The 230,686-nt window shown below is 72.8% G+C and carries 194 protein-coding genes and 2 pseudogenes (1 of these 196 cut by a window edge); 103 read left to right on the top strand and 93 right to left on the bottom strand.

The genetic code is table 11. The annotated features are described in order from the left end of the window. The 5 genes from BU197_RS14810 to BU197_RS14790 all read left to right on the top strand — a co-directional run. On the top strand, window positions 1-1,687 hold the 3' portion of the coding sequence (locus BU197_RS14810) for a hypothetical protein (protein ID WP_317452116.1). It extends 443 nt beyond the left edge of the window; 1,687 of the gene's 2,130 nt are visible here — the last part of the coding sequence; the start codon falls outside the window, past its left edge; its stop codon occupies window positions 1,685-1,687. Further along, entirely contained in the window at window positions 1,684-4,491 is a 2,808-nt protein-coding gene (locus BU197_RS14805) for a hypothetical protein (protein ID WP_188268737.1), read from the top strand. Before BU197_RS14810 ends, BU197_RS14805 begins: the two co-directional genes overlap by 4 nt. A gap of 59 nt (window positions 4,492-4,550) precedes the next feature. Then, entirely contained in the window at window positions 4,551-5,783 is a 1,233-nt protein-coding gene (locus tag BU197_RS14800; RefSeq protein WP_188268736.1) for an arginine deiminase, read from the top strand. Between the two features lie 139 nt (window positions 5,784-5,922). Next, the gene (gene argF, locus BU197_RS14795) at window positions 5,923-6,942 is read left to right on the top strand and encodes an ornithine carbamoyltransferase (RefSeq protein ID WP_188268735.1); all 1,020 of its coding nucleotides are present in this window, start codon (window positions 5,923-5,925) and stop codon (window positions 6,940-6,942) included. A 159-nt stretch (window positions 6,943-7,101) separates the two neighbouring features. Next, the gene (locus tag BU197_RS14790; RefSeq protein WP_188268734.1) at window positions 7,102-8,580 is read left to right on the top strand and encodes an amino acid permease; all 1,479 of its coding nucleotides are present in this window, start codon (window positions 7,102-7,104) and stop codon (window positions 8,578-8,580) included. On the opposite strand, the gene BU197_RS14785 is transcribed toward BU197_RS14790, so the two are convergent. Beyond that, window positions 8,534-9,085: an ATP-binding protein gene (locus tag BU197_RS14785; RefSeq protein WP_188268733.1), complete on the bottom strand. Its 552-nt coding sequence runs from the start codon at window positions 9,083-9,085 to the stop codon at window positions 8,534-8,536. The genes BU197_RS14790 and BU197_RS14785 overlap by 47 nt on opposite strands. A 146-nt stretch (window positions 9,086-9,231) precedes the next feature. Between BU197_RS14785 and BU197_RS14780 the strand changes: the two genes are divergently transcribed. The 4 genes from BU197_RS14780 (at window position 9,232) to BU197_RS14765 (ending at window position 13,485) form a co-directional block, all read left to right on the top strand. Continuing rightward, window positions 9,232-9,642, top strand: coding sequence for a hypothetical protein (locus BU197_RS14780; RefSeq protein ID WP_188268732.1), 411 nt, complete (start codon window positions 9,232-9,234; stop codon window positions 9,640-9,642). A gap of 132 nt (window positions 9,643-9,774) precedes the next feature. Beyond that, on the top strand, window positions 9,775-9,918 hold the full coding sequence (locus BU197_RS14775; protein ID WP_188268731.1) for a hypothetical protein: 144 nt from the start codon (window positions 9,775-9,777) through the stop codon (window positions 9,916-9,918). 304 nt (window positions 9,919-10,222) lie between these two features. Then, entirely contained in the window at window positions 10,223-11,050 is an 828-nt protein-coding gene (locus tag BU197_RS14770; protein ID WP_188268730.1) for an enoyl-CoA hydratase family protein, read from the top strand. Between the two features lie 2 nt (window positions 11,051-11,052). Further along, window positions 11,053-13,485 carry a bifunctional salicylyl-CoA 5-hydroxylase/oxidoreductase gene (locus tag BU197_RS14765; RefSeq protein ID WP_223182967.1) on the top strand — a complete coding sequence of 811 codons (2,433 nt, stop codon included), beginning with the start codon at window positions 11,053-11,055 and terminating at the stop codon, window positions 13,483-13,485. Between the two features lie 286 nt (window positions 13,486-13,771). On the opposite strand, the gene BU197_RS14760 is transcribed toward BU197_RS14765, so the two are convergent. Then, window positions 13,772-14,383 carry a TetR/AcrR family transcriptional regulator gene (locus BU197_RS14760; RefSeq protein ID WP_188268729.1) on the bottom strand — a complete coding sequence of 204 codons (612 nt, stop codon included), beginning with the start codon at window positions 14,381-14,383 and terminating at the stop codon, window positions 13,772-13,774. Between the two features lie 83 nt (window positions 14,384-14,466). Here BU197_RS14760 and BU197_RS14755 point away from each other — a divergent pair, with 83 nt between their 5' ends. Beyond that, window positions 14,467-15,234, top strand: a complete 768-nt coding sequence (locus tag BU197_RS14755) for an SDR family oxidoreductase (RefSeq protein WP_188268728.1) — start codon at window positions 14,467-14,469, stop codon at window positions 15,232-15,234. 114 nt (window positions 15,235-15,348) lie between these two features. On the opposite strand, the gene BU197_RS14750 is transcribed toward BU197_RS14755, so the two are convergent. Both BU197_RS14750 and BU197_RS14745 read right to left on the bottom strand, forming a co-directional pair. Further along, complete coding sequence (locus BU197_RS14750; protein WP_188268727.1) at window positions 15,349-16,176, bottom strand: PaaX family transcriptional regulator C-terminal domain-containing protein; 828 nt, start codon at window positions 16,174-16,176, stop codon at window positions 15,349-15,351. Between the two features lie 323 nt (window positions 16,177-16,499). Next, on the bottom strand, window positions 16,500-18,122 hold the full coding sequence (locus BU197_RS14745; protein ID WP_188268726.1) for an AMP-binding protein: 1,623 nt from the start codon (window positions 18,120-18,122) through the stop codon (window positions 16,500-16,502). Window positions 18,123-18,338: 216 nt separating this feature from the next. Here BU197_RS14745 and BU197_RS14740 point away from each other — a divergent pair. The 4 genes and pseudogenes from BU197_RS14740 to BU197_RS30995 all read left to right on the top strand — a co-directional run. Next, window positions 18,339-19,460: pseudogene (locus tag BU197_RS14740) on the top strand (acyl-CoA dehydrogenase family protein); the annotation flags it as partial. A gap of 311 nt (window positions 19,461-19,771) precedes the next feature. After that, the gene (locus tag BU197_RS14735) at window positions 19,772-20,185 is read left to right on the top strand and encodes a RidA family protein (protein ID WP_188268724.1); all 414 of its coding nucleotides are present in this window, start codon (window positions 19,772-19,774) and stop codon (window positions 20,183-20,185) included. Window positions 20,186-20,269: 84 nt separating this feature from the next. Continuing rightward, window positions 20,270-21,826, top strand: a complete 1,557-nt coding sequence (locus BU197_RS14730) for an MFS transporter (RefSeq protein ID WP_188268723.1) — start codon at window positions 20,270-20,272, stop codon at window positions 21,824-21,826. 152 nt (window positions 21,827-21,978) lie between these two features. After that, complete coding sequence (locus tag BU197_RS30995; RefSeq protein ID WP_262928244.1) at window positions 21,979-23,925, top strand: PA14 domain-containing protein; 1,947 nt, start codon at window positions 21,979-21,981, stop codon at window positions 23,923-23,925. A 194-nt stretch (window positions 23,926-24,119) separates the two neighbouring features. Here BU197_RS30995 and BU197_RS14720 read toward each other — a convergent pair whose 3' ends face one another. Both BU197_RS14720 and BU197_RS14715 read right to left on the bottom strand, forming a co-directional pair. After that, window positions 24,120-25,649 (bottom strand): helix-turn-helix domain-containing protein, encoded by a 1,530-nt coding sequence (locus BU197_RS14720; RefSeq protein WP_188268722.1) that lies wholly within the window; start codon window positions 25,647-25,649, stop codon window positions 24,120-24,122. Between the two features lie 50 nt (window positions 25,650-25,699). Continuing rightward, on the bottom strand, window positions 25,700-26,056 hold the full coding sequence (locus BU197_RS14715; RefSeq protein ID WP_188268721.1) for a VOC family protein: 357 nt from the start codon (window positions 26,054-26,056) through the stop codon (window positions 25,700-25,702). A 261-nt stretch (window positions 26,057-26,317) separates the two neighbouring features. Between BU197_RS14715 and BU197_RS14710 the strand changes: the two genes are divergently transcribed. Both BU197_RS14710 and acnA read left to right on the top strand, forming a co-directional pair. Next, window positions 26,318-29,101 (top strand): DUF11 domain-containing protein, encoded by a 2,784-nt coding sequence (locus tag BU197_RS14710; protein ID WP_188268720.1) that lies wholly within the window; start codon window positions 26,318-26,320, stop codon window positions 29,099-29,101. 295 nt (window positions 29,102-29,396) lie between these two features. Continuing rightward, window positions 29,397-32,111, top strand: a complete 2,715-nt coding sequence (gene acnA, locus BU197_RS14705) for an aconitate hydratase AcnA (protein ID WP_317452117.1) — start codon at window positions 29,397-29,399, stop codon at window positions 32,109-32,111. Window positions 32,112-32,206: 95 nt separating this feature from the next. Here the strand turns inward: acnA and BU197_RS14700 are convergent, their stop codons facing one another. Beyond that, window positions 32,207-33,124: an FG-GAP repeat domain-containing protein gene (locus tag BU197_RS14700; RefSeq protein ID WP_188268718.1), complete on the bottom strand. Its 918-nt coding sequence runs from the start codon at window positions 33,122-33,124 to the stop codon at window positions 32,207-32,209. A 524-nt stretch (window positions 33,125-33,648) separates the two neighbouring features. Here BU197_RS14700 and ngcE point away from each other — a divergent pair. From ngcE to BU197_RS14665, 7 genes are all read left to right on the top strand, one after another. Further along, window positions 33,649-35,094, top strand: coding sequence for an N-acetylglucosamine/diacetylchitobiose ABC transporter substrate-binding protein (ngcE, locus tag BU197_RS14695; RefSeq protein WP_188268717.1), 1,446 nt, complete (start codon window positions 33,649-33,651; stop codon window positions 35,092-35,094). Window positions 35,095-35,194: 100 nt separating this feature from the next. After that, a complete protein-coding gene (locus BU197_RS14690; protein WP_188268716.1) occupies window positions 35,195-36,124 on the top strand; it encodes a carbohydrate ABC transporter permease in 930 nt (309 codons plus the stop codon). Beyond that, window positions 36,124-37,059, top strand: coding sequence for a carbohydrate ABC transporter permease (locus tag BU197_RS14685; protein WP_188268715.1), 936 nt, complete (start codon window positions 36,124-36,126; stop codon window positions 37,057-37,059). The genes BU197_RS14690 and BU197_RS14685 overlap by 1 nt, the downstream gene beginning before the upstream one ends. Window positions 37,060-37,374: 315 nt before the next feature. Further along, window positions 37,375-38,595 (top strand): ROK family transcriptional regulator, encoded by a 1,221-nt coding sequence (locus BU197_RS14680; protein WP_188268714.1) that lies wholly within the window; start codon window positions 37,375-37,377, stop codon window positions 38,593-38,595. 143 nt (window positions 38,596-38,738) lie between these two features. Beyond that, window positions 38,739-39,803, top strand: coding sequence for a substrate-binding domain-containing protein (locus tag BU197_RS14675; RefSeq protein WP_188268713.1), 1,065 nt, complete (start codon window positions 38,739-38,741; stop codon window positions 39,801-39,803). Between the two features lie 335 nt (window positions 39,804-40,138). Then, complete coding sequence (locus BU197_RS14670; protein ID WP_188268712.1) at window positions 40,139-40,918, top strand: ATP-binding cassette domain-containing protein; 780 nt, start codon at window positions 40,139-40,141, stop codon at window positions 40,916-40,918. Then, complete coding sequence (locus tag BU197_RS14665; protein ID WP_188268711.1) at window positions 40,915-42,225, top strand: sugar ABC transporter permease; 1,311 nt, start codon at window positions 40,915-40,917, stop codon at window positions 42,223-42,225. Before BU197_RS14670 ends, BU197_RS14665 begins: the two co-directional genes overlap by 4 nt. 89 nt (window positions 42,226-42,314) lie before the next feature. On the opposite strand, the gene BU197_RS14660 is transcribed toward BU197_RS14665, so the two are convergent. Next, window positions 42,315-43,517, bottom strand: a complete 1,203-nt coding sequence (locus tag BU197_RS14660) for an MFS transporter (protein WP_188268710.1) — start codon at window positions 43,515-43,517, stop codon at window positions 42,315-42,317. 340 nt (window positions 43,518-43,857) lie between these two features. On the opposite strand from BU197_RS14660, the gene BU197_RS14655 reads away from it, so the two are divergent. The 4 genes from BU197_RS14655 (at window position 43,858) to BU197_RS14640 (ending at window position 49,218) form a co-directional block, all read left to right on the top strand. Next, on the top strand, window positions 43,858-44,217 hold the full coding sequence (locus tag BU197_RS14655) for a zinc ribbon domain-containing protein YjdM (protein ID WP_188268709.1): 360 nt from the start codon (window positions 43,858-43,860) through the stop codon (window positions 44,215-44,217). A 231-nt stretch (window positions 44,218-44,448) separates the two neighbouring features. Beyond that, on the top strand, window positions 44,449-46,404 hold the full coding sequence (dxs, locus tag BU197_RS14650) for a 1-deoxy-D-xylulose-5-phosphate synthase (protein ID WP_188268749.1): 1,956 nt from the start codon (window positions 44,449-44,451) through the stop codon (window positions 46,402-46,404). A gap of 121 nt (window positions 46,405-46,525) precedes the next feature. Continuing rightward, window positions 46,526-48,040 carry an amino acid permease gene (locus BU197_RS14645; RefSeq protein ID WP_188268708.1) on the top strand — a complete coding sequence of 505 codons (1,515 nt, stop codon included), beginning with the start codon at window positions 46,526-46,528 and terminating at the stop codon, window positions 48,038-48,040. A 98-nt stretch (window positions 48,041-48,138) separates the two neighbouring features. Next, window positions 48,139-49,218, top strand: coding sequence for a hypothetical protein (locus BU197_RS14640; protein ID WP_188268707.1), 1,080 nt, complete (start codon window positions 48,139-48,141; stop codon window positions 49,216-49,218). 201 nt (window positions 49,219-49,419) lie between these two features. On the opposite strand, the gene BU197_RS14635 is transcribed toward BU197_RS14640, so the two are convergent. The 5 genes from BU197_RS14635 to BU197_RS14615 all read right to left on the bottom strand — a co-directional run bounded on the left by BU197_RS14635 (window position 49,420) and on the right by BU197_RS14615 (window position 56,232). Beyond that, a complete protein-coding gene (locus tag BU197_RS14635; protein ID WP_188268706.1) occupies window positions 49,420-51,558 on the bottom strand; it encodes a 3-hydroxyacyl-CoA dehydrogenase NAD-binding domain-containing protein in 2,139 nt (712 codons plus the stop codon). Next, complete coding sequence (locus BU197_RS14630) at window positions 51,555-52,769, bottom strand: thiolase family protein (RefSeq protein ID WP_188268705.1); 1,215 nt, start codon at window positions 52,767-52,769, stop codon at window positions 51,555-51,557. Before BU197_RS14630 ends, BU197_RS14635 begins: the two co-directional genes overlap by 4 nt. A 504-nt stretch (window positions 52,770-53,273) precedes the next feature. Beyond that, window positions 53,274-54,554 carry an HRDC domain-containing protein gene (locus BU197_RS14625; RefSeq protein WP_188268704.1) on the bottom strand — a complete coding sequence of 427 codons (1,281 nt, stop codon included), beginning with the start codon at window positions 54,552-54,554 and terminating at the stop codon, window positions 53,274-53,276. 83 nt (window positions 54,555-54,637) lie between these two features. Continuing rightward, window positions 54,638-55,303, bottom strand: coding sequence for a response regulator transcription factor (locus tag BU197_RS14620; protein ID WP_015037008.1), 666 nt, complete (start codon window positions 55,301-55,303; stop codon window positions 54,638-54,640). A gap of 236 nt (window positions 55,304-55,539) precedes the next feature. Beyond that, window positions 55,540-56,232: a DUF3000 domain-containing protein gene (locus BU197_RS14615; RefSeq protein ID WP_188268703.1), complete on the bottom strand. Its 693-nt coding sequence runs from the start codon at window positions 56,230-56,232 to the stop codon at window positions 55,540-55,542. A 91-nt stretch (window positions 56,233-56,323) separates the two neighbouring features. On the opposite strand from BU197_RS14615, the gene hemE reads away from it, so the two are divergent. Continuing rightward, complete coding sequence (hemE, locus tag BU197_RS14610; protein ID WP_188268702.1) at window positions 56,324-57,439, top strand: uroporphyrinogen decarboxylase; 1,116 nt, start codon at window positions 56,324-56,326, stop codon at window positions 57,437-57,439. Window positions 57,440-57,627: 188 nt separating this feature from the next. Here hemE and BU197_RS14605 read toward each other — a convergent pair whose 3' ends face one another. Continuing rightward, window positions 57,628-59,001 (bottom strand): FAD-dependent oxidoreductase, encoded by a 1,374-nt coding sequence (locus BU197_RS14605; protein WP_188268701.1) that lies wholly within the window; start codon window positions 58,999-59,001, stop codon window positions 57,628-57,630. Then, window positions 58,994-60,067, bottom strand: a complete 1,074-nt coding sequence (locus tag BU197_RS14600; protein WP_188268700.1) for a DUF4349 domain-containing protein — start codon at window positions 60,065-60,067, stop codon at window positions 58,994-58,996. Before BU197_RS14600 ends, BU197_RS14605 begins: the two co-directional genes overlap by 8 nt. 169 nt (window positions 60,068-60,236) lie before the next feature. On the opposite strand from BU197_RS14600, the gene hemG reads away from it, so the two are divergent. Both hemG and hemQ read left to right on the top strand, forming a co-directional pair. After that, complete coding sequence (gene hemG, locus BU197_RS14595) at window positions 60,237-61,691, top strand: protoporphyrinogen oxidase (RefSeq protein ID WP_188268699.1); 1,455 nt, start codon at window positions 60,237-60,239, stop codon at window positions 61,689-61,691. 17 nt (window positions 61,692-61,708) lie between these two features. Further along, window positions 61,709-62,422: a hydrogen peroxide-dependent heme synthase gene (hemQ, locus tag BU197_RS14590; protein ID WP_188268698.1), complete on the top strand. Its 714-nt coding sequence runs from the start codon at window positions 61,709-61,711 to the stop codon at window positions 62,420-62,422. Window positions 62,423-62,673: 251 nt separating this feature from the next. Here hemQ and BU197_RS14585 read toward each other — a convergent pair whose 3' ends face one another. The 4 genes from BU197_RS14585 to BU197_RS14570 all read right to left on the bottom strand — a co-directional run bounded on the left by BU197_RS14585 (window position 62,674) and on the right by BU197_RS14570 (window position 66,781). Continuing rightward, window positions 62,674-63,729 carry a TIGR04222 domain-containing membrane protein gene (locus BU197_RS14585; RefSeq protein WP_317452118.1) on the bottom strand — a complete coding sequence of 352 codons (1,056 nt, stop codon included), beginning with the start codon at window positions 63,727-63,729 and terminating at the stop codon, window positions 62,674-62,676. A 6-nt stretch (window positions 63,730-63,735) separates the two neighbouring features. Then, on the bottom strand, window positions 63,736-65,337 hold the full coding sequence (locus BU197_RS14580) for a DUF692 domain-containing protein (protein WP_188268696.1): 1,602 nt from the start codon (window positions 65,335-65,337) through the stop codon (window positions 63,736-63,738). A gap of 142 nt (window positions 65,338-65,479) precedes the next feature. Beyond that, on the bottom strand, window positions 65,480-65,929 hold the full coding sequence (locus BU197_RS14575; protein WP_188268695.1) for a copper-binding protein: 450 nt from the start codon (window positions 65,927-65,929) through the stop codon (window positions 65,480-65,482). A gap of 147 nt (window positions 65,930-66,076) precedes the next feature. Continuing rightward, complete coding sequence (locus tag BU197_RS14570; RefSeq protein WP_188268694.1) at window positions 66,077-66,781, bottom strand: peptidyl-tRNA hydrolase; 705 nt, start codon at window positions 66,779-66,781, stop codon at window positions 66,077-66,079. 70 nt (window positions 66,782-66,851) lie between these two features. Here BU197_RS14570 and BU197_RS14565 point away from each other — a divergent pair, with 70 nt between their 5' ends. From BU197_RS14565 to BU197_RS14555, 3 genes and pseudogenes are all read left to right on the top strand, one after another. Next, on the top strand, window positions 66,852-67,526 hold the full coding sequence (locus BU197_RS14565; protein WP_188268693.1) for an AIM24 family protein: 675 nt from the start codon (window positions 66,852-66,854) through the stop codon (window positions 67,524-67,526). Beyond that, window positions 67,523-68,182: pseudogene (locus tag BU197_RS14560) on the top strand (ATP-binding cassette domain-containing protein); the annotation flags it as partial. The gene BU197_RS14565 and the pseudogene BU197_RS14560, both read left to right, overlap by 4 nt. Window positions 68,183-68,883: 701 nt before the next feature. Then, the gene (locus BU197_RS14555) at window positions 68,884-69,534 is read left to right on the top strand and encodes an ABC transporter (RefSeq protein ID WP_188268692.1); all 651 of its coding nucleotides are present in this window, start codon (window positions 68,884-68,886) and stop codon (window positions 69,532-69,534) included. Window positions 69,535-69,570: 36 nt separating this feature from the next. On the opposite strand, the gene BU197_RS14550 is transcribed toward BU197_RS14555, so the two are convergent. The 5 genes from BU197_RS14550 to zapE all read right to left on the bottom strand — a co-directional run bounded on the left by BU197_RS14550 (window position 69,571) and on the right by zapE (window position 74,743). Beyond that, on the bottom strand, window positions 69,571-70,512 hold the full coding sequence (locus BU197_RS14550; RefSeq protein WP_223184080.1) for a polysaccharide deacetylase family protein: 942 nt from the start codon (window positions 70,510-70,512) through the stop codon (window positions 69,571-69,573). 113 nt (window positions 70,513-70,625) lie between these two features. Next, window positions 70,626-71,489 (bottom strand): PPK2 family polyphosphate kinase, encoded by an 864-nt coding sequence (locus BU197_RS14545; RefSeq protein ID WP_188268691.1) that lies wholly within the window; start codon window positions 71,487-71,489, stop codon window positions 70,626-70,628. Between the two features lie 148 nt (window positions 71,490-71,637). After that, on the bottom strand, window positions 71,638-73,041 hold the full coding sequence (locus tag BU197_RS14540; RefSeq protein WP_188268690.1) for an alkaline phosphatase PhoX: 1,404 nt from the start codon (window positions 73,039-73,041) through the stop codon (window positions 71,638-71,640). A 156-nt stretch (window positions 73,042-73,197) separates the two neighbouring features. Continuing rightward, window positions 73,198-73,623: an OsmC family protein gene (locus tag BU197_RS14535; protein ID WP_188268689.1), complete on the bottom strand. Its 426-nt coding sequence runs from the start codon at window positions 73,621-73,623 to the stop codon at window positions 73,198-73,200. A gap of 34 nt (window positions 73,624-73,657) precedes the next feature. Then, window positions 73,658-74,743, bottom strand: coding sequence for a cell division protein ZapE (gene zapE, locus BU197_RS14530; protein ID WP_188268688.1), 1,086 nt, complete (start codon window positions 74,741-74,743; stop codon window positions 73,658-73,660). Between the two features lie 36 nt (window positions 74,744-74,779). On the opposite strand from zapE, the gene BU197_RS14525 reads away from it, so the two are divergent. The 5 genes from BU197_RS14525 to BU197_RS14505 all read left to right on the top strand — a co-directional run bounded on the left by BU197_RS14525 (window position 74,780) and on the right by BU197_RS14505 (window position 80,121). Further along, the gene (locus BU197_RS14525; RefSeq protein ID WP_188268687.1) at window positions 74,780-75,562 is read left to right on the top strand and encodes a pyrimidine reductase family protein; all 783 of its coding nucleotides are present in this window, start codon (window positions 74,780-74,782) and stop codon (window positions 75,560-75,562) included. A 104-nt stretch (window positions 75,563-75,666) separates the two neighbouring features. After that, a complete protein-coding gene (locus tag BU197_RS14520) occupies window positions 75,667-76,137 on the top strand; it encodes an indole-3-glycerol phosphate synthase (RefSeq protein ID WP_188268686.1) in 471 nt (156 codons plus the stop codon). Window positions 76,138-76,579: 442 nt separating this feature from the next. After that, window positions 76,580-77,971, top strand: a complete 1,392-nt coding sequence (gene murC, locus BU197_RS14515; protein ID WP_188268685.1) for a UDP-N-acetylmuramate--L-alanine ligase — start codon at window positions 76,580-76,582, stop codon at window positions 77,969-77,971. Window positions 77,972-77,993: 22 nt separating this feature from the next. Then, the gene (gene msrB / locus BU197_RS14510) at window positions 77,994-78,401 is read left to right on the top strand and encodes a peptide-methionine (R)-S-oxide reductase MsrB (protein ID WP_188268684.1); all 408 of its coding nucleotides are present in this window, start codon (window positions 77,994-77,996) and stop codon (window positions 78,399-78,401) included. A gap of 430 nt (window positions 78,402-78,831) precedes the next feature. Then, window positions 78,832-80,121 carry a Cys-Gln thioester bond-forming surface protein gene (locus tag BU197_RS14505; protein ID WP_188268683.1) on the top strand — a complete coding sequence of 430 codons (1,290 nt, stop codon included), beginning with the start codon at window positions 78,832-78,834 and terminating at the stop codon, window positions 80,119-80,121. A gap of 195 nt (window positions 80,122-80,316) precedes the next feature. Here BU197_RS14505 and BU197_RS14500 read toward each other — a convergent pair whose 3' ends face one another. From BU197_RS14500 to BU197_RS14490, 3 genes are all read right to left on the bottom strand, one after another. Beyond that, entirely contained in the window at window positions 80,317-80,706 is a 390-nt protein-coding gene (locus BU197_RS14500) for a VOC family protein (protein WP_188268682.1), read from the bottom strand. A 209-nt stretch (window positions 80,707-80,915) separates the two neighbouring features. Beyond that, a complete protein-coding gene (locus tag BU197_RS14495; protein WP_188268681.1) occupies window positions 80,916-81,116 on the bottom strand; it encodes a DUF397 domain-containing protein in 201 nt (66 codons plus the stop codon). Next, on the bottom strand, window positions 81,113-81,952 hold the full coding sequence (locus BU197_RS14490) for a Scr1 family TA system antitoxin-like transcriptional regulator (protein WP_188268680.1): 840 nt from the start codon (window positions 81,950-81,952) through the stop codon (window positions 81,113-81,115). The genes BU197_RS14495 and BU197_RS14490 overlap by 4 nt, the downstream gene beginning before the upstream one ends. A 96-nt stretch (window positions 81,953-82,048) precedes the next feature. Here BU197_RS14490 and BU197_RS14485 point away from each other — a divergent pair, with 96 nt between their 5' ends. Together BU197_RS14485 and BU197_RS14480 are read left to right on the top strand one after the other, a co-directional pair. Continuing rightward, the gene (locus BU197_RS14485) at window positions 82,049-82,738 is read left to right on the top strand and encodes a hypothetical protein (protein ID WP_188268679.1); all 690 of its coding nucleotides are present in this window, start codon (window positions 82,049-82,051) and stop codon (window positions 82,736-82,738) included. Between the two features lie 272 nt (window positions 82,739-83,010). Next, window positions 83,011-83,388, top strand: coding sequence for a hypothetical protein (locus tag BU197_RS14480; RefSeq protein ID WP_188268678.1), 378 nt, complete (start codon window positions 83,011-83,013; stop codon window positions 83,386-83,388). On the opposite strand, the gene BU197_RS31485 is transcribed toward BU197_RS14480, so the two are convergent. After that, window positions 83,385-83,549: a DUF397 domain-containing protein gene (locus tag BU197_RS31485; RefSeq protein WP_188268677.1), complete on the bottom strand. Its 165-nt coding sequence runs from the start codon at window positions 83,547-83,549 to the stop codon at window positions 83,385-83,387. The two genes, BU197_RS14480 and BU197_RS31485, sit on opposite strands and share 4 nt — an antisense overlap. Before the next feature lie 333 nt (window positions 83,550-83,882). Here BU197_RS31485 and BU197_RS14470 point away from each other — a divergent pair, with 333 nt between their 5' ends. Further along, complete coding sequence (locus tag BU197_RS14470) at window positions 83,883-84,620, top strand: dienelactone hydrolase family protein (RefSeq protein WP_188268676.1); 738 nt, start codon at window positions 83,883-83,885, stop codon at window positions 84,618-84,620. A 37-nt stretch (window positions 84,621-84,657) separates the two neighbouring features. Here the strand turns inward: BU197_RS14470 and BU197_RS14465 are convergent, their stop codons facing one another. The 6 genes from BU197_RS14465 to BU197_RS14440 all read right to left on the bottom strand — a co-directional run bounded on the left by BU197_RS14465 (window position 84,658) and on the right by BU197_RS14440 (window position 88,196). Next, window positions 84,658-85,287: a class I SAM-dependent methyltransferase gene (locus BU197_RS14465; protein ID WP_188268675.1), complete on the bottom strand. Its 630-nt coding sequence runs from the start codon at window positions 85,285-85,287 to the stop codon at window positions 84,658-84,660. A gap of 32 nt (window positions 85,288-85,319) precedes the next feature. Beyond that, entirely contained in the window at window positions 85,320-85,889 is a 570-nt protein-coding gene (locus BU197_RS14460) for a hypothetical protein (protein ID WP_188268674.1), read from the bottom strand. Window positions 85,890-85,936: 47 nt separating this feature from the next. After that, window positions 85,937-86,335, bottom strand: a complete 399-nt coding sequence (locus BU197_RS14455) for an ASCH domain-containing protein (protein WP_317452178.1) — start codon at window positions 86,333-86,335, stop codon at window positions 85,937-85,939. Window positions 86,336-86,364: 29 nt separating this feature from the next. Continuing rightward, window positions 86,365-86,799, bottom strand: a complete 435-nt coding sequence (locus tag BU197_RS14450) for a VOC family protein (protein WP_188268673.1) — start codon at window positions 86,797-86,799, stop codon at window positions 86,365-86,367. A 76-nt stretch (window positions 86,800-86,875) separates the two neighbouring features. Then, window positions 86,876-87,661 carry an SDR family NAD(P)-dependent oxidoreductase gene (locus tag BU197_RS14445; RefSeq protein ID WP_188268672.1) on the bottom strand — a complete coding sequence of 262 codons (786 nt, stop codon included), beginning with the start codon at window positions 87,659-87,661 and terminating at the stop codon, window positions 86,876-86,878. Between the two features lie 115 nt (window positions 87,662-87,776). Continuing rightward, the gene (locus BU197_RS14440; protein ID WP_188268671.1) at window positions 87,777-88,196 is read right to left on the bottom strand and encodes a VOC family protein; all 420 of its coding nucleotides are present in this window, start codon (window positions 88,194-88,196) and stop codon (window positions 87,777-87,779) included. Window positions 88,197-88,262: 66 nt separating this feature from the next. Between BU197_RS14440 and BU197_RS14435 the strand changes: the two genes are divergently transcribed. Continuing rightward, window positions 88,263-88,925 (top strand): nucleoside/nucleotide kinase family protein, encoded by a 663-nt coding sequence (locus tag BU197_RS14435; RefSeq protein WP_188268670.1) that lies wholly within the window; start codon window positions 88,263-88,265, stop codon window positions 88,923-88,925. A gap of 216 nt (window positions 88,926-89,141) precedes the next feature. On the opposite strand, the gene BU197_RS14430 is transcribed toward BU197_RS14435, so the two are convergent. Beyond that, entirely contained in the window at window positions 89,142-89,888 is a 747-nt protein-coding gene (locus BU197_RS14430) for a glutamine amidotransferase-related protein (protein ID WP_188268669.1), read from the bottom strand. 164 nt (window positions 89,889-90,052) lie between these two features. Next, window positions 90,053-90,427 (bottom strand): hypothetical protein, encoded by a 375-nt coding sequence (locus tag BU197_RS14425; protein WP_188268668.1) that lies wholly within the window; start codon window positions 90,425-90,427, stop codon window positions 90,053-90,055. 282 nt (window positions 90,428-90,709) lie between these two features. Between BU197_RS14425 and BU197_RS14420 the strand changes: the two genes are divergently transcribed. From BU197_RS14420 to BU197_RS14405, 4 genes are all read left to right on the top strand, one after another. Further along, the gene (locus BU197_RS14420; protein WP_188268667.1) at window positions 90,710-91,237 is read left to right on the top strand and encodes a tetratricopeptide repeat protein; all 528 of its coding nucleotides are present in this window, start codon (window positions 90,710-90,712) and stop codon (window positions 91,235-91,237) included. A gap of 14 nt (window positions 91,238-91,251) precedes the next feature. After that, the gene (locus BU197_RS14415) at window positions 91,252-92,133 is read left to right on the top strand and encodes a LysR family transcriptional regulator (protein WP_188268666.1); all 882 of its coding nucleotides are present in this window, start codon (window positions 91,252-91,254) and stop codon (window positions 92,131-92,133) included. Window positions 92,134-92,238: 105 nt separating this feature from the next. Continuing rightward, a complete protein-coding gene (locus tag BU197_RS14410) occupies window positions 92,239-93,198 on the top strand; it encodes a hypothetical protein (RefSeq protein ID WP_188268665.1) in 960 nt (319 codons plus the stop codon). 94 nt (window positions 93,199-93,292) lie between these two features. Then, window positions 93,293-94,435 (top strand): aminopeptidase P family protein, encoded by a 1,143-nt coding sequence (locus BU197_RS14405; protein WP_188268746.1) that lies wholly within the window; start codon window positions 93,293-93,295, stop codon window positions 94,433-94,435. Window positions 94,436-94,534: 99 nt separating this feature from the next. Here the strand turns inward: BU197_RS14405 and treZ are convergent, their stop codons facing one another. Beyond that, the gene (gene treZ / locus BU197_RS14400; protein ID WP_188268664.1) at window positions 94,535-96,283 is read right to left on the bottom strand and encodes a malto-oligosyltrehalose trehalohydrolase; all 1,749 of its coding nucleotides are present in this window, start codon (window positions 96,281-96,283) and stop codon (window positions 94,535-94,537) included. A 352-nt stretch (window positions 96,284-96,635) separates the two neighbouring features. Between treZ and BU197_RS14395 the strand changes: the two genes are divergently transcribed. Further along, a complete protein-coding gene (locus BU197_RS14395; RefSeq protein ID WP_188268663.1) occupies window positions 96,636-97,184 on the top strand; it encodes an FHA domain-containing protein in 549 nt (182 codons plus the stop codon). A gap of 286 nt (window positions 97,185-97,470) precedes the next feature. On the opposite strand, the gene BU197_RS14390 is transcribed toward BU197_RS14395, so the two are convergent. Further along, window positions 97,471-99,156: an adenosine deaminase family protein gene (locus tag BU197_RS14390; protein ID WP_188268662.1), complete on the bottom strand. Its 1,686-nt coding sequence runs from the start codon at window positions 99,154-99,156 to the stop codon at window positions 97,471-97,473. 214 nt (window positions 99,157-99,370) lie between these two features. Between BU197_RS14390 and BU197_RS14385 the strand changes: the two genes are divergently transcribed. Continuing rightward, entirely contained in the window at window positions 99,371-100,399 is a 1,029-nt protein-coding gene (locus tag BU197_RS14385; RefSeq protein WP_188268661.1) for a phosphotransferase, read from the top strand. 175 nt (window positions 100,400-100,574) lie between these two features. Continuing rightward, window positions 100,575-101,681 carry a cytochrome P450 gene (locus BU197_RS14380; RefSeq protein ID WP_223183643.1) on the top strand — a complete coding sequence of 369 codons (1,107 nt, stop codon included), beginning with the start codon at window positions 100,575-100,577 and terminating at the stop codon, window positions 101,679-101,681. Between the two features lie 26 nt (window positions 101,682-101,707). Here BU197_RS14380 and treY read toward each other — a convergent pair whose 3' ends face one another. Next, window positions 101,708-104,083, bottom strand: coding sequence for a malto-oligosyltrehalose synthase (gene treY / locus BU197_RS14375; protein WP_188268660.1), 2,376 nt, complete (start codon window positions 104,081-104,083; stop codon window positions 101,708-101,710). 153 nt (window positions 104,084-104,236) lie between these two features. After that, window positions 104,237-106,357: a glycogen debranching protein GlgX gene (gene glgX / locus BU197_RS14370; RefSeq protein WP_188268659.1), complete on the bottom strand. Its 2,121-nt coding sequence runs from the start codon at window positions 106,355-106,357 to the stop codon at window positions 104,237-104,239. Window positions 106,358-106,496: 139 nt separating this feature from the next. Between glgX and BU197_RS14365 the strand changes: the two genes are divergently transcribed. The 4 genes from BU197_RS14365 (at window position 106,497) to BU197_RS14350 (ending at window position 110,937) form a co-directional block, all read left to right on the top strand. After that, complete coding sequence (locus BU197_RS14365; RefSeq protein WP_317452259.1) at window positions 106,497-107,354, top strand: Tat pathway signal sequence domain protein; 858 nt, start codon at window positions 106,497-106,499, stop codon at window positions 107,352-107,354. Window positions 107,355-107,407: 53 nt separating this feature from the next. Then, window positions 107,408-108,733 carry a copper amine oxidase gene (locus BU197_RS14360; protein ID WP_188268658.1) on the top strand — a complete coding sequence of 442 codons (1,326 nt, stop codon included), beginning with the start codon at window positions 107,408-107,410 and terminating at the stop codon, window positions 108,731-108,733. 110 nt (window positions 108,734-108,843) lie between these two features. Further along, the gene (locus BU197_RS14355; RefSeq protein ID WP_188268657.1) at window positions 108,844-110,124 is read left to right on the top strand and encodes an SAV2148 family HEPN domain-containing protein; all 1,281 of its coding nucleotides are present in this window, start codon (window positions 108,844-108,846) and stop codon (window positions 110,122-110,124) included. An 87-nt stretch (window positions 110,125-110,211) separates the two neighbouring features. Then, on the top strand, window positions 110,212-110,937 hold the full coding sequence (locus BU197_RS14350; protein WP_188268656.1) for a 3'-5' exonuclease: 726 nt from the start codon (window positions 110,212-110,214) through the stop codon (window positions 110,935-110,937). Window positions 110,938-110,993: 56 nt separating this feature from the next. Here the strand turns inward: BU197_RS14350 and BU197_RS14345 are convergent, their stop codons facing one another. Beyond that, window positions 110,994-111,818 (bottom strand): alpha/beta fold hydrolase, encoded by an 825-nt coding sequence (locus tag BU197_RS14345; RefSeq protein WP_188268655.1) that lies wholly within the window; start codon window positions 111,816-111,818, stop codon window positions 110,994-110,996. 46 nt (window positions 111,819-111,864) lie between these two features. Further along, entirely contained in the window at window positions 111,865-112,722 is an 858-nt protein-coding gene (locus tag BU197_RS14340) for a phosphotransferase enzyme family protein (RefSeq protein ID WP_188268654.1), read from the bottom strand. Between the two features lie 241 nt (window positions 112,723-112,963). On the opposite strand from BU197_RS14340, the gene BU197_RS14335 reads away from it, so the two are divergent. From BU197_RS14335 to BU197_RS14325, 3 genes are all read left to right on the top strand, one after another. Next, a complete protein-coding gene (locus BU197_RS14335) occupies window positions 112,964-113,518 on the top strand; it encodes a DUF1697 domain-containing protein (RefSeq protein WP_188268653.1) in 555 nt (184 codons plus the stop codon). An 89-nt stretch (window positions 113,519-113,607) separates the two neighbouring features. After that, entirely contained in the window at window positions 113,608-114,258 is a 651-nt protein-coding gene (locus tag BU197_RS14330; RefSeq protein ID WP_188268652.1) for a DsbA family protein, read from the top strand. 83 nt (window positions 114,259-114,341) lie between these two features. After that, complete coding sequence (locus BU197_RS14325; RefSeq protein ID WP_188268651.1) at window positions 114,342-114,623, top strand: hypothetical protein; 282 nt, start codon at window positions 114,342-114,344, stop codon at window positions 114,621-114,623. 79 nt (window positions 114,624-114,702) lie between these two features. On the opposite strand, the gene BU197_RS14320 is transcribed toward BU197_RS14325, so the two are convergent. The 14 genes from BU197_RS14320 to BU197_RS14260 all read right to left on the bottom strand — a co-directional run bounded on the left by BU197_RS14320 (window position 114,703) and on the right by BU197_RS14260 (window position 128,944). Continuing rightward, window positions 114,703-115,449 (bottom strand): sirohydrochlorin chelatase, encoded by a 747-nt coding sequence (locus tag BU197_RS14320; protein ID WP_188268650.1) that lies wholly within the window; start codon window positions 115,447-115,449, stop codon window positions 114,703-114,705. 10 nt (window positions 115,450-115,459) lie between these two features. Continuing rightward, window positions 115,460-116,347: an ABC transporter permease gene (locus BU197_RS14315; RefSeq protein WP_188268649.1), complete on the bottom strand. Its 888-nt coding sequence runs from the start codon at window positions 116,345-116,347 to the stop codon at window positions 115,460-115,462. Further along, window positions 116,334-117,128, bottom strand: coding sequence for an ABC transporter ATP-binding protein (locus tag BU197_RS14310; RefSeq protein WP_188268648.1), 795 nt, complete (start codon window positions 117,126-117,128; stop codon window positions 116,334-116,336). Before BU197_RS14310 ends, BU197_RS14315 begins: the two co-directional genes overlap by 14 nt. Before the next feature lie 44 nt (window positions 117,129-117,172). Continuing rightward, complete coding sequence (locus tag BU197_RS14305) at window positions 117,173-118,312, bottom strand: aliphatic sulfonate ABC transporter substrate-binding protein (protein WP_188268647.1); 1,140 nt, start codon at window positions 118,310-118,312, stop codon at window positions 117,173-117,175. A gap of 212 nt (window positions 118,313-118,524) precedes the next feature. After that, complete coding sequence (locus tag BU197_RS14300) at window positions 118,525-119,877, bottom strand: sulfate adenylyltransferase subunit 1 (protein ID WP_188268646.1); 1,353 nt, start codon at window positions 119,875-119,877, stop codon at window positions 118,525-118,527. Continuing rightward, window positions 119,877-120,812, bottom strand: coding sequence for a sulfate adenylyltransferase subunit CysD (gene cysD, locus BU197_RS14295; protein ID WP_188268645.1), 936 nt, complete (start codon window positions 120,810-120,812; stop codon window positions 119,877-119,879). The genes BU197_RS14300 and cysD overlap by 1 nt, the downstream gene beginning before the upstream one ends. Beyond that, the gene (cysC, locus tag BU197_RS14290; protein WP_188268644.1) at window positions 120,809-121,390 is read right to left on the bottom strand and encodes an adenylyl-sulfate kinase; all 582 of its coding nucleotides are present in this window, start codon (window positions 121,388-121,390) and stop codon (window positions 120,809-120,811) included. Before cysC ends, cysD begins: the two co-directional genes overlap by 4 nt. Continuing rightward, window positions 121,372-122,079: a phosphoadenylyl-sulfate reductase gene (locus tag BU197_RS14285; protein WP_188268643.1), complete on the bottom strand. Its 708-nt coding sequence runs from the start codon at window positions 122,077-122,079 to the stop codon at window positions 121,372-121,374. The genes cysC and BU197_RS14285 overlap by 19 nt, the downstream gene beginning before the upstream one ends. After that, on the bottom strand, window positions 122,076-122,255 hold the full coding sequence (locus tag BU197_RS14280; RefSeq protein WP_188268642.1) for a hypothetical protein: 180 nt from the start codon (window positions 122,253-122,255) through the stop codon (window positions 122,076-122,078). The genes BU197_RS14285 and BU197_RS14280 overlap by 4 nt, the downstream gene beginning before the upstream one ends. Further along, window positions 122,252-123,949, bottom strand: coding sequence for a nitrite/sulfite reductase (locus tag BU197_RS14275; protein WP_188268641.1), 1,698 nt, complete (start codon window positions 123,947-123,949; stop codon window positions 122,252-122,254). Before BU197_RS14275 ends, BU197_RS14280 begins: the two co-directional genes overlap by 4 nt. A 138-nt stretch (window positions 123,950-124,087) precedes the next feature. Further along, entirely contained in the window at window positions 124,088-124,171 is an 84-nt protein-coding gene (locus BU197_RS31330; RefSeq protein ID WP_310591794.1) for a putative leader peptide, read from the bottom strand. 274 nt (window positions 124,172-124,445) lie between these two features. After that, window positions 124,446-125,015, bottom strand: a complete 570-nt coding sequence (locus BU197_RS14270) for a GNAT family N-acetyltransferase (protein WP_188268640.1) — start codon at window positions 125,013-125,015, stop codon at window positions 124,446-124,448. Between the two features lie 270 nt (window positions 125,016-125,285). Continuing rightward, window positions 125,286-126,593 carry a GAF domain-containing protein gene (locus BU197_RS14265; protein ID WP_188268639.1) on the bottom strand — a complete coding sequence of 436 codons (1,308 nt, stop codon included), beginning with the start codon at window positions 126,591-126,593 and terminating at the stop codon, window positions 125,286-125,288. A 698-nt stretch (window positions 126,594-127,291) separates the two neighbouring features. After that, window positions 127,292-128,944, bottom strand: coding sequence for an acyl-CoA dehydrogenase family protein (locus tag BU197_RS14260; RefSeq protein WP_188268638.1), 1,653 nt, complete (start codon window positions 128,942-128,944; stop codon window positions 127,292-127,294). Window positions 128,945-128,961: 17 nt separating this feature from the next. On the opposite strand from BU197_RS14260, the gene BU197_RS14255 reads away from it, so the two are divergent. Further along, the gene (locus BU197_RS14255; RefSeq protein WP_188268637.1) at window positions 128,962-130,095 is read left to right on the top strand and encodes a YihY/virulence factor BrkB family protein; all 1,134 of its coding nucleotides are present in this window, start codon (window positions 128,962-128,964) and stop codon (window positions 130,093-130,095) included. A 52-nt stretch (window positions 130,096-130,147) separates the two neighbouring features. Further along, the gene (locus tag BU197_RS14250; RefSeq protein ID WP_188268636.1) at window positions 130,148-130,894 is read left to right on the top strand and encodes a helix-turn-helix domain-containing protein; all 747 of its coding nucleotides are present in this window, start codon (window positions 130,148-130,150) and stop codon (window positions 130,892-130,894) included. Here the strand turns inward: BU197_RS14250 and BU197_RS14245 are convergent. Beyond that, window positions 130,822-131,256: a VOC family protein gene (locus BU197_RS14245; RefSeq protein ID WP_188268635.1), complete on the bottom strand. Its 435-nt coding sequence runs from the start codon at window positions 131,254-131,256 to the stop codon at window positions 130,822-130,824. The genes BU197_RS14250 and BU197_RS14245 overlap by 73 nt on opposite strands. A 98-nt stretch (window positions 131,257-131,354) precedes the next feature. Here BU197_RS14245 and BU197_RS14240 point away from each other — a divergent pair, with 98 nt between their 5' ends. From BU197_RS14240 to BU197_RS14230, 3 genes are all read left to right on the top strand, one after another. Continuing rightward, the gene (locus tag BU197_RS14240) at window positions 131,355-132,503 is read left to right on the top strand and encodes a hypothetical protein (RefSeq protein WP_188268634.1); all 1,149 of its coding nucleotides are present in this window, start codon (window positions 131,355-131,357) and stop codon (window positions 132,501-132,503) included. Window positions 132,504-132,962: 459 nt separating this feature from the next. After that, complete coding sequence (gene rsgA, locus BU197_RS14235; protein WP_188268633.1) at window positions 132,963-134,081, top strand: ribosome small subunit-dependent GTPase A; 1,119 nt, start codon at window positions 132,963-132,965, stop codon at window positions 134,079-134,081. Between the two features lie 225 nt (window positions 134,082-134,306). Then, window positions 134,307-135,692, top strand: coding sequence for a DNA-3-methyladenine glycosylase 2 family protein (locus BU197_RS14230; RefSeq protein ID WP_223182643.1), 1,386 nt, complete (start codon window positions 134,307-134,309; stop codon window positions 135,690-135,692). Window positions 135,693-135,845: 153 nt separating this feature from the next. Here BU197_RS14230 and BU197_RS14225 read toward each other — a convergent pair whose 3' ends face one another. Then, complete coding sequence (locus BU197_RS14225; RefSeq protein WP_188268631.1) at window positions 135,846-136,328, bottom strand: DUF456 domain-containing protein; 483 nt, start codon at window positions 136,326-136,328, stop codon at window positions 135,846-135,848. A 271-nt stretch (window positions 136,329-136,599) separates the two neighbouring features. After that, entirely contained in the window at window positions 136,600-137,583 is a 984-nt protein-coding gene (locus BU197_RS14220; RefSeq protein ID WP_188268630.1) for a helix-turn-helix domain-containing protein, read from the bottom strand. A gap of 230 nt (window positions 137,584-137,813) precedes the next feature. On the opposite strand from BU197_RS14220, the gene BU197_RS14215 reads away from it, so the two are divergent. Continuing rightward, a complete protein-coding gene (locus BU197_RS14215) occupies window positions 137,814-141,572 on the top strand; it encodes a S8 family peptidase (RefSeq protein ID WP_188268629.1) in 3,759 nt (1,252 codons plus the stop codon). Between the two features lie 295 nt (window positions 141,573-141,867). On the opposite strand, the gene BU197_RS31480 is transcribed toward BU197_RS14215, so the two are convergent. Then, window positions 141,868-141,996: a hypothetical protein gene (locus tag BU197_RS31480; protein WP_411158489.1), complete on the bottom strand. Its 129-nt coding sequence runs from the start codon at window positions 141,994-141,996 to the stop codon at window positions 141,868-141,870. 320 nt (window positions 141,997-142,316) lie between these two features. On the opposite strand from BU197_RS31480, the gene BU197_RS31475 reads away from it, so the two are divergent. The 3 genes from BU197_RS31475 (at window position 142,317) to BU197_RS14200 (ending at window position 145,647) form a co-directional block, all read left to right on the top strand. Next, window positions 142,317-143,402, top strand: coding sequence for a protein phosphatase 2C domain-containing protein (locus tag BU197_RS31475; protein WP_411158488.1), 1,086 nt, complete (start codon window positions 142,317-142,319; stop codon window positions 143,400-143,402). A gap of 27 nt (window positions 143,403-143,429) precedes the next feature. Beyond that, a complete protein-coding gene (locus tag BU197_RS14205; protein WP_188268627.1) occupies window positions 143,430-145,172 on the top strand; it encodes a pyruvate dehydrogenase in 1,743 nt (580 codons plus the stop codon). A 70-nt stretch (window positions 145,173-145,242) separates the two neighbouring features. After that, window positions 145,243-145,647, top strand: a complete 405-nt coding sequence (locus tag BU197_RS14200) for an ATP-binding protein (protein ID WP_188268626.1) — start codon at window positions 145,243-145,245, stop codon at window positions 145,645-145,647. 96 nt (window positions 145,648-145,743) lie between these two features. Here the strand turns inward: BU197_RS14200 and BU197_RS14195 are convergent, their stop codons facing one another. Then, entirely contained in the window at window positions 145,744-146,844 is a 1,101-nt protein-coding gene (locus BU197_RS14195; RefSeq protein ID WP_188268625.1) for a DUF2637 domain-containing protein, read from the bottom strand. Between the two features lie 202 nt (window positions 146,845-147,046). Continuing rightward, the gene (locus tag BU197_RS14190; RefSeq protein WP_188268624.1) at window positions 147,047-147,925 is read right to left on the bottom strand and encodes a (2Fe-2S)-binding protein; all 879 of its coding nucleotides are present in this window, start codon (window positions 147,923-147,925) and stop codon (window positions 147,047-147,049) included. Window positions 147,926-148,117: 192 nt separating this feature from the next. On the opposite strand from BU197_RS14190, the gene BU197_RS14185 reads away from it, so the two are divergent. Next, window positions 148,118-149,023 carry a GntR family transcriptional regulator gene (locus tag BU197_RS14185; protein WP_317452058.1) on the top strand — a complete coding sequence of 302 codons (906 nt, stop codon included), beginning with the start codon at window positions 148,118-148,120 and terminating at the stop codon, window positions 149,021-149,023. 65 nt (window positions 149,024-149,088) lie between these two features. Further along, on the top strand, window positions 149,089-150,792 hold the full coding sequence (locus BU197_RS14180) for a hypothetical protein (RefSeq protein ID WP_188268622.1): 1,704 nt from the start codon (window positions 149,089-149,091) through the stop codon (window positions 150,790-150,792). A gap of 46 nt (window positions 150,793-150,838) precedes the next feature. Here BU197_RS14180 and BU197_RS14175 read toward each other — a convergent pair whose 3' ends face one another. Both BU197_RS14175 and BU197_RS14170 read right to left on the bottom strand, forming a co-directional pair. Next, complete coding sequence (locus tag BU197_RS14175) at window positions 150,839-151,642, bottom strand: hypothetical protein (RefSeq protein ID WP_188268621.1); 804 nt, start codon at window positions 151,640-151,642, stop codon at window positions 150,839-150,841. A gap of 273 nt (window positions 151,643-151,915) precedes the next feature. Next, window positions 151,916-153,613, bottom strand: a complete 1,698-nt coding sequence (locus tag BU197_RS14170) for a PucR family transcriptional regulator (RefSeq protein WP_188268620.1) — start codon at window positions 153,611-153,613, stop codon at window positions 151,916-151,918. A 245-nt stretch (window positions 153,614-153,858) separates the two neighbouring features. On the opposite strand from BU197_RS14170, the gene BU197_RS14165 reads away from it, so the two are divergent. From BU197_RS14165 to BU197_RS14150, 4 genes are all read left to right on the top strand, one after another. Further along, entirely contained in the window at window positions 153,859-154,749 is an 891-nt protein-coding gene (locus BU197_RS14165; RefSeq protein ID WP_188268619.1) for an FAD binding domain-containing protein, read from the top strand. Window positions 154,750-154,751: 2 nt separating this feature from the next. Next, window positions 154,752-155,363 (top strand): (2Fe-2S)-binding protein, encoded by a 612-nt coding sequence (locus tag BU197_RS14160; protein ID WP_188268618.1) that lies wholly within the window; start codon window positions 154,752-154,754, stop codon window positions 155,361-155,363. Window positions 155,364-155,435: 72 nt separating this feature from the next. Then, window positions 155,436-157,892 carry a xanthine dehydrogenase subunit D gene (pucD, locus tag BU197_RS14155; protein ID WP_188268617.1) on the top strand — a complete coding sequence of 819 codons (2,457 nt, stop codon included), beginning with the start codon at window positions 155,436-155,438 and terminating at the stop codon, window positions 157,890-157,892. A gap of 112 nt (window positions 157,893-158,004) precedes the next feature. Continuing rightward, complete coding sequence (locus tag BU197_RS14150; RefSeq protein WP_188268616.1) at window positions 158,005-159,132, top strand: XdhC family protein; 1,128 nt, start codon at window positions 158,005-158,007, stop codon at window positions 159,130-159,132. A gap of 27 nt (window positions 159,133-159,159) precedes the next feature. Here BU197_RS14150 and BU197_RS14145 read toward each other — a convergent pair whose 3' ends face one another. Beyond that, complete coding sequence (locus tag BU197_RS14145) at window positions 159,160-159,765, bottom strand: TetR/AcrR family transcriptional regulator (protein ID WP_188268615.1); 606 nt, start codon at window positions 159,763-159,765, stop codon at window positions 159,160-159,162. A 115-nt stretch (window positions 159,766-159,880) separates the two neighbouring features. On the opposite strand from BU197_RS14145, the gene BU197_RS14140 reads away from it, so the two are divergent. The 4 genes from BU197_RS14140 to BU197_RS14125 all read left to right on the top strand — a co-directional run bounded on the left by BU197_RS14140 (window position 159,881) and on the right by BU197_RS14125 (window position 163,440). Next, a complete protein-coding gene (locus BU197_RS14140) occupies window positions 159,881-161,035 on the top strand; it encodes an acyl-CoA dehydrogenase family protein (RefSeq protein ID WP_188268614.1) in 1,155 nt (384 codons plus the stop codon). A gap of 325 nt (window positions 161,036-161,360) precedes the next feature. After that, window positions 161,361-162,122: an SDR family NAD(P)-dependent oxidoreductase gene (locus BU197_RS14135; RefSeq protein ID WP_188268613.1), complete on the top strand. Its 762-nt coding sequence runs from the start codon at window positions 161,361-161,363 to the stop codon at window positions 162,120-162,122. A 100-nt stretch (window positions 162,123-162,222) separates the two neighbouring features. Next, window positions 162,223-162,930, top strand: a complete 708-nt coding sequence (locus BU197_RS14130) for a TetR/AcrR family transcriptional regulator (protein WP_188268612.1) — start codon at window positions 162,223-162,225, stop codon at window positions 162,928-162,930. 120 nt (window positions 162,931-163,050) lie between these two features. Then, entirely contained in the window at window positions 163,051-163,440 is a 390-nt protein-coding gene (locus BU197_RS14125; protein WP_188268611.1) for a zinc ribbon domain-containing protein, read from the top strand. Between the two features lie 89 nt (window positions 163,441-163,529). Here the strand turns inward: BU197_RS14125 and BU197_RS14120 are convergent, their stop codons facing one another. The 4 genes from BU197_RS14120 to BU197_RS14105 all read right to left on the bottom strand — a co-directional run bounded on the left by BU197_RS14120 (window position 163,530) and on the right by BU197_RS14105 (window position 167,433). Continuing rightward, window positions 163,530-164,486: an electron transfer flavoprotein subunit alpha/FixB family protein gene (locus BU197_RS14120; RefSeq protein ID WP_188268610.1), complete on the bottom strand. Its 957-nt coding sequence runs from the start codon at window positions 164,484-164,486 to the stop codon at window positions 163,530-163,532. Between the two features lie 39 nt (window positions 164,487-164,525). After that, on the bottom strand, window positions 164,526-165,311 hold the full coding sequence (locus BU197_RS14115; protein ID WP_188268609.1) for an electron transfer flavoprotein subunit beta/FixA family protein: 786 nt from the start codon (window positions 165,309-165,311) through the stop codon (window positions 164,526-164,528). A gap of 38 nt (window positions 165,312-165,349) precedes the next feature. Beyond that, window positions 165,350-166,501, bottom strand: coding sequence for an acyl-CoA dehydrogenase family protein (locus BU197_RS14110; RefSeq protein WP_188268608.1), 1,152 nt, complete (start codon window positions 166,499-166,501; stop codon window positions 165,350-165,352). 254 nt (window positions 166,502-166,755) lie between these two features. After that, the gene (locus BU197_RS14105; protein WP_188268607.1) at window positions 166,756-167,433 is read right to left on the bottom strand and encodes a ScbR family autoregulator-binding transcription factor; all 678 of its coding nucleotides are present in this window, start codon (window positions 167,431-167,433) and stop codon (window positions 166,756-166,758) included. Window positions 167,434-167,564: 131 nt separating this feature from the next. Between BU197_RS14105 and BU197_RS14100 the strand changes: the two genes are divergently transcribed. Together BU197_RS14100 and BU197_RS14095 are read left to right on the top strand one after the other, a co-directional pair. Further along, complete coding sequence (locus BU197_RS14100; protein ID WP_188268606.1) at window positions 167,565-168,518, top strand: ScbA/BarX family gamma-butyrolactone biosynthesis protein; 954 nt, start codon at window positions 167,565-167,567, stop codon at window positions 168,516-168,518. A gap of 14 nt (window positions 168,519-168,532) precedes the next feature. Beyond that, window positions 168,533-169,504, top strand: coding sequence for an NAD-dependent epimerase/dehydratase family protein (locus BU197_RS14095; RefSeq protein ID WP_188268605.1), 972 nt, complete (start codon window positions 168,533-168,535; stop codon window positions 169,502-169,504). Window positions 169,505-169,590: 86 nt separating this feature from the next. On the opposite strand, the gene BU197_RS14090 is transcribed toward BU197_RS14095, so the two are convergent. Together BU197_RS14090 and BU197_RS14085 are read right to left on the bottom strand one after the other, a co-directional pair. Continuing rightward, window positions 169,591-170,340: a ScbR family autoregulator-binding transcription factor gene (locus BU197_RS14090; RefSeq protein WP_188268604.1), complete on the bottom strand. Its 750-nt coding sequence runs from the start codon at window positions 170,338-170,340 to the stop codon at window positions 169,591-169,593. 276 nt (window positions 170,341-170,616) lie between these two features. Next, the gene (locus tag BU197_RS14085) at window positions 170,617-171,105 is read right to left on the bottom strand and encodes a DoxX family protein (RefSeq protein ID WP_188268603.1); all 489 of its coding nucleotides are present in this window, start codon (window positions 171,103-171,105) and stop codon (window positions 170,617-170,619) included. Between the two features lie 327 nt (window positions 171,106-171,432). On the opposite strand from BU197_RS14085, the gene BU197_RS14080 reads away from it, so the two are divergent. The 7 genes from BU197_RS14080 to BU197_RS14050 all read left to right on the top strand — a co-directional run bounded on the left by BU197_RS14080 (window position 171,433) and on the right by BU197_RS14050 (window position 181,148). Continuing rightward, on the top strand, window positions 171,433-172,986 hold the full coding sequence (locus BU197_RS14080) for a vanadium-dependent haloperoxidase (protein ID WP_188268602.1): 1,554 nt from the start codon (window positions 171,433-171,435) through the stop codon (window positions 172,984-172,986). 211 nt (window positions 172,987-173,197) lie between these two features. After that, window positions 173,198-173,737, top strand: coding sequence for an HPP family protein (locus BU197_RS14075; RefSeq protein WP_188268601.1), 540 nt, complete (start codon window positions 173,198-173,200; stop codon window positions 173,735-173,737). Between the two features lie 72 nt (window positions 173,738-173,809). Next, on the top strand, window positions 173,810-174,721 hold the full coding sequence (locus BU197_RS14070) for a sulfurtransferase (protein ID WP_188268600.1): 912 nt from the start codon (window positions 173,810-173,812) through the stop codon (window positions 174,719-174,721). Continuing rightward, window positions 174,714-175,130 carry a cupin domain-containing protein gene (locus tag BU197_RS14065; protein WP_188268599.1) on the top strand — a complete coding sequence of 139 codons (417 nt, stop codon included), beginning with the start codon at window positions 174,714-174,716 and terminating at the stop codon, window positions 175,128-175,130. The genes BU197_RS14070 and BU197_RS14065 overlap by 8 nt, the downstream gene beginning before the upstream one ends. A 491-nt stretch (window positions 175,131-175,621) precedes the next feature. After that, window positions 175,622-176,095 (top strand): cobalamin B12-binding domain-containing protein, encoded by a 474-nt coding sequence (locus BU197_RS14060; protein WP_188268598.1) that lies wholly within the window; start codon window positions 175,622-175,624, stop codon window positions 176,093-176,095. Then, window positions 176,092-179,325 (top strand): FAD/NAD(P)-binding protein, encoded by a 3,234-nt coding sequence (locus tag BU197_RS14055; RefSeq protein ID WP_223182623.1) that lies wholly within the window; start codon window positions 176,092-176,094, stop codon window positions 179,323-179,325. Before BU197_RS14060 ends, BU197_RS14055 begins: the two co-directional genes overlap by 4 nt. A 92-nt stretch (window positions 179,326-179,417) precedes the next feature. Further along, window positions 179,418-181,148: an acyl-CoA synthetase gene (locus BU197_RS14050; RefSeq protein ID WP_317452057.1), complete on the top strand. Its 1,731-nt coding sequence runs from the start codon at window positions 179,418-179,420 to the stop codon at window positions 181,146-181,148. Window positions 181,149-181,310: 162 nt separating this feature from the next. Here BU197_RS14050 and BU197_RS14045 read toward each other — a convergent pair whose 3' ends face one another. Together BU197_RS14045 and BU197_RS14040 are read right to left on the bottom strand one after the other, a co-directional pair. Beyond that, window positions 181,311-182,552 (bottom strand): MFS transporter, encoded by a 1,242-nt coding sequence (locus BU197_RS14045; RefSeq protein WP_188268596.1) that lies wholly within the window; start codon window positions 182,550-182,552, stop codon window positions 181,311-181,313. A gap of 186 nt (window positions 182,553-182,738) precedes the next feature. Next, window positions 182,739-183,335, bottom strand: a complete 597-nt coding sequence (locus BU197_RS14040) for a TetR/AcrR family transcriptional regulator (protein WP_188268595.1) — start codon at window positions 183,333-183,335, stop codon at window positions 182,739-182,741. 145 nt (window positions 183,336-183,480) lie between these two features. Between BU197_RS14040 and BU197_RS14035 the strand changes: the two genes are divergently transcribed. Both BU197_RS14035 and BU197_RS14030 read left to right on the top strand, forming a co-directional pair. After that, a complete protein-coding gene (locus BU197_RS14035; protein ID WP_223182622.1) occupies window positions 183,481-184,029 on the top strand; it encodes a carboxymuconolactone decarboxylase family protein in 549 nt (182 codons plus the stop codon). 88 nt (window positions 184,030-184,117) lie between these two features. Next, window positions 184,118-185,188 (top strand): LysR family transcriptional regulator, encoded by a 1,071-nt coding sequence (locus BU197_RS14030; RefSeq protein ID WP_317452056.1) that lies wholly within the window; start codon window positions 184,118-184,120, stop codon window positions 185,186-185,188. Window positions 185,189-185,484: 296 nt separating this feature from the next. On the opposite strand, the gene BU197_RS14025 is transcribed toward BU197_RS14030, so the two are convergent. After that, on the bottom strand, window positions 185,485-186,555 hold the full coding sequence (locus BU197_RS14025; RefSeq protein ID WP_188268592.1) for an Lrp/AsnC family transcriptional regulator: 1,071 nt from the start codon (window positions 186,553-186,555) through the stop codon (window positions 185,485-185,487). 85 nt (window positions 186,556-186,640) lie between these two features. On the opposite strand from BU197_RS14025, the gene BU197_RS14020 reads away from it, so the two are divergent. From BU197_RS14020 to BU197_RS14000, 5 genes are all read left to right on the top strand, one after another. Next, window positions 186,641-187,915, top strand: coding sequence for an MFS transporter (locus BU197_RS14020; protein ID WP_317452055.1), 1,275 nt, complete (start codon window positions 186,641-186,643; stop codon window positions 187,913-187,915). Then, a complete protein-coding gene (locus BU197_RS14015) occupies window positions 187,912-189,198 on the top strand; it encodes an amidohydrolase (protein ID WP_188268590.1) in 1,287 nt (428 codons plus the stop codon). Before BU197_RS14020 ends, BU197_RS14015 begins: the two co-directional genes overlap by 4 nt. A 71-nt stretch (window positions 189,199-189,269) precedes the next feature. Next, complete coding sequence (locus BU197_RS14010; protein ID WP_188268589.1) at window positions 189,270-190,931, top strand: amidohydrolase; 1,662 nt, start codon at window positions 189,270-189,272, stop codon at window positions 190,929-190,931. Between the two features lie 181 nt (window positions 190,932-191,112). Beyond that, window positions 191,113-191,862 (top strand): DJ-1/PfpI family protein, encoded by a 750-nt coding sequence (locus BU197_RS14005; protein ID WP_188268588.1) that lies wholly within the window; start codon window positions 191,113-191,115, stop codon window positions 191,860-191,862. 214 nt (window positions 191,863-192,076) lie between these two features. Continuing rightward, a complete protein-coding gene (locus BU197_RS14000; protein ID WP_317452054.1) occupies window positions 192,077-192,259 on the top strand; it encodes a cold-shock protein in 183 nt (60 codons plus the stop codon). A gap of 58 nt (window positions 192,260-192,317) precedes the next feature. Here the strand turns inward: BU197_RS14000 and BU197_RS13995 are convergent, their stop codons facing one another. Both BU197_RS13995 and BU197_RS13990 read right to left on the bottom strand, forming a co-directional pair. Then, window positions 192,318-193,598, bottom strand: a complete 1,281-nt coding sequence (locus tag BU197_RS13995; RefSeq protein ID WP_188268743.1) for a radical SAM protein — start codon at window positions 193,596-193,598, stop codon at window positions 192,318-192,320. A gap of 263 nt (window positions 193,599-193,861) precedes the next feature. Next, entirely contained in the window at window positions 193,862-195,292 is a 1,431-nt protein-coding gene (locus tag BU197_RS13990; RefSeq protein WP_188268586.1) for a PLP-dependent aminotransferase family protein, read from the bottom strand. 97 nt (window positions 195,293-195,389) lie between these two features. Between BU197_RS13990 and BU197_RS13985 the strand changes: the two genes are divergently transcribed. Next, window positions 195,390-196,259, top strand: a complete 870-nt coding sequence (locus BU197_RS13985) for a PhzF family phenazine biosynthesis protein (protein WP_188268585.1) — start codon at window positions 195,390-195,392, stop codon at window positions 196,257-196,259. 149 nt (window positions 196,260-196,408) lie between these two features. Next, entirely contained in the window at window positions 196,409-197,041 is a 633-nt protein-coding gene (locus tag BU197_RS13980) for a GNAT family N-acetyltransferase (RefSeq protein ID WP_188268584.1), read from the top strand. Window positions 197,042-197,211: 170 nt separating this feature from the next. Here the strand turns inward: BU197_RS13980 and BU197_RS13975 are convergent, their stop codons facing one another. Beyond that, on the bottom strand, window positions 197,212-197,835 hold the full coding sequence (locus BU197_RS13975) for a sigma-70 family RNA polymerase sigma factor (protein WP_188268583.1): 624 nt from the start codon (window positions 197,833-197,835) through the stop codon (window positions 197,212-197,214). A gap of 1,169 nt (window positions 197,836-199,004) precedes the next feature. Between BU197_RS13975 and BU197_RS13970 the strand changes: the two genes are divergently transcribed. Beyond that, window positions 199,005-199,451 (top strand): SRPBCC family protein, encoded by a 447-nt coding sequence (locus BU197_RS13970; RefSeq protein WP_188268582.1) that lies wholly within the window; start codon window positions 199,005-199,007, stop codon window positions 199,449-199,451. A 40-nt stretch (window positions 199,452-199,491) separates the two neighbouring features. On the opposite strand, the gene BU197_RS13965 is transcribed toward BU197_RS13970, so the two are convergent. The 9 genes from BU197_RS13965 to BU197_RS13925 all read right to left on the bottom strand — a co-directional run bounded on the left by BU197_RS13965 (window position 199,492) and on the right by BU197_RS13925 (window position 209,928). After that, a complete protein-coding gene (locus BU197_RS13965; RefSeq protein ID WP_188268581.1) occupies window positions 199,492-199,884 on the bottom strand; it encodes a hypothetical protein in 393 nt (130 codons plus the stop codon). A 339-nt stretch (window positions 199,885-200,223) separates the two neighbouring features. Next, window positions 200,224-202,155 carry an ABC transporter permease gene (locus tag BU197_RS13960; RefSeq protein WP_188268580.1) on the bottom strand — a complete coding sequence of 644 codons (1,932 nt, stop codon included), beginning with the start codon at window positions 202,153-202,155 and terminating at the stop codon, window positions 200,224-200,226. A 124-nt stretch (window positions 202,156-202,279) separates the two neighbouring features. Beyond that, window positions 202,280-203,077, bottom strand: coding sequence for a molybdate ABC transporter substrate-binding protein (gene modA, locus BU197_RS13955; protein WP_188268742.1), 798 nt, complete (start codon window positions 203,075-203,077; stop codon window positions 202,280-202,282). Between the two features lie 245 nt (window positions 203,078-203,322). Further along, the gene (locus BU197_RS13950) at window positions 203,323-204,126 is read right to left on the bottom strand and encodes an ABC transporter permease (RefSeq protein WP_188268579.1); all 804 of its coding nucleotides are present in this window, start codon (window positions 204,124-204,126) and stop codon (window positions 203,323-203,325) included. Next, window positions 204,123-205,142 (bottom strand): ATP-binding cassette domain-containing protein, encoded by a 1,020-nt coding sequence (locus BU197_RS13945; RefSeq protein WP_188268578.1) that lies wholly within the window; start codon window positions 205,140-205,142, stop codon window positions 204,123-204,125. The genes BU197_RS13950 and BU197_RS13945 overlap by 4 nt, the downstream gene beginning before the upstream one ends. 749 nt (window positions 205,143-205,891) lie before the next feature. Then, window positions 205,892-206,728, bottom strand: coding sequence for a DUF4097 family beta strand repeat-containing protein (locus tag BU197_RS13940; protein WP_188268577.1), 837 nt, complete (start codon window positions 206,726-206,728; stop codon window positions 205,892-205,894). A 96-nt stretch (window positions 206,729-206,824) separates the two neighbouring features. Next, window positions 206,825-207,352: a hypothetical protein gene (locus BU197_RS13935; protein WP_188268576.1), complete on the bottom strand. Its 528-nt coding sequence runs from the start codon at window positions 207,350-207,352 to the stop codon at window positions 206,825-206,827. 216 nt (window positions 207,353-207,568) lie between these two features. Then, window positions 207,569-209,530, bottom strand: a complete 1,962-nt coding sequence (locus tag BU197_RS13930) for an amino acid transporter (RefSeq protein WP_188268575.1) — start codon at window positions 209,528-209,530, stop codon at window positions 207,569-207,571. 215 nt (window positions 209,531-209,745) lie between these two features. Continuing rightward, entirely contained in the window at window positions 209,746-209,928 is a 183-nt protein-coding gene (locus tag BU197_RS13925) for a hypothetical protein (RefSeq protein WP_188268751.1), read from the bottom strand. 134 nt (window positions 209,929-210,062) lie between these two features. On the opposite strand from BU197_RS13925, the gene BU197_RS13920 reads away from it, so the two are divergent. From BU197_RS13920 to BU197_RS13900, 5 genes are all read left to right on the top strand, one after another. Then, window positions 210,063-210,668: a TlpA disulfide reductase family protein gene (locus tag BU197_RS13920; protein ID WP_188268574.1), complete on the top strand. Its 606-nt coding sequence runs from the start codon at window positions 210,063-210,065 to the stop codon at window positions 210,666-210,668. Window positions 210,669-210,983: 315 nt separating this feature from the next. Next, window positions 210,984-211,964, top strand: a complete 981-nt coding sequence (locus BU197_RS13915) for a formylglycine-generating enzyme family protein (protein ID WP_188268573.1) — start codon at window positions 210,984-210,986, stop codon at window positions 211,962-211,964. A gap of 71 nt (window positions 211,965-212,035) precedes the next feature. Continuing rightward, window positions 212,036-212,605: a PadR family transcriptional regulator gene (locus BU197_RS13910; RefSeq protein ID WP_188268572.1), complete on the top strand. Its 570-nt coding sequence runs from the start codon at window positions 212,036-212,038 to the stop codon at window positions 212,603-212,605. A 216-nt stretch (window positions 212,606-212,821) separates the two neighbouring features. Next, window positions 212,822-214,399, top strand: coding sequence for a sulfatase (locus BU197_RS13905; RefSeq protein ID WP_188268571.1), 1,578 nt, complete (start codon window positions 212,822-212,824; stop codon window positions 214,397-214,399). A 142-nt stretch (window positions 214,400-214,541) separates the two neighbouring features. Further along, window positions 214,542-215,981, top strand: coding sequence for a sulfatase-like hydrolase/transferase (locus tag BU197_RS13900; RefSeq protein ID WP_188268570.1), 1,440 nt, complete (start codon window positions 214,542-214,544; stop codon window positions 215,979-215,981). 130 nt (window positions 215,982-216,111) lie between these two features. Here BU197_RS13900 and BU197_RS13895 read toward each other — a convergent pair whose 3' ends face one another. From BU197_RS13895 to BU197_RS13885, 3 genes are all read right to left on the bottom strand, one after another. Next, window positions 216,112-217,788 carry an FAD-binding dehydrogenase gene (locus BU197_RS13895; protein ID WP_188268569.1) on the bottom strand — a complete coding sequence of 559 codons (1,677 nt, stop codon included), beginning with the start codon at window positions 217,786-217,788 and terminating at the stop codon, window positions 216,112-216,114. Window positions 217,789-217,908: 120 nt separating this feature from the next. After that, on the bottom strand, window positions 217,909-220,428 hold the full coding sequence (locus BU197_RS13890; RefSeq protein WP_188268568.1) for a beta-glucosidase family protein: 2,520 nt from the start codon (window positions 220,426-220,428) through the stop codon (window positions 217,909-217,911). Window positions 220,429-220,531: 103 nt separating this feature from the next. Then, a complete protein-coding gene (locus BU197_RS13885; RefSeq protein ID WP_188268567.1) occupies window positions 220,532-221,755 on the bottom strand; it encodes an MFS transporter in 1,224 nt (407 codons plus the stop codon). 381 nt (window positions 221,756-222,136) lie between these two features. Here BU197_RS13885 and BU197_RS13880 point away from each other — a divergent pair, with 381 nt between their 5' ends. Together BU197_RS13880 and BU197_RS13875 are read left to right on the top strand one after the other, a co-directional pair. Further along, on the top strand, window positions 222,137-223,144 hold the full coding sequence (locus BU197_RS13880; protein ID WP_317452053.1) for a LacI family DNA-binding transcriptional regulator: 1,008 nt from the start codon (window positions 222,137-222,139) through the stop codon (window positions 223,142-223,144). Between the two features lie 141 nt (window positions 223,145-223,285). After that, window positions 223,286-224,446, top strand: a complete 1,161-nt coding sequence (locus BU197_RS13875) for a winged helix DNA-binding domain-containing protein (protein WP_188268565.1) — start codon at window positions 223,286-223,288, stop codon at window positions 224,444-224,446. A gap of 32 nt (window positions 224,447-224,478) precedes the next feature. Here BU197_RS13875 and BU197_RS13870 read toward each other — a convergent pair whose 3' ends face one another. Beyond that, window positions 224,479-225,303 (bottom strand): response regulator transcription factor, encoded by an 825-nt coding sequence (locus BU197_RS13870; RefSeq protein WP_188268564.1) that lies wholly within the window; start codon window positions 225,301-225,303, stop codon window positions 224,479-224,481. Between the two features lie 118 nt (window positions 225,304-225,421). Between BU197_RS13870 and BU197_RS13865 the strand changes: the two genes are divergently transcribed. Both BU197_RS13865 and BU197_RS13860 read left to right on the top strand, forming a co-directional pair. Continuing rightward, complete coding sequence (locus BU197_RS13865; protein WP_223182620.1) at window positions 225,422-227,107, top strand: AMP-binding protein; 1,686 nt, start codon at window positions 225,422-225,424, stop codon at window positions 227,105-227,107. Then, window positions 227,104-228,705 carry an AMP-binding protein gene (locus tag BU197_RS13860; protein ID WP_188268563.1) on the top strand — a complete coding sequence of 534 codons (1,602 nt, stop codon included), beginning with the start codon at window positions 227,104-227,106 and terminating at the stop codon, window positions 228,703-228,705. The genes BU197_RS13865 and BU197_RS13860 overlap by 4 nt, the downstream gene beginning before the upstream one ends. Window positions 228,706-228,823: 118 nt before the next feature. Here BU197_RS13860 and BU197_RS13855 read toward each other — a convergent pair whose 3' ends face one another. The 3 genes from BU197_RS13855 to BU197_RS13845 form a co-directional block, all read right to left on the bottom strand. Continuing rightward, entirely contained in the window at window positions 228,824-229,345 is a 522-nt protein-coding gene (locus BU197_RS13855; RefSeq protein WP_188268562.1) for a GNAT family N-acetyltransferase, read from the bottom strand. A gap of 19 nt (window positions 229,346-229,364) precedes the next feature. Continuing rightward, a complete protein-coding gene (locus BU197_RS13850; RefSeq protein ID WP_188268561.1) occupies window positions 229,365-230,168 on the bottom strand; it encodes a TIGR04222 domain-containing membrane protein in 804 nt (267 codons plus the stop codon). Between the two features lie 104 nt (window positions 230,169-230,272). After that, window positions 230,273-230,686 (bottom strand): hypothetical protein (locus BU197_RS13845; RefSeq protein ID WP_188268560.1); only part of this gene is annotated, 414 nt, incomplete at its 5' end.

Genomic DNA, 230,686 nt, shown 5'->3' with positions numbered 1-230,686 from the left:
CGGGGAACCGCGCGACCCCTACGGGGCCGCCCCCTGGGCCTCGCCCGAGCAGCGCGCGGGGCGCGGGATCGCCGACCCCCGGGACGACCTGTGGTCCGTCGCCGAGATCGCCTACTACCTGCTCGCCGGACGCCCCGACCGGGGTGAGGGACCGCCCGGGGACCTCGCCGACTACCGGAGGCTCGCCGCCCTCGGGCAGAGCGGTCTCTTCTCGCCCCGCGCCGCCGAACGCCCCTATCCCGCCGACCTCCTGAGGCTCCTCCACGTCCGCGACCCGCTCGCAGGCGGCTCGGGCGCGGCCGACCCGCTGGACCGCTGGCGCGCCGCGTACGACCAGCAGATCTCCCGTAAACGCGCCCTGACCGGAGCCGGAGCCGGAGCCGGTGGCATCGGCATCGGCATCGGTGGCGGTGGTGGCGGTGGCGGTGGCGGTGGCGGTGGTGTCGGGGGCGGTCAGGCGTCCCCCGGCGCCCCCGCCCCCGGATCCCGTCCGGCCCGCTCCTCCTTCCTCGGCCGGATCTTCGGCGGTGGCGAACCGGTGGGCCCGCCCCCGCCGGGCCGGGTGCCGGGACCGGACCCCTCCGCACCGCCGCCGCCCCCGCCGGGCCGGATGTGCCCGCACTGCCTGCTCCCCGTGGTGTACGACGAACGGCTCCTCGTCACCATCGACGCCAAGGGCAACCGCATCCCGCTGGACCTCGGCGGCGAGCACCGGCCCGGACACCTCCAGGAGGCCCGCCGCAAGGCGTACCACCGCTGCCCGCACACGGGGAAGGGCGAGGAGGAGCACGAACTCCCCGTGCCCTACCTCACCAACGGCGAGCCGCTCACCATCGCCCTCGTCGGCAGCTCCTCCGTCGGCAAGACGCACCTCCTCGCCGCCATGCTCGGCGAGGTCGAACAAGGCGGGCTCGAACCGTACGGACTGAAGTGTCTGCCGCTCAACCCCGAGGCCCACCGCGCCTATCTGCGCGAACGGGTGCAGAGCCTCCAGCAGGGACGGCAGTTGGGGCGCACCGGACAGCAGACCTTCGCCCGGTTCGCCGACGGGCTGCTGGTCTCGGCGAGCGGTGCCCAGCCCCGGCCCGTCGTCTTCTTCGACCTCGCGGGGGAGGACCTCGCCCAGGACAGCGAGGTCGGCCGCTTCCTCATGGGCGTCGACGCCTTCGTCTTCGTCCTCGACCCGCTGCGCGCGCTCCGGCTCACCTCCCTCGACCCCGTACGGGAACAGAGCGGACTCCGACGGCGCGAACTCGGCGACGAGGCCTTCGCCACCGTCCTCAACCGCATCCCCCGACAGCGCGGCGGGCTCGTCGCCGCCCCTGCCGCGCTCGCCGTCAACAAGAGCGACCTGGTCCGCTACGAGCCCGTCGTCGACCGCTGGCTCGGGCGCGAGCTGCCCGGACGTCACGATCCCGGCGCCGTCCGTGCCGAGAGCCGTGACGCGTACGCCTTCCTCGCCCACCACGCGAGCGCCGCCTGGCTCAAGCCCTTCGACGACTGCGCGGACTGCACCCTGCACTTCGTCGCCGCCACCGGGGGGCAGGCGCGCGGCGACCGATTCCCGCACGGAGCCCGGCCCCGCCGGGTCCTCGCGCCACTGCTGTCGCTCTTCGCCTCGTGCGGGCTGCTGCCCGGGGCGGACACAGCCGGTCCCCTGGGGGCCGGAGAGGGGAACAACCGATGACACGGTCGGAGAACGAGGTCGACCAGATCGTCTTCCGCTGGGACAGCGAGAACCTCTCCGGCAGCACCGGCTTCGGCCCGGTCGCCTGGTCCGGGCCCCGGGAGGAGGCCGAATCCCTCTTCCGTCTCTCCGGGCCGGTCCTGCGGGCCAGCGGCGAGGAGACCCGGCCCGCCCTCGTCCGGCTCCAGCGCCGCGCCGAGGTGATGCTCATCCGGCGGGCCCCTCTCGTCGAGGCCGACGGCGGGACCTCCGTCCTCTGCCACGCCCTCGTGGGCGTGTCCGGCCTCCTCGAACCCGACACCTGCCTCGGGCTCCACGCCTGGGACTGGACGGGCGCCGACCAGGCCGCCGCCGGGGGCCGGGAGCCGCTGCCGGTCGTTTCCGAGGCCGCACTCGCCCGCTCGGCCCGGCGAGGGCAGGCGGAACTCGATCGGCGCCTCGCGGGCGTGGCCGACGAACTCACCGGCATGGTCGCCGAGTTGCTGCGCCGCCCCGACGACCGCTTCACCGTCCTCGACGAGCGCGGCGACACCGCCTCCCCCGTCCTCCGGGGGCTGCACGGGATCCTCGGCGAGGTCACCGAACGCCGGTGGACCTTCGCCACCCACGACACCGTCGAACTCCCCGCCCTCCGCTTCGTGTTCGTCAGCCGCTGGTCCGGGGCCGCGAGCAGTAACACCGGCCGCCGTCGGGTCGACCCGAGCGAACGGATCGGCGATCGGGCGGAGGACGTCGCCGCGGGACTCGTCGCCCACCATCTGCGGGACGTGGCGGCGGGGGAGGGCGGCGACCGTCTCGTAGCAGGCGCGCTCCACATGGCCAGAGCGACCCGCCGCGCCTCCCTCCTGGAGGTGGCCGCACGGGCCCTCGGCGCACTGGACCGGGGCCGCCTCCCCGACTCGTACCGGGGCACCCCTACGGGTCCCCGCAGGGAACCACCCGGAGCCACCCCCCGTCCGGCCCCCCGGGCGACCCCGGACCCCTGGCAGCGCCCGGACACGCGGAACCGGGACGGGAGGGAGCCGGGCGGGCCGGAAGGGACACGTCGGCCGGATCGGCCGGAAGAGTGGGACCGGCCGGAAGAGTGGGACCGGCCGGAGGAGTGGGACCGGCCGGAAGAGTGGGACCGGCCGGAGGAGTGGGACCGGCCGGACCGGTCGGAGAGGTGGGGGCGGCCGGACCGACCGGAGGAGCCGGGACGACGGGAGCCGTACGCGAGGACGGACCGACCGGAGCGGTCTGTGGGGGCTGAGCGGCCGGAGCGGCTCGTGGGGCCCGAGCGCCCGGAGCGACCTGAGCGGCCCGTGGGGCCCGACCGGCCCGAGCGCCCTGAGCGGCCCGTGGGAACCGAGCGCCCGGAGCGACCCGACCGCCCCGACCGCTCGGAGCGGCCCGAGCGGCCCGTGGGGACCGACCGACCGGAGCGGCCCGTGGGGGCCGACGTGTGGAGCCATGCCGCGACCGACCGGGACTGGGAGTCCGACCGTCCGGAGCGGCCTGGTAGTGCCGAGGTGTGGAGCCACACCCCGACCGACCGGGACCGGGAGCCCGGCCGACCGGAGAACCCTGCCCGCCCTGAGGCGTGGGAGGGATCGGCGAACCCGGTCCGCGCGGAGGGCCCGTCGGCCTCGGACGGGTCGGACCCCGACAGGCCCGTGTACGTGGACGCCCCGCCCCATCCTGCCCGCCAGGCTCTCCCCCCTCGCCCGAACCACCCGCCCCGCCCCGGCCACTCCGCGCCGACCGACTCTCCCGCGCCCATCGGCTCTCCCGCGCCGACCGGCACCTCGGCGTCGCCCGCCCCCGAGGCCTCGGCCGCCCCACCGACCCCGACCAGCCCGCCCGGCACCTCTGACCCCTCCCGTCACCCTTCCTTGGAGCCCTTGGAGCCCTTGGAGCCCACCGGCTCCACCGGCTCCACCGGCTCCACCGGCTCCACCGGCTACCGGGAGGCCCCGGAGCCACCGGAGTCCTCCAGGGCCCCCGAGCCCGACCAAGACCCCACCCCCACCCCTACCCGTACCCCCACCCCCACTCCCGCCCCGGATCTGCCCCCGCCCCCCTCCGACCCCTACCCCCGCCCCGCCCTCGCCCGCTGTGCGCCCGAGTGGACCGGGCCCGCGCCCGGGAGGAAGCGGCGGCGTCGGCGGTGGGACGTCGAGACCGGGCTTGTGTACAAGCTGTCCGACGCGCGCACGGTCGACGAGGCCCGTGACCTCGTCGAACGGGCCGGGAACCGTGAGCTGCTCGACGCGCTGAGGCGTCGGCAGGCGTACTCCGTCCGTACCGTCCTGCTCGGCGAGATCGCCCGCCGGATGCCCTCCTGGGAGTACCCGCTGCTGCGGGAGCTGTGCGAGGCAGCCCTCCACCACGGTCTGTGGGCGGTCGGGTCGCCCGGCGAGGGCGAGACGTCGCAGGCGCAGCGCGCGGCCAACGCCGCCGAGCTGCACCGCTGGGCCGTCCGCCCCCTGCTCGGCGCCGGGGACGCCCCCGTCGGCACGGTCGCCGACCTGCTCTCCCGGCTCCGCACGAGCCCGGAGCCCTCCGCCCGCGAGGCCTTCTGGCAGATCGTCGACGGCGAGCGGCCGGGGCTGCCGGACGCGGTCTGGCTGGTGCTCCTCAAGGACGCGTGCGGCCTGCCGCGCGCGGCACCGCACCCGGGTGGGACGGGACACCGGGCCGGGCCGGATCCGGGTCACTCCGGTGGCCGGGGCCTCGACTCCCGGGGGCGTCTGCTGGGGGGCCAGGCCTTGCTCGGGATGGCCCTGATGGGCGTGGGTCTGCTGAGGGCCGCGCTCTCATGACGCCACCCGCCCCCGGCCGAAGGCGTGCCCCGGACCCTTCGCTCCGTCAGGATGGGCGCATGGGATTCCATGTCGATTCCGAGACCGGGCGGCTGCGCCGTGTCATCCTGCACCGGCCTGATCTGGAACTGAAGCGGCTGACCCCGACCAACAAGGACGCGCTGCTCTTCGACGACGTCCTGTGGGTGCGCCGGGCCCGGCAGGAGCACGACGGGTTCGCGGATGTGCTGCGGGACCGGGGCGTGGAGGTGCATCTCTTCGGGGAGCTGCTGAGCGAGTCCCTGGACGTGCCGGCCGCCCGCGCCCTGGTCCTCGACCGGGTGTTCGACGAGAAGGAGTACGGGCCGCTCGCCGCCGACCACCTCCGGGCGGCGTTCGACTCCCTCGACGCGGACGCGCTGGCCGAGGTGCTGGTCGGCGGGATGACGAAGCGGGAGTTCCTGGCGGCGCACCACGAGCCGACCTCCGTCCGCTTCCACGCGCTCGACCTGGACGACTTCGTCCTCGGACCGCTGCCGAACCACCTCTTCACCCGGGACACCTCGGCGTGGATCTACGACGGGGTGTCGATCAACGCGATGCGCTGGCCCGCCCGGCAGCGCGAGACCGTGCACTTCGAGGCGATCTACAAGCACCACCCGCTGTTCACGGGGGCGGAGGCGGGGCCGTTCCACCACTGGTCCGAGGGGCAGGCGGACTATCCGTCGACGATCGAGGGCGGGGACGTCCTGGTGATCGGCAACGGCGCCGTGCTCATCGGGATGAGCGAGCGGACGACCCCGCAGGCGGTGGAGATGCTGGCCCGGCGCATGTTCGAGGCGGGTTCCGCGCGCACGATCGTGGCGCTCGACATGCCGAAGCGGCGCGCGTTCATGCATCTGGACACGGTGATGACGATGGTCGACCAGGACACGTTCACGCAGTACGCGGGGCTCGGGATGCTCCGTTCCTACACGATCGAGCCGGGGGAGGAGGGCCGGTCCCTGCGGGTGACCGACCATCCGCCGGAGCAGATGCACAGCGCGATCGCGGCGGCGCTGGGGCTTCAGGACGTCCGGGTGCTGACGGCGACGCAGGACGTGCACGCGGCGGAGCGGGAGCAGTGGGACGACGGGTGCAATGTCCTCGCGGTGGAGCCGGGGGTGGTCGTCGCGTACGAGCGGAACGCCACCACCAACACGTATCTGCGCAAGCAGGGCATCGAGGTGATCGAGATTCCCGGCAGCGAGCTGGGGCGGGGGAGGGGCGGACCGCGCTGTATGAGCTGCCCGGTGGAGCGGGACGCGGTCTGACGTCCGTACCGGAACAGGACGCGAGTACGGGAGACCGACACGCATACGAGATCAGGCTGTATATAAATGTTGAAGTGTGTATACACTTCCAGGGTTCTGACCGCCGTCCCCTCGACCCGTACCCCCAGGAGCGCGTCCCATGGCCACAGACCTCATCGGCCGCCACTTCCTCAAGGAGCTGGACTTCACCGCCGAGGAGTTCCGCGGCCTGGTCGCGCTCTCCGCCGAACTCAAGGCCGCCAAGAAGGCGGGCGCGGAGGTCCAGCGGCTGCGCGGCAGGAACATCGCGCTGATCTTCGAGAAGACCTCGACCCGCACCCGCTGCGCCTTCGAGGTGGCCGCCGCCGACCAGGGCGCCTCCACCACCTATCTGGACCCCGCCGCCTCCCAGATGGGCCACAAGGAGTCGACCAAGGACACCGCCCGTGTCCTCGGCCGCATGTTCGACGGCATCGAGTACCGGGGTGACAGTCAGGAGGCGGTCGAGGAACTCGCCGCCTTCGCCGGAGTGCCGGTCTTCAACGGGCTCACCGACGACTGGCACCCCACCCAGATGCTCGCCGACGTGCTCACCATGACCGAGCACAGCGACAAGCCGCTGGACGGGATCGCCTTCGCGTACCTCGGTGACGCCCGCTTCAACATGGCCAACTCCTACCTGGTCACCGGTGCCCTGCTCGGCATGGACGTGCGGATCGTCGCCCCCCGGGCCTACTGGCCCGCCGAGGAGGTCGTCTCCGCCGCCCGCGAACTCGCCGAGGGCAGCGGCGCCACGATCACCCTCACCGAGGACGTGACCGAGGGGGTCGCGGGCGCCGACTTCGTCGCCACCGACGTCTGGGTCTCCATGGGCGAGCCCAAGGAGGTCTGGGACGAGCGGATCGTCGCCCTCTCCCCGTACTCCGTGACCATGGACGTGCTGCGGGCCACCGGGAACCCGGACGTCAAGTTCCTGCACTGCCTGCCCGCCTTCCACGACCTGGGCACGGCCGTCGGCCGGGACATCCACGCCCGGCACGGACTGACCGAGCTGGAGGTCTCCGACGAGGTCTTCGAGTCGGCCCACTCGGTCGTCTTCGACGAGGCGGAGAACCGGATGCACACGATCAAGGCGGTCATGGTCGCGACGATGGCCGGCGGACCGCTCCCGAAGGCGTAGTGCGGTCAAGCCGTTCGCGATCCGCTCCCGGCGGCATAGTTTTACGCCCGATTGGGTGAATATGCAGGACGCGGTTTAGGATCGCGTACTTCAGGGGGGTTTCGGCAGATATGCCCGAACCCCCCTTTCGCGTGCACCACCAGAGATGAGAACCGCCGCATGACCCCGTCCGCCCCACGGAGCGACACCCGCCGGGGGATCCTTTCCCCCCGGCGGATCAAGACCCCCCAGCAGCTCCTCGCCGAATCGGGCGCCGACCTCGAAGGCAACAGCCTCAAGCGCACCATGGGCCTCTTCCAGCTCGTGTGCTTCGGCGTCGGCGCGATCGTCGGCACCGGCATCTTCGTCGGCCTCTCCGACAGCGTCGCCAAGGCGGGCCCCGCCGTCGTGATCTCCTTCATCCTCGCGGCGATCACCTGCATCTTCACCGCCTTCTCCTTCGCGGAGCTGGGCGGCGCGATCCCGGTCTCCGGGTCCTCGTACTCCTTCGCCTACGCGAGCCTCGGCGAGCGCGTCGCCTTCCTCGTCGGCTGGTGCCTGCTCCTGGAGTACGGCGTCTCCGTCTCGGCGGTCGCGGTCGGCTGGAGCCAGTACCTCAACGAACTGCTCGACAGCCTGACCGGCTTGCAGCTGCCCACCGCCCTGTCCGCGGGCCCCGCCGACGGCGGAGTGGTCAACCTGCCGGCCGTGATCGTCATCCTGCTCGCCGCGACCCTGCTGGTCCGAGGGGTGCGGGAGAGCGCGCGGGCGACCGCCGCCATGGCCGTCCTCAAGATCGGCATCCTGATCGTCTTCTGCGCCATCGGCTTCTCGGCGTTCCAGGACGGGCACCTCTCGCCGTTCGCGGGCGAGGGCCTCGCCGGGATCACCGGCGGCGCCTCGGTGGCCTTCTTCTCCTACATCGGCTTCGACGCGATCACCACGGCGGGCGAAGAGGTCAAGAACCCGCGCCGGAACATCCCGATCGCCATCCTCGTCTGCATCGGCATCGTCACCCTGCTGTACTGCGCCGTCGCGCTCGCCGCGATCGGAGCCCTCGGCGCCGACGAGGTGGCCGGCCGGCCCGCCGCGCTCTCCGTCGTCGTCGACCAGGTCACCGGCTCGTCGGTCGGCGGCGGGATCATCGCCTTCGGCGCGGTCGTCGCCATCGCCTCCGTCGTCCTCGTGGTGATGTACGGGCAGACCCGCATCCTGATGTCGATGTCCCGCGACGGACTCGTGCCCCGGGTCTTCGAACGGGTCTCGCCGAAGTCGGCGACACCGGTCGCCAACACCTGGATCGTGGCCGCCGTCTTCGCCGTCCCCGCCGCCTTCTCCTCGCTCGACGTGGTCGTCAACCTGACCACCATCGGCACCCTCTCCACCATGGTGGCCGTCAACCTGGCCGTGATGGTGCTGCGCCGCCGCGACCCCGAGCTGCCGCGCTCCTTCCGGGTGCCGCTCTTCCCGCTCAGCCCGATCCTCGGGATCGTGTTCTGCCTCTACCTGATCCGGGGCACCGGCTGGACGACCTGGGTGCAGTTCGCGGCCTTCCTGGCCGTCGGCTCGCTGGTGTACGCGGGCTACGGGCGCCGCCACTCGTGCCTGGGCCTCACCGCTCCGGACGGGGGCGCGGGGGAGGGGCTCCCGGAAGCGTGAACCAGACCGCCTTGCCGTGCGCGGTGGGGCGGTGTCCGCAGTCGCTGCTGAGGGCCCGGATGAGCAGGAGACCCCGGCCGTGCTCCTGCCAGGGGTCGACCTCGGTCTCCGGGTCGGGGCAGACGAGCTGACCGGGGTGGGCGGGCTCGGGGTCGTGGACCTCGATCTGACAGCCGCCCGGCGGCGCGAACAGCTCGACCACCAGCTCGATGGGCCCCCGGCCCGCGGTGTGCTCGACGGCGTTGGCGACCAGCTCGGCGGTGAGCAGCTCGGCCGTGTCGCAGTCGGGGCGCCCGGCGGCGGCGGGGTCGATGTCGGTGAGCGCGGTACGGATCAGGGCGCGGGCGACCGGCACGGCGGCGGTGGTGTGGGGCAGCGCGATCCGCCAGGAGGCGGCCGGCCCGGCGGCGGGAGGCTCGTCCGGGACGGGGTCGTCGACGGTGACGCCGGGGACGGGGCCGTCGACAGTGACGCCAGGGACGGGGGGTCCGTTGGCTTCGGGCATGGGTCCGGGCTCCCTTCGCCGGAGGCGGGTGGGGCGGACGTCCCGAGACGTCCTGATTTCCACCTTACGAGGTGCAAGCCCCGGATCCAGGGGCGCCCCTCCTTTGCCACGCGGGACCTCGGTCACGGACGGCGGGGACCCGGGCCGTGTCTTTCGGTACTTGCCTGGCCCGCGCCGCCCGGCCGGTCGTCGCCGCGGCGCTCACCCTGCCGCCGCTGCGGAGGCTGCGACCCGCGGAAGCCGCTTCCTCCGCCGCGTCGACGCCCGCTTCCCGGTGGTGGAAGCGCCCCCTGCCCGGCGCCGTCCTGCTCACCGTGGGCACCGGCGTGTTCTCCCGGGCGCTGCTGCTCAAGAACCTCCCCCTGCTGATCGTCCTGACCGTCACCGGCCTCGCCGTCGCCGTTCCCGCGCTGCGCTGGGTCGCGCCCGAGGGCACGCTCAGCGCCCGGCCCGGCCCGGCCTCGGCGCGGGCGTCGTCCTGCGCGGCCTTCTGTGCGGCGTCTGCTGCGGCAGCGCGGCGTTCCTTCCGCTGGGGTTGCAGGAGGGGCGCGGCATGAGCGCTACCTTGGCCGGTCTGGGGCTTTCGGCCGGAGCCATCACCTGGGTCGTCGGTTCCGCCCTCCAGGCCGGGCGGTGCCCTCCAGCTCGCGCAGACCCTCGCTACGGCCCTGATCGCGGGCCTGGGCGGTGTGGCCATCGCACTCGCCGGGAACCACGACGGCTCCACCGGCACCGCGCTCCTGGGCGTCTTCGTCCTCACGGGGCTGCTCGCCGTGGCGGGCATCCTCCTCACGCGCCGACTGCGCCCCAGGGCGACGGCCCACCGGAGCTGACCCGGGGGCGAGGGGCCGCCGGAGCCGACTCGGAGGCGAGGGCGCGATCACCCGACGGCGGCCGAGCCCTCGCCCGCCCCGTATGGGCGTCCGGCTTCCGGTCTGTATCGGCACCTGGCGCCCGGCCCGTATCGGCGCGCGGCGTCCGGCCCGTATCGGCGCCTGATATCCGGCGCATGGCACCCGGCACCCGGCATCCGGCGCACGGCACCCCGCGCCCGCCCCGGCAACCCGTATCGCGTACTCGTGACGACAGTCACCATACGGTGATAACCTCCGAGCGGAGGAAGGAGGCCGCCGTCCGATGAGCCCCTTTACCGGTTCCGCGCCCCGCACCGAGGAGTGGCGCCATCTGCGCCTCGCCGTGGACCAGGGCGTCGCCACCGTCACCCTCGCCCGCCCCGCGAAGCTCAACGCGCTCACCTTCGGCGCCTACGCCGATCTGCGCGACCTCCTCGCCGAACTCTCCCGCGAGCGGTCCGTCCGCGCCCTCGTCCTCGACGGCGAGGGCCGGGGCTTCTGTTCCGGCGGCGACGTCGACGAGATCATCGGCGCCACCCTCGCCCTCGACACCGCCCGGCTCCTCGACTTCAACCGGATGACCGGCCAGGTCGTACGCGCCCTGCGCGAGTGCCCCTTCCCCGTCGTCGCCGCGCTGCACGGCGTCGCCGCCGGAGCCGGGGCCGTCCTCGCCCTCGCCGCCGACTTCCGGGTGGCCGACCCCACCACCCGCTTCTCCTTCCTCTTCACCCGCGTCGGGCTCTCCGGCGGCGACATGGGCGCGGCCTATCTGCTGCCCCGGGTCGTCGGACTCGGCCACGCCACCCGGCTCCTCATGCTGGGCGAACCCGTCCACGCCGCCGAAGCGGACCGCATCGGCCTGCTCTCCGAGCTGACCGAGGAGGGCAGGGCGGGCGAACGGGCCGCCGCCTTGGCCCGCCGCCTCGCCGACGGACCCGCCCTCGCCCTCGCCCAGACCAAGGCCCTGCTCACCGCCGAACTCGACATGCCACTCGCCGCCTCCGTCGAACTGGACGCCTCCACCCAGGCACTCCTGATGCACGGCGCGGACTACGCCGAGTTCCACGCCGCCTTCACGGAGAAACGCCCCCCGAACTGGCAGGGACACTGAGCATGCGGCCCCCCGACCCCGGCCCGGCCCCCGGCTCCGAACCCGAGCCCGAGCCCGCCCCCGGCGCAGACCCCGCCCCGGGTCCCGCCGCCGAAGGCCCCCACCCCACCGAAAGCCCCCACCTCGCCTCCCGCGACTGCCCCGCCTACCCCGAGGAAAGCGACTACCCCGGCACCCCCGCCCCCCGCGCCCCCACCCGTATCGCCGTCGTCGGGGGCGGGCCCGGCGGGCTCTACGCCGCCGCGCTGCTCAAGCGGCTCGACCCCGCCCGCGAGGTCACCGTCTGGGAGCGGAACGCGCCCTCCGACACCTTCGGCTTCGGCGTCGTCCTCTCCGACGAGACCCTGGGCGGCATCGGCGACGCCGACCCCGCCGTCCACGAAGCACTCCGCCACGCCCTCGTCCGCTGGGACGACATCGACGTCGTCCACCGGGGCCACCGCACCACCTCCACCGGCCACGGCTTCGCCGCCCTCGGCCGCCGCCGACTCCTGGAGATCCTCCAGAACCGCTGCGCCGAACTGGGCGTACGGCTCCGCTTCCGCACCGAGGCCCCACCCCCCGGAGACCTCGCCGCCACCCACGACCTGGTCGTCGCCGCCGACGGCGTCCACAGCCGCACCCGCGAGGCCCACGCCGCCCACTTCCGCCCCCGGATCACCACCCACCGCTGCCGCTACATCTGGCTCGCCGCCGACTTCGCCTTCGACGCGTTCCGCTTCGAGATCGCGGAGACCCGGCACGGCGTGATGCAACTGCACGCCTACCCGTACGAGCCCGGCGCCTCCACCGTCATCGTGGAGATGCGCGAGGAGGTCTGGGAGGCGGCCGGATTCCCGGACCTCGACGAGACCGCGTCGGCCGCCCGCTGCGCCGAGATCTTCGCCGAGGCGCTCGGCGGCCGGCCCCTGCGCTCCCACCGCTCCGCCTGGACCGCCTTCCGGACCGTCGTGAACGCCCACTGGTCGTACGGCAACACCGTCCTCATCGGCGACGCCGCCCACACCGCGCACTTCTCCATCGGCTCCGGCACCAAACTGGCCGTCGAGGACGCCGTCGCCCTCGCCCGCAGCCTCGAAGGACACACCGCCCTGCCCGGCGCCCTCGCCGCCTACGAGGCCGAGCGCCGCCCCGTCGTCGAATCCACCCAGCGCGCAGCCGCCGCCAGCCTCCGCTGGTTCGAGGACCTGGCCGAGCACGTCGACCGGCCGCCCCGCCGCTTCGCCTTCGACCTGCTCACCCGCAGCCGCCGGGTCACCCACGCCAACCTGCGCCTACGCGACCCGCACTTCACCGCCACCGTCGAACGCGACTTCGGCTGCCCGCCCGGCACCCCGCCCATGTTCACGCCCTTCCGGCTGCGCGGACTGACCCTCCGCAACCGGATCGTCGTCTCCCCGATGGACCTGTACGTCGCCGAGGACGGCCTCCCCGGCGACTTCCACCTCGTCCACCTCGGCTCCCGCGCCCTCGGCGGCGCCGGGCTCGTCATGACCGAGATGGTCTGCGTCAGCCCCCAGGGCCGTATCACCCCCGGCTGCACCGGACTGTGGACCGACGAGCAGGCCGACGCCTGGGCCCGGATCGCCGACTTCGTCCACACCGGCGCGCCCGGCACCGCGCTCGGCGTCCAACTCGGCCACTCCGGCCGCAAGGGCTCCACCCGGCGCATGTGGGAGGGGATCGACCAGCCCCTGCCCGCCGGGAACTGGCCCCTGGTCGCCGCCTCGCCGCTGCCCTACCGGCCCGGCGTCAACCAGGTGCCGCGCGCCCTCGACCGCGCCGGACTCGCCGCCGTACGGGAAGAGTTCACGGCCGCCGCCCGCCGGGCCGCCCGCAGCGGCTTCGACCTGCTCGAACTGCACTGCGCCCACGGGTACCTGCTCTCCGGCTTCCTCTCCCCGCTCACCAACCACCGCACCGACGACTACGGCGGCGACCTCGAAGGACGGCTCCGCTTCCCGCTCGAAGTCTTCGACGCGGTACGGGAGGTCTGGCCCGCGGAGCGGCCCATGACCGTACGGATCTCGGCCACCGACTGGGCCGAGGGCGGCACCACCGACGAGGACGGCGTCGCGATCGCCCGCGCCTTCGCCGCCCACGGAGCCGACGCCGTCGACGTCTCCACCGGACAGGTCGTCCCCGAGGAGACCCCCGCCTACGGACGCTCGTACCAGACGCCGTACGCCGACCGGATACGCAACGAGGCCGGGGTCCCCGTCGTCGCCGTCGGCGCCATCTCCTCCTGGGACGACGTCAACTCCCTGCTGCTGGCGGGCCGCACCGACCTCTGCGCGCTGGCCCGCCCGCACCTCTACGACCCCCACTGGACCCTGCACGCGGCGGCCGAACAGGGCTACGAGGGCCCCGCCGCCCCCTGGCCCGCCCCCTACCGGGCGGGCAGCCGACCACCCCCGACCGGGCGCACGACCTGAACCGGACCCGGTTCCGGACGATCACCCCGGTCCCGGAGACCGATCCGGCCCCGGACCGTCCGGAACGGCCCGCTCCGACGCCCCGCCCGGGGCGTGCGGGCGCGGACCGATGCACCCCCGGTGCGCCGGTCGGTACGCCCGTACCGACGAGGGGAGTGACCCTGTTCCCCCGGCCGGGTTCGGGATCGCGCGAAGGCCGTACCGCCGTCCGGGAGTGCCCGGACGGGTGATCACCGGGTCCGCCTGTGCGAGGGCGGACGTCGAACGGCGGACCGGGAAGCCGTGCTCACCCCTCCCTTCGCGCGGGCCACGCGGCCATGGCCAGCTCGGCCACCCGCCCCAGTTCCGCCGCGCTCGCCCCGTCCCGTGCCTGCTGGGACATGCCTTGGACCACGGCCGCGAAGTAGACCGCCAGGTCGCGTGGTTCGACGCCTTCGGGCAGCGTCCCTGCCGTCTTGGCCTCGGTCAGCCGCCTCTCGAAGTCGCGGACGTTCGAAACCCTCCGTTCCCGCAGGTCCCGCTCGACATCGGCCGTCTGCGTCGAGCAGTTCGTCGCCGCCGTGATGACCAGGCAGCCGGCCGGATGCAGTGGATCGGTGTACGACACGGCGGCCTCGCGCAGCATCCTGCCGAACCCCGCGCGGACGTCGCTCTCTCCGTCGAGGGCCCTGCCCATGAAGGCGCCGAAGGTGCCGCCGTAGTGGTCGACGACCTCCGTGAAGAGGGTCCGCTTGTCGCTGAAGGCCGCGTACAGGCTGGGTGGCGAGATCCCCATGGCCCGGGTCAGGTCGGCGATGGACGTGCCCTCGTAGCCGTGCTCCCAGAAGAGCCGTGTGGCCTGCGCGAGGGCCACGTCGCGGTCGAAATTTCGCGGGCGCCCACGCTTCGTCACTGTCATGCCTGAATTTTACAGCGATCGCTATGGATTCCGTGTACTCTGCTTTCCATAGTCATCACTACAGATCTAGGGATGGGGACACCATGGGTTCGCTCACGGGCAAGACGGCTCTTGTGACGGGTGGCAGCCGGGGCATCGGGCGGGCGACCGCCGAGCGGCTCGGCAGGGAGGGCGCCCTCGTGGCCGTGCACTACGGGCACAACGCCGCCGCCGCCGAAGAGACCGTGGGCGCGATCCGGGCGGCGGGCGGCACGGCCTTCGCCATCCGGGCCGAACTGGGCGCGGACGGCGGCGTGGAGAGCCTGTGGGCCGAGTTCGACCGTCAGGTGATGGAGCACGGCGACAGCGCCGACCTCGACATCCTGGTGAACAACGCCGGCATCACGTCCCGCGGCCACATCGAGGAGACCACCCCCGAGTCCTTCGACGAGATGTTCGCCGTCAACGTGCGGGCCCCGTTCTTCCTGGTGCAGCAGGGGCTCAAGCGACTCCGGGACGGCGGCCGGATCGTCAACGTCTCGTCCGGGGCGACGCGCATCGCCCTGACCGACATCATCGCCTACGGCATGACCAAGGGTGCCATCGACACCTTCAGCCTCACGCTCGCCAAGGCCCTCGGCGACCGCGGCATCACCGTCAACTCGGTGGCGCCCGGCATCATCGACACCGACATGAACGCCTCCTGGCTCCGCGGCAACGAAGGCGCCGAGCAGTCCGCCTCGCAGCTCTCGGCGCTCGGCCGGGTGGGCCGCCCGGAGGACGTGGCCGACATCGTCGCCTTCCTGGCCTCGGACGACGCCCGCTGGGTAACGGGACAGGTCATCGACGCCACGGGCGGTTCGCAACTCTGATGCGCAGCGGGCTCGCGCAGCAGGGAGGCCCCATGCACGTCATCATCGCCCGGTGGGACGGAACGCACCCCGTCGGAATCCCGGACCCGGGGCCTCCTCCGTACGCGACGGCCCTCAGGCCGTGTCCCCGGCCAGGAACGGGCGTACGTACTCCGCGCCCCGCTCCCTCAGCAGTTCGTGCAGGGCGGTGAAGACCTCCGCCGAGCGGCGGCCGGGCCAGTCGGCCGGGAGGAGTTCCGCCGGGAGGACCGGATCGGCGTACGGCAGGCGGCGCCAGGAGTCGAGGGCGAGCAGATGGTCCCGGTAGGCGTCCTCGGGCCCCGCAGGGGCCGTCCGCCAGGACCGCAGCACCGGCTCGTGCACCGCGAGGAACTCCTCGTGCAGTCCGGCGATGGCGGACAGGTCCCACCAGCGGGCCACCGCCTCGGTCGTCGCCGCGTACCCCAGGTGGTCGCCCCGGAAGAGGTCCACGTACGGGGAGAGTTCGAGCCGCTCCAGGGCGTTGCGGGTCTCCTCGTACAGGCGCGCGGGGGCGATCCAGACGCCGGGCGCCGCCGAGCCGAAACCGAGCCGGCCGAGCCGGGAGCGCAGCAGGTGCCGCTTGTGCCGCTCGGCCTCGGGGACCGAGAAGACGGCGAGGACCCAGCCGTCGGCGAGTTCGGGTTCGGTACGGGCGTAGATGCGCAGGTCGCCGTCGTCCAGGAGCCTGCGGGCGTCCTCCGAGAGGGCGTACCCGGCGGCCCCGCCCGCCGTCCGGCCCGGCAGCAGCAGCCCGCGCCGCTTCAGCCGGGACACCGAGGAACGCACCGAGGGCGCGTCCACCCCGAGGGCGCCGAGCAGCCGGATGAGGGCGGCCACCGGCAGGGGGGAGCCGTCGGGGGTACGGCCGTAGGCGCCGTAGAAGGAGACGATCAGGGATCGGGGGGTGTGCTGCTCGGCCACGCGATCACTTTAGGGGGTGCCCGGGGCGCCGCGCCCGGCAGAGAGGGGCCGGGGGTGCGGAACGTGCCGGTCAGGCATGGTTTCGGGGGGTGGGAGCGGGGGAGGAGCGGTCCCCGCCCGCTCTCGGCCGGGGTCCCGCGAGTGGGGCGGTTTCGGCCACGCGACCCAGGTCCGCGCCACCGACGGCCGCCTCTGGCGCCGCCTTCGGGGCCCCGTACGTCCCCTTACGCCGTAGCTCTACCTGTGCCTCTGCCTCTGCCTGTGCCTGTACCCGTCTCCGTCCCCGTCTCCGTACGCCGTCCCCGAACCCGCCCCCCGTCCCCTCACGTCGCCCCGCGCAGTCGGAAGCGCTGGATCTTGCCCGTGGCCGTGCGGGGCAGGGCGTCCAGGAAGACGATCTCGCGGGGGGACTTGTACGGGGCCAGCCGGGCGCGGACGAAGGCCCGGAGCGCGGCGGCCGTGCCCGCGTCGCGCGCGACGCCCTCCCGTACCACCGTGTAGGCCACGACGATCTGTCCGCGCAGTGCGTCGGGGCGGCCCACGACGGCGGTCTCCACCACGTCGGGGTGGGTGAGGAGGACCTCCTCCACCTGGGGTCCCGCGATGTTGAACCCGGCGGAGATGATCATGTCGTCGGCCCGTGAGACATACCGGAAGTAGCCGTCGGGCTCGCGGACGCAGGTGTCTCCCGTGACGTTCCAGCCGTCCCGTACGTACTCCGTCTGGCGGGGGTCGGCCAGATAGCGGCAGCCCACCGGGCCGCGCACGGCGAGCAGCCCCTCCTCGCCGTCGGGGACCTCCCGGCCCGCGCGGTCGACGATCCTGGCCCGCCAGCCGGGCACCGGACGGCCGGTGGTGCCGGGGCGGATGTCCCCGTCGGCGGCCGAGAGGAAGATGTGCAGGAGTTCCGTGGCGCCGATGCCGTTGATGAGCCGGAGTCCGGTGCGCGCGTACCAGGCCTGCCAGGTGGCCTCGGGAAGGTTCTCCCCGGCGGAGACGCAGCGGCGCAGCGAGCCGAGTTCGGGGGCGGTTCCCTGGGCCAGCTCGTCGAGCATCACCCGATAGGCGGTGGGGGCGGTGAACAGTACCGATATCCGGTGCCGCTCGACCGCCGCGAGCAGCTGTTTCGGTCCCGCCTGTTCGAGCAGGACCGTGCTGGCCCCGGCCCGCAGGGGGAAGACGACGAGCCCGCCGAGGCCGAAGGTGAAGGCGAGTGGCGGCGAACCGGCGAAGACGTCGTCCGGCAGCGGGCGCAGGACATGCGCGGAGAAGGTGTCGGCGACGGCCAGGACGTCCCGGTGGAAGTGGACACAGCCCTTGGGACGGCCGGTGGTGCCGGAGGTGAAGGCGATGAGGGCCACGTCGTCGGCGGCGGTCGGCACGGCGGTGTAGCGGCCGGGGTGCCGGGCGGCGAGGGCGAGCAGATCGTCAGGGCCCTCGCCGCCGAACGGGGTGACGCGGAGGCCCGGGACGCGCGCTTCGAGGAGTTCGTCGAGGGTGGCGGCGGCGCAGAGGGCGTGGGTGCAGCGGGCGGCCTCGGCCATGACGGCGAGTTCGGGGGCGCGCTGCTGGGCGAGGACGGTCACGGCGATGGCGCCCGCCTTCATCACGGCGAGCCAGCAGGCGGCCAGCCAGGGGGTGGTGGGGCCGCGCAGCAGGACCCGGTTGCCGGGCAGGACCCGCAGGTCGGAGGTGAGGACATGGGCGATGCGGTCGACCCGCTCCCGGAGCAGCCCGTAGCTCCACACACCGCCCTCGCCGTCGAGGAAGGCGGGCCGGTCGGCGCCGAACCGCTCCACCGTGCGGTCGAGGAGTTCCTCCCCGCAGTTGAGCCGATCGGGGTACGCGAGTTCCGGGAGGTCGAAGAGGAGGCGCGGCCACTGCGCGGGCGGCGGCAGCCGGTCGCGTGCGAAGGTGTCGAGGTGGGCCGAGGGTGTCAGCTCCAAGAGTCCGTCCCCCTGTCGTGGTGGGGTCGCACATCGCTCCACGAGCGTATCGTGTCGGTGACGGCAGTCAACGGTTCGCGATACGACTGCCGGGGGAGGCCCGGACCACGGCACCGCCCGGTGCCCGGCGACGGCCTTCCGGGAGCGCCCCGGCCCAGGCGGTGGACCGGCGGCGGACAGGGACGAAGACGCCCCAAGGTGTCGGAGAGGGCCCGCATGCCCGCATTCTCGCTCGATCCGGAACAGACCACCTGGTGTGCGGAGCTGCGCGACCTCGCCGCCACCCGCCTCGCTCCGCTCGCCGAGCGGGGCGAGCCGGGCCGGGTCAACCGCCCCCTCGTCGCCGCCCTCGGCGACCTCGGCCTGCTCGCCCGGCTCTTCGGCTCCGGCGCCCTCGACCTCTGCCTCCTCCGCGAGACCCTCGCCCGCGTCTGCACCGAAGCCGAGACCGCCCTCGCCCTCCAGGGCCTCGGCGGACACCCCGTCGCCGCCTTCGGCACCCCAGCCCAGCGGGCCCGCTGGCTCCCCGGGATCACCTCGGGCCGGACCGTCACCGCCTTCGCGCTCTCCGAACCCGGCGCGGGCTCCGACGCCGCCGCCCTCGCCCTCGACGCCGTCCCCGACGGGCGCGGCGGCTGGCGCCTGCACGGCGAGAAGCGGTGGATCTCCAACGCGCCCGAGGCCGATGTCGCCACCGTCTTCGCCCGCACCACCCGGGGCGCGGGCGCCCGGGGCGTCACCGCCTTCCTGGTCCCCGCCGACCGGCCGGGGCTCGGCGGGGAACCCCTCGACATGCTCGCCCCGCACGCCCTCGGCACCCTCACCTTCGACGGGGTGCCCGTCGGCCCCGGGGACCTGCTCGGCGTGCCCGACCGGGGGTTCCGGGTCGCCATGCGCACCCTCGACCTCTTCCGCCCCAGCGTCGGCGCCTTCGCCGTCGGCATGGCCCAGGCGGCGCTCGACGCGACCCTCGCCCACACCGCGACCCGCCCCGCCTTCGGCGGCGTCCTCGCCGACCTCCAGTCCGTCGCCCACCAGGTCGCCGAGATGGCCACCCGCACGGAGGCGGCCCGTCTCCTGGTGTACGCGGCGGCCACCGCGTACGACGAGGGCGACCCCGACGTCCCCCGGCGCTCCGCCATGGCCAAACTCCTCGCCACCGAGACCGCCCAGTACGTAGTCGACGCCGCCGTCCAACTGCACGGCGCCCGCGCCCTGCAACGCGGCCACCTCCTCGAACACCTCTACCGGGAGGTCCGCGCCCCCCGGATCTACGAGGGCGCCACCGAGGTCCAGCGCACGATCATCGCGAGGGAGCTGTACGGGACGCGGCGAGCACCTGTCGGGCCCGCCCCCGCCGGAGCCGGGGGAGGGGGAGGGGAAGTGGCTGAGGCCGTGGGCGGAGCCGGGTCTGGGTCTGGGGCCAGGGCCGGGGACGAAGTCGTCAGCCCCGGGACCGTATCCACCGGCCCCGCACCCGCCACAGGCGTATCGGCAAGCACCGCCCCCGCCCCCGTCACGGACGTATCGGCAGGCCCTGCCCCCGCCACAGGCGTAACGGCAAGCACCGCCCCCGCACCCGTCGGCCCCCTGCCGGGCGCCGGGTCCCGGCCGTCCGCGCCCCAACGACGTCAGGAGGAGCCGTCGCCATGAGCCTGTACCGGCACAACCCCGCCGAACTCGCCCCGCCCACCGGCTCCTCGCATGCCGTCACCGCGACCGGTACCCGGCTCGTCTTCCTCGCCGGGCAGGCCGCGCACGGCCCGGACGGCAAGATCGTGGGCGACTCCCTCACCGAGCAGTTCGCCACCGCCCTCGGCAACCTCCTCACCGTGCTCCGGCACGCCGGAGGCACCCCCGCCGACCTCGCCCGCCTCACCGTCTACACCACCGACGTCGACACGTACCAGGACGAAGCCGACGAACTGGGCGAGATCTGGGCCAGGTTGGCCGGACGCGACCACCCGGCCACGGCTGTGATCGGCGTCGTGCGCCTCCGCGACGACCGGGCCAGAATCGAGCTGGACGGCATCGCGGTCCTCGACGAGCCCACCCCCGCTTGATCGACTGGTCCGCCGTACGGGCCGGGCTTAGGGTCGAGAGGTGGACCGACCGGCCCACGCCCCCTCCCGAGGGCGCGACCCGCCATGACCAGCGATGACCAGCACCCCCAGCCGAAGAAGGCGGCCACCGCCCACCGGCGCGGCGGGGAGGACGGCAAGGGCATCGCGCTGTTCGTCATCGCCTCCTGCCAGCTGATGGTGGTCCTCGACATCACCATCGTGAACATCGCGCTCCCGCACATCCAGACCGCCCTGGGCTTCTCCACCACCAACCTCTCCTGGGTCGTCAACGCCTACACCCTCACCTTCGGCGGACTGCTCCTCCTCGGCGGGCGCACCGGCGACATCCTCGGCCGCCGCCGGGTCTTCGTCTTCGGCGTCCTGCTCTTCGGACTCGCCTCGCTGCTCGGCGGGCTCTCCCAGTCCTCCTGGCACCTCCTCGCCGCCCGTGCACTCCAGGGCGTCGGCGGCGCCATCGCCTCGCCGACCGCGCTCTCCCTGATCACCACCACCTTCGACGAAGGACCCGAACGCAACCGCGCGTTCGCCGTCTTCTCGGGCGTCTCGGCGACCGGTGGGGCGATCGGTCTGCTGGCCGGCGGGGTCCTCGTCGAATGGCTCGACTGGCGCTGGGTGTTCTTCGTGAACGTCCCGATCGCCCTGCTCATCGCCTTCCTGACGCCGCGCCACGTCAAGGAGTCCGCCCGCCACCCCGGCCGCTTCGACCTCGCGGGAGCGCTCACCGCGACCCTCGGCATGGTGGCCCTGGTCTACGGGTTCATCCGCGCCGCCCGGGAAGGCTGGGGCGACTCCTGGACGCTCGGCTCCTTCGCCGCCGCGCTCGTCCTCCTGTCCTGCTTCGTCCTGGTGGAGCGCCGCTCCCGGCAGCCCATCACCCCGCTCCACCTGCTCGCCGACCGCAACAGGGCGGGCACCTACGGCATCATGCTCTGCCTCGCGGCGGCCATCTTCGGCATGTTCTTCTTCCTCACGCTCTTCGTGCAGACCGTCCTCGGCTTCAGCCCGCTCCGAGCCGGTCTCGCCTTCCTGCCGGTCAGCGCGGTGATCCCGGTCCTCGCCGGGATCACCGCCCGGCTGATGCCCCGCTTCGGACCGAAACCCTTCATGATGCTCGGCTCCGTCTGTCTGGCGGCGGGCCTGTCCTGGCTGACCCAGGTCGACGTGCACTCCACCTATCCGGGCGGCATCCTCGGCCCGATGCTGGTCCTCAGCGCGGGCATGGGCATGCTGTTCGTCTCGCTGACCCTGACCGCGCTCGCCGGGATCGCCCCCAGGGAGGCGGGCGCGGGCTCCGGCCTCCTCAACACGATGCAGCAGATCGGCGGCTCCCTGGGCCTGTCCATCCTGGTCACCGTCTTCGGCACGGCCAGCCGCGACGAGGCCGGCCGGCAGCTCCCCGCCTTCCTCGCCCAGGCGGACCCCGCCGAGAAGGCCCGGTTCGCCAGGACGGGCCTGCTGCCCCCGCCCTGGGGCCACCAGGTCCTCACCTCGGGCGTCTCGGCGGGCTTCGTCGTGGCGGCCCTCTTCGCCGCCGTCGCCTTCCTGATCGCCGTCCTGGTCATCCGGGTCCGCCCCGCCGACCTCGCACGGCTCAAGGGCGGCCCGCCCCTCGGCGGGTGACCCCTCCGGGCCGCTCCGGGCCCGCCGCCGACGGGCCCCGCCGACGACGGGTGAAAACCCGTCGAAGCCCCGTACAACCATGATCCGTTCCCGAAGGTCTAGATCACGCGTGTCGCCTCCCGACACCCGCAGGATCACGATCGAAGGAACGCATGAGAACCGTCCGACAGACCTCGGTGGCCGCCACCCTGGTCCTCGCCGCCGCCGGTGGGCTCCTCGCCACCGCTCCCACCGCCTCCGCCGCGGTGAGCTGTGCCTCCCCGCTCTTCAAGCGGGAGTTCTTCGCCAACACCACGCTCACCGGCACCCCCAAGCGGACCGACTGCGACAGCGCGATCAACGAGCACTGGACCGGCGCCCCGGCCCCCGGGCTGCCCCGCGACCGCTTCGGCGTCCGCTGGACCCTCACCCGCGACTTCGGCTCCGGCGGCCCCTTCACGTTCACGGTCCAGGGCCGCGACGGCGCCCGCGTCTACCTCGACGGCGTCCGCAAGTACAACGTCTGGAGCGACCTGGCCACCGCCCGCAAGGGCACCGTCAACCTCACCGTCCCCAAGGGCCGCCACACCCTGCGGGTCGACTTCGCGAACTGGACCGGCACCGCCGACATCGCCTTCGCCTACGCGCCCCGCACCGCCGCCGCCGTCGACAAGGTCAAGCCGCTCACCCCGGCCTCCGTCACCGTCGCCCACGACCGCGCCACCGGCCGGGTCAAGCTGGCCTGGGCCCGGAACAAGGAGATGGACCTCGCGGGCTACCGCGTCTACCGGCGCCTGTCCGGCCAGGCGTTCCCCGCCCGCCCGCTGCTCGTCACCACCGGCGCCACCGCCACCGACACCCCGCCCCCCACCGGGCAGACCTTCCTCTACGAGCTGCGCGCCGCCGACCGCGCGGGCAACGAGTCGCCCGGCAGCGCGGACTTCACCGTCGTCACCGTCGACCGGACCGCGCCCGCCGCCCCGACCGGCGTCAAGGCCACCGTGAGCACGGGAGCGGTCACCGTCGCCTGGCAGCCGGTGGCCGGGGCCAACCGCTACCGGGTGCTGCGCGCCGACAACCCGGCCGGACCCTGGACCAAGGCCGCCGACAACCTGACCGGCACCACCCACCGCGACACCACCGCCGACATCCGGCGCCCCTGGTACTACAAGACCGCCGCCATCGACGCGGCCGGAAACGTCTCCGCGCTCTCCGCCGCCGCCACCACCGGCGCCCCCGACACGACCCCGCCCGCGCCCGTCACCGCGCTCGCCGCGCGGGGCACCACGGCGGGCAACGGGATCACCTGGACCGCCTCCGTCTCCACCGACACCACCGGCTACCAGGTGTTCGCCGCGCCCGTCGGCGGACAGGACCCGGACGGCCCCGTGTTCGTCACCGGCACCTCGTACCACGACGACTCCGCCGAGACGGGCACCGAGACCGTCTACCGCGTCCAGGCGGTCGACCACTACGGCAACCTCTCGCAGGCGACGGAGGCGCGGGGGACCCGCCCGGTCCCGGCCGACGTCCCCGCCCCCACCGTGGACTCCGCCGCCCCCGGCGACCTCGCCAACACGATCGAGTTCCGGGCCCCGTACCTCACGGACCCGGACGCGAGCCCCGCAACCGGCTACCGGCTCTACCGCCGCACCGCCGCCCACACCCCCTGGAAGCTCCTGACCACCGGCACCCTGTCCCAGGAGTCGTACCCCCTCGCCTACGCCGACACCACCGCCCCCGTCGGCCGCGCCTCCTACTACCTGGTCTCCCTGGACGACCAGGGGGCCGAGGGCGCGCCCTCGGCCCCGTTCGAGATCGTCCGCGACCGCGCGGTCCTCACCGCCCCGCTGAGCGCCCCCAAGCTGACCGTCGTCCAGGACGTACGGGTCGCCGTGATCGTCGACGTGAAGCCCGCCGACGCCGACCGGGGCAAGGGCATCAAGGCCTACCGGTGGAGCTTCTCCTGCGTGGGCGGCTGGAACGAGTCCCAGGGCGAGACCATCCGCATCACCCAGCGCATCCCCTACGCGGGCCCCTGCGACCTCCAGGTCGAGGCCGTCGGCCACTACGGCTCGACCGGACTGACGGCGTACCAGGAGTTCTTCTGGGCCAGGTGATCCCCGGAGCCCGGCAGCCGACCGTCACCGGCTCCGGCGCCGCCTGCGGGGAACAGTGCCCGCGTACCGGTGCCGGTGTGTGTGCGTCACTCGATCCCGCATGAACATCCCAGGTCGCGGTCCGACGCCTGGACCGCACCCCCTCCCGGACCGCCGGACGGCGGCCCGGGAGGGGGTGCGGTGACATCTGCGCGCTAGATGTCCCGGAAGATCTCGATCTGCGCACCGATCGAGTTCAGCCGCTCCGCCAGGTCCTCGTACCCCCGGTTGATGACGTACACGTTGCGCAGCACCGAGGTGCCCTCGGCCGCCATCATGGCGAGGAGGACGACGACCGCCGGGCGCAGGGCCGGGGGGCACATCATCTCGGCGGCGCGCCAGCGGGTGGGGCCCTCGACCAGGACGCGGTGGGGGTCCAGGAGCTGGAGGCGGCCGCCGAGGCGGTTGAGGTCGGTGAGGTAGATGGCGCGGTTGTCGTAGACCCAGTCGTGGATGAGGGTCTTGCCCTGCGCGGTGGCCGCGATGGCCGCGAAGAAGGGCACGTTGTCGATGTTCAGGCCGGGGAACGGCATCGGGTGGATCTTGTCGATCGGCGCCTCCAGCTTGGAGGGGCGGACCGTCAGGTCGACCAGGCGCGTGCGGCCGTTGTCGGCGGGGTACTCGGGCGAGCGGTCGTGGTCGAGGCCCATCTCCTCCAGGACGGCCAGCTCGATCTCCATGAACTCGATGGGGACCCGGCGGATCGTCAGCTCCGACTCGGTGACGACGGCGGCGGCGACCAGGCTCATCGCCTCGACCGGGTCCTCGGAGGGGGAGTAGTCGACGTCCACGTCGATCCGGGGCACGCCGTGCACGGTCAGCGTGGTGGTGCCGATGCCGTCCACCCGTACGCCGAGCGCCTCCAGGAAGAAGCACAGGTCCTGGACCATGTAGTTGGAGGAGGCGTTGCGGATGACGGTCACGCCGTCGTGGCGGGCGGCGGCCAGCAGGGCGTTCTCGGTGACGGTGTCCCCGCGCTCGGTCAGCACGATCGGGCGGTCGGGGGAGACGGAGCGCTCGACCTGGGCGTGGTAGATGCCCTCGGTCGCGGTGACTTCGAGACCGAAGCGGCGCAGCGCGATCATGTGCGGCTCGATGGTGCGCGTACCGAGGTCGCAGCCTCCGGCGTACGGCAGCTTGAAGCGGTCCATGCGGTGCAGCAGCGGGCCGAGGAACATGATGATCGAGCGGGTGCGGATCGCGGCCTCGGAGTCGATCGAGTCCATGTCGAGTTCGGCCGGGGGCACGATCTCCAGGTCGACGCCGTCGTTGATCCAGCGGGTGCGCACCCCGATGGAGTTGAGGACCTCCAGGAGGCGGAAGACCTCCTCGATGCGGGCGACCCGGCGCAGGACGGTGCGGCCCTTGTTGAGGAGGGAGGCGCAGAGCAGGGCGACGCAGGCGTTCTTGCTGGTCTTGACGTCGATGGCGCCGGAGAGGCGGCGGCGGCCCACGACCCGCAGGTGCATGGGGCCCGAGTACCCCAGGGACACGATCTCGCTGTCGAGGGCCTCGCCGATCCGGGCGATCATCTCAAGGCTGATGTTCTGGTTGCCGCGCTCGATCCGGTTGACGGCGCTCTGGCTGGTGGCCAGGGCTTCGGCGAGCTGCGTCTGGGTCCAGCCGCGGTGCTGACGCGCGTCACGGATGAGCTTGCCGATGCGTACGAGGTAGTCGTCTGCCATGGCTTCACGTTATCTCAGATATGAGATGGGGTTCGCGTTGGGGTAGGCCATCAGGGTGAAAGTCCGAGTGCGGTGGGGTGGCGCGGTTCGTACAAGGGGAGTTCGGTTCCGCTGGGCAGCCGTACGGCGGCGAGCAGCCCCCAGGGCTGCTCGGTGACGGCGCGTGAGATCTCGGCGCCCCGGTCCTCCAGGGCGGTCAGCGTCCGGCCGAGGTCCTCGCACATGAGATAGACCTCCTGCCGGGGTTCGAGCGTGGTGGGGTGGACGGCGGCTTCGGCGGGCGGCAGTCGGAAGACCAGCCAGCCGTCCCCCGCGTCCACGTGCGCGAACCCGAGGACGTCCTTGAGGAAGGTCCGGTCCGCCTCCGCGTCGCGGGTGTAGAAGATCACGTGCGCGCCGATGAACATGACCTGATTGTCCGTCTATGGGAGGAAGGCGGCAAGGGTGCGGCGGCCGTTCGGGGGAGGGGTGGGCGAATGGTCGATGGCGGTCCACTCATGCGTGTGGAGTGCCGGTGTGAGCGGACCCCGACGGGCGCACCGACGGGCGTTTTGAGGTTTTCCTTACCTTTGGCGCCCTGGTCATCGTCGTCCCGGGCGCCCCCGTCGATACAGAAGGAGCGAGGCTGGATGCTGCGCCGATTGTGGGGGCTAGCGGGAATCGCGGGCTTGACCGCGGGTTTGATGCTGCCGGGACAGCACCAGGCGCTCGCCGCGCCCGGCGACCCCTTCCCCGAGGGCCCCGGCCTCGTCTTCGTGGCCCAGGGGCCGGCACCCGGCGAGCCGACCACCCTCTACGAGGCCGTCCAGGGCACCGGCCAGATCACCTTCGTCAGGGAGGGCGCGGCCACCTTCGGCTACAACGCCATGGGCTTCCACACCCTGGACCGCTACCTCTACGCCATCAACAACAACGACGGTCTGGCCCGGATCGGCCAGGGCGGCGTCGCCACCAACCTCGGCCAGGTCGGACTGCCCTCCAGCGGCACCTTCAGCTACAACCAGGGCACCTTCGGAGAAGGCCCCACCGCCGACATCCTCTACGTCCGCCAGTCCACCTCCGACAACAGCCTCTACGCGGTCGACGTCACGACCAGGACCTCGACCCGGATCGCGCTCTCGGCCAACGTGCCGAACGTCTCCGACATCGTCTGGAAGGACGGCTACATCTGGGGCGTGTACGGCGAGGGCCACCAGCTCTACCGCATCGACCCCGACGACGGCGCCGTCCTCGTGATCCCCCTCCCGGGCCTCCCCGCCAACCCCTACGGGGCCCAGTGGGTCTACGGCAACGGCAACATCGGCATCTCCAACAACGTCACCGGCACCGTCTACCAGCTCCACATCAACAACCCGACGTCCGGCGCCCCCTCGGTCACCATCCTCTCCTCCACCAGGGGCCCGGCGAACAATCAGAACGACGGCGCCTCCGTCCCCGGCGAACCCGCCGACCTCGGCATCGTCAAGGACGGCCCGACGACCTGGTCGCCGGGCGACACCCTCACGTACACCCTGCGGATCCACAACTACGGCCCCGGCGACTCCTCCGGCTACATCGTCACGGACACCCTCCCGGCGAACCTGGGCAACCCCCAGACCGGCACCGACGGCTGCGCCGTCACCACGGACAACGGCCAGAGCCTCGTCCAGTGCACCGGCGGTCCGCTCGCCGACGGCGCCGACGCCCCCGTGATCACCATCACCGGCACCGCACCGGCCACCCCCGGCACCGACTGCACCACCGACGCGATCAGCGACACCGCCAGGGTCACCGGCAACGAGGCCGACCTCGTCCCCGGCAACAACTCCGCCGACTCCACCGCCTGTCCCGCGGGGCAGGCCGAGCCGTCCTTCACCGTCGCCAAGAGCGCCTCCGTCGCGCCCGACGGCTTCGTCGGCTCCGGCGACAGCGTCACGTACACGGTCACCGTGACCAACACCGGAACCGTGGACTACACCGCCGAAGGCCCCGCCTCCTTCACCGACGACCTGAGCGATGTCACCGACGACGCCAAGGTCGACCCTGCCTCGCTGACCGGCGGCGCCCAGCTCGTCGACGACAGCGTCACCTGGTCCGGCCCCCTGGCCGTCGGCGAGTCCCACACGGTGACCTACACGGTCACCGTCAACGGCCCCGACCAGGGCGACCACGTCCTGCGCAACGCCGTCACCCCCGGCGCCACCGGAAGCTGCGTCAGCGCCGCCGACTGCACCTCGTCGGTGCCCGTCGCCGCCTTCGTCGTCGAGAAGGGCGTGGACCCCACCGTCGCGTCCCCCGGCGACGTCCTGCGCTACACCGTGACGGTCACCAACACCGGAGCGGTCGACTTCGGCGGCACCGCCACCCCGCACGCCCCGCCCGCCCATCTGGAGGACTCCCTCGCCGGAGACCTGACCTGGGCCGACTACAACGGGGACGCCGACCACGGCGGCACCCTCCAGGGCACCTCCCTCGTCTGGGACCTGGACCTGCCCGTCGGCGCCACGGTGACGCTCACCTACTCCCTCACGGTCCACTCCGCCGTCCCGTCCGGGACGGAACTCGCCAACACCGTGGTGCCCGGTCCGCGCGGCAGCTGCGTCACCGACGACGGCTGCTCCACCACGACCCCCGTCCAGGTCCGCCAGTTCACCGTGGCGAAGACCGCCACCCCCGCCGAGGCACGGCCGGGGACGACGGTGACGTACACCGTCACCGTGACCAACACCGGCGACCTCCCGTACACCGCCGCCGACCCCGCCTCGTTCAGTGACGACCTCTCCGACGTGCTGGACGACGCCACCTACAACGGCGACGCCACCGGCGGAGCCGTCGTCACCGGCACCCGGCTCGACTGGTCGGGTCCGCTCGCCGCGGGCGCCCAGACCACGATCACGTACAGCGTCACCGTGAACGACCCCGACACCGGCGACCGGCGGCTGCGCAACACGGTGACGCCCGGCACGGAGGGCAGGTGCGTCGCCGCCGGGCGGTGCGCCACCGACGTCCCCGTCATCGTCCCGCCGCCGGCCGAGTCGTCCCTGGCGCTGTCCAAGCGGGTGGTGACGCAAGGCCCGTTCGAGGTCGGCGACCGCGTCGACTACGCCTACACGGTCACCAACACCGGTGACACGCTCCTGACCGACATCAGCGTCTCCGACGACCGCGTCTCCACGGTGACCTGCGACGCGACCAGGCTCACCCCCGGTGAGACCACGACCTGCCGGGGCAGCTACGTGATCACGGCCGACGCGCTCACCGACTGCCGCCCGGCCGCCGGAGGCCGGGAGACCTGCATCGTCGTCAACATCGCGACCGTGACGGGCGACGACCCCTCGGGCGAGCCGGTCACCGGCGGTCCGGCTCGGGCCGTCGTCATGGTGACCCGGGGCGAGCCGACCCCGCCGTGCCCGGGATACGGCGAGTGCCCCGAGGACGGCTACGGCGAGGGCCACCACCCCGAGTCGGCCTGATCCGACCCGCTCCGGCGAGCAGCCGGGGCACCCGCGCCCGCGCCTCCTCACAGGGGCGCGGGCGCTCTGTCATCCGGTCCGGGACCGGCCCGCGAGGGATCGCACGTCCTGCCGGGCATGACCGACCGGCGGTGATGTACTAGAGTTATCTCGACATCGAGATAACTGCTTACGGCGTACCATGGCCGCCCCACCCGGGTAAGGGTTACCTAACTAAGCCTTACCTTAGCGGATCGGCGAGGAGCCGTGGCGGCAGCATGGCGGTAAAACGCGCACTTTGATGAAGGAGACTGTCGTGTCGGCGAACAGCTTCGACGCCCGCAGCACGCTGCGCGTGGGCGACGAGTCGTACGAGATCTTCAAGCTGGACAAGGTCGAGGGCTCCGCGCGCCTCCCTTACAGCCTGAAGGTCCTCCTGGAGAACCTGCTCCGCACCGAGGACGGCGCGAACATCACCGCCGACCACATCCGGGCCCTCGGCAACTGGGACTCGCAGGCGCAGCCGAGCCAGGAGATCCAGTTCACGCCGGCCCGCGTGATCATGCAGGACTTCACCGGCGTTCCCTGCGTCGTCGACCTCGCCACCATGCGCGAGGCCGTCAAGGAGCTGGGCGGCGACCCGGCGAAGATCAACCCGCTGGCCCCCGCCGAGCTGGTCATCGACCACTCCGTGATCGCCGACAAGTTCGGCACCAAGGACGCCTTCGGCCAGAACGTCGAGCTGGAGTACGGCCGCAACAAGGAGCGCTACCAGTTCCTGCGCTGGGGCCAGACCGCCTTCGACGAGTTCAAGGTCGTCCCGCCCGGCACCGGCATCGTCCACCAGGTGAACATCGAGCACCTGGCCCGTACGGTCATGGTCCGGGGCGGCCAGGCGTACCCCGACACGCTCGTCGGCACCGACTCGCACACCACCATGGTCAACGGCCTCGGTGTGCTCGGCTGGGGCGTCGGCGGCATCGAGGCCGAGGCCGCCATGCTGGGCCAGCCGGTCTCCATGCTCATCCCGCGTGTCGTCGGCTTCAAGCTGACCGGTGAGCTGACCCCCGGCACCACCGCCACCGACCTGGTCCTCACGATCACCGAGATGCTGCGCAAGCACGGCGTCGTCGGCAAGTTCGTCGAGTTCTACGGCGAGGGCGTCGCCGCCACCTCCCTCGCGAACCGCGCCACCATCGGCAACATGTCGCCGGAGTTCGGCTCCACCGCCGCGATCTTCCCGATCGACGGCGAGACCCTGAACTACCTCAAGCTGACCGGCCGCTCCGAGCAGCAGGTCGCGCTCGTCGAGGCGTACGCCAAGGAGCAGGGCCTCTGGCTCGACCCGGCCGCCGAGCCCGACTTCTCCGAGAAGCTGGAGCTCGACCTCTCCACGGTCGTCCCCTCCATCGCCGGCCCGAAGCGCCCGCAGGACCGCATCGTCCTCGCCAACGCCGCCGCGCAGTTCGCCCAGGACGTGCGCAACTACGTCGCCACCTCCGACGAGGCGGGCCAGGAGTCCTTCCCGGCCTCCGACGCCCCGGCCGTCAGCAACGGCATCCCGTCGAACCCGGTCGAGGTGACCGCCCCCGACGGCACGACCTACACGATCGACCACGGCGCCGTCACCGTCGCCGCGATCACCTCCTGCACCAACACCTCGAACCCGTACGTCATGGTCGCCGCCGCGCTCGTCGCGAAGAAGGCCGTGGAGAGGGGCCTGACCCGCAAGCCGTGGGTCAAGACCACCCTCGCCCCGGGCTCGAAGGTCGTCACCGACTACTTCGACAAGGCGGGTCTCACCCCGTACCTGGACAAGGTCGGCTTCAACCTCGTCGGCTACGGCTGCACCACCTGCATCGGCAACTCCGGCCCGCTGCCGGAGGAGGTCTCCAAGGCGGTCAACGAGCACGACCTGGCCGTGACCTCGGTCCTCTCGGGCAACCGCAACTTCGAGGGCCGTATCAACCCCGACGTCAAGATGAACTACCTGGCCTCCCCGCCGCTGGTCGTCGCGTACGCCCTCGCGGGTTCCATGAAGGTGGACATCACCAAGGACGCCCTCGGCGTGGACCAGGACGGCCGGCCGGTCTACCTGACGGACATCTGGCCGACCGAGGCCGAGGTGAACGACGTCGTCGCCAACGCCATCGGCGAGGACATGTTCAACAAGTCCTACCAGGACGTCTTCGCGGGCGACGCCCAGTGGCAGGCGCTGCCGATCCCGACCGGCAACACCTTCGAGTGGGACGCCGAGTCCACGTACGTCCGCAAGCCCCCGTACTTCGAGGGCATGACGATGGAGACCACCCCGGTCACCGACATCGTCGGCGCCCGTGTGCTCGCCAAGCTGGGCGACTCGGTCACCACCGACCACATCTCCCCGGCCGGCGCCATCAAGGCCGACACCCCGGCCGGCAAGTACCTCACCGAGCACGGTGTGGAGCGTCGTGACTTCAACTCCTACGGCTCGCGCCGAGGCAACCACGAGGTCATGATCCGCGGCACGTTCGCCAACATCCGCCTGCGCAACCAGATCGCGCCGGGCACCGAGGGCGGCTACACCCGCGACTTCACCCAGGGTGACGCCCCGGTGTCGTTCATCTACGACGCCTCGCAGAACTACCAGGACGCCGGCATCCCGCTGGTCATCCTGGGCGGCAAGGAGTACGGCTCCGGCTCGTCCCGCGACTGGGCCGCCAAGGGCACCGCGCTCCTCGGCGTCAAGGCCGTCATCACCGAGTCGTACGAGCGCATCCACCGCTCGAACCTCATCGGCATGGGCGTCCTGCCGCTCCAGTTCCCGGCCGGCCAGACGGCCGACTCGCTCGGTCTGACCGGCGAGGAGACCTTCTCCATCGAGGGCGTCACCGAGCTGAACGAGGGCACCACGCCGAGCACGGTCAAGGTCACCACCGACACCGGTGTCGAGTTCGACGCGGTCGTCCGCATCGACACCCCCGGCGAGGCGGACTACTACCGCAACGGCGGCATCATGCAGTACGTGCTCCGCAACCTGATCCGCGGCTGACCCCACCGGATCCCGTAGCACGAAACGGGCCCCGCTCCTCGGAAGAGGAGCGGGGCCCTTCGTCATGCCCTCGACCCCGAGGCCGAGCGGTACGACTAGAACATCAGACGGAAGCCGTTCCAGCCGCCCGTGCCGATCTTCACCTTGGCCTGGTACGGGGCGGAGGCGTTGCCCGTGCCCTTGTACAGCCAGAGCGCGCCGGCGCCGTCACGGGCCACCAGGTCGGCGTGGCCGTCGTAGTTCAGGTCGCCGACGGACAGCAGGTAGTTGTAGGCGTTCCAGCCGCCACCGATCTTCGTACGACCGGAGTAGGGGGCCTTGTAGTTGCCCGTGCCCTTGTAGAGCCAGAGCACGCCCGAACCGTCGCGCGCGACGATGTCGGCCTTGCCGTCGCCGGTCAGGTCGCCCTTGCCGGTGATCTGGTTGTACCCGCCCCAGCCGCCGCCGACCCGGACGCGCGGGGCGAGGGTGCCGTCGCCCTTGCCGAGGTACAGCCACAGCACGCCGGAGGCGTCCCGGGCGAGGAGGTCGTCGGAGGCCGCGCCACCCGCGTTGGCGGGAGAGAAGACGCGGTTGTAGACGCCCCAGCCGCCGCCGAGGTCACGGGAGTTCTGGCTCCAGGCCCCGTAGTACAGCCGGTTGTTCTCGACGAACCAGACGCCGTCGGACTCGCCGTCGCTGTTGACGTCCGTCTGGGTGACGTACTTCTTGTACTGGAAGCCGTAGCCGGTCTTCTCGGCGGCCGAGAGGCCACCGTTGTCGGTCGGGGCGTACCCGTAGATGTCACCGGAGTTGTTCACGCCGTACAGGGCGTTGATCGGGGTGACGGCGGCCGCGGTGTTCGCGGCGAAGGTGCTCGCGCGGGGGGCCGTGTCGACGGACTTGGCGGACGCCCCGGGGGTCTCGGCGGCCACGGCGGCGGAGGTGCCGGTGGCGACGAGGGCGGCCGTGACGGCCGCGACGGTCACACGGGACGCGAAGCCCGCGCGGTTCAGGCCAGAAGAGTTGGCCACGTGTACTCCAGATGCGAGTGGAATGAGGCAGGTCCCACCGCGCGTCCGTCACGGAGGAGGGAAGCGGTGGGACACCCCATGATCCCGGATCGTCCTTATGAAACCTTCACCGGTCGGGGTGTCTGTGACACAACTGTTTCGTTCCCTGTCGTATGTCCTCTTTGCCTCGTTCTGCCGTACGTTCGTCAACCAGACTCCACGGAGTCCCCCTAGCGGGCGATCCGTTCGGACGTCAAGACACTTGCAGGGCAAATATCAGGCCCGAAACGCCGCAGATCGTGGGTGCTTATCCCGCAGGTCTCAACTCGGGAAAGATGACCGGGGAAACCTCTCACGATCTTGCTCCGGCGAAGGGAAGTGGACTATACCTGTCGGCGTCCAACCAGTCGTATCCACACGACGGTTCGACGTCCGCACGACCCAGCTGCAAATGACCGCGGTGGCGGGGCCCTTCGCCTGTGGCGAGCCAGAAAACGGGTGACCGGTACACCGCATGAGTCCTGAATGAAGGCGAGGACTTGAGCATGGGATCCACCTCCGCACAGACCAATGAGGGCCTCGGACGCCGAGATCTGATCAAGCGTTCGGCCGCTATCGGTCTGATCTCCGTACCGAGCATGGGCTTCCTCTCCGCGTGTGCCAGCGGTGACGGCAGCGGTAATGAAAAGGTCGAGAAGGGCACGAAGTCCGACAAGAACCCGCTGGGTGTGAACGAGTCGGCTCCGTTCGACTTCGTCCTCTTCGACGGCGGGTTCGGTCAGGATTACGCCAAGGCCGCGGTCAAGCTCTACGAGAAGAATTACCCGAAGGCGAAGGTCAAGTTCACCCCGACCCAGAAGATCGCCACCACGCTCCAGCCCCGCTTCAACGGCGGCACCCCGCCCGACCTCATCGACAACTCGGGCGCCGAGCAGATGGACATGGGCGTCCTCGTCGGTCAGAAGCAGCTCGCGGACCTCACCCCGCTCCTCGACGCGCCGTCCATCGACGACCCGAGCAAGAAGGTCCGTGACACCCTGCGGCCCGGCATCGTCGAGATGGGCCAGTTCGACGGCCAGCCGTGCTGGGTCCTCAACTACGCCTACACCGTCTACGGCGTCTGGTACTCGCAGAAGCTCCTCGACTCGCTGGAGGCGAAGTACCCCGAGACCTGGGACGAGATGATCGAGGTCTGCGGGAAGGCCAAGAAGAAGGGCATCGCGCCCTGGACGTACGCGGGCAAGTACCCGTACTACCTCCCCTTCTCCCTCTACCCGATGATCGGCAAGGTCGGCGGGCGCGAGGTCCTGGACGCCATCGACAACCTGGAGCCGAAGGCCTGGGAGCACCCCGCGGTCAAGTCGTGTCTCGAGGCGTACTACGAGCTGGTCAAGAAGGGCTTCATCCTGGAAGGGACGCCCGGTCTCGACCACATCCAGTCGCAGACCGCGTGGACCGAGGGCAAGGCGCTGTTCCTCCCCAACGGCTCCTGGGTCGAGAACGAGGCCGCGAAGACCATGCCGGCCGACTTCAACCTGGCGGTCTCCGCCCCGACCGGCCTCGACGCCTCGGACAAGATGCCGTTCGGCACCATCTGGGCGGCCGGCGGCGAGCCCTTCATCGTCCCGGCGAAGGCGGCCAACGCCGAGGGTGGCATGGAGCAGCTGCGCATCATGCTCAGCGAGGCCTCCTCCAAGAGCTTCACGGAGTCCGTGAAGTCCCTGACCGCGCTGAACGGCGGCACCGACGGCGTCAAGATGACCCCGGGTCTCGCGTCCGGCGTCGCGGCCCTGAAGAAGGCCGGCGAGAACGTGGTCAACCCGCGCCTCCAGGACTGGTACGTCACCCTCCAGAAGGACCAGATCGGCGGCGCCGGTCTGGGCGAGATGATGGCCGGCCGCGCCACCCCGACCGAGACGATCAAGAAGATCCAGAAGTTCGCGGACGACGCGGCCAAGGACTCCTCGATCAAGCACTACAAGCACCAGTGAGCAGTGCCGGGGCCCCTTCCCGCCGACCGGGAGCGGGCCCCGGCCCCTCCGCGTGCCGCATCGGTGGCGCGCCTCCGCGGGAAGATCGGGGTCGGTAGGAATGCAACACGGCAAATACCGTTTCATCGTGGGGTTCCTGGTGGCCCCCCTCGCGCTCTATGCGCTGTTCGTCATCTGGCCGTTCATCCAGTCCATCTACTACTCGTTCACGGACTGGACCGGACTGAGCCCCGACTTCGGGATCGTCGGCTTCGACAACTACAGCAGGATGCTCGACGACGAGATCTTCTGGAAGTCGTTGCAGCACAGTCTGATCTTCGCGGTGGTGCTGCCGCTCGTCTCCATCGGGCTCGCGTTGTTCTTCGCATTCATGCTGAATGTCGGCGGTCGTCGCCGTAAAGGCGCAGCCATTGGCGGAGTTCGCGGTTCCGCTTTCTATAAGATCGTCTATTTCTTCCCTCAGGTGCTGTCGATCGCGATCGTCGCACTGCTCTTCCAGTTCGCATACAACCCGAGTGGCGGAGCAATCAACTCCGCATTGCGGGGGGTCGGTCTCGGAAGTATTCAGCCGAAGTGGCTGGGTGATCCGAACCTCGCTCTGATCTGTGTGATGGTGGTTCTGGTCTGGTCCACCGTCGGATTCTTCGTCGTCCTCTTCTCGGCCGGAATGGCGTCCATTCCCCGTGATTTCTACGAGGCGGCGCTGCTCGATGGCGCGAACCGGGTCACCACGTTCTTCAAGATCACCCTGCCGCTGCTCTGGGACACCGTGCAGTCGGGCTGGATCTACATGGGCATCCTGGCACTCGGCGCCGAGTCCTTCGCCGTCGTCCAGATCATGACCGTCGGCGTCAACGGCGGCGGGCCCGACTACTCGACCGTCGTCCTTCCGTTGTACGTGTACCAGAAGGCGTTCCGGGACGGTCAGGCCGCCTACGCCACGACCATCGGTGTCGCGCTCCTCCTCGTCACGCTCGCCTTCGCGGCCGTGGTGATGAAGCTGGGCCGACGCGAGCGGCTGGAGTTCTGATGAAGACCACCGACACGGCCACCCCCGGCGTCGAGTCCCCCGGCTCCCCGGGCGGTTCGGGACCCGCGGTCACCAAGGTGCCGCCCGCCCTCGGCAAGGAGCCCAAGAGCGAGGGGGCGACGCTCAACGTCTTCTCGCACGGCGTTCTGATCATCTGGGCGATCCTGGTCGTCCTGCCCCTGCTCTGGGCGGTCGTCAGCTCCTTCAAGACCGACCGGGCGATCTTCACCACCCCGTGGTCGCTCCCCGACACGCTGCACTTCGAGAACTGGTCGCGCGCCTGGACCCAGGCGCATATGAGCGACTACTTCCTGAACACGATCCTGGTGGTCGGCGGTTCGCTCATCGGCACCCTGCTCCTCGGCTCGATGGCCGCCTACGTCCTGGCGCGCTTCGACTTCCCGGGCAACCGCTTCATCTACTTCCTGTTCATCGGAGGGATGAGTTTCCCGATCATCCTGGCGCTTGTGCCGCTGTTCTACGTGATGCAGAACATGTCCCTGCTCAACACGTTGCCGGGGCTGATCCTGGTCTACATCGCGTACTCGCTGCCCTTCACCGTCTTCTTCCTCACCGCCTTCTTCCGTACCCTGCCGTCCTCGGTGGCGGAAGCGGCCTTCGTGGACGGTGCCTCGCACACCCGGACCTTCTTCCAGGTGATGCTGCCAATGGCCAAGCCCGGTCTGATCAGCGTCGGCATCTTCAACTTCCTCGGCCAGTGGAACCAGTACCTGCTGCCGACCGTGCTCAACACCGAGCCGGAGAAGAAGGTGCTCTCGCAGGGTCTGGTGCAGCTCGCGGTGAGCCAGGGCTACAAGGGCGACTTCTCGGGACTCTTCGCCGGTCTGGTGATGGCGATGCTCCCGGTCCTCGCCGCGTACATCATCTTCCAGCGGCAGGTGGTGACCGGCCTCACCGCCGGCGCCGTGAAGTGACGGCAGGGGGTGCGACGCCCCCAGCCGTGAAGTGAGGGAAGGGGCCGCGACGCCCTCTCGGCGGTACCCGGGATCACCCCCGCATCAGCCCCCCATCACCCCCACGTCACAGCCCCCTCAGAGCCCACATCGCAGCCCCCAGGGCCCCCGGCGCACCGCGCGCCGGGGGCCCTGGCGTGTGTCCCGGCCCGCTCCTGAGCCCGCCACCCGCCCCGGAGGCCGCCCGGTCGGCCATTCAAGGTCTTGACGGGAAGCGAGGCGAAAGCGTCCCCTTAGGGTTCACATGTTGGAGAAATAGTGGGAGTGAGTGGGTCTATGGAGACTCCGGGTTCGCAGACGTCGCTGCACCGGGCCAACCTCGAACGGGTCGTCCGCGCGGTGCGCATGGCCGGTTCGCTCACCCAGGCGGAGATCGCACGGGCGACGGGCCTCTCCGCCGCGACGGTCTCCAACATCGTCCGGGAGCTGAAGGAGAGCGGCACGGTCGAGGTCACCCCGACCTCGGCGGGCGGGCGCAGGGCCCGCAGCGTCTCGCTCTCCGGGGACGCCGGCATCGTGATCGGGGTGGATTTCGGCCACACCCACCTCAGGGTCGCCATCGGCAACCTCGCCCACCGGGTGCTGGCGGAGGAGGCCGAACCGCTCGATGTGGACGCCTCCGCCGCCGAGGGCTTCGACCGTGCGGAGCAGCTGGTCAGGAGGCTGATCCAGGACACCGGGGTCGACCAGGGCAAGGTGATCGGCGTCGGGCTCGGCGTCCCCGGGCCCCTCGACGTCTCGTCCGGCACGCTCGGCTCGACCTCGATCCTGCCGGGCTGGGGCGGTATCAATCCGGCCGAGGAGCTGTCCGGGCGGCTCGGCGTCCCCGTCCATGTCGACAACGACGCCAACCTGGGCGCGCTCGGCGAGCTGGTCTGGGGCGGCGGGCGCGGGGTCAGGGACCTGGCGTACATCAAGGTGGCCAGCGGCGTCGGCGCCGGGCTCGTCATCGACGGGCGGGTCTACCGGGGGCCCGGCGGCACCGCGGGCGAGATCGGGCACATCACGCTCGACGAGTCGGGACCGGTCTGCCGCTGCGGCAACCGGGGATGCCTGGAGACCTTCGCCGCCGCCCGGTACGTGCTGCCGCTGCTCCAGCCCGGTCACGGGCCCGATCTGACCATGGAAGGGGTGGTCCGGCTCGCCCGCGAGGGAGACCCGGGGTGCCGCCGGGTGATCGCCGACGTGGGACGGCACATCGGCAGCGGCATCGCGAGCCTCTGCAACCTTCTGAACCCGAGCCGGGTGGTGCTCGGCGGCGACATCGCCGAGGCGGGGGAGCTGCTCCTCGGACCGGTCCGGGATTCCGTGGCGCGGTACGCGATTCCCAGCGCCGCCCGGCAGCTGTCCGTGGTCCAGGGGGCGCTGGGCGGACGGGCCGAAGTGCTCGGGGCGCTCGCGCTGGTGCTGAGCGAGATGGGGGACTCGACCCTGCTGGAGAGTGTGCCGCCGGTGGCGGGGCGTTCCTCGGCGGGGACGCGGCTTGCCTACACCTAGAGAAACGGCTGCCTTCACTTAGAGAACGGACGGCACCGTTGTCATCTCGTTAATAATTTACTTCTTGACGGCAAGGTGCCGGGCGAGTTGACTTCGTGTCACCTCGGCCGCACATGACGCGGCCACGTCAGGGAGGCAAGTCCATGCACGCAGTGACGCACCGCGCCGTCATCGTCACGGCCGCGGTCTCGATGTCCCTCTCGCTCGCCGCCTGCGGCAAGGCGGGCGGCGGCGACAGCAATGACAAGGGAAGCTCCACCAAGATCGGGCTGCTCCTGCCCGAGAACAAGACCGCACGATACGAGGCGCTGGACAAACCCCAGTTCGAGAAGGCCGTCGCCGCCGCCTGTGCCGACTGCGAGGTCGTCTACAACAACGCGGTCTCCGATGTCGTCAAGCAGAAGCAGCAGTTCGACCAGCTGATCGCCGACGGGGTCAAGGTGATCGCCCTCGACCCGGTCGACGCCACCAAGGCCGCCGCGTGGGTCGCCGACGCCAAGGCCAAGGGCGTGCGGATCGTCGCGTACGACCGTGCGGTCGCGGGCGCCGACGCCTATGTCAGCCACGACAACACCAAGGTCGGCGAGCTTCAGGGGCAGGCCCTGCTGGCCGCCCTCGGCGCCAAGGCGGCCACCGCCAAGGTGGTGATGATCAACGGCGACGAGAAGGACCCGAACGCGGCCCTCTTCAAGAAGGGCGCCCACAGCGCCCTCGACGGCAAGGTCGGCAAGGTCGTCTACGAGGCGTCCGGCGAGTGGGATCCGAAGATCGCCGGAGAGAAGATGTCCGCCGCGATCTCCTCCGTCGGCAAGAGCGGCATCGGCGCCGTCTACTCCGCCAACGACGGCATGGCGGGCGGTGTCATCACCTCCCTGGAGAACGCCGGCATCAGGGACATCCCGGTCGGCGGCCAGGACGCCGAGGCCGCCGGCATCCAGCGGATCATCGCGGGCAGCCAGACCTTCACCATCTACAAGTCGCCGCTCCAGCTCGCCCCCGAGGCCGCCAAGTTCGCGGTGAACCTCCTCAAGGGCAAGGAGCCCGGCGCCCAGGGCGCGACCGACGGCGTGCCGTCGACGCTCTTCCCGCCGGTCGTGGTCGACCGGAAGAACATCCAGTCCACGGTGATCAAGGACGGCATCTACCGGGCGTCCGAGCTGTGCACCCCGGACCTCGCCGCCCGCTGCACCGCCCTCGGCGTCAAGTGAGCCACCGGCCCGCGCGGGGAGAGGACACCCCGCCCGAGCCGCACTGAGCCCGCCGGTCCCCGCACGGGACCGGCGCGACCGACCGGCCCCCATGGGCCCGGTCACACGGATCGGCCCCGTCACCGGCCCGCGCGAGAGCGCGGCTTCGCGTACGGGGGCCCCGAGCCCCTCGTACGGCCGGAAGGCGTACGACCGGTCCGTCCCCGCCCGTCCGGTCCCCGGCCGACCCAGACCCCGCTGTCGGTCCGGGGGCCGGACGGGCCCCTTCGATACTTCGGCGCCGCACGGCGGCGCGTCAGGCGGCCGCTCCCGGGGCGGCGAAGGAGTTGGTTCACGTGTCCCAGACGCCCGTGCTGGCGTTACGCGGAATCTTCAAGCGGTTCGGAGCGGTCCAGGTCCTCTCCGGAGTCGATCTCGAAGTCCACGCGGGAGAGGTCGTCGCCCTCGTCGGCGACAACGGAGCGGGAAAGTCCACGCTGGTCAAGACCATCGCCGGAGTCCACCCCATCGACGAAGGCGTCATCGAGTGGGACGGCGAGCGCGTCGAGGTCCAGCGCCCCCACGACTCCCAGAACCTCGGGGTCGCGACCGTCTACCAGGACCTCGCGCTCTGCGACAACCTCGATGTCGTCGCCAATCTGTTCCTCGGCCGGGAGATCGTGAGGGGCGGAGTCCTCGACGAGGTCGCCATGGAGAAACGGGCCGAGGACCTCCTGGCCACCCTCTCCATCCGCATCCCCAGCGTCCGCATCCCCGTCGCCGCCCTCTCCGGCGGACAGCGCCAGGTCGTCGCCATCGCGCGCGCCCTGGTCGGCGACCCCCGGATCGTGATCCTCGACGAGCCGACCGCGGCCCTCGGCGTCGAGCAGACCGCACAGGTCCTCGACCTGGTCGAGCGCCTGCGCGAGCAGGGCCTCGGCGTCCTCCTCATCAGCCACAACATGGCCGATGTGCGGGCCGTCGCCGACACCGTCGCCGTCCTGCGCCTCGGCCGCAACAACGGCACCTTCCCGGTGGCCGGCACCACCCACGAGGAGATCATCGCCGCGATCACCGGAGCCACGGACAACGCCGTGACCCGCCGCCAGGCCCGCACCACGGAGGTGACGCGATGAGCACGACCCCGTCGGCGCCGGAGAGCGCGACGCCCGGCCCCCGTACGACCCGCTCGACGTCCGAAGCCCCCGCGCCCCCCGCCCGTACGCCCGCCGCCGTCGACCCCCGGCTGCTCGTGCGCGAGCGGGGCTTCCAGGGGTACGCGGCGGAGTTCCGACGCAAGATCCGGTCCGGTGAGATCGGCTCGCTGCCCGTGGTGGTCGGCCTGATCGTCATCGGCGTCGTCTTCCAGGCACTCACCGGCAACTTCATCACCTCGTACAACCTCGACCAGATCACGCTGTACGCGGTCGGCCCCGGCATCATGGCCGTCGGCATCGTCTTCGTCCTGCTGCTCGGCGAGATCGACCTGGCGGTCGGTTCCGTCGCCGGGCTCGCCGGTGCCGTCTGGGGCGTCCTCGGCACCGACCTGCCCGACTCCCTCGCCCTGCTGCTCGGGATCCTCTCGGGCACCCTGATCGGCGCCTTCCACGGGCTGGTCTTCGCGAGGATCGGCGTGCCCGCCTTCGTCGTCACGCTGGCCGGGTTCCTCGGCTGGGCCGGGCTCCAGACCTGGGTGATGGGGGACCGCTCCACCATCCCCACCCCGATCGGCAGCTTCGTCGGCGACCTCACCAAGTACTACTTCTCCGACATCGCCGCCGCCTACGGCCTCGCCGTCGTGGTCGTCGTCGCCTTCTTCCTCGCCCAGTTCCGCGACGCCCGCCGCCGCAGGGCCGCCGGGCTGCCGCACCGCCCGCCGAGCGAGATCCTGCTGCGCACCGCCGTCCTCGCGGTCCTGGTCCTCGTCGCCGCGTACGGCTTCAACCAGGAGCAGGGCCTGCCGCTCTCCCTGGTGATCTTCCTGGTGATCCTGCTCGTCACCGACTTCGTGCTGCGCCGCACCACGTACGGCCGTCAGGTCTTCGCCGTCGGCGGCGGCATCGAGGCGGCCCGCAGGGCCGGGATCAACGTGTCCTGGATCCGGACCTCGGTCTTCATGGTCTCCGGCACGCTCGGCGCCGTCGGAGGTCTGTTCCTCGCCTCCGCGACCGGCGGCGCCGACCGCTCCCTCGGCGGCGGCAACCAGCTGATGATGTGCATCGCCGCCGCCGTCATCGGCGGTACGTCCCTGTTCGGCGGACGGGGCAAGGTCTGGTCGGCGCTCCTGGGCATCCTGGTGATCCAGTCGATCGTCCAGGGCCTCAACCAGCTGAACCTGTCCTCGAACGCCATCCAGTACATGATCACCGGGGCCGTCCTGCTCATCGCCGTGATCATCGACTCGGTCTCCCGCCGCACCCAGAAGACGGCGGGCCGCGCCTGACCGACCGCCCCGCGACAGCCGAAAGGGCCGCCTTCCCCGTACGGGTGTACGGAGTGGGCGGCCCTTTCCGGTCCCCGAAGGGTGCGGGGTCACGGGGATACGGCGGTGGCGACGGCCGGTTCGGGCGTGGTGGCAGGGGCGGTCGCCGCCGTCCTGCGCTCCAGGGCGGTCGACCAGAAGGCGAGGAGCAGCGCGGAGCAGGCGAGGGCGGCGCCGACCCAGTTCGGGGCGGTGTAGCCGAAGCCGCCCGCGATGACGAGCCCGCCGAGCCAGGCGGCGAGGGCGTTGCCGAGGTTGAAGGCGCCGACGTTGACGGCGGAGGCCAGGGTGGGGGCGCCGTGGGCCTGGTCGAGGACGCGCTTCTGGAGCGGCGGCACGGTGGCGAAGCCGAAGGCTCCGATGAGGAAGAGGGTGAGCGCGGCGAGGATCTTGTCGTGGGCGGTGAGGACGAAGAGGGCCAGGACGACCGCGAGCGAGGCGAGGGCGGTGTAGAGGAGCGGCATGAGCGCCCGGTCGGCGTACCGCCCGCCGACCAGGTTGCCGACGAACATGCCGAGGCCGAAGAGGACGAGGAGCCAGGTGACGGCGGCGTCGGAGTAACCGGCGACCTCGGTCATCATCGGCGCGACGTAGGTGATGGCGGTGAAGACGCCGCCGAAGCCGAGGGCGGTCATCGCCATCGCGAGCAGGACCTGGGGGTTGCGGAAGGCGCCGAGTTCCCCGCGCAGCCGGACGCCCTCGGGGCGGGGCAGGGCGGGGACGAGCCGGGCGATGCCGAGCATCCCGACGAGACCGAGCGAGGCGACGGCGAGGAAGGCGGCGCGCCAGCTCACCGTCTGGCCGATGAAGGTGCCGAGCGGTACGCCCACGACGGTGGCCACGGTCAGTCCGCTGAACATCAGGGCGATGGCGTTCGCCTTCTTGTCCGGGGCGACCAGACCGGCGGCGACGACGGAGCCTATGCCGAAGAACGAGCCGTGGGCGAGGGAGGCGACCACCCGTCCCGCCAGCATCAGCTCGAAGGTCGGGGCGAGGGCGGAGAGCGTGTTGCCGACCACGAACAGGCCCATCAGGACCATGAGCATCCGCTTGCGGCTCACCCGGTTGCCCAGGACGGTCAGCACGGGAGCGCCGACGACGACGCCGAGCGCGTAGCCGGTGACGAGCAGACCGGCGGTGGGGATCGTGACGCCGTAGTCGGCGGCGATGTCGGGCAGCAGCCCCATGACCACGAACTCGGTGGTCCCGATGCCGAAGGCCCCGATGGTCAGGGCGAGGAGCGCGAGAGGCACGGGGTCTCCCCTTCTCGGTTGCTTGAGTGAGCCGTTAAGGAGATGCCACAATAATTGCACACGCGCGATAAATGCAAACGCGGGCAATGTGTGATGTCTGCGGGACGGCGAGAGAAGGATGGCGGCGTGAAGCGGGTACCCGGAGTGGTGGCGGGGCGGGTACCGGAGCGGTGGCAGGGCGGGTACCGGAGCGGTGGCGGAAGCGGGTGCCCGGGTGGAGGCGGAAGCGGGTGTCCGGGCGGAGGCGGGACGGCTGCTGCTCGGGGGTGGTGGGGGCGCGAGTGAGGGGCGCGCGTCGTGGGCTTTCGCGCTGGGGCGGCTCCGCTCGTAGAATCGCGCGGTGAACGAGAACCTCCCCCCGTGCCCCCAGTGCTCCGGCGTCTACACCTACGAGATGGGCGCCCTGCTCGTCTGTCCCGAGTGCGGCCACGAGTGGCAGCCCGCCGCCGGGACCGCGAGCGAAGGCGTCGACGGCGGCGCGAAGGTAGTCCGTGACGCCGTGGGTAACGTCCTCGCCGACGGCGACACCGTGACCGTCGTCAAGACCCTCAAGGTCAAGGGCAACCCCAGCGGCATCAAGGCGGGCACCAAGGTCCGCAACATCCGCCTCATCGACGGCGTCGACGGCCATGACATCGACTGCAAGGTGGACGGCTTCGGCGCCATGTACCTCAAGTCCAGCCTGGTCAAGAAGGCCTGACGCGCCCCCGGAGCGCGGAGGGCGGAGAGCCGGTGGCCCCCGGGGGCGGCGCTCCGCTCCGGGACCGGCCCCCACCGGCCGGGAGGCCCGCCGCGCGGGGCCGTACGGATCAGCGGCATGTAGGCCATTCGAGTGACGACCGACTCCCCGGCCCGATGCCCACGATCCAAGACGGAACATTAGACTCGACAAATCGGCATGCTCGACCAGCTCAAACGCAAGGAGGCACGGGTGGCTCTGCTGACCCGTATCAGGGGACCGCGAGATCTGGACCGGCTCTCCCCGGAACAGCTGGACCAGCTGGCCGACGAGATCAGGACGTTCCTCGTGGACGCCGTCTCCAAGACCGGCGGCCATCTCGGACCCAACCTCGGTGTGGTCGAGCTGACCATCGCCCTGCACCGGGTGTTCGACTCCCCGAAGGACAAGGTCCTCTGGGACACCGGCCACCAGAGCTACGTCCACAAGCTGCTCACGGGCCGCCAGGACTTCTCCCGGCTCAAGATGAAGGGCGGCCTCTCCGGCTACCCCTCGAAGGCCGAGTCCGAGCACGACGTCATCGAGAACTCGCACGCCTCCACGGTCCTCGGCTGGGCCGACGGCCTCGCCAAGGCCAACGAGGTCCTGAAGAAGGACGACCACGTCGTCGCCGTCATCGGCGACGGCGCCCTCACCGGAGGCATGGCCTGGGAGGCGCTGAACAACATCGCCGCCGCCAAGGACCGCCCGCTCGTCATCGTCGTCAACGACAACGAGCGCTCCTACGCGCCCACCATCGGCGGCCTCGCCAACCATCTGGCGACCCTGCGCACCACCGACGGCTACGAGCGCTTCCTCGCCCGCGGCAAGGACATCCTGGAGCGCACCCCCGTCGTCGGGAAGCCGCTCTACGAGACCCTGCACGGAGCCAAGAAGGGCCTCAAGGACTTCATCGCCCCCCAGGGCATGTTCGAGGACCTCGGCCTGAAGTACGTCGGCCCCATCGACGGCCACGACATCGAGGCCCTGGAATCCGCCCTGACGCGCGCCAAGCGCTTCGGCGGCCCCGTGATCGTCCACTGCCTCACCGAGAAGGGCCGGGGCTACCAGCCCGCCCTCCAGGACGAGGCCGACCGCTTCCACGCCGTCGGCAAGATCCACCCCGACACCGGACTGCCCATCGCTTCCTCCGGCGCCGACTGGACCAGCGTCTTCGGCGAGGAGATGGTCGCGCTCGGCAAGGAGCGCGAGGACATCGTGGCGATCACCGCCGCCATGCTCCAGCCCGTCGGCCTCGACCGCTTCGCCAAGGCCTTCCCCGAGCGGGTCTACGACGTCGGCATCGCCGAGCAGCACGCCGCGGTCTCCGCCGCCGGCCTCGCCACCGGCGGCGTCCACCCGGTCTTCGCCGTCTACGCGACCTTCCTCAACCGCGCCTTCGACCAGGTCCTGATGGACGTGGCCCTGCACAAGTGCGGCGTCACCTTCGTCCTGGACAGGGCCGGTGTCACCGGCACCGACGGCGCCTCCCACAACGGCATGTGGGACATGTCCATCCTCCAGGTCGTGCCCGGTCTGCGACTCGCCGCCCCGCGCGACGCCGACCAGGTCCGCGCCCAGCTCCGCGAGGCCGTCGAGGTCACCGACGCGCCGACCGTGGTCCGCTTCTCCAAGGGCGCCGTGGGCCCGGCCGTCCCCGCGCTGCGCCGGATCGGCGGCATGGACGTCCTGCGCGAGCCCGCCACCGATCTCCCCGACGTCCTGCTCGTCTCCGTCGGCGCGCTCGCCCCGATGTGCCTGGAGATCGCCGATCTCCTCGACCGGCACGGCATCTCCACCACCGTGATCGACCCCCGCTGGGTCAAGCCCGTCGACGAGGCTCTCGCCCCGCTCGCCGAGCGCCACCGGGTCGTCGTCACCGTCGAGGACAACAGCCGCGTCGGCGGCGTCGGTTCCGCCGTCGCCCAGGCGCTCCGCGACGCGGGCGTGGACGTCCCGCTCCGGGACTTCGGCATCCCGCCGCGCTTCCTCGACCACGCCTCCCGCGGCGAGGTCCTGGCCGAGATCGGCCTGACCGCCCCCGACATCGCCCGTCAGGTCACCGGTCTGGTCTCGCGGCTCGACGGTCTTCCCCGCGCCCTCGACGCCGAACGGGTCGAGCAGGCAGCCGGGAGCGCCACCCCCGAGGTGGAGCCCGCCCGCGACTGACGGACTTCCTCACTCCCCGTCACCCCAGGGGCCGGTTGGTTCACTCTTCGGAGTGCCGACCGGCCCTTTCGCGTGCATTCTGACCACAAGACGGGCAGCCCCATGGCAGGGAGGTACGACGATGAGTACGGACCAACGGCCACGCGCCGGCTCGGGGATGTTCCGGACCAAGTCGGTCGAGCAGTCGATCCGCGACACCGAGGCACCCGAGCACGCGCTCCGCAAGTCCCTGTCCGCCTGGGATCTGACGGTGTTCGGAGTCGGCGTCATCATCGGCACCGGCATCTTCGTCCTCACCGGCAAGGTCGCCAAGGAGAACGCGGGACCGGCCACCGCCCTCGCCTTCGTCGCCGCGGGCATCGTCTGCGCCCTGGCCGCCCTCTGCTACGCCGAGTTCGCCTCGACGGTGCCGGTGGCCGGATCGGCGTACACCTTCGCGTACGCCTCCATCGGCGAGCTGCCCGCCTGGACCATCGGATGGGACCTCGTCCTGGAATTCGCCCTGGGGACGGCGGTGGTCGCCGTCGGCTGGTCGGGGTACGTCCGCTCGCTCCTGGACAACATCGGCTGGCATCTGCCCGCCTCGCTCGAAGGGCCCGACATCCCCGGCGGCACCTTCGACATCCTCGCCTTCGGGCTCGTCCTCCTGCTGACCGTCGTCCTCGTCCTCGGGATGAAGCTCTCCGCCCGGATCACCAGCGTCGTCGTCACGATCAAGGTGATCGTGGTGCTGATCGTGATCGTCGCGGGTCTGTTCTTCGTCTCCGCCGAGAACTACAAGCCCTTCATCCCGCCCGCCGTCGCCCCACCCGGCGGCGGCTCCGACTGGACCGAGCCGCTGATCCAACTGATGTTCGGGTACCAGCCGACCAACTTCGGAGTGATGGGCATCTTCACCGCCGCCTCCGTCGTCTTCTTCGCCTTCATCGGCTTCGACGTGGTGGCCACGGCAGCCGAGGAGACCAAGCTGCCGCAGCGGGACATGCCCCGGGGCATCCTCGGCTCCCTCCTCATCTGCACCGTGCTCTACGTGGCCGTCGCCCTCGTCGTCACCGGCATGCAGCACTACACGGAGCTGTCCGTGAGCGCCCCCCTCGCCGACGCCTTCAAGGCCGTCGGACACCCGTTCTACGCGGGCGTGATCAGCTTCGGCGCCGCCATCGGCCTCACCACGGTCTGTCTGATCCTGCTCCTGGGCCAGACCCGGGTGTTCTTCGCGATGAGCCGGGACGGACTGCTGCCGCGCTTCTTCTCCGTCACCCACCCGCGCTTCCACACCCCCTACCGCCCCACCATCCTGCTCGGCGTGATCATCGCCGTCGTCGCGGGCTTCACCAGCATCAACGAACTCGCCACCCTGGTGAACATCGGCACCCTCTTCGCCTTCATCGTGGTCGCCGTCGGCGTCATCGTCCTCCGCCGCGCCCGCCCCGACCTGCCCAGAGCCTTCCGCACCCCCTGGGTGCCCGCCCTGCCGATCATCTCCATCGCCGCCTCGTTCTGGCTGATGCTCAACCTGCCGGGCGAGACCTGGTTCCGCTTCGCCGTCTGGATGCTGATCGGCTTCGTCGTGTACTTCCTGTACGGGCGCCGTCACAGTCGGCTCGCGCGGGAGAGTGCCGCCCCGCACTCCTGAGCCCCGACGCCGAAGGCGCGGAAAAGCGGCTCGGGGAGGGCGACTACAGTCGGCTCGTACCCGAACTCCTTCCGACGACCGGAGTGCTGGATCCCCCCATGGCGAATCGATCACAGGTCCCCGCTGCCCGTTCCCACGGCTCCGCCGCCCCGCACCTCCAGGGAGCCTGGCTGACCAGGGGAGCGGACGGCAGGTTCAGTGCCTATCTGCCGCGGAACGGGGAGGTGGTGCGCTGGACCGAGCAGCCGGACGGCAGTTGGAGCGGACCCGATTCGCTCGGCGGGGACGGGCTCGACCCCTTCCTGGCCGTCGGCCAGGGCGCCGACCGCTATGTGCACCTCGTCGGGCTGCGCCCTGTCGGCGGGGGAGAGGGAAACGTCGAACTGGTGCACTCCGTCCAGTTCCAGACCGGCCGCCCCGCCGCCGCCTGGCGCTCCATCGGCCACTCCAACGGCAAGAGCCCCTGGACCGGCAACCCCTCCGTCACCGTGGACGCCCAGGGTCGCGCGTACGTCTTCGTGCGCAACGCCGGAGGCGGACTGAGCGTGCGCGCCCAGAAGGACGCCGGGGGCTGGCACCCCTGGTGGGACCTGCACGGCTGGAAGACCGACGCCTCCCCGGTGGCCGTCTGCAACGGCGAGGGGCGCGTCGAACTCCTCACGGCGACCGAGAAGGGGCTGTTCCACTACGTCCAGGAGGAGCCCGGCGGCCGCCCCGTCCGCAAGGACCCGCTGCCCGCCGAGGTCACCTTCGGCACCCTCGCGGCCGTCACGGGCCCCTCCGGGAACGTGACGCTCTTCTACGTCGACAAGACGGCCAAGGTCCGTGCCTGGTCCCCCGGACGCTCCCTTGAGCCCACGGTCCTCGGCGACGCCGCCGGTACCGGGCGGCTCTCCGCCACCCGCTGCCTCATCGACGGCTTCGACTGCACGGTCCTCGCCCAGCAGTCCGCCGACGGACGGCTGGCCCTCGCCGCCTACCCGAGCGAGAAGGAGGACGAGGGGATCGCATGGGCGGAGACGGGGGAGCCCCGGGGCGAACTCGCCACCGTCCTCACCCGGGGGCTCGACGGCCGGCTCGTCGCCATGTCCCTGGTCGGCGACAGCACCCTGATCACCACCCGCCAGAAGGCGACCGCCGAGGGGCTCCTCCTGGAGGGCTGGCGCTCCATAGGCTGACCGCGAGAACGGGCCCGTACGCCGGAAAGGCTCCGTGACCACGGGAAACCCCGTGACGGCGGAAAGGGCTCCGCGGCGATGGAGAACGGCCCCGTGACGGCGGGAACGGTCCCGTGACGACGGGAACGGCCCCGTGAGACGGAGAACGGCCCCGGCACCTGGAAGAGGTGCCGGGGCCGTTCTCCTTGGGCCCAGGGGAGGTTACGCCGGGACGCTCGCCACGCCCTGTGCCAGGAAACGCTTGCCGTTGGCGCGCTCGGAGACGCCCTCACGGTCCAGGTACGGCGTGATGCCGCCCAGGTGGAAGGGCCAGCCCGCACCCGTGATCAGGCAGAGGTCGATGTCCTGCGCCTCGGCGACGACACCCTCCTCCAGCATCAGGCCGATCTCCTGCGCCACCGCGTCCAGGACGCGGTCGCGGACCTGCTCCTCGGTCAGGACGACATCGCCCTGCCGCAGGAGCGCGGCGACCTCGGGGTCCAGCTCCGGCTTGAAGCCGTTCTCCGGCTTGTAGACGTAGAAGCCGCGCTTGCCCGCCTCGACGACCGCCTTCAGGTTGGGGGAGACCGTGAAGCGGTCGGGGAAGGAGCGGTTCAGGGTCTCGGAGACGTGCAGACCGATCGCCGGACCGACCAGTTCGAGGAGGACCAGCGGGGACATCGGCAGGCCCAGCGGCTCGACCGCCTTCTCCGCCGTGGCCACCGGGGTGCCCTCGTCGATGACGTTCTGGATCTCGCCCATGAAGCGGGTCAGGATGCGGTTCACGACGAACGCCGGGGCGTCCTTGGTGAGGACTGCGGTCTTCTTCAGCTTCTTCGCCACGCCGAACGCGGTGGCGAGCGAGGCGTCGTCGGTCCGCTCGCCGCGGACGATCTCCAGGAGCGGGAGGATCGCGACCGGGTTGAAGAAGTGGAAGCCGACCACGCGCTCGGGGTGCTTCAGCTTCGAGGCCATCTCCGAGACGGAGAGCGAGGAGGTGTTGGTGGCGAGGACCGCGTGCGCCGGGGCGACCGCCTCGACCTCCGCGAACACCTTCTGCTTGACGCCCATCTCCTCGAACACGGCCTCGATGATGAAGTCCGCGTCCGCGAAGCCCTCGGCCTTGTCCAGGACGCCGGAGACCAGGCCCTTGAGACGGTTGGCCTTGTCCTGGTTGATCCGGCCCTTGCCCAGCAGCTTCTCGATCTCGCCGTGGACGTAGCCCACGCCCTTGTCCACGCGCTCCTGGTCGATGTCGGTCAGGACGACCGGCACCTCGAGGCGGCGCAGGAAGAGCAGGGCGAGCTGGGAGGCCATCAGACCGGCGCCGACGACGCCGACCTTGGTGACGGGGCGCGCCAGGGACTTGTCCGGGGCGCCCACCGGGCGCTTCCCGCGCTTCTGCACCAGGTTGAAGGCGTAGATGCCGGAGCGCAGCTCGCCGCTCATGATCAGGTCCGCGAGGGCCTGGTCCTCGGCGTCGAAGCCCTTCTGAAGGTCGCCGTCCTTGGCCGCCGCCATGATGTCGAGGGCGCGGTAGGCGGCCGGAGCGGCGCCGTGCACCTTGGCGTCGGCGAGGGCGCGGCCCTTGGCGACGGCCTGGTCCCAGGCCTCGCCCCGGTCGATCTCGGGGCGGTCGACGGTCACGGAGCCGTCGAGGACGCCGGCCGTCCAGACCAGCGACCGCTCCAGGAAGTCGGCGCCCTCGAACAGGGCGTCGGCGATGCCGAGTTCGAAGACCTGCTTGCCCTTGAGCTGGCGGTTCTGGTTCAGGGCGTTCTCGATGACGACCGTGACGGCCTTCTCCGCGCCGATCAGGTTCGGCAGGAGCGCGCAGCCGCCCCAGCCGGGCACCAGACCGAGGAAGACCTCGGGCAGCGAGAAGGCCGGCAGGGCCTTCGACACGGTGCGGTAGGTGCAGTGCAGACCGACCTCGACGCCGCCGCCCATGGCCGCGCCGTTGTAGTACGCGAAAGTCGGCACGGCGAGCGCGGACAGACGCTTGAAGACGTCGTGGCCGCCCTTGCCGATGGCGAGCGCCTCTTCGTGGCTCCGCAGCAGCTCGACGCCCTTGAGGTCGGCGCCGACGGCGAAGATGAACGGCTTGCCGGTGATGCCGACGCCGACGATCTCACCGTTCGCGGCCTCGGCCTCGACCTGGTCGATCGCGGCGCTCAGGTTGGCCAGCGACTGCGGGCCGAAGGTGGTCGGCTTGGTGTGGTCGAAGCCGTTGTCCAGCGTGATCAGGGCGAACCTGCCCACACCCGCGGGCAGTTCGAAGTGCCGTACGTGGGCGCTGGTGACGACCTCGTCGGGGAAGAGCGCGGCGGCGCCCTTCAGAAGCTCGGCGGTGGTGCTCACTTGCCCTCCCAGTGGGGGTTCTCCCAGATGACCGTGGCGCCCATGCCGAAGCCGACGCACATGGTGGTGAGGCCGTAACGGACCTGCGGCTGCTCCTCGAACTGGCGGGCCAGCTGCGTCATCAGACGGACGCCGGAGGAGGCGAGCGGGTGGCCGTAGGCGATGGCGCCGCCGTACTGGTTCACCCGGGCGTCGTCGTCGGCGATGCCGTAGTGCTCCAGGAAGGCGAGGACCTGCACGGCGAAGGCCTCGTTGATCTCGAAGAGGTCGATGTCCTCGATGGACAGACCGGCCTTCGCGAGGGCCTTCTCGGTGGCCGGGATCGGGCCGTAGCCCATGACCTCGGGCTCGACGCCGACGAAGGCGTACGAGACGAGGCGCATCTTGACCGGGAGGCCGTTCTCGCGGGCGAAGTCCTCGGAGGCGATGATCGAGGCGGTGGCACCGTCGTTGAGACCGGCGGCGTTGCCCGCGGTGACGTTGCCGTGGACGCGGAAGGGCGTCTTCAGACCGGCGAGCGACTCCAGGGTGGTGCCGGGGCGCATCGGCTCGTCGGCGGTGACCAGACCCCAGCCGGTCTCGCCGGTGGAGGCGTCGGTGCGTCGGACCGAGATCGGCACCAGGTCCTGCTGGATCTTGCCGTCGGCGTACGCCTTGGCGGCCTTCTCCTGCGAGCGCACGGCGTACTCGTCGGCGCGGAGCTTGGTGATGCCGGGGTAGCGGTCGTGCAGGTTCTCGGCGGTCATGCCCATGAAGAGGGCGGACTCGTCGACGAGCTTCTCCGACACGAAGCGCGGGTTCGGGTCGACGCCCTCGCCCATGGGGTGGCGGCCCATGTGCTCGACGCCACCGGCGATGACGGCGTCGTACGCGCCGAACGCGATCGAACCGGCGAGGCTGGTCACCGCGGTGAGGGCGCCGGCGCACATGCGGTCGATGGAGTAGCCGGGCACCGACTGCGGCAGCCCGGCGAGGATGCCCGCCGTGCGGCCGAGGGTCAGGCCCTGGTCGCCGATCTGCGTGGTCGCGGCGACGGCGACCTCGTCGATCTTCGCGGGGTCGAGGGCCGGGTTGCGGCGCAGCAGCTCCCGGATGGCCTTCACGACGAGGTCGTCGGCCCGGGTCTCGTGGTAGATGCCCTTCGGGCCCGCCTTGCCGAACGGGGTGCGGACGCCGTCGACGAAGACGACGTCCCTGACGGTACGAGGCACGATGGCTCTCCTCCAGGGTGCGGGATGGCACTGCTGCCGCGGCACACGCCTAAGCGTGCGCTTGCTCCGCCCATGCTACTTGCGGGTAACCAGGCTGCCCAGTCCTTGGGGCCCAAGCGGCGAAGGTCACACCCGGAACCTTGCCGGAACGGCCGGGGCGACGCCAGGGAATGCCGGGAGCACGGGGGCGGGGCGGGGCGGAACCTCATGGCGCCATTGCCCTGCGGCCCTGCGGCCCTGCGGGGCTCCGCGATCCACGCCCTGCGTCCTGCGGCCTCCCGGCCCCGCGCCCCGGCCCCGTGCCCTGCGGTCCCACGGGCCCCGCGATCCACACGCCGTGCCCTGCGGTCCCACGGGCCCCGCGATCCACACGCCGTGCCCTCCCGGCCCCTCGCCCAGCGGCCTCCCCGCACCGTCCCGTCCGGCCCCGCCCCGTCCCCCGAAACACCGAGACGGCCCCCGGTGTCCTGTCGGATGTCGGGGGCCGTCTCGGTGTGGCCGGGGTCAGGAGGAGGCCGTCAGGGCCTTCACCAGGAGCGGGGTCACCAGTTCCACCTGCCAGGGGCGGGCGCCGTACCCGGTGAGGGCGGCGGCCACGGTGGTGGTCCCGGCCGTCGGCGGCTCCCAGCAGACCCGGCGCACGGTGTCCGGGGTGATCAGGTTCTCCTGCGGCAGGTGCAGCGTCTCGGCGAGCGCCGACACCGCCGTCCGCGCCGCGGCGAGCCGGGCGGCGGCTGCCGGGTCCTTGTCGGCCCAGGCGCGCGGCGGCGGCGGGCCCGCCAGCTGGGTGCCCGGCTGCGGCAGCTCGCTCTCCGGCAGCGCCCTGGCCCGGTCCACCGCCGCCTGCCACTGCTCCAGCTGACGGCGGCCCATCCGGTGCCCGAAGCCGGGCAGGGCGGTGAGCGCGGCCACGTTCACCGGGACGGCGAGCGCCGCCTCCACGATCGCGGCGTCGCTCAGCACCTTGCCGGGGGAGACGTCACGGCGCTGGGCGGCGCGGTCGCGGGCCGTCCACAGCTCCCGTACGACCGCCATCTGGCGGCGGCGCCGCACCTTGTGCATGCCGGAGGTACGCCGCCACGGGTCCTTGCGCGGCGGGGCGGGCGGGGCGGAGGCGATCGCGTCGAACTCCTGGAGCGCCCACTCCAGCTTGCCCTGGCGGTCGAGTTCCTTCTCCAGCTCGTCGCGGAGGTCGACGAGCAGCTCCACGTCGAGCGCCGCGTACCGCAGCCAGGGCTCGGGCAGCGGGCGGGTCGACCAGTCAACGGCGGAGTGGCCCTTCTCCAGGGCGAATCCGAGGACGGACTCGACCATCGCGCCGAGGCCGACGCGCGGGAAGCCCGCGAGCCGTCCGGCCAGCTCCGTGTCGAAGAGCGAGGTCGGCAGCATGCCTATGTCCCGCAGGCACGGCAGGTCCTGGGTCGCCGCGTGGAGGATCCACTCGGCGCCGCCGAGGGCCTCGCCGAAGGCGGAGAGGTCGGGGCAGCCCACCGGGTCGATGAGCGCGGTGCCCGCGCCCTCGCGGCGGAGCTGGACGAGATAGGCGCGCTGGCCGTAGCGGTACCCGGAGGCGCGCTCGGCGTCGACGGCGACGGGGCCCCGGCCCGCGGCGAAGGCGGAGATCACCTCGGTGAGGGCGTCCGCGCTCGCGACGACGGGCGGAATCCCCTCGCGGGGCTCCAGCAATGGGATCGGAAGCCCATTCGCAGGGACATCGTCGTCCGGGGGGCCGCCCCCGGTGGTGCGCAGTGCTGTGTCTGCTGCGGTCTCTTGGGCGTCGGTCACCTGTCAAGGGTATCGGTGAACGGCAAGCGCCTGTCGACGGAACGTTCCGTCGACAGGCGCGGGCTTGTCGTCGACCGCTGGGGTCAGTGGATGATCCCGGTCCGCAGGGCCACCGCGACCATGCCGGCGCGGTCTCCGGTGCCCAGCTTGCGGGCGATCCGGGCGAGGTGGCTCTTCACGGTGAGGGCCGAGAGGCCCATGGAGACGCCGATGGCCTTGTTCGACTGGCCTTCCGCGACGAGCCGGAGCACCTCGACCTCACGGCCGGAGAGCTCGCGGTAGCCGCCCGGGTGGCTCGGGGCACCCGGGGGGCGGCGGTGGCCGAGCCGGGCGGCGGCGGCACCGATGGGGGCGGCGCCGGGCCGGGTCGGGTGGCCGATGTTGGTCCGGGTGCCGGTGACGACATAGCCCTTCACACCGCCCGCGAGGGCGTTGCGCACGGCGCCGATGTCGTCGGCGGCCGAGAGGGCGAGGCCGTTGGGCCAGCCGGCGGCGCGGGTCTCGGACAGCAGGGTCAGGCCGCTGCCGTCGGGCAGGTGGACGTCGGCCACGCAGATGTCGCGCGGGTTGCCGACGCGGGGACGGGCCTCCGCGATGGACGAAGCCTCGATCACGTCACGTACTCCGAGGGCCCACAGGTGGCGGGTCACGGTGGAACGGACGCGCGGGTCGGCCACGACGACCATGGCCGTCGGCTTGTTCGGGCGGTAGGCGACCAGGCTTGCGGGCTGCTCGAGGAGAACGGACACCAGGCCTCCTGGGGGGAAGGGTGCGGGACGGGCCGGCTCGGGGAAGAAGCCGGGGGGTGACCCGTGCAGTGAAGGGTCACTGACTCCTTCGGCAGGTGTACCGCCCGCCTTTAGAGAAAGATCACGTTTTGGTGAGTAACAATCAGGGCAATTCGGACGCGTGATCGATCATCCTACGAGCGGTCACGCCCCGTCACCCCCACGGGGGAGCGCCGGGGCATCCGTCCGGGCGCCCCTCAGGGCTGCTGGGGACCCCGGCGCTGGGGCAACGAGACGACCCCCGCCCCCGACACCGTCCCCGCCCCCGGCTCGACCGGCGCGGGCGGCAGCCCCGCGATCTGGCAGAGCAGATCGCACCAGGCGGCCAGATGCGCCCCGGTGTCCGGCACCCCGCCCAGCCCCTCGCGCGGGGTCCAGGACGCCCGGATCTCGATCTGCGTCGCCGGACGGCGCTCCGCGAGCCCCCCGAAGTAATGCGAGCCCGCCATCGTCACGGTCCCGCTCGACTCCCCGTACGAGAGCCCCCGCGCCTCAAGGGCCCCCGTCAGCCAGGACCAGCACACCTCGGGCAGCAGCGGGTCCGCCGCCATCTCGGGCTCCAGCTCCGCCCGGACCAGGGTCACGAGGCGGAACGTTCCCTTCCAGGCCTCGTGCCCGTCCGGATCGTGCAGCAGCACGAGCCGCCCGTCCGCGAGGTCCTCCTCACCGTCCACGACGGCCGCCTCCAGCGCGTACGCGTAGGGCGCGAGGCGCTGCGGCGGGCGCGTCGGATCGATCTCCACCTCCGGCCTCGGCCGGGTCGCGCGCAACGCCTCCACCGCGCGCCGGAACGCGAGCGGTACCGGGTTCGTCTCCGTGCTGTCCGCCGTTTCGCCTGTCCCTCGTTCGCCGTCGGAATGATCGGAAGAATGTCCCTGAGCCGCAGCCATGCGGGGAAGAGTAGGCGGAACGGGGCCTCCGTGCAGGGAGGGACACCCGGCCCGGCCGAGCGGCTTCCCGCCACATGCGAAGATTCGGGGCGTGAGTGCCAACGACCTTCCCCTCTCCCATGGCGCGGCCGGGGCCGGGAACACCCCCTCCACGGGCCAGCAGACGGACAAGCAGTCGCGGACGTACGACTCCGCGTTCCTCAAGGCGTGCAGGCGGGAGCCCGTGCCCCACACCCCCGTGTGGTTCATGCGGCAGGCCGGGCGCTCCCTCCCCGAGTACCTGAAGGTGCGCGAGGGCATCCCCATGCTCGAATCGTGCATGCGGCCCGAGCTGGTCACCGAGATCACCCTCCAGCCGGTCCGCCGGCACAAGGTCGACGCCGCCATCTACTTCAGCGACATCGTCGTCCCCCTCAAGGCCATCGGCGTCGACCTCGACATCAAGCCCGGCGTCGGCCCGGTCGTCGCCGACCCGATCCGCACCCGCGCCGACCTGGCCCGGCTGCGCGACCTGACCCCCGAGGACGTCCACTACGTCACCGAGGCCATCGGCATGCTCACCGGCGAGCTGGGCGACACCCCGCTCATCGGCTTCGCCGGGGCGCCCTTCACGCTCGCCAGCTACCTCGTCGAGGGCGGCCCTTCGCGCAACCACGAGCACACCAAGGCGCTGATGTACGGCGACCCGCAGCTCTGGGCGGATCTGCTCGACCGCCTCGCCGAGATCACCGCGACCTTCCTCAAGGTCCAGATCGAGGCCGGCGCCTCCGCCGTCCAGCTCTTCGACTCCTGGGTCGGCGCCCTCGCCCCCGCCGACTACCGCCGCTCCGTGCTGCCCGCCTCCGCGAAGGTCTTCGACGCGGTCGCCGGATACGGCGTCCCCCGCATCCACTTCGGCGTCGGCACCGGCGAGCTGCTCGGCCTCATGGGCGAGGCCGGAGCGGACGTCGTCGGCGTCGACTGGCGGGTCCCGCTCGACGAGGCCGCCCGCCGCGTCGGCCCCGGCAAGGCGCTCCAGGGCAATCTGGACCCCGCCGTGCTCTTCGCCTCCCGGCAGGTCGTCGAGGCCAAGACCGACGAGATCCTGACCGCCGCGAAGGACCTCGAAGGCCATGTCTTCAACCTGGGCCACGGCGTCATGCCCTCGATGGACCCGGACGCCCTGAGCCGTCTCGTCGAGTACGTCCACACGCGCACGGCCGTCTGACCCACCCGGCGGTCCACGGCACGGCACCCGGCTCCCGTACGGAACATCCCGTACGGGAGCCGCCGCGCGTCCGGCACGGAGCGGGGCCCGGCGCCCCTACGGGTAAGCCCTGATGCTCCGGCCGGAGAGCCCCGGCGCCCCTACGGGAAACCCCCGACGCCCCCGCAGCCCCCAGCGCCCCCAGGGCCTCAGCCCGCCGCCCTGACCGCCGCCGTCGCCTTGCGGGCCGCGATCAGGACCGGGTCCCACACCGGGGAGAACGGCGGCGCGTACCCCAGGTCCAGGGCCGTCATCGCCTCCACGGTCATCCCCGCCGTCAGCGCCACCGCCGCCACGTCCACCCGCTTCGCCGCCCCCTCACGGCCCACGATCTGCACCCCGAGCAGCCGGCCCGTACGCCGCTCGGCCAGCATCTTCACCGTCATCGGCGCCGCCCCCGGGTAGTACCCCGCCCGGCTCGTCGACTCCACCGTCACCGACACGAACCGCAGCCCCACCTCCCGGGCGTCCTTCTCCCGCAGCCCCGTCCGCGCGATCTCCAGATCGCACACCTTGGACACCGCCGTCCCCACCACCCCGGGGAACGTCGCGTACCCGCCGCCCGCGTTCGTCCCGATCACCTGCCCGTGCTTGTTGGCGTGCGTCCCCAGCGGCACGTGCCGGTCCCGGTTGGCGACCAGATCGAGGACCTCCACGCAGTCGCCGCCCGCCCAGATGTCCTCATGGCCCCGCACCCGCATCGCGAGATCCGTCAGGAGCCCCCCGCTCACCCCCAGGGGCAGACCCGCGGCCCGCGCCAGCGAGGTCTCCGGGACCACCCCCATCCCCAGGACCACCACGTCCGCCGGATACTCGGCCTCGTCCGTCGTCACCGCCCGCACCCGGCCGTCCTCGCCGACCAGGACCCCCGTCGCCGCCGCCGAGGCCACCGTCCTGATCCCCAGACCGTCCATCGCCCGGTGCACCAGGCGCCCCATGTCCGCGTCGAGCGTCGCCATCGGCTGCTCGCCCCGGTGCAGCACCGTCACCTCGTACCCGCGGTTCAGCAGCGCCTCGGCCATCTCCACCCCGATGTACCCGGCGCCCACCACCACCGCCCGCCGCCCCGGCGTCCCCGCGAGCGAGTCGAGCAGCGCCTGCCCGTCGTCCAGGGTCTGCACCCCGTGCACCCCGGGCGCGTCGATCCCCGGCAGCGCCGGACGCCGGGGCCGCGCCCCCGTCGCGATCACCAGCTTGTCGTACCCCGTCCACGCCTCCGTACCGGCCTCCAGATCCCGGGAGAGGACCCGGCGGCCCGCCACGTCGATCTCCGTGACCTCCGTCCGCATCCGCAGATCGATGTCCCGCGCCCGGTGCTCCTCAGGCGACCGCGCGATCAGCTCGTCCCGGGACGCCACGTCCCCGCCGACCCAGTACGGGATGCCGCAGGCCGAGAACGACGAGAAGTGACCGCGCTCGAAAGCGACGATCTCCAGCTCCTCGGGCCCCTTCAGCCTGCGCGCCTGCGAGGCGGCGGACATCCCCGCCGCGTCGCCCCCGACCACCACCATGCGTTCAGTCATGGGCCCCATTCTCGGGTGCCCGCCCCGCCTCCGGGGCGCTCCCGGCCGCCGGAGCGCTCCCCGCCGGGGCCGCCGCACCCGCCCCGGACGCCTCCGAGGGCCCGTCCGCCAGCGGAGCCCCGGCGGCGTTGCGCGGGGTGTGAGGGCGTACGGGGGAGGGGGCGGCCGGACGCCGGGCCGCGAGGCGCGGCCGGACCAGCCGACGCCACAGCAGGAACAGGACCACCGCCACCACCAGCCACGGAGCCAGCGCCGCGAGGACGATCCCGACCCAGGCGGCCGCGCCCACCAGCGCGTTCCAGCCACCCGACAGCGCGTCGCCGAAGCCCGGACGGCCCTCGGCGGGCGCCTCCGCCTCCTCCCGTAGCTTCTCCGAGAGGGAGAGCGTGATCGTCGACAGCGACGTCCGGTCCTTCAGCGAGGTCTGCTGGGCGAGCAGGGCCTCCAGATCCGCCTGACGACGGCTCAGCTCCCCCTCAAGGGTCACCACGTCGGACAGCTTCTCCGCCCGGTCCATCAGCTCCCGCACCCGCGCCACGCTCGCCCGCTGGGTCGCGATCCGGCTCTCGACGTCCACCACCTGATCGGTGACGTCCTTGGCGTCCGCCTTCCGGGCCAGCAGCCGCCCCGTGCCCGCCAGCTCCGTGAGCACCGCGTCGTACCGCTCCTGCGGCACCCGCAGCACGATCACGGAGGTCATCCGGGTGTCGTCGCCCCGCTCCGTCCTCTCGTTCTCCACGCGCCCGCCCGCCTCCGCCGCCACCCGGCGGGCCGTGGCCAGGGCCTTCGCCGCGTCGTCGACCTCCACCGAGAGCGAGGCCGTCCGGATGACGTGCTGCCGGGCCTGCGGCTTGACCTGGGTCCCGGTCTGGGTCCCGCTCTTCCCGTCCGCCTGCGCGGCGGCGTCCCCCGCGCCCGGCCCGTCGGCGGGCCGCGCCGCGCTCATGTCCGACTTGCCCGAGTCCGTCTCGCCGCCGCCCGCGCAGCCGGTCAGCAGCAGCGCGGCCGTCAGCAGCGCACCGCCCGCCGCCGCCCGCGCTCTCCTCGTGCCGCGTACGTTCGTCATGGTCGTCCCCCAAGGGATCGTGGCGGATGTCCTTCGTTAGACGTACCGATCCTGCGGAAGGATTGCCGTTCGGTGATCGCGAAGTGGTCACGTTCCGGCCTCGGAACAGGCGGGCCCCGCCGAACGGCCTCGGCACAGCGGACCCCCGGCGGTTTGAGAGAGTGACCCCATGAACGCGGACACCACGGGAACCCATGTCGTCGTCGCCGGAGGCGGTATCGCCGGACTCGCGGCCGCCCACCGGCTCGCCACCGCGGGCCACCGGGTGACCCTCCTCGAAGCGGGCGGCCGCCTCGGCGGCAAGCTGCTCGCCGGGGAGATCGCCGGAGCCCCCGTGGACCTGGGCGCCGAATCACTGCTCGCCCGCCGCCCCGAGGCCATCGGCCTCGCCAGGGCCGTCGGCCTCGGCGACCGCCTCCAGGCCCCCGCCACCACCACCGCGTCCGTGTGGTCCAGGGGCGGACTCGTCCCCATGCCCAAGGGCCACGTCATGGGCGTCCCCGGCGCCCCCGAGGCCGTCGAGGGCCTCCTCTCCGAGGAGGGCGTCCGCCGTGTCGGCCGGGACGTCGAACTGCCCCCGACCGAGATCGGCGACGACATCGCCATCGGCGAGTACGTCGCCGCCCGCATGGGCCACGAGGTCGTCGACCGGCTCGTGGAACCCCTCCTCGGCGGCGTCTACGCCGGAGACGCCTACCGCATCTCGCTGCGCGCCGCCGTCCCCGGACTCTTCGACGCGGCCCGCTCCCACCCCACGCTCACCGAAGCCGTCCACGCCGTCCAGCGGGCCGGAGCGGCCGTCACCCCCGACCCGGCGGGCGCCGCCACCGGAATCGGCGGCTCCGTCTTCCTCGGCATCGAGGGCGGCGTCGGCACCCTGCCCGGCGCCGTCGCCGCCGCCGTCCGCGCGGCCGGTGGCGAGATCCTCACCGACGCGCCCGTGACCGCGCTCCGCCGCACCGAAGGCGGCGGCTGGCAGGTCGTCGTGGGCGGCGACCGCGTCCTCGACGCCGACGGCGTCGTCCTCGCCACCCCTGCGGGACCCGCCGCCGGCCTCCTCGCCGACCACGCGCCCACCGCCGCCGGTGAACTGCGAGCCGTCGAGTACGCCTCGATGGCCCTGGTCACCCTGGCCTTCCGGCGCGCCGACATGCCCGCCCTCAGCGGCTCCGGCTTCCTCGTGCCCCCCGTCGACGGGCACACGATCAAGGCCTCCACCTTCTCCTCGCAGAAGTGGCGCTGGGTCGCCGAAGCCGCCCCCGACCTCTTCGTGCTGCGCACCTCCGTCGGCCGCCACGGCGAGGAGGACCAGGTGAACCGAGAGGACGCCGACCTCGTCACCGCCTCCCTCAAGGACCTCGCCGCCGCCACCGGGCTCGCCGCCCGCCCCGTCGCCACCACGGTCACCCGCTGGCTCGACGGACTGCCGCAGTACCCGGTCGGCCATCTCGCCCGGGTCGCCCGGGTCCGCGAGGCGGTCGCCGCGCTCCCCGGACTGCGGATCGCCGGTGCCGCGTACGACGGCGTCGGCATCCCCGCCTGCGTCGCCTCCGCCCAGCGCGCGGCGGACGAGATCATTGCCACGTCGCAAAGGACCGACCCCGGTGCGGGGCACTCCCTGTGACGGGCGAGAATAGGCGTATGAGTGCGCCCGAAAAGATCCCGAACGCCGGTAAGAAGGCGAAGGACCTCAACGAGGTCATCCGCTACACCCTGTGGTCCGTCTTCAAGCTGCGCGACGTTCTCCCCGAGGACCGCGGCGGCTACGCCGACGAGGTCCAAGAGCTGTTCGACCAGCTCGGGGCCAAGGACATCACCGTCCGCGGCACGTACGACCTGTCCGGTCTGCGCGCCGACGCCGATGTGATGATCTGGTGGCACGCCGAGACGAGCGACGAGCTTCAGGAGGCGTACAACCTCTTCCGCCGCACCCGTCTGGGCCGCGCCCTTGAGCCGGTCTGGTCGAACATGGCGCTGCACCGCCCCGCCGAGTTCAACAAGTCGCACATCCCGGCCTTCCTGGCCGACGAGAACGCCCGCGACTACGTCTCGGTCTACCCGTTCGTCCGCTCCTACGACTGGTACCTGCTGCCCGACGAGGACCGGCGCCGGATGCTCGCCGACCACGGCAAGATGGCCCGCGGCTACCCCGACGTGCGCGCCAACACGGTCGCCTCCTTCTCGCTCGGCGACTACGAGTGGCTCCTGGCCTTCGAGGCCGACGAGCTGCACCGTATCGTCGACCTCATGCGCCACCTGCGTGCCTCCGAGGCCCGGATGCACGTCCGCGAAGAGGTGCCGTTCTTCACCGGCCGACGCAAGAGCGTCGCCGATCTGGTGGCGGGCCTGGCCTGACGGCCCCCGCGAAAGACCTGGTGGCGGCCCGGCTCCCGGCCGGGTGCGCCACCCCTCGACCCGGAAGATCAGACGACGGGCGGCACCATGTGCCCGCCGTTCCAGCGACACCGGGTCCGGCTCCGGGTGCGGCGCGCTGCCAGCGCGCCGCACCGGCGTCATTTCCGGGACTTTTCCCGGACTGCCAGGGCTTCCCCCGACCCCGTGCCCCCTACAGGGGTACCCCTTACGGGGACATCCCTTACAGGGCCTCAGTCGCTCGAACTCGAACTCGAACTCGAACTTGAGCCACCGCAGGAGCTGGAGCTGGAACTCCCGCACGAGCTGCCGCCTCCGCCGCAGCTCGAACCCCCGCCGCAGCCGGAGTCCGAGGAGCAGGACCCGCCTCCCGAGCACGAGCCGCCGCCCGCTCCGTACACGCTGTTCCCCGAGCACCACACGGTCTCCGTCGCGAGACCGTCGTCCGCCCAGGAGACGTGCGACCGCCGACGCCGCCCGCGCCGCATCGACCGGTCGAGCCTCGCGGCGGCGAGGAGCTGTTCCCGCAGCGCCGGATCCGGCACGGCCGAGAGCCCGCGCAGGGCCACCGGAAGAGCGGCGTCCGCCGGAGCGGCGTGGTCCCGCTCGTACGCGGAGACCGCCCGGCGCCCGGCCGGGGTGGCCCGGCCCGAGGCGAGCACCCCGCAGACCAGGGCCGTGACCCCGGCGAGGAACAGGGCGGGCAGCACCTTCACGAAGAACGGGACCACCGGCTCCGTACCCGCGAAGAACATCCCCGACGGCTCCGTCTCCGGAAGGAACACGCCCGGTTCCTCCACGGCGACGAAGAAGCCCACCACCGTGATCATGATCGTCACGGGGGTCAGCAGCATCGCCGAGGTGCCGAGGACGAAACACCGGCGGAAGTTGCCGCGCTGGGCCGCCGGAGTGACGAGGAGCCCCCGCGTGGCGAGCCCGATCCCGATCTCCTGGACCGCCGGGTGCCGCATCACGGCGCGCCGGAGTCGGTGCAGGGGCGCGTGCGGCGCCGCGGCGTGCGCTGCGAGGACGACGCGTTCCACCGGGTCGTACGCGGTGGGGCGGACGACGGCCACGACGCCGGGGCCGCCGACCGTCAGCCGGCCGTCGGCGCGGAGCGCGGTCAGCGCGGTGTCGGCGACCCTGGCCGGGCCACCGAGGAGGAAGGCGGCCTCGTACCGGTCGTGAACGGGTCCGTCGGGGCCGCGCCGGGACCGGCGGAGTCCGGCGACGACGAACCCGGCGCCGATGAGCGCGCCGAGGTAGTAGAGCGCGATCAGGATGTTCACGGGCACTCACCTCCCCGACAGGGCGTGCCGGGCGGCTCGGACCAGGCGGGTCGCGCGGCCGGGCGGACGGTCGCCGGAGCGGTCCCGCCACCACGCGGTCAGCCGCCGCCGGGCCGCCGCGTCCTCCGGCGCTCCGGCCGCGAGCAGATGCGCGGCGAAGTCGAGCGCGTCGCGGCGGTAGCCGCCGGTCATGGGGCGGGACCTGGCGTACGCGAGGAACGCGGGCCGGAAACCGGCGCCGAGGATCTCGGGCAGCTCGGGCGCCACCTTCGCGACGACCCCCGCCCGCTTGGCGGCGAGGGCCCGGCTCTGCACCCCGAGCCGTCTGCTGTCGAAGCCCTCGGGCACCGGGGTCCCGGCCACGAGCGCCGAGAGCAGCGCCACCTGCCGGACGGCGACCCGCTGCCGGGCACCGTCCGTGACACCCGGACCCGCCGTCCCGCCCGTACCCGCCGTGACACCCGGCCCGGCCGTCCCCTCCACCGCCGAGAAGCCCCCACCGGGCAAGGTCTCAGCGGGCAGGTCCCCACCGTCCGCACCGGGTATCGCCTCGTCAAGGAGCAACCCACCCGGAGTCACGCCACCCGGAGTCACGCCACCCGGTGTCACGCCATCCGGTGTCACCCCACCCGGAGTCGCTCCACCCGGCATCACCCCGCCCGAGGCGCGGGCGCCCGCGCCGATGAGCAGCGGGTGGGTGAGGGGGTGGGCGAGGGGGCGGGGGAGCGGGTGGGTGCCGGGCGTGACACGGCGGGAGGCGCGTATGCCGTGGCGGGTGGCCGCGCGGGCTCCCGCCACGGTCGCCCTGATCGCGGTCAGCTCGTCGGCCAGCTCCTCCGCCGGGGGAAAGTGGTCGTCCCGTTCGAGCAGGACGCCGGGCGGCTCGACCCGTCCGGCCAGATCCGCCAGGACGTCGAGGACGGCCCCCGGTACGGGGTGCGCGTGCGTGTCGTGCCAGACCCCGTCCCGCTCCACGCCCCCGGCCACGTGCACGTACGCGATGGCCTCCACCGGCAGCTCGGACAGGGCGCGCGCCGGGTCCTCGCCCCGGTTGACGTGATTGGTGTGCAGATTGGCGACGTCGACGAGGAGCCGTACCCCCGTGCGCTCCACCAGCTCCGCGAGGAACCGGCCCTCCGACATCTCCTCGTCCGGCCAGGCGACGAGCGCCGCGATGTTCTCCAGGGCCAGCGGTACGGGCAGCGCCTCCTGGGCGATGCGGACGTTCTCGCAGAGCACGTCGAGCGCGTCCCGGGTCCGGGGCACCGGCAGCAGATGGCCCGCTTCGAGAAGCGGTGTCGCGGTGAGCGGCCCCCCGGCCCGTACGAACGCGATGTGCTCGGTGACCAGGGGCGCCCCCAGCGCCACCGCCTTCTCGCCGAGCGCCGCCAGACGCGCGGGGTCGGGGCGGTCGGCGCCGCCGAGCCCCAGCGAGACGCCGTGCGGCACGACCGTGACGCCGCGCTCGCGCAGTCTGGTCAGCGCCTCGGGCGGATGGTCGGCGCAGATGTTCTCCGCGACGACCTCCACCCAGTCGATGCCGGGCAGACCCTCCACCGCTTCCGCGATCTCGGGACGCCAGCCGATGCCGATGCCGAGTTCCGTCATGTCCCCCTCCTTCGGTTCTCGTATCCCACGTGATGACCCCGTGGGGTACGTCCGAACCCCGGAGGGGGGACGTTCAGAGCTTCATTTGAGGTTCCCGGGCCCGGACCTGGCCGTTCCGGCCCGGACCCGGCCACCGGGCCCGTCAGTAGCCGTTGCCGGGCGGAGTGGTGGGGGTGGTCGTGCCGGACGGGGTGCCGCCGACGGTGATCTCCGTCTTCATGCCGAGGTCCTTGTGCCCGTCGATGGGGCAGAAGACCTGATAGACGCCGGAGTCCAGCCGTACCGTCAGGGTCATGGACTGCCCCGGATCCAGGGTCGAGCCCCGGTCCCTGCCATTGGGTCCCTCCAGCTCCAGGGCGTGCTGATGGTGGCCCTCGTTGCGCACGGTGAAGGCGTATGTGCCCGGGTGGTACGTCTGCGTCGAGAGCTTGATGTGATAGTCGGACAGCACGGCCGTGACCCGGTTCACGGTGGTGGAGGCCTCCGGGGGCGCGATCGCGGTGCCGCCGCCCCCACAGGCGGCGAGCAGGGCGGCGAGACCGCCCGCAGTCAGGCCGAGGAACACGCGTCGACGGGTGGACGGGATGGTCATGACTCGGTCCTCCGATCGATGCCCCGCGGAGGTACGGAGGTACGGCGGTGCCCTCGCGGGGAGGAACGAGGCGTAGGGGCCCTCTCTCCGGCACATACCCGCAGGGGCGCCGCTTACCGGACCGAAAGCGCAAGCCCCCCGACAGCCCTAAGCCCCCAGTCGTAGCCCCGCCGCGAATCGCCCGCTGCCCTCGGAGACGACCGTCTCGCCCGGGGCGATCTCCGTGAAGCCCGCGTCCCGTACCACCGGGAGGTCGCTCGCCGTCAGTGCCGCCCACTTTCCGGGCGGGGCCGTGCGGACCGCGAGGGGGAAGCCCGCCGCGCGCCAGGCCGTACGGTCCGCCTCCGGCATCGCCCACCACAGGAGCTGCGCCCCGTGCCCGGCCTGGGCCATCGACTTGCCCGCCGTCATGTCGAGCTTCGGGTTGAACCAGAGCGTCACCGCGTCCTCGGGGACCGGACCGGGCGGGGCCGGGTCGTCGAGGTGGGTGCCGGAGACCTGGAGGCGCGCGAGGTCCTTGGGCCAGCCGTCGAGCGGGACCGGCGGGAAGACGCGTACCTCCGCCTCCTTCCCGGTGACCGTGATCCCGGGGAGCGCCTCGGCGCGCCGCCACTCCGCGCCCCGGGCCCGGCGCACCACCTTGCGGATGCGGGCGTCCTCCCAGTCCGTGATCGCCCGCGCCCACTCCCCGTCGCCGAGCGACCGCTCGTCGGAGAGGATCTCCAGGACGGCGCGCGCGGCGGTCTCCAGGGCGTCGGTACGGGCCGGGGGCGCGTCCCGTTCGATCCGGACCACCAGAGGGAGGACGAACTGGGGCTTCTCATCGCGGAGATCGGTGTCGTTGCTGCTCACCCGGCAAGTCTGCCACCCCCGTACGGGATGCTTGTTGTGGGAACGGAGGCCTCCGGGTCAGGATGCCCCCATGAAGAGCGATCTTTTCGCCGGAGAGCACCTTGCCGAGACGTCCGACTTCCCGGGGATGACCCTCCAGAACGCGAAGTCGGTCAAGTACACCGTCGACGGCGAGATGCACGCGCGCCAGGGCTCGATGATCGCCTATCGGGGCGATCTCCAGTTCGAGCGCAAGGGGCAGGGCATCGGCGGACTGCTCAAGCGGGCCGTCACCGGCGAGGGGCTCGCGCTGATGGCGGTGCGGGGCCGGGGCGAGGTCTGGTTCGCGCACGAGGCGCAGAACTGCTTCATCGTCGAGATAGAGCAGGGCGACGCGTTCTCCGTCAACGGTCGGAACGTGCTCTGCTTCGACCCCACCCTCCACTACGAGATCAAGACGGTGAAGGGCGCCGGTATGACCGGCGGCGGCCTCTTCAACTCGGTCTTCTCCGGCTACGGGAAGGTCGCCCTGGTCTGCGAGGGCACCCCGATCGTCATCCCCGTCACCCCGCAGGTCCCGGTGTACGTCGACACCGACGCCGTCGTCGGCTGGAGCCGGCAGCTGCACACCTCGCTGCACCGCTCGCAGTCGCTCGGCTCGATGATGCGCGGCGGCTCCGGCGAGGTGGTCCAGCTGAAGCTGGAGGGTCAGGGCTTCGTGATCGTCCGGCCCAGCGAGGCGACCCCGCAGAAGACGGCCAATTGAGGCTGGAGGGGGTCGGGCGCCGCTACGGCCTCCGGGGGCCCTGGAGCCTGCGCGAGGTCACGCTCGACCTTCCCGCCGCCGCCCTCGTCCGGGTCGGCGGCGCCAACGGCAGCGGCAAGTCCACCCTGCTCCGGCTGCTTGCGGGGGTCGACGCGCCCACCGAGGGCCGGATCACCGGACGCCCGGCCCGTACCGCGTACGTCCCCGAGCGCTTCCCCGCCGCCCTGCCGTTCACGGCGCTCGGCTATCTGGTCCACCTCGGCCGGCTCCAGGGCCTCGACCGGACGGCCGCGCGCGCCGGGGCGGGGGAGTGGCTGGAACGCTTCGGTGCCGCCGGGCACGCCCGTACCGCCATGGCGGAACTCTCCAAGGGCACCAGCCAGAAGATCGCCGTCGCCCAGGCGTTCCTCGCCGGGCCCGGTCTGTTGGTGCTCGACGAGGCATGGACGGGCCTCGACCCGGAGGCCCGTGCCGTCCTCGACGAGGCCGTCCGGGAGCGCCGGGCGGCGGGCGCGACGGTCGTCTTCGTCGACCACGACCCCCGCCGTCTCGCGGGCGAGGCGGATCTGACGTATGCGGTGGGGGAGCGGGGCGTACGACGCTCGGTGCCGGGGGTGCCGGGGGTGCCGGGGGTGCCGGGGGTGCCGGGGGTGCCGGGGGTGCCGGGGGTGTCCGGGGAGCCGGGGAAGCATGGGGAGTACGGGCGGGGGCCGGTGGTATCCCCGGCGTCCGGGGCGCCCCTAGGGGAGCCGCTGCCCCACTTGGCGTCCGGCGAGCCCGTAGGGGGTCCCTTGTCCCGCCCGGCGTCCGGCGAGCCCGTACGGGAGCCGCTGCCCCACTCGGCCTCCGGCGAGCCCGTAGGGGGTCCCCTGTCCCGCCCGGTGCCCGGCGAGCCCGTACGGGAGCCGCTGCCCCACTCGGCGTCCGGCGAGCCCGTACGGGGTCCCCTGTCCCGCCCGGCGTCCGGCGAGCCCGTACGGGATCCCCTGACCCCCTCGGCGCCCGGCGAGCACCTACGGGATCCCCTGACCCCCTCGGAGGCGCGGCGTCCGGCGGACCCTGCGGACCCCGCGGACCCCCCGCACCCCCCGACCCCCGGGTCTCCGCCCCGTCTCCGCGTGCGGATCACGGCCGCCCCCGGCCCCCACCCCCTCCCCGGGGCCCTGCCGGGGGACCCGGTCACCGCCCCGGGGTGCGGCGCCGCCACGGTCCTCACCGTGGACGCGTCCCACTCCGACGCGCTTCTCGGGGCCCTCCTCGCGGCCTCCTGGCACATCCGCCGCCTTGAGGAGGCGGAGGAACCCGAAGGGACGGTCACCGAGGCCGGGCCCGCCGATCCGACGGAGGCGGTACGGGCATGACCGCGCTGGTGCGGTACCACTCGGGGCTGCTGCTGCGCTCGCAGCGCTGGCTGGCCCCCTTCCTGGCGTACGCCGCTCTCCTCGGCGTCGGCATCACCCTCGGCGAACCGGTCCTCGGCGCGCTCGGGTTCGCCGCCGCCGTGCTCCTGCCGGTGACCGCCTGGTCCGTACGGATCTGCCTCTCCCAGGAGCCGCCCGCCGCCCGGAGCGTGGTCGTCGCCGCCGTCGGCCGGGGCAGGGCGCATCTCGCGGCGCTGCTCACCGGGGCGCTCTGGCCCCTCCTCGTGGGGGTCTGCGCCGTGCTCCTGGTGACCGTGACCGGCGACCGGCGCGGGGTCGGGGCGGCCGCCGCCACCGTCGCCGGGCTTCTCGCGGTGCTCGCCTGCGCGGCCACCGGCGCCGCCGTCGGTGCGCTGGCCTCGCGTCCCTTCCTGTCCGCGCCGGGCTGGTCGGCGGTGGCGCTCGTGTTCGGTTCGCTGCTGGCCCTGGTGACGACCGGTTCCCCGGCGAAGCACGCGGTGGCGGCGCTCGTCACCGGAGCGCGGACGGCGACGGCCGACCCGCCGTGGCTCGCGGGCGGGGGCGCGCTGCTGCTGGCGGCGGGTGCGGCCCTCCTCGCCCGCGCGGCCACCGCGCGCCTGGAGTGAGCCCCGCCCGCCACCGCACGTCCGGGGCGGGCCGGGTCAGCGGCTCATCAGCTCCGAGACCTTGACGAAGCGGTAGCCGCGCGCCCGCAGCTCGGGGACGATCCGGTGGAGCGCGGTCTCGGTGGCGGGTGCGGCGCTGCGGGTGCAGTGCAGGACGACGAGGGAGCCGGGCCTCACCCCGGCGAGGACCTGATCGGCGACGGCGTCGGGGTCCTTGGCGAAGGCGTCGCCGCCGACCACGTCCCACTGGACGGCGGTGACGCCGGTGGGGGCGAGGGCGCGCCGGGCGGTGTCGTCGTAGCAGCCGCCGGGGAAGCGGAAGTAGGGGACGACGTTGACGGCTCCGACGTCCCGGAAGGCGTCGAAGGCGCGCTGGACGTCGGCGGCCATGTCGGTCTCGGCGACGGTCGGGAGGCCGTAGCAGGGGGACGAGAAGGCGTAGTGGCTGTAGGAGTGGTTGGCGATCTCGAAGCGCGGGTCGCCGCCGATGGACTTCGCCTGGTCGGGGTACTCCTCCGCCCAGCGGCCCGTCATGAAGATGGTCGCGTCCACCTTGAGCCGGCGCAGGGTGGCGATGAGCTGCGGATTGTCGAAGTGCTCGCCTCCGGCGGCCCGGGGGCCCTGGTCGGCGGTCATGTCGGCGTCGAAGGTGAGGGCGACGACCTTGTCGGTGCTCTTGGCCCGGTGGGTGTAGACGGGGACGAGACCGCCGGGTCCGGGGGCGAGGGTGGGCGGGGTGGTCCGGTCGGGCGCGGGCCGGGGCGCGGCCGTGGAGGTCGCCGACGCCGTGGAACCCACCGCGCCCACTCCGGCCGTCGAGCCCACCGCGCCCGTGCGGGCCGCTCCGGACGGTGACGCGCTCTCGACGGCGCCGGTCCGCGCCTTCGCCGGTGCCGGATGCTCGCCGCCGCCTCCGCCGTTGCCGTCACAGCCGACGCAGCCGAGAAGAACAGCACCCAGAAGACCAAGCACCGTCAAATTCCGCGCAGAAATGTTCACGAGCGGAAGTTAACCGATCAAAGTGGCGAGTCCGTGCAACAGGGCAGCCGGAACGCCCGAGTCCACGCGCCGAGCTGACGGACCCTCGGCCATCAGGTGGCGAGCAGCCGTGCCCGGCACTGCGCCACGTCGAAGTCGCCCGGCGGGTACCGGGGGTCCAGCTCCTCCAGACAGGCGAGCAACAGCTCGCTGATCGCCCAGTTGCGGTACCACTTGCGGTCCGCCGGGACCAGGTACCAGGGGGCGCCCGGGGTCGTACAGCGCTCCAGGGCGATCTCGTACGCCTCCCGGTAGGCGGGCCACAGCGCCCGCTCCTCGATGTCGCCGGGGTTGAACTTCCAGTGCTTCTCGGGATCGTCCAGACGTTCGAGGAGCCGCTTGCGCTGTTCCTCGTACGAGAGGTGGAGGAAGACCTTGACCAGCGTCACGCCCTCGTCGGCCAGGGACTTCTCGAAACGGTTGATGTGCCCGTAACGGCGGTTGAGCTGCGGGCGCGGGACCAGCTCCCGGACCCGGGCGATGAGCACGTCCTCGTAGTGCGAGCGGTCGAAGATGCCGATCTCGCCCGGCTCGGGCAGCGCCCGCATGATCCGCCAGAGGAACGGATGGTTCAGCTCCTCCCGGGTCGGCGCCTTGAACGCCCGGATGCGGCAGCCCGAGGGGTTGAAGAGCCCGATGACGTGCTTGACCGTGCCGCCCTTGCCGCTGGTGTCCATGCCCTGGAGGACCAGCAGGATCCGCCGCTGGTCACCGGCGGCGGAGGCCGCGTACAGGCGCTCCTGGAGCTTCGCGAGCCGGGGCCCGAGGGCCGCGGTGGCGGCCAGCCCCGCCTTCTTGTCGGCGGGACCGCCCGGGGTCGCACCCGCGTCGTACGCCGTGAGGTCGACCCGCTCGCCCTCGGGCAGCCGCAGCAGCTCCCGCAGCGACGTCCCCCCGTCCCCGCTCGTCCTCGCCACCTCGGCCCCTTTCGCCGCGCCGCCGCTCCCTGCCGATTTCTGCCGATGCCTATCGGTATCTGTCAGTGATCTGTCGGTATATGTCGATCCTGCGACGGAAACCGGCCGTCCGCGCGCTCGCGGACGGCCGGGCGGGGGACCGGAGGGCTCAGCGCCAGGGGCCCGTCACCGCGAACGTCGTCCCCGGCGTGTAGCAGTTGACGTACATCGTCGACCGGTCCGGCGAGAACGTGACGCCCGCGAACTCGCCCCACTCCGGCGCCCCCGGCGAGCCGATGTCCTGCGCGCCCCGGGCGACCGCGTACACCTCGCCCCGCTCGCTCACCCCGAAGACGTGCTGCGCCCCCTCGCCGTCCTCGCAGACCATCAGTCCCCCGGTCGGTGCCAGACAGATGTTGTCCGGGGACTCGCCGGGCAGCCGCACGTCGGTGCTCGGGCCGAAGACGACGACGAGGGTGAGCCGGCGCCGCTGCGGCTCGTACTTCCAGACCTGCCCGAAGTGGGCGGCGCCCGAGCCGTCCTTGAGGCGCGCGAAGGAGGAGACGAAGTAGACGGCCCGCCCGCCCCAGTAGCACCCCTCCAGCTTCTGGGCGTGGGTGATGCCCCGGGGGCCGAAGTCCTGAAGCCGTACGGGGGTCACGGCGGCCGACGGATCGGGTACGGGGACCCACTCCACGCCCTCGAAACGGGTCCCGGTCTCCTGGACGACCGACAGGTCGGGCACCCCGGGCACCCGCATGGCCTCCAGGGTGCCGCCCGCGCGCAGCGAGCCCGTGCCGCCGAGCGGACGGCGGGGCAGGAAGCGGTAGAAGAGGCCGAAGGGGTGCTCGAAGGCGTCCTCCGTCTCGTAGACGATGCCGCTCGCCGGGTCGATCGCGACCGCCTCGTGCTGGAAGCGGCCCATCGCGGTGAGCGGGACGGCCCCGGTGCGGCGCGGCTCGGCGCCGTCGACCTCGAAGACATAGCCGTGGTCCTTGGCATAGCCGTTGGTCCCGGCCCTGTCCTCGGTCTCCTCGCAGGTCAGCCAGGTGCCCCAGGGGGTGGGGCCGCCCGCGCAGTTGACCGCGGTCCCGGCGATGGCGACCCGCTCGCCGAGGACCTCGCCGCGGCCGTCGAGTTCCAGGACCGTACAGCCGCCCTTGCCCGCCGGGTCGTAGGTCAGACCGGGGACGGTGGGGACGGGGACCTTGCCGGTGACCCGGTTCTCGTGGTTGCGGACCAGGAGCACCCGGCCGCGCCGCCCGGCGAAGGCGCCCATGCCGTCGGGGTTGCTCGGGACGGGCCCTTCGCCGGAGCGGAGCGGGTCGCCCTCGCGGGAGAGGACCCGGTAGCGGAAACCGGCGGGGAGGTCGAGCAGCCCGTCGGGATCGGGGACGAGCGGACCGTAACCGGCCGGGGAGACCGGCCCCGCGCCTGCTTCCGGGGGGAGCGGCCGGGCGCCGGACGCCGCGCTCGCGCTGCCCGTGAAGAGTTCGGAGAGGGCGCCGGTGAAGGCGATCCCGGCGGCGGAGGCACCGGCCCGGGAGAGGATCTGACGTCGGGTCGCGGACATGAGGCAACCACTTCCTGTTGGCGGACAGGTGGGTGTGACGCGTGACCCGCATGTGTGTACCACGCACGGGGGTGGCCCGTGAACCATGCGGGTCCGCGTCGCCTCAAGTGGAGGAGGACCGGGCGGAAGTGCTCGCCGGAAGGCCCCGGGAGGGCGTCAGGCCAGCTCGGCCGTGAGGGTGATGGTGGTGCCCGCGAGCGCCTGGCTGACCGGGCAGTTCTTCTTGGCGTCCTCGGCGAGCGACTGGTAGGCGTCGGCGTCCAGACCGGGGACCTCGCCGCGCACGGTCAGATGGATGCCGGTGATGCCCTGACCGGGCTGGAAGGTGACGTCCGCCTTGGTCTCCAGCCGGGTCGGGGTGTGCCCCGCCTTGGCCAGACCGTTGGAGAAGGCCATCGAGAAGCAGGCGGAGTGCGCGGCGGCGATCAGCTCCTCCGGGCTGGTCTTGCCGTTCGGCTCCTCGGAGCGGGCCGGCCAGGAGACGTCGTACGAGCCGAGCCCGGACGAGTCGAGGCTGACGACACCGGAACCCTTGAGGAGATCGCCCTGCCAGACGGTGTGGGCGTGACGCACGGTGGCCATGTGAATCCCTTTCGACGGGGGTACGGCCTCCAACCTACTGCGGCACGAGTCCCTTGGCGTCGCGGGCGAGCGCGGTCAGACGGGAGATCGCCCGGAAGTACTTCTTGCGGTATCCGCCGTTCAGCATCTCGTCACTGAACAGACGGTCGAAGGGAAGTCCGGAGGCGAGCACGGGTATCTCACGGTCGTAGAGCCGGTCCGCGAGCACCACGAGCCGCAGCGCCGTCGACTGGTCGGGAACCGGCTGGACATCGGTGAGACAGACGGCGGTGAGGTCGTCGGTGAGCGCGCCGTACCGGCTCGGATGCACCCGGGCGAGGTGTTCGAGCAGGTGCGGGAAGTCGTCGAGGGAGGCGCCCGGCGTCGCGTACGCGGTCTCCGTGACCACCAGGTCGGAGTACGGGGCGGGAGCCTCGGGCAGCCCCCGGTGGCGGTAGTCCTCGCCGTCGATCCGCAGTGGCCGGAAATGAGCGGAGAGCCCCTGGATCTCGCGGAGGAAGTCGGCGGCGGCGAAACGGCCCTCGCCGAGCTTGCCGGGGAGCGTGTTGGAGGTGGCGGCGAGCGCCACGCCCGACTCGACCAGCTTGCCGAGCAGACTGGAGACGAGGACGGTGTCGCCCGGGTCGTCCAGCTCGAACTCGTCGATGCAGAGCAGCCGGTGCTCGCCGAGGGTCTTCACCGTCTGCTGGAAGCCGAGCGCGCCGACCAGGTTCGTCAGCTCCACGAAGGTGCCGAAGGCCTTCAGCTCGGGCGCCGCCGGAGTCGCGTGCCAGAGCGAGGCCAGCAGGTGGGTCTTGCCGACGCCGTACCCGCCGTCGAGGTAGATCCCGCGCGGACCCGTCGGCGCGGCGGGCTTGCGGGCGAACCAGCGGCGCTTGCCCGCGCCGGAGGCGTGCGCCCCGCCGAGACCCTCGGCGAAGGAGGCCAGGACCGTGACCGCCTCGGACTGGCTGGGCTGGTTCGGGTCCGGTATGTACGTGTCGAACCGTACGGAGTCGAACCGGGGCGGCGGGACCATCTCCGCGACCAGACGGTCGGCGGGCACATGGGGCTCGCGCGAGCAGAGCGCGAGCGGGGCCGCGGCGGGCGAAGCGGCTTCGGGGAGGGTACGGGTCGACACAGTTCCCCACTGTAAGCGCCATGTCAGACTGCGAGGATGCGACGACTGCTCCCTGTGACGGACATGACAGCTCGGGAGGCCTCGGCGGGCGACGGGGAATGGACCCTCGACGAGCTGGCCGACGCCTACGCCTACCCGGATCCCCCGGCCGGCGGGAAGGCCTGGCTGCGGGCCAACATGGTCTCCTCGCTCGACGGGGCGGGGCAGCACGACGGGCGCTCCCAGCCGCTCTCCTCCGAGACGGACATGCGGATCTTCGGCACCCTGCGCGGTCTCGCCGACGTGATCGTCGTCGGTGCGGAAACGGTACGCCTGGAGGGATACCGGCCCGCCCGCGCCCGCGAGGCCTTCGCCGAGCGCAGGGCCGCCGCCGGACAGGACCCGGCCCCCGTGATCGCCGTCGTCAGCGCCTCCCTCGCGCTCGACTTCTCGCTGCCCCTCTTCACCTCCCCGCTGGTGCCGACCCTGCTGCTCACCGGAGCCGCCGCACCCCCGGAGCGGGTCAGGGCCGCGCGGGACGCGGGCGTCGAGGTGCTGGTGGCGGGCGACGGCGCCGGAGTGGACCCGGCCAGGGTGGTGACGGTGCTCGCGGAGCGCGGGCTGCGGCGCCAGCTGACCGAGGGCGGGCCCCGGCTGCTCGGCCAGTTCGTGGCGGCGGACGTCCTCGACGAGCTGTGCCTGACGCTCTCGCCGACGATGACGGCTGGCGGGGCCCAGCGGATCGCGGGCGGACCCTCGGTGTCGGTCCCGACACATTTCCGGGTGGCTTCCGTGCTGGAGCGGGACGGCTTCCTCTTCACCCGCTACCTTCGGATCTGACAATCAGCGGAATTTGCCGTTCCGCTTCCTGTCGGCCGGGCACACTCCTGCCCGGACCCCGTGCGGGCACGGGGAAGGATGGTTTCCGCAGAAGGGCTCCTGAGGTGTTCACAAGCGTTCTGATGATCGAGAAGCCCCTGACCGCCGTCGACGTGGAGTTCGTCACCACGCTGCACGGGAACGAGGGCGTGTCCTTCATCGTTCTCATGCAGCCGCGAGGTGACCAGGCCGATGTACTGCTGCGCGCCATCGACGACGTCGCCATGGGCGAACTGAGGGAAGCCGCCCGCGAGGGCGACGAACCGGAGGGCAAGGCGGCCAGGATCCCCGCCGAGCAGGCCCTTGAGCACTCGCTCCAGGCGCTGCGGGACGCGGGCTGCGAGGCGGTCGGCCAGGTGGTCGAGGACCACCCCCTCGCCAAGATGAAGGCCGTGGTCGAGGAGTCGGAGGCGGACGAGGTGATCGTCCTGACCGCCCCGCACTACGTGGAGGAGTTCTTCCACCGCGACTGGGCCTCCCGGGCCCGCCACAAGGTCGGAGTCCCGGTCCTGAAGCTCTTCGCCCACAGCGAGTGACGGCCTGCGGCGGCTGACGGCACCCAGCGGGCGACCGCGTCCGACGGCCGACCACCGCGCCCGGCAACCGACCACCGCGCCCGGCGACCGACGGCGTGCGGCCCCGGGGACGGCGTGCGGCGACCGGCCGCCCGAAGCCACGGACGGCGTCGGCCACCGGACGGCGTCGGCCACGGAGGGCGTCTGCCACCGACGGCGCGCAGCCACCGACGGCGTGCGGTCCGGGACCGGCGGCCCCCGGCGGGCCGGAGGCTCGCGGGCTCCGGTGATCCGGGCTCGGGCATCTCGCGGGATACCGGCGATCCGCGCTCCGGCATCCGGCGCTCGCGGGGCGCGGTCCCGGGGCCGTACCCCGTCCGCCCCGTGGCGTCCGCCGGGGCACCCGGCCGCAGCCACTACGCTGGGGGCTTCCACGCACGTCGCACCCCGGGGAGAGATCCGCATGGCATCCGCCATTCCCGCCGCCATGGAACGGCCGCACTTCATCGGGATCGGCGGTGCTGGGATGTCGGGCATCGCGAAGATCCTGGCCCAGCGCGGTGCCAAGGTCGCCGGCAGCGACGCCAAGGAGTCGGCGACCGTCGAGTCCCTGCGCGCGCAGGGCGTCACCGTGCACATCGGCCACGCCGCCGAGCACCTCGCCGACGACGCCACCGCCGTCGTCGTCTCCAGCGCCATCCGCGCCGACAACCCCGAGCTGGCCCGCGCCGCCGCCCTCGGCATCCCCGTGGTCCACCGCTCCGACGCGCTCGCCTCCCTGATGGACGGGGTGCGCGCACTCGCCGTCGCCGGTACGCACGGCAAGACGACGACCACCTCCATGCTGGCCGTCGCCCTCACCGCGCTCGGTCTCGACCCCTCGTACGCCATCGGCGGCGACCTCGCGGGCCCCGGCACCAACGCGCTGCACGGCGAGGGCGAGGTCTTCGTGGCCGAGGCCGACGAGAGCGACCGCAGCTTCCAGAAGTACGACCCCGAGGTCGCGATCGTCCTCAACGTCGAGCTGGACCACCACGCGAACTACGCCTCCATGGACGAGATCTACGAGTCCTTCGAGGCCTTCACCGCGAAGATCCGTCCCGGCGGCACCCTGGTCGTCGGCGAGCACGCGGGCGCCCGCGAGCTGGCCCGCCGGGTCGCGGACCGCGAGGGCCTGGAGATCGTCACGGTCGGCGAGGACGACGCCGCCGACGCCCGCATCCTGAAGATCGTCCCGAACGGGATGAAGAGCGAGGTGACGGTCTCCCTCGACGGCGCCGAGCACACCTTCACCGTCTCGGTCCCCGGCCGTCACTACGCGCACAACGCCGCCGCGGCCCTCGCCGCCGGTGCCCGCGTCGGCATCGACCCGGCGGAGCTGGCCCAGGCCCTGACCGCCTACACGGGCGTCGGCCGCCGGCTCCAGCTCAAGGGCGAGGCCCGGGGCGTCCAGGTGATCGACTCGTACGCGCACCACCCCACCGAGATGACCGCCGACCTGGAGGCGATGCGCGGCGCCGCCGGTGCCTCCCGGCTCCTCGTCGTCTTCCAGCCGCACCTGTTCTCCCGTACGCAGGAACTCGGCAAGGAGATGGGCGAGGCGCTGACCCTCGCCGACGCGTCCGTCGTCCTCGACATCTACCCGGCGCGCGAGGACCCGATCCCCGGCATCACCAGCGAGCTGATCGTCGACGCCGCCCGCGCGGCGGGCGCCGAGGTGACGCCGGTCCACGACAAGGGCGCCGTCGCGGACGTGATCGCGGGAATGGCGGGCCCCGGTGATCTCGTTCTGACCATGGGCGCGGGAGACGTCACGGATCTCGGTCCGCTGATCCTCGCCCGCCTGTCGAGCTGATCAGCCGCTGAGGAGCGAAACCATGGCGTACGAGGTCGAGAAGTCGGACGAGGAATGGCAGGCGCAGCTGAGCCCCTCGGAGTACCAGGTGCTCCGGCTGGCCGGTACCGAGCCCGCCTTCCGGGGTGAGTACACGGACACCAGGACCGAGGGCGTCTACTCCTGCCGGGCGTGCGGGGCGGAGCTGTTCACCTCGACGGAGAAGTTCGAGTCGCACTGCGGCTGGCCGTCGTTCTTCGACCCGAAGGACAGCGAGGCGGTCGAGCTGATCGCCGACACCTCCCACGGCATGGTCCGCACCGAGGTCCGCTGCGCCCGCTGCGGCTCGCACCTGGGCCACGTCTTCGAGGGCGAGGGCTATCCGACCCCGACGGATCAGCGGTACTGCATCAACTCGATCTCGCTTCGGCTGGAGCCGAGGGAGGGCTGAGACCCCCGGAACCGGGGGAGGGCCGGGAGGAGACGGACGTCTTCTCCCGGCCTTTTTGTGTTCCCTTCGGGAACGAAACTCGGCAAATGCGACACGTAACCCAAAGCGCTAAAAGGGGGCATAATTTGATACAGTGTTAAATGAAGTCAATGGCGTGAGCCCTTCGCATATCAGTGCCATGCCCGTCGACGCTTGCTCTGCCGCGACGCCTGACATGCGTGTGACCCGTTGGCGAACCATCCAAGTACGGCCCGGTGAGGGCGGTCTGACGCCCCGCGACTACCACGTGTCAGAGGCCGCGGCCCCGACCGGCGAGCGCTGACGGGCGCGGTACCGGTGACCTGCCGAGGTGGCTCTTCGCATGCTGAAAGGACTGGGCATGATAGCGACAAGCTGGGCATCAAGACGATCGAGACGGGGCGCTCGTGCGGTGACGACGGGCTTCCTCTCCCTCGCTCTGCTCCTCGCCCCCGGGGCGGCTGCGGCGTTCGCCGACGATGCCGCGTCCGCGCAGGACGGCAGCGCGGTGTACATCGGTCGCCAGCAGGGCTACGGCGGCACGGGACTCTTCCCCATCTACGCCCCCGCACCGGCGAACCCCGGCGAGCCGGGTACGCCGGACCTCTGGGCGTACTGCATCGAGCACGACGTGTCCGCGAAGACCGGCATCGAGGGCACGGTGGGCGGTCTCGGGAGCTATCTCGGAGCCAACCGTTTCAACGATCCGGCGGTCCAGAGCAAGGTCCTCTGGGTACTCGCGCACAGCTACCCCGCCCTGAGCCTCGAAGAGTTCGGCACCGCGGCGGGAGTCCCTGGGATCGCGCGCGCCGATGCGATCGAGGCGACCCAGTACGCGATCTGGCGGTACACCGACCTCGACTTCGACGCGCCCTGGGCGTGGGAGACCGACGATTCGAAGACCGCCTACTACCACCTCGTCAACGGTGCGAACGCGAGCAACGGGATGGCGCCGGCGGAAGCCGCGACCACGGTCTCCCTCTCCGCGCCGAGCGCCCCGCAAGAGGCCGGAACGATCGTCGGGCCGTTCGTCGTGACGACCAACCGACCCCCAGTGAAGGTCTCCGTCGACCCTGCGGCCACGTTGACCGATGCGGACGGGGCCGTTCTCGACCCGAACTCCATCGTCGACGGCCAGGCCCTCTACCTCGATCTCCGAGGCACGAAGGGGTCCGGAACCGCGACGATCACGGCGACGGCAGCGGGTTCGGCGGTCAACGGTCACATCGTCTCGGTCCCCACCACGCCCGGAGGCACGCCCACTGCGGCGGCCCACGCCCAGTCGATCATCCTCGTCGCGCCGGGCACGGCCACGACGAGTGCCGAGGCCGTCGCCCGGTGGAACGGCGTCGAGGAGGGTGGCGCCACGGGTACGGCGACCCCGTCCGCCGAGCCGAGCGGGCCGACCATGCCCGCACCCGCCCCCAGCGTGAGCGTCACCACGGCCGGTACGGCGACTCCGTCCGCCGACCCGAGCGCGTCCACCTCGCCCGCCCCCGCCCCCAGCGCGAGCACCACCACCAGCGGTACGGCGGCTCCGTCCGCCGACCCGAGCGCATCCGCCTCGCCCGCACCCGGTGACTGGCTCGCCAAGACCGGCAGCAGCGGTACGGGTGTGATCGCGGGTATCGCCGCCGCGCTCGCGGTGGTCGGCGGTGGCATCCTGTTCACCGTCCGCCGTCGGCGCTCCGCCCGACACTGACCCGGCTCTGGAGGCCCGCCGCTTCGCACTGCGCGAAGCGGCGGGCCCGCCGCGTGTGCGGGACCTCGGCCGGTCGGGGCGGTGGAGCATTGGCGCCGGCCTCTGGCCCTCGGACGCCGAGGTCACCAGGGACGAACCCGCCACGGCCGCAATCGGCACAGGCTCGCCACCGGATCACGAAGTACGGCTGGAGCGTTAGGCGGGCCAGCCGCCGTAAGGAACGGTGATCAGTTCCATGGCGTGACCCGCCGGGTCCATGAAGTAGATGCCCCGGCCACCGTCGTTGTGGTTGATCGCGTTGGGGTGCTGCCGGTGCGGATCGGCGTAGTGCTCGATGCCGCGCTCCTTGATCTGTGCGTACGCCCCGTCGAACTCCTCCTCGGAGACGAGGAAGGCGTAGTGCTGCGTGGTGATCTTGTCCGCGGGCGCGGTGGCGAAGTCCAGCGTGACCCCGTTGCTCAACTGAATGGCGACGAACGGACCCCACTCGCCGGTGATTTCGAGTCCCAACAGTCCGGCGAAGAACTCGGCGGATTCCCGGTTGTCCAGGGCGCTGACGATGGTGTGGTTCAACTCGACTGCCAAGAGTGCCTCCAGGGCATCTCCGGCACCTCCATGCCTCACCCGGACGGTGACCGGCACGCGATGCCGGTTCCCAGAGTAATCGGGGGAGTTGTCGAACCTGGGGAGCGAAGGGCGATTCTCGGCCAGGGGGTGCGGGGCGGTATGGCGAAGCCCCTCCCTGATCCCCCTTCAGGGTGCAGGTAGGGGCCGTTTGACCTTCAGGTTCCCTCTCAGGCGCCGAGCTGCCCGCCCTTGACGCCTTCGATGAACGCGACGAAGGCGAGTGCGGGCACGGCCAGGGCGGGGCCGCTCGGGGCCTTCGAGTCGCGGAGGGGAACGACTCCGAGCGCGGGTACCAGGTTGTGGGCGACCTCCACGCAGTTGCCGCCGTTGCTGCTGTAGGAGGATTTGAACCACTGCGGGTCGTTCACGGGTAAGCCTTTCGTGCCTCGCGGATCATGGCTACCGACGCCGCATGCGGTAGGGCGGCGGCTTGCAGCTGATGGTAGGTCATGAGCAGCCTGAGTACCGACTTGCTGTTGCGGTCCATGTGCCCTCGGAGTTGCGACTCCGCGTACGCCAGTACGGACATGTCTGGCAAGGTCAGCAAGTTGATCGGCATGTCGAAGGCGCGATGCTCGCCGATTCCGTAAGGGGCGATCTGCACCACGGAGTTGGCTCGCTCGGCAACGCTCAAAAGCCGGTCGAGTTGATCGGCCATGACGTGGAGCCCGCCGACCTGACGGCGGATGCAGCTCTCGTCCAGGACTATCAGGAGCATCGGAGGGGTCGGGTGGGCTAGGGCTGCCTGCCGCTCCGTGAGGTAACGCATCCGCCGGTCAGCCCCCTCTGTCGAGATAGAGCCACGGTGTACGTCGCCGTCTGCCAGGCAGCGGGCGTACTCGGGTGTCTGCAACAGCCCCGGGATGATGCCGATCTCGAACAAGCGGATCTCTACCGCTTTCCCTTCGATGGCGACGTACTCGGGAAATCCTTCCAGGAGCGGCCCCGGGCGCGTCTTCTGCCATTCGCGTTCCAGGGAGTCCGCGGTTCCCTTCGTCTCGAAGATCTCATCCATCTGCACCGAGAATCGAAGAGTAGGCGACTTGCGGGCAGTTTCGACAGCAGAAATATGCTGGCTGGAATATGTCGATCGATCGGCGAGATCGTCCTGGGTCCATCCTCGTTGGTCGCGCAGCCTGCGTAAGAAAACTCCGTACGCGGCCCGTGGGCTGGCCGTGGCGTCCAGCTCCTTGCGGTTGGTCACAACTCTTCCTCCTGATCTGGCCAGTTGAAGGGGTCTCGACTCTAGGGCACGCTGACGACCCCTGGTAGCGGAAGCGCTACGGAGAGGAGCCCCCCCATGCGTGACCGTCGCGACCCGTTTCCCCAAGAGGCGTACGGCCTCGGGTCCTTCGTCGTGGACGAGCGGGAAGGCCCCCGCATCGGGCGGGTATTCAGCCGAACGGGTGACACGCTGATGCTGCGGCGTCCCGGCGGAAGCCGCGCGTGGTTCGTCCCGGTCGCCGAGGTCCGGCTACCGACCGCCGAAGAGTGGGCCAGTATCCGGGTCCTCACGACCCCCGTGCCCGGCGGAAGCCCCCACCCCGTCGGATTCGTGGCCGAGGTGTTCGCCGACGGGCCTGTCTACGGCACGGGTGCGGGGGCCCTGTTCCGGCTCGGACTCTTCAAGAGCCCTTCCCCGGAACAGGCGTTGCGGTGGCTCCGGCGTGAGGCCCTGCGGATCGCGGACCGGCTCGACGTAGACCCGGAGGGCTCGGGGGCACCCGGTCCCGTACTGCGCCGGACGCGGGGGTCCGACTCCGACTGCCCCACCGAGATACGGAGGTGGGTCACCGACTCCGGCACTCAGCAGGAGGCCCGGGAACGGCTTCGAGGCGGGTCGACCTTTCTCGCGAGGTTCCGGGACACGGACTGCGACTACGCCTTGGCGGTGTGGTTCTACACCGTCGGTTCGCGCGTCGAGTGGACCGACGAGCCGGGGCCGATATCCCTGAGGATGGCCGGCCGAGTGCCCGCGGCAGCACGGTGACCGGGTCCAGCTCCGGCAAGCGCTGCCGGAACTGCTGCCGGGCTGGGGAGATCAGGTCGTCGGGCAGGACCGGAGCGATACCCCACAGCAGGTCACGCAGGCACGGAACCACCTGGGAAGAGCCGGGCGGAAGCGCCGGCTCGGCAGCAGGCGGGGCGTTCTCGCCTGGCCGTCACCGGCACCACGAGCGCCCGTTCCGGGCCGCATCACCTCCGCGCGTACGTCTCCATGGTGTGCGGGCGGGACTCCCCTCGTTCGACAAAGGACCCCTCATGTCGCAGCAGTGCACGGCCCTGCGCCGCTTCCCCCACCTCGAAACACGGCTCCGTTTCCAGGGCGCCGACGAAGCCGCCGTGCTTCCCGACTTCGTGGTCGAGCACGCTCGATGCGAGCTGGGAACGGAGCACGGGGACGCGGCGCACGGCCGGTACATGTGGGATACGGCAAAGGGAACGCCGTCCGCCGTCTGGTTCCGCTGGACCGACACGAGCCACTGGTTCGAGGCACTACCGGAATGCGAGACGCACACTCCGGCCGAGGCGTGCCTCCTCTTCGCACGGCACCCGGCGGCCCACTCCTGGGAGGCGACCAGGCCGCGCCGCGAGGCGAGGGCGGGCGATCCGGCAGGACCTGTTTCCGCCCACCGTTAGGTTCTGCCGTCAGGCTCCCGGTGGGCACTCGCCATGGACGCGCCTCCGGAGCTGCGCGCGATGATGCCCCGGGTGGCTGCGAGGTTCGCGGCGACTTCGACGCACTGGCCGCCCTGGCCACTGTGGGAAGACGTGAACCAGCGCGGGGAAAGTTCGGTCACGGCGTGCCTTTCGGAACAGGGAGGCGCCAGGGGGCTGGGTGTCGGCGTCTCGGAGGATCTCCATGGTGGCGAGTGGTTCGAGGGGGGACCTTTCGAACTGCTCGCGTTTGTAGTCATGTTGACGCACCGGGCGGTCGGTGCCGCAGCTATCTTGTGGGAATGACCGCCGGGATGGCATGGCGCCGCACGCGGATTGGCGCCCTGGTGCACTGCTGAGCACCGCGCGGGCCTGTGCGGGCCCGCTGTGCGATCGCGGAGCCTGCGCCGCCGCTCGGGCGCCGCCTCCGTCGTGTCGGTCAGAGACTCGATGCGTCAACAACGACTGGAGGACCCGTGCCCATCAACACGTTGCAGATCCCCACTCCGGACGGCCAGGCCGATGCGTTCGCCGCCTTTCCCGACCGCGACGGGCCGCACCCCGGGGTGCTGATGTACCCGGACGCCCTCGGCATCCGGCCCGTGCTGCGGGAGATGGCCTTGGAGCTGGCCGGGCACGGGTACTACGTGCTCGTCCCCAACATCTTCTACCGGCATGGCCCGGCTCCGGTGATCGAGCTTCCCGAGTACCTGGGAGAGGAGGAGCGGCCCGCGGCCATCGCCCAGCTCATGCCCTTGATCGAAGCGCACAACAACACCGACCTGGTCCTCCGCGACGCCGACGCCTATCTCGGGTTCCTCACCGCGCAGCCCGAGGTCGCCGCCGGTCCGGTCGCGGTGACCGGCTACTGCTTCGGCGGCCTCCTGGCGACGCGCACCGCAGTGGCTCACCCCGGCCAGGTGGCCGCCCTCGCCGCGTTCCACGCCCCCGTGGGAGTCGACGGGCCCGACAGCCTCTCGAAGCTCACCGCGGAGGTCCACTTCGGCCACGCCGAAAGCGACTTGACGCCCGAGACCCTCGGCGAACTCAACCGGGCTCTGGACGCCTCTGGTGTCGGCTACACCTCCGAGATCTACCCCGGCACCCTCCACGGCTTCACCATGTCCGACACCGACGCCTTCAGCGCCTCCGGGCTGAAGCGCCACTGGGAAAGCCTGCTCCCCCTTCTGGGCCGCACCCTGGGCAACGGCTGAGGCTCCGGCTCGGAGACCCCCTTCGCCCACCCCCTTCTCACCCCCGCCGAGCCATCACATGCGCGTCCAGGTACCCCCGTTCGGAAGCCGGATCGTGGAGGAGGCGGGCGAAGGGGGTGAGGCCCGCTTCGGTGAGGAGGGTGGTGAGGTGGTCGACGGGCCAGCAGTAGGCGGGGGCCACCTTGTGGTCGAAGCGGACCGGTTCCGGTTCCTTCTCGGTGCCGAAGAACGAGACCAGGATCAGGCCCCCGGGCGCGAGGACGCGGACCTGCTCGGCGAGGAGCGCGGGCAGGTCGGCCGGCGGGGTGTGGATCATCGAGTAGTGGGCCAGGACACCGCCGAGCGCGCCGTCCTCGACCGGCAGGTCCTCCATCCGCGCCTCGTCGAACCGCAGCTCCGGATGGGCCCGCCGGGCATGGGCGACCATCGCGGGGGAGAGGTCGAGCCCGAAGGCGTCGAGCCCCCGCTCGCGCAGCAACGCCGTCAGATGGCCGGGCCCGCACCCCACGTCGGCCGTCAGGGAGTTGCCCGTCTCCCGTACCAGCTCGGCGAAGGTGTCGATCATGGACCGGGCGAACGGGCGGGTCTCCAGCCGGTCGGCGAACAGCGACGCGTACAGCTCGACGACCCCGTCGTAGGCGGTCCTGGTCTCGTCCTGGTGTCGCATGGGCTCCTCGGGTACGCGGACGGCCATCGGGCTCAGCCGTGCACGGTCACGTGCGGCAGCGGCTGCCCGGTGGAGTCGAACAGGACGGTCCCGCAGTCGCAGCGCTCGTCCGCCAGGGTCTCGCCCGGCGGCGGGTCCCATATCTGCGGCGTCGAGCAGTGCGGGCAGTCCAGGCCGATCAGGTTTCCCGCCGAGGCCGCGCCCCAGGGACGTATCGGAAAGCCCTCGTGGCTCAGCCCGCCCGGGTCGGGCAGTTCGTCCTCGCCGGTCGGCAGGACCAGGATCTCGTACGCGTCCGTGCCCGTCTCCCACACCGCGAGCGTGTGGCCGAGCCCCGCGAGGACCTCGGCGAGGTGGTCGAGCTGCCGGACGGGCAGGTCGCCCCGGGCCGGCGTCGGATCGCTCTCGGCCGCGCGCCGGACCCCGTCGGTGTCGACGCCGGTCGGCTCCGTCCCGAAGGCCCGCAGCCGCCCGGCCACGAACTCCGCAAGGTCGCCCGGCTCCTCCTCGCCCGTCCAGTCCATCGTGAACACCACGCGGCCGACGGGCACCTCCCGGGCCCGCTCGCCGGCGGTCAGAACCAGCGCTTCCGGATTCGTCATGTCGCTCACGCTAGCAACCGGCACCGACAACGCCCGCCCGCCGAAGCTCAGTCCTCGTCCACGACCCGGAAGGAGAGGCAGACGAGCAGGGTCCGGTCGTCGACCGGGGTGCCCGCCCGCTCCCAGAAGCGGAGATGGACCTCACGCCAGGCTTCGAGGGACGCGTCGCCCTCGCCTTCGGCCTCGGCGTGCTCCCAGGTGACCTCGCCGAAGGGCTTCACCTCCACGCCCGTGTACAGCAGGGTGGCGACGGCCCGGCCCTCGTCGTCCAGGAGGGCCTGCCGCTCGCCGACGTACTCCAGGCCCTCGGCCTCCTCCGCGTACTCGTCGAGCAGACAGGTCGTGGCGGTCTTCGCGCCCGCCAGGACCAAGGAGTTCAGCTCGTTCCGCATGGCACCGGGAAACCCCAGCTCCAGCGCCCGCATACCGTCGACCCGTGGCCACACGACCCGTCACCTCGCTCCGTACAGCTGCCTCAGTCGAGACAGAATTCGTTGCCCTCGATGTCCTGCATGGTGATGCAGGACTCGTTGGTCTCGTCGGCGGCCAGCAGATGCACGAACGTCGCCCCGAGGGCCTTGAGCCGCTCGCACTCGGCTTCGAGGGTGGCGAGCCGCTCCGCGCCCACGAGCCCGGTCCCCGCCCGTACGTCGAGGTGGACCCGGTTCTTGACCACCTTGCCCTCGGGGACCCGCATGAAGAGCAGTCGGGAGCCCTCCCCGCTGGGGTCGACGATGGCGAACCACGAGTCCCGCTCCTCCGGCGGCTGCGACCGCGCATACGCGTCCCAGTCGGCGAACCCCTCCGGCGGCGGAGGCACGACATACCCCAGCACCTCGCACCAGAAACGGGCGAGCCGCTCCGGCTCCGCGCAGTCGAAGGTCACCTGGAACTTCCTGATGGTTGCCATCCCGGCACCGTAACAAGAAGGGGCCCGCCCGATCATCCTCTTTTCCACCAGGGCGAGCCCCCACCCGGCCCGCGCCTCAGTGCACCGAGAAGCCGCCGTCCACGAAGAGGGCTTGGCCCGTGACGTACGCCGACGAGCGGCCGGCCAGGAAGACCGCCGCGCCCGCGAAGTCCTCCGCCAGACCGTTGCGCCCGGTCATCGTCCGGGCGGCCAGCGCGGCGACCTTCTCCGGGTCGGCGGAGAGCCGCTGGTTGAGCGGGGTCATCACGAAACCGGGCACCAGCGTGTTGGCCGTGACCCCGTACGGCGACCAGGCCTCCGCCTGCGAACGGGCCAGCGATTCAAGCGCGCCCTTCGACACCCCGTACGCCCCGCTCTGCACGAACGCCCGGTGCGCCTGCTGCGAGGTGACGTGGATGATCCGGCCGAAGCCCCGCTCGGCCATCCCGGGCCCGAACCGCTGCCCCAGCAGGAACGGCGCCTCCAGGTTCACCGTCATCGTGGCGTCCCAGACGTCCTCGCCCAACTCGCCGAAGGGCGGGCGCAGATTGATCCCGGCCGAGTTGACGAGGATGTCGGGCTCCCCGAAGACCGCCGCCGCCGCCTCCGCGCCCGCCTTGATTCCCGTACGGGTGCTCAGGTCGGCGCTCACCCACGCGGCACGGCAGCCGTCGGCGGTCAGCTCGTCGACGGTCGCGGTCAGCTCCGCCTCCTTGCGGGCCAGAACCACCACGGCGGCCCCGGCACGGGCCAGCGCCCCCGCGATCGCGCGGCCGATGCCGGAGCTGCCGCCCGTGACGAGTGCGGTGCGCCCTTCGAGGGAGAAGAGGCCGGAGAGGTATCCGCCCGGGGTGCTGCTCATCTGGTCCGCGCTCCTGGTGTCGTACGGCACCGGCCCCGGGACGGGGCTCGGCAGCCGCATCCTGACACAGGGTCCGCCGGGCACCGGGTGCCGCCCGGCGGCGGACCGGGCGGCGTCACACCGGATCGTCGTCGGCGGGCTGGAGCAGATCCCAGCGGTTGCCGTACAGGTCCTCGAAGACGGCGACGGAACCGTACGGTTCATGGCGCGGCTCCTCCAGGAACGTCACGCCCGCCGCCGTCATCCGGGCGTGGTCGCGCGTGAAGTCCTCGGTGTGCAGGAAGAAGCCGACCCGGCCGCCCGCCTGGTTGCCGACCGCCGCCTCCTCGGCCTCGTTCTTGGCACGGGCGAGGAGGAGCCCCGCGTTCCCGATGCCGCCGACCCCCGCCGCGTGGGGCGGGCGGACGACGACCCAGCGCCTGCCACCGCCCCGGTCGGTGTCCTCGACGAGCTCGAATCCGAGGGCGTCGGTGTAGAAGGCGACGGCCTCGTCGTAGTCACGGACGACGAGGGTGACGAGTGCGATGGACGACATGGAGGTCAACGTAGTACGCGGGAATCTACCCGCGTCAACCGGCCCTGCCGGTGCGAGAATACGGACATGGAAGCGCGGTTGTTCGAAGCCCTCGTCGAGGCGGGGCGAGGGCTCGCGGGAGTTCCGGCCCCCGGGGGGCCCGGCACCGGACCGGGACCCGTCCGGCGGCGGCTGCTCGGGATCGCCGGAGCGCCCGGCTCCGGGAAGTCCACCCTCGCCGAACGGCTCGTCGACCGGCTCGACGGGCTCGCCGTCCTCGTCCCCATGGACGGCTTCCACCTCGCCGGAGCCGAACTGGAACGCCTCGGCAGGGCCGGCCGGAAAGGCGCCCCCGACACCTTCGACGCCGCCGGGTACGCGGCCCTCCTCACCCGCCTGCGCACCCCCGAACCCGGCGTCACGGTCTACGCCCCCGCCTTCGACCGCTCCCTCGAAGAACCGATCGCCGGGTCGGTCCCCGTACCTCCCGGGATCCCGCTGGTCGTGACGGAGGGCAACTACCTCCTCCACGACGAGGGCCCCTGGGCGCGGATCCTGCCCCTCCTCGACGAAGCCTGGTATCTGGACCTGGACGCCCGCGTCCGCGTCCCCCGGCTCGTCGCCCGGCACATCCGCTTCGGCAAGGACCACGCCCACGCCGAGCGCTGGGTCCACGACTCCGACGAAGCCAACACCCGGCTGATCGCCCGGGGGAGGGGCCGCGCCCACCGGGTGATCCCGATGGGCTAGGAGACAGCCACCGGGAGACAGCCACCGGGAGACAGTCGCCGGGAGACAGTCGCCGGGAGCCGGGAGCCGGGAGCCGGGAGCCGGGAGCCGGGAGCCGGGAGCCGGGAGCCGGGAGCCGGGGCGGTCGCTTTCGGAGCTTGCCGGGTGTGCGCGGTGTCCGGCTCCTCGAAGCGGCCGGGCCCTGGGCCCCGCGCTCCCCGCTGCGCCCGGTCCCCGTTATCCCCGGGACTCCTCCGCGTGTTCCGTCGCCGCCGCCGCGAGTGCCCGGATCATCGGGTGCGGGTCGCTGCCGTCGCCCGCCAGTTCCGGCTGGAACAGGGTGGCAAGGAAGAAGGGATGGCCGGGGAGTTCCGCGATCCGCACCCCGCCCTCCTCGTCCTCGCCCGTGAACCGCATCCCGTGGGCCCGCAGGACGTCCAGTCGGCTGCTCACGGGCCCGTAGTCGCAGTGGTAGCGCTCGGTGCCGCGCTCCGCGCCGAGAGCCCGCTCCGCGAGGGAGCCGGGAGCGACCCGGACCAGCCCCTCATGGCCCACGAGGGAACAGGCGAGCGGGGCGATCAGCAGATCGTCGTCGGCGGCCGAAGGGTCGTTCTCGGCGTGCGCCGCGCCCGTCAGACCGCAGACGTTCCGGGCGTACTCAAGGAGCGCGTGCTGGAAGCCGCCACAGGTGCCGAGGAACGGGATGCCGTGCTCGCGGGCTGTCCGGACCGCCGTCAGGACGCCCGTCTCGCTCGCGTACGGGCTCCCCGGCAGCAGCCACACCGCGTCGAAACCGCGCACCGTGCCCGGCTCCGCCGCGTCGCCGGTCGGAATCCAGTACGCGTCGAGCACGAGCCCGTCCCGCTCGGCGAGGGCATCGAGGAGAACGGGCACCCGCACATGGGAGCGGACATGCGGGGAACGGTCGCCGATCAGGGCGATTCTGGGGGTACGGGCGGGGGAGGGGTTCGCGCTGTCGTTCATGGGTTCCATCCTTGGCGGACCCCTCGTTCACGTCCAACGATGATTCCTGCATCGTGCATCAGGAACGCTGATGTGGGGGTCCCTGGGGCTCGGGGCTCGGGGCCTCGTGGTCCCGAGGTCCGGCCCTGCGGGGTGGCCCGTGGTCCCTCCCCGGCCGGGTCTCCCTAGCCGTCGAGCAGATCGGCCAGGAGGAACCCCGTAAGGGTCAGCACGGCGAGCAGCCGCAGGGCCACGGCCCCGGAGACGCCCGGCCGCACGCCCGGCCTCCGTACGGTCCTGAGCAGCCAGGTCACTCCGACCGAGACGAGCACCCCGAGCGCGAGCAGAGCCAGCCCGCCCTGTCCGGACGGCCGCCCCGGATCGCCCGGCTCACGGTCGTACGCCTCCATGGACATCGCCAGGGCCAGTGCCATCCAGCCCAGTGACAGCAGCGTCGTCAGCGTGGTCTCGACGATCGCGAGCACGAGCAGTCCCTTGCCGCGCCCGGTCTCCGCCGGGTCGGAAAGGGGCTGGGGGTACCGGATGTGCATACTGCTCACCTAAGGGTCGTCCCGTAAAGGATCACCATCGTGCCCGACGGCCTGACCCGCTCCGGAACCCCTGATCCGGGCCGGGGACCCGTGACCCACCCGGGCCGGACTCGCGGTCCGTCCGGGTCGGATTCACCCCCGTCCTGACCGGACTCACCCCCGTCCTGACCGGAACCGTAGCCCGCCGTCCGGGCCGAACCGTGCCGGTCCGGAACCTCCGCTTCGGCCGGTCGGCGACACCGCCGTCACCGGCCCAGCGGCCACCCCGCCCCCAGAAACCCCAGGAACCCCATGCCACAGGAACCGAACGACTGGGAGCAGCGGCTCGCCGCGCTCTGGGAGACGCTCGACGCCCGCGCGCCCGGCGACTTCCGCGACCGGATCGACGCCCTCGCCGACGAGCGGTCCGCCGACGACCCCGTCGCCCTCTTCGAGCGAGGCTCCGCCCACGACTCCACCGGGCAGCCCGAGGAAGCCGTCCGGTTCTACCGGCGCGCCCTCGACCAGGGACTCACCGGGCTCCGCAGGCGCCGGGCCGTCATCCAGCTCGCCAGCAGCCTGCGCAACCTCGGCCGGCCCGAACTCTCCGTCGAACTCCTCACCGCCGAACGCGGCCTCCCCGCCGACCGGCTCGACGCCGAGGAGACCGCCCTCGCCGGAGCCGTCGACGCCTTCCTCGCCCTCGCCCTCGCCGACACCGGGCGCGACCGCGAAGCCGTCTCCCTCGCCCTCGGCGCCCTCGCCCCCCTCCTGCCCCGCTACCACCGCTCCCTCGCCCACTACGCCCGCGCCCTCCTCACCGCCCCCGACGGCGCCTGACCCCCCGCCCCCTCATGGACCCGCACCTCCTGCGCACCTTCGTCACCGTCACCCGCCTCGGCTCCTTCTCCGAAGCCGCCCGCGCCCTCGGCTACACCCAGTCCGCCGTCTCCCAGCACATCGCCGCCCTGGAGACCGACCTCGCGCTGCCGCTGCTCACCCGGCGGCCCGTCGCCCCCACCCCCGCAGGGGAACGCCTCCTCGAACACGCCGGGCCGCTGCTGCTCCGGATCGACGCGGCCCGCGCGGCACTCGGACGGTTCGCCGCCGCGCCCCGCGCCACCCTGCGCGTCGCCGCCTCCCCGCTCGCCCTCCACCCCCGTGCCCTCGCCGCCCTCCCCGCCGACGGCGTCACCCTCACCGCCCGGCCCAGGGAACGGGTCGTCGCCGCCGTCGCCACCGGCGCGGCGGACGCCGGGCTCGTCGACGGCGTCGCCGCCCCCAGCGACCCGCTGAGGCTCCCCGACGTCGCCCCGCTCACCGCGACCGGCGTCGCCGAGGAACCGCTGGCCGTCGTCCTGCCCGCCCACCACCCGCTCGCCGGACGCCCCGGGCTCCGCCTCGACGACCTCGTCGACGCCCGCTGGCTCGACGCGCCCGCCGCGGGCATCCCCCTCGACCGGCTGCGGGAGATGCACGGCGGCCCCGCGGGACACGGCTTCCGCACCGCCCTGCGCTACGAGGGCACCGACACCCGGGCCCTCGCCGCCCTCGCCGCCGCCGGACACGGCCTCGTGCTGCTGCCCCTGCCGCTGACCGGTCCGGTCCCCGGCGCCACCGCCGTCCCGCTGACCGCGCCCCGGCTCGTCCACCGCACCGAACTGCTCCTCCTGGGCTCCGGACGGCCGGAGCCGCCGGGTCCGCTCGCCGCGTTCGCCGCCCGTCTCACCGGCTGAGACCGAGGCGGGACCGGCCGGGCGGGCGAGTTCACCCGACGGTCCAGGTGCCGACACCCGCAGTCGCTACCCTGGGGGCGCAACGGCGACGGAAGGCGGGCTGGCGTGGGGTGGCTGCGGCGAGGACCCAGACGGGACGGCGAGGACGCGCCGAGGGACCCCGGGTTCGGATACTTCTCGCAGCGCGAGGCCGCGCTCTTCCGGGGCCGGGTCCGCGAGACCTTCGCCGAACTCGGCCTCGAAGTCACCGTCTACGCCGACCACGTCGTCGACGACAAGGGCCGCCGCTTCGGCCTCGCCAACCTCGCCGCCGTCTGCCACCAGGACCGGCGCGGCCCCCGCGTCTGGCCCGCCACCATCGACCGGCACATCGGCCTCGTCGTCCGCGCCATGGACGGCCCCTCCGCGCTCGACACCCTGCCGCCCGAGCAGATCCGCTCCCAGCTCTACCCCCGGGTCGTCAGCGGCGAGGGCATCGACGCCTCCGCCTTCGGCTACGCGCGAGCCGTCGCCCCCGGGCTCTGGGAAGTCCTCGCCCTCGACCTCCCCGAGAGCGTCATGATGCTCACCGACGAGGCGCTCGACCGGCTCGGCAGCCACGCCCAGCTCCGCGACCGGGCCCTGAGCAACCTGCGCGGACTGCCCGTCGAGGAACACGAGACCGTCCGCGACGCCGACGGCATGACCTTCGAGGTCATCCTCGGCGACTCCTTCTACACCGCGAGCCGCGTCCTCGACCTCGACGGCGTCGCCCGCCGGGTCACCGGAGCGCCGCTCGGCGAACACGGCGCCCTGGTCGCCCTGCCCTTCCGGCACCAGCTGGCCTTCCACCCGATCCGGGACACCTCGATCATCCCCGCCCTCGGCGCGATGGCCTCCTTCGCCGCCTCCGGATACGAGGACACCCCGGGCGCCATCAGCCCCTACGTCTTCTGGTGGCGCGGCGGCACCCTCACCCAGCTCAGCGAGCACGACGAGGAGCGGGGAGACCTGCGGATCGTCGTCGGCGACGACTTCCAGGACCTCCTGGAACGGCTCATCCTCCAGGGACCGGACCGGCGCTGAGCGGTCGCGTCGGCCGACGGCCCCGGGCAGGATGCTGTACGACGAGCAGGCCGAGCAGGCCGAGCAGGCCGCGGACGCCGAGAAGGAGCCCCTCATGCCGAGCAGCCAGCCCACCGACACGGTCGTGCCCTTCACCGCCGACGACTACCGCGCCCGGATGACCCGCGCCGCCGAGTCCGCCGCCGACGCCGGGCTCGCGGGTGTCCTCGTGGCCCCCGGCCCCGACCTCGTCTACCTCACCGGCTACCAGCCCACCGCGATCACCGAGCGGCTCACCGTCCTCGTCCTCGCCGCAGGTCAGGAACCCGTCCTCGTCGTCCCCACCCTGGAGGCGCCCGACGCGGAGAAGGCCGCGGGCGCCGCCGCCCTCACCCTCCGCGACTGGACCGACGGCAAGGACCCGTACGCGGTCACCGCCCCGCTGCTCGACGTCGACGGCCGCTTCGGCGTCAGCGACAACGCCTGGGCCCTGCACCTCCTCGGCCTCCAGCAGGCCCTGCCCGGCACCTCGTACGTCTCCCTCACCGAGGCCCTGCCGATGCTCAGGGCCGTCAAGGACGCCCACGAACTGGCCAGGATCGCCGCCGCCGGAGCCGCCGCCGACCAGGCGTACGGCGAGATCCTCAAGGTCCGCTTCGCGGGCCGCAAGGAGACCGACGTCGCCGCCGACCTCGCCGGGCTGCTCCTGCGCTTCGGCCACTCCCAGGTCGACTTCACCGTCGTCGGCTCGGGACCCAACGGCGCCAACCCGCACCACGAGGCCGGGGACCGGGTCATCGAGCACGGCGACATGGTCGTCCTCGACTTCGGCGGGCTCAAGCACGGCTACGGCTCCGACACCACCCGGACCGTGCACGTCGGCGAACCCACCGACGAGGAGCGGCGCGTCCACGACCTCGTACGGGAGGCCCAGCAAGCCGGGTTCGAGGCGGTCCGCCCCGGAGCGACCTGCCAGGACGTCGACCGGGCGGCCCGCAAGGTCATCACGGACGCGGGCTACGGCGAGTACTTCATTCACCGCACCGGCCACGGCATCGGCGTCACCACCCACGAACCGCCCTACATGATCGAGGGCGAGGAACTGCCCCTCGTCCCCGGCATGTGCTTCTCCATCGAGCCCGGCGTCTATCTCCCCGGCCGGTTCGGCGTCCGCATCGAGGACATCGTGACGGCCACCGAGGACGGGCCCGGCCGCCGCTTCAACGACACCCCGCGCGAGATGGCGATCGTCGAGTGACCGGCCACCGGCCGCCCGTGGTGACCGTGACCGCCCGTCCGTAGCGCCCGGCCACCCGCCCCGTCAGCCGCCCGTGGGAGCCGGTGGGGAGCCCGGTCGTCAGCCGTCCGTGAGGACGACCGCCGATTCGCCCGGCAGTCGCAGCACCCCGTCGCCGACCGGGCTCCCCACCGGCTCCCACGCCGCGAGGACCCGGTCCCTGCCGTTGGAACCGATCGGGACCCCGGCCGGCCGCGCGCCCAGGTTCACCGCCACCCGCAGCACCCCGCGCCGGAAGGCCAGCCAGCGGGCCTCCTCGTCGAAGGCGACCCGCACCCCCGCCAGGTCCGGGTCCGTCAGATCCGGCAGGGTGCGGCGCAGCGCGATCAGCTCCCGGTGCCAGGCGAGGAGCCGCCGGTGCGGGTCCCGCTCCCGCTCCGTCCGGTCGAGCACCGAACGGTCCCGGGTCGCCGGGTCCTGCGGATCGGGCACCTCCCCGTCCCAGCCGTGCGCCGCGAACTCCCGCCGCCTGCCGAGCCGTACGGCCTCGGCAAGCTCGGGATCGGTGTGATCGGTGAAGTACTGCCAGGGCGTCCGGGCCCCCCACTCCTCGCCCATGAACAGCATCGGCACCGAGGGCCCCGTCAGGACCAGGGCCGCCGCACAGGCCAGCAGCCCGGGGGAGAGGGACGCCGAGAGCCGGTCGCCCAGGGCCCGGTTGCCGATCTGGTCGTGGCTCTGCGCATAACCCAGGAAACGGTGGGCGGGGGTCCGCTCCCGGTCCACCGGCCGCCCGTGCCGACGCCCCCGGAGCGTCGAATACGTGCCGTCGTGGAAGAACACCCGGGTGAGGGTCTTCGCCAGAGCCGCGAGCGGCGCCCGCGCGAAGTCCGCGTAATAGCCCTGGTCCTCGCCGGTCAGAGCGGTGTGCAGCGCGTGATGGAAGTCGTCGTTCCACTGGGCGTGGATCCCGGTCCCGCCGAGCGCGCGCGGAGTCGTGGTGCGCGGGTCCGCCAGATCCGACTCGGCGATCAGGAAGTGCTGCCGCCCCTGCTCCCTGGCCAGCTCGTCGACGGAAGCCGACAGCTCTTCGAGGAAGGGGTACGCCCGGCCGTCCACGAGCGCGTGCACCGCGTCGAGGCGCAGCCCGTCGATCCGGTAGTCCCGCAGCCAGGCCAGCGCGCTCCCCAGGAAGTACGCCCGGACCTCGTCCGAACCCGGCGCGTCCAGGTTCACCGCCGCACCCCACGGCGTGGGGCGACTCTCCGTGAAGTACGGCCCGAAGGCGGGCAGATGGTTCCCCGAGGGGCCCAGATGGTTGTGGACGACGTCCAGGACCACCCCCATGCCGAGCCCGTGCGCCGTGTCCACGAACCGCTTCAGCGCCTCAGGACCGCCGTACGGCTCGTGCACCGCCCACGGCGCCACCCCGTCGTACCCCCAGCCCCGCACCCCGGGGAACGGGCAGAGCGGCATCAGTTCCACATGGGTGATGCCGAGCCCCGCCACCTCCCCGAGCCGGGCCGCCGCCGCGTCGAGCGTGCCCTCCGGGGTGAAGGTCCCGATGTGCAGCTCGTACAGGACGGACCCGCGCAGCCGCACCTTCGGGACGGGGTGCCGCCAGACGTACGCCGAGTGGTCCACGACCGCGCCGAGCCCCTCGGGGCCCGAAGGCAGCCGCCGGGCGCGGGGGTCGGGAAGGACGGGGCCCCCGTCGAGGGAGAAGCCGTACTGGTCGCCGTCCCGGGCGGGCGCGACCCCCGTCCACCAGCCGGCCCGCTCGGCGTCCCGGCCCAGGTCGTGCCGGGAGCCTTCCAGCTCCAGCGTCACCCGCTCACGGGCGTTCGGCGCCCACACCTCGAAGAGCACGGGAATCCCCTCGTCGACGGGCCGGCCGCGCGACGGGCCGACTATCGCGCCCATCCTGACAGCCGGGACCCCGCCGCGCCCGGAGCGTCCGCACGCGGTTGACGACCCGTTCGAAGCGGCCGTCACCCGTCCGGGCGAAGCGGCCGATCACCCGGGCCCGCGCCCGCCCAGGGGACGTGACCGCGCCCACCCGGGGACGTGACCGCCCCCAGGGGACGTGACCGCGTCCGTCCGGGGAACCGGCCGCGTCCGGGCCGCCGGGAGGGCTGCGGGCCCGGCCCCGGGAGCGGTGCGGGAGTCGGGGCGGGGCCCTTCTGGACACCCCGGGCCCGGCGGACGGACAATCACGGATGTGACGACCCCTTTCGAGCTTCCGGCGAACTCCCCTCGGGTGACCGACACCGCGCGGGACCGCGCGCTGGTGCTGCTCCGTGAGGGCGCCGCCCAGGGCCGCCTCTCGCACGACACGTTCCTCTTCCGGATGGAGCGGGCGCTCCAGGCCCGACGTCCGGACGAACTCGCGCTGCTCACCGCCGACTTGAGGAGCGAGAGCGGCTGGTCCCGGCGGGTGGTGGGAGCGGTCGAGAAGATGTCGGCGTTCACGGCCAGGATCGGCCGCGCCTGGCACGCGGAGCGGCTGCCGAAACTGCTCCTTCCGATGCCGGGGCCGCACCCCCTGCGGATAGGGCGTGACCCGGTCAACGGCCTGCGCCTCAGCCATGAGACGACCTCCCGGCTGCACGCCGAACTGTTCCTCCAGGCCGGCATGTGGGTCCTGCGCGACCTCGGCTCCACGAACGGCACCACGGTCAACGGACGCCGGGTCACCGGCGCGGTCGTGGTCCGCCCGGGGGACGTGGTCGGCTTCGGGGAGATGACGTTCCGGTTGTCGTACGACTAGGACGCGTGCGGGTCGTGTGAATCGGGCCGGGCCGGGCCGGACCTGGCCGGGTCGGGCAGCGGCGCCCGGTGCCGATACGAGGAAGCGCCCGGTCCCTGGGAAGGGGCCGGGCGCTTCCGCCTGCCGGTGGGGGTCGGCGGGTCGGGTGGGGCAGAGGGTCTGTTGGGGTGGAGGGTCCTGCGGGTCACCGAGCCCGGCGGGTCACCGAGCCGAGTGGGTCACGGGGTCCGGTGAGTCGGCGGTTCCGGTGGGTCACCGGGCCCGGCGAGTCGGCGGCTCCGGTCGGTCACCGGGTCCTGTGGTCGGCCTCGAAGGTCGCGAAGGCGGATTCCTGGCGCCATTCGAGGGAGGCCTTGGGGCTGCCCTCGATCAGGCGGCGGCAGGAGGTGGAGCGGATCGGGGCGCCGGGCCGCTCGCTCCGGCAGGCCGGGACGGTGCGGTAGCCCTCGGCGGTCGGGTTGCCGCGCCACAGGCTCTCGCCCGGCACGAAGGCGTACTCCAGGGAGGCGCGCGCCAGGTCCTTCAGCTCCGGGTAGGACAGGGCGTAGGTGCCGGCCGCGTACTGGTACTCGTGGGTGATGTCGATCCGGGAGACGCCCGGGTCGTCGGTGGCGAGCACGACCGGGACGCCGTAGGCGCGGTACGTCGCGAAGGGGTGATCGGCTTCGCGGACGCCGAGGATCTGGGCGTTGCTGCTGAACGGCACCTCGACGGCGGTCTCCCGGGCGGCCATGGTGCGGGCCGTGTCCTGCCAGCCGGTCTCGTGGACGAGGCCGACACCGTGGCCGACGCGCTCGGCGCGGGCCGTGCCGACGGCGTCGGTGATGTGGAAGGAGAGGTCCTCGGGCTTGACGAGACCGGGCCACAGCTCGCCCGCGTGCAGGGTCACATGGGCCTTCGGGTGGACCCCGCGCAGATAGGCGATCATCCGCATCTGGAGCCGGTAGTTCTGGAGGGAGCTGTCCCAGTCCTCCGGCTGGACCAGGTTGACGGCCACGAACCGGCCGTCCCGCTCGGCGAGGCGCATGCCGAGGGCCAGTTGGGTGAAGACCCGCTCGGGCGAGCTGCCGCGCGAGACCTGGGAGATCCAGCGGACGGTGAGGCCGCAGGCGGGCCGGGGGTGCGCGGTGCCGCAGCGGGCGGCGGCGCGGAACTCGGCGTCGCCCTCGTCGGCCTCCTTGACCGCCTCGGTGACGACGGCTTCGAGACGGCCGCCCGAGGTGAGCTTCCGGTAGAGGGCGTCGAGGTCCGGGTCCCAGCCGACCTCGCCCGCGAGCTTCTTGGCGCTCTCGGACGCGGGGCTGACCATGGTCTCCAGATACGACTGGTTCTGCGCGGCGATGCCGTCGGCGAACTCGGCGAGCATCTTGCCCCGGTGACGCCAGGACACCTCGCCGAACTTTCCGAAGGTGTCGAAGAAGTGGTCGTGTCCGCTGCGGTCGGACGGGAAGTCCTGCATGGACCAGGCGCGGATCAGCGCGTCGTGGAGGGCGCGGTCGGCGCGGGCGTCGGCGAGCGGACGGGTGCCGGGCCCGCAGGGCGAGGCGACGGCCGTCATGGTGGCGGTCTCCACGCACAGCCCGTCCTCGGCGCCGAGCGTGATCAGGTACTCGGTGGAGACGGCTCCCGAGAGGTGGTTGTGGAGTTCGCCGCCCTTGGGCATCGACCGGAAGAACGCGCCGAGCCGGGCGGGCTGTTCGCGTACGGAGCGGAGATAGGCGTCGGTCCTGGCCTCGGCGGATGTCGGCACCCGGGCGCCCGTGAAGGACGCGCCGGCCAAGGACCCGGCGGCCGGGACGGCGGCGGCTCCGGAGGCGGTGGTCCCGTACGCGGTGGAGAGCGCGGCACCGGAAGAGGGCGCGGCGGGCGTGGCGGAGGCGGGCAGGGCGGCGCTCAGCGACAGCAGTCCGAGCGCGGCCACGGCGACCGGGAGGACCCGGCGGCGCGAGGCGGATCGTGGGGGCGTAGTCACGCGAGCATGATGGTGATCGCGGGGCGTCCGGTGGGCCGGATAAAACAGATTGACGGCTCCGCTCACCCGTCAGAGTGAATTTCCCTCACTCGAACGAGTGGCTCCGGGGTACGCGCTCAGGCGTGCGCCCCTGGGCGCGCCCCCGGAGGGGAGACCCGGCACCGGCCCCGTATTTCCGGTGCGTCCGGCAGGGCGGCGATGATGGAATCGCCGGATGCGAACGAGCGACGAGCGAACGAGCGGCGAGCGGACGACGGTGGTGGACCGGGGACGGTTCCCGGACGCGCGGACCCCCTGGGACGACGAGGAATGGCGGCGCGAGGCACTCGGCTGGGCCGAACGGACCATCGCCGCGCGCGGGTGGACCGAGACGGGTCCGCGCGAGGTCCGGGTGCGCCCCTGGTCGATTCTGGTGCGCCTGCCCATCGGCGAGGGCGGGCGGGACGCCGTCTGGCTCAAGACCGGCGCCCCGGACAACGCCTTCGAAGCCGGGCTCTCCGGGGCGCTCGCCGACTGGGTGCCCGAGCACGTCATGACCCCTCTCGCGGTCGACGCGGAGCGCGGCTGGACCCTCCTGCCGGACGGCGGCCCGCTCTTCCGGGGCGTCCTCGACCGGGGCGAGGCGGGGCCGGGGGAGTGGGCGGCGGCGGTGGGCCGGTACGCGCGGATGCAGCGGCTGCTGCTGCCCCACGCGGACCGGATGAGCGCCCTCGGAGTGCCCGGCGCCCGGCCCCGCGACCTGCCGGGCCTCCTCGACGAACTGGTCGAGGCCAATCCGCTCTTCGACACCGCGGAGCGGACCGCGCTGCTCCGGCAGCGGCCCCGGCTCGTCGACTGGTGCGCCGAACTCGACGCGTACGGCGTGCCCGACTCCCTCGACCACTGCGATCTGCACGACGGCCAGATCCTCGCCCCCGAGCCCGGCCGGTTCACCTTCTTCGACTGGGGTGACGCCTGTGTGGCCCACCCCTTCGGCAGCCTCCTCGTGCCGCTGCGGACGGTCCGGGAGCGGTACGGACCCGAGGCCGCGGCGCCGCTGGTGGAGGCGTATCTGGAGCCCTGGGAGAGCCTCGGACTCCCGGCCGCCGAGCTGCGCGCGGCGGCGCTCCTCGCGGTGCGGCTCGCGGCCCTCGGCCGCGCGGGCTCCTGGTTCCGGCTCTTCCCCGGCACCCCGCTCGCCGACAGCCACGAGGCCAGTGCCTACTGGGTCCGGGACCTCTTCGCGTCGGAGGACGCCTGGTAGCCGCCCCGCCACTCCGGCGCCCCCGGACAGCCCCCGCCGCCCCCGCCGTACCCCCCCGTCGATTTCACCCGTCCGGCGGTACGCGGCGGGCGGTGGGGCCCTGGCGGTGATGGGCTGTGGGGGCGCGGGCCGCGTCTCAGGCCGCGCCACCACCGCCGACCCACAAGGGGGCGTGATGAGCGAAGAGCCGAACCGCGAACCGGGCGGTGGCATACCCGCCGACCGACCGCAGTGGCCTTCCGGAGACCCGTGGAAACGGCTTCCGGCCATGGCCCCCGCCGACCCCGAAGCCCCCCGCCCGGCGGGTCTCGCCGACCGGGTCCGCACCGCGTACGAACCGGGCCCCGAGGGCGGCCCCGGGACCCAGGCCAGGACCGTGGCGCCCAGCGCCCTCGATCCCGGCGCCTCGCGCGACCCGCACCGCATCCACCGCACCCTGCGCGAGGACTTCCCCCTCAGCTACGACCCGCTGCTGCGCGCCTGGGTGCTCAGCCGGTACGCGGACGTGGCCACCGCCCTCACCGACGCCCGCTTCACCCACGGGCACCGGCCGGGCGACCCGCCGTGCGCGCGGGCCCACGTCGACGTGGACACCGAGGCCCTGCGGTCCGTCGCCGAGCGCACCGCGTACGTCCTGGCCCGCCGGATCGCCGACCGGCCGCAGGCCGATCTGGTCGCCGACTTCTGCCACTGGCTGCCCGCGGGCACCGTCGCCGCCGCCGTCGGCGTGCCGTACCGGGACATGATGCGGCTCGTGCGCGGCCGGGCGGCCGGGGCCCTCGCGGGCGAGTGCGGCGGGCAGATCGCCGTACGGGAGAAGGCGCTCGCCTCCTTCCTCGGCAATGTGCTGACCGACCCCGACCGGATCGCCGAACTCCGGGACGCCCCCGCCGGGCCGGTCGGCCGGGCCTGGGCCGAGTCGCTGCGCAGGGACCCGCCCGTGCAGATCGCCGTCCGCCGGACCGCCGCCGAGGTGCCGGTGAGCGGCGGGATCGTCCCGGCGGGCGCGTCGGTGGCCCTGCTACTCGGCTCGGCGGGCCGTGACCCGGAGCGCTTCCGCGAGCCCGACCGCTTCGACCCCGCGCGCGACGACCCGGGGCAGCTCACCTACGGGGACGGGTTCTGCCCGGCCGTCGTCCTGGCCGGTTTCGAGGCCGAGTACGCCCTGCGGGCCCTGTTCACGGCGATGCCCCGGATCCGCCTCGCCGACGGCTTCCGCCCGGTGTGGAACGGCCTCATCACCCGGGCGCCGCGGAGCCTGATCGTACGGCCCCACGGCTGACCCGGGCGCGGTCCGGCGAGGGAGCGTCAGGACGGTGTCTCCAGCCGTGCGAGCAGCGCCACCGGCCGTTGTCCGAACAGCTGCGCCAGCTTCACCGGTGTCGCCGGGCCGCCCGTGAACTCCCGTACGCCTCCCAGGGCGTCGGTCCAGCGGCCGGGCGGCAGCGTGAGGCCGGTGTCCTGCCAGCCGCCCGCCTCCGCCAGGCGCAGGGGGAGGCGGGTGACCGCCGTGACCACCCGGCCGGAGCGGGCGAAGGCCAGGCAGTGGCGCGCGGCCGGTCCCTCCGCCGTCAGGGGCGCGTACGAGCCGACGGCGGAGAAGACCGCGGGGCGCTCCCTCCGCAGCCGCAGCGCCGCGCGGACCAGGGCCGTGCGGTCGTCGTCGGGGCCCGGCTCGAACAGGCCCCGGTTGTCCGGGTCGACCAGCGCCCGGTAGGCGCGCTCGGTGTTCTGGTACAGCTCGGGCACCCCCGGCATCGTCAGCTGGACGAGGAGCGCGCCGAGGACGTGCGCCTGGATGTGCGGTTCCAGGGCGAGGGCCGCGTCCGACGCGCCCCGGAGCGGGACGCGGCCGGGCCCCGCCGCCACGAAGGCGTCCACCGCCCGCTCGTACTCCGCGTCCGGCTCGGTCCAGCCGGTCCGCAGTCCCGCCTCCCGTACGGCCTTGAGGAGCGCGGGGGCGAGCCGGTCCCGGTCCGGGGCGCCGAAGCCGAAGGCGGTCTGCCAGCCGGTCCAGGCCACGTGCGGGTCGGGCGCGGGCACCCCGGCGACCCCGGAAAGCAGCTCGGCCCACGCCCGGGGGCACTGGGAAAGGACCGCGATCCCGGCCCGGACCTCGGCGCTGCGCTTGGTGTCGTGGGTGGAGAGGACGGTCCCGGTGTCCGGCCAGTCCCGGGAGATCCGCAGGCAGTAGGTGTGGAACTCGTCCGGTGAGACGGCCGGACGGCCCGGATCGCCGCCGACCTCGTTGGCCGAGAGCAGGGGGGCGTACCGGTAGAAGGCGGTGTCCTCCGAAGACTTGGCCCGCAGCGCCGAGGAGGTCTGCGCGAACCGGGCCCGGAACGCCCGGTGTTCGGGCCCGTCGCCCAGGAGGCCGAGCGCCAGGTCCCGTACGACGTCGACCGCCGTCGCCTCCTCCGGCACGGTGAAGGCGGCCTTCGCCGCGCGGACCGCCGCCGGGGGCAGGGCCTCCTCGTCTCCGGTCCGGTAGGGGCGGTAGACCGGGACCCGGACCAGCAGCTCGTGGACGGCGGTGCGCAGCGCCCAGGGCGCGTGGTCCCGCAGGGCGGGATCGGCGGCGCAGATCCGCTCCGCCGTCCGGGTGAGGACGGCCGTCTCGGCGGCCAGATCGTGCCCGGCCACCTCGTGGGCGGCGCGCCGCGCGGTCGGCCCCCAACGGCCGCCGCCGTCCTCCGGCCATGCGGTGAACTCCCGGTACAGATCGGCGAGTTCCCCGGCTCCTGCCCGGTCGGTGAACACCCCGTCGAGGCGGTGCAGGGCGTCGTATCCGGTGGTTCCCGCGACCGGCCAGGCGGCGGGCAGCCGTTCCGCCCCGGTGAGGATCTTCTCCACCACCGTCCAGCACCGTCCGCCGGTCGCCGCCGCCAGCGCCTCCAGATACCCCTGGGGGTCGGCCAGCCCGTCCGGGTGGTCGATCCGCAGCCCGGCGACGACCCCGTCCCCGACCAGTTCGACGATCTTCGCGTGGGTCGCGGCGAACACCTCCGGGTCCTCCACCCGGACCCCGATCAGCTCCGAGACGGTGAAGAAGCGCCGGTAGTTCAGCTCGGTGCGGGCCAGGCGCCACCAGGCGAGCCGGTACCACTGGGCGTCGAGGAGCGCGTCGAGCGGCAGCCCCTCGGTGCCGGGGCGCAGCGGGAACTCCTGCCCGTCCAGACGCAGCGCGCCGCCGGAGACCCGCAGCCTGTCCCGTACCTCGGGGAGCCGGGCGGGCAGCACCGGGAGCAGCACCCGGCCGTCCCCGGCCGAGCGGTCGACGTCGAACCAGCGGGCGTACGGCGAGTCCGGGCCGTCCCTGAGCAGGGCGCGCAGGGCGTGGTTGTGCCGGGGGGAGGCCGCCATGTGGTTGGGCACGAGGTCGACGACGAGGCCGAGCCCGTGGGCCCGTGCGGTCGCGGCGAGGGCCCGCAGCCCCGGCTCGCCGCCGAGTTCGGCCCGGACGGAGCGGTGGTCGGTGACGTCGTACCCGTGGGCAGAGCCGGGGACGGCCTCCAGGACGGGGGAGAGGTGCAGATGGGAGATCCCGAGACCGGCCAGGTGCGGCACGGCCCGCTCCGCCGCCGCGAACGGGAACTCCGGCCGGAGCTGGAGCCGGTAGGTGGCGGTGGGCGGGACGGGTCGGGCGGGGCGGCCGGGCGCGGATCCGGCCGGAAGGGAGGTCATGCGAACGTACGTACCCTGCCGGGAGGCGTCTCTCGCACCGCCTCGGGCGCGCGGGCGGGCAGGGGCCGGGACGATCGTCCGATGGGATGACGGCCCTGGGCCGTACGGCTGTCATCCGTACGGCCCATCGCGGGGTGCGCGGGGGTCGGACCGTCAGGCGGGGCGGCGCAGGACGGTCAGGCTGAGCGGTGCGAGGGTCACCCGTTCGCCGCCCGCCAGTTCCGGCCCCTCCTGCGGGGGCATGCCCTCCGGGTCGGAGGTTTCCACCACCATGCGCCAGCCGTTCCCGTGGTGGTCGGGGACGGCGAACTCCAGCTCCTGCGAGGAGGCGTTGAACATGAGGAGGAAGGAGTCGTCGGCGATCCGCTCGCCCTGCGGTCCCGGCTCCGAGATGGCGTTGCCGTTGAGGAACACGGTCAGCGCCCTGGCGTGCGCCGCCTGCCAGTCGCGGGCCGTCATCTCCACGCCCTCGGGGGTGAACCAGGCGATGTCGGTCAGTTCGTCGTGGGTGCCTTCGACGGGCCTCCCGTGGAAGAAGCGGCGGCGCCGGAAGACCGGGTGCTCCCGGCGGAGCCGTACCATCGCGCGGGTGAAGCGGAGCAGGGTGGTCTCCGCCTCGCTGTCCTCCTTCGGCCAGCGCACCCAGGACACCTCGTTGTCCTGGCAGTAGGCGTTGTTGTTGCCGCCCTGGGTGCGCCCGAACTCGTCGCCGTGGCTGAGCATCGGCACGCCCTGCGACAGCATGAGGGTGGCGAGGAAGTTGCGTGCCTGGCGGGCGCGCAGCTCGGCGATGCCGACGTCCTCGGTGTCGCCCTCCACCCCGCAGTTCCAGGACCGGTTGTGGCTCTCGCCGTCCCGGTTGCCCTCGCCGTTCGCCTCGTTGTGCTTCTCGTCGTACGAGACGAGGTCGCGGAGGGTGAAACCGTCGTGGCAGGTCACGAAGTTGACCGAGGCCAGTGGCCGGCGTCCGTCGTCCTGGTAGAGGTCGGAGGAGCCGGTCAGGCGGGAGGCGAACTCGGCGAGGGTGCGCGGTTCGCCGCGCCACAGGTCCCGGACGGTGTCCCGGTACTTGCCGTTCCACTCGGTCCACAGCGGCGGGAAGTTGCCGACCTGGTAGCCGCCCTCGCCGACGTCCCACGGCTCGGCGATCAGCTTCACCTGGCTGACCACGGGGTCCTGCTGCACCAGGTCGAAGAAGGACGAGAGCCGGTCCACCTCGTGGAACTGGCGGGCCAGGGTGGCCGCCAGATCGAAGCGGAAGCCGTCCACGTGCATCTCGGTCACCCAGTACCGCAGACTGTCCATGATCATCTGGAGGACGTGCGGGGAACGCATGAGGAGCGAGTTCCCGGTGCCGGTGGTGTCCGTGTAGTAGCGGCGGTCGTTGGCGAGCCGGTAGTACGAGGGGTTGTCGAGCCCCCGGAAGGAGAGCGTGGGGCCCAGGTGGCTGCCCTCGGCGGTGTGGTTGTAGACCACGTCGAGGATGACCTCGATGCCCGCCTGGTGCAGGGTCCGCACCGCCGACTTGAACTCCAGGACCTGCTGGCCCCGGTCGCCCCAGGACGCGTAGGCGTTGTGCGGGGCGAAGAAGCCGATCGTGTTGTAGCCCCAGTAGTTGGTGAGCCCCGCGTCCACCAGACGGTGATCCTGTACGAACTGGTGAACGGGCATCAGTTCGAGCGCGGTGACGCCCAGTTCCTTCAGATGTCCGATCACCGAGGGGTGCGCGAGCCCCGCGTACGTCCCGCGCAGCTCCTCGGGAAGGTCCGGGTGCAGCATCGTCAGGCCCTTCACATGGGCCTCGTAGATCACCGTGTGGTGGTACTCGGTGCGCGGGCGCCGGTCGTCGCCCCAGTCGAAGTACGGGTTGACCACGACCGAGCTCATCGTGTGCGGGGCGGAGTCCAGGTCGTTGCGCGCGTCCGGACGCCCGAAGGGGTAGCCGTACACCGCCTCGCCCCAGCGCACCCGCCCCGAGACCGCCCGCGCGTACGGGTCGAGCAGCAGTTTCGCCGCGTTGCACCGCAGCCCGCGCTCCGGTGCGTACGGACCGTGCACCCGGAACCCGTACCGCTGTCCCGGCATCACGCCCGCCAGATAGGCGTGCCGCACGAACGCGTCCGTCTCGCGCAGCTCCACCGCCGTCTCCGAGCCGTCGTCGTCGAGCAGACACAGCTCGACCCGTTGTGCGGACTCCGAGAAGACCGCGAAGTTGGTGCCCGCTCCGTCGTAGGTGGCGCCCAGGGGGTACGCCTGTCCCGGCCAGACCTGCATGGATATGAATGTTCCTCTTCTGTCCGGGTTCAGGGGGAAGCTCTTCGGCCGCATCCTGCCCGAAAGAGGTGCAACCTCCTAGGACTTAGCCCCGTCCTACCGGGTGACCGCAGGACCAATGGGGGATAGAGGGGGAAGTGTGTACGAAATCGCACGCCGCCACTTGGGGAAAGTGGTGGCCGGAGCGGCCATGGCGGTGACGGGAACCGCCGTCGCGGTCGCGATCGGCATGCCGGGACCGGTGGGGGCGAACGGAACCGCCGCACCCGCCGGATCCACCACCGCGAACACCGCGGGCGGGGCGCCCGGCACCGGGGGGAGCGGCACCCGTCCGGGGGAGGCCACACCCGGCCGGGGGCAGGGCGGGACCGGAGGCGCCCCGCCGCCCGCGACCGTCGTGCCCGCCGCCGCCGAGGGCGCCAAGGGCGTCGGCAGCGACCCGCTCACCGACGACGAGCTGACCCGCGCCGAGACCCTGGCGCTCGCCCCGCCCGCCGCCACCGCCCAGCAGGACGTCACCGGCGGACGCGGACCACAGCGCCTCGGCACCGTCCTCGCCGACCCGCTGCCCGGGGACCCGGACCGCCGCGCCGAGGTCCGCCTCTACGACTACGCGCACGACGAACTGATCACCAGGACCGTCAACCTCGACACGGGAAAGATCGAACGCTCCGCCACCCAGCGCGGCGTCCAGCCCTCCGCCCACCCCGACGAACTCCGCGAGGCCATGGAACTGATCCTCGCGAGCCCGCTCGGACAGGGCCTCAAGGAGGACTACCGGGACGCCACCGGCAAGGAACTTGCCTCCCCCGCCCAACTCCGCTTCAACGGCGACCTCTACCGCCCCTACCGGGAGACGAAGGTCCCCGCACCGCTCGCCCGCTGCGGGGAGCACCGCTGCGTCCGGCTCGTCACCAAGGTCCTCAACGGCCCCTGGATCGACACCCGCGACCTGATCGTCGACCTCTCGGCGAGGACCGTCACCCGCGTCGGCTGACCACCGGCCCGTCCCCGCCCACCGCATCGCCCCTACCGAGGGAGTACGTTCCCATGCCACACCAGCGAGACCGGCGCGCCCGCCGGAGCGCCGTCCTGACCGCGGCCGCCCTGCTCGGCGCAGCCACCGCCGCCGCCGCGCCCGCCGGCGGAGCCGCCGCCGCACCCGCCCCGCCCGCGTCCACCCGCGCACCCGCCGCCCCGCCGACTCCCGACTGCTCCGCCGCCTACCGCATCACCCAGAAGCTCGACGGCGGCGCCACCTGGCGCATGTGCTGGCGCTACGACACCGAAGCCGGGCTCACCCTCGACCGGGTCACCTACCAGCCGCCCGGCGCCACCGCCCCCGTCAAGGTCCTCACCAGCGCCCGGCTCGCCCAGATCCACGTGCCCTACGACGACGGCCGCGCCGAGTACGACGATCTGACCGGCGCGGGCTTCGGCTGGGGACTCCAGGACCTCAAGCCCGCCGAGTGCCCCGGCGGCACCCTCACCACCGTCAAGGTCCCCGAACTCGGCCAGGTCAAGGGCCTGTGCACCACCACCCGGGCACGCGGCCACGCCTACCGCATGGCCGCCGACACCGGCTCCGGGGTCTACCAGGCCCAGGCCAAGGACCTGCTGGTCTACACCGTGAACAAGGTCGGCTGGTACGAGTACATCTCCGAATGGCGCTTCTCCGCCGACGGCGCCATCGGCGCCACCGTCGGAGCCACCGGCAGCCTCTCCCCGGTGGACTACAACGCCACCGACGGACGCGGCTGGCCCCTCGGCAAGGGCGCCCGAGGCTACGCCACCAGCCACGCCCACAACGTCTTCTGGAAGCTCGACTTCGGCCTCGACGGAGGCAAGGACCGCGTCGAACAGTTCGACTCCACCGTCACCGCGCCTCCCGCCGCAGGCGGCAGCCCCACCGTGAAGACCAAGCGCACCCCCGTCACCAGGGAACTCGCCGGAGACGCCCGGAACATGCGCTGGTGGCGGGTGGTCAGCGGCACCGGCAAGAACGCCGACGGACACCCCCGCTCCTACGAGATCGTCCCCGGCCACACCGACGCCCACGCCGGACGCGGCTTCACCAAGCACGACGTCTACTTCACCCAGTCCCGCGCCTGCGAGAAGTTCGCCAGCGACAACACCGGCGACTGCGGGGCCAGCGCAGGCAAGAGTGTCGACAAATGGGTCAATGGGGAGACTCTGACCAAACCGACCGTCTGGGTCAACATCGGTTTCCACCACATCGCCCGCGACGAGGACCAGCAGCCGATGCCCGTCCACTGGCAGGGCTTCCAGCTCGCCCCCCGTGACGTAACCGCTATGAATCCGCTCACTCCGGCCGAACTCGCCTCCGGGAACGGGCAGCCCGATCTGGGCAGTTGACGAAGGAGCCTGACGATCCTGCTGCACCGCCTCCCGCTCCCGGAGTACCCTTCCTTGATCGTTGTCGGACCGGTCGACACGGGCGTCCAGGAGCAGAAGGCGGTGCGCGGGTGAGCTCGGGAGGTCTGGAGCTGCCCCCAGGCGACGAGGGGCACGACGGAGGACCGGCCGGACCCGCGGAGTCCACGCCCGGCACGGCCGCACCGCCGGGCGTACCCCCCGGCACGGTCACCGTCACCCGGCCCGTGGAGATCGGGGCCGAACTCGACTGGGGCGCCGAGGCGTGGAGCGAGGTCCGCACCCGCGCCCAGCGCGCCGGACGCGCCTACATCTGGCTCAACCTGGTCGAACAGCGGCTCCGCGCCGTCGTCGCCGCCGTCCTGCGGCCCGTGTACGAGCCCGTGCACGGCGAGGAATGGGTGGTCGCCGCAGCGGGCCCGGCCGGTCAGGAATGGGTCCAGCGGGCCGTCGCCGTCCGCGAGGTCTCCCGCCGCAAGGGCTACCTCCTCGACCCCGCCGACGACAACGTCCTCAGCTTCCTCACCCTGCCCCAGCTGCGCGAACTCATGGTCCAGCACTGGCCCTGCTTCGAGCCCTACTTCGACGACCGGCGCGAAGTGGAACTCGCCCTCGACGAACTGGAGGTCACCCGGAACGTCGTCTCCCGCAACCGGGCCCTCTCGCTCACCGTCCTCGCCCAGTCCGAACGGGCCTCCGCCCGCATCCTGGAGATCCTCGGCAGCGGCGCCCCGGTGCCCTCCGCCGACCGGCTCCCCGTGGACGCCGTCGAAGACCTCGTCGGCGACCGCTACGCCGACGTCGTCTCCGTCCACCCCGACCGCGTCCGGCTCCAGCGGCAGCTCCCCGCAGAGGACCTCTTCGGCGGCGCCCGCCGCCTCGACGCCACCGGCATAGGCCTGAACCTGCTCGTCCAGAACTTCTCCGGCCGCCGCATGGTCCGGCTCGCCGAGTCCGGCTGCCGGATCCGGCTCCTCTTCCTCAACCCCGCCAGCAGCGCGGTCAAGCGCCGCGAACGGGAACTGGGCCTGAAGAAGGGCGAACTCAGCCGCTCGGTCGAGATGAACATCCTCCACATGCGCCGGGTCCGCTCCAAGCTCCGCGACCCCGGCGCCTTCCAGATCCACGTCTTCGACGAGACCCCCCGCTTCACCGCCTACCTGGTGGACGGCGACGGACCGGACGGCGTCGGCGTCGTCCAGTCCTATCTGCGCCGGGCCCGGGGCATGGAGGCACCCGTCCTCGTCCTGCGCGGCGGCGGCCGGAGCGTGGTGCGGCACGGCCAGGGCGCACGTGACGCGGACCACGGACTCTTCGAGACGTACCGGGAGGAATTCGAATCCATCTGGCTCGACTCCCGGCCGGTCTCCTGAGCCCTCGCCGGGGGCTCCCGAAGGCGTTGTCAGTGGCACGTGCGAGGGTGGTCGACACCACGGGGGAGATCACGCAAGGAGGACCCGATGGCCTGGCACGACGAGACGCTGGTCGGCTTCGACCTGGAGACGACCGGTACCGAACCGCTGGAGGCACGCATCGTGACCGCCTCGATCGTCGAGGTCGACGGCGGGGGGGACATCGTCCACCGGCGGGACTGGCTCGCCGACCCGGGCATCCGCATCCCCGAACAGGCCTCGGCCATCCACGGCATCAGCACCGAGCGCGCCGCCGCCGAGGGCCGGCCGGTCGCCGAGGTCGCCGACGAGATAGCCGCGGCCCTCTGCGCGTACTGGGAGGACGGCGTCCCGGTCGTGGCGTACAACGCCTCCTTCGACCTGACGCTGCTCGCCGCCGAGCTGCGCCGCCACGGACTGCCCTCGCTGAGCGAGCGGCTCGGCGGCATCCCCGTCGGACCCGTCGTCGACCCGTACACCATCGACCGGGCCGTCGACCGCTACCGGCGCGGCAAGCGGACCCTGGAAGCGGTCTGCGGGGAGTACGGGGTGGTTCTCGAAGCCGCCCACCAGGCCGCGGCCGACGCGCTCGCCGCCGTCCGCGTCGCCGTCGCGATAGCCGGACGGCACCGCGAGGTCGCCGCACTCGACCCGGCCGAACTCCACGAGCGCCAGATTGGCTGGTACCGCGCCTGGGCCGAGAACTTCCAGGACTTCCTGCGACGCAAGGGCGACACGGAAGCCGTCGTCGACCCCGTGTGGCCCCTGCGCGCACCGGCCTCCGTCACCGTCTGAAGGCCCCGGGAGCACCCGGGGCCCGGCGGGGGGACCCGGACGGGGCGGGACCGCCCTCAGTGCTCCTTGAGGAAGGAGAGCAGCAGTTCGTTGAGCCGTTCCGGACGCTCCAGCGGGAACCAGTGACCGGCGCCCTCGACCCGCTCGTAACGCCAGGGACCGGAGACGTACTCCCCGGTGTCCGCCATCGAGCGCTCGGTCAGGAAACGGTCGCCGTCCGACCAGACGCCCATCACCGGCACGCTCTCCGCCAGCGGGTGCAGCTCCACCTCGCCGAACTGGATCTCCGGCGTGAGACCCGTGCGGTACACGTTCAGCGCGGAGGTCAGCGCGCCCGGCGCCCGCAGCGGCTCGATCACCGCCTCCGCCTCCGGGTGCTCCGCCAGCATCTCCCGCAGCTGCGCGAAGTCGTCCCGGGACAGCCACTCCTCGGAGAGCCCCGCCAGCTGGAACAGCAGCGTGTACCAGGACAGCTGCCGCTGCCCCCAGCCCGCCGCCCGGTAGGCACCCAGATGCCCCACGGACAGCAGGCTCAGACTGCGCACCCGCTCCGGCAGAGCCTGGGCGATGCCCTGCACGATGCCCGAGCCCCAGTCGTGGCCCACCAGGTGCACCCGGTCGAGCCCCAGCTTCGCCAGCAGTTCCAGCAGATCCCCGGCGTGCTTGGCCGGGTGGTACGCCTCCGGGCCGCCCTCCGGACGCGACGAGGCCCCGAAACCGCGCAGCGTGGGGGCGACGGTGGTGAATCCGGCCGCGTTCAGCGCCGGGATCTGATGACGCCAGAGCAGACGGCTGTCGGGAAAGCCGTGCACCAGCAGGACCGCCGGACCCTCCCCGCTCACCTCGACGTCAAGGGTCACCTCGGACAGTTCCACGTTCATCCCCAACACCCCGCTCGCTAGGACCTGTCAGTCGGGGATCATGATGTCAGAACGGGTACCAGCGCACCTCGGAATCGCCGCTGCGCAGCGAGGCCACCCGCCGCTCGAACTCGGCCAGCGCCTTCGGGTTCACCGGCGCGTGCTGCGCCACCCACGCACAGCTCGCGGTCTCCCGCGCCCCCCGCAGCACCGCGCACCCCTCCCACTCCCTGACATCCCAGCCGTACGCCTCCGTGAAGGCGTCGTACGCGGCGGGGTCCAGACCGTAGCGGTCCCGGGAGAGCGCGAGCACCACCAGATCGTGCTCGCGCAGATCCGAGGAGAAGGTCTCCAGGTCCACCAGGACCGGACCGTCCGGACCGACGTGCACATTCCGGGGGAGGGCGTCGCCGTGGATCGGGCCCGGCGCCAGACGCGGGGCGAGCGCCGCCGCCGCCGGGGCGAAGGAGTCGCGCCGCTCCCGCAGGAACGCCGCGTCCGCCGGGTCGATCGCGTCCCCCGCGAGCCGCAGCCACCGCTCGACCCCGCCCAGCAGCTCCCGCCGGGGCAGCGTGAAGCCCGTCGGCTCCGGCAGCGCGTGCACCCGCTTGAGCAGCGGTGCCAGATCGCGCGGTTCGCTGGGGCGCACGGCGTCGGGCAGCCGGTGCCAGAGGGTGACCGGGTGGCCCTCCACCCGGCGCGGCGCCGGCTCGGCCGCCCGTACGGTGGGGAAGTCCGCCTCGGCGAGCCAGCCGGCGAGCGCGAGCTCCCGCTCGGCACGCTCGAACACCTCGGCGTCCCGGCCCACCTTCACGACGAGTTCCCCCACGGTGAAGACCACGTTCTCACCGAGGGCGAGCAGCCGCGCCTCCGCGACCGGCAGCCCCGCCCCGGCCAGGATCTCCCGCGCCCGCGCCTCGTCCATCGACCTCTCCTTCATCCGTGCGATGGGCCGAATTCTCCCACCCGTGCCGACCGCCCCGACCCCCGCCCACCCGCTATCGACGCAAATGAAAGGGTTCGCGAGCGGTTCATCATTACGAAGGATTGTTGAATAAATCACAGATGGGTGAAGAGTCTTTCCGTGGCTCCCCTGATCGGACAGTGTTCGAACCGGTCACCGCGCCGCCCCCCACGAGGCGCGGTGGCCGACCTAGGGTGATCCCATGACGCAGACATACGCACTCCTGCTCCGCGGCATCAATGTGAGCGGACGCCGCAAGGTCCCCATGGCGGAGCTGCGGACCTGCCTCGAAGAGCTGGGCCACCGACACGTCCGCACCTATTTGCAGAGCGGGAACGCGGTCTTCACCACCGACTCCACCGCCTCCGAGGAGGCGCTCGCCACCGCGATCGAGGACGCGATCGAAGCCCGGTTCGGCTTCCGCGTCGACTGCCTCGTCCGCGACGGCGCCTATCTGGCGGCGGTGGCCGAAGCCTGCCCCTTCCCCGCCGAGACGCTGGAAGGAAAGCAGCTCCACGCCATCTACCTCTCCGGAGCCGCCGACCCCGAGCGCTTCGCCGGGATCGACCGGGAGGCGTACCTCCCCGAGGACTTCGCGCTCGGCGACCGGGTCCTCTATCTCCATGTCCCCGGCGGTCTGGGCACCTCCAGGCTGGCCGACGCGATCTCCCGCCCCTCGACGGCCAGGGGAATGGTGGCCACGGCACGAAACTGGAACACCGTCCGCAAGCTGGTGGAGATGACCCACGAGGACTGACGGGAAAGAGGAGGAGGGGCGAAGTGGCCCACTCCCGGCGCACTGGAATGGCCCAAAGGAGCGGGCCGGTCGCTGGCTAGATTCGACGTATGACGACCACCGAGAGCGCCGCACCGACCGCGACCGCCGCCACCTCCCGTACCGCCGTCGACTTCTACTTCGACCCCGCCTGCCCCTTCGCCTGGATCACCTCGCGCTGGATCCTGGAGGTCGAGCGGCACCGGGACATCGACCTCCGCTTCAAGGTCATGAGCCTCTGGCTGCACAACGAGGGCAACACCCTGCCCGACTGGTACCGGAGACTCGTCGACGCCTCCATCGGCCCGGTCCGGGTCGCCGTGGCCGCCGCCGAACGGCACGGCGAGGACGTCCTGCGCCCCCTCTACACCGCGTACGGCACCCGTATCCACGAGGGGAAGCGGGACGACCTCGACGCCGTCGTCGCCGAGTCGCTCGCCGAACTCGGCCTCCCCGCCGAACTCGCCGAGGCCGCCCACGACCCGGCGTACGACGAGGCCGTCCGCCGCAGCCACGACGCGGGCAAGGAGACGGAGAGCGACGCCTACGTCGGCACCCCCACGATTCACGTCGACGGCACGGTCTGGTTCGGACCGGTCCTTCGGGCCGTCCCGCGCGGCGAGGAGGCCGCCGAACTCTTCGACGGCTTCCGCGTCCTGGCGAACCACCCCGACCTCTTCGAACTCAAGCGGACCCGCACCGGGAGCCTGGACTTCAGCTGACGTCCGTGCGTCGCGGAGCCGTCGATCCGGCCCCGGTTCGTGGCGAGTGGCTGAGGCGGGCGCCGCGCTGAGAGCATGGGGCGGTGAACTCAAGCCTCCCTGCCGGATGGACGATCGAGCGCGTACGGGCTCTCTCCGGAGACCCGGGTGCCGTGCTGATCTCCGTCGACCGGCCCGTGGTCGTCGAGGACCTCGTCCAGGGCGACCACACCACGCTCCGGCCCCATGCGATCCTCGCGTTCCACGGGTTCTGCCTCGTGGAGGACTCCGGCGACTGGTTCATGGGCGAGCTGAACCACGACGGTTCGGTCTTCTGCTGGGCTTCCTACGGGCCCGACCTCGCCGAGGCCATCCGGGGGCTGTGAGCGGACCCCGGGGCCCGGCGGACGGCACACCGGACGATACGGGGTCCCAGACCGGGTGCGGCCCCGGACGGGCGGGGCCTCAGGCCGTGCGGGCCGCCACCGGTTGACGGGCCGTCCGCGCCCCGTCGTACCGGTCGAGGAGCAGCCGGGCCAGCTCGGGGGAGGGCCCGAGGACGCCCGCGAGGACGTCCGCGTCCGCCGCGCCCGCCGCGATGCGGTCCGGGAGCCGGCCGGGGGCGATCACATACGGGGCGACCGCCACCCGGCCGACACCAGGCTCCGTACGCAGGGCCGCGACGGCCTCCTCCGTACGGGGAAGAGATGCGGAGGCGAACGCGGGCCGCACGGAGCACCAACCGGTGCGCCGCAGCTCCCGCGCCGTTTCTGCGATCACCGCGATCGCCTCCGGGTCGGTGGAGCCCGCCGAGGCCAGGACGACCCCGGTGGTGCTCTTGTCGCCGGGCGTGAGCCCGGCCTCGTACAACCGCCGCTCCACCGCCGCGACGAGCAGCGGTGAGGGTCCCAGGACCTCCGCCTGCCGGACGTCCAGCGAGGCGGGGGCCTGCCGCAGGACGGCGGGTATGTCGGCCTTCGCGTGGAAGGCCCGGGTCAGCAGCAGCGGCAGCGCCACCACGTCCCGTACCCCGTCGGCCGCGAGCCGGTCCAGCACTCCCGGCACCGACGGCAGGTTGAAGTCGAGGAACGCCGTCTCCGCCCGCAGTCCGGGCCGCAGCGAGGCGGCCCGGCGCACCAGCGCGAGGACGGTCTCCGCGTGCCGGGGGTCGCGGCTGCCGTGGGCGACCACGAGGAGGACGGGACGGTTCATGGCGTTCGGCTCACTTCACCAGGAGACCGCGGCTGCGGAGCACCCAGCGTTCGAGCGGGCTGAAGATCAGCAGGTCGATCGCGATGCCGACGATCAGGATGAGCAGGATCGCCATGAACACGCCGGGCAGGTCGATGTTGTTGCGCCCGTTCTCCAGGAGCTGGCCGAGACCGAGGCCCAGATCGGGGGAGGATGCGATGATCTCGGCGGCCATCAGGGAACGCCAGGAGAACGCCCAGCCCTGCTTGAGCCCCGCCAGATAGCCGGGCAGCGCGGCCGGCAGGACCACGTGCCAGGTGCCCTTGAGGCCGGTGGCGCCCAGGGTGCGGCCGGCCCGCAGGAAGAGCGGCGGCACCTGGTCGACTCCGGAGACCAGTCCGTTGGCGATGGAGGGGACCGCGCCGAGCAGGATCACGGTGTACATCATCGCGTCGTTCAGGCCGAACCAGAGCACGGCAGGCGGCACCCAGGCCACCGAGGGCAGCGACTGGAGACCGGACAGGATCGGTCCGATGGCGGCGCGTACGAACTTCACCCGGGCCACCAGGAGACCCAGCGGGGTGCCGATGGCGAGGGCGAGCAGGAAGCCCGCCAGACCCCGCGACACGCTGGTCCAGATGACTTCGAGCAGGGTGCCCTGGAGCCACATGTCGGCCAGACCGTCCCACACCGCGGACGGCGCGGGCAGCTTGGTCTCCTCGGTGATCTTCGCCGAGACGAGGATCTGCCAGACGGCGACGACGAGGACGACGGCCAGGGTCGGCGGGAGGATCTTCTTGACGAGGACCTCGCGGACCGGGGTGCGGCGGATCTCGACCGCGTCCAGCGCGTCGAGTCCGGCCTCCAGACCCGCGAGGTCGTCCGGCTTGGCCGTCGCGGCGGTGTCAGTGCTGGCCATGGCGGCGGATCTCCCCACGCAGGTGTTCAGTGATCTCAAGGGACAGCTCGGCCACGTCCGAGTCCTCGATGCGGCGCGGCTGCGGGATGTCCACGGTCCACTCCTTGGCCACCCGGCCGGGCCGGGAGGAGAGCAGCACCACGCGCTGCGCGAGACGCACGGCCTCGCGCACATTGTGGGTGACGAACAGGACGGAGAGGTTCGTCTCCTCCCAGACCCGGGTGAGTTCGCCGTGCAGGACGTCCCGGGTGATGGCGTCGAGCGCGGCGAACGGCTCGTCCATCAGCAGGAGTTGGCTGTCCTGGGCGAGAGCGCGGGCCAGTGCGACGCGCTGCCGCATGCCGCCGGACAGCTCGTGCACCCGCTTGCCGTGCGAGCCGCCGAGCCGGACGAGGTCGAGCAGCCGCTCCGCCTCCTGCTTGCGCTCGGCGCGGGCCACCCCCCGCAGCCGGAGGGCGAGTTCGATGTTCTTGCCCGCCGTCAGCCACGGGAAGAGGGCGTGCTCCTGGAACATCAGAGCGGGCCGGCCGCCCGGGGTCGCGATGGCGCCCTGGGTCGGCAGGTCCAGTCCGGCGACCAGGTTCAGCAGCGTGGACTTGCCACACCCCGAGGCCCCCAGGATGGTGACGAACTCGCCGGGCGCGACGTCCAGACTGACGTCGTCCAGGACGAGTTGGGTACCGGCCGGGCCGGTGAAGGACTTCGAGACGTGCTCGATCCGGGCGGCGTGCGGCTGCTCCGCTACGGTGCCGTCGGCAGCCTTGGCGAACGTCGTGGCCATGGTCGTCACCTCCTGGGGGTTACGGAATCTCGGACTCGTCGCGGTTACTTGACGCCGAGACCGGCGTCGGAGACCTCGGGCTTGCCCGCGGCCTTCAGCACCTTGTTCAGGAGCTTCAGGTCGTAGATGCCGGCCAGGTCGGGCTGCTTGATGAGCTGGGCCTTGACCGCCCACTCGGACTGCGTCCTCAACGTCGCCGCCAGCGGGTCGTCGGTGATCGCGATGCTCGGCCACGCCGGGTCGATGACCTTGTCGGCGAGCGGCTTGCCGCCGAGGGACTTCAGCGCCGCGTTGGCCGAGCCCTTCGCCTTGTCCGGGTTGGCGTTGATCCACTCGTTGGTCTTCACCGTGCCCTTCAGCACGGCCTCGACCACGTCCGGGTGCTCGCTGAGGAACTTCTGCGACACGATCACGTTCGTGATCACGAACTTCTTGTCGGGCCACAGACTGGTCTCGTCGAGAAGGACGGATCCGCCCTCGGCCACCAGCTTGGACGCGGTCGGCTCGGGCACCCAAGCACCGTCGATGGAGCCGGACTTGAAGGCGTCCGGGGTGACCTTGTTGTCCGTGCGGACGACGGAGACGTCACCCTTGCCGGACTCGGGGTCGACCTTCCAGCCCTTCTCCGCTATCCAGTTGAGCAGCGCGACGTCCTGCGTGTTGCCCTTCTGGGGGGTGGCGATCCGCTTGCCCTTGATGTCGTCCAGGGTCTTGATCTTCGCCGGGTTCACCACCAGCTTCACGCCGCCGGAGGCGGAGCCGGAGATGATCCGCAGGTTGCTGCCCTTGGACTTGACGTAGGCGTTGATCGAGGGCGAGGGGCCGATGAAGCCGATGTCGAGCGAGCCGCCGTTGAGCGCCTCGATCTCGGACGGGCCCGCGTTGAAGGTCTGCGGCTTGAGGACCGTACCGCCCAGTTCCTTCTGGATCAGACCGTCCTGGACGCCGATCAGCGCGGTGGCGTGGGTCAGGTTCGGGAAGTAGCCGAGCCGGACCTCCGGGGCGGAGAGCTTCTTCGCGTCGGCCGCGACCGGGGCCTTCTGGTCGGCGGGCTTGTCCTTCGCCGCCTCGGAGCCGTAGCCGCAGGAGGCGAGGGCGCCGACCAGCAGGGGCAGCGCGGCGGCGGCGACGACGCCCCGGCGCGCGATGTTACGGGTGGTGCGGGAGTTTCCTTGGGCAGACACGGGAGGCTTTCCTCTCGACACGTGGTCTCACGACGCACGTCTTCGGCGATGGAGCAAGGGCGGGTACGGCTCGTGGGGGGTGCGGGCGCGCGAGCGGTGCGCGTACGTCACCGCGCACATCGCCCCACGCCGCCCTGGCCGCTGCCGAGGGTGCCGCTGCCCACGCGGCCCCCCTCCTTCGCGAAGGTCGAGTAGATGTCGGAAAGCATGGTCTAGAAGTCCCACCCTTCTTCGTCCGCGGTGTCCGCGGCCTCGGCGACGGCCTTGTTGGTGGCGAAGGACTCGCCCGCCATCCCGGCGGCGAGGGTGGTGCCGTCGGCGGGGTCGATGAGCAGGAAGGAGCCGGTGCGGCGCGAGTCGACGTAGGCGTCGAGCGCGAGCGGCTCTGCGGTACGGACCCTGACCCGGCCGATGTCGTTGGCGACCAGCTGCCCCGGGTTCGGGTGCTGGGACAGGTCGTCCAGGGTCAGCCGCGAGGGGATCTCCTTGACGATCGCCTTGACCGTACGGGTGGTGTGCTTGAGCAGCACCCGCTGGCCCACGGCGAGGGCCTGGTCCGCCACGTGGCAGACGGTCGCCTCGATGTCCTGCGTGGTCGTCGGGGCGTCACCGCTCGGGGCGAGCAGGTCGCCGCGCGAGATGTCGATGTCGTCGGCGAGCCGGATCGTGACCGACTGGGGGGCCCAGGCGATGTCCACGGGCTCGCCGAGCGCGTCGATCCCGGTGATCGTGGAGGTCTTCCCCGAGGGCAGGACGGTGATCTGCTCGCCGACCCGGAAGGCACCGGCCGCGACCTGACCGGCGTAACCCCGGTAGTCGGGGTGCTCGGCGGTCTGCGGGCGGATCACGTACTGCACGGGGAAGCGCGCGTGGCAGTCCGTCAGGTCGTGGCTGACCGGGACGGTCTCCAGGTGCTCCAGGACCGTCGGGCCGCCGTACCAGTCCATGTGCGCCGAAGGCTCCACCACGTTGTCGCCGGCGAGCGCGGAGATCGGGATCGCGGTGATCTCCGGGACGCCCAGCTCGGAGGCGTAGGTGGTGAACTCGGCGGCGATCGCGGCGAAGACGGACTCCTGGTAGTCGACCAGGTCCATCTTGTTCACGGCCAGGACCACGTGCGGGACGCGCAGCAGCGCGGCGACGGCCGCGTGGCGGCGGGTCTGCTCCACGACGCCGTTGCGGGCGTCGACGAGGACCACGGCGAGTTCGGCGGTGGAGGCGCCGGTCACCATGTTCCGGGTGTACTGCACGTGCCCGGGGGTGTCGGCGAGGATGAACCGGCGGCGGGGCGTGGCGAAGTAGCGGTAGGCCACGTCGATGGTGATGCCCTGCTCGCGCTCGGCCCGCAGACCGTCGGTGAGGAGCGCCAGGTCGGGCGCCTCCTGACCGCGGGAGCGGGAGGCGTGCTCGACGGCCTCCAGCTGGTCGGCCAGGACCGACTTGGAGTCGTGGAGAAGCCGTCCCACCAGGGTCGACTTGCCGTCGTCGACGGAGCCGGCGGTGGCGAAACGCAGCAGGGTGGTGGCCGCCAGCTGGTCGGAGAACAGCTCGGTGGACGTGCTCATTAGAAGTACCCTTCGCGCTTGCGGTCTTCCATCGCGGCCTCGGACATCTTGTCGTCGGCGCGGGTCGCGCCCCGTTCGGTGAGCCGGGAGGCGGCGATCTCGGTGATCACGTCGTCGAGCGTGACGGCGGCGGAGTCCACCGCGCCGGTGCAGGACATGTCGCCCACGGTGCGGTAGCGGACGAGACGGGTCTCGACCGTCTCCGACTCCTTCGGGCCGCCCCAGTCGCCGGCCGTCAGCCACATCCCGTTCCGGGCGAACACCTCGCGCTCGTGCGCGAAGTAGATCTCCGGGAGGTCGATCTCCTCCCGCTGGATGTACTGCCAGACGTCCAGCTCGGTCCAGTTGGAGAGCGGGAAGACCCGGACGTGCTCGCCGGGGGCGTGCCGGCCGTTGTAGAGCTGCCACAGCTCGGGGCGCTGGCGGCGCGGGTCCCACTGGGAGAACTCGTCCCGGAGCGAGAACACCCGCTCCTTCGCCCGCGCCTTCTCCTCGTCGCGCCGCCCGCCGCCGAAGACGGCGTCGAAGCGGTGCTCCTGGATCGCCTCGGTCAGCGGGACGGTCTGGAGGGGGTTGCGGGTGCCGTCGGGGCGCTCGCGGAGCTTCCCGGCGTCGATGTACTCCTGTACGGAGGCGACGTGCAGCCGCAGCCCGTGCCGGGCGACGACCCGGTCGCGGTACTCCAGGACCTCGGGGAAGTTGTGCCCGGTGTCCACGTGCAGCAGCGAGAAGGGGACCGCCGCGGGGGCGAACGCCTTCAGCGCCAGGTGCAGCATGACGATGGAGTCCTTGCCGCCGGAGAAAAGGATCACCGGCCGCTCGAACTCGCCCGCCACCTCACGGAAGATGTGCACGGCCTCCGACTCCAGGGAGTCGAGGTGAGACAGCGCGAACGGGGTGTCCGTCGCGTCGTGGGCTTGGGCAACGGTGGTCACAGCAGACCCCTCTCGGTGAGCAGCGCGTGGAGCTGCGCCGCGGACTCCTGCACGGTCTGGTTCTGGGACTCGATCCGCAGATCGGGCGTCTGTGGCGCCTCGTAGGGGTCGTCGACACCGGTGAGGCCGCTGATCTCGCCCGCGGCCTGCTTGGCGTAGAGACCCTTCACGTCGCGGACCGAGCACACCTCCACCGGGGTCGCCACATGCACCTCGACGAAGGCGGTGCCCTCGGCCTGATGGCGCTTGCGGACGGCCTCGCGGCTGTCGGCGTACGGGGCGATGACGGGCACGAGGACCTGGACGCCCTGCGAGGCGAGCAGTTCGGCGACGAAGCCGATGCGCTGGACGTTGGTGTGGCGGTCCTCGCGGCTGAAGCCGAGGCCGGCCGAGAGGAACTCGCGGATCTCGTCGCCGTCGAGGACCTCGACGCGGTGGCCCTCCTCGCGGAGCCGGCCCGCCAGCTCGTACGCGATGGTGGTCTTCCCGGCGCTCGGCAGGCCGGTGAGCCAGATGGTGGCGCCCGTCACGTGCTTCTCCTGAATTTCCTGAGTGTCCGTCATCCGTGCAGCCCGCATTCCGTCTTGGCCCGTCCCGCCCAGCGTCCGGCGCGGGCGTCCTCGCCCTCCAGGACGCGGCGGGTGCAGGGGGCGCAGCCGACGGAGGGGTACCCGTCCATGAGGAGCGGGTTGGTGAGGACACCGTGCTCGGTGACGTACGCGTCGACGTCGTCCTGCGTCCAGCGGGCGATGGGGGAGACCTTGACCTTCCGCCGCTTCTCGTCCCAGCCGACGACCGGGGTGTTCGCCCGGGTGGGGGACTCGTCGCGGCGCAGACCCGTCGCCCACGCGCGGTAGCGGGTCAGACCCTCTTCGAGGGGCTTGACCTTGCGCAGCGCGCAGCACAGGTCGGGGTCGCGGTCGTGCAGCTTCGGGCCGTACTCGGCGTCCTGCTCGGCCACGGTCTGACGCGGGGTCAGGGTGATGACGCGGACGTCCATGACGGCGTCCACGGCGTCGCGGGTGCCGATGGTCTCCTCGAAGTGGTAGCCGGTGTCGAGGAAGACGACGTCCACGCCGGGCCGGACGCGGGAGGCGAGGTGGGCGACGACCGCGTCCTCCATGGAGGAGGTGACGCAGAAGTCCTCGCCGAAGGTGTCCACGGCCCACCGGATGATCTCCAGCGGGGAGGCGTCCTCCAGGTCGCGGCCCGCCTGCTCGGCGAGCGCCTTGAGTTCGTCCGTCGTGGCGTCCTGGGCGATCGTCATATCTCTTCCCTTCCAGGGGTGTTGCTCGAAGTACCCGGGGCGAGCAGCCCCAGGAACTTCAACTGGAAGGCTCGGCTGCACGCGGCGCATTCCCAGGCGCCGTGACCCTGCTCGCCCGGACGCAGGTCCTCGTCGCCGCAGTAGGGGCAGTGGAACGGGGCGGCACGCTCGCTCACGAGAGGGCCTCCTCCGACGCGCGGGAGGCCCAGACGGCGAAGCGCTCGCCGTTCTCGCGCTCCGACTGGAAGCGCTTGAGCAGCCGCTCCACGTAGTCCGGAAGCTCGGTGGCGGTGACCTTGAGGCCGCGGACCTTGCGGCCGAACCCGGCCTCAAGGCCGAGCGCGCCGCCGAGGTGCACCTGGTAGCCCTCGACCCGGTTGCCCTGGTCGTCCAGGACGAGCTGGCCCTTGAGGCCGATGTCCGCGACCTGGATGCGGGCGCAGGCGTTCGGGCAGCCGTTGATGTTGATGGTCAGCGGCTCGTCGAAGTCCGGTACGCGGCGCTCCAGTTCGTCGATGAGCGAGGAGCCGCGCCCCTTGGTCTCGACGATGGCGAGCTTGCAGAACTCGATGCCGGTGCAGGCCATCGTGCCGCGCCGGAACGGCGAGGGGGAGACCCGCAGGTCCAGCGCCTCAAGGGCGGCGACGATCGAGTCGACCTGCGCCTCCTCGACGTCGAGGACGAGCATCTTCTGCTCGGTGGTGGTGCGGACCCGGCCGGAGCCGTGGCTCTCGGCGATGGCGGCGATCTTCGTCAGGGTGGTGCCGTCGACCCGGCCGACGCGCGGCGCGAAGCCGACGTAGAACTTGCCGTCCCGCTGCCGGTGGACGCCGACGTGGTCGCGCCAGCGGCCGGCGGGGTCCTCGGGTGCGGGGCCGTCGGTCAGCTTGCGGCCCAGGTACTCGTCCTCCAGGACCTGACGGAACTTCTCCGGGCCCCAGTCGGCGACGAGGAACTTCAGCCGGGCGCGGTTGCGCAGGCGGCGGTAGCCGTGGTCGCGGAAGATCGAGATGACGCCCTCGTGGACGTCGGCGACCTCGTCGAGCGAGACCCAAGTGCCAAGCCGGACACCGAGCTTGGGGTTGGTCGAGAGACCGCCGCCGACCCAGACGTCGAAGCCGGGGCCGTGCTCGGGGTGGTGGACGCCGACGAAGGCGATGTCGTTGATCTCGTGCGCCACGTCGAGCAGCGGCGAGCCGGAGATCGCGGTCTTGAACTTGCGGGGCAGGTTGGAGTAGTCCGGGTTGCCGACGATCCGGCGGTAGATCTCCTCGACGGCGGGGGTGCCGTCGATGATCTCGTCGGCCGCGATGCCGGCCACGGGCGAGCCGAGGATGGTACGCGGGGTGTCGCCGCAGGCCTCGGTGGTGGACAGGCCGACCGCTTCCAGACGGTTCCAGATCTCGGGGACGTCCTCGATGCGGATCCAGTGGTACTGGACGTTCTGACGGTCCGTGATGTCGGCGGTGCCCCGGGCGAATTCCTCCGAGATCTCGCCGATGACCCGCAGCTGCTCGGTGGTCAGTCGGCCGCCGTCGATGCGGACCCGGAGCATGAAGTACTCGTCGTCCAGCTCTTCCGGCTCCAGGACGCCCGTCTTGGTGCCGTCCAGACCCTGCTTGCGCTGGGTGTAGAGGCCCCACCAACGCATGCGTCCGCGCAGGTCGTTGGGGTCGATGGAGTCGAAGCCGCGCTTCGAGTAGACCGTCTCAATACGTGTCCGCACATTGAGACCGTCGTCGTCCTTCTTGAACTGCTCATTGCCGTTCAGCGGGGTGAAGTGCCCCGCGGCCCACTGACCCTCGCCACGGTGGCGCCCGGTCTTGCGGCGTGCGGCGGCGGGAGTGGGATTTTCCGGGGTGGCGGCCATGGCGTCTTGTCCTTCGGGACTGCGAGAGGGCGGCTCTGACCTGCACACTCGCGCTCAGGTCAGAGGGTGGCGCGTCAGTGCGCAGCAGGGTGGGGCAGAGTCGGGCAGAGTAAAGAAATCGCGGCGGTGCTGGTTCTCTCAGCGCGCCGGACAGATGGCGCTGGACATGCGGCCGAGGTCGACGTGCCGCCGACTCACCAAGGCAATTCCAGTTCCAGACATGACGGAAGCGTGTCACGGGAGTTTGGACTCAGTCCAGCATCGTCCAAGATGCGGACGTAGTCGTCTCGCTTGATGAGACCGTGTGCCCTGGGTCACGCGAAAGGGGCCCTGATCAGGGCCCCTTCACCGGTCTGCGATGGTCCGTACCGCGCGGCCTTCCGCGCGAGGCCCGAGCCCGCTCCCGGACCGCCACCGGGACCCGCCGCCGGAACGGTCCGTCCGCCGGGCCGGACCCGCCGCCGGACCGGCCCCGTCCGGCGGCGGGAAGCGCGGTCTAGGCGTACGCCCCCGGCCACGGACCGGGGGTCTGCGACTCCTCGACCTCCTCCACCTTGGTGTCGAAGAGCCGGAAGCCGCGCCGCTCGTAGTTGGCCATCGCGTGCGGGCCGTCGAGCGAACAGGTGTGCAGCCAGACGCGCTTGGTCTCCTCGCGCTCCGGCCACCGCTCGGCCAGGTCCCAGGCGCGCGCCACGCCGTACGACAGAAGGTGCCCACCGATCCCGCGCCCCCGGAAGGCCGGGATCAGACCGAAGTAGACGATCTCCACCACTCCGTCGGGCTGGGCTTCCAGCTCCACGTACCCGGCGGGCGTCCCCCTCTCGTACGCCACCCAGGTCTCGGTGCCCGGCTTCTCGACGACCTCCTGCCACTGCTCGTACGACAGGGGCAGCCGGTCGTTCCAGCGGATGTCGCCGCCGACCGCCGTATAGAGGAAGCGGCTGTACTCGGGGGAGGGGACCGCGGCACGGACGACCGTGAGGTCACCGCCCGCCGGGGCGGGGGAGGGCCGGAGATCGGACGGCGAGGTCTGCTCAAGGGACCACGTGGTGAGAGTGATGCGCATGGGGCCATCGCATCACGCGACCTTGAGCTGCGACGACCGGGGTCGCCGACAGGCGCGCGGGCGGTCGCGGGGCCGGGCGGACGCGGCCGGGCGGACGCGGGGCCCGGCCGGGTGGCGGGTGGTGGTTCGCTCAGGGCGCTGCCGGGTCGGATCGACGTCCTTGATCCATCCGCCGGGGGCGGGGCGGGGCGGGGCGGGGAACGGAGAACGGGGATCGAGGAACGGGGACCGAGGAACGGGGATCGAGGAATGGGGACCGGAGCACCGGCCTCATGGGCCCGGCCGAGGCAGGCCCGTGCGCGCCTCCCGGACCGCCGGGGCCGTCGAGTGGGGCAGCAGCTCCGAGGGGTGCTCCGGGCTCAGCACCTCCACCGTGACCTCCTCGCGGAAGCGGTACGGGCGGTGGGCCAGGACCCCCGCAAGGTTCCGGCGTACCCGGGACAGCTCCGCCCGCACGGTCACCGTCCGCGTACGGTCGCCGAACACGTCCTCCGCCAGCTCCGCCGCCGTCCGTCCCTCCCGGCGCAGCGCCAGGACGCAGAGGAGTTCCGCGTGCCGGGGGCTCAGCTCCTGCTGCCAGCTCCCCGCGGGGCCCGTCACGGTCACCGTCCAGCGGCGCGGCTTGCGCAGGTCGAGTACCACCCGGCCCGCCGTCTCCGGCTCCGCCGTCGCGGGTTCCTCCTCCTCGACCCGCAGCAGCCAGCCGCCGGGCAGTGGCTCCACCGCGCACACCCCGAGGGAGGGCAGCCACGTCCGGCCCGGCGCGAAGGACCTCGGCAGCGGGATCCGGTCCACCGGCGCGAGGCCCGTCACCGCCGCCGTCCAGCCGTGCTCGTCCACCACGACCGCCCGGCCGCCCACCCGGCACAGGATCGGCGCGGCCACCGACCGCAGCCGCTCCACCGCGCCCCGGTGCCGCTCCCGCATCTCGGCCTCGGCGAGCCGGGCCACCGAGCCGACCAGCGCCAGCATCGCCGGATGGAAGGTGGACGCCGGGCCGCTCACGTCCAGGATGCCGAGCAGCCGCCGGTCGCGCGGGTCGTGCACGGGGGCGGCGGCGCAGGTCCAGTCGTGCAGGGACTCGACGTAGTGCTCGGCGGAGTGCACCTGCACCGCGCGGCCCAGGGCCAGCGCGGTGCCGACCGCGTTGGTGCCGGTGGCGTGTTCGGTCCAGGCGGCGCCCTCCTCCAGGCAGATGCCGTTGGCCCGCCGCATCACCGAGGTGTTGCCCTGCCGCCACAGCACCCGGCCGTGCTCGTCGGTGACCACCATGATCTGGAGCGTGGTGTCGGCGATGCCCGCGAGTCCGCCGTTGAGCGTCTCCAGGACCTCGGCGAGGAGGGTGGCCCTGCGCCGCTGCTCCAGCTCGTCGCGGCGCAGCAGCACACTGTCCCGCCCCCGGTCGGGGTCGAGACCGAGCTGTGCCACCCGCTGCCAGGAGGCGTCGATGACGGGCCGGGGCGCGATCGGCGGCCGGCGGCCCGCGAGAGTCTCCTCGCGGACCCGGCGCAGCAGCCGGGTGGCCTGGGCACCGTCCATGGCGGCCAGCCGCTTCATGTCGAGCTGCGTGTTGTTCATCGGTCCCTCCCAGCCACCCGGGGCGCTGTATCGGTTCTGCACAGGGCAGCCGCCCGGAGCGTTCGCTCTCCATGGTGCCGCTCGAAACCGTCCGACGAGGACCGGTTCGGGTCATCCTGCAACCCTTTGCAACCCTGTCCGTCACCGCCCCCCTGGACGAGAGTGTGGGGAGCGGCGGGTGGTGCCGTGTCGGCGCAGCACCACCCCCGCATCCCTCGCGCGTACCGACCCCCTCCGGTCCACCCCTGGCACGCGCGGCAAGCTTCCGCAGCGCGGTGCACGGCCTCCGCACCGCGCGGTGGACAGGGCCTGGTCCGCGGCGTGAGGACCCGGCCCACGCTTGCGTCCGCGCCCACACGGGGCGGAGAGCCGCCGCCCGGTACAGGCGCCCGGCCAAAGCGGTACCGGCGCCCGGTCAGTGCGGTACCGGCGTACGGGTCCGTCCTGTACCCGCGTAAGGGGACCTGCCCTGTACCCGCGTACGGAACCCGCCCTGTACACGGGTACGGGGACCTGTTCCGTGACCCGCGTACGGGAGACCGGCCCTGCACCCGCGTGCAACCTCGCCCTGTACCGGTCTACAGAAGCACCCTGTACCTGCGTACCAACCCACCCTGTACCGGCGTCTACAACCGCCCTGTACCGGTTCCCGGCCAGCCAGCCAGCCAGCCGACCCACCCCGCACCCGCGTAAGCCCCTCAGTCCCCCGCCTCCGGCAGTCCCGTCCGGGCCCGGTCCACCAGGCTTTCCAGGTCCAGGGTGTGCGGCAGCGTCCCGAACGCCGCGCCGCCGTCCCCGCCCAGCCGTGCCGCGCAGAACGCGTCCGCCACCTCCGGCGGCGCCCACCGCACGAGCAGGGAGCCCTGGAGGACCAGTGCGAGCCGCTCCGCGAGCCGTCGCGCCCGCGCCTCGACGCCCTCCAGGTCCGCCAGCTCCTGGAGGAGCCCCCGGATCGCCCGGTCGAGCCGGTGGTCCGCCCCGCGTGCCGCGCCGACCTCCCGCAGCAGGGCGTCGAGCGCGGCGGGCTCGCTCCGCAGCGCCCGCACCACGTCGAGCGCCTGGACGTTCCCCGAGCCCTCCCACACCGAGTTCAGAGGCGACTCCCGCAGCAGCCGGGGCATCCCCGACTCCTCCACGTAGCCGTTGCCGCCCAGGCACTCCAGCGCCTCCGCCACCATCGGCGTGCACCGCTTCGTCACCCAGTACTTCGCCGCGGGCACCGCGATCCGCAGCAGCGCCCGTTCCCGCTCCGTACCGGAGTCGTACGCCGCCGCGAGCCGCATCCCGAGGACCGTCGCCGCCTCCGACTCCAGCGCGAGATCGGCCAGCACGTTCCGCATCAGCGGCTTGTCGGCGAGCGGCCCGCCGAACGCGCTCCGGTACGCGCAGTGGTGCACCGCCTCGGTCAGCGCCCGCCGCATCAGCGCCGCCGAGCCGAGGACGCAGTCGAGCCGGGTCGCCGCCACCATCCCCATGATCACGCGCAGCCCGCTGCCCTCCTCGCCGACCCGGCGCGCCCAGGTCGTCCCGTCGAACTCCACCTCGGCGGAGGCGTTCGACCGGTTCCCCAGCTTGTCCTTCAGCCGCTGGAGCGCGAAGGCGTTGCGCGACCCGTCCGGCAGGACCCGGGGCACCAGGAAGCAGGTCAGTCCCGCGGGCGCCTGGGCGAGCACCAGGAAGGCGTCCGACATCGGCGCCGAACAGAACCACTTGTGCCCCGTCAGGACGTACTCCCCGGCGGCGGCCAGCGGACGCGCCTCCGTCGTGTTCGTCCGTACGTCGCTGCCGCCCTGCTTCTCCGTCATGGCCATCCCGAGCAGGACCCCGGGCTTCTCCGCGACCGGCCTCAGCTCCGCCTCGTACACATGCGAGAGCGCCGCGGGCTCCCAGACCTCGGCCAGCTCCGGCTCGGCGCGCAGCGCGGGCACGGCGGCGTGCGTCATCGACAGCGGGCAGCCGTGCCCCGCCTCCGCCTGGGAAGCCACCAGGAACCCGGCGGCCCGCCGCACATGACCGCCGGGACGGCCCCACGCGTCCGTCAGACCCGCCCCCACCGACCTGCCGAGGAGCCGGTGCCAGGCGGGATCGAACGCGACCTCGTCGATCCGGTGACCGTACCGGTCGTGGGTCCGCAGCCGGGGCGGGTTCACGTTCGCCCGGTCGGCCCATTCCCGTACCTGTGCGGAGCCGTTCGCGAGACCCGAGGTGACAAGCTCGTCCCGGGCCTCCGGAAGGAGTTCCGCCGGGAGATGCCGTTCCACCGCCTCGACCAGCGCCCGGTCGCTCGTGAAGACGTCGTACCCGACCAGCGGAGGGGCCTGGTTGGTCACGGTGTGGGTGCTCGGTGCCATGCCGATACGGTAAGCACGTGCAGGCAGCAAGCGAAACACCCGAACGGTCCGAGCGGCGGCCGTGGAGCAGACTCCAGCGTGCGCGCGTCCTCTACCGCAACGTCTCGAAGCGGAAGATGGCCTGGCTGCTCCTCAAGGACACGGTCAACTCGTGCATCGAGTACCGCATCCTCGGTCTCGCCGCCGAGGCGGCGTTCTTCACCCTGCTCTCCCTGCCGCCTCTGCTGCTCGGTCTGATCGCCGTCCTCGGATACGCCGACGACTGGACGAACACGGACACCGTCACCAGCATCCGGGAGAACATCCTCAACGCGGCCGGCACGGTCCTCTCCGACCGGGGCGTCCACGACATCGCCGAACCCCTCCTCGACGACATCACCCAGGGCAAACGGCCCGACCTGATCTCCCTCGGCTTCGCCATCGCCCTCTGGTCCGGCTCGCGCGCGGTGAACGTCTTCATCGACACCATCACCGTGATGTACGGACTCGACGGGCACCGGGGCATCGTCAAGACCCGGCTCCTCGCCCTGCTCCTCTACGTCGTGGCGCTGCTCATCGGCGCCGTCGTCCTGCCGCTCGCCGTCGTCGGACCCGACCGGGTCGTCGAACTCGTCCCCTGGGGAACGGAGGTCGTCGCCGTCCTGTACTGGCCGGCCGTCATCCTGCTCTCCATCGCCTTCCTCACCACGCTCTACCACGTCTCCGTGCCCGTGCGTTCGCCATGGATCGAGGACATCCCCGGCTCCCTCGTGGCGCTCGGGATGTGGGCGCTCGGCAGCTTCCTGCTGCGGATCTACATCGCGAGCCAGGTCGAGGGCCCGACGATCTACGGCTCCCTCGCCGCCCCCATCGCCGTCCTCCTCTGGATCGGCATCTCGGCCTTCGCCGTCCTCGTCGGCGCCGCCGTGAACGCGGCCATCGACCGCGTCTGGCCCTCCGTCGCCACCGCCGCCGCCCGCGAGGCCAACGAGCGGGCCCGCGCCGTCCAGGCGGCCGAACTCGTCGCCCGGGTGCGCGCCGAGGCGGAGTACGCGAGCGAAGACGACGAGGACGACCCGGACATGCCCTCCGAGTTCCCGGAGCGCTGGTCCAGGTTCCTGCCCCCGGACGACGTCAAGTCCCGTCTCCACTCCGGCTGGGAGAAGGACTGACCGGCAGGAGCGCAACCGGCCGCGCGCACCTTCCCCCGGGTACGTTGGACGGGTGTACGAGGAACGCCCCGCCCTGCTCGATGGAGCCGTCCTGTGGACCCGTACGGCCGTCCCCGCCGGAGGGGGGCCAGGAGCGGTCCTGCCCGACGGCTGCATGGACCTGATCTGGGCCGACGGACATCTCCTCGTCGCGGGCCCCGACACGCGCGCGTACGTCCCCGGCGAGACCGCCGCCCGGTACGCGGGCATCCGCTTCGCCCCCGGGGACGCGCCCCGCGTCCTCGGCGTACCGGCCCGTGAACTGCGCGACCGCCGGATCGGCCTCGGCGCCCTGTGGGGTGACGCCGAGGCGCGAAGGCTCGCCGACCGGATCACCGCCGCCCCCGACCCGGCCGCCGCCCTGGACGCCCTCGTACGCGACAGGGCCGCCGAAGCCACCGGCCCCGATCCCCTGCTCGGGACCGTCGTGGCACGGCTCGCCGAGGGGCGGTCCGTCGCCGCGACCGCCCGGGAGGTCGGGCTCGGCGCACGGCAGCTGCACCGGCGCTCCCTGGACGCCTTCGGCTACGGCCCCAAGACGCTCGCCCGGGTCCTGCGGCTCCAGCGCGCGCTCGCGCTCGTCCGCGCCGGACTGCCGTACGCGACGGCGGCCCTGCGCGCGGGCTGCGCCGACCAGGCCCATCTGGCCCGTGAGACCCGGGCCCTGGCGGGGACGACCCTGAGCGCCTACACGGCCTCGCTTCCGGTGTCGGCGAAGAGCGAGACGCCGGATCCGTCCGGGTCGAGGACCACGGCGTAGCGCTGCCCCCAGAAGGCGTCCCAGGGCTTCAGATGCCCCCGGTACCCGGCGGCCGTCAGCTCCGCGTACACCGCGTCCACGTCGGCGGGCGACCCGCACCGGAAGGCCAGCTCGACCCGGTTCCCGCCGGTGGGCCGGGTCCAGTCCGGGTCGAAGGAGCGCACGGTCTCCTCGGTGTCCCAGGCGATCCGCAGGCCGCCCGGCAGCGCCGCCTCGACGTGCGGCGCCGTCTCCGCTCCGGGCGGCGGCTCGATCCCGAGCCGCCGGTAGAAGGCGAGCGAGGCCGCCATGTCGGAGACGACGATCCCGATGAGGTCGAGCCGAGGGGCGGCGGTGGGGGTGTCACGGGGTGCTGTGTCCATGGACGGAAACGGTAGGCGGGAGGAGCGCGCCGGGTCTTGAACGAATCGGACGGACCCGGCAGGGCCCTCCGGACGGCCCACCCGTTACGGTCGGGGCCATGAGCACGCGCGCGTACGGACGGACCTCCTGGCCCTGGGGCGCGGCGGCCGTCCTGCTCTTCTGGCAGACCTGGTACCTCTGCCATGTGTACGCCACCGAGCGGTCCGGCGTCCGCTGGACCTGCGACGACGAGGGCTGCGCGACCGACCAGCTGGCGGGCGGCGCGCTGTTCCTCGCCGCCCCCTCGGCGGTGGGCGCGGCCCTGCTCGCGGCCCCGTACCTCGGCGGCTCCGCGGCCACCGGCCTCGCGGCGCTCCTCGCCGCCTTCGGCTTCCTCGCGGGCCGGGAGGACGACCACGCCGTCTTCGTCGGCTACGGCCTCGCGGCGCTCGGCACGATCCTCCTCGCGGCCGGGGCCGTACGGGGGGTACGGGGGGCCGTACGGGGCGCGCGCCGGGGGCCACGCCCGGACGGTGACGGGAGCGGGTACGGGGCCGGGGACGGTGGTGCCGCCGGGGGCGGGAACGGGAACGGCGGAGGCGTCGGGAATGAGAATGGTGGTGCCGTCGGGGACGGGGACCCGCGCGGTGGCCCGTCCGAGACGCCTGCCCCGGCGCCCCGCCTTCCCCTGGGACCCCTGCTGTGGACGGCCGTGGCGCCCGGGACCCTGGCCGTCGCGGTCCCGGCGGCCGTCGCCGCCACCGCGTTCCTGCACGGGGCGCTCGACGGGCCCCGGTGGGCGATGGTCCTCGGCCTCAACGTCACCGCCGCCCTCCTGTTCCTGCTCGCCCGGCTGCGGCTCGGGCACCGGCCGGGCGTGGCGCGCGGGGGAGTGGCCCCGGCGCGGGCCGCGCACGTGCCCGCGCGGCTGCACGCCTTCCGGGGGCGCGGCACCGCGCTCGTCTTCGACCTGACCGTCCTGCCCGAGGCGGGAGCCCCGTACCGGATCGAGGTCGAGCACTCCGTGGACCTCCAGGACGTCCGCACCCACCGCGCGGCCGTCGTCCGCCACGACCCGCGCCGCCCCTGGCGGGTCGAACTCCCGCAGCACCCGCCGACCGCCACGCTGAACCGGGCCCGCGCCGCCGTACGCACCGGGGACGCCCCGCCCGCCCCCAGGCTCCGCACCCCGGCCCCGGGCACCCCCGCGGTGCTGACCGCCGCCGTCCTCACGGGGGCGCTCCTCGTGCTGCTCGCGAGGGTCTGAGGGAAGCTTCGGGGCACCGGGGGCCGGTCAGCCGTCGACGCGGAGATCAAGACGATCACGATGAGCCACATGGCCACCGGCGGCCCGCGTGAACTTCCCGGACCTGCCGTCAACCGATCAGGAAGACCTCGCCCCTGTACGGGCGGAAGCGGTGGTGCGTCGGGTGGGTGAGGTCGCGGATTTAATCGGTGGTGTCGGCCGCCGGGGCGGGGCTATGGTCTGCGCATCGGTTCCGCAGGGGACGGTGTCGGTTCGTCGAGAACGACTGGCCGAGGGCGACTCGGCGAGAGCGATTCGTCGAAGAAGAAGCAGGAGGTGAGGACATTGATGACTGTCACGGTGACGGGCTCTGCCCGCATTCAGGAGTTCATCGTTCCCACCCCTGTGGTCTCCGGCTGACACCCATCGAACCGCGCGCTCGGAGCGCGCCGCCGGGGCCACCCTTCGAAGGGTTTCCCCTTGTTCCACGCTTCGCGTCACTCGTCTTCCCTTTCCGCCGACTCGCACCCGCTCGCCGCTTACGGCTGGGACGAGGAGTGGGAGGCCGCCTTCGCCCCGTACGACGCCCAGGGGCTCCTTCCCGGGCGGGTCGTCCGGGTCGACCGGGGGCAGTGCGACATCGCCACCACCGAAGGGACGGTCCGCGCCGACACCGCGTTCGTGACACCGCACGACCCGCTGCGGGTCCTGTGCACCGGGGACTGGGCCGCCGTCGACCCCGAGGGCGGCGACCCCCGTTACGTACGGGCGTATCTGCCGCGCCGTACCTCCTTCGCGCGGTCCACCTCCTCCAGCCGGTCCGAGGGGCAGATCCTCGCGGCCAACGTCGACCACGCCGTCATCACCGTCTCCCTCGCCGTCGAACTCGACCTCGGCCGCATCGAACGCTTCCTCGCCCTCGCCTGGGAGTCCGGCGCCCAGCCCCTCGTCGTCCTCAGCAAGGCGGACCTCGTCCCCGACGCCACCGGACTCTCCTACCTCGTCGAGGACGTCGAGACGGTCGCCCCCGGCGTCCGGGTGCTGCCCCTCAGCTCCGCCACCGGCGAAGGAATCGACGAACTCGCCGCGACCGTCGCGGGAGGCACGACCGTCCTGCTCGGCATCTCCGGCGCCGGAAAGTCCACCCTCGCCAACGCCCTCGTCGGCGCGGACGTCATGGACGTACAGGCGGCCCGCGACGTCGACGGCAAGGGCCGCCACACCACCACCACCCGCAACCTCTTCGTCCTGCCCGGCGGGGGAGTCCTCATCGACACCCCCGGACTGCGCGGAGTCGGTCTCTGGGACGCCGAGACCGGAGTCGGACAGGTCTTCGCGGAGATCGAGGAACTGGCCGGGGGGTGCCGTTTCCACGACTGCTCCCACGCCTCCGAACCCGGCTGTGCCGTCGCCGCGGCGATCGAGGACGGCTCGCTTCCCGCACGCCGCCTCGACAGCTACCGCAAGCTGCTCCGCGAGAACCAGCGGCTCGTCGCCAAGACCGACGCCCGACTGCGCACCGAGATCCTGAAGGACTGGAAGCGCAAGGGCGTGGAGGGCCGTCAGGCCATGGACCTGAAGCGCGGGCGCGTGCGGTAGCCGGGGGCGTGTGGAGACGCACGGAGACGGATGGGGGCGTGCGAAGGCGTGCAGGGGCGTGCAGTTGGGGCTTGCGGGGGTGGGTGACTCCTCCGTACGCCCCCGGCCCCGCGCCCCGCACGCCTCGCACGCCCCGCGCACGCTCTCACCTCCTGCCGGGCGCGCGCCCCCGGCGCCAGCGTCGTGTCCGATTCCCGCGAGCCCCGGCCCGCGCCCGGCCGCACACTGGAGAGCGTGACGGACGACGACACCCGCTATCAGGCGGTCAGCAGCAGGGACGCGCGGTTCGACGGCGAGTTCTTCTTCGCGGTGCGGACCACCGGCATCTACTGCCGTCCCAGCTGCCCCGCCGTGACCCCCAAACGCCGCAACGTCGCCTTCTACCCGACGGCCGCCGCCGCCCAGGGAAACGGCTTCCGGGCCTGCCGCCGCTGCCGTCCCGACGCCGTGCCCGGCTCCGCCGCCTGGGACGTAAGGGCCGATGTCGTCGGGCGCGCCATGCGCATGATCGGCGACGGCGTCGTCGACCGCGAGGGCGTGCCCGGTCTCGCCGGACGCCTCGGCTACAGCACCCGGCAGGTCCAGCGTCAGCTCACCGCCGAGCTGGGCGCGGGACCCGTCGCCCTCGCCCGCGCCCAGCGGGCCCACACCGCCCGGCTGCTACTCCAGACGACCGGCCTCCCGGTGACCGAGATCGCCTTCGCCGCCGGATTCGCCAGCGTCCGCCAGTTCAACGAGACGATCCGCGCCGTCTACGCCCGCACCCCCACCTCCCTGCGCGCGGAGGCGGGCAGCGGTGCCGGTGCCCGCACCGCGCTCGCCGCCGGGGTGCCCCTGCGCCTCGCCCACCGGGGGCCGTACGCGGCGGGCGAGGTCTTCGACCTGCTCGCCGCAGAGGCGCTGCCCCGGGTGGAGACGGTCGTCGGCTCCCGGGGCGCCCGCACCTACCGGCGCACGCTCCGGCTGCCGTACGGCACCGGCATCGTCTCCGTCGACGAGCGGTCCGCCGGGAGCTGGCTCGACGCCCGCATCCACCTCACCGAACTGCGCGACCTCACCACCGCCGTGCACCGGCTGCGCCGCCTCTTCGACCTGGACGCCGACCCCTACGCGGTCGCCGAGCACCTGGGGACCGTCCCCGGGCTGGCCGCCGAGGTCGCCGCCCGGCCCGGCGTCCGCTCCCCGGGCACGGCCGAACCGGAGGAGTTCGCCCTGCGTACGCTCCTGGGACCCGTGGAGTCGGCCCGGGTCGCCGGGGCGTACGGCACCCCCCTGGCCACCACCTGCGGGACCCTCACCCATGTGTTCCCCGCCCCGGAGGCCCTCATCGGGCACCCCGTCGCCGGTCCGCTGGCCCGCGCGCTCGCCGACGGCGACGTCCGTCTGGACCCGGGCGCCGACCGCGTCGAGGCGGAGCGCGCGCTCCGGGCCGTCCCGGGCGTCGGCGCCACCGAGGCGGCCCTGATCCGGATGCGGGCGCTCGGCGACCCCGACGTCTCCCTGACGGACGCCCCGGAGACGGAGACCTGGCGCCCCTGGCGCTCCTACGCGACGCGCTACCTCATAGGGGCAGCCGCCACCGCGCACGAGGATGCCGTGCCCGTCCCGTAGGGGGCTCCCCGTTCCGTGTTCCGCAGGGGCGGGATATCCGGTCCCGTAGGGGTGCGCGACCGTCCCCTACGGGACGGACACGCCCTCAGCCCTCAGGAAAGCCCCCACCCCTAAGGGCTCCCACCCCTGAGGCCCCACTCGTAAGCGCGTCCCTCACCCCCAGAGCACCGCCCCGGCCCACGCCCCCACGATCAGCAGGCACGCGAACAGCTCCACGAGCACGCTCGTGCCCGCCGCCCGCATCGCCGTCCGGGTCGCCGCCCTGGCCTGGCCGTGACCGCCGAGCCTGAGCCGCTCCGAGAGGTAGATCCCGCCGACGAAACCGGGCACCGCGCCGACCACCGGGACCAGGACGAAGCCCAGGAGCGCGCCCGCTCCCGCGTACACCGCCATCCGACGGGTGATGCCGACGCCCCTGAAGCGGCGCGGCGGCAGCTGCCAGACGACCACCTGGGTGAGCAGCAGCAGACCCGTCGCGGAGGCGAGCAGCAGCCAGGCGAGGTCGGTCTGCTCGTGCAGCGACCACCACAGCAGCCCGGCCCACACCAGCCACGTCCCCGGCACTCCGGGGACCAGCACCCCGAACAGTCCGAGCAGCATCACCGTCGCGATCAGCAGGAGCTGCCACACACCCATGCGCCCAGCGTGCCGGAACCCGGGTGTTCCCGCAGGTCAAGACCGACGGCCGGAGTACGGACCGGCCACCGGGCCCAGCCGCCTGTCCGGGCAGCCGGTCCAGGCCGCCTGTCCCGAGCGGTCGGTCCGGGCCACAGGTCGGGCCGCCTGTCCCGAGCCGCCGGTCCGAGCCGCCTGTCCCAGCAACCTGTCCGAGCCGCCGGTCCGGGTCGCCGGTCCACCCGCTCACCCTGGCCGACAAGCCGAGGCGCCCACCCCGGCCGGCCGCGCCTCACCCCCGCGCCACCCACCCCTTCTCGTACGCGTGCCAGCCCAGCTGCAAGCGGGTCGTCACCCCGGACAGTTCCATCAGGCCCTTCACCCGGCGCTGGACCGTCCGCAGCCCCAGGTCCAGCTGTTTCGCCACGCTCGCGTCCGTCATCCCGGCGAGCAGCAGCGACAGGATCTCCAGGTCCATGACGTCCGGCCCCGGTGCCTCGTCCTCGGTGATCCGCGCGCCCTCCCCGAGCCGGAGCGGCAGCGCGTCCCGCCACACCGACTCGAACAGGCCCCGCAGCGATTCCAGCAGCCCGCTCGCATGCACGACGAGCGCGGCGGGCTCCGCGCCCCGCCCGGTCAGGGGCACCATCGCCAGACTCCCGTCGGCGATCACCAGCTTCGTCGGGACCCGGTCGGCGACCCGGATCCGCTCCTCACGGCCGATCGCCGCCGAGAGTTCGAGCAGCCCCGAAGGGAGCGACAGCACCTCCCGCTCGATGACCACCCGGTAGCGCACCCCGCGCCCGGCGGCCTGCTCCTCCGCGTCGTTCTCCAGACCCGAGACCGCGATCGGCTTCCCCGTCACCAGCGCGCAGACCTCCTCCTGCGCGCCCAACTGGAGCTGGAGGAAACGATGGGTCACGGCGCTCGCGCCCGTCACCACCTCCACCAGATCGTGCACGGCGGCCTCCGCCGCCTCCGCCCGGTACTCCTCGGCGAGCAGCGCCGCCGCCAGCTCCGCCTGTTCCAGCTCGTGCCGCTGCTGGGTGAGCAGCGCGCCGAGCGCCACCCCGGGCGGCGCCGCCACCCACCGCCCGGTGCGCGCCGAGGACTGGGCGGCGAGCCCCTGCGCCTCAAGGCGGCGCAGGGCCCGCTCGGTCTCCCGTTCGGGCAGCGCGAGCCGGTGCGCGAGATCGGTCACCTCGGCCGCGCCCAGCGCGACGAGCGCCCGGTAGGCGGCCTCCTGACGCTCGTCGAGCCCTATCGCTCCCAGCATGGATGCCCCGCTCCTCCCGTACCCCGGCGAACTCCCCGGATCTTCCCGGGACATTCACCGGAGGCATGCGTTCCGTTGGTGGCCTGGCGGGAAACGGCCACGGCGTATTCCCGCCTCGCTCATCATCCCTGTACCGCCCTCACCTCTGCCAATGTGGCGCCACCGCAGCACCAACAGCCTCTGGAGTGGGGCGGAGTCCGCCCTTTTTCCGGCATCAGATGGGGAGAGCGATGCGCCCGATTTCGCGTACGGCCCTGGGGGCGGCGACCGCCGCCGTCCTGGCCGTCACCGCGGTCGCGCCGTCCATGGCCGACGAGCCGCAGGACGACACGACCGGAAAGCGACCGCTGGTCGGCAGCGAGGCCCAGGCCCGCGCCGGGGACCGGGCCGCCACGGTGACCCTGGTCACCGGCGACCGGGTCGTGGTCACCCACGACGCCGAAGGCAACCCGGCCGCCACGGCCCTGCCCCGCGAGGACGGCACCGTCCCCCTCGTCCAGACCCGCCGCTCCGGCCGGGACCTGTACGTCTACCCCGAGGCCGCCACCGCCGCGCTGGCCGCGGGACGCGTCGACGAGGAACTCTTCAACGTCACCGGACTCGTCCGCCAGGGCTACGACGACGCCGCGAGCGACAGCCTGCCCCTGATCGCGATCTACGGCTCCGACCTCGCCCGCTCCGTCCCCGCCGCCCCGCGCGGCGCCCGGCGCGGCCAGGTCCTCAAAACCGTCGACGGCGTCGCCCTGACGGCGGAGAAGAAGCGGGCCGCCACCTTCTGGGCCGAGATCGAGGCCCCCAGGGCCCGCACCGCCACCGGCATCAGGAAGCTCTGGCTCGACCGCAAGGTCCAGGCCACCCTGGAGGGTTCGACCCGGCAGGTCCACGCCCCCGAGGCCTGGGCCGCCGGCTACGACGGCACGGGCACCAAGGTCGCCGTCCTCGACACCGGCGCCGACGCCGACCACCCCGACCTCAAGGGCCGCATCGTCGCGGCGGAGAACTTCACCGACTCCGACACGGCTGCCGACCACCAGGGCCACGGCACCCACACCCTCTCCACCGTCGGCGGCTCCGGCGCCGCGAGCGACGGCAGGAAGAAGGGCGTCGCCCCCGGCGCGGCCCTCCTCAACGGCAAGGTCCTCAACGACTACGGCTCCGGCGCGACCTCGTGGATCATCGCGGGCATGGAGTGGGCCGTCGCCCAGGGCGCCGACGTCGTCTCGATGAGCCTCGGCAACCCCGAACCCACCGACTGCACCGACCCGATGAGCGTCGCCGCCGAGGAACTCGCCCGTAACGAGGGCACCTTGTTCGTCATCGCCGCCGGAAACTCCGGACCCGCCCTCGGCACGGTCTCCTCGCCCGGCTGCGCGCCCGGCGTGCTCACCGTCGGCGCCACCGACCGCGACGACGCCACCGCGTACTTCTCCAGCCGCGGCCCGACCCTCGGACAGCACACCCTCAAGCCCGAGATAGCCGCGCCCGGCGTCGGCATCTCCGCCGCCGCGGCGGGCGGCCGGGGCCTCTACGCCTACCAGTCGATGTCCGGTACGTCGATGGCCACCCCGCACGTCGCGGGCGCCGCCGCCATCGTCAAGCAGCGCCACCCCGACTGGACCGCCCAGCAGATCAAGGCCGCGCTCGTCGCCTCCGCCGACAGCTCCGTCCCCGGCGACGTCCGCGAGGTCGGCGGCGGCCGGCTCGACGTCAAGGCGGCCATAGACCAGACGGTCCTCGGCGCCCCCGCCGTCCAGGCGGGCACCTTCGCCTGGCCGCAGGACCGGAGCGACCGCACCACCGTCTCCGTCCCCTACACCAACACCACCGCCGCCCCGGTCACCCTGGACCTGGCCGTCGACCGCGTCACCGGCAACGACGGCTCCGCCGTCCGGGGCCCGGTCGCCCGCCTCGGCAAGCGCACCGTCACCGTCCCGGCCGGCGCCACCGTCCGCGTCCCGCTGGAGATCGACCCGAAGGCCCACCTGGAGCGCGCCCAGTACGGCGACGTCACCGGCCGCATCCTCGCCACCGGCCCCGGCGGCGTCCACGTCTCCACCCCCTTCTCCCTCTACGTCGAGCCCGAGACGGTCACCCTCCGCGTCAAACTGATCGACCGTCAGGGCAGGCCCGCCGCCGGCTCCTCCTCCCTCGACGCCATCGGCACCGACACCGCGAGCGGCGAGCGCCGCTTCAACGAGGGCGCCGCCGACCAGGTCTACCGCCTGCGCCCCGGCTCCTACTTCCTCTCCTCCTTCGTCACCACCGCCGACGCCGGGGCGAACGCCACGCTGACCGACTCGCTCAGCTACCTCGGCCGCCCGCAGCTGGAGCTGAAGAAGGACACCACGGTCGTCCTCGACGCCCGCAAGGCGCACCAGCTGTCCGTGAAGACCGACAGGCCCACCGAACTCCGGGGCGCCACCCTCGCGTTCGCCCGGTCCTGGGACGACTTCTGGATGCACTCCGGCACCGCCGGCGGACCGCGCTCCATCCGCGCGTACTACGCCTCGGTCGAAGGCGCCGCCCGTGACGGCGACTTCGAGTTCGGCAGCTACTGGCGCGCCGCCGCCCCGCAGATCGCCTCGATGCGCACCACCGACGGCCTGACCCTGCACCCGCTCACCGGCTCCCTCGCCTCCGACAACCTCGACGGCACCGGCTCCGCCCGGCTCGTCGACGCGGGAACCGGCACCCCGGCGGAGCTGAAGGCCGCGGGAGCGAAGGGCCGCGTCGTCCTCGTCCGGCTGCCCGCCGACTCCACCGCCGCCCTCACCGTCGCCCGCGACGCCCAGGCGGCCGGTGCCGTCGCCGTCCTCGTCCACCGCGCGACGCCCGAACGCTGGTACCCGGGCGGCACCCTCACCAGCTTCGGCCTGCCCGTCCTCTCCGTGCCGTCCGGCGAGGCGGCCGCGCTCCTCGGCAGGCTCGCCGCCGGAGAGGTAACGCTCACCTGGCAGGCCACCGCGAACAGCCCGTACTCCTACAGCCTCGCCTTCCCCGAGACCGCCGTCCGCTCCGAGAAGACCTACCGGGTCCGGGACGCCTCCCTCGGCCGTACGGACTCCCGCTACGGCTCCGCCGGTGTCGCCGCCGACTTCATGCACTTCCCCGCCGCCCACCGGCCCGACGGCACCACCGTCTCCTTCGCCTCCCTGGAGACGGTCGCCGCACCCGGCAGCCGCACCGACTACTACTCGACCGGCGACACCGCCTGGTCCGAGATGACCGGCAGCAGCTTCCCGTTCGGCGAGCTGATGATCGGCACCCGGCACGGCTACCAGCCCGGCGAGCGACGCACCGAGAAGTGGTACGACGGCGTCGTCGTCCCCACCGCCCCGCGCGACGCCACCGGCAAGGAGGTCCTCGTCGCCGAGCGTCAGGGCAATGTGATCGGCTTCTCCGCCGCGATGTGGGGCGACGGCGTCCACCACGCCGAGCCCGGCTCCTTCGGAGACGTCGGCAATCTGCGGCTCAGCCGCGACGGAAAGCTCCTCGGCGAGAACGGCTGGCCGGCCGGCGCCTTCGAAGTACCGGCCGAATCCGGGACGTACACGCTCGAACAGAGCACGATGAAGTTCGGAAGTCAGGTCTGGAAGCGCTCGACTTCGGTCAACTCGGTGTGGAAATTCACCTCCAAGCTTGACGAGAACGTCTATTCTCAGGGCATCCCGATTCTCTTCCCCCGGTACGACCTCCCGGTGGACGGTCTCAAGACCCTCGCCGCGGCCGACGGCCAGCACATCGGCCTCACCGTGACGGGCCACGCGGGCTACACCCCCGCGGCGCTCACCTCGGCCACGCTCTCGTACTCCTACGACGGAGGCGAGACCTGGACCGAAGCACCGGTCTCCCGGCAGGGCGGGATCTGGACCGCGACCGTGAACCACGCGGGCGCGGCCGGAAAGCCGGTCACGCTGAAGACCGAACTGACGGACGCCCAGGGCAACTCCGTCACCCAGACCGTGGTCCGCGCCTACGACGTGCGCTGATCACGCCGGTCCGCCGGGCGTCCTTCCCGTGGGGGGTGGGGTCGCCCGGCGGATCACCCCTTCGCGGCAACGGTTTTACGGGTGTGCCGTTGTCGAGCGCCGTACGCGGTGGACAATAAGGGCATGACTCAGCAGGGGGACAGCTGGTGGGACGAGCTGTACGACACATCGGCGCCGGACACGGCCCCGACGGTCTCGGCCGACACGCTTGACGAGCACTTCGCCACGGCGCTCGACGCGGCCACGCCCGCCCCGGAGAAACCACCCACCACACCGGCACCGCCCGCACCACCCGCTACACCCGCCACACCCGCACCGCCCACACCACCTGCGCCGCCTGCCACACCCGCACCACCCGCCATACCCGCACCACCTGCGCCGCCCGCACCGGAAGCGCCTCGGGAACCGGCGGTACCCCCTGCACGGGTCGCACCACGGGCGCAGGCGCCGGTGGCCCCACCCGTACCGGCCACCCCACCTGCCCCGACCGCCCCCTCTGTCCCGGCCACCCCCTCTGTCCCGGCCACCCCCTCTGTCCCGGTGGCCCCCTCTGTCCCGGTGGCCCCACCGGCCCCCACGCCCCCACCCGCACCCCCTGCATCGGTAACACCACCCACCCCCGCACCCCCACCCACCCCACAGCCCGCCCCCTGGGAGGCGGCTGCCCCCGCCGGGCCCCGGACCTTCCCCGGCCCCCCTCCGCCCCCGCCCCCGCCGCCGTCCCCGCCCGTCGAGGTGCCCGCCGTGGTCGCCCATCTCCCGGTGCCGGACGACGAGACGCCGGAGGACGGTGACGGTCCCGACCTCACCGTGCGGGTCTGGGTGCCCCGGCCCCGTACCGGATTCGTCGGCGACAGGCCGCCCACCTACGAGGCCGAGCCGACCGCGCTGCCCGTCGCCCGCCCCGGTGAACTCGGCGAACTCGTCGCCGACACCGTGCTCGACGGCGCCCGCTACGGCACCGGCACCCTGCGGGCCGCCTCCGTGCGCGGGGACTCCGCCCGCTACCGGGGCGAGCCCCGCCGCGACGCCCTGCTCATCGCCCGCTTCGGCCACGACGAGAGCGCGCTCGTCCTGGTCGCGGTCGCCTCGGGCTCCCGCGCCGCCGAGGACGCGCACCTCGCCGCCACCGACGTCTGCCGGTGGATCGCCGAGGCCGTCTGCCGCAGCCACGCCCGGCTCTCCGAGGACATCCGGGCGGACCGCAGGGGAGAGCTGAAGGCGGGACTGCACCGGCTCACCGACCGGACCTACGGCAGACTGCGAAGCCGCGCCGCCGAGCGCGGGCTGGCCCCCGACGAGTACACCGCGACCCTGCGCTGTCTGCTCGTCCCCGCCGACCCGGGCTGCCGCACCCGGGTCTTCTTCGGCATCGGCTCGGGCGGTCTGTTCCGGCTCAGGGACGGCGCCTGGCAGGACCTGGAACCCCGCCTGCCGGGCCCCGGGACCACGACCGGCGCCCCCGTCGTCGGCTTCGGCTCGCCACCGCCCGCCACGACGGCCGCCGGGGAGACCACCGGGGAGGGCGACCGGCTCACCGTGGATCTGGGCATCGCCACCGCCCCGGGACCGCTCGTCGAGGAACCCGTGCCGCCGCCCGCCGAACCGTTCCGGTTCCGTGCCTCCGTCGCCCGCCCCGGTGACACCCTCCTCCTCGCCTCGCCCGGCCTCGCGGAGCCGATGCGGGGCGAACCGGCCCTGGCCGGGGAGCTGGCGGCCCGCTGGTCGGACCCCGAGCCGCCGGGTCTGGCCGCCTTCCTCGCCGACACCCAGCTGAGGGTGACCGGCTACGCCGACGACCGTACGGGGGTGGGCGTCTGGGAGGCGTAACCCGCCGGGCCGTGTGTTGATGGAGCCATGGCCAAACAGAACGTGGCGGAGCAACTCGTCGACATCCTCGTGCGCGCGGGCGTCCGGCGCATGTACGGCGTGGTGGGCGACAGCCTCAACCCGATCGTCGACGCGATCCGCCGTACGCCCGCCCTCGACTGGATCCAGGTGCGGCACGAGGAGGTCGCGGCCTTCGCGGCGGGCGCCGAGGCCCAGATCACCGGCTCCCTCGCGGTCTGCGCGGGCTCCTGCGGCCCGGGAAACCTGCATCTGATCAACGGACTGTACGACGCACACCGCTCCATGGCCCCGGTCCTGGCCCTCGCCTCGCACATCCCGTCCAGCGAGATCGGCCTCGGCTACTTCCAGGAGACCCACCCCGACCAGCTGTTCCGCGAGTGCAGCCACTACAGCGAACTCATCTCCACCCCCCGGCAGATGCCCCGGCTGCTCCACACGGCGATCCAGCACGCCGTCGGCGGCGGCGGCGTCAGCGTGGTCTCGCTCCCCGGCGACGTCGCCTCCCAGCCCGCCCCGGAACGCGGGGCGCAGACCGCCCTCGTCACCAGCCGGCCCACCGTGCGCCCGGGGGACGAGGAGATCGACGCCCTCGTACGGATGATCGACGCCTCCGACCGGGTGACGCTCTTCTGCGGCAGCGGCACGGCGGGGGCGCACGCGGAGGTCATGCAGTTCGCCGAGCGGATCAAGGCACCGGTCGGCCACGCCCTGCGCGGAAAGGAATGGATCCAGTACGACAATCCGTACGACGTGGGGATGAGCGGCCTCCTCGGCTACGGCGCCGCCTACGAGGCCACCCACGAGTGCGATCTGCTGATCCTGCTCGGCACCGACTTCCCGTACAACGCTTTCCTGCCCGACGACGTCCGGATCGTGCAGGTGGACGTGCGACCCGAGCGGCTCGGGCGTCGCTCCCGGCTCGATCTGGCCATCTGGGGCGATGTCCGCGAGACCCTGCGCTGTGTCGTGCAGCGCGTCCGCGCCAAGACCGACCGCCGGTTCCTCGACAAGATGCTGAAGAGGCACGCCAACGCCCTCGAAGGCGTGGTCAAGGCGTACACCCGCAAGGTGGAGAAGCACGTTCCGATCCACCCGGAGTACGTGGCCTCGGTGCTCGACGAACTCGCCGACGACGACGCCGTGTTCACCGTCGACACCGGCATGTGCAACGTCTGGGCGGCCCGCTACCTCACCCCCAACGGGCGGCGCCGGATCATCGGCTCCTTCAGCCATGGCTCGATGGCCAACGCGCTGCCGCAGGCGATCGGCGCCCAGTTCACCGATCTCGACCGGCAGGTCGTCTCGATCTCCGGTGATGGCGGATTCTCGATGCTGATGGGCGACTTCCTCACCCTGGTGCAGTACGAGCTGCCGGTGAAGGTGGTGCTCTTCAACAACTCCTCGCTCGGCATGGTCGAACTGGAGATGCTGGTGGCCGGACTTCCCTCGTACGGAACGACGAACAAGAACCCCGATTTCGCCGCCATCGCCCGAGCCGCCGGGGCCTACGGCATCCGTGTGGAGAAGCCGAAGCAGCTGGCCGGAGCCCTCAAGGACGCGTTCAGGCACAAGGGGCCCGCGCTGGTCGATGTCGTCACCGACCCCAACGCGCTCTCCATCCCGCCCAAGATCAGCGCCGACATGGTGACCGGATTCGCCCTGTCCGCCAGCAAGATCGTCCTGGACGGGGGAGTGGGCCGGATGCTCCAGATGGCCCGTTCCAACCTGCGCAACGTGCCCCGACCCTGAGGGAATGCGGACGGTTCGTCGGGGCATGCATCCCCGTGAGCCTGTTCGACACGATCTGTGGGTGGGGGTTATGGCCGGGAAGGCGCGACAGCCGACTCAACTGCTCAGGAAGGTGGGATGCGCGGATCTCACCGCGGTGCCGGAGGTACGACATGCCTTACGGGAATTACTGCGGCGATGGGGCGGACCGGGCGCCTCCGACGTCGCGGAACTGCTCACCAGCGAACTCGTGACCAATGCCCTGATCCACACCGAGCACGGAGCCGTCGTGACCGCGACGGTCGTCCCCGAGCAGTTGAGGGTCGAGGTCCGCGACTTCGTCCCCGGACTCGCCCCGCCGCTCGTACCGCCCGCCGACGACGGTACGCACGGCAGGGGGCTCGTCCTCGTGGACGCCCTGGCCGACTCCTGGGGAGTCGAGGACCACGGAGCGGGGAAAGTGGTGTGGTTCGAACTGAACGGCGGGGCCGCCTGAGAGGCGACCCCGCCGTCCGCTGCGGGCGGTCGGACCGGCCGTGCGCCGGACCGACCACGAAGGTCCGGGCCGGGTCGGGTGCGGACCTTCCCGCACTCAGCCGAACTGCTGCTCCAGATCCTTGAGCTTGCGCTCAAGGGAGTCGAGACGGGGCAGCGTCTGGGTGTCGTCCTCCGCCGTGAGGTCGACCGTCACGGGTTCAGCTCCCCTGACGGCCTGGAGGGAGGGCCGGGACCGAAGTGGCGGCTGTCCGGAATCCGCTATGGCCGGTTCCGCGACGGCGGCCGGGACGGGCGCCGAGGCGGATCCGCCCCCCGTACCGCCGTCGCCCCCCGTGCCGGGGGCTCCGTTCGAGGCGCCGAGCGCCGCCATCTTGATCTGGCGGCCGTCGCCCCTGCCGAGCCCGAAGGCGCGGTGCTGGCGGTTGATCGCCTTGAGCCGGGCCCGGTCGAGTTTGACCTGGTCGCGTCGCCGGATACGGCTCTGCTCCCTCTCCCGCCGGTCCTCGCGCACCTCGTCCACGGCCTCGTCCAGGGTCCGTACGCCTTCGAGGAGCATCAGCGACCACGCCGCGAAGGTCTCCCTCGGCGCCCGCAGCCACCGCACGATCCGGATCTGCGGCAGCGGTCGCGGCACGAGGCCCTGTTCGCGCAGGGCCGCCCTGCGGGTCTGCTTCAGGGCGCGGTCGAAGAGGACCGCGGCCGAGAGGGACATCCCCGAGAAGAACTGCGGCGCCCCGTCGTGGCCCAGACCCCGCGGTGCGTGCACCCAGTTGAACCAGGCGGCCGCGCCCGCGAAGAGCCAGACCAGGAGCCGCGAGCCGAGGGCCGCGTCGCCGTGGCTGGCCTCGCGGACCGCGAGCACCGAGCAGAACATGGCCGCCCCGTCGAGGCCGAACGGCACCAGGTACTCCCAGCCTCCGGAGAGGTTGAGGTTCTGGCGGCCGAAGCCGACGAGCCCGTGGAAGGAGAGCGCCGCGGCGACCGCGGCGCAGCAGAAGAGCAGGACGTAGGAAGCGGTGCCGTACACGGCCTCCTTGCGCCTGCGGCGCTCCTCGCTGCGTTCCCAGGAGTCGTCGGCCGGGCTCTGGTCACCGGTGCGTCTCCCGCGTGCGAGCACCGCCACCGCCGCCAGGACCCCGGCCACCATCACGCCGCCCGGAAGCAGCCAGTCCAGCGATATGTCGGTCAGTGTCATGCGGTGTCCCTTGCATCGCGTCCAGGGTGTCTGGCGGCCCATCCTGGTCGACGCGGTGGGGCGCTCACGCACTTTCCGGGCAAGAGCACGCCATCGAGGGAGCAGAGCATACGAATAGGGGTGATCTGACCGAATGTCAGTGCGGAGATATGAGGGTGGATTCGATTTTCCTCAACCTTTCGGGTGGCGTAGGCCGGAGGGCTCAGTCCGTCGTGGCCAGTCGGCTGACCCGTTCGGCGTCACAGGTGCGCGGACAGGTGAGACAGGTGTCCTCGGGGCGCACGGTGTAGAAGAAACAGCAGGTCGCCCGGGAGCGTGTGACGTGCGGCCGGCCGTCGGGCCCCTCCGAGCCGGCGAGCTCGCGGAAGCCCGCCGCGCCCGCGTAGGGCCGGTACGGCTTGGACGTGCCCGGCATCAGGAGGTCGAGCTGGGCCATCGCCCGCCGCTCCTCGCCGAGAAGGCCGCCGATGTACCAGAGGCCCTCGACGATCTCGTCCGTGGCCATGCCCCACAGGGCCCGGCGCCCGCGCCGCAGTCGGGGGCCGAAGCCGTCGAGGACCGCCTCGAAGTGCTCGGCGAGCGAGGCGCGGACCTCGGCCCGCAGCGCCTCCTCGTCGGCGACGACCCGGGCGCCGGGCAGTACGGCGGCGGGGTCGTCCGGCAGACAGGCGAACTCCTCGATCCGCACCGCGAGACGGCTCTGGGCCCGCTGGAAGGCCACCTCGCGGGCGGGCAGCCGGGGAACCCTGCGCTCCAGGAACCAGGGCACCGTCACGAGGAGGCAGGCGGGCCAGGCGTACCGGTGCAGTCCGAAGCTCGCGACGACGTCGGGGCGGGCCCGGGTGCCGTAGTCCCGGAGCACCTGCGCCTCGTCCCAGGCGAGGAAGGCGTCGAGGGCGGGCCCGCCGGCCGCCAGTTCGTCCGCGCCGACCCAGCCCACCCCGTGCGGCAGGCGTGCGCCGGGGGCGGTTTCCGCGATCCGGAGCGCGGGGAACACCTCGGCGAGCCGGGCGTAGGAGGCCGCGACGGGCGACGAGGGGGAGGGGGCCGCGGGGGCGGACAGCAGGGCGGGGACGGTCATGGGGACCACCGAATCGCGAGCTTTGGCAGGTTAGCCTTACCTTACCCGATTTGGGGTCCGCTCTCACTCGTGACGGCCCCTCCCCTCGGCGGCGCAGCCCTCGTGTCCCCGCTGTCGGTCCGTTCGCCTATGGTGCACAGGGGACCCGGGCGACGCGAGCCGGGACCGGTACGAGGCCGCAGGAGGACCCGGGTGGAGCAGGGCGCAGCGCGCGAGCGGGCGACGGACCGACCGTCACCGCCCTTCGGCAACCCCGTACGTGTACCGGAGCAGGCCCGGACGACGCCCCAGCGGCCCGCCGAACCGGAACGGAACCCCGGGGCGGGCGCCACCGCCTTCCCCGCCTCCCCGCCCGTCCCTCCATCCGCTCCCGCCCCCGCGTCCGCCTCCCCCGGATCCGCTCGCGGGGACCGCACCCACGGCGAACCGGCGGCGGGCCGGGCCGAGGCCGGGCCGGTCTCCGTCCCCGGCCCCCGGGTCGTCCGGCACTCCGTGCGGGTTCAGGTCCTCGCCGCGCTCAGGGCGGCGCTCGTCGACGGCGATCTCGTCCCCGGCGAGGTGTACTCCGCTCCCGCCCTCGGCGAGCGCCTCGGCGTCTCGGCCACCCCCGTGCGCGAGGCCATGCAGCGCCTCGCCGTCGAGGGAGCCGTCGAGGTCGTGCCCAACCGGGGCTTCCGCGTCACCGAGCGCACCCCCCGTGAACTCGCCGAGCTGGCCGAGGTCCGCGCGCTCATCGAGGTCCCCGTCATACTGCGGCTCGCCCACACGGTCCCGGCCGCGCGCTGGGCCGAACTCCGGCCGCTCGCCGAGGCGACCGCGACCGCCGCCGCCCTGGGCGACCGCGCCCACTACGCCGAGGCGGACCGCGACTTCCACCGGGCCGTCCTCACCCTCGCAGGGAACCAGCAGCTGCTCGCCGTCGCCGACGACCTCCACCGGCGCTCCCAGTGGCCCCTGATGAACGCCCGCGCCTTCCGGCAGGAGGTGCTCGTCGCCGACGCCGCCGAACACATGGCCCTGCTCGACGCCCTGACCGCGCGGGACCTGGACGTCGTGCAGAGCCTGGTACGGGAGCACTTCACCGGATCGGGGTGCTGAGCGCTTCGGGCGGCTAAGGTCGAGATCGTCAACCGCTCGCCATCGCGTCACCCGTGAGGTGCACCATGCCGTCCGTGACCCCGTCCCCGGCCTGGAACGGACGCCGACCCGTCACCGGCACGGAAGCGGAGGCCGCGGCCCTGCTCGGCTGGCTCACCGACCCGGAGTCGCCCCGGCTCTGCCTCGTCACCGGGCCCCCCGGCACCGGAAAGACGGCGCTGATCGACTGGCTGGCCCGGCACGGCCCGCGCGCCGGACGGCCGCGCCGCCGGGCACCCCGGATCCTCGTCTCCCTCGCCGGACAGTGCGCGCTCGGCGCGACCTGGACGATCGCGGACCGGCTCGGGGTGGTCGCCCGCTCGCCGGGCGACCTCGTCCACGCCCTCGTGACCCGCGAGGCCCGGCCCGCCGGGCGGACCGTCCTCCTCCTGACCGACCTCCACGCCGCCGCCGAACCCGAGGCGCTGGCCCGGCTGGTCGTCGACCTCGCCGGGGTCGGCTGGATCCGCCTCGTGGCCGAGGCGCGCGAGGGCACTCCCGCCCTCGCCGTCCTGACCACCGAGCGCCGGGCCACCGTCGTGGACCTGGACGAGACCGCGGACCCCGCCGCCCCCCTGCCCCCCGACCCCGAGCCCGGTCTCTCCGGCCCCGCACCCGGCCCCTCCGCCCCGCCGCCCGACCTCTCCGACCCGGCGGCCGTCTGCCGGGCCGATCCGCTCCGCGTCACCACGGCATACGTCACCGGGGCCGCCGTCGCCGGGCTGCCGGGCACGCTCGACGGGCCCGAGCCGTCCGCGCGACCCGGCGCGTACGCGGACGGCGACCACGGCGGGCTGCGGGCCGCGTGGATGCGGTCCGGTCAGTCACTCTGCCGCGAACAGCCCCCGGCGGAAAGGGCGTTGGTACTGCTCGCCGCGCTGGGCGACGGAGCGGATCCCCGACTGCGCCCGGCCCTCGCGGAGTTGGCCTCCACGGCCCCGTGGCGGCTGCGCTGGGCGCGCCACCGGGGCGATCTCACCCCGCCCTGGCCGGGGCCCGTCGCCGTGCTCGGCGCGGCGGGCGGCCCGCTGGAGGGCACCTTGCTGGTCGGCGACCGGACCGGCACCGTACGGCTGCTGCACGAGGCCGACGCGAGCCCCGCCGGGCGGCTCGCGCACACCGTGCCCGGCCGGATCACGGCGCTCGCGCCCGCGCCCGACGGGACGGTGCTGCTCCTGGACGACCGGGGCAGGCTGCACGCGGTACGGGGGGCGGCCCCGCGCGCCCCCTATCTGGAGCGGCTCACGGAGGCGGTCTCGGCGACCCTGGCCCGGCATCCGGGGACGGCGCTCGCGGCGATCGCGGGCTCCGTGGTGGTGGGCGACCGGCTGGGCTCCGTGCACGCCTTCGGGCTGCGGGGGCTGCACCAGTCGGCCTCGCACAGCGGCCGGGTGACGGCGGTGTCGGCGGTCGACTCCGCGACCCCGTTCGTCTGTTCCGGCGGGGCGGACGGGACCGTACGGCTCTGGACCCCGGGCCGGGACCCGAGGCCCGAGCCGCTGGCGGAGCGCCCCTCGCCGGTGGTCTCCCTGCACGCGACGGAGACCCCGCACGGGCCGCTCGTCGCCGCCGCGTGGGCCGACGGGCTCGTCGAACTGCACCGCCCCGAGGGCGGTGCGACGCTCGCCTTCCGTCCGGGGCCCCCGGTCCGCGCGGTCGCCGTCACGGGTGCGGGCTCCCTGCTCGTCGGCACCGACGAGAGCCTGGTGTGTCTGGCGCCGAGGGGCTGACGCCGCACCCGGAAGGAGCGTCACCAGCCCCTCCGGGCAACGGAGTTCAGGCGGCCGACTGCGGGGTCAGCTGTCCGGCGAGCCAGGTCGGCACCCCGCCCAGGAGGCGGAAGAGGCGCCGGGCCTCTGCGCGGAGCCGGCCCGCCTCCGGTTCCGTCTCGGTGGAGGCGAGCGCGGTGAGCGCCGGAGCCGTACCGACGAGGAAGCCCAACTCCTCCCGGATGCGGAGCGATTCCGCGAAACCGTGCCGGGCCTCGGCGAGTTCCCCTTCGCGTAAGGCGAGTCCGGCGAGGTGCCGCCAGGTGGAGGAGAGCAGCAGGGTGTCGCCCTGCGCGGTCGCCCCGGCGTGCGCCCTGCGGTACGCGGCGCGGGCCGCCTGCGGGGAGTCGCCGAGGTTCTGCGCGACGAGCCCGCGCCGCAGGTCGAGCAGGGGGCGGCCCGCGCCGGACGGGGCGATCAGGGCGGCGGCCCGGCCAAGGGCCATCCGCGCCTCGTCGGCCCGGTCGCGTACCCGCAGGAGGGTGGAGGCGTAGGCGAGGTAGCCGCGTTCGCAGGCGGCGGCGCCGCGTTCCTCGTCGGTGCGGGTCACCGCCTCGGCCGATCTGAGCGCGTCCTCGGCGTCGGCCCAGCCCTGTTCGGTGTAGAGGCAGCGCTCGATGAGCAGCGCGGCCCGTTCGAGTGCGGCGGCCGGTTCCGCCGTGTGCGGGGCGAGCAGTGCCGCCGCGTCCGTCCAGCAGCCCCGGGAGCGGAGACGCCATATGGCGGTCTCCACGGGAGTCTCCTTGCCGTAGGCGAGGGACGGATCTTCACCGCCCCTTGATTCGGAACCAGACATGGCGGTATCCGCCACATTCCCTCCCCGAGCGCGCCATCGAGCTGTTGAGTAGACCCGCATCTCAGCACGAAGGGGAGCACCTGGCCAAGGGGTCAGGTGAAATTTTTCACAAGAGTAGGACGCGTCGGCCTGACGCCGGCCGAGAGGATGCGGAGAGGGCGCGGGACCGGCTCGGGGCCCGTGATCAGGCCTCGGCGAGGCCCCCGGCGGGCCGGGCCGGGGGCGGTCGCGCGGAAGGACGTCACCCGGCGGAACTCGCCCGAAGGGGTGAATCCCGTACGGGAGTTCTCAGCTCATGCGCAGGGCGAGGAAGAAGTCGAGCTTGTCCTCCAGACGGGAGAGGTCCCGTCCGGTGAGCTGCTCTATCCGGCCGACCCGGTAGCGGAGCGTGTTCACGTGCAGATGGAGCCGGGTTGCGCAGCGGGTCCAGGAACCGTCGGATTCCAGGAAGGCCTCCAGCGTCGGGATCAGCTCCGCGCGGTGCCGCCGGTCGTAGTCGCGCAGGGGGTCGAGCAGCCTGGCGGTGAACGCCCGCCGGACGTCGTCCGGCACGAACGGCAGCAGCAGTACGTGCGAGGCCAGCTCGTGGTGCCCGGCGGCGCAGACCCGGCCCGGACGGGCGGCGGCGACCCTGCGTGCGTGCCGGGCCTCCTCCAGGGCCCCGCGCAGCCCTTCCGCCGAGTGCACGGCGGCGCTGACGCCCAGGGTGAGCCGCCCGTCCTCGCCGAGACCGGCCGACAGCGGGCCCCGTACGGACGCGAGCAGGGCGTCGGCGTGCAGACCGGGGGCGGGCGCCGGGTGCTCGCCCCCGTCCTCGGGTCGCGGGCCCGCCGCCAGCGGCACCAGGGCGATGGCCTCGTCACCGCTGTGGGCGACGGCGATCCGGTCGGTGGACTCGGCGCCCGCGGCCGACGGGTCGACGAGGATCTCCTCAAGGAGCGCCTGCGCGGCGGGTCCCGGATCCGCGGCGGAGCCCGGTCCTGCCTCCTGCTCCCACTCGACCCGGGCCACGACCACCTGCCAGTGCGGGGTGGTGCCCAGACCGGGCAGCAGCACCGGGGCGGCCACCCGCAGCCGGGCGGCGATCTCGGCGGGCGCCGCGCCCGTCTGCACCAGCTCCAGGATCTCCTGGGCGAGCCTGCGGCGTACGGTACGGGCCGCGTCGCGCCGGTCCCGTTCGACGGCGATCAGCTGGGTCACGCCCTGGAGCAGGTCCAGCCGGGCGGCCGGCCAGTCGCCCGCGTCCGCCTCGACGGCGAGCAGCCAGTCCGAGAGGGCCGTCTCGCGCGGGTCCCGTGGGGTCGTTCCCGGGCCCCGGCCGGTGCCGCGGATCGGGAAGAGGGAGTACGTGGTGCCCCCGCTGAGGACCCGGTGGGGGCCGCGCCGGCCGGTACGGGTGGCGGCCAGGTGTTCTCCGGCGAGGGTGGCGGCGAGGGCGGCCGGGAGGGGTTCGCCCGCGCCCGCGATCCGCCGTCCGGTGGGGGAGAGGACCCAGGCGCGCAGGTCCAGGTCGGAGCCGAGCAGATCGAGGACGACCTCCGGGCCGCCGCCCGCGGGCCCCGAGGTCATGAGGCGCCGGTGCCGGTCGACGACGGCGGCCAGGTCCCCGGCACGCTCGCCGGAGACCTGCCGGACGATGTGCTCGGTGATCGTCGCGAACGCAACGAACTCGTTCACCGCGAAGACGGGGAGCCGGTGGCGCGCGCACGCCTGTACGAGGTCTTCGGGGACGTTCCCCAGTTCGACCTCGCCCGCCGCGAGCGCCGAGACCCCGGCGGCGGCCAGGACCCGGACGAAGGCCTCGGCGTCGCCCGGTTCCCGCAGCCAGGCGAGCCCGGTGAGCACCAGTTCGCCGCCGGAGAGGTACCGGCTGGGGTCCTTGAGGTCGGTCGTCATCACGCCGCGGACGGCACGGTCGAGTTCTTCCTCGCCGCCGAGCAGGCGCAGCCCGAGCGCGTCGTTCTCCAGCAGTGCGCGCAGCCGCATCGTGTCGCCGCCGTTTCTTGTCCGTGGGGTGGTGAGGGTGTCGTGTGGTGGGCAGTGGCCTGATGCCACCGTTTCCAGAGGGGAACGGTGGGGTAGCCGTTCCTGCCTTTCGTTCGAATCTACAAGACGGTGAGGGGGACCAGCCAACCGCTTCATGTTTTCCGTGACTGCACCCCGGTCATGGTGGCTTGTGTACTGGGTCACACCGTGCGCCGACAGGGCGTGAACACGACAGTGAGGTCATCATGGACTTCCTTCGCCCCGCCACCTGGGAGGAGGCGCTCGCGGCCAAGGCGGAGCACCCCGCGGCCGTGCCCCTCGCGGGAGGCACGGACGTCATGGTCGAGATCAACTTCGACCACCGCCGGCCCGAGTACCTCCTGGACCTGAACCGCGTCGAGCCGCTCCACCAGTGGGAGGTCGGCGAGGAGACCGTACGCCTCGGCGCCTGCGTCCCGTACACCCGCATCCTGGAGGACCTCCGCGCCGAGCTGCCGGGGCTCGCGCTCGCCTCGCACACCGTCGCCTCCCCGCAGATCCGCAACCGGGGCGGTGTCGGGGGCAACCTCGGGACCGCCTCGCCCGCCGGTGACGCCCACCCCGCCCTGCTCGCCGCCGGAGCCGAGGTCGAGGTCGAATCGGTGCGCGGCAGCCGCCTCATCCCGATCGACGCCTTCTACACGGGGGTGAAGCGCAACGCGCTCGACCCCGACGAGCTGATCAAGACCGTCCACATCAGGAAGGCGGACGGTCCCCAGCAGTTCTCCAAGGTCGGCACCCGCAACGCGATGGTCATCGCGGTCTGCGCGTTCGGTCTCGCCCTGCACCCCGAGACCCGGACCGTGCGCACCGGCATCGGCTCCGCCGCGCCGACCCCGATCCGCGCCGAGGCGGCCGAGACCTTCCTCGACGCGGTTCTGGAGGAGGAGGGCTGCTGGGAGAGCGGCGAGGCCGTCCCCCCGTCGGCCGCGCGCCGGTTCGCCGAGCTGTGCGCCGCCGCCGCCCGCCCGATCGACGACGTCCGGGGCACCGCCGCCTACCGCCGCCACGCCATCGGCGTCATGGCCCGCCGTCAGCTCGGCTGGGTCTGGGAGCAGTACCGGGACACCCGTCGTACGTTCGAAGGAGCCGCCTAGTCATGCGCGTCACTTTCACGGTCAACGGACGCCCGCAGCAGGCCGACGACGTCTGGGAGGGCGAGTCCCTCCTCTATGTCCTGCGGGAACGCCTGGGCCTCCCCGGCTCCAAGAACGCCTGCGAGCAAGGCGAATGCGGCTCCTGTACGGTCCGCCTCGACGGACGTCCGGTCTGCGCCTGCCTGGTCGCCGCCGGACAGGTCGAGGGCCGCGAGGTCGTCACCGTCGAAGGCCTCGCCGCCCACGCCAGGGAGCGCGCCCGGCGGAACGGCCGCTCCCCGGCCGCCCCCGGCACCCCGCTCGACACCGCCCGGCGGTGGCGGGCCAGGCCGGACCAGGACCCGGAGACCGGCGAGGACACCGAACTCTCCCCGGTCCAGCAGGCGTTCATCGACGCGGGCGCCATCCAGTGCGGCTTCTGCACCCCCGGTCTGCTGGTCGCCGCCGACGAACTCCTGGAGCGCCGGGCCGACCCCTCCGACCAGGACATCAGGGAGGCCCTCTCCGGCAACCTCTGCCGCTGCACCGGCTACGAGAAGATCCTCGACGCGGTCCGCCTCGCGGCCGCCCGCCAGGGAGAGTCCACCGGCCAGGGAGAGGCGGCCCGGCCGTGACCCGATCCACCCGCCAGGGGAAGACGGCCCGGCCGTGACCCAGTCCACCCGCGACGGAAAGGCGGCCCGGCCGTGACCCAGCCCACCCGTACCGTCCCGGCAGGTGCCCCCGCCGGTGTCACCCAGCACCACACCAGGGGAGGCGTCGGCGAGTCCACGCTGCGCCCCGACGGCACCCTGAAGGTCACCGGGGAGTTCGCGTACGCCTCGGACCTGTGGCACGAGGACATGCTCTGGGGGCACACCCTGCGCTCCCCCCTCGCCCACGCCGAGATCGTCTCCCTCGACACCACCGAGGCCCTCGCGATGCCCGGGGTGCACGCCGTGCTCACCTACGACGACCTGCCCGCCGACACCAAGCACTACGGCCTGGAGATCCAGGACACCCCCGCCCTCGCCCACGACCGGGTCCGCTACCACGGCGAGCCGGTGGCCCTGGTCGCCGCCGACCATCCGGAGACCGCCCGCCGCGCCGCCGCCGCGATCAAGGTCGACTACCGGGAACTGCCCATCGTCACGGACGAGGCCTCCGCCCTCGCCCCCGGCGCGCCCGTCCTCCACGAGAACCGCACCGACCACCACAGCCGCCACGTCCCCCACCCCAACGTCCTGCACCGCCAGCCCATCGTGCGGGGCGACGCGGACCGGGCCGCCCGGCGCGCCGACGTCGTCGTCACCGGCGAGTACACCTTCGGCATGCAGGACCAGGCCTTCCTCGGCCCCGAGTCCGGTCTCGCCGTCCCCGCGGAGGACGGCGGCGTCGATCTCTACGTCGCCACCCAGTGGCTGCACGCGGACCTCCGGCAGATCGCCCCCGTCCTCGGGCTGCCCGAGGAGAAGATCCGCATGACGCTCTCCGGCGTCGGCGGCGCCTTCGGCGGCCGCGAGGACCTCTCCATGCAGATCCACGCCTGTCTGCTCGCCCTGCGCACCGGCCGGCCCGTCAAGATGGTCTACAACCGCTTCGAGTCCTTCTTCGGGCATGTGCACCGCCACCCGGCGAAGCTCCGCTACGAGCACGGCGCCACCAGGGACGGCAGGCTCACCCACATGAAGTGCCGGATCGTCCTCGACGGCGGCGCCTACGCCTCCTCCTCCCCGGCCGTCGTCGGCAACGCCTCCTCCCTCTCGGCGGGACCGTACGTCGTCGACGACGTCGACATCGAGGCGCTCGCGCTCTACACCAACAACCCGCCCTGCGGCGCGATGCGCGGCTTCGGCGCGGTCCAGGCCTGCTTCGCCTACGAGGCCCAGATGGACAAGCTCGCTGCCGAACTGGGCATGGACCCGGTCGAGTTCCGCCGGATCAACGCCATGGAACAGGGCGCGGTCATGCCGACCGGCCAGATCGTGGACTCGCCCGCACCGGTCGCCGAACTGCTGCGGCTCGTCAAGGCCCGCCCGATGCCGCCGGAGCGCCAGTGGGAGACGGCGGGCGAGGGCCCGGACGTCCGCGCGCTGCCCGGCGGCCTCTCCAACACCACGCACGGCGAGGGAGTCGTCCGGGGCGTCGGCTACGGCGTCGGCATCAAGAACGTCGGCTTCTCCGAGGGCTTCGACGACTACTCGACCGCCCGGGTGGTCCTCCAGGCCGTCAACGGCGAACCTGTCGCCCTGGTCCACACGGCCATGGCGGAGGTCGGGCAGGGCGGGGTCACCGTGCACGCCCAGATCGCCCGCACCGAACTGGGCGTCGCCCAGGTCACCCTGCACCCGGCCGACACCCGGGTCGGCTCCGCCGGTTCGACCTCCGCGTCCCGGCAGACGTACATGACCGGCGGCGCCGTGAAGCACACCTGCGAGGCCGTCCGCGCGAAGGTCCTGGAGATCGGCCGCCGCAAGCGGGGCTCCCGCCACCCCGCCTGGGCGTCCGAGGCGCTGCGCCTGGAGGACGGCAAGGTCGTCACCCAGGACGGCGAGGTCCTCGCGAGCCTCGCCGAGGTCCTGGAAGGGGAGGAACCGATCGACATCGAGCGGGAGTTCCGGCACCGCCCCACCCAGGCCCTCGACCCCGTCACCGGCCAGGGCTTCGGACACGTCCAGTACTCCTTCGCCGCGCACCGGGCCGTCGTGGAGGTGGACACCGAACTCGGCCTCGTCAAGGTCGTCGAACTCGCCACCGCCCAGGACGTCGGCAAGGCCGTCAACATGCTCTCCGTCGTCGGCCAGATCCACGGCGGCACCACCCAGGGCCTCGGCGTCGCGGTGATGGAGGAGATCCTCGTGGACCCGAAGACCGCGCGCGTGCGCAATCCGTCCTTCACGGACTATCTGATCCCGACGATCCTCGACACCCCGCCCCTGCCGGTCGACGTCCTCGAACTGCCCGACCCCCACGCGCCGTACGGCCTGCGGGGAGTCGGCGAGGCCCCGACCCTGTCGTCCACTCCGGCGGTCCTCGCGGCGATCCGGAACGCGACCGGCCTGGACCTCACCAGGACACCGGTCCGCCCCGAAGTCCTCACCGGCATGCCGGAAGCGGACCCCGGGACCGGGACCGGCGGAGAGGAGCGGCCCCCGGCGGGATGATGGGAGAAGACCGTCCCCGTGCCGGAGCCACCCGGCCCCCGGCACCCGCCCCGCCCCCGTGCCGGAGCCGCACGGCACCCGGCGCCCGCCCCGTACCCCGAGGAGACCGACCATGCTGGACATCGCCGAGGAGCTGCACCGGTGGGTCGGGCAGGGGCGTGCCTTCGCCGTCGCCACCGTGGTGGCCGTCGGCGGCAGCGCGCCCCGGCAGCCGGGCGCCGCCCTCGCCGTCGACAGCGAGGGAACGGCGATCGGCTCGGTCTCAGGCGGGTGCGTGGAGGGCGCGGTCTACGAGCTGTGCGGGCGCGCCATCGAAGACGGCAGGGCGCTCGTCGAGCGCTTCGGCTACAGCGAAGAGGACGCCTTCGCGGTGGGTCTGACCTGCGGCGGAGTCATCGACGTCCTGATCGCACCGGTACGCGACGGAGTCGTCCCCGCCGCGCTCGCCGCCGCCGCGGCGGGGGAGACGGCGGCCCTGGCCCGGATCGTCGCGGGCCCCGACGACCTGCTGGGCCGGGCTCTGCTGGTCCGACCCGACGGCGGCTACGAGGGAGGACTGGGCGGCCACCCCGCGCTCGACCGGACGGCGGCGGGCGAGGCCCTCGCGATGCTGGACGCGGGCCGCACCGGCACCGTGGAGATCGGGGAGGACGGCAGCCGCTGCGGTCGCCCCCTGACCCTTCTCGTCGAGTCCTCCGTCCCCGCCCCACGCATGATCGTCTTCGGTGCCGTCGACTTCGCCGCCGCCCTGGTGCGGGTCGGCAAGCTCCTCGGCTACCACGTCACCGTCTGCGACGCGCGGCCCGTCTTCGCGACGGCGGCGCGCTTCCCCGAGGCCGACGAAGTCGTCGTCGGCTGGCCGCACCGCTATCTGGAGACGACGACGGTCGATGCCCGTACCGTGCTGTGCGTCCTGACCCACGACGCCAAGTTCGACGTGCCCCTCCTCAGGGCCGCCCTGCGGCTTCCCGTCGCCTACATCGGGGCGATGGGCTCCCGCCGTACCCACGAGGACCGCGCCGCCCGCCTGCGCGAGGCCGGTGTCACCGCGCGGGAACTGGCCAGGCTGCGCTCCCCGATCGGCCTCGACCTCGGCGCCCGTACGCCCGAGGAGACCGCCCTGTCGATCGGCGCGGAGATCGTCGCCGCCCGCCGGGGCGGCACCGGAGCGCCCCTCACCGGCGTCCGCACCCCGATCCACCACGAGACCCCGGCAGGACGCGTCGGCTCCCTGAGGTGAAGGTCCGAAAGGGGAGGAACGGGCGGCTCAGGCCCGGCGCAGGCCGCTCAGGAGCAGTTCCGCCAGTTGCTCGTACGCCTCCGCGTCGGCCAGACCGGTCGCGGCGGCCACCTGGCGCCGCTGGATGCGGACCATCACCGAGGAGATGACGTCGGCGGCGAAGGTCACATGGACCTCGCGGAAGACCCCGGCCCTGACGCCCTCCTCGATCAGCTCCTGGACCCGGCCCGCCGCCGCGCGCGTGTTGCGCTCGTAGACCTCGGCCGCCGGTTCGAAGCCCGCCACGTCGTCGAAGAACTGCGGTGAGACCGGGGCCAGTTCCGCCGAGACCGCCCGCAGATAGGCCGCGAGGCGCTCCGCCGGGTCGGTGGTGGCGGCGAGGGCCGCCTCGACCCGGGCCGTGGCCCGCCGGAAGAAGTGCACGACGGCCGAGCGCACCAGTTGTTCCTTGCTCCCGGCCAGGCCGTACAGGGTCCGTTTCGAGCAGCGCAGCCGGGCGGCGAGGTCGTCGAGCGTCAGCCGGGCGAACCCCTCGCCGACGAGTAGGGCGACCAGCTCCTCGAAGAGGGCCGAGCGGCGCGCCGCGCCCCGTCCGGTCGGCTTCGGGACGTCGGCGGCTGAGGTCTCGATCACCCGCCCAGTATTCCAGGCCGCTGCTCCGAGGGGGTTACGGGGCGGCCCTTCTGCGCTACGCTCAGCGGTACTGTAGTACCTCCGCCAGTACCACTTGCGCGCCGCTGGAGTCGCCATGGATGTCGACCGCCTGCTTCCCACCCCCGAGGCAGCGGACCTCATCGCCCTCACCCGGGAGATCGCCGACCGCGAACTCTCCCCGCTGGTGGACGCGTACGAGGCCGACGAGACCTATCCCGAAGGGCTCTTCGCCACCCTCGGCCGGGCGGGACTGCTCGGACTGCCGTACCCGGAGGAGTACGGCGGCGGGGGCCAGCCCTACGAGGTCTACCTCCAGGTCCTGGAGGAGCTGGCCGCGCGCTGGGCCGCCGTCGCCGTCGCCACCAGCGTCCACACCCTGGCCTGCCACCCGCTGCACACCTTCGGCACCACCGGGCAGAAGGAGCGCTGGCTCCCCGGAATGCTCGCGGGCGAGTCCGTCGGCGGCTACAGCCTCTCCGAGCCGCAGGCCGGCTCCGACGCCGCCGCCCTCAGCTGCAAGGCCGAGCTTCAGGAGGACGGCAGCGGCTACCGGATCACCGGCACCAAGGCGTGGATCACCCACGGCGGGAAGGCCGGTTTCTACGCCCTCTTCGCCCGCACCGCGCCCGGCGCCCACGGCGTCTCGTGCTTCCTCGCCCCCGGCGCCGTCGAGGGCCTGAGCTTCGGCGCCCCCGAGCGCAAGATGGGCCTCCAGGCGGTCCCCACCACCTCCGCCTACTGGGACGGGGCCCTGCTGGCGGCCGACCGGCGGATAGGGGACGAGGGACAGGGCCTCCAGATCGCCTTCAGCGCCCTGGACAGCGGCCGGCTCGGCATCGCCGCCTGTGCCACCGGCCTCGCGCAGGCGGCCCTGAGCGCCGCCGTGGAGTACGCCAACCAGCGCACCACCTTCGGGCGCCGGATCGTCGACCACCAGGGCCTCGGCTTCCTCCTCGCCGACATGGCCGCCGCCGTCGACGCGGCCCGCGCCACCTATCTGGACGCGGCCCGCCGCCGTGACCTCGGCCGCCCCTTCAGCCGGCAGGCCAGCGCGGCCAAGCTGATCGCCACCGACACGGCCATGAAGGTCACCACGGACGCGGTCCAGGTCCTCGGCGGCTACGGCTACACCCGGGACTTCCCCGTGGAGCGCTATATGCGCGAAGCCAAGATCACCCAGATCTTCGAGGGCACCAACCAGATCCAGCGGCTTGTCATCAGCCGGGGCCTGGCCCAGCCGGAGAAGTAGGCCCCGGAAGGGGTACGGGCGGGGCACGTGGGGCCCGGCAGGGCCCCGGGGCGGCGGCGCGTCGCGACCCGGGGCCCTGCCGGACGGCGGCCGTACCGCCGCCCGCCCGCGACCTCGTACCGCCGCTGCCTTCGGCCCGTACCGCCGCTGCCTTCGGCCCGTACCGCCGCCGCCTCGACCCGTACCGCCGCGTGCGGCCCGTACCCCGATACCCCGCGCGCAACCCCGTACGACCGCACGCCCCCCGTACCACCGTGTCCGACCCGCCGGTCGCTCCGGCACCGGCAGCAGGGTCGTGTCCCCACGCCAACGAACGAGGAGTTCCATGGACATCGCAGGCTCCGCCGCTCTCGTCACCGGTGCCGCCTCCGGGCTCGGTGCCGCCACCGCCGAGGCGCTCGCCGCCCGGGGCGCCACCGTCTACGGACTCGACCTGGACAAGGCCGTGGCCGCCGCGGGGGCGCCGCCCGAGGGGGTCCGGCTGCTCGCCGCCGATGTCACCGACGAGGAGCAGGTCCGCGCCGCGCTCGCCGCGATCGACGCCGACGGCGCGGAACTGCGGCTTGCCGTGAACTGCGCGGGCATCGCCCCCTCCGCCCGCGTCCTGGGCCGCAAGGGGCCGCACGACCTGGAGCTTTTCCGGGCGGTCCTCAACGTCAACCTGCTCGGCACCTTCAACGTGATGCGGCTCGCCGCCGAGGCCGTCGCCCGGCACGAGCCCGACGAGCACGGACAGCGCGGTCTCGTCGTCAACACCGCCTCGATCGCCGCCTTCGAAGGACAGGTCGGCCAGATCGCCTACGCCGCCTCCAAGGCGGGCGTCGCGGGCATGACCGTCACCGCCGCCCGTGACCTTGCGCAGTACGGCATCCGGGTCGTCACCATCGCGCCCGGCATCGTCGACACCCCGATGATGGCCGGGTTCGGCGAGGACGTCAGGGCCGGACTCGCCGCGAGCGTCACCTTCCCGCAGCGCCTCGCGCGCCCGGAGGAGTACGCCCGGCTCGTGACGATGATCGTGGAGCACGACTATCTGAACGGCGAGACGATCCGGATGGACGGCGCACTGCGGATGAGCGCCCGCTGACCCCGCCCGCTGATCCCCGCCCCCTGTCGTAGCACTCGGTGCCGGATCTCCCCGGCACCTAGTGCCGCGCGGGAGTCGCACGGGTGTTAGGTTTCGGGCCATGGGCACCACGTCGACGAACTCCGCGAAGCCTGCGATGCGGGACTCCCTCATCGCGGCGGCTTTCCAGCTCTTCCTGGAACGGGGCTACGAGCAGACCACCGTCGACGACATCGTCACCCTCGCGGGCGTCGGGCGGCGGTCCTTCTTCCGGTACTTCCCGTCGAAGGAGGACGTGGTCTTCCCCGACCACGAGCAGTGTCTCGACGACATGACCCGCTTCCTCGCCGCGAGCGCCGACTCCGACGACCCCATGGCCCGCGTCTGCGACGCCGCCCGCCTGGTCCTGCGGATGTACGCGGAGAACCCGACCTTCTCCGTGCAGCGCTACCGGCTCACCCGCGAGGTGACCGGACTGCGCACCTATGAACTCTCGGTCGTCTGGCGGTACGAGAAGACCCTGGGCGACTACCTCAGGACCCGCTGGGCCGACCGCAGGGACGGCACTCTGCGCGCCAACGTCGCGGCGGCGGCGGTGGTCGCCGCCCACAACCACGCCCTGCGGCACTGGCTGCGCTCCGGCGGCGAGGGCGACGCGCTGGCCGAGGTGGACAGGGCCCTGGAGTTCGTCCGGGCCACCTGGAGCCCGGACCCGGCGACCGAGGCGGCAGGGGAGCCGAGCGAGGACGTGGTGGTGGTGATCACCAAGCGGTCCACCCCGATGTGGCGTGTGGTGCGCGAGGTGGAGTCGAGCCTCGGCGAGAGCTGACGGGCCCGTCAGGGTTCGGGGTATCTCCGATTGAGGGGACTCGGGTCTTTATTTGATGGCACTCAGTGCCATATCTTTGCTCCAGCACGGTCGAGCCGCCGAGTGCGAGGAGAAGGCATCGTGTTCCACACGGGACTGAGGAGCGGGACCGCCGTCCCCGCCGACGAGGAGTCGGCCGCCGGGACCGAGCTGTACTTCCAGCGCTGCCGCTGGTGCCACACCACCACCTTCCAACGCCTGCTCTGTCCGACCTGCGGGTCGACCGAGCTGAGCCCCGAACTCAGCGGAGGAGAGGGCGTGATCTCCGTACGGCGCGGGTTCGCCGCCGCCGACGCGGATCTCTGGCCGGTGTACATGGCGGAGGGCTTCACGGTCCGCTGCCGGGTCGACGGACCGCTCCACGCGGTGCGCCCGGGGGCCCGGGTGAAGCTCGCGTCCGGCGCCGGTACGGGTGGCCGCAGGCCCGTCGTACGGCTCTGCGAGGAGACGGTGGCCGACCGCTGGTACTGAGGAGCGGACAGGCTGAAGAGGGGGTGGGTGGCACAGAGTGCCACCCACCCCCTCTTCGAGGTCCGGGCGGTCTTCCCGGTCCGGGGTGATCAGCGGGCGCCGATCTCCTCCGTCAGCTGCGGCAGCACCTCGAAGAGGTCGCCGACCACGCCGTAGTCCACCAGGTCGAAGATCGGGGCCTCGGGGTCCTTGTTGACCGCGACGATCGTCTTCGACGTCTGCATGCCCGCCCGGTGCTGGATCGCGCCGGAGATGCCCGCCGCCACGTACAGCTGGGGCGAGACCTGCTTGCCGGTCTGGCCGACCTGGTTGGCGTGCGGGTACCAGCCCGCGTCCACCGCCGCGCGGGAGGCGCCGACGGCCGCGCCGAGCGAGTCGGCCAGCTTCTCGACGACCTCGAAGCCCTCGGCGGCGCCGACCCCGCGTCCGCCGGAGACCACGATCGCGGACTCGGTCAGCTCGGGACGGCCGCTGGAGACCCGGGCGGTGCGCGAGACGACCTTCGCCGCGTTGCCGGTGAAGGCGACGGTGACGTTCTCGACCGTTCCGGCGGCCGGAGCGGCCTGCGGGGCGGCGGAGTTGGGCTTGACGGTGATGACCGGGACGCCGCGCGAGACCGTCGAGCGCACCTGGTACGAGGCGGCGAAGACGGATTGCGTGGCGACCGGGCCGTTCTCGCCCGCCTCCAGTTCGACGGCGTCGGTGATCAGACCGGAGCCGAGGCGGAGCGCGACCCGCGCCGCGACCTCCTTGCCCTCGCCGGAGGAGGTCACCAGGACGGCGGCCGCCCCCTTCTCCTCGGCCAGTTGGGTGAGCGCGTCGACCTTCGGGACCACGAGCTGCTCGGCGAACTCGGCGCCGTCCGCGACGTACACGGTCGCCGCGCCGTACTCGGCGGCGGTGGCGGCGATCGAGGCGGCTGCCTCACCGGCGCCGAGGACGACCGCGGAAGGCTCGCCGACGCGACGGGCCAGGGTCAGCAGTTCGAGGGCCGGCTTGCGGACCGCACCGTCGGCGTGGTCCACCAGAACCAGGATCTCGGCCATGATTCTTCGCTCCTGTGGGGGTGTCGGGCTGACGGCGGGTCAGATGAACTTCTGGGTGGCGAGGAAGGCGGCGAGCCGCTTGCCGCCGTCGCCCTCGTCCGTGACGATCGTGCCCTGCGTACGGGCCGGGCGCGCGGCCACCGCGTCGACTAGCGTCCAGGAACCGGCCAGGCCCACCTCGTCGGCGTCGATGTCCAGGTCGTCCAGGTCCAGCTCCTCGACCGGCTTCTTCTTGGCGGCCATGATCCCCTTGAAGGAGGGGTAACGGGCCTCGCCCGACTGGTCGGTGACCGAGACCACGGCCGGCAGCGGGGCCTCCAGGTGCTCGGTGGCCGAGTCGCCGTCCCGGCGGCCCTTCACGACCCCGTCCGCCACCGAAAGCTCCGAGAGCAGCGTGACCTGCGGCAGGTTCAGCCGCTCCGCGAGCAGCGCGGGCAGCACGCCCATCGTGCCGTCGGTCGAGGCCATACCGCAGACGACCAGGTCGAAACCGGTCTTCTCCAGCGCCTTGGCGAGGATCGCGGAGGTGGCGATGACGTCCGAGCCGTGGATGGACTCGTCGTTGACGTGCACGGCCCTGTCGGCGCCCATCGACAGCGCCTTGCGGAGGGCGTCCTTGGCGTCGTCCGGGCCGACGGTCACGACGGTGACCTCGGCCTCGTCGGACTCCTCCGCGATCCGCAGCGCCTGCTCGACCGCGTACTCGTCCAGCTCCGAGAGCAGCCCGTCGACGGCCTCGCGGTCGGTCGTCAGGTCGTCGGCGAAGCCTCGCTCGCCGGTCGCGTCGGGGACGTACTTCACACAGACGGCGATCTTCAGGGTCACGGCCTGTCTCCTTTCAACGGGCGGGTCGCGCGGGCGGGTTACGGGAGGTTGCGAGCCATGACGATGCGCTGGATCTGGTTGGTGCCCTCGTAGATCTGGGTGATCTTGGCATCGCGCATCATGCGCTCGACCGGGTAGTCCCGGGTGTAGCCGTAACCGCCGAGGAGCTGGACGGCGTCCGTGGTGACCTCCATGGCGACATCGGAGGCGAAGCACTTGGCGGCGGCGCCGAAGAAGGTCAGATCGCCGTCGACGCGCTCGGACTTGGCCGCGGCGGCGTAGGTGAGCTGACGGGCCGCCTCCAGCTTCATCGCCATGTCGGCGAGCATGAACTGCACGCCCTGGAAGTCGGCGATCGGCTTGCCGAACTGCTTGCGCTCCTTGACGTAGCCCTTGGCGTAGTCGAGGGCGCCCTGCGCGATGCCGAGGGCCTGCGCGGCGATGGTGATGCGGGTGTGGTCGAGGGTCTTCATGGCGGTGGCGAAGCCGGTGCCCTCGGCGCCGATCATGCGGTCGGCGGGGATGCGCACGTTGTCGAGGTAGACCTCGCGGGTGGGGGAGCCCTTGATGCCGAGCTTCTTCTCCGGGGCGCCGAAGGAGACGCCCTCGTCGGACTTCTCCACGACGAAGGCGCTGATGCCCTTGGAGCGCTTCTCGGGGTCGGTGACGGCCATCACCGTGTAGTACTCCGAGACGCCCGCGTTGGTGATCCACCGCTTGACGCCGTTGAGGACCCAGAAGTCCCCGTCGCGGACCGCGCGGGTCTTCATGCCCGCCGCGTCCGAACCCGCGTCCGGCTCCGACAGGGCGTACGAGAACATGGCGTCGCCCTTGGCCAGCGGCGCCAGGTACCGGGCCTTCAGCTCCTCCGAGCCGGAGAGGATCACCGGCAGCGAGCCCAGCTTGTTGACCGCGGGGATCAGGGAGGAGGAGCCGCAGACCCGGGCGACCTCCTCGATCACGATCACCGTGGCCAGCGCGTCCGCGCCCGCGCCGCCGTAGCTCTCCGGGACGTGCACGGCGTGCAGGTCGTTGGCGACCAGCGCGTCCAGCGCCTCCTGCGGGAAGCGGCCCTCCTCGTCCACCGCCGCCGCGAACGGGGCGATCTTCGCCTCCGCCAGCGCGCGGACCGACTCCCTGAGCATGTCGTGCTCCTCGGAAGGCCGATACAGGTCGAAGTCCTTGCCCATGATGTGAGGCTCCCCTAGACGCTTGTGGCACTGAGTACCCTCAGCAAAACACACTCAGTGCCACGACGCCAGAGCGCCCCGACGCTTTCCGCGTCGGGGCGCTCATTCGGTCGATCGACCAGGAAATGCATCTCGGACCGGTCGGTCGGTCCTTTTTCGGATCCCGCGTCTTCCGGCCGTGCGCGGTCCTCCGTCTCCTGACGGTGCGCGGTCCCTCGGCTCCCGGAGCCCGCCGCCCGTGTCTCCCGTGGCTCTCAGCCCTGTGACTCCTGAAGGATCCGATCCCGCCGGAGCCGGCTCGCGTCGTATTCGACACCCAGCTGCACGCACCGGTTTTCCGTCAGGTCGAGCCGGGGCAGCAGCGCCGGAGTGCAGATACTCGGCATGAAGTGCTGGAGCAGCACCGCGACCCGGTGCGGCAGATCGCGCCGGTTGCACATGATCTGGGACATCGCCTGGATCCCGGAGAAGGCGCCGGAGAACAGCTCCGCCGTGTCCGTCACGTTCACATGGGGAAGCAGCTCGCCCCGCGCCTTGGAGACCATCAGGATCTCCGACACCTGGTCGACCCAAGCCTGGAAGGGCGCGGTGCGGTCGATGCTGGTCGCTCCGCTGTCCAGGGCCAGGGCCACGCTCGCCCGTACCAGCGCGTCCTGCTGGAGCCGGTGGGTGAGCAGAAAGGCCTGGTCAGCCAGCTCCTGGAGCTTGACCTCCTGCGCAGTCAGGGGCACGTCGAGCATCTGGGCGTCGAGCACGCCGAGCGCGAGGTCTTCCTTGGAAGCGAAGTGGAAGTAGAGTGCTCCCTTCGTCACCCCGGCGCGCACCAGGATCTCGCCGATGGTCGTACGCTCGTAGCCGCGCTCCGCGAAGACCGTCGCGGCCGATTCGAGGATCGTCCGTCGGGTGCGGATCGCACGCGCTTGCTGCGCCAAGGCGCCTCCTGCTGTCTCGCTGTCTGTGCTCAACGTGGGACGTGAAGCGTTGAAAAGAAAACCGCGCTGTACGTACTCTAAGCCGGGCGGATTCGCCGCTCAGGGGGCTTGCGGGGATACGAGGGGGACCCATGGACCGGAACCGTCGGGGAACGACGACACACATCCCCGGGGAGTTCGTGCACCGGGCGGATCCCGCGGACATCATCCCCACGGGGTGGACGCGGCTTCAGGAGAATCGGTTCTCCGTCTCCGCGAGCTGGCCTGCCGCGCATCCTTTCTTCTCTCCGGTGGCAGGAGACCGGCACGACCCCGTCCTGGTGGCCGAGACCATACGTCAGACCACCATGCTGATCGCCCATGCCGAATTCGGGGTACCCGTCGAGGACCAGTTCGTCATGTGGAACCTCTTCTACGACACCGACCCCGAGGCGCTCGCCGTCGACGGACCCTCCACGGACATCCACGCCGACGTCATCGTCTCCGACGTCGTCAGCCGCGGCGGGCGCCTGCGCGAGCTGCGCACCACGGTGGTCCTGACCCGCGAGGGACGCTTCCTCGGCACCGGCGGCGCCATGGCCCGCTGCACCTCGGCCCTCGCGTACCGCAGGATCAGGGGCGAGCGGATGGCCGCGCTCGGCCGCCCGGTGCCGCTGATCGGCGGGGTGGCCCCGGAGCTGGTCGGCCGGGACGACGCCAAGGACGTCGTCCTCGGCCCCGGGACCCGCCCCGGCCAGTGGCAGCTGCGGATCAACACCGACCACCGCACCCTCTTCCGGCGCCCCAACGACCACGTGCCCGGCATGGTGCTGCTCGAAGCCGCCCGGCAGGCGGCGACGCTCGCCTGCGGCGAGGGCGGCATGTATCTGCCCGCCGCCATGCAGGCCTCCTTCACCCGGTACGCCGAACTCGACAGGCCCTGCTGGGTCGAGGCCGAGACCGTGCCCGGCGCCGACACGGCGAAGACCACCGCCCGGGTCGTCGGACTACAGGACGGCAGTCCCGTCTTCCGGTGCGTGTTCACCTCCCCGGCCCGCGCGCTCGCGGCGGCCGGAGCCGGCCACGGCGGCCGACGGACGGTCTGACCCGGAACGGAACCATGGGCCCCTGCATTCTCATCACCGGCGCGACCGGATTCATCGGCGGCCGGGTCGCGGCGCTGGCCGCGGCACACCCCGGACCCGGCACGGTGCGCCTGCTCGTCCGGCGCCCCGACGTCAGGGCGGCGCAGCCCCCGGTCCCGGGCGGACCGAGGACCACGACCGTCCCCGGCGACCTCCTCGACCCCGGCTCCCTGAGCCGCGCCGTCGAGGGCGCCGACGTCCTGATCCACTGCGCCTCGGCGATCGGCGCCGACGAGGAGCAGGCCCGCGCCGTCAACGACGAGGGCACCCGCGCCCTGGTCGACGCGGCCACCCGAGCCGGGGTGGGCCGGATCGTCGCCCTCAGCACCGCCTCGGTGCACGGCCGGGGCCCCTTCCACGCCGCCACCCCGGGCAGCGGCCTGCCACTCGCCCCCGGTTCGGTGACCAGCCGCACCCGGGCGGCGGGGGAGCGGCACGTCCTCGACGCGGGCGGCACCGTGCTGCGCCCGCACCTCGTCTACGGAGCCGGGGACCGGCAGGTGATCCCCGGCCTCGTCCGGCTGCTCACGGCGCTGCCGGGGCGGCTCGACGGCGGGACGTCGCTGCACTCCCTGATCGATGTGGAGGCGCTGGCGGGCGCGCTGCTCGGGGCGGCGCTCTCGCCCGCGACCGAGCCGGGCCCGTACTACGCCGTCCATCCCGAACCGGTACCGGTCGGCGAGCTGATCACGGCGGCGGAGGGACTGCTCGTCCCCCGGGCGGGGGTGACCGAGGGGCCCGCGACGGATCTCGCCGGGGCCCGGGAGCTGCTCGCCGGGCTCTCCTTCGCCCGGCACCACCTGGACATGCTCGCCACCGACCACTGGTTCGTCGACGCCCGCCCCTGGCGCGACCTCGGCTGCGACCCGGGCCCGCGCTTCACCGACGGCTTCGCCGCCCACCGCCCGTGGTACCGGGAGGCCGTGCGGCGGGCGACCGTGGGTTAGGCCGAGTCCTCCGGATCCTGCCGGGCTCGCGGCGCCCGGCCCCTGGTCCGGCCTGATCGGAAAGGGCCTGATCCGGAAGGCACGCCCTAGACCGTCCCCCCGGGAAGCGCCGAGAGGCCGTTCAGACCGGGTCGGGCCGGTCCCGTGGGCGGGGTCGGGTGCGGGCTCCGGTACGCGACCGGGGCGAGGGACGGGGGAGCGGGGGCCGGGAGGCGCGCCGCCGGGGTGCCCGCGGGGTCGAGGGCGGCGAGTGCCGACGGGTGCGCGAGGGACGGCAGGAGGGCGCGCCAGAGTCCGGTGACGGTCTCGGGGGAGAGCCATTCGCCGTTGTCCCCGCAGAGCGTCTCCAGGCCGATGGTGGCGGCGACGACCGTACGGGCGAGGTCCTGCTGGCGCCCGATGTCCGGGGCGAGGATGCCCTCGTCGGCCGCCTCTGCGAGCCGCTGGCGCACACAACTCTGCCATTCCTGGCGCAGGTTCAGGTCGGTGCGGCCGCTCAGTGCGCAGCTGAGCCGGAAGCCCGCGCGGACGACGACGTCCTCGCGGAGCAGCCGGGCCAGCGCGTGGGAGGTGTCGGTGAGGTTCTGCAGGGCGTTGGTGCGCCGTCCGTAGACGGTCCGGGCGGTCCTGCGCAGGATGCCGGAGGCCTCGTGCTCCACGGCGGCGGCGACCGCCGCCTTGTTCTCGAAGTGGAAGTGGAGCGCTCCGGGGCTCACGCCCGCCGCCGTGCTGATGCTGGAGAGCGTGGCGGAGACGTAGCCGTGCCGGTCGAACTCGGCCGCCGCCGCCTCGATCAGTGCGGTGCGGGTGCGCGCGGCCCGCTCTTGTTTGGTCACTCGTGCTCCCGTGGCACCCCTGCGTCGTGCGGCACGAGGGCGTGCCCCGGCACGCCGTACCCCCGACCTTCGTCAAACCGACTGATTGGTATTGTAGGAGCTTTTGGCTGACCTTCGGGCACTTCACATGAAGTTCCCGGCACTTCGGGTGAAGGACCGGTACTCGGGGTGAAGGACCGGCACGTCGGGTGAAGGACCGGCACGTCGGGTGAAGGAGGAGGCCGTCCTTCCCCGAGGGGGGTGCGGCCTCCGGGCGGGTCGCTCGGGGGTGGTCCGTCAGGTGCGCGGACGGGTCGTCACGACCACCGCGCCGGCGAGCAGGACGACGTTCTTGACGACGAACTCGCCGACCAGGGTGAGCAGCAGCGGGTTGGAGTGGTCGAACGCGGCCGAGGGGGTGAGGACGAGGACGGCGAAGGTGCCGCAGAGATGGGCGGTGAACAGGGGCATGGCCAGGGCGCGGAGGCGGCCCGACACCAGCCAGAGGCCGAGGATGACCTCGAACCAGCCCAGGGCGGGCACGAACCAGCCCCCGGCCGGGAAGGGCAGGACGGAGACGACGAGTTCGGCCGCCGGGCTCTGGCCGATGACCTTGAGGACGCCGAACCAGACGAAGACGCCGCCGAGCCCGAACTTGAGCAGGGTCATGCCGTAGTGGTGCAGCCGGGGCGTGAGGCGGTCGAAGAGGGCGAGCGGTGCCGACACGGCGGAGGACACCGGGGCGGAGGTCGTGGCGGGCGGGATCATCTGCGAGGAAACAGTCATGCGCGGGCATCTCCATCACGAGTCGACGCGGGGCCTGAAGGGCCCGAGCGGGCGGATCGAGGCCGGGGGGCGGGGCCGGGCGGTGGTTCGCTCGGATCGCGCCGAAATCCCGGAAGGAGGGTCGGACGCCGGGGATCCACGCTAGCCACGACCCGAGGGCCCTCGCGACGCCCATCGCTTCCTTGCATGCCCGCGATGGAAGAAGTCGATCGGGCGTTGCCGGACGCGATCAATTCTCGCCAGTCTGGGGGTTGTTCGAGTTCGTGTTTGATCCCACGGACCGGACCGCGTCCATCCGCTCCCGGCACCATGCGAAGGAATCAACGGATGTCCCACCGACCCGCCGCCCCCGCCCCTACCACCACCACCGCGGCCCGCACAGCCCTTACCCGGCGCCGGGTGCTCGTCACCTCCGCCGCGGCCGCCGGGGTGATGGCCCTGCCCGGCACGGCGGCGTGGGCCGTCCCCACCAGCTTCGAGGCCGAGACCCGCACCGGCCGCCGCCGTCCCGGCGCCGGCGCCCCGAACCCCAGCGTCGTCGTCCGCTGGAACCAGGCCACGATGGACGCGATCCTGGGCCGCTACCAGGCCGCGGGCAACCGTTTCGGCCCCGCCACCGTGAACGCCCGTGTCCTCGCGATCGTGCACAACGCCATCTACGACGCCTGGGCGTGTTACGACCACTGTGCCGTCGGCACCCGCTTCGGCGGCTCCCTGCGCCGGCCCCGCTCCGAGCGCACCCTGGACAACAAGAACGAGGCCGTCAGCTACGCGGCCCACCTCGCGCTGCTCGACCTGTACCCCGAGTACAAGGTCGCCATCGACAACATGCTGCGCGCCCTCGGCTACAACCCGGATCTGGTCAACCCGCGCCGCAACAGCCCCGCCTGGATCGGCCGCCGCACCGCGCAGGCCGTCCTCGACTACCGCCACGGCGACGGCGCCAACCAGCTCGGCACCCCGGCGTACAGCGACACCACCGGCTACCAGCCGGTCAACGCCCCGCAGACCGCCGGTGCCTTCGACCCCTCCACGGTCACCAACGCGGCCCACTGGACCCCGCTGATCGTCGACGGCAAGCTCCAGCGCTACCTCACCCCGCAGTTCGCGGTGATGAAGCCGTTCGCGCTGTCCCGTCCGGACCAGTTCACCGTCCCGGCCCCGCCGCCGTTCCCCTCCGTCCGGCTGACCGCCGCGATCGAGGAACTCATCGACATCAGCGCCAACCTGACGGACGAGCAGAAGTCGATCGCCGAGTTCTGGCTCAACGACGACGTCACGCCGCCCGGCGCGCAGCAGATGTGGGGCCGTTACGTCTCCGCCCGCGACGGCTACAGCGTCGACGAGGACGCCCAGCTCTTCTTCGGTCTCAACATGGCCGAGTGCGACGCCGCCATCGGCTCCTGGGCGGTCAAGGCGCAGTACGACTTCGCGCGCCCCTCCACCCTCATCCCGTACGACCGGCGCGGGCGTCAGATCAGCGCCTGGGGCGGCCCCGGCCAGGGCACCGTCACCATGGACGGCATCGACTGGCAGGCGTACGTGGCCGTGCCGCCGTTCCCGGCCACCGTCTCCGGGCACAGCACCTTCTCCGGTGCCGCCACCGAGTTCCTGCGCCGCTTCACCGGCTCGGACACCTTCGGCGACTCGTACCGCTTCAAGGCGGGCACCTCCACGGTCGAGCCCGGCCTCACCCCGCGCACCGACGTCGTCCTGACCTGGCCCACCTTCAGCGAGGCCGCGAGCCAGGCCGGTATCTCCCGGGTCTACGGCGGTATGCACTGGAGCTTCGACAACGAGCCGGGCATCGAGATGGGCCACCGCATCGGCGAGGTCGTCTACCGGCAGGCCATGCGCTACTTCGGCGGCAGCCACCGCTGACGCACGCCGGAGGGGCCGGGGCGGGAGACCCCGCCCCGGCCGCCCGCCCCGGCCCCTCCCCCCTTTCCTCCCCGTGCTTCCCGGGCGGACAGCGCCGTCCGCGCGGACCCGCGACCCGCCCCCCGTACGAGCCCGTCGCCGTACGCCCCCACGGGTGGTCCCGTCAGCCGCACCGGCCGTCCCGACCGCCCCGCCAAGGAGAGAACACACCGTGAGCAACCAGACCCAGACTCCCGCGCAGGCGCAGGCCCCGGGGGCCCGCAGCCGCTGGGCGGGCGGCGCCCCGCCCTTCCCCGGCGCCCGGCCCGCCGCTCTCGGCACCCTGGCGACCGTCGTGTCCCTGGTGATCCTGGTGGCGCTCGGCGAGGCCACCGACCACCTGCTGATGATCGCGCCGCTGGCCGCCACCGCCATGATCATCTGTAGTACCCCGGCGCTGCCCCCGGCCCAGCCCAGGGGCGTCATCCTCGGTCAGATCGGCTCCGGCGTCCTCGGCCTCGTCGCCGTCGCCCTCTTCGGCCACTCCCTCTGGGTGGCCGCCGTCGCCGCAGGTCTCAGCGTCGGCCTCATGCTGCTGCTGCGAGCGGTCCACGCCCCCGCCGCCGCCACCGCCGTCCTGGCCGTCCTCCAGGACCCCGCGCCGCTGCGCTTCCTCATCCTGCTCGCCATCGGCAGCGCCCTCCTGGTCCTCGTCGGACTGCTGGCCTCCCGCCTCGGCGTGATCGGCAAGTACCCGACGTACTGGTGGTGACCCGGCCAGGCCGGTGACACACCTCCGTCCGTCCATCCGTACCTCCGCGTACCGACCCTCAACGGAGCGCCCGTGAACCGAGACCGACTGCTCGTCAGCTGTGAGCAGATCATGGAACAGCTGCGGAACCCCGGCACCGGGGACGAGAACACGGTCCTCGTCGAGATCACCGACGGTGGCAGCCAACTGGGCCGCGTCCCCGGCTCCGTCCGCCTCGACTGGACCGGCGACCTCCAGGACCCGGTGCGCCGGGACGTCATCGGCCCCGAGGCCTTCGCCGAACTCCTCGGCCGGAACGGCATATCCGCCGACCACACCGTCGTCTTCCTCAGCGGCAACAACAACTGGTGGGCCGCCGCCGGATTCTGGCAGTTCCGTCTGTACGGGCACCGCGAGCTGCGCGTCCTCGACGGCGGCCGGCTCCGCTGGGAGGAGCTGGGAGCCCCCCTCACCCAGGACGCGCCCGAGCGGGAGCCCGTCGCGTACCCCGTGCCGGTCGCCGACGAGGCGGTCCGCGCCCGCCGTGAGGACATGCTCGACCACATCGGGCGCCACCAACTCCTCGACGTGCGCTCGCCGGAGGAGTACCTCGGGCACAGCAACACCCCGCCCGGCGTCCCCGAGGACCTCGGCGTGCGCTGCGGCCACGCCCTGTCCGCCGAGCACATTCCCTGGAACACCGCCGTCCGCCCGGACGGCACCTTCCGCGACGAAGAGGAACTCGCCGCCGCCTACGCCTCCGTGCGCACCGACGCCCCCACGGTCGTCTACTGCCGGGTCGGCTGGCGCTCCGCCCACAGCTGGTTCGTCCTGAGCGAGCTTCTCGGGCTGCCGGACATCCGCAACTACGACGGAGCCTGGCGCGAGTTCGGCTCCCTCATCGGCGCGCCCATCGTCAACGGCCCGCGTCCCTGGGGCCCCGACCCCATCCCGTCCATCGTCGCCCAGCGCGACGCCGCATCGGAGGTCCGCACCCGTGCCTGACGTCACCGTCTTCCGCAATGTGCTCCGCAACGGTTTCGACCAGAGCGACCTGCCGTGGGTGCCGTGGGCCGAACCCGGCCGCGTCGGCGTCGAATACGTCGTCCTGTGGGGTCCGGACCCGGCCGAGAACGAGGACTCCGCCTCGCTGCTGCTGCGCTTCCCGCCCGGCGCCCACGGCGACTTCCACGAGCACCTGGGCCACGAACTGATGCTCGTCCTCGACGGCACCCTCGACCACAGCGACGGCCGCCGCTTCCACCAGGGCGACCTCGTCATCGAGGAGCCCGGCACCCGCCACCAGATGTCCAGCGCCGAGGGCTGCACGGTCCTCGCCGTCCGGGCCCGCCCCGCCGCCGCCCGTACCCCGGAGGACGGCGAGATCACCACCGGCGTCGGCGCCGGGGTCTGATCCCCTCAGCAAGACCCGAGGCCACCGGGACCCGAGCGGACCCGGCGGCCTCGCCCTGCACCACCGCACCGCACCGCCCTGCACCACCGCACCGCCTCGCCGATCACCCGGGCCGGACGGGCCCGCGCCCCCACGGCGTGCCCCCGGCTCGCACCCCGCACCCCGCATCACAGGCAACACCGGCACCACCCGTACCGCCCCGCCCGGTCCGTGGCTCCGCCGCCCGGCTCGCGCCGCACCTCCGCTGCACCGCCCCCGTGCACCATCCGCCGTCGCACGGTCCCGCGCGCCCACGCGCGAAGGCACCGCATCCCCGCATCGGCATCAGACCGAACTCCAGTACGGGAATCAGGCTCCCGTACGGGCAATGCACCGAATATCCGTACGGAGACGCATCTCTTCGTACGGACAGCGCACCGCACACGTGTCCGGCGCCTCCCGCGCCCTCGCACGTCCGTCCGCACCCGCACGCACGCCTTCGGAGAGACGCCATGACACCCACCGCACGACCCCAGCCCCTGCGCGGACCCGAGCCCTCCCGCCGGGTCCTGCTCACCACCGGTTCCTCCGACGCCCACACCTGGAACCTCGTCCACCTCCAGCTCTTCCTGGAGGAGCACGGCCACTCCGTGCTCAACCTCGGCCCCTGCGTCCCCGAGCAACTGCTCGTCGACACCGCCCGCATGACCAGCCCGGACCTCATCGTCCTCTCCTCCGTCAACGGCCACGGACACCAGGACGGACTGCGCGCCGCCAAGGCCCTGCGCGCCGACCGCAAGACCCGGACCGTCCCCATGGTCATCGGCGGACTCCTCGGCATCTCCCCGGAGGGCGCCGCCACCCGCACCGCCGAACTCCTCGACGCCGGATACGACGAGGTGTACGCCGACGGCACCTCGCCTACCGCCCTCCTGAGCCGCCTCGCCGACCTCGGCGGCACGTGTACCGGGCGGGCCGCGGCTTGACCACTTCCGCCCTTCCCCCGCCCGCCCCCGGCGATCTCGGCGCCTTCGTCCAGGCATCGGCCGAGGCCGGAGAGCTTGTGGTCCAGCCCCGGATGGGGATGGTCGGGCCCGACGAGATGGCCGGCGGAGTCGCCGCCGTCGCCGCCCTGCCCGAACGGACCGTCGCCACCCTCACCATCGACAGCTACACCCGCGTCGGCGACCACGCCGCCGCCACGGCCGCCCTGCGCGCCGGCCGCCCCCTCAACGGGTTTCCGCTGGTCAGCCACGGCCCCAAGACCACCGCCCGGGTCGCGGCGGCGGCCGGACGCGGCACCCCCGTCCAGGTCAGGCACGGCTCCGCCGACCCCATGGCCATCTTCCGCACCATGGCCGCCGCCGGGCTCTCCGCCTCCGAGGGCGGACCCGTCTCGTACTGCCTGCCCTACGGCCGCACCCCGCTCGCCGAGTCCGTCGCCGCCTGGCGCGACTCCGTCCAGTTCCTCACCGAGGAGAGCCGCGCGCACGGACGCCGCGCCCACCTCGAATCCTTCGGCGGCTGCCTCCTGGGCCAGCTCTGCCCGCCCTCGCTGCTCGTCGCCGTCTCCGTCCTGGAATGCCTGTTCTTCGTGGCCAACGGGGCGACCAGCGTCTCCCTCAGCTACGCCCAGCAGACCCACGCAGGCCAGGACGCCGGCGCCCTCACCGCGCTGCGGCTGCTCGCCGACGAGTTCCTCCCGCCGACCGTCGACCGCCACATCGTGCTCTACACCTACATGGGGGTCTACCCGAGGACCGTGCCCGGCGCCCGGCTGCTGCTCCGCCGCAGCGCCGAACTGGCCGTACGCGGCGGGGCCCAGCGTCTCATCGTCAAGACCGAGACCGAGGCGCACCGCATCCCGACCGTCGCCGAGAACCTGACCGCCCTGCGCATCGCCGCCGACGCCGCCCGCACCGCCGCCCCGCGCCTCCCGCACCCGGGCAGGGCCGGGGAAGCGGACGCGGAGGAGACGCTCGCGGAGGCACGCGCCCTGGTCACCGCCGTCCTCGCGCTCTCCGACGACCTCGGGACCGCCCTCCTGAAGGCCTTCGACCGGGGCCTGCTCGACGTGCCGTTCTGCCTGCACCCCGACAACCGGGGCGCCGTCCGGTCCACCGTCGCACCGGACGGGCGTTTGCAGTGGACGGACCTGGGCGCGCTGCCGCTGCTCACCACCAGCAGGAGGACCATTCCGATGACCTCACGCCAGCTGTCCGGGATGCTCGGCAGAGTCGCCCGCGAACACGATCAGGCGGCCGCCGCCAACCCGCCGCCCGAGCCGGAGCCCCGGGCCGCCCCCGCGGCCCCCGTCGACCCGCTGCGGATCGCCTTCGTCGGCATGGGCCCGCGCGGACTCTCCGTCCTGGAACGGCTCGCCGCCCGCCGCGCCGAGGAGCCCACCGGCCGCCCGGTGGAGGTGTTCGCGATCGATCCGTACGAGGCGGGGGCCGGACGGATCTGGCGCACCGACCAGTCGCCCTGGTTCCTGATGAACACGGCGGCCCAGGAAGTCACCATGTTCTCCGGGCCCGCCGACGAAGGACCCCACCGGCCCGGCGCCGGACCCACCCTCGGCGAATGGTGGGCCGAGGACGACCCGGTGGGCGCCGAACCCCAGGGATACGCGCCCCGCGCGGTCTACGGCCGCTACCTGACGTACGTCATGGGGCGGATCGAGGAGAACCTGCCGCCCTCCGTCACCGTCCACCGCGTCCCCGCCCGGGTCATCTGTGCCGACCGCGCCCGGACCGAGGACGGCCGGGACGGCGTCGCCCACCGGCTGCGCCTCGACCGGGGCGACGTCCTCACCGTCGACCGCGTGGTCCTCGCCACCGGCCACCCGATCAACCGGCCCGACCCCGACCAGCGCGCCTGGCAGCGCTTCGCCCACGAACACAGCACCCCCGGCCGGCCCGTCCAGTACATCGTCGGCGGCTCCGCCAACGAGATGCCGCTGGCCTCGATCCCGGCGGGCGCCAGCGTCGGCATCCTCGGCATGGGCCTCACCTTCTACGACATCCTCACCGAACTCACCCTCGGACGCGGCGGCACCTTCACCGAGGGCGTCGACGGGCTGCTCTACCTCCCCAGCGGAAAAGAGCCCCGCATCGTGGCGGGCTCCCGCGCCGGAGTGCCCCTGCTCACCCGGGGCGCCAACCAGAAGGGGCCCGAACACCGCTACCGGGCCCGCCTGTTCACCGCCGAGCGGATGGCCGCGCTGCGCGCCGAGGCCGCGCCCCTCGACTTCCGCGAGTCGGTGCTGCCCTGGCTGCTCGCCGAGGTCAACCTGGTCCTCCTCGGCACCCGGATCCGGCAGGTCCACGGCCCCGAGGCCGCGGCCGAGTTCACCGAGAAGGCCGTCCAGGCCCTCGACGAGCGGCCCGACCCGCGCGTCCTCGAACGGCTCGCCTCCGGCTACCGGGTCGACGCCCGCCCGCTGACCGGGCTCGACGCACTCGCCCGGCCCTTCGCCGACTGCCGCTTCGGTTCTCCGGCCGAGTACCACAAGGTGCTCACCGAGTGGCTGCGCGCCGACCTCTTCGAGGCCCGCCAGGGCAACGCCGAAGGTCCCATGAAGGCCGCCGCCGACGTCCTGCGCGACGTCCGGCAGACGATCAGGACCCTCGTCGACTTCGGCGGGCTCACCCCGGCGTCGCACCGCTGGTTCCTCGCCGACTTCGGGCCCGTCGCCGCGATGATCTCGACCGGCCCGCCGCAGCAGCGCTCCGAGCAGTTCCTCGCCCTGCTCGCGGCCGGGATCCTCGAACCGGTCGGCCCGGGGGCCCGGTTCACCGCCGACCCGGTCGAGGCCCGGTTCGCCGTCGAGTCGGTCCAGGTGGAGAACTCCTGGGTGCCGCTGGACGCCATCGTCGACGCCCGCGTCCCCACCACCGACCTCGAAGCCGACCAGGACCCCCTGATCCGGGGCCTGATGGTGGACGGCGAGATCCGCACCTTCACCAACGCGGCCGACGGAGCGGGGGAGTTCCCGACCGGCGGCCTCGACTGCACCGACTCCCCGTTCCACCCGGTGCGGGCCGACGGCTCGGTGGACACCAGCACCCATGTGCTCGGCATCCCCAGCGAGCACACCCGCTGGTTCACCCAGGTGGGCAGCGGGCGCCCCGGACCCTGGGGCTCCTTCACCCGCGACGCCGACGCCATCGCGGGGGCGCTGCTCGACGCGGCGCGGACGGAGGCGGCCGGATGAGGCACCCGTCCGACCCCGGCACGGCACCGGAATCTCCTTCCGGTACGGCACCCGCGCCCCTTCCCGGTACGGCACCGGCACCTCCGGGAGCGGTGCCGGTGCCCACCGGGGCGGGGGCCGACGGGGGCAGGGTCTCGGACAAGGCGGAGGCCGGGGGAGGCCGGGCCTCCGCCGCCCACGAGGAGTACCGGGCCGCCCGGGACCTCCTGCTACGGCTGCGCGGGGACCGGGAGGCGGCCACCGAGGCCTTCCGGTGGCCGCGCGACGAGCACTTCAACTGGGCGCTCGACTGGTTCGACGTCATCGCCCGGGACAACGACCGGCCGGCCCTCGAACTCCTCGGCCGGCCCGGTCCCGAAGGGCGGGTCCCCGTCGTCGACCGGGTCTCCTTCGCCGAACTCGCCGCCCGCTCCGACGCGTTGGCCGTCGCCCTGCGCGACCTCGGGGTCCGGCGGGGCGACCGGGTCCTCATCCTCCTGGGCACCCGCACCGAGCTGTGGGAGACCCTGCTCGGCTGCGTCAAGCTCGGGGCCGTCGTCGTCCCCGGCTACCAGGACCTCACCCGTACCGAGGCCGCCGACCGGATCACCCGCGGAGACGTACGCCACGTCATCGCCACCACCGAACTCCTCGACCTCGTCGAAGGGTTGCCCGTGCCGGGCATCAGGATGGCACCGGGCGCCGAGGGGCCGGGCCGGATCCCGTACCCCGACACCCGGAGCGCCGGCCGGCCCCGCTTCACACCGGACGGGCCGACCCGCACCGCGGACCCCTCGTTCTGCTACTTCACCTCCGGCACGACCTCCCTGCCCAAGCTCGTCGAGCACAGCCACGCCGGATACGGCGTCGGACACCTCTCCAGCCTCTACTGGAGCGGGCTGCGCCCCGGCGACCGGCACCTCAACCTCTCCGCGCCCGGCTGGGCCAAGCACTCCTGGTCCAGTTTCTTCGTCCCCTGGGCGGCGGAGGCCACGATCCTGGCGCCCCCGGACGGCGGCCTCCCCGCCTCCGTCCTGCCCGGCGTCCTCGCCGAGCACGGCGTCACCAGCTTCTGCGCACCCCCCAGCGCCTGGCGTTCCCTCCTCCCGTACGTCACCGGGGGCGCGGGCGCGCCCCGGCTGCGCGAGGCGACCGCCGCAGGGGAACCCCTCACGGCCGAGACGGTGGCCCGGATCGAGACGGCGTGGGGGGTACGGGTCCGCGACGGCTACGGGCAGACGGAGGCGACCGCGCTCATCGGGCGCGCCCCCGGCACCCCCGAGCCGCTGGCCCCGCTCGGGCACCCGCTGCCCGGCTACCGGATCGTGCTGCGCGACCCGGAGACGGGGGAGACGGGCGACGCGGGCGAGGTCTGCGTGGACCTGACGGACCGCCCGCCGGGCCTCATGCGGGGGTACGCGGGGCTGCCCGAGCGCACGGCGGAGGCGTTCGCCGACGGGCTCTACCGCACGGGGGACCGGGGCGAGCGCTGCGCGGACGGTTCGATCCGGCTGCTCGGCCGGATGGACGAGGTCTTCAAGTCGCACGGGCACCGGATCTCCCCGGCGGAGATCGAGGCCGTCCTGCGCACCCATCCGGCGGTCGCGGACGCGGCGGTGGTGCCGTGCCCCGACCCGGAAGGCGGCCTCGCGCCGTTCGCGGTGGTCGAACTGCGCCACGCGCCGGGGGAGTCGCCCGCGGACCTCGGCGCGGAACTGCTCGCCCTGGCGGCGGAGCACCTGGCCCCGGTCTTCGTCCCCCGGGGAGTGGAGGTCGTCGCCACCCTCCCGCGCACCCGCTCGGGCAAGGTGCGACGGGGCGAACTCGCGCGGGGCAGGGGCTGAACGGGGCGGGACGGAAACGGCTTGAGCGGCCGGGTACGCGGCGAGGCCGGGGCGGCACGGGGCGCCCCGGTCTCGCTCTCCAGGGGCCCGAGTCGATGCCGAGGCCACGGCCGGAGCCCGCCGCCTCGCGGCCGGTTCCTCTTCCTGACGCCTACGCGCCGGTCATCCCGTCGCTTCCGCCGCGATGCCCGGCCGCGGCCGGGTCCGCATGCCCCAGCGGGCGAGGGACGGGCCGACGGCGCCCAGTGCCGCGAAGAACGACGCCAGCAGCAGCCAGCCTGTCGTGCCGAGTCCGAGGACCACCGTGGTGAGGATCGCGGGGGCGAGAGCCTGGCCCGCGCTGAAGCCGAGGCCGAGGACGCCTTGGTACTGGCCCTGGGCGTGGGCGGGGGCCAGACCGAAGCCCAGGGCGAAGCACGCCGATGATTCCCAGACCTCTCCCAGGCTGTGGACGAAGATCGCGGCCAGGACCAGCCCCACCGCGGCCCAGACGGGGGCGTACGCCGCCAGCGCCATCATCGGGCAGCTGACGAGGAAGAGCAGCCCCGCTGTGCGAAACGCCCGGCCGCCGTCGTGCGGGGTCTCGATGCGCGAGCCGATCCTGGTCTGCGTGAGCACGCAGAAGAGGGAGTTGACGGCGAACAGCGCGGCCACCGTCCAGCGTGGCGCTTGGGTGTGCTCGGAGATCCAGATCGGCAGGAGCAGCGAGACCACCGGATACTGAAGTCCCATGGCCCCGTAGAGGGCGGTGAACGCCAGGAAGGGACGATCCGCGAAGACCGGCCAGCGCCGTTGTCGAGGCGGCGCCGCCAGCACCGGATAACGGGGCAGCAGGAGCAGAAGCACCGCGCACAGGGCGAAGCTCGCCGCGTTGCCGAGGATCAGCGTGACGTAGGCGCCGCGGGTGTTCGCGGCCAGCGCCAGCCCCGCGCCCACCGTTCCCAGGACGACGCCCAGGTTGACGAACGTGCGCAGCCTGGCACGGAAGCGGGCCGGGCGCTCGCCCCCGACCCTGACCACGAGGGCGCCCCACGCCGCCCCGCCGGCCGCCGCGGCGATCTGGTCGACCGTCGCGACGACCGTGAGCGCGGCCCAGCTCTCGACGAGGACGAGGGTCGCCATCGACACCGCCTGGACCGCGAGGGCCGACATCATGATCGTGCGGGCTCCTCGCCGGTCGGCGAGATGCCCGCCTGGTATCCCCGCGCCCAGGCCGATCACTCCGGCGATGGTGAGCGCGGCGCCGACCTGCACCGAGGGCAGGCCCACGACCAGGGTGAAATAGAGCGCCGACGCCGCGTTGAACAGACCGTTTCCGACACGGTTGACGAAACTGGCGGCGATCAGCACGCGCTCCGGCCCGTTGTCCCCCGCCATCCGGCCCGCCACCCCGCCCTTGATCATGGGCCGCAGGCTAACAGCGGTCGCGGATCCGGCAGTTGTCGCGCGGGACCCGGCAGGTGCCCGGCCCGGTCCGTGTACCTCGCACGTCGTGCGCTCGGACCCCGCCTCGTGGGGCCCGGACTCCCACCCCGCAAGACCTCGGCCCCGGCCCCGTAAGACCCGGGTCTCCCGCTTCCGTACGCCCTCTCAGCCCCTTCCCTCCCCGGCCATCCGGGCCGGTTCGCGGTCGGCCGTGCGGAGGAGGACCTCGGCGACGGTGCGGGCGCGGACGGCCGCTTCCGGGGTGCCCTCGCGGACGGCGGTCACGATCGCGCCGTCGCCGAGCAGGGCGAGCTGACGGGCCAGCGCCTCGTGGTCGTGGTAGCCGCCTTCGGTGAGGAGGCGGTCGAGGACCCCGATGACCTTCTCCTTGTGCTCGGCGGCGACCTGGTGCGCCGGGCTGTCCGGGTCGGCGGTCTCCACCATCGTGTTGATGAACGCGCAGCCCCGGAACGAGGCCGCCGCGAACCGTTCCGCGAGGCCGTCGAAGAGCGCGAGGGGCAGTTCCTCGGGGGAGCGCTCGCTGACCGCGATCCGGCCGTCGAGCCAGGCGCGCCACATGTCGTCGCGCCGCCGGAGTACTTCGACGACCACGTCGTCCTTGCTGGGGAAGTGGCGGTAGAAGGAGGCGCGGCCGACTCCGGACTCGGACAGGATCCGCTCGATGCCCACGGCCCGGATCCCCTCCTCGTAGAACAGACGCTCCGCCGCGCTGAGGAGTCGTTCTTTCGCGTTCGTGGCCATACCAGACGGTACCACTCGGTTCCGTATCGGCGATTCCCATCCCGTCGAGCGGAGGGATCTCCTCCCGTTGCGCAAGATGGAACCGATCGGTACCGTCTGGCTGGTACCGATCAGTTCCATCTTGATTCGGCTCAAGGAGAGCTCCATGTCCCGCCTGCCCCAACTGACCGTCGAGACCGCCAACGAGGAGCAGCGCGAGCTGCTCGAAGGCACCCTCAAGCAGCTCGGCAAGCTGCCCAACCTCTACGCCGCCCTCGCCAACGGCCCCGCCGCGCTCCGCGGTTACCTCGCCATGCGCGAGGCTCTGGTCGGCGGCAGCTTCAGCGCCCGCCAGCGCGAGCAGCTCGCGCTCTACATCGCGCAGCGCAACGACTGCACCTACTGCGTCTCCGCGCACACCCTGCGCGGCGGCAAGGTCGGCCTGAGCGAGCAGGAGCTGCTCGACACCCGCCGCGGCGGTGACGCGGGCGACCCGCACATGGACCAGGTGCTCCGCTTCACGGGCGCCGTCATGGAGACCAGCGGCCGTGTCACGGACGAGTCCCTGGCCGAGGCCCGCGCCGCCGGAGTGACCGACGCGGAGATCGCGGAGGTCGTCGGCCACGTCGCGCTCAACGTGCTGTCGAACTTCTTCAATCACGTTGCGCAGCCGGACTTGGACTTTCCGTTGGTCCCGGCCCACCTCGCCGAGTAGAGTCTTCGCGCCGAGCAGGGGTGCCGGGCGCGAGGCGGCGTCCGGCACCCCTGCGGCTTGATGTGACCGACTGGGGCGATCGAAGCGGGTGGACGACCAACCATCCGGGGCGAGGAACTGCCGTCTGGCGCGGCAGGGGGGAATTCACGTGGACATCGACGCAAGAACCCTGAGAACCTTCCGAGAGGTGACCCTGACCGGGTCGTTCACCCAGGCGGCGCGACGCCTCGGATATTCGCAGTCCAGCGTCACGGCACAGATGCGTGCCCTGGAGAGGCAGGTGGGAGAGCCCGTCTTCGAACGGCTCCCCAACGGCGTCCGGCTCACCCATGCCGGAACCGTCCTGTGCGACTACGCGCGTCAGATCCTCACCCTGGTCTCCGACATGGAGGCCGCACTGCGCCGCCCCGCGGCCAATCCACCCCGGCTGACCGTGGGCATCGTCCCCGCCCTGGCGTACGGGCAGCAGCTCGCCCGGGTCACCCACATCGGACGGCGGCTGCTCTCCGGCGTCCAGCTCGCCCTGCGGGTCATGGGCACCGCCGAGGTCCACGACGCCTTCCGTTCCGGAGCGATCGACGGGGCGCTGGTCCTCACCGTGGTCGACGAGGAGGACCCGGCGGTCTTTTTAGGGGACCCGACGCCCACCGAACGCGCCGACGACCTGACGGAGATTCGCCTCCAGGAAGTCGAGTTCGTGCCCGTCACCAGCGTCGGCACCCGGCGCGGCGGACTCGGCCGGCAGGTCGTCATCGCCGACCCCGACTGTCCCTCGCAGCGCTGGCTGCCCGAGTTCCTGCGCCTGCGCTGCGACAGTCCCCCCGAGATCCACGAGCTGGGCTCCATGGCCGGAGTACGCGCCGCCACCCAGTCCGGTCTGGGCTGCGCCATGCTCCCGATGGCCCTCGCCGCCTCCCACCAGGAGGCCGGTGGGCTCCGCCCGCTGCCCGGCGTACCCCGGATGCGGTGGAACGCCTCGCTCGTCCACGCCCGCCCCGACACCCGCCCGGCCCTGGACTGGCAGAACCTGACGGAGACCCTGCGTCAGGCCACCGCGCTCGGCTGCGCCCTCCGCCCCGGTGAGCCCGCCACCCCCACCGGCACGGTCGACGTCCTCGAAGGACCCGCCCTCGACCCGGACCCGAGCATCGCCTCGTAACCCCCCCGCATCACCTCGTGACACCCCCGTGGGAACGGGCGCCGACCCGGCACCGTTCCCACCCCCAGACCGGCGCCACAGCGCATCGCCGCTCCCCCGGCATCCACCCCCCGTCCGGGCCCTTTCCAGGAGCGGCGGCGCGCCGTGGCGCCTTTCATCTCCCCGCGCGGCCCGCGCGACCGGGCGCATCCCGGCCAGACCCTCAGCCCCAGACCCCGGGCCTGGCCCCGGTCCCCGTCCCGGTCCCCGGCCGACGGGCGGCCCCGGCCCCGGTCCCGGCGCCCCGGTCCCGGCCCTCACCCGGCGGGCAGCCCCGGTGCGACCCGGCCGGTGGCCCGTCCGTGCTCGTCGAGGAGCCAGCCCATGCGCTTGGGGGAGCGCAGGACCACCGTCCGGTCCCGTACCTCAAGGGCCGGGAAACGCTCGGCGAGCTGCGCCTCGAAGGGGTCCACCGCGCCGAAACCGGGCAGCCAGACCGAGACCAGCAGATTGTGCGGGCCGCTCACCGACACGCACATGCGTACCTGCTCGTGCCGGGCCAGCGCGTTGCCCGTCTGCTCCAGGAGGGCGTGCGGCACCGACGCCCGGTAGATCACCATCGTCGAGAGCCCCGCCAGCAGATGCGCCAGATCGCAGCGCAGGGTGATGTCCCCGTCGCGGATCAACCGCTGGAGCCGCCGCCGCGCGGTGTGCTCGCTCATCCCGGTGAGCGCGCCCAGCTCCCCGTAGCCCAGCCGCCCGTCGGCGCCCAGCGCGGCCACGAGCGCCTGGTCCTCGCGCGAGGGCCGGGCGTGCAGATGCGTGCTGTACGGCCTCGGCTGCGCGGCCCCCGCCCCGCCGAGCCCGGCCCGCTCGGCCGGGTTCATCGCCCGCATCCGCCAGTCGCGCCCCTCCCCGTACAGCGTCATGCCCAGCCGGGTCCGGGTGGAGCGGACGCCGCGCAGCCCGCCGATCCCGGTGTGCACCGCGCGCCCCAGGGAGGGCAGGTCGGGGGCGGCGACGGAGAGGAAGAGGTCGAAGTCCCCGGCCGTCTCGTCGACGCTGAACACCCACGGCAGCGCGGTGAGCGCCGAGTTCACCCGGTCGAAGGCGCGCGGGCGGCACCGCACCTCCACATAGCCGACCGTGGCCGTCTTCGCCGCGTCGTACGCGGTGACCCAGGCGAGCCCCTCGGCCCGCAGCCGCTCGAAACGCCGGGCGGCCGTCGTCGGGTTCACCCCGAGCGCCTGCCCGATCCGCGTCCACGGCGCCCGGGGCGCGGCCTGAAGAGCGTCGACCAGCGCGAGATCCAGCTCCGAGAAGGCCGCGTCGGAGCCTCCCGTGCGGGAATCCGGCGACACAGCCGCTTCGAAGATGCTTTCCGGCATTGCAGGGGGTTGCTCGCTCACAAACCGGATCGTAGGGGCACTTCCGGCCGAAGCACCAGTTCCGGCCAGTGGCGAGAGGAGTGCCGTGCCTGCTCCGACCCTTCCGGCGTCCCCCGAGGTGCCTTCCGCGCACCGCAGGACCGTCCGGCTCACGGTCGTCCTGCTCTTCGCGGCCTGGCTGGTCGACTACGCGGACCGGCTGGTGATCAACCTGGTGCTGCCGTCCATCGGCGCCGAGTTCGACATCGACCGCACCCGGCAGGGTCTGGTCGTCTCCGCCTTCTTCCTCGCCTACGCGCTCTGCCAGATCCCCGGCGGCATGCTCGCCGACCGGTTCGGCGGCCGACGGGTGACCCTGTGGGCCCTCTTCGCCTGGTCGGTCTTCACCGCCCTCACCGGCTTCGCCTGGTCCTTCGCGGTCCTCCTCGCCCTCCGCTTCGCGTTCGGCGTCGCCGAGGGCATCTTCCCGCCCGCCGCCATGAAGGTCCTCGCCGAACGCACCCGGACGGAGGAGCGCAGCAGCGCCAACGGCCTGGTGATGAGCTCCAACGCCATCGCCGCCGTCCTCACCCCGCTCATCATGGCCCCGCTCATCGCCGCCTTCGGCTGGCGCTCGGCCTTCTGGTCCTCCGCCGCCCTCGGCGTCTTCGTCCTCTTCGCCGTACGCGGACGACTCCCGGACCCGCTGCCCCGCACCGAGGGCGCCGCCGCGTCCCGCCCCCCGCTGCGCACCCTGCTGCGCACGGGCGTCCTGTGGCGCTTCGCCCTCATCATGTTCGGCTACAACACCATCATCTGGGGCCTCAACACCTGGGTCCCCTCGTATCTGAGCGAGGAGCACGGGGTCTCCCTGGCCTCCGCCGGGGCCCTCCTCGCCATCCCCGCCCTCGGAGCCGCCGTCGCCACCGTCCTCGGCGGACGGCTCGCCGACCGGCTCGGCGGCCGGCACCGCGTGATCATCGTCCCCGGCATGAGCGTCGCCGCGATCGCCCTGCTCCTGATGGTGAACACGCCCTCCCTGACCGGCTTCGTCGTCTTCGGCTTCCTCGCCGTCTTCGCCGCCTCCCTCTCCTACATGCCGGTCTTCGCCGTCCCCCTCTCCGGACTCGCCCCCGAGAGCGTGGGCATCGGCACCGCCGTCATCATCCTCGGCGGCCAGGTGGCCGGCATGATCGCGCCGCCCGTCATGGGCGCCCTCGCCGACGCCTTCTCCTTCCAGTTCGCCTTCGGCTTCCTCGTCCTCGGCGCGGTGATCGCCGCCGTCATGGCCTGTCTCACCCCGCAGGACGCCGACGCCTTCCGCGCCGCCGCGAACCGCACCGCCCGCACCACCCGCACCGCAAAGGAACCCGCCGCATGACCACCGCCGCCACCCCGCTGCTCGCCGGACTCGACGCCCGACTGCCCGAACTGCGTGCTCTGTACGAGGACTTGCACGCCCATCCCGAGCTGTCGTTCCAGGAGTTCCGTACCGCGGGCGTCGTCGCCGAGCGGCTGCGCGCCCAGGGCTGGGAGGTCACCGAGGGCGTCGGCCGCACCGGCGTCGTCGGCGTCCTCGCCAACGGCCCGGGACCCGTCGTCCTGCTCCGCGCCGACATGGACGCCCTGCCGGTGGAGGAGAAGACCGGCCTGCCGTACGCCTCCACAGCGCGGGGCACCGACCGCGACGGCAACGACGTCCCCGTCATGCACGCCTGCGGGCACGACATGCACGTCACCTGTCTGCTCGGCGCCACCGGACAGCTCGCCGCCCACCAGGACGCCTGGCACGGCACCGTCGTCGCCGTCTTCCAGCCCGCCGAAGAGGTCGGCGGCGCCCCCGCCATGATCGAGGACGGCTTCCTCGACCGCTTCCCCCGCGCCGAGATCTGCCTGGCCCAGCATGTCGCCCCCGCCCCCGTCGGCTTCCTCGCCACCCGGCCGGGCGCCGTGATGGCAGCCTCCGACAGCCTCCGGGTGACCCTCTTCGGGCGCGGCGGCCACGGTTCGACCCCCGAGACCGCCATCGACCCCATCGTGATGGCCGCCGCCGTCGTGATGCGGCTCCAGACCGTGGTCTCCCGGGAGATCGGCGCCTCGCAGACGGCGGTCGTCACCGTCGGCTCGCTGCACGCCGGGACCAAGGAGAACATCATCCCGGACACCGCCGAACTGAAGATCAACATCAGGTCGACCACCCCGGCGGTACGCGACCGGGTCCTCGCCGCCATCGAGCGGATCGTCCGCGCCGAAGCCGCCGCCTCCGGCGCCCCCAAGGAGCCCGAGTTCGCCCCCATCCACTCCTTCCCGGTCACCGTGAACGAGCCGGGCGCCACCGCCGTCGTCCAGCGGGCACTCGCCGGGACCCTGGGCGAGGGCCAGGTCTTCACCCTGCCCCAGGCCATCACCGGCAGCGAGGACTTCGGCGTCTTCGGCACCGCGCTCGGCGTCCCCTCCGTCTTCTGGCACTTCGGCGGCGCCGACCCCGCCCTGTACGAGGGCATCGGCCTCGCCACCCTCCTGGAGAACGGCCTCCCCGACACCGTCCCCTCCAACCACTCCCCGCACTTCGCCCCCGTGCCCGGCCCCACCATCCCCCTCGGCGTGACCGCCCTGCTCGCGGCGGCGGCCCCCTGGCTCACGAAGGAGACCCCGGGTGCCTGACACCACTTTCCGGCGTACGAAGGAGACCCCGGTGCCCGACACCACTTCCCGGCTCGCGAAGGAGACCCCCGGTGCCTGACGACACCCCCGACCTCGTCTTCACCGGCGGACCCGTCCTCACCATGGACCCCGCCCGCCCCCGCGCCGAAGCCCTCGCCGTCCGCGACGGACGGATCACCGCCGTCGGCACCCGCGACGAGATCCTGCGCCTGCGGGGCCGTACGACCGAGGTCGTCGACCTGGCGGGGCGGGCCCTCCTGCCCGGCTTCGTCGAGGCCCACGGGCACCCCGTCATGCTCGCCCTCGCCGTCGCCCCGCCCGCCGTCGACGTCCGCCCCTTCACCGTCCCCACCGGCGCCCTCGTCATGGAACGCGTCCGCGCGGCCATCGCCGCCGCCGCACCCGGCGAACCCGTCTGCGCCTACGGCGTCGACCTCCTGCTCCAGCGCGATCTGACCCCGCCGACCCGGGAGGCGCTCGACGCGCTCCGCCCCGACGCGCCCCTCATCCTCGTCACCAACAGCGGCCACGCAGCCTGGGGCAACTCGGCCGCCCTGCGCGCCGCCGGGATCACCCGGGACACCCCCGACCCGGCGGGTGCCCGGTTCGTCCGCGACGCGCACGGCGAACCCACCGGCGAAGCACTCGAAAGCGCCGCCGTCGAGGCCATGCTGTGGGTGGTCGTCGGGGACCGGCTCAAACCCGACCGGCTGGCCGCCGCCCTCCGCTGGGCGTACGCCGAACACGCCAGGGTCGGCATCACCACCGTCGCCGACCTCGCCACGGAACCCTCCTTCCTCCCCGCGCTCCGCGACGCGGCGGCCCGCCCCGACGCCGCCGTCCGCGTCCGCTCGTATCTCATGGGCACCCCCGCGCTCGCCGCCGACCCCGGCCGCCGCTTCGCCGGACACGCCCCGGCCGAGGAGCTGTTCGGCATCTCCGGCATGAAACTGTGGGCCGAGGGCACCGCCTGGGAAGGCACGGTCTCCACCAGCTTCCCCTACCTGGACACCCCCGCCACCCGCGCGATGGGACCCGGCCGCTGCAACCACGCCCCCCAGAACTACACCCCCGACCAACTCGCCGGACTCACCGAGGCGTTCGTCGCCCAGGGCTACCCGGTGGCCTGTCACGTCCACGGGGACGTCACCTTCGAAGCCGTCCTCGACGCCTACGCGCGGGCCGCCGCCGCCGACCCGGATTCCTTCCGCGCCCTGCGCCCCCGCATGGAGCACTGCGGGGCGGTCACCCCCGACCAGTACCGCAGGGCCGCCGGACTCGGCGCCACCGTCAGCCTGTTCATGGACCATCTGCGCTGGTGGGGCGATGTCCTGGAGGACGACCTCTTCGGCCCCGAGGTCGCCGCCCGCTGGATGGCCGTCCGCTCCGCCTGGGACGCCGGCCACCGCGTCTCGCTCCACAACGACGGCGTCTGCTCCCCGACCGACCCGCTCTCCTCGGTCGCCACCGCCCTCACCCGCGCCACCCCCGCCAGCGGCCGGATCCACGGCACCGAGGAACGCCTCACCCTCGACGAGGCGCTCCTCGCCGTCACCGCGCACCCCGCCTGGCAGCTCCACCTGGACGAGGAGATCGGCTCGCTCCGCCCCGGACTCCGCGCCGACCTCACGATCCTCGCCCGCGACCCGTACACCGTCCCGCCCGAGCGCCTCCCGGAGGAGGCCCGGGTCACGGCCACGTATCTGGGCGGCCGTCTCACCTGGGGCGGATGAGGGCGGATGAGGTCGGACGAGGGAGGGCGGGGCGATCCGGCGGGAACGGTGACTGACTGACGCCTCGTCAATCACCGTTCCCGGTAGGCCTGTCGGGATTCCCGGGAACCTTCGGGCGGGTGCGTCCGACTCCCTGGACGGGACCGAGACTTTGGTCCCGTCCACCTTCACGGGGAGAACCATGGACCGCCGCAACCTGCTCCGCGCCACCACCGCCCTCGGCGCCACCGGGGCCCTCGCGGGCGTCACCACGACCGCACCCGCCGCCGCGCGGACCGCCGCCGAGACCGCCGCCGCTTCGGCCGCGCCCGCGGCGGACCGCCCCTTCCGTATCCACCTCGTCCTCTTCGACGGCGTCGAGGAGATCGACTTCGCCGCCCCCTACGAGGTGCTCTCCGCCGCCAAGTTCTTCGCCGGGCGCCCGGTGGAGGTCCACCAGGTCACCGTCGACGGGCCCCGCACGATCACCGCCGCCTACGGGACCAAGGTGCGCGTCGTCCACCCCTGGGCCCCGCACAAGGCCGACCTCCTCGTGGTCCCCGGCGGCGGCTACGCCCGCCGTGACGACCCCGGCGTGTGGGCGGAGATCGACCGGGGCGTGCTGCCCCGCGCCCTCGCGGCGGCCGTCCGCCCGGGGCTGACCATCGGAGCCCTGTGCACCGGGGTGATGCTGCTCTCCGCCGCCGGGATCACCCGTGGCCGTCCCTGTACGACCCACCACAAGGCCCGCCCCGATCTGGAGGCCCAGGGCGGTCTTCTGAAGGGCGCGCGGGTGGTCGACGACGGCGATCTGGTGACCGCCGGCGGCGTCACCTCCGGTCTGGAACTGGCCCTCTGGCTGGCCCGGCGCGAGTTCGGCGCGGGCGTGGCGAACAGCCTGGAAGCCATGCTGGAGTACGAGGCCAGGGGCACGGTCTGGACGGCCGCCTGACCGACTCCCGAGCGCCCGGCTGACCACCGGCTGACCGCCCGGTGCCGTATCGCGCCTCCCGACGGGCGAACCGCCTCCGGACGGGGTACATCTCCTAGGAGATGCGTACGAAATCCACGCGAAGACAGTACGGGGGCTGCGCGGAGGCCGTACGCGGGCACGGTCACGGACACGGGAGCAGGAGGCCGCCGTGGAAGGCAGAAGCAAAGGGTTCGTGCATTCCTTCAACCGCGCCGGCGGATACGGGTTCGTCATCCCCGTGGGGTCGGGGGAACAGGTCTACTTCCGCGCCGAGGACATCGAGGGCGGCGACCGCTCGCTCTCCGAGGGCCAGCAGGTCACCTTCGTCCTCGTCCTCGGCGCGGGCCGCTTCGAGGCGAGGGAGATCCGCCCCTGAGCCGTGGTCCGGGGCCTTCAGGACCCCCGGACCACGGGCGTACCCCACTCCGGCTCCGTCACTCGCCGGGAGCCGGGGGCAGCGCGTCCATGAAGGAGCTGACGGAGAACACAGCCCGCCCGGGGCCCGCGGGACCGTATCCGGGCGGCGCGGTCAGCCCGTACTCGGCGAGGGTCTCGGTGTACGCGTCGAGGAGCCGCAGGTGGTATTCGAGCGGGGCGCCGTCCGGGTTCTCGCGGCCCAGCGGGGTCGTCGGCTCCGGGCACCAGGTGGTGAACCGGGGCGTGATCCCCCGCGACATGAAGAACCGCAGGCCCTCCCGGGTGGAGGCGATGGCCTCGTCCACGGTCAGGAAGCCGGAGGGGCGGGCCATCTCGACGCCCGCGACGAAGTTCGGGATGACGTTGCGCGGCCCGAAGACCTCCGCCGAGTCCAGGATGCGCCGGTGCCACTCGTCCCGGCCGATGTACCGCTCCTTGCCGGGGCAGTACAGCTCGAACAGGCGCCGGTCCCAGACCTCGTAGTTCGGGTGGTAGATCCGGATGCCGTAGTCGTGGAAGCGCTGGACGTCGGCCTTCGGCAGTGCCTGGGCCACGACCTTGCCGATCCAGCGGCCGGGGAAGCGCTCCTCGATCGCGCGCGCGTACTGCCCGTAGAAGTCGGCCTCGTCCTTCCCGCCCACGCGCGAGGTGACCGCCCCGCCCGTGAGGGTGTACGCCGTCGACGCCCGCGCGGTGTCGTGCCGGTCGATGATCTCCAGGGCCTCCAGGACCTCGTCGACCGGCTTCACCCCGGTGTACGGGCGGCCCGCCGCCTTGTGCTGGCGCCAGTTGTGGTTGATGTCGCAGTACTGGCACTCCTCCTTGGCGCCGAAGTACTGACAGACCCGGAACACCGTGAGGTAGATCAGATAACCCCACTGAATGGTGGGGGCGACCTCCATCACGGACTTCCCGTTGGACAGCGGGTGCCGGTAGTACTCCGGCATCGGCGGCAGACCGACGTCCGCGATCCGCACCCCGTCGAGGAACAGCGCGAGGGCTCCGTCGCCGTCCGGCGCCACCCGATACGGCGAGGAGGGGTTGACCCGCACCGACACCACCGTGCGCCGCAGCCCGTACGGGCCGCCGGTCAGCACGATCTCCTCCGGCGGCCGGTTCAGCGCCGCCTCCCCGAGTTCCGGCAGCGTGCGGTGGTCGAAGGAGAAGATGAAGTACGACTTCGGCTTCACGTCGCCCCCCTCGCCGCCGCTCAGCGCGGACGGGTCGAAGGCGAGCCCGCCGCGCAGCAGGTCCTCCTTGACGACCGCCTCGGGCGGCACGCCGGGGAGGCGCTCCATGAGGGATTCGACGAGGGCGGTACGGGTCGGGGCGGCGCTGGACACAGGCGGATCTCCAGTGGTGAGGGAAGAAGCCGACGAAACCCCACGCTACGCGCGCGTACCACCGGACGGCCGGGCGGGCCCCCCGGAGCGCGCCCTCCCCGGAGCACCTCCACCCCGGAGCACCTCCACCCCGGAGCACCTCCACCCCGGAGTGCACTCCCCCCCCGGCGCACGCCCCACCCCGGAACACCCTCCGCCCCGGGGCACGCGCGGCCTGGTCAGGGAGTGTCCGCCAAGGCGGCATGGGCCTCGACGAGCCGGTCGACCGCCGCGTCGAGCGCCTTGGGCGGGAGGGTGAACGGGAGGCGCAGGTAGTGGTCCAGGGCGCCGTCGGGGGAGAAGTGGAAGCCCGGTGTGAGGGAGAGCCCGCGCGCGGCGGCGAGCGCGGCCAGCCGGCCGGAGTCGACGCCGGGGAGTTCGAGCCACAGGGACAGACCGCCCTGCGGGGTCGGGAAGCGGCACCACGGCAGCGCGGACAGGCGGGAGACCAGGTGGTCGCGCTGCTCGCGCAACTGGGCGCGACGGCGGCCGAGGACGTCCTCCAGGCTGTCCACGAGCCGGGTCGCGACGAGCCGGTCCAACGGCGAGGGCGCGAGGGCGGCCGCGAGCGGGAGCGCCGCCAGCCGGCGGACGACGTCGGGGTGGGCGCGAATCCATCCCACGCGAAGGCCCGGCCACAGCGACTTGCCGAGGGAGCCCACGTACACGACGTTGCGGACATCGGTACGCGTGACGGGACGGGGCGGCGGAGCGGGCGGCGGGCGCAGGTCGATCTCCCGCATGGTCTCGTCGAAGACGGCCAGGGTGTCGTGGTCGCGCAGGCGGTGCCGGAGTTCCCCGCGCTCGTCCTCGCCCATCAGCAGACCGGTGGGATTGTGGAAGTCGGGGACCAGATAGGTCAGGGACGGCCGGACCGCCCGCAGAGTGCGGTCGAGGGCGGCAACGTCCCAGCCGGTGGGGCCGAGGGGCTGCGCGACGAGCCTGGCTCCGGCGGCGCGGAACGTGGCGAGCGCGCCGGGGTAGGTGGGGGAGTCCACGACGACCCTGCTGTTCTGCCGCAGATACGCCGCGGCGAGCAGGCTCAGCGCGGCGTCGGCGCCGCTGGTCAGAAGGAGGTTCTCCGCGAGGGTCGGGAGCCCCCGGGCGCGGTAGGCGTCGGCGATGAAGGTCCGCAGCGCCGACGCCCCTGCGCCGTCGGCGGTGCCGGGCGACAGCGCGGCGGGCAGGGTCTCCGCCGCCGCGCGCACCGCCCGCAGGAGTGCGTCGAACGGCGCCGCGGGCTCCGCGACGGTCAGGTCGAGCGCCGCGCCGCCCCTGCCCGCCAGGCCCCGGTCGCCCGCCCACGGCGAGAGACGGTCCCGCAGCCGGGGCGGCAGGGAGACCGTGCTGCCCGAACCGGTCCGGGTGGTGATCAGCCCCTCGCCCCGCAGGATGCGATAGCACGCCGTCACGGTGCCTCTGGCGATCCCGAGTTCACCGGCGAGGAGGCGCTCGGCGGGAAGCCGCGCCCCCAGCGGCAGCCGGCCGTCGTGGACGGCCTTCTCCACGGCGACGGCCAGGCGCCGGGCGAGGGGACCTTCACCGCCGCGCCAGTCGCCGAGCAGACGGGGGAACCACGACGCCGGGACGTGCCGCACAGCGCTGTTCACCTGGGCCACTCTAGCTGGATTGGATCATGACGGGACGGCCGGTCCCGCCTAGCGTCGAACCGTCACCCCGCACCACCACAGCCGCCCTGGAAACCACATGACCTTGAGTTATCGGCATGTCGACGTGTTCGCGGACAAGGCGTTCACCGGCAACAGCCTCGCCGTCTTCCCCGGGAATCCGGGCCTGTCCACCGCGCGGATGCTGGCGATCACCCGGGAACTCCGGCACTTCGAGACGATCTTCCTGAGCGCCGGGGACGGGACGACGGACGTCACCGCCCGGGTCTTCGACCTCTTCGGGGAACTCGACTTCGCCGGGCACCCGGTCCTGGGCGCCGCCGCCGTCCTGCACGAGCGCGACGGCCGCCCCGGACCGCTGCGCCGGACCTTCCGGCTGACCGGCCGGAGCGTCGAGGTGACCACCCGGCGCACCGCCACCGGGTACCACGCGGAACTGGACCAGGGCGAGCCGGAGTTCCTCGCGATCGTCCCGGAGCGGGACCGGCCGGAGATCGCCGAGGCCCTGAACCTGCCCGGCCGGGCACTCGCCGACCTCCCCCTGAGCGTCGTCTCCACCGGCCTGCGCTACCTCGTCGTCCCGGTGACCGCGGGGCTGGCGGAGGCGAGGATCGTCCGCGAGGACTTCGCGGAACTGATCGCGAGGTACGGAGCGCAGTTCGCGTACGTGGTCGACGTCGAGGCCCTGGAAGGCCGCCACTGGAACAACGACGGCGTCCTGGAGGACGTCGCGACCGGCAGCGCGGCCGGCTGCGTGGGCGCGTACCTGGCCAGGCACCGCGTCGTGCCCGTCGAGGAGGAGTTCGTGCTGCGGCAGGGACGCTTCACCGGCCGCCCGAGCCGAATCAGCGTCCTTCCACAGGGAACCCCCGACGACCTGCGCGACATCCGGGTGGGCGGCGACGTGACCATGGTCGCCCGGGGAACCCTGGACACCCTCCCCGAGTGAGGACCACCACCGGGCCCGGCTCTCCCCTCCGCACAGCCGACCGGACGCGTACCGCCGTGCGCCTCACCGACCTCACGGAGCCTGTCGGCATCGGCCCCCGGGCCTGCCGCCACCGACGCCACACCCACCCTTCCGGAACGGACCCACGGATGACCACCACGCAACGCCCCGACTCCCCGCGCGCCGCCACGGCCGCGGACATCGACGCGGTCGTCCGCACCCTGACCACGGCCTTCTTCCACGACCCGCTGTGGGGCCCGGTCTTTCCCGACACCGAGCGGCGCGCCGTCCAGGCCTCGGCCATGTGGCGGCTGTTCGCGAGGTCGGCCCTGCGCTACCACTGGCTGCTCGTCAGCGAGAACGCCGAGGCCGCGGCCGTGTGGATTCCGCCGGGCGGAGAGGAACTGACGCCCGAGGAAGCGCGTGACCTCGGGCACCTCCTGCGCAGGACCGCCGGACAGGACGTGGCCGAGGCCGTTCTGACGATGGGCGACCGGTTCGCGGCCGCGCGACCGAGGCAGCCGCACTTCTACCTCACCCTCCTCGGCGTTCACGACCTCCACCGGGGCAAGGGCCTCGGCATGACCCTGCTGGCCCGGAGCCTCGACCGCATCGACGCCCTCGGTGCCCCCGCCTACCTGGAGTCGTCCAACCCGGCGAACCTGCGGCGGTACGAGCGTCTCGGCTTCACCGCCCTGGACGAGGTCGTCGTCGCCACCGGTCACGTCGTCACCACCATGTGGCGTCGGGGCGCGGCTCCCGGCCCGGAGGACGCCCGCTGACCGCCGCCGCGCCGTCGGCCGGCGGGCCGTGGGGTCCGCCCGGAAACCGCCGTGGCCGCTCGGGCGCGGGCTGCGGGACCCGGGCGGTGGTCCCGCGGCCCGCCGGCTTCCGGGCGGACCCCGCCGCGCGGAGGCCTCCCGCGCGGCGGGGTCCGCCCGGAGGCGAGGGGCTATCCCTCCGCGAGCAGCGTGACCAGCGAGGCGCGGGCACGGGAGACCCGGGACCGTATCGTCCCGACCGGGCAGCCGAGGGCCCGCGCCGCCTCCTCGTACGAGAGACCGGAAAGCCGGGTCAGGACGAAGGCCTCCCGGCGGTCGGCCGGGATCGCCGCGAGCAGCTCGGCGAGTGCGACGCCGTCCTCGAAGCCGGGCAGCCCCCGGGGCTGTGTCCGCTCCGCGGCCGTCTGCCAGTCGTCCCGGTCGGAGAGCCGGGGCCGGGCCGCCGCGTGCCGCAGGCTGTCCACCACCGTCCGGCGGGCGATGGAGAGCAGCCAGGTGCGGGCGGAGGAACGCCCCTCGAAACGGGGCAGCGCGATCAACGCGCGCAGGAACACCTCCTGGGTGAGATCGTCGGCCGCCTGACGGTCGGCGCTCAGATGGGCCACATAACGCCGTACGTCGGGGTGCAGGGCACGGACGAACAGCTCGGTGCGGGCGGGTTCGCCGTCCCGCGCGGCCAGCGCGAGCCGGGTCGCCACGGCGTCGCTCAGGGCTGTGGGCCGGGTGGTGCGCGCCGCGCGCGTGCGCGGCTTCACGGGGGTCGGGTGGGCAAGGGTGGAGTGGGCAGGAGTCATCGCCGCATGTCCTCACGGGTCCTGGCGGAGTTCTGACGGATCGGGGAGGAGCCGTCAGACCGGGAGGACCACGGGTGGGAACCGTACGGGCGAGGAGCAGACGCCGGGGCACGCGCGCGTACCCCGGCCGGACCGGCCGCACACCCGGTACGCCGGTCACGGGCCGGGCCGCGAAAAGCAGCCGCAGCGGGCGGGACAGCCGGGCGGGGGCGGCCCGCAGCAGCCGGAAGAAGGCCCGCTCGCCGTAGGCCAGCCACACCCCGGCGAGCAGGGCGGCGAGCAGATGGGCGACCGGCATGCCGAATGTGGCGACGGCGGTGCCCAGGAGACCTGCGTGGCCCATGGGGTGGGAGGCGCCTGAGGGGTCCGAGGGGCTGAGGGGGGTGGAGGAGTTCATGGCGGCCATGTGGCCCATATGGCCCAGGTGAGCCAGGTGATCCATGGCGCTCATGGAACCTGTGGGACTCGGGGCACTCATGGCCTTCATGTGGCCCATGTGGCCCATGTGGCCCATGTGGCCCACGTGGCTCATGTGATCCATGGGGCTCATGCCCGGCATCCCGGCCATGCCCGGGGAGCCCGCGTCCCCGGAGGGCATCCCGAGGGCCGCCGGTAATCGGCGGTCCGCCGCCGACTGGGCCCAGGAGAAGAACGCGTGCAGCGCCGACTGGAAGGCGACGGAGGCGGTGGTCACGGCGAGCCGTCCGCGCTCGCGTCCGCCGAGGGACCAGCCGCCCGCCGTGACCGCCGCGAAGGCCGTCACGAGCGCCGGGACCGGCACCGGGCGCCCCGACATCAGGATGTGCCCGGTGGCCGCGAGCAGCACGCAGACGCTCCCGAACAGCGCGGCACGCGCCGTTCGGGAACACCTGCCTGGTCTCATGGCGCGCCCATCCTCGCACTCTCCCCGAGGGAGTCGTACGGACCGGCCGTGGAGTTCCCGACGGGTCCGTACGACTCCTCCGCCGGGCCGCGCGCGGCCCGGCGGCCGGCCCGCGAAGGTGAGAGGCTCGGCCGAGGGACCCGTACAGCCGGAAACGAGAGACCCGATGACAACGCCCCCGACGCCCCCCACGCCCCCGTCACTCCCCACGCCCCCGGAACCTCCGGCTCCGCCCACGCCTTCAGCGCCTCCAGCACACCCCGCACACCCCGCACCCCCGACGCCCATGGACACCGTCACCCTGGAACGGCGGATCGAGGCCCCTCCCGAGACAGTCTTCGGGTTCCTCGCCGACCGGGTGAAGTGGCTGTCCTGGATGGGGGAGGACGGTGTCTTCTCCTTCGCCCCCGGCGGCTCCTACCGCGTCCGGCTCCCCGGTGACGCCGTCGCCTCCGGCGATTTCACCGCCGTCGAACCGCCCCGGCGGATCGCCTTCAGCTGGGGCTGGGAGTCGGGCCCCGTGGCGGTGCCACCCGGCGGCAGCACGGTGGAGATCACCCTCGCGCCCGCCCCGGACGGCACCCTGCTCCGGCTGGTCCACAGCGGTCTGCCCACCCCGGAAGCCTGCGAGGCGCACGCCGAGAGCTGGCAGCACTACGTGGACCGGCTCGCCTCCCGCGCCGAGGGAGCCGACCCCGGCCCTGACCCCTGGACCCGTCAGCCCCGGGGCTGACCCCTGCGCCGTGAGCCCGGCACGACCCACAAGACGGGCCTCAAGGCCGCAGACCGAGGCGGAGGTAGGCGGCGAGGTCCGCGCGGGGTGCCTTGCGGACGAGGTGCCGGATCGCCTGCATGGACTCCCAGGCCGAGATCTGTGCCAGCGAGCCGCCCCACGAGCCCCCGAGGCCGTCCCAGAGATAGGCGCTGAACCCCAGCTGGGGCGAGCCCGCCCGTCTCCGTTCCTCCTCGTGCGCCGCTAGCGCCCGGACGAAGAACCGTTCCGCCTCGGCCGGGGGCAGCACCGTACGGATGATCCGCAGATACGGCGTGACCAGCGACGCGACTTCGGGCGACTCCCCGTGCGGGACGAACACGTCGCTGGGGACGGGAGAGACGGTGGGGGAGACGGGGGAGGGCGGAGGGGTGGGCTCGCAGGCGTGAGTCATGCAACCTATCGATACGTCATCTCATCGCAGGAGCCGCCGTGGCGCGCCCACGGACCGCCCGGTTCGCCCCACGGTGTCCGGCCTCCTGGCGGCCGGTGCCGACCCGGGGCACACGGGAGCGCCGACGTACGGAACCGCAGGCGCACGGGGCCGGGTACGCCCGGAACCACGGGCGTACGGGGCCGCGTACGCCCGGAAGCAGGTACACACGGAGCCCCGTACACACGGGATGACAGGCCTACGGGAAGAGACGCACGGGCCGAGAGGCCTACGGGATGAGAGACACACGGGCCGAGAGGCATACGGACCAGAGGCGTGCGGGGGCGCGGGCCTACGGGATCACAGCGGCACGATCGTCGTCTCGGTCGCCTTCACGCTGGTCCACACAGGCACACCGTCGGCGAGGCCGAGTTCCGCCGCCGCCTGCGGGGTGATCTCGGCGACCAGATCGGGGGCCAGGTCCGAGCTGACGAGGACCCGCAGCCTGCTGCCGCCGGCGGTGATCTCCCGTACGGTGCCGGGCCAGACGTTGCGGGGGCTGCCGCCGGGCCGCTCCCGGTGGAGGGCTACCGCCTCCGGCGCGACGATCGCCAGGGCCGGGGTCCCGGCGGGCGGCGGCTCCGCCGCGACCAGCGTGCCGCCCCCGTCGAGCGCGAGCCCCTCCGGGGTCGCCGTGCCCGGCCAGGCGTTGCGGCCCAGCATCCGGGCCACCCACGGCGACCGGGGGTGCCGGGTGACCTCGGCGGGCGAGTCGTCCTGGACGGCGCGCCCCTCGTCGAGCACCAGCACGCGCTGGGCGAGGGACACCGCTTCCACCGGGTCGTGGGTGACGATGAGGCAGACGCCGCCGAACCCGGCCAGGTGCGTGCGCAGGGTGTGCCGTACGCGGGCACGGGTCGTCTGGTCGAGCGCGGCGAGCGGTTCGTCCAGGAGCAGCAGCCGGGGCCGGGCGGCCAGCGCCCGTGCCAGGGCGACGCGTTGGGCCTGGCCGCCGGAGAGCTGCGAGGGGCGGCGGTGCGCCAGATGGCCGACGCCGAGCCGGTCGAGCCAGGTCCGGGCCTCCCGGCGGGCCTCGGCCCGTCCGACGCCCTGCGCCCGCAGCCCGTACGCGGTGTTGGCGAGGGCGCTCAGATGCGGGAAGAGCGCGCCGTCCTGCGGCACCCAGGCGACGTGTCTGCGGTACGGGGGCAGGGCGGTGACGTCGGTGTCGCCGAGCCGGAGCGTGGCGTGGGCCCGGGGGGTGAGCCCGAGGAGGGCGCGCAGCAGGGTGGTCTTGCCCGCGCCGTTGGGGCCGACGACGGCGATCGTGGTGCCGGGTTCGGCGTCCAGGACGAGCCGGGTGAAGCCGCCGACCTCCGCGTGCAGTGCCCAGCGCCGGTCCTCCGGCACCGCGCCGACGCTCCCCGGCTCGGGCGCGGGCCCGTCCGGTGGGCCCTCGGGTGCGGGCCGGGCGCGGCGGGTGACCGGGGTGCCGGTCCAGCGCCCCCGGAGTGCGATCAGGACGCCCATCGCGATGGCGAGGAGCAGCAGGGAGACGGAGGTGGCGGCCTCCGGTTCCTCCTGGAGCAGCAGATAGACCCGTAGGGGCAGGGTCTGGGTGGTCCCGGGCAGGTTCCCGGCGAAGGTGATGGTGGCGCCGAACTCGCCGAGCGCGCGCGCCCAGGTGAGGGCCGCGCCCGCGGCGAGTCCCGGGGCGACCATGGGCAGGGTGACGGTGAGGAACACGCGTACGGGGGAGGCGCCTAGGGAGGCGGCCGTCTCCTCGTAGCGGGGCCGCAGTCCGCCCAGGGCGCCTTCCAGGCTGATGACCAGGAACGGCATGGCGACGAAGGTGGCGGCGACGACGGCGCCTGAGGTGTGGAAGGGCAGGGTGACGCCGAAGGTGCGTTCCAGCCAGGGGCCGAGGAGGCCGCGCCGTCCGAAGGCGAGCAGCAGTGCCACGCCGCCGACCGTCGGCGGCAGCACCATGGGGAGCAGGATCAGGGAGCGGACGAGCGCCTTGCCGGGGAAGGACACGCGGGCGAGCAGCCAGGCGAGGGGGACGCCGAGCAGCAGCGAGAGCCCCAGGGCCCAGAAGGACACCAGGAGGGAGAGCCGTAGCGCTTCGACGGTGGCGGGGGAGCCGAGGTGACCGGCGAGTTCGGCCCACCGGGTCCGTACGAGGACGCCGACCAGGGGCAGGGCGAGGAACGCCACGGCGAGGAGCGCGGGCACGACGAGCGCGACGGGCGGGCGGGCTCCGGGCGTACGGCGGACGCCTGGTCGTTTCATCTGCTGCCCCGGAGAGGTAGGGAGGGAGGGTCGGTCCTGCGGGAGGCCCGCAGGAGGCAGGGAACCAGATGGGGGCGCCGGGTTCCCGTACCGCCTCCGGCATCGGACCGGACCGGCCCTCGGGTCACGGCTTCTGGAAGCCCGCGTCCTGGAGGATCTTCTGCGCCTCGGGCGAGGAGAGCCAGGCGACGAAGGCGGCGGCCGCCTCGGCGTGCGCGGATTCCTTGACGGTGGCGGCGGGGTACTCGGCGACGGCGTTCTGTGCGTCGGGGATCGCGACGGCGTCGACCTTGTCCTTGGCGCTCTCGGCGTCGGTCTCGTAGACGAGACCGGCGTCGGCTTCGCCCAGCTCGACCTTGCTGAGGACGGCGCGGACGCTGGGCTCCTCGGAGACCGGTTTCACGGCGATGTGCTGGGCGTCGAGGATCTTCCGGCTGTACTTGCCCGCAGGGACCTCGGGCGCGGCGAGGACGACCTTGAGCTTGGTGTCGGCGAGGTCCTTCAGTGCGTCGACCTTGAACGGGTTGCCCTTGGCGGTGGCGATGACGAGCCGGTTCCTGGCGATGACCGTCGGGGTGCCGGTGTCGGCCTTGACCTTGTCCATGCTCTTGGTGTCGGCGGTGACCAGGGCGTCGGCGGGGGAGCCCTGGGCGATCTGCGCGACGAGTTCCTGGGAGCCGGCGAAGGAGAAAGTGATCTTCGTGCCGGGGTGGGACTTCTCGTAGGCGGCCCCGGCGGTCTCGAACACATCGGTGAGGGAAGCCGCCGCGAGCACCGTGAGCTGCGCCTTGGGCGCGGAGCCGGTGGTGCCCTTCGTGCTGTCGTCCTTGGCGTCGTCGTTCCCGCAGGCGGCGAGCGGGACGAGGAGGGCGGCGGTCAGAACGGCGGCGGCGGTACGGCGTCCGGCCGGGGCGAGGGACATGGGGGTCGACTCCTTGGGGACGAGGGAGGAGGCACGCGCCGGGGCGCACTCCCCCGACCTTCGCATGTGCGACACCGTAGGCGGATAAGGCTCTTATCTGCAAGAAGCCCAGGGCGGTCGCCCTGGTGAATGAGAGGGAATGAGGGAGGGGAGGGAGGGGAGGGAGGGGTGCGGGCCCGGCGTACGGGTGGGTTCCGCCCGACGTGGTGCCGGACGGAGCCCACCCGTACGCGGTGCCCGGGGTCTCAGCGCGCCGTCTCGCGTCGGAAGGCCGCGCGGGACCAGAAGTAGCCGAGGAGGGTGAGGCCCGTGCACCAGGCCAGGGCGGTGATGCCGTCGGTGCCGATTTCCGTGCCCAGGAGCAGTCCGCGCAGGGTCTCGTTGATCGAGGTGAAGGGCTGGTACTCGGCGAACCAGCGCAGGGCCGTCGGCATGGAGTCCGGGGTGACGACCGCGCTGCCCAGGAACGGCAGGAACGTCAGCGGGAGCGGGGCGTTGCTCGCGGATTCGACCGTCTTGGCGCCCATGCCCATCGCGGCGGACAGCCAGGCCATGCCGAAGGCCAGGAAGAGGAGCAGACCGAGGGCCGCGAGCCATTCGACGGGGGTCGCCGAAGGGCGGAAGCCGATCGCGAGGGCCACGCCGGTGACCAGGACGAGGACCGCCGCGACCTGGATGACGCTGCCGAGGACATGGCCGGTGAGGATCGCGCCCCGGGAGATCGACATCGTACGGAAGCGCTTCACGATCCCTTCCGTCATGTCGCTGCACACGGACACCGCCGTCGCGACGGCGCCCGAGGTCGCGGACATCACGATGATGCCGGGCACCAGGTAGTCGACGTAGTCGCCGCCCACCGCGATGCCGTCGCCGATCGCGCCGCCGAAGACGTACACGAAGAGGAGCAGCATCAGCAGGGGCATCACGATGATCGAGATCGTCATCGACGGATAGCGCTGCATGTGCCGGAGGTTGCGGCGCAGCATCGTCATCGCGTCGCGCAGGGCGTACGAGCGGGTGGCGGCTCGCGCCGGGACGGTGGTGCTCATCGGTCCGACTCCTTCGAAGCGCTGGGAACGGTGGGTACGGCGTGCACGGCGGGGGCGGGCCGGGCGTGGCCGGTGAGCGTGAGGAAGACGTCGTCGAGGTCCGGCGTGTGCACGGTGAGCGACTCGGCCTCGACCCCGGTGGTGTCGAGGACGTCCAGGACGGCGCGGAGCCCCGCGATCGATCCGTCGCCGGGGATCTGGAGGGTCAGCGACTCGTCGTCGCGGGTGGCGACGCCGAAGATTCCGGCGGCTGCGGAGAGCCGGGCCTCGTCGGCGAACCGGAGGAGGACATGGCCGCCCGGGATCAGTCGCTTCAACTCCCTTGCGGTGCCCTGGGCGACGATCCCTCCGTGGTCGAGTACCGCGATGTGGTCGGCCAGTTGGTCGGCCTCCTCCAGATACTGCGTGGTGAGGAAGATGGTCACGCCCTGCTCCGTGACCAGGTTCCGGATCAGCTCCCACATCACCCGGCGGCTGCGCGGGTCGAGACCGGTGGTCGGCTCGTCGAGAAAGATGATCCGGGGGTCGCCGACCAGGGTCATCGCCAGGTCGAGCTTGCGGCGCATGCCGCCGGAGAAGGCCGCGACGTTCGTCCGGGCGGCCTCGGTCAGTTCGAACCGCTCCAGGAGCCCGGCCGCGCGCCGTCGGCCTTCGGCGCGCGGGAGATGGTGCAGGTCGGCCATGAGGAGCAGGTTCTCCTCTGCGGTCAGGAGACCGTCAACCGCAGCGAACTGCCCGGTGACGCCGATGAGTCGACGTACTGCGCCGGGGTCCTTCGTCATGTCGTGGCCGCCGACGCGGACTTCGCCCGCGTCGGGCGCGATCAGGGTGGAGAGGATCTCCACCGTGGTGGTCTTGCCCGCCCCGTTGGGGCCGAGGAGGGCGAAGACGGTGCCCTCGGGGATCCGCAGGTCGATGCCGTCCAGCACCACCTTGTCGCCGTACGACTTGCGCAGTCCGCGCGCGGAGATCGCGACGGCACGGGTGGCGGTGGCCGCCGTGGACACGGAATTCATGAGTGCGGGCCCTTTCGGAGGGGTGAACGTGCGGGAGTGCGTACGTACGCCGGAGTGGCCGCCGGTGCGGGGTACGGGGTACGGGGTACGGGGTACGGGGGCGCGGGGTGGGGCGGTGCGGGCTCGTGAAGGGGGGAGTGGAAAGGGGGGCCCGGCGGGCCCTGGCCGGAGCGGTGGCCCCGGCCGGAGCGGTGGGCTCGGGCGGGGCGCTGTCGCGGTACCGGGCCGGGCCGTGCCGGGCGCGCCGGAATGGGCTGGGCGTGCCGCGCCGGGTCTCATGCCGGGTGCGGCGAAGGGCGCGGGGGCGCGGGCCGTCAGGGGTCAGGAAGCCCACGGGGCACGCGGCAAGGTCGATCGGCGGGGGCCGTCGGATCAGGCGGGAGCCATGCGGCTCGACAGGGGATACGGAGTATCAGGACCTCGGCCACCAGGCTGCCGGGCTGTTGGACCGCTGGGCCCACCAGGTCACCGGGCTGCTGGACCGCTGGGCCCCATCAGGTCGCCAGGTCGCCAGGTCGCCAGGTCGCCAGGTCATCGGGTCGCGAGGTCGTTGGGTCACCGGGCTGTGGGACTACTGGGCCCACCAGGTCACCAGCCCCCTGGCCGTCAGGCCCTTGAGGGCGTCAGGTCATCGGGCCACCAGGCCGGGCAGGCCACCAGGGACACCAGGGCCATCGAGGCCATCAAGGCCACCAAGGTCATCGGATCATCGCTTCAAGTCGGCCTCTCAGGCCCGTGCAAGTCGGCCTTCAGGCCCGGCGGATCACGATGTCGCCCACGCTCGTGCGGCCCCGGACCTCGGCCGTCTCGGTGGACTGCCCCGGGCCGTCCGCCGGTCCCAGTTCGTTGCGGACGCGGCCCATCTTGGAGCGGACGTCGAGCCAGGCCGCCGTTCCCTCGGCGATGCCGACCTCGAGACCGCCCACGGAGGAGTCCAGGGTGATCTTGCCTCGGACCACCTCGTCGACGCGGATGGCGCCACTGGCCGTCTTGGCGGTGACCGAGGACTCCGCGCGGATGACGGTGATGGGGCCGTTCGACGAGTTCACCCGCAGCTCGCCGGTGATCTCGCCGATGACGGTCTCGCCGTTGAGGTTCTTGACCGTGGCGTCGCCGCCGATCCGGCCGACCCGGACCCGGCCCGAGCCCTGGATGTCGGCCTCGCCCGCGACGCCGTCCACCATGATGTCGCCGTGCGGGGTCTTCAGCCGTACGCTCGCGGCCTCCTCCAGATGGATGTGACCGGTGGCGGTCGTGAGCCGGCAGTCGCCGAACCGGCCCTCCGCGATCAGGTCGCCCAGACCCGAGGTGCCGGTCAGGTCCGACCCGGCGGGCAGGTGGACGGTGACGTCGATCAGCCCGTACTTGCCGAACGGGGGGCGCTTCCGGGGGCCCTTGACGAGGAGTTCGCGGCCCGTGCAGGTGACCTTGGTCTCCTCGGCTGCCTGGATGTCCAGCTTCCTCGCGGGGTCGCTCGGTGCCACGTCGACCACGGTGTCGGTGCGCTCGCCCGCGATGACCCGGATCCTGCCGATCCCGATCTCGACGGTGGCGGAGAGGGGCTCGGGAGTGTCGAAAGTAGGCATGACGGTGCCGTCCCTTGGATGAGTGAAGGTGAGGTGCCTGGATACGACGGTGATGACCGGTGATCACCGGCCGTGCCGCTGCCGCTGGTGGAGCGGCTAGCGGACCCAGCCGGTGAAGCCCTGGCCCGCCGTCGTGCTCTTCGTGCTCGCCGTGCCGCTCCGGCCCCGCTCCGTCGTGGACTCAAGGGCGGTGGCCACCGCCCGTACCAGCCAGGCGTTGATCGAGAGGCCCTCGCGGCTCGCGGCCTCCTCGACGCGCAGCTTGAGCTGGGCAGGGGGCCGGAAGCTGATACGGGTGGGGGTGCCCTCCTCGGCTTCCACGGGGGCCGGGGCCGGGGTCCGCGCGGGGGCAGGGTCCGCCTCGGCGAAGGAGTCGGCGGCCGGCGGCGGGGTGACCACGAACTCGGGGTCGAGACCACGCAGTCGTACGTCGACCGAACCGGGCGCGAGATCGCGGGTGACCTCGTTCATCGCGTCCGACAGGGCGCCGAGCAGGGTCAGCCGGATCGCCGATTCGAGCGGGCCGGTGAGCCGCTCGGCCAGGAGACGGGCTTCCTCTCCGCCAGCCTCGGCTGCCACGCCGAGTTCATGGCGAAGACTGTCAACGTACGGGGTGAGGTCCATGGCTCAAGAATGACACCACGATGGCGCCATGGCAAGAGGAATGGCGCCAGGGAGTGCCGGGGGGGTGTCGGAGGGTGCCAGGGGGTGGCCGTAGCGGTGCCATTTGGGGGAGAGTGGGGGCTTTCCGGAGGTGGCGCCATGCTGGCCGCCTTGGTGTCATGGTGACCACTGTGGCGCCATAGGGGTCACCATGGCGTCAGAGCGGCCCGTACGGACTCACCCGACGTGGACGTGCGGCCGGAGCGACCGGTCCGGCTCCGCCTCGCGCAGGACCTCGCGGGTGACGGGGGCGATCTCGCCCTGGCCGAAGAGGAAGAAGCGGAGGAAGTTGGCGAAGGGGTTGCCCTCGGTCCACTCGAAGTAGATGTGCGGCTGGGCGCCGGTGAGGTCCCGGGCGTGCAGCAGCAGGGCCGCGAGCGCGTTCGGGACCGAGGACGACTCCACCGTGAGGACGCGATAGCGCTCGTGCAGTACCTCGCCCCGTACGGTGAGACCCGCCTCGAACTCCGAGGGGTCGGTGACGGTCACCTCGACGAAGACGAGGTCCTCCACGGCCGTGAGGCCGTTGTCGACGCGGATCTGCTCGATCTTGTCGCGGTACTCGGCGGCGTCCCGCATGCCCGGTTCGTTGGCGATGAACCTCGGCGTACGGCGGGAGACGTCCTGGATGAACCGCTCGGCCAGGGCGTCCAGCTCGACATGGGTGACCCGCAGCTCGAAGGCGCGTCCGAGGCGGGAGAGCAGGGAGATGAGGATGATGCCGGCGATGAAGCAGGCGCCGATCTTCACACCGTCCGGACGCTCGATCACATTGACGACGGTGGTGTAGAGGAAGACGGCCGAGATCGCGGCGAAGCCCACGGCCCAGCGGCGCTGTCCGGCCTTGCGGGAGGCGATGGTGACGGCGATGGCGGCCGAGCAGATCAGCACGAGGACACCGGTGGCGTACGCCCCGCCCTGCGCGTCCACGTCGGCGTCGAAGATCCAGGTCACCAGGAAGGCGACCAGGGTGAAGACGAGGACCATGGGCCGGACGGCGCGGGCCCAGTGCGGGGCCATGCCGTACTTCGGCAGGTAGCGGGGCATCAGGTTGAGGAGCCCCGCCATGGCGGACGCGCCCGCGAACCAGAGGATGGCGATGGTGGCGACGTCGTAGACGGTGCCGAAGGTGTTGCCCAGGTAGATGTGGGACAGATAGGCCAGCGCGCGCCCGTTGGCCTGCCCGCCGGAGCGGAACTCCTCCGCCGGGATGAGGACGGTGGTGATGAAGCTCGTGCAGATCAGGAACACGCTCATGATCAACGCGGCGGTCGTCAGCAGCTTCTTGGTGTCCCGGATCCGCCCGGTGGGCCGCGCCTCGGTGTCGTCGGGGTCGCCCTTGACGTGCGGCATCACGGCGACGCCGGTCTCGAAACCGGACAGGCCGAGCGCCAGTTTGGGGAAGACGAGCAGGGCCACGCCGACCATGGCGAAGACATTGCCGTGCTCCGCCGTCAGCGCGGCGGTCCAGTCGGTGACGACATGGCCCTCGGTGAGGACGTGCCAGAGGCCGGTGACCACGACGACCGCGTTCAGGGCGAGATAACCGCCGACGAGGGCGACGGCCACGCCGATCGCCTCCAGGAAACCCTTCAGGAAGACGGCGCCGAGCAGGGCGATCAGGACCATGGTGATCAGCATCTGCTTGTCCCGCAGGGCGTCCGCCAGATGCGGGTTCTCCACCAGGTGGGTGGAGGCGTCGGCGGCGGACAGGGTGATCGTGATGAGGAAGTCCGTCGCGGCGAAGCCCAGCAGGGTGAGGACGAACAGCTTGCCCTTCCAGAAGGACAGCAGCCGCGACAGCATCGCGATCGACCCCTCGCCGTGCGGGCTCTCCTCGGCCACCCGCCGGTAGACCGGCAGCGCGCCGACGAGCGTCACGAGGACGAGGACGATCGTGGCGACGGGGGAGAGGAGCCCGGCGGCCAGCGCGGCGATGCCCGGCTGATAACCGAGGGTCGAGAAGTAGTCGACGCCCGTCAGACACATCACCCGCCACCAGCGCTGACCGTGACGCCCGGCGTCCGGGTCGGGCTCGGCGGGCCGGGAGGGCCTGCCCTTGCCCATGTCGGAGAGCCCCTCCAGCATCCACGCGCGCAATCGCCCGGAGCGCGTACGCGTGTCGTGTGTGGCGGCCATGGGGTGCTCCTGGGTGCTGCTCGGCAAGGACTTCGGCAAGGGATTCCGGCAAGGGAATTTCGGCCATCGAACGGATGGCCGAGTCAGCCTAAGCAGCCCTGAAGGCACCGATCCGGCCCCCGGCGTCAGGGAAGCGTCAAGATCCCCCCGACGGACGTCGGATGCCTCACACCCGCAGGTCCGTACAGGTCGGGGGCCGGTGCCGGAGCCGCCGCTCAGGGCCGGTAGACGAGCTCCAGGAGTACGGCGGAGATGAGCAGCCAGGCCCCGGCGCCGAGCAGCCATATGCTCTCGGCCACCGCCCCGAGCCCACTGCCGGCGACGGCGCCCAGGGCGAGCACCGTCGAGACACGGCGCACCCGACGATCGGCACGCATCCGTCCTGCGAGTCGGCTCATGGGGTGACTGTAGGGCGTGCGGGGCAGGTCCGGGTGGAGGCGGGGTGAAGTCCTCTCTCCTCCGGCCCGACGGGCGGGGCGCACACGGCCGGTTCGCTCCATGCCGTGACGGTGTCCATGCGAGACTTCCCGGCATGAGCCCCCGCCGTGCCGGACGTAGAGCCCTGCTGGTCACAGGAACACTGTCGGCCGTACTCGTCCTTGCGGCCTGCGATTCCGGCGGGGGAGCCGAGTCCGCCGGAGACGTCACGAACTTCGTGACCAGCCGGGAGAGCGGAATCGCCACCGTCCCCGAGAACAGGCGAGTGGCGGCCGGGAAGCTGGCGGGCGAGACGCTGCACGGCGAGCGGTGGGACGTCGCCGACCTCAAGGGGAAGGTCGTCGTGCTGAACGTCTGGGGGTCCTGGTGTCCGCCGTGCCGGGCGGAGGCCCCGCACTTCGCCAAGGTCGCCCGGGAACTCAAGCCGAACGGCGTGGAGTTCGTCGGGATCGACACCCGGGACTTCGACAGGCAGCCCGCGGTGGCCTTCGAGGAGGAGGCCGGGATCTCGTACCCGAGTCTCTACGACCCCTACGGCAAGCTGATCCTCCACGGATTCCCCAAGGGCACCCTGCTCCCCAACGGCATCCCCTCGACGGTCGTGCTGGACCGCGAGGGCCGGATCGCCGCGCGGGCGCTCCAGGCGCTCGACGAGGAGAAGCTCCGTTTCCTGGTCGATCTGGTGGCCGCCGAGAAGTGACCCCGGCCGACCGTCGCCGCCGACGGTCGATCCAGGGCACGCCGCCGCACCTCGCCCGCCCCGCCGCGCACCCCGCCGGGAGAGCCGGGGCGCCCTCCCGGCGGCCCACGGCCACGTAGTCCCTCTGCCCGCCCCAGGGTCACGCCGCGCCGACGGTCCACCCATCGGCTCGTGGACGCTCCCCCCTGCCCCTGCCCCTGCCCCGGCTCGCGGAACCTCTCCCGTCCGCCCCCCACGCTCGCCTTTCCCGGATATATGCGCTAGAACATAGCTACCAAGACCGGAGGATCCGGTTCCCGGAAGGAGAGACCCGTCATGCGCGAGCACGGTCCGACCGCCGCCGCCCCCTGCTGCACCCCCTCGTCCGGGCGGGGGGCGCCCGTCCTCGCGACGCCCCTTCCGGCGCCGTCGGCGCCCGGTTCCCCGCAGGGGTCCGCGCCCGTCACGGACGGCATGGTGCTGCTGTCCGGTGGCGAGTTCCTGATGGGGGCGGAGGACGCCGAGGGGTTCCCGTCCGACGGTGAGGGGCCGGTGCGCGCGGTACGGCTCGAACCGTTCCGCATGGACGTCCACGCCGTCACCAACGAGCGGTTCGCCGCCTTCGTCGACGCTACCGGTCACGTCACCGACGCCGAGCGGTTCGGCTGGTCGTACGTCTTCGCCGGGTTCCTGCCCGCCGCCCTGCGCAAGGGGGCCGGGCGTCCCGAGCGGACGCCGTGGTGGTGCGGGGTGGACGGAGCCGCCTGGAACCGCCCCGAGGGCCCGGGAAGCGGTCTCGACGGGCGAGCCGACCACCCCGTGGTCCACGTGTCCTGGAACGATGCCGCCGCCTACGCCTCCTGGGCAGGGAAGCGGCTGCCGACCGAGGCGGAGTGGGAGTACGCGGCCCGAGGCGGTCTTGAGGGCCGGCGCTACCCGTGGGGCGACGAGCTGGACCCGGACGGCACCTACCGCTGCGACATCTGGCGCGGCACCTTCCCGTCGAAGAACACGGCGGCGGACGGCTACCGGGGCACCGCCCCCGTCGACGCCTTCGAGCCCAACGGGTACGGCCTGTACAACATGGCGGGCAACGTCTGGGAGTGGTGCGCCGACTGGTGGGCCACCGACCACCCCGCCACCCGCCCCCTGGTGGACCCGCGCGGACCCGCCACCGGCCGCGACAAGGTCATCAAGGGCGGCTCCCACATGTGCCACCGCTCCTACTGCAACCGCTACCGTGTGGCCGCGCGCAGTGCCAACACCCCCGACAGCACCAGCGGCCACGCGGGCTTCCGCTGCGTCGCCTCCGCATGACGGGACCGTACGGCGCGCGACATCGGGATGAACCCCAGGTTCATAAGTACCAACGAACATAGGTAGCGCTGATGCAACTCGACTACGTGATCCTCGGAGTGCTCACCCTGCGCCGTCTGTCCGGCTACGACCTGCGTCGCTGGATGGCCGGCCCCGGCCGCTTCATCGGATACGACGTCCAGTTGCCGCAGATCTACCGCAAGCTCGCCCGGCTCGTCGAGGACGGCAAGGTCACCTTCGACATCGACCCGCGCGAGGGCAGGCCCGACGCCAAGGTGTACCGGCTCACCGAGGAGGGCCGTCAGGCCTTCCTCGCCTGGGCCCGCTCGCCCTTCGAGCCCTCCCCCCGCCCCCGGGACCCCGAGTTCACCCTGCGCTTCGTCTTCGCCGGTCAGGTCAGCCCCGAGATCGCCCTCGACATCGTGAACACCGAACTGGCCTACCGCGTCGCCCAGCGCCCCGCCGTGCCCTCCCTGCCCTTCCCCGACAAGTACGAACCCCAGATCCCCGAACTCGACGAGGTCTGGATCGAAGAGGTCCACACCATGGCCCACGAGCGGGGCTACAGCCACGGAGCCTCGTACATCGCCTGGCTCGAACTCGTCAAGGCCCGTCTGGAGAGGCGCCTCGGCGTCCGCTGAGCCGCCCGCGCCCCGGCCACCGCCGAGCCCGCCACCCGCGTGCCCGGCCACCGCCACCCCGCGGCCCCGCGCTCCCCGGCCACCGCCGAGCCGCCGCCCTCCACCCGCCTCCGGCTTCGAGTCATCCGGAAACGACCGGTCGCCCGGCCTCCCCGCCGAGCCGCACCGGTGAAGTCCCCTGCCCGAAACCCGTATCACCGGAGCCTCGGAGTCGCCATGCGCATCATCTACGTCGACGTGGACACCCTCCGCGCCGACCACACCACCCCCTACGGCTACCACCGCCCCACCACCCCGAACTTGCAGAAGCTCGCCGACAAGTCGGTCACCTTCGACCGCTACTACTGCTCGGACTCGCCCTGCCTGCCCTCTCGTACGGCCCTCACCAGCGGCCAGTTCGGCATCACCAACGGGGTCATCGGGCACTTCGGGGCCGCCGCGCAGTTCCGGCTCGACTCCGGACACGGCCCCGAGCCCGACCGCCCGCTCCTCGGCCAGTTCCTCGGCTGGGGCGGCCACTACACCGCCGCCGTCTCCGTCTTCGCCGAGCGCCACCGCGCGTACTTCTTCCACGGCAACTTCCGCGAGTCCATCCGCGCCACCGACCGCCTCGGCGACGAAGCGGCCGAGGACGTCAACCGCGCGGCCGTCGACTGGCTCAAGCGCCACGCCGACGAGGACGACTGGTATCTGCACCTCACCTACTGGGACCCGCACACCAACTACGTCCAGCCCGTCGAGTGGACCGAGAAGATGGCGGCCTCGGGACCCGTCCAGGAGTGGCCCGACGAGGAGACCATCGCCTCCCACGCCGAGATCTACGGCCCGCGCAGCGCCCTCGACCTGCACTACTCCCTGGTGGGCGGCGGCCGTTCACCCGTCCCGCACAACATGCCCGACGCCATCCGCTCCCGCGCCGACTTCGAGCACCTGATCAACGGCTACGACGGGGCGATCCACTACTGGGACCACCACTTCGGCCGCCTCATGGAAGCCCTGGAGGAACTGGGCATCGCGGAGGACACCGCCGTCATCGTCAGCGCCGACCACGGCGAATCCTTCGGCGAGCAGGGCTCGTACGCGGAACACGGCCTGGCCAACGAGCCCACCCACCGGGTGCCGCTCATCATGTACTGGCCCGGCGTCACCGACCGACTCCCCGAGGAGGCACGCCGCAACGACGCCCTCCTGTACCACATCGACCTCGCCCCCACCCTCTGCGACCTGCTGGAACTCGGCCCCGCCCCGGCGGGCTGGCAGGGCGAGTCCTTCGCCCCCGCCGTCCGCGGCGATGTCATCGAGTCCCGCCCCTACCTCGTCCTCGGCCACGGCGCGCACACCTACCAGCGGGCCGTCCGCACCCGCGACCACCTCTACGTCCGCACCTACCACCCCGGCTCCTTCCGCGCCGAGTGGGAACAGCTCTTCCACGTCACCGAAGACCCCCACCTGACCCGGGACCTGCTCGCCGAAGAGCCGGAACTCGCCGCCACCATGCGCTCCCACCTGGCCGAATGGCTGCACGAGTACGCCGGGAAGCCGGGCTGCCTGCCCGACCCCATGCAGGCCACCCTCCAGACCGGGCCCACGTACTACTCCGATCCCGTGCACTACGCCCGGCACCTCAGGGAGACCGGCCGCGCCCATCTCGCCGAGGACCTCGAAGCCCGGCTCGCGCATCTGAACATCCCGGTCTCCTGGCACGCCCCCGACCGCCCCCGCACGGTCGAACTCGCGGCCCGCTGGGCGGCCCTCCTCCAGACCCGCGACGAACGCGTGGTCGAGAAGGGCTGACCCGCCCCCGCCCGACCCGGCGAAAAGCCGCCCGGACCCAGCACGAGACCGCGCGTTTCCAGCACGAGACCGCCCGGACCGAGCACGAGACCGCGCGGACCCAGCACAGCCCCGCGCCGAACCACCGCAAGAGAGGTGCCCCATGTCCTCCCGCCCCAACTTCGTGATCTTCATGCCGGACCAGCTGCGCGCCGACGCCGTCGGCGCCTTCGGCAACCCGCACGTCAGCACCCCGCACATCGACGCCCTCGCCGCCGGCGGGACCCGCTTCACCAACGCGTTCGTCCAGCACCCGGTGTGCTCGCCCAGCCGCGCGTCCATCCTCACCGGCTGGTACCCGCACACCGCGGGCCACCGCACCCTCACCCATCTGCTCAAGGAACACGAGCCGAACCTGCTGCGCATCCTCAAGGACTCCGGCTACCACGTGGCCTGGGCGGGCTACCGGGGCGACACCTTCGCCCCCGGCGTCACCGAGGCCAGCGCCCACGAGTACGGCTTCGCCACCCCGCCGAACGTCTTCCAGGAGAAGGACTACCCCGACGGCGTCTGGTCCCGGCTCTTCTACCGGGGCGAGGTGTCGGGCGAGGGACGGATCGACCACGACGAGGCGGCGACCCGCAGCGCGGAGCGGTGGCTCGCCGATCCGCCCGAGCAGCCGTGGGTGCTCTTCGTCCCGATGGTCGCACCGCACTGCCCCTTCCAGGCGGAGGAGCCCTGGTTCTCGCAGTGCGACCGGGACGAGATGCCCGACCCCACGCCCCCCGGCGACCCGGCGCGCGAACCCCGCTACATGGCGGCCATCCGCGAGCGGTACGGCCTCGGGGAGGTCACCCCCGAGCAGTGGCGCGAGGTCAAGGCCACCTACTACGGCATGATCGCCCGGCTCGACGACCAGCTCGGCCGGGTGATGAGCGCGGTCTCCGCCGCCGGGGCGGCCGACGACACCGTGACCCTCTTCTTCGCCGACCACGGCGAATACCTCGGCGACCACGGCCTGATCGAGAAGTGGCCCTCGGCCATGCACGACTCCATCACCCGCGATCCCCTGATCATCAGCGGCGCGGGCTTCGCGGGCGGCGGGGTCTGCGATTCCATGGTGGAGATGATCGACGTCCTGCCCACCATCCTCGAACTCGCCGGAGCCGAGGCGCCCCACCGGCACTTCGGCCGCAGCCTGACCCCGCTCCTGGCCGACCCGTCCGCCGAGCACCGCCGGTACGCCTTCACCGAGGGCGGCTTCACCGTGGAGGAGGAACCGCAGCTGGAGCGCCCCTCGTTCCCGTACGACCGCAAGGGCGACCTCCAGCACGAGGACCCGACCCTGGTGGGCAAGGCCGTCGCCGTACGGGACCGCGAGTGGACGTACGTCTGGCGGCTCTACGAGGCGCCCGAGCTTTACCACCGGGCGAGCGACCCGGGGGAGCGGGTCAACCTCGCGGGTCTCGGCGAGCACGCCGAGGTCGAGCAGCGGCTGCGCGACGCCCTGCTGCGCTGGATGGTGGAGACCGCCGACGTCATACCGGCCGACCCGGACCCGCGCCTGCCCCGGGTGGACCTGCCCGGGACCGGCACCCGCTAGCGGCACCGGTACCCGCACGAGCGCCCGCCCCTGGAGGAAGACTCCGGGGGCGGGCGCTCGTGCGGGCTTTGAGGAAAGGGCCCTTGGGGAAGAGGGTCGCGGGGGAGAGGGCCGTGGGAGAGAGGGCCGCTCAGGCGCCCGTCGCGCGGGCCGCCGCACGGCCCGCCTGGCGGCCGGTGAACAGACAGCCGCCGAGGAAGGTGCCCTCCAGGGCGTTGTAGCCGTGCGCGCCTCCGCCGCCGAAGCCCGCCACCTCGCCCGCCGCGTACAGCCCCTCGACGGGCCGCCCGTCCCGGCCGAGGGCCCGGGAGTCCAGGTCGGTCTGGATGCCGCCGAGGGTCTTGCGGGTCAGGACGTGCAGCTTCACCCCGATGAGGGGACCGGCGGCCGGGTCGAGGATCCGGTGCGGGGCGGCGGCGCGGCCGAGCCGGTCGCCGAGATAGCGGCGGGCGTTGCGGATGCCCTGGACCTGGGCGTCCTTGGCGAAGGGGTGGGAGATCTGGAGGTCACGCGCCTCGATCTGACGCCGGATCTCCACCGGGTCGAGCAGCGGCTCCTCGGTGAGCCGGTTCATCCCGGCGACGAGCCGTTCCAGAGTGTCCGCCACCACGAAGTCCTCGCCGTGCCGCTTGAACGCCTCCACGGGGGCGGGCGCGCCCTTGCCGACGAGCCGGGAGCGGAGGAAGGCGGCGCGGTCCTTGCCGGTGATGTCGGGGTTCTGCTCCGACCCCGACAGGGCGAACTCCTTCTCGATGATCTTCTGGGTGACGATGAACCACGAGTGGTCGTGCGGGGCGAGATCGGGTGTCGTACGCAGATGGCGCAGGGTGCCCAGGGTGTCGTAGCCGGGCAGACAGGGCACGGGGAGGCGCCTGCCCAAGGCGTCGAACCAGAGCGGGGACGGGCCGGGCAGGACGCGGATGCCGTGGCCGGGCCAGATCGGGTCCCAGTTCCGCAGCCCCTCGGTGTAGTGCCACATGCGGTCGCTGTTGACCAGACGCGCGCCCGCCGCCGCGCTGATGTCGAGCATCCGTCCGTCGACATAGGCGGGGACGCCCGTGACCATCCGGGTGGGCGGGGTCCCGAGGCGGTCGGGCCAGTGGCGGCGCACGAGGTCGTGGGCGGCGCCGATGCCGCCGCTGGCGACGACGACCGCCTGCGCGGTGAGCGTGAACTCGCCGGTCACCTCCCGGTTGGTGGCCACGCCGCGCGGGGAGTGGTCCTCGGCGAGCAGTGCGCCCCGTACGCCCGTGACGGCGCCGTCCGTCACGAGGAGTTCGTCGACGCGGTGGCGGTGGTGGAAGACGAGCCGGCCCGCGGCCGCCGCCTCCCGGGCGCTGTGCGCGAAGGGGGCGACGACACCGGGGCCGGTGCCCCAGGTGACGTGGAAACGGGGGACGGAGTTGCCGTGTCCGTCGGCGCGCAGGTCCCCGCGCTCGGCCCAGCCGACGGTGGGCAGGAAGGAGAGGCCGTGGCCGGTGAGCCAGGAGCGTTTCTCCCCGGCGGCGAACTCGACGTAGGCGCGGGCCCATTGGACCGCCAGGGCGTCCTCGTCGTCGAGCCGGTCGAACCCGGCGCTGCCCCGCCAGTCGCTCCAGGCGAGGGCGAGGGAGTCCCGGACGCCCATGCGGCGCTGTTCGGGGGAGTCGACGAGGAAGAGCCCGCCGAACGACCAGTGGGCCTGGCCGCCGAGGTCCGCCGGGCCTTCCTGGTCGACGAGGGCGACGCGCCGCCCCCGTGAGGTGAGTTCGTGCGCGGCGACCAGGCCCGCGAGCCCGGCTCCGACGACGATGACGTCGGCGTCCATGGAACGTGTCTCCTTCGTGACGTCCGCCGCCGGAGAGGGGCGGAGCGCGGGGGTGCCGGGGGACCGGCCGTCGGGTTCCCTGCCCCGGCGTGCGGTCCCCCGGCGTTCGAGGGGTGCGGGTCAGCCCGTGACGGTCAGCTCGGTGGAGAGCGTGAGCGCGGTCGCGTGGTGCGCGGCGTGGACGGTGTAGCTGCCGGGAAGCGTCCGCCAGGAACCGTCGGCGGTGTCCCAGACCTGGAACGCCCGCTCGGGCAGTGCGACGGTCGCCTCGGCGCTCTCGCCGGGACCGGCGGTGACGGAGGCGAAGCCCGCGAGCCAGCGCTCGGGCCGCGCCGGGCCGTCGGCCGTCGCGGGGTCGGCGGGAGCGACGTACAACTGGACGACGGAACGGCCCTGGCGGTGCCCGGTGTTGCGGAGCCGGACCCGTACGGTGCGGGCGTCGACGGTCTCGATCCGCTCGTGCTCCCAGTCGGTGTAGCCGAGCCCGAAGCCGAAGGGGTACGCGGGTGCGGCCGGGTGGCGCTGCCAGGCGCGGTAGCCGATGAACCCCTCCTCCTCGTACGGGAGGACGCCCTCGTGCGGGGTGACCCGGTGGACGGGGGCCTCGTCGAGACGGCCGGGCCAGGTGGTGGGGAGCCTGCCGGAGGGCTCATCGCGCCCGAGCAGGACGTCGGCGAGGGCGGCGCCGCCCTGCTCGCCGGGGAACCAGGTGAGCAGGATCGCGGCGACGTCCTCGCGCCACGGCATCTCGACGGGCGCGCCCGCGTTGACCACGACGACGGTACGGGGGTTGGCGGCGGCGACCCGGGCGACCAGTTCGTCCTGCCGTCCGGGCAGCCGCAGGGAGGTGCGGTCGAAGCCCTCGCTCTCCACGGTCTCCGTGGTGGCCACGACGACGACCGCGGTGTGGGCGGCGGCGGCAGCGGCCACGGCCTCCTCGATCAACTCCTCGTCCTCGCCGACGGGTTCGCGGTGGGCGAGCCCGAAGGTGACTCCGCGCAGGGAGCCGTACTCCATCTTCGGGGTGGCGGCGAGGAGGCTGATCTCGACGGGCTCCCCGGCGGTCAGGTCCACGGTGCCGCGCGGGACCGGGGGGCCGGTGATGACGGCCAGCGGGTCGGCGTCGGCGGGGCGGTGGATCCCGTCGTAGAGCGTGGTGTCGCCGACGGTGAGGTGGAAGGCGCCGAGCCCGCGCGTGCCGAACTCGTGCGGTCCGTCGCTCCGGGGGACGAAGGTGCCGGTCAGTTCCACGGTCTCCAGGGCGTCGAAGTCGGCGCCGCCGGGCAGGGTCTCGGCCATCCACCGGATGCGCCCGTCGGGCAGGGGCTGCTCGGCGAGGACGGCGCCGCGCGCGTCCCGCAGGACGGCCCGCAGGGTGAAGCCGTCGGCGGCGGGGGACAGACCGTCGCTGAGGTCGGCGCCCCGCACCCAGGTGAGCGGGGTGCCCTCGGGAAGGGCGGCCCGCAGCCCGTCCAGCGGGGTGACGACGGCGCCGGGGAAGACGGTCGCCGAGCCGCCGCCCAGGATGCGGGCGTGCCGGGCGGCGTGCCCGATGAGCGCGATGCCGTCCGTTCCGGCCGGGTCCTGCGCGAGCGGCAGGACGTCCTGCTCGTTGCGGAGGAGGACGAAGGAGCGGGCGGCGATCTCGCGGGCGCACGCCGTCCCGTCGGCCGGCGCGGGCCGCAGGGCGGCGGGCACGACCGGGGCGGCGCCCGCGAGGAGCCCGAGCCGGGCGGCGAGCAGCAGGACCCGGCGGGCGGCGGCGTCGACGGTCTCCTCGGCCACCGTGCCCGCGCGGACGGCGGCGGCGAGCGCGGGACCGAAGACCGTGCTGGGGCCGGGCATGGCCACGTCCAGACCGCCGTCGATCGCCCGTACGGTGTCGCGGGCGGCCAGCCAGTCGGAGACGACGACGCCGTCGTAGCCCCACTCCTCGCGCAGGACGCCGACCTGGAGGTCACGGTGTTCGGTCATGGTGGGGCCGTTGACCGAGTTGTACGCGGACATCACCAGCCACGGGTTCGCGGCGGCGATGATCTCCTCGAAGGGGGCCAGGTACAGCTCCCGCAGGGTGCGCTCGTCGACGTGGTTGTCGACGGTGAACCGCTCGGTCTCGGCGTCGTTGGCGACGAAGTGCTTGACCGTGGCGGCGACCCCGCCTTCCTGGACGCCGGTGACGTAGCCGGTGCCGATCCGGGCGGTGAGCAGCGGGTCCTCGGAGTACGCCTCGAAGTGCCGGCCGCCCAGCGGGGAGCGGTGCAGATTGACCGTCGGGGCGAGCAGGACGTGGACGCCCTTGCGGTGGGCCTCCTGGGCCAGGACCCGCCCGGCGCGCCTGGCCAGTTCCGGATCCCAGCTCGCGGCGAGCGCGGTGGGGCTCGGCAGCGTCAGCGACGGGTCGTCGGGCGACCAGCCGGAGCCGCGTACGCCGACCGGGCCGTCGGACATGACCAGGGAGGCGAGCCCGATCTCGGGCAGGGCGGGCAGCGACCACAGGTCCTGGCCGGAGAGCAGCCGGGCCTTGGCGTCCAGGTCGAGGCGGGCGAGCGCCGCGTCCACGACGTCCGCGTACGGCCCGGGGGAGGCGTCGGCGTGCGGGGGCGCGAGGGGATCGGTGAGCGGGTCGGTGGGGGTGGCCATGGTGGGGTGCTTTCTCGTCGGGTGCGGGTGCGGGTGCGGGTGCGGGTGCGAGTCCGGGTGTGGGGCGGATGCCGGGGAAGGGGGGGGCTCTTCGGGGGAGGGCTCAGCTGACGGACTTGATCCGCTGGGTGCACACGGCTCCGACCAGGCCGATGACCGCCCCGGCGAGGAAGAAGGCCGCGTAGTTGTCCCCGCCGCCGAGGGCGAGGAAGACCGGGGCGACCACGGGCGCCACCGACTGCGGCAGCACCTGCGCCAGATGGAAGACGCTCATGTCCTTGCCGGTGTCGGCGCGCGAGGGCAGGACCTGGGCGACGAGGGCCAGATCGACGGCGAGGTAGCAGCCGCCCGCGATGCCCGCGAGGGCGGTCGCCGCGAGGTACCAGCCGAGCGACGGGGCGAACGTGGCCAGCACGTGGGCCAGGGCGAGCACGATCGCGGAGAGCAGGACGAAGGGCTTGCGCCTGCCCATCCGGTCCGACAGCGCCCCGAAGACCAGACTGGCCAGGACCACCCCGATGGCGTTCACCAGCAGCGCCTGGAAGACGACACCGCCGATGGAGTCCTCGTCGTACCCGAAGCGGTCCATGAGGAAGTACGTCTGATAGCTGCTCAGGGTCACGTTGCCGAAGCCGACCAGGAAGCGGGAGAGCCACGCCCAGGCGAAGTCGGGCGCCCGGCGCGGGCTGACCCAGTAGGCGCGCAGCAAGGTCCGCCAGGTCATCGGCGGGCGGTCGGCCCGCGCGAGCCGCCGGTCGGGCAGGACCTTCAGGAGTACGCCGGTGCCCACCAGGCAGACCAGGGCGGGGACGAGCAGGGCCAGGGTCAGGTCGGGCAGCAGCGCCTGGACGAGGAAGGCGCCGCCGGCCACGCCCAGCTGGGTGGTGAGACCGACGAGGGCGGCGACCCGGCCGATCTGCGAGGAGGGCACCTGGTCGAGGACGACGGGGTTGAGCCCGGCCAGCAGCGCGTTGAAGGTCAGCTGGGTCAGGGCCCAGGCCACGACGAGCACGGGGACGCTGGAGGCGTTGGCGAGCAGGAGGAGGCTGAGGGCGCCGGAGACGGCACCGGCGGCGATCCAGGGCCGCCGCATCCCGAACCGGCTGGTGGTCCGGTCGGAGAGCAGCCCGAAGACGTTCTGGCCGAGCAGGGCGACGACGGCGCCCGCGGACAGGACGAGGGAGAGGACCCCCGCCTTGTTGTCGGGGGCGATCTGCTGGACGCGCAGGGCGAGCGTGATCTGCGCGGCGGGCAGCAGCGCCAGCCAGGTGCCGAAGTAGGCGCCGGTCAGGGAGGTGATGAAACCGGCCCCGGCCCGGGACGGCACCGGCGGGCCCCCTGGTGCCGCCGGGGTCCCAGGGGTCCCGGGGGTCGCTGGGGCGACACCGCCGACTGCGGGCGCTGCGGGATCGGCCGTGTCCATGAGGACGCCTCCGGGGGATCGGGGTGGTTCGAGGGGGTCCGGGCGGCGGCATGAGGGGCGTACGGCCGCGACGACCGCCCGGAAAGAGCACATGGGCACGTGTCCATTCATGGGTGGACACGTGTCCATGTGGTGTGGCGTCAGACTGGCATGCCTTCCTTGGCCGAAACAAGGGCGGAAGGTGAGATTCTTTTCGGCGGGCCGTAAGATGAGGGAAACGTGATGGACACGTGTCCATCGCTCGATGGGCCCGCTCGCCGAGCGCCCGAGAGGAACCGACCGGACGTGAGCCCCGCCCCGCGCCGCCCGACGAGCGCCGATGTCGCCCGCCTCGCCGGAGTCTCCCGCACCACCGTCTCCTCGGTCCTCAACGACGACCGGTCCCGGCCCATCAGCGAGGAGACCCGCCACCGGGTCCTCGACGCCGTGCGCGAACTCGGCTACACCCCGAACGCCTCCGCACGGATGCTCCGGGCCGGACGCAGCAACATCGTGCTCTTCCCCATGCCGCGCCTGCCGCTCTCGCACGCCCGCACCACGTACCTGGAGATCCTCGACCGGGAGCTGACCGCGCGCGGACTCACCCTGCTCATCCACGGCGACCGCGAGGCGAGCGGAGTCGCCGGGGCGCGCCGCTGGGCCGAGCACCGGCCCGCCGCCGTGCTCGTCGCGGCCGACCGGTGCCCCGAGGAGGCGGTCGACCTGCTCCGGCGCGCGGGCGTCGACCACGTCCTCCTCGAAGCCCGCCGCCCGGTGCCGTACGCGCCGACCGCCGTCCTCGACGGCGTCTCGGTCGCCGAACTCGCCGCCCGCTACCTCCTGGAGCGGGGCCACCGCCGCCTCGCCTGCCTCGTCCCGGGCGGCGACATCGCCGCGTTCGCCCGCGACCGCTTCGACGCCGTGACGAAGGTCGCGGGCGACGCGGGCGTCCCCGTCCAGCGGGTCGACTGCGAACTGACCACCGACAGCCTCGCGCGGGCGGTCGACCTCTGGCGCGACCCGGCGCGCCGACCGGACGCCGTCTACGCGTACAACGACGAGTTCGCCCTCGTCCTCCTCCAGGCACTCGCCGACGCGGGGCTCCGGGTGCCGCGGGACATCGCCGTGGTCGGCACCGACAACCACCCGCTCGGCGCGGCCCTCAGGCCGGGCCTCACCACGACCTATCTCGACCCGGTCGAAGGCGCGGCGGCGGTCGCCTCCGCCATCGAACAGCTCCTCAGGGGCGAGGACCTGTCCCCGGACTTCGCGGAGACCGGCCGCCCGAGGCTCATCCGCCGGGGGTCGGCCTGAGGGGACCGAGGCGGGGCGCCGGGGCGGGACCGGGCCCTACGGGAGACCCGGACTCCCCGACCGGGCCCTACGGGAGACCCGGACTCCCCACGGCCCCCAGGCGGACAGGACCTGTCCGCGAGCCCGAGTAGCGTGCCGCGCATGGCCCCCAAGACGATCCACCCCGTGCTCGGCACCCGCGCCCTGAACCGCGCCACCCTCCACCGGCAGCTCCTCCTGGAGCGGGCCCCCATGGGAGCGGCCGAGGCCGTCGAGCGTCTCGTCGGGCTCCAGGCGCAGAACCCCAAGCCGCCGTACTACGCGCTCGCCGCCCGCCTCGAAGGCTTCCGGCCCGAGGAGCTGTCGGCGCTCATGGAGTCCCGCGCCGTCGCCCGTATCGTCACCCTGCGCTCCACCGTGCACACCCACACCGCCCGGGACGCCGTCGCCCTCCGGCGGCTCGCCCAGACCGGGGCCGTCGACCGGGAGCTGGCCGTCTTCGTCTCCCGCGGCGGCCTCGACGGCGTCGGCCTCGACCGGCTCGCCGCCCGCTCCCGCGCCCTCGTCGAGGAGCGGCCCCGCACCCCCAAGGAACTGCGCGAGGAACTGCTCAAGGAGTGGCCCGAGGCCGACCCGCAGTCCCTCTCCGTCGCCGCCCGCTGTCTGCTCCCCCTCGTCCAGGTCACTCCGCGCGGCCTCTGGCGCCGCTCCGGGCAGGTCTCCCTCACCACCACCGACCGCTGGTTCGACGCCCCGGGGCGGGCAGCCGCCGAACGCGACGCCGCCGTCCCGGCCCCGGAGCGGGAAGCCGCCGGACTCGACGACACCGTCCTGCGCTATCTCGCCGCCTTCGGACCCGCCTCCGTCCGCGATATGCAGACCTGGTGCGGACTGACCGGTCTGAGCACCGCCTTCGAGCGGCTCAGGCCCCGGCTCCTCGTCTTCCGGAGCGAACGCGGCACCGAACTCTTCGACCTGCCCGAAGCGCCCCGCCCCGACGAGGACACCCCCGCCCCGCCCCGCTTCCTGCCCGAGTACGACAACGCGCTCCTCTCCCACGCCGACCGGAGCCGGGTCGTCGGAGCCGAGCACCGCTCCCGTACCTGGAAGGGCAACCAGCCCTACCGCGTCTTCCTCGCCGACGGTTTCCTCGGCGGCATCTGGCACCTGGAGGAGACCCGGCAGCGCACCACCCTGAGCATCGAGCCGTTCGTCCCGGTCGGACGCGCCCTGCGCGCCGCCCTGCTCGCCGAGGCCGAACGGACCCTGCGGCTCACGAACCCCGAGGGCATCCCGTACGACATCCGGTTCACGACCTCCTGAGGCTCTGGTCCCCGGGCCCCGGCACACACGGTCTACGGCAGCGCGCCCGCCCGGCGGGCCGCCGCCACCGCCTCCGTCCGCGTGTGCGCGCCCAGCTTCCGCATCGCCGAGCGCAGATAGCCCTTCACCGTCTCCGGGCGCAGCCCGAGCCGCGCCGCCGCCGTCGCGTTCGTCGCCCCCGACGCCACCGCCGCCAGGATGTCCTTCTCGCGCGGCGTCAGGGCCACCCCGGGGGCGGCGCCGGTCGACCCTGAGGCCGTCTCCAGACGGCCGCAGACCGCGAGGAGCCGTTCCCGCAGATCGGCGTCGGCGACCCGGGGTGCCAGCTCGCGCAGTTCCCCGTACGCCTGCCGCACCTCCTCCCAGGACGGGCCGGTCGGCGGTCCCGGCGGGGACGCGAGCAGGCTGCGGGCCTCGTCGCCCACGGCCAGCGCCTGCTCCACGTCCCGGGCGGCGGCCACCGCCGCGTCGAAGACCCGCTCCCCGATCGGCAGCGACTCGCGCAGCGCCCCGTACAGCACCCCGCGCACCTTCCGGCGGACGACCACGGGCACCGCGACCACCGAGCGCAGCCCCTCCGCCGTCACCGGCCCGTCGTACTCGTGCGTGATGTGGGGCGCCGAGGGGTAGTCCGTCACCGCGCACGGCCGGGACAGGGCCAGGCACTTCCCTCCGAGACCGGAGCCCGTCGAGATCGCCAGGCCCTGGAGCGCCGGGGTCACCGCCCCGTTCAGCTCGGCGATCCGCAGCGCCCGCCCCTCGTGGAGCAGCCCGCCGAAGACGACCGGGAGTCCGGTGGCACGGCGCAGCCGGAGCAGCGCACCCCGCAGTTCCACCGACTCGACGTGCTCACGCACCGCACTCTCCTTCGCCGCCGCGCACCGTTCCCCCAGGGTTCACCCCCGAACGGGGGTGGTGAGACCTGGGTCACTGATTACACGATGTCCGGTACCGGTCCCGCAACGAGGAGGACGCATGACGGACACGAGCGTGACCAGCGCGACGGAGAGGTTCCGGGCCGCCCGGGACTTCCTGCTCCGGCATCGCGAGGACTACGAGACGGCCTACGAGGGCTTCTCCTGGCCCCGGTCGGACCGGTTCAACTGGGCGCTCGACTGGTTCGACGTCATCGCCGAGGGCAACGACAGGACCGCCCTGCACATCGTGGAGGAGGACGGGCGGGAGACCAGGGTCGGCTTCGCCGAGATGTCCGCCCGCTCCAACCGGGTCGCGAACTGGCTGCGCGCCCAGGGCGTCCGCGCGGGCGACCGGATCATCGTGATGCTGGGCAACCAGGCCGAGCTGTGGGAGACCGCGCTCGCCGCGATGAAGCTGCGGGCCGTCCTCATCCCCGCCACCCCGCTGCTCGGCCCCGCCGACCTGCGCGACCGCGTCGAGCGGGGGCGCGCCCGGCATGTCGTCGTGCGCGCCGAGGACACCGCGAAGTTCGACGACGTGCCCGGCACGTACACGCGGATCGCCGTGGGCGGGGACGGGGTGGACTGGCTGGGGTACGAGCACTCCGCCGACGCGTCCGAGGTGTTCGAGCCCGACGGCGAGACCCGCGCCGACGACACCCTGATGCTGTACTTCACCTCCGGCACGACCGCCCGCCCCAAGCTGGTCGAGCACACCCACACCTCGTACCCGGTCGGGCATCTGTCGACGATGTACTGGATCGGTCTCCAGCCCGGCGACGTGCACCTCAACATCTCCTCGCCCGGCTGGGCCAAGCACGCCTGGTCCAATCTCTTCGCCCCGTGGAACGCCGAGGCGACCGTCTTCATCCACAACTACACGCGCTTCGACCCGGCCCGGCTCATGGACGAGATGGACCGCAACGGCGTCACCAGCTTCTGCGCCCCGCCGACGGTGTGGCGGATGCTGATCCAGGCCGACCTGACCCGTCTGAAGACTCCGCCGCGCGAGGTCGTCGCGGCGGGCGAGCCGCTGAATCCCGAGGTCATCGAGTCGGTGCGGCGCTCCTGGGGTGTCACCATCCGGGACGGCTTCGGGCAGACCGAGACCGCCGTGCAGGTCTCCAACAGCCCCGGCCAGCCGCTCAAGGAGGGCTCCATGGGGCGCCCGAGCCCCGGTTTCCGGGTCACCCTGGTCGACCCGGTGACCGGCCGGCCGGACGTCGAGGAGGGCGAGATCTGTCTGGACCTGTCCGCCGCCCCGGTGGGCCTCATGACCGGATACCACGGCGACCCGGAGCGTACGGCGGAGGCCATGGCGGGCGGCTACTACCGCACCGGGGACATCGGCTCGCGGGACGAAGCGGGATATATCTTCTATATCGGACGTGCTGACGACGTATTCAAGGCATCGGACTACAAGATCAGCCCCTTCGAGCTGGAGAGCGCCCTGCTCGAACACGAGGCGGTCGCCGAAGCCGCCGTCGTCCCCGCGCCGGACCCGCTGCGGCTCGCCGTCCCCAAGGCGTACGTCGTCCTCGCGGCGGGCTGGGAGCCCACCGAGGAGACCGCGAGGATCCTCTTCGCGCACTCCCGCGAGGTCCTCGCCCCCTACAAGCGCGTCCGGCGCATCGAGTTCGCCGAACTGCCCAAGACGGTCTCGGGCAAGATCCGGCGCGTGGAACTGCGCCGGCTGACGGCCGAGGGCGGCGGCACCGAGTACGCCGAGGGAGACCTCGCATGACGCTCTCGTACGCCCACGGGGTCTCCACCACCCCGCTCCTCGGCGACACCATCGGGGCCAACCTCGACCGCGCCGTCGCCGCCTGGCCGCAGCGGGAGGCGCTCGTCGACGTGCCGACCGGGCGCCGCTGGACGTACGAGCGGTTCGGCGCGGACGTCGACCGGCTCGCGGGCTCCCTGCTCGGCAGCGGGGTCCGCAAGGGCGACCGTGTCGGCATCTGGGCCGTGAACTGCGCCGAGTGGATCCTCGTCCAGTACGCCACCGCCCGCATCGGCGCCATCATGGTCAACATCAACCCCGCCTACCGGGCCCACGAGTTGGCGTACGTCCTGCGCCAGGCGGGGATCTCGCTGCTCTTCGCCTCGCTCGCCCACAAGACCAGCGACTACCGGGCGATGGTGGAGGAAGTCCGGGGTCAGTGCCCGGAGTTGAAGGAAGCGGTCTACTTCGGCGACCCGGGCTGGGACGCCTTTCTCACCCGCACGCCCGGGGACCTCGTGCCCGAGCCGCTCTCCTGCGACGAGCCGGTCAACATCCAGTACACCTCGGGCACGACGGGCTTCCCCAAGGGGGCCACCCTCTCCCACCACAACATCCTCAACAACGGTTACTTCGTCGGCGAGATGATCGCCTACGACGAACAGGACCGGATCTGCATCCCGGTGCCCTTCTACCACTGCTTCGGCATGGTCATGGGGAACCTGGCCGCCACCTCGCACGGCGCCTGCATGGTGATCCCCGCGTCCTCCTTCGACCCGGCGGCCACCCTCCGCGCGGTCCAGGAGGAACGCTGCACCTCCCTCTACGGGGTGCCGACCATGTTCATCGCCGAACTGAACCTCCCCGACTTCGCCTCCTACGACCTCTCCACCCTCCGCACCGGGATCATGGCGGGCTCGCCCTGCCCGGAGGAGGTGATGAAGCGGGTCGTCGCCGAGATGAACATGGCGGAGGTGTCCATCTGTTACGGCATGACGGAGACCTCGCCCGTCTCCACCCAGACCCGCCGCGACGACGACCTGGAACGGCGGACCGGCACGGTCGGCCGGGTCATGCCGCACGTCGAGGTGAAGGTCGTCGACCCGGCGACCGGGCTCACCGTGGAGCGCGGCACGGCGGGGGAGCTGTGCACCCGGGGCTACGGGGTGATGCTCGGCTACTGGGACGAGCCTGCGAAGACCGCCGAGGCGATCGACACCGGACGCTGGATGCACACCGGAGACCTGGCCGAGATGCGGGACGACGGCTACGTCCGGATCGTCGGACGCATCAAGGACATGATCATCAGGGGCGGCGAGAACGTCTACCCGCGCGAGATCGAGGAGTTCCTCTACGGACACCCCGCCATCGCCGACGTCCAGGTCGTGGGCGTCCCCGACGAGCGCTACGGGGAGGAGATCCTCGCCTGCGTGATCCCCCGCGACCCCGCCGCCCCACCCACCCTCGACGACCTCACCGCCTTCTGCCGCGACCGCCTCGCCCACTACAAGATCCCCCGCCGCCTGGAGATCCTCACGGAATTCCCGATGACCGTGAGCGGCAAGGTGCGCAAGGTGGAACTGAGGGAGCGCTACGGGGAGGGGGACGGGACGCCCTGAGGGTGGCCCGGGTCCCTCGGGCGGGCGCGGGGGGCCCTTAGGGGGAAGGTCCCTTAGGTGGTCGCCCCGGAGCGCGCGGGGTGCTCCGGGGCGCCGTCCCCTCCCCGCCGGGGCCGTCTCAGGGGCGCGCCAGAGCCCGCCGCATGCAGACGCGCGGCCACGCCGAGAGGCCATGGGCCGCCTCCGCCGCGCTGATCGCCCGCAGCCCCTCCGTCAGCTCCGGGTCCGCCTTGGCCAGCGGACGGAAACCGAGCCGGTGGTAGTACGGGGCGTTCCACGGCACCTCGGTGAACGTGGTCAGCGTCAGCGCCGAAAGACCCCGCTCCCGTGCCACCGCCGCCAGATACTCGATCAACTCCCGGCCCACTCCCCGGCGGGACACATCCGGATGCACCGACACCTGCTCGATATGGGCCGCGCCGTCCACCGTGTCGGTCAGCAGATACCCCCTCGGGCGATCGGCCAGGTCCACCGCGACCCACGCCCGACCGTCCTCGCGATACGACTCAAGGACGTCGAGGGGGAGGGGATCGTCGTCCGCGATCGCCGCCATGCCCAGCTCGCGGAAGGGTTCGCCCGCCGCCCGTTCGATGTCCTGGAGCAGCGGAAGTTCAGCCGATACGGCCGCTCTGATACGCATACGACAGTATGGCGCGGCCTCAGCACCCTCCGCCGACCGCACCCCGCCCGGAGCCCCCGTCCCGACCGCCGGGTGACCGGAACCTGCCCGTCTCCCGGCGCCGGTCGAGGAGCCCGCCGTCCCGCGAGAACCTCGGCAGGAACAGCGAGAGCGCCGGGTCCCCGTAGAGCGCCACGTACAGCTGGACCTGCCCGCCGTCCGTCACCTCCCGCCGGTGCGCGGGCAGCGGATGCCGCTCCCGCAGCCCCGCGAGCAGCCGCCGCGCCGCCGGGGTCGCCGACGGCAGCCGCAGCAGCGCGACCGCCGCGAGCACCGGCAGCGCCCCCGCCGCGAGCGCCCCCGCCGGACTCGTCCCCGGCGCCTGCGTCGCGTACGCCCCCGCGAGGACCGTCAGCGGTACGCAGCCCAGCAGCATCCGCGCCCCCCACAGCCGGGTCCTGGGCCGCAGCAGCCCCGCTCCCCGCAGCTCGCCGCTGAGCGCGTCCACCGCCCGCCGCGCCTCGGGCCGGTGCGCGAGGTCCCGCAGCCGGAAGGCCCGGTGAAGGGCCCCGTGCACCCCGAGCTGCACAGGGTCCCGGGTGCGGCCCGGACCGCCATTGGCCCGAATCGTATGTTTGCGACCCGCCGCGACCGCTCCGCGCTGGTGCAGCGCCACCAGGGCCACCGTGACGGCCGCCTGCCGTCCACCCCGCAGCAGGGCCAGGGCCTGGGGTGGTGGCGGATCTCCGGTTCCGCTTCCCCTGCTGCGGGTTCGCAGCAGTACGGCCGCGAGCAGCAACTGTCCGCAGGTCGCTCCGATGAACCACCACATCCCCGTCGGCATGACGCCCACCCCCCGAGGATGTTGTGCCCGGGGGAGCGTGATCGTCACGCGTGAATGGCCGGTTTCGCATGCCGAGGAGTTGTGGGCGCCGGAGCGCCTCCGGTTCAGGGGCCACTCGCCGCCAGATCGTCTGCCGGTCCGTTCACCGGCTGCGGGGTGCCCGTCAGATCGAGCACGAACAGCGGCAGCCCGATCTCGGTCGCCCGCGAGCGCGCCTCGGGCGTGTATCCGGCGAGGGAGAAGAAGACGCTCACGGCGGGGGCGCTCAGTCCGTTGAGCCAGAGGCATTCGACCGCCCGGAGCCCGGTCGGCCGGGTGCTCGGGTCGACCTGCGCGACGAGTCCGGGACCCCGCAGGTCGATTCCGGACGCGGGCCGCTCCTCCGGCTGGACCACCTCCCGGAAGCCGAGCCAGCGCAGATACCCGGCTGCGGCGGCGACCGCGTCCCGGGAGGTCCGGATGGTCACGGGCCGGAACACCCCGCGCCCCGGCGCCGGCCGGGCGGCGCCGGTCGGCGG

The sequence above is a fragment of the Streptomyces sp. CBMA291 genome (genome assembly GCF_014596525.1).
Taxonomy (GTDB): Bacteria; Actinomycetota; Actinomycetes; order Streptomycetales; family Streptomycetaceae; genus Streptomyces.
This window is presented reverse-complemented; position numbering and strand designations above follow the sequence as displayed.

Bases quoted from the DNA above. Each gene is read 5' to 3' on its own strand.
- BU197_RS14805 (WP_188268737.1), top strand. From the start codon at position 1,684: ATGACACGGTCGGAGAACGAGGTCGACCAGATCGTCTTCCGCTGGGAC.
- BU197_RS14800 (WP_188268736.1), top strand. From the start codon at position 4,551: ATGGGATTCCATGTCGATTCCGAGACCGGGCGGCTGCGCCGTGTCATC.
- argF (WP_188268735.1), top strand. From the start codon at position 5,923: ATGGCCACAGACCTCATCGGCCGCCACTTCCTCAAGGAGCTGGACTTC.
- BU197_RS14790 (WP_188268734.1), top strand. From the start codon at position 7,102: ATGACCCCGTCCGCCCCACGGAGCGACACCCGCCGGGGGATCCTTTCC.
- BU197_RS14785 (WP_188268733.1), bottom strand. From the start codon at position 9,085: ATGCCCGAAGCCAACGGACCCCCCGTCCCTGGCGTCACTGTCGACGGC.
- BU197_RS14770 (WP_188268730.1), top strand. From the start codon at position 10,223: ATGAGCCCCTTTACCGGTTCCGCGCCCCGCACCGAGGAGTGGCGCCAT.
- BU197_RS14765 (WP_223182967.1), top strand. From the start codon at position 11,053: ATGCGGCCCCCCGACCCCGGCCCGGCCCCCGGCTCCGAACCCGAGCCC.
- BU197_RS14760 (WP_188268729.1), bottom strand. From the start codon at position 14,383: ATGACAGTGACGAAGCGTGGGCGCCCGCGAAATTTCGACCGCGACGTG.
- BU197_RS14755 (WP_188268728.1), top strand. From the start codon at position 14,467: ATGGGTTCGCTCACGGGCAAGACGGCTCTTGTGACGGGTGGCAGCCGG.
- BU197_RS14735 (WP_188268724.1), top strand. From the start codon at position 19,772: ATGAGCCTGTACCGGCACAACCCCGCCGAACTCGCCCCGCCCACCGGC.
- BU197_RS14730 (WP_188268723.1), top strand. From the start codon at position 20,270: ATGACCAGCGATGACCAGCACCCCCAGCCGAAGAAGGCGGCCACCGCC.
- BU197_RS30995 (WP_262928244.1), top strand. From the start codon at position 21,979: ATGAGAACCGTCCGACAGACCTCGGTGGCCGCCACCCTGGTCCTCGCC.
- BU197_RS14720 (WP_188268722.1), bottom strand. From the start codon at position 25,649: ATGGCAGACGACTACCTCGTACGCATCGGCAAGCTCATCCGTGACGCG.
- BU197_RS14715 (WP_188268721.1), bottom strand. From the start codon at position 26,056: ATGTTCATCGGCGCGCACGTGATCTTCTACACCCGCGACGCGGAGGCG.
- ngcE (WP_188268717.1), top strand. From the start codon at position 33,649: ATGGGATCCACCTCCGCACAGACCAATGAGGGCCTCGGACGCCGAGAT.
- BU197_RS14690 (WP_188268716.1), top strand. From the start codon at position 35,195: ATGCAACACGGCAAATACCGTTTCATCGTGGGGTTCCTGGTGGCCCCC.
- BU197_RS14685 (WP_188268715.1), top strand. From the start codon at position 36,124: ATGAAGACCACCGACACGGCCACCCCCGGCGTCGAGTCCCCCGGCTCC.
- BU197_RS14680 (WP_188268714.1), top strand. From the start codon at position 37,375: ATGGAGACTCCGGGTTCGCAGACGTCGCTGCACCGGGCCAACCTCGAA.
- BU197_RS14675 (WP_188268713.1), top strand. From the start codon at position 38,739: ATGCACGCAGTGACGCACCGCGCCGTCATCGTCACGGCCGCGGTCTCG.
- BU197_RS14665 (WP_188268711.1), top strand. From the start codon at position 40,915: ATGAGCACGACCCCGTCGGCGCCGGAGAGCGCGACGCCCGGCCCCCGT.
- BU197_RS14645 (WP_188268708.1), top strand. From the start codon at position 46,526: ATGAGTACGGACCAACGGCCACGCGCCGGCTCGGGGATGTTCCGGACC.
- BU197_RS14640 (WP_188268707.1), top strand. From the start codon at position 48,139: ATGGCGAATCGATCACAGGTCCCCGCTGCCCGTTCCCACGGCTCCGCC.
- BU197_RS14615 (WP_188268703.1), bottom strand. From the start codon at position 56,232: ATGGCTGCGGCTCAGGGACATTCTTCCGATCATTCCGACGGCGAACGA.
- BU197_RS14605 (WP_188268701.1), bottom strand. From the start codon at position 59,001: ATGACTGAACGCATGGTGGTGGTCGGGGGCGACGCGGCGGGGATGTCC.
- BU197_RS14600 (WP_188268700.1), bottom strand. From the start codon at position 60,067: ATGACGAACGTACGCGGCACGAGGAGAGCGCGGGCGGCGGCGGGCGGT.
- hemG (WP_188268699.1), top strand. From the start codon at position 60,237: ATGAACGCGGACACCACGGGAACCCATGTCGTCGTCGCCGGAGGCGGT.
- hemQ (WP_188268698.1), top strand. From the start codon at position 61,709: ATGAGTGCGCCCGAAAAGATCCCGAACGCCGGTAAGAAGGCGAAGGAC.
- BU197_RS14580 (WP_188268696.1), bottom strand. From the start codon at position 65,337: ATGACGGAACTCGGCATCGGCATCGGCTGGCGTCCCGAGATCGCGGAA.
- BU197_RS14575 (WP_188268695.1), bottom strand. From the start codon at position 65,929: ATGACCATCCCGTCCACCCGTCGACGCGTGTTCCTCGGCCTGACTGCG.
- BU197_RS14565 (WP_188268693.1), top strand. From the start codon at position 66,852: ATGAAGAGCGATCTTTTCGCCGGAGAGCACCTTGCCGAGACGTCCGAC.
- BU197_RS14555 (WP_188268692.1), top strand. From the start codon at position 68,884: ATGACCGCGCTGGTGCGGTACCACTCGGGGCTGCTGCTGCGCTCGCAG.
- BU197_RS14540 (WP_188268690.1), bottom strand. From the start codon at position 73,041: ATGTCCGCGACCCGACGTCAGATCCTCTCCCGGGCCGGTGCCTCCGCC.
- BU197_RS14535 (WP_188268689.1), bottom strand. From the start codon at position 73,623: ATGGCCACCGTGCGTCACGCCCACACCGTCTGGCAGGGCGATCTCCTC.
- BU197_RS14525 (WP_188268687.1), top strand. From the start codon at position 74,780: ATGCGACGACTGCTCCCTGTGACGGACATGACAGCTCGGGAGGCCTCG.
- murC (WP_188268685.1), top strand. From the start codon at position 76,580: ATGGCATCCGCCATTCCCGCCGCCATGGAACGGCCGCACTTCATCGGG.
- msrB (WP_188268684.1), top strand. From the start codon at position 77,994: ATGGCGTACGAGGTCGAGAAGTCGGACGAGGAATGGCAGGCGCAGCTG.
- BU197_RS14485 (WP_188268679.1), top strand. From the start codon at position 82,049: ATGCGTGACCGTCGCGACCCGTTTCCCCAAGAGGCGTACGGCCTCGGG.
- BU197_RS14480 (WP_188268678.1), top strand. From the start codon at position 83,011: ATGTCGCAGCAGTGCACGGCCCTGCGCCGCTTCCCCCACCTCGAAACA.
- BU197_RS14465 (WP_188268675.1), bottom strand. From the start codon at position 85,287: ATGCGACACCAGGACGAGACCAGGACCGCCTACGACGGGGTCGTCGAG.
- BU197_RS14460 (WP_188268674.1), bottom strand. From the start codon at position 85,889: ATGACGAATCCGGAAGCGCTGGTTCTGACCGCCGGCGAGCGGGCCCGG.
- BU197_RS14450 (WP_188268673.1), bottom strand. From the start codon at position 86,799: ATGGCAACCATCAGGAAGTTCCAGGTGACCTTCGACTGCGCGGAGCCG.
- BU197_RS14445 (WP_188268672.1), bottom strand. From the start codon at position 87,661: ATGAGCAGCACCCCGGGCGGATACCTCTCCGGCCTCTTCTCCCTCGAA.
- BU197_RS14440 (WP_188268671.1), bottom strand. From the start codon at position 88,196: ATGTCGTCCATCGCACTCGTCACCCTCGTCGTCCGTGACTACGACGAG.
- BU197_RS14435 (WP_188268670.1), top strand. From the start codon at position 88,263: ATGGAAGCGCGGTTGTTCGAAGCCCTCGTCGAGGCGGGGCGAGGGCTC.
- BU197_RS14430 (WP_188268669.1), bottom strand. From the start codon at position 89,888: ATGAACGACAGCGCGAACCCCTCCCCCGCCCGTACCCCCAGAATCGCC.
- BU197_RS14420 (WP_188268667.1), top strand. From the start codon at position 90,710: ATGCCACAGGAACCGAACGACTGGGAGCAGCGGCTCGCCGCGCTCTGG.
- BU197_RS14415 (WP_188268666.1), top strand. From the start codon at position 91,252: ATGGACCCGCACCTCCTGCGCACCTTCGTCACCGTCACCCGCCTCGGC.
- BU197_RS14405 (WP_188268746.1), top strand. From the start codon at position 93,293: ATGCCGAGCAGCCAGCCCACCGACACGGTCGTGCCCTTCACCGCCGAC.
- BU197_RS14385 (WP_188268661.1), top strand. From the start codon at position 99,371: ATGCGAACGAGCGACGAGCGAACGAGCGGCGAGCGGACGACGGTGGTG.
- BU197_RS14380 (WP_223183643.1), top strand. From the start codon at position 100,575: ATGAGCGAAGAGCCGAACCGCGAACCGGGCGGTGGCATACCCGCCGAC.
- treY (WP_188268660.1), bottom strand. From the start codon at position 104,083: ATGACCTCCCTTCCGGCCGGATCCGCGCCCGGCCGCCCCGCCCGACCC.
- glgX (WP_188268659.1), bottom strand. From the start codon at position 106,357: ATGCAGGTCTGGCCGGGACAGGCGTACCCCCTGGGCGCCACCTACGAC.
- BU197_RS14360 (WP_188268658.1), top strand. From the start codon at position 107,408: ATGCCACACCAGCGAGACCGGCGCGCCCGCCGGAGCGCCGTCCTGACC.
- BU197_RS14350 (WP_188268656.1), top strand. From the start codon at position 110,212: ATGGCCTGGCACGACGAGACGCTGGTCGGCTTCGACCTGGAGACGACC.
- BU197_RS14345 (WP_188268655.1), bottom strand. From the start codon at position 111,818: ATGAACGTGGAACTGTCCGAGGTGACCCTTGACGTCGAGGTGAGCGGG.
- BU197_RS14340 (WP_188268654.1), bottom strand. From the start codon at position 112,722: ATGGACGAGGCGCGGGCGCGGGAGATCCTGGCCGGGGCGGGGCTGCCG.
- BU197_RS14335 (WP_188268653.1), top strand. From the start codon at position 112,964: ATGACGCAGACATACGCACTCCTGCTCCGCGGCATCAATGTGAGCGGA.
- BU197_RS14330 (WP_188268652.1), top strand. From the start codon at position 113,608: ATGACGACCACCGAGAGCGCCGCACCGACCGCGACCGCCGCCACCTCC.
- BU197_RS14320 (WP_188268650.1), bottom strand. From the start codon at position 115,449: ATGAACCGTCCCGTCCTCCTCGTGGTCGCCCACGGCAGCCGCGACCCC.
- BU197_RS14315 (WP_188268649.1), bottom strand. From the start codon at position 116,347: ATGGCCAGCACTGACACCGCCGCGACGGCCAAGCCGGACGACCTCGCG.
- BU197_RS14310 (WP_188268648.1), bottom strand. From the start codon at position 117,128: ATGGCCACGACGTTCGCCAAGGCTGCCGACGGCACCGTAGCGGAGCAG.
- BU197_RS14300 (WP_188268646.1), bottom strand. From the start codon at position 119,877: ATGAGCACGTCCACCGAGCTGTTCTCCGACCAGCTGGCGGCCACCACC.
- cysC (WP_188268644.1), bottom strand. From the start codon at position 121,390: ATGCGGGCTGCACGGATGACGGACACTCAGGAAATTCAGGAGAAGCAC.
- BU197_RS14285 (WP_188268643.1), bottom strand. From the start codon at position 122,079: ATGACGATCGCCCAGGACGCCACGACGGACGAACTCAAGGCGCTCGCC.
- BU197_RS14275 (WP_188268641.1), bottom strand. From the start codon at position 123,949: ATGGCCGCCACCCCGGAAAATCCCACTCCCGCCGCCGCACGCCGCAAG.
- BU197_RS31330 (WP_310591794.1), bottom strand. From the start codon at position 124,171: ATGTCTGGAACTGGAATTGCCTTGGTGAGTCGGCGGCACGTCGACCTC.
- BU197_RS14270 (WP_188268640.1), bottom strand. From the start codon at position 125,015: ATGCGCATCACTCTCACCACGTGGTCCCTTGAGCAGACCTCGCCGTCC.
- BU197_RS14265 (WP_188268639.1), bottom strand. From the start codon at position 126,593: ATGAACAACACGCAGCTCGACATGAAGCGGCTGGCCGCCATGGACGGT.
- BU197_RS14260 (WP_188268638.1), bottom strand. From the start codon at position 128,944: ATGGCACCGAGCACCCACACCGTGACCAACCAGGCCCCTCCGCTGGTC.
- BU197_RS14245 (WP_188268635.1), bottom strand. From the start codon at position 131,256: ATGGACACAGCACCCCGTGACACCCCCACCGCCGCCCCTCGGCTCGAC.
- BU197_RS14240 (WP_188268634.1), top strand. From the start codon at position 131,355: ATGAGCACGCGCGCGTACGGACGGACCTCCTGGCCCTGGGGCGCGGCG.
- BU197_RS14225 (WP_188268631.1), bottom strand. From the start codon at position 136,328: ATGGGTGTGTGGCAGCTCCTGCTGATCGCGACGGTGATGCTGCTCGGA.
- BU197_RS14220 (WP_188268630.1), bottom strand. From the start codon at position 137,583: ATGCTGGGAGCGATAGGGCTCGACGAGCGTCAGGAGGCCGCCTACCGG.
- BU197_RS14215 (WP_188268629.1), top strand. From the start codon at position 137,814: ATGCGCCCGATTTCGCGTACGGCCCTGGGGGCGGCGACCGCCGCCGTC.
- BU197_RS14205 (WP_188268627.1), top strand. From the start codon at position 143,430: ATGGCCAAACAGAACGTGGCGGAGCAACTCGTCGACATCCTCGTGCGC.
- BU197_RS14200 (WP_188268626.1), top strand. From the start codon at position 145,243: ATGGCCGGGAAGGCGCGACAGCCGACTCAACTGCTCAGGAAGGTGGGA.
- BU197_RS14195 (WP_188268625.1), bottom strand. From the start codon at position 146,844: ATGACACTGACCGACATATCGCTGGACTGGCTGCTTCCGGGCGGCGTG.
- BU197_RS14190 (WP_188268624.1), bottom strand. From the start codon at position 147,925: ATGACCGTCCCCGCCCTGCTGTCCGCCCCCGCGGCCCCCTCCCCCTCG.
- BU197_RS14180 (WP_188268622.1), top strand. From the start codon at position 149,089: ATGCCGTCCGTGACCCCGTCCCCGGCCTGGAACGGACGCCGACCCGTC.
- BU197_RS14170 (WP_188268620.1), bottom strand. From the start codon at position 153,613: ATGCGGCTGCGCGCACTGCTGGAGAACGACGCGCTCGGGCTGCGCCTG.
- BU197_RS14165 (WP_188268619.1), top strand. From the start codon at position 153,859: ATGGACTTCCTTCGCCCCGCCACCTGGGAGGAGGCGCTCGCGGCCAAG.
- BU197_RS14160 (WP_188268618.1), top strand. From the start codon at position 154,752: ATGCGCGTCACTTTCACGGTCAACGGACGCCCGCAGCAGGCCGACGAC.
- BU197_RS14150 (WP_188268616.1), top strand. From the start codon at position 158,005: ATGCTGGACATCGCCGAGGAGCTGCACCGGTGGGTCGGGCAGGGGCGT.
- BU197_RS14140 (WP_188268614.1), top strand. From the start codon at position 159,881: ATGGATGTCGACCGCCTGCTTCCCACCCCCGAGGCAGCGGACCTCATC.
- BU197_RS14135 (WP_188268613.1), top strand. From the start codon at position 161,361: ATGGACATCGCAGGCTCCGCCGCTCTCGTCACCGGTGCCGCCTCCGGG.
- BU197_RS14130 (WP_188268612.1), top strand. From the start codon at position 162,223: ATGGGCACCACGTCGACGAACTCCGCGAAGCCTGCGATGCGGGACTCC.
- BU197_RS14120 (WP_188268610.1), bottom strand. From the start codon at position 164,486: ATGGCCGAGATCCTGGTTCTGGTGGACCACGCCGACGGTGCGGTCCGC.
- BU197_RS14110 (WP_188268608.1), bottom strand. From the start codon at position 166,501: ATGGGCAAGGACTTCGACCTGTATCGGCCTTCCGAGGAGCACGACATG.
- BU197_RS14100 (WP_188268606.1), top strand. From the start codon at position 167,565: ATGGACCGGAACCGTCGGGGAACGACGACACACATCCCCGGGGAGTTC.
- BU197_RS14095 (WP_188268605.1), top strand. From the start codon at position 168,533: ATGGGCCCCTGCATTCTCATCACCGGCGCGACCGGATTCATCGGCGGC.
- BU197_RS14085 (WP_188268603.1), bottom strand. From the start codon at position 171,105: ATGACTGTTTCCTCGCAGATGATCCCGCCCGCCACGACCTCCGCCCCG.
- BU197_RS14080 (WP_188268602.1), top strand. From the start codon at position 171,433: ATGTCCCACCGACCCGCCGCCCCCGCCCCTACCACCACCACCGCGGCC.
- BU197_RS14060 (WP_188268598.1), top strand. From the start codon at position 175,622: ATGACACCCACCGCACGACCCCAGCCCCTGCGCGGACCCGAGCCCTCC.
- BU197_RS14045 (WP_188268596.1), bottom strand. From the start codon at position 182,552: ATGATCAAGGGCGGGGTGGCGGGCCGGATGGCGGGGGACAACGGGCCG.
- BU197_RS14040 (WP_188268595.1), bottom strand. From the start codon at position 183,335: ATGGCCACGAACGCGAAAGAACGACTCCTCAGCGCGGCGGAGCGTCTG.
- BU197_RS14035 (WP_223182622.1), top strand. From the start codon at position 183,481: ATGTCCCGCCTGCCCCAACTGACCGTCGAGACCGCCAACGAGGAGCAG.
- BU197_RS14025 (WP_188268592.1), bottom strand. From the start codon at position 186,555: ATGCCGGAAAGCATCTTCGAAGCGGCTGTGTCGCCGGATTCCCGCACG.
- BU197_RS14015 (WP_188268590.1), top strand. From the start codon at position 187,912: ATGACCACCGCCGCCACCCCGCTGCTCGCCGGACTCGACGCCCGACTG.
- BU197_RS14005 (WP_188268588.1), top strand. From the start codon at position 191,113: ATGGACCGCCGCAACCTGCTCCGCGCCACCACCGCCCTCGGCGCCACC.
- BU197_RS13995 (WP_188268743.1), bottom strand. From the start codon at position 193,598: ATGGAGCGCCTCCCCGGCGTGCCGCCCGAGGCGGTCGTCAAGGAGGAC.
- BU197_RS13985 (WP_188268585.1), top strand. From the start codon at position 195,390: ATGACCTTGAGTTATCGGCATGTCGACGTGTTCGCGGACAAGGCGTTC.
- BU197_RS13980 (WP_188268584.1), top strand. From the start codon at position 196,409: ATGACCACCACGCAACGCCCCGACTCCCCGCGCGCCGCCACGGCCGCG.
- BU197_RS13975 (WP_188268583.1), bottom strand. From the start codon at position 197,835: ATGACTCCTGCCCACTCCACCCTTGCCCACCCGACCCCCGTGAAGCCG.
- BU197_RS13970 (WP_188268582.1), top strand. From the start codon at position 199,005: ATGGACACCGTCACCCTGGAACGGCGGATCGAGGCCCCTCCCGAGACA.
- BU197_RS13965 (WP_188268581.1), bottom strand. From the start codon at position 199,884: ATGACTCACGCCTGCGAGCCCACCCCTCCGCCCTCCCCCGTCTCCCCC.
- BU197_RS13960 (WP_188268580.1), bottom strand. From the start codon at position 202,155: ATGAAACGACCAGGCGTCCGCCGTACGCCCGGAGCCCGCCCGCCCGTC.
- modA (WP_188268742.1), bottom strand. From the start codon at position 203,077: ATGTCCCTCGCCCCGGCCGGACGCCGTACCGCCGCCGCCGTTCTGACC.
- BU197_RS13950 (WP_188268579.1), bottom strand. From the start codon at position 204,126: ATGAGCACCACCGTCCCGGCGCGAGCCGCCACCCGCTCGTACGCCCTG.
- BU197_RS13945 (WP_188268578.1), bottom strand. From the start codon at position 205,142: ATGAATTCCGTGTCCACGGCGGCCACCGCCACCCGTGCCGTCGCGATC.
- BU197_RS13940 (WP_188268577.1), bottom strand. From the start codon at position 206,728: ATGCCTACTTTCGACACTCCCGAGCCCCTCTCCGCCACCGTCGAGATC.
- BU197_RS13935 (WP_188268576.1), bottom strand. From the start codon at position 207,352: ATGGACCTCACCCCGTACGTTGACAGTCTTCGCCATGAACTCGGCGTG.
- BU197_RS13930 (WP_188268575.1), bottom strand. From the start codon at position 209,530: ATGGCCGCCACACACGACACGCGTACGCGCTCCGGGCGATTGCGCGCG.
- BU197_RS13925 (WP_188268751.1), bottom strand. From the start codon at position 209,928: ATGAGCCGACTCGCAGGACGGATGCGTGCCGATCGTCGGGTGCGCCGT.
- BU197_RS13920 (WP_188268574.1), top strand. From the start codon at position 210,063: ATGAGCCCCCGCCGTGCCGGACGTAGAGCCCTGCTGGTCACAGGAACA.
- BU197_RS13915 (WP_188268573.1), top strand. From the start codon at position 210,984: ATGCGCGAGCACGGTCCGACCGCCGCCGCCCCCTGCTGCACCCCCTCG.
- BU197_RS13910 (WP_188268572.1), top strand. From the start codon at position 212,036: ATGCAACTCGACTACGTGATCCTCGGAGTGCTCACCCTGCGCCGTCTG.
- BU197_RS13905 (WP_188268571.1), top strand. From the start codon at position 212,822: ATGCGCATCATCTACGTCGACGTGGACACCCTCCGCGCCGACCACACC.
- BU197_RS13900 (WP_188268570.1), top strand. From the start codon at position 214,542: ATGTCCTCCCGCCCCAACTTCGTGATCTTCATGCCGGACCAGCTGCGC.
- BU197_RS13895 (WP_188268569.1), bottom strand. From the start codon at position 217,788: ATGGACGCCGACGTCATCGTCGTCGGAGCCGGGCTCGCGGGCCTGGTC.
- BU197_RS13890 (WP_188268568.1), bottom strand. From the start codon at position 220,428: ATGGCCACCCCCACCGACCCGCTCACCGATCCCCTCGCGCCCCCGCAC.
- BU197_RS13875 (WP_188268565.1), top strand. From the start codon at position 223,286: ATGGCCCCCAAGACGATCCACCCCGTGCTCGGCACCCGCGCCCTGAAC.
- BU197_RS13865 (WP_223182620.1), top strand. From the start codon at position 225,422: ATGACGGACACGAGCGTGACCAGCGCGACGGAGAGGTTCCGGGCCGCC.
- BU197_RS13860 (WP_188268563.1), top strand. From the start codon at position 227,104: ATGACGCTCTCGTACGCCCACGGGGTCTCCACCACCCCGCTCCTCGGC.
- BU197_RS13855 (WP_188268562.1), bottom strand. From the start codon at position 229,345: ATGCGTATCAGAGCGGCCGTATCGGCTGAACTTCCGCTGCTCCAGGAC.
- BU197_RS13850 (WP_188268561.1), bottom strand. From the start codon at position 230,168: ATGCCGACGGGGATGTGGTGGTTCATCGGAGCGACCTGCGGACAGTTG.